199 protein-coding genes, 3 tRNA genes, 5 pseudogenes and 1 riboswitch (1 of these 208 cut by a window edge) are annotated in these 230,686 nt (G+C 61.2%); of the genes and pseudogenes, 129 read left to right on the forward strand and 78 right to left on the reverse strand.

Annotated elements, in window-relative coordinates; translation table 11 throughout:
* A pseudogene (locus tag ON14_RS16535) lies at positions 1 to 1,150 on the forward strand (IS481 family transposase); the annotation flags it as partial.
* A gap of 38 nt (positions 1,151 to 1,188) precedes the next feature.
* On the opposite strand, the gene ON14_RS12645 reads toward ON14_RS16535, so the two are convergent.
* The 3 genes from ON14_RS12645 to ON14_RS12655 form a co-directional block, all read right to left on the reverse strand.
* Positions 1,189 to 1,262, reverse strand: a tRNA-Pro gene (locus ON14_RS12645).
* 12 nt (positions 1,263 to 1,274) lie between these two features.
* The gene (locus ON14_RS12650) at positions 1,275 to 2,255 is read right to left on the reverse strand and encodes a metallophosphoesterase (protein WP_010205636.1); all 981 of its coding nucleotides are present in this window, start codon (positions 2,253 to 2,255) and stop codon (positions 1,275 to 1,277) included.
* Positions 2,252 to 4,804 (reverse strand): transglycosylase domain-containing protein, encoded by a 2,553-nt coding sequence (locus ON14_RS12655; RefSeq protein WP_010205640.1) that lies wholly within the window; start codon positions 4,802 to 4,804, stop codon positions 2,252 to 2,254. The genes ON14_RS12650 and ON14_RS12655 overlap by 4 nt, the downstream gene beginning before the upstream one ends.
* Before the next feature lie 54 nt (positions 4,805 to 4,858).
* Here ON14_RS12655 and ON14_RS15950 point away from each other — a divergent pair, with 54 nt between their 5' ends.
* Genes ON14_RS15950 through ON14_RS12665 form a run of 3 tightly spaced genes read left to right on the forward strand, consistent with a single transcriptional unit; the run spans position 4,859 to position 6,995 of the window.
* The gene (locus ON14_RS15950) at positions 4,859 to 5,020 is read left to right on the forward strand and encodes a hypothetical protein (RefSeq protein ID WP_010205641.1); all 162 of its coding nucleotides are present in this window, start codon (positions 4,859 to 4,861) and stop codon (positions 5,018 to 5,020) included.
* Entirely contained in the window at positions 5,020 to 5,481 is a 462-nt protein-coding gene (locus tag ON14_RS12660) for a RidA family protein (protein ID WP_010205643.1), read from the forward strand. Before ON14_RS15950 ends, ON14_RS12660 begins: the two co-directional genes overlap by 1 nt.
* On the forward strand, positions 5,478 to 6,995 hold the full coding sequence (locus tag ON14_RS12665; RefSeq protein ID WP_010205645.1) for a UDP-N-acetylmuramoyl-L-alanyl-D-glutamate--2,6-diaminopimelate ligase: 1,518 nt from the start codon (positions 5,478 to 5,480) through the stop codon (positions 6,993 to 6,995). Before ON14_RS12660 ends, ON14_RS12665 begins: the two co-directional genes overlap by 4 nt.
* A 72-nt stretch (positions 6,996 to 7,067) precedes the next feature.
* On the opposite strand, the gene acs is transcribed toward ON14_RS12665, so the two are convergent.
* Positions 7,068 to 9,032, reverse strand: a complete 1,965-nt coding sequence (gene acs / locus ON14_RS12670) for an acetate--CoA ligase (protein WP_010205647.1) — start codon at positions 9,030 to 9,032, stop codon at positions 7,068 to 7,070.
* 356 nt (positions 9,033 to 9,388) lie between these two features.
* On the opposite strand from acs, the gene ON14_RS12675 reads away from it, so the two are divergent.
* Both ON14_RS12675 and ON14_RS12680 read left to right on the forward strand, forming a co-directional pair.
* Positions 9,389 to 9,880 (forward strand): MarR family winged helix-turn-helix transcriptional regulator, encoded by a 492-nt coding sequence (locus ON14_RS12675; protein WP_010205649.1) that lies wholly within the window; start codon positions 9,389 to 9,391, stop codon positions 9,878 to 9,880.
* Positions 9,880 to 10,302: an organic hydroperoxide resistance protein gene (locus ON14_RS12680; protein WP_010205650.1), complete on the forward strand. Its 423-nt coding sequence runs from the start codon at positions 9,880 to 9,882 to the stop codon at positions 10,300 to 10,302. The genes ON14_RS12675 and ON14_RS12680 overlap by 1 nt, the downstream gene beginning before the upstream one ends.
* Before the next feature lie 93 nt (positions 10,303 to 10,395).
* Here ON14_RS12680 and hxlA read toward each other — a convergent pair whose 3' ends face one another.
* Complete coding sequence (gene hxlA, locus ON14_RS12685) at positions 10,396 to 11,019, reverse strand: 3-hexulose-6-phosphate synthase (protein WP_010205651.1); 624 nt, start codon at positions 11,017 to 11,019, stop codon at positions 10,396 to 10,398.
* A 95-nt stretch (positions 11,020 to 11,114) separates the two neighbouring features.
* Positions 11,115 to 11,696 (reverse strand): 6-phospho-3-hexuloisomerase, encoded by a 582-nt coding sequence (gene hxlB / locus ON14_RS12690; RefSeq protein ID WP_010205652.1) that lies wholly within the window; start codon positions 11,694 to 11,696, stop codon positions 11,115 to 11,117.
* A 93-nt stretch (positions 11,697 to 11,789) separates the two neighbouring features.
* On the opposite strand from hxlB, the gene ON14_RS12695 reads away from it, so the two are divergent.
* From ON14_RS12695 to ON14_RS12705, 3 genes are all read left to right on the forward strand, one after another.
* Positions 11,790 to 13,058 (forward strand): LuxR C-terminal-related transcriptional regulator, encoded by a 1,269-nt coding sequence (locus tag ON14_RS12695; protein WP_010205654.1) that lies wholly within the window; start codon positions 11,790 to 11,792, stop codon positions 13,056 to 13,058.
* 107 nt (positions 13,059 to 13,165) lie between these two features.
* Complete coding sequence (locus ON14_RS12700) at positions 13,166 to 14,278, forward strand: TadA family conjugal transfer-associated ATPase (RefSeq protein WP_010205655.1); 1,113 nt, start codon at positions 13,166 to 13,168, stop codon at positions 14,276 to 14,278.
* Positions 14,275 to 15,192, forward strand: coding sequence for a type II secretion system F family protein (locus tag ON14_RS12705; RefSeq protein ID WP_010205657.1), 918 nt, complete (start codon positions 14,275 to 14,277; stop codon positions 15,190 to 15,192). The genes ON14_RS12700 and ON14_RS12705 overlap by 4 nt, the downstream gene beginning before the upstream one ends.
* Positions 15,193 to 15,223: 31 nt before the next feature.
* On the opposite strand, the gene ON14_RS12710 is transcribed toward ON14_RS12705, so the two are convergent.
* Both ON14_RS12710 and ON14_RS12715 read right to left on the reverse strand, forming a co-directional pair.
* The gene (locus ON14_RS12710; RefSeq protein ID WP_141630069.1) at positions 15,224 to 15,475 is read right to left on the reverse strand and encodes a hypothetical protein; all 252 of its coding nucleotides are present in this window, start codon (positions 15,473 to 15,475) and stop codon (positions 15,224 to 15,226) included.
* Between the two features lie 193 nt (positions 15,476 to 15,668).
* A complete protein-coding gene (locus ON14_RS12715) occupies positions 15,669 to 16,439 on the reverse strand; it encodes a murein endopeptidase (protein WP_010205661.1) in 771 nt (256 codons plus the stop codon).
* A 775-nt stretch (positions 16,440 to 17,214) separates the two neighbouring features.
* Between ON14_RS12715 and ON14_RS16540 the strand changes: the two genes are divergently transcribed.
* The 11 genes and pseudogenes from ON14_RS16540 to ON14_RS12770 all read left to right on the forward strand — a co-directional run bounded on the left by ON14_RS16540 (position 17,215) and on the right by ON14_RS12770 (position 28,608).
* Positions 17,215 to 17,415, forward strand: coding sequence for a DUF4244 domain-containing protein (locus tag ON14_RS16540; protein ID WP_050993077.1), 201 nt, complete (start codon positions 17,215 to 17,217; stop codon positions 17,413 to 17,415).
* Between the two features lie 16 nt (positions 17,416 to 17,431).
* A complete protein-coding gene (locus ON14_RS12725; RefSeq protein WP_010205663.1) occupies positions 17,432 to 17,767 on the forward strand; it encodes a TadE family type IV pilus minor pilin in 336 nt (111 codons plus the stop codon).
* On the forward strand, positions 17,764 to 18,129 hold the full coding sequence (locus ON14_RS12730; RefSeq protein WP_010205664.1) for an Rv3654c family TadE-like protein: 366 nt from the start codon (positions 17,764 to 17,766) through the stop codon (positions 18,127 to 18,129). Before ON14_RS12725 ends, ON14_RS12730 begins: the two co-directional genes overlap by 4 nt.
* A gap of 82 nt (positions 18,130 to 18,211) precedes the next feature.
* Positions 18,212 to 21,126, forward strand: a pseudogene (gene topA, locus ON14_RS12735) (type I DNA topoisomerase).
* Position 21,127: 1 nt separating this feature from the next.
* The gene (tmk, locus tag ON14_RS12740; RefSeq protein ID WP_010205666.1) at positions 21,128 to 21,757 is read left to right on the forward strand and encodes a dTMP kinase; all 630 of its coding nucleotides are present in this window, start codon (positions 21,128 to 21,130) and stop codon (positions 21,755 to 21,757) included.
* A gap of 9 nt (positions 21,758 to 21,766) precedes the next feature.
* A complete protein-coding gene (locus ON14_RS12745; protein ID WP_010205667.1) occupies positions 21,767 to 22,933 on the forward strand; it encodes a DNA polymerase III subunit delta' in 1,167 nt (388 codons plus the stop codon).
* A complete protein-coding gene (locus tag ON14_RS12750) occupies positions 22,930 to 24,519 on the forward strand; it encodes an alpha/beta hydrolase (RefSeq protein WP_010205669.1) in 1,590 nt (529 codons plus the stop codon). The genes ON14_RS12745 and ON14_RS12750 overlap by 4 nt, the downstream gene beginning before the upstream one ends.
* A gap of 17 nt (positions 24,520 to 24,536) precedes the next feature.
* Positions 24,537 to 26,102, forward strand: a complete 1,566-nt coding sequence (locus ON14_RS12755; protein WP_010205670.1) for an alpha/beta hydrolase — start codon at positions 24,537 to 24,539, stop codon at positions 26,100 to 26,102.
* Positions 26,103 to 26,181: 79 nt separating this feature from the next.
* Positions 26,182 to 26,254, forward strand: a tRNA-Thr gene (locus tag ON14_RS12760).
* 114 nt (positions 26,255 to 26,368) lie between these two features.
* Positions 26,369 to 27,142, forward strand: coding sequence for a lysophospholipid acyltransferase family protein (locus ON14_RS12765; RefSeq protein ID WP_010205672.1), 774 nt, complete (start codon positions 26,369 to 26,371; stop codon positions 27,140 to 27,142).
* Positions 27,143 to 27,276: 134 nt separating this feature from the next.
* Positions 27,277 to 28,608 (forward strand): GAF domain-containing protein, encoded by a 1,332-nt coding sequence (locus ON14_RS12770; protein WP_010205675.1) that lies wholly within the window; start codon positions 27,277 to 27,279, stop codon positions 28,606 to 28,608.
* A gap of 55 nt (positions 28,609 to 28,663) precedes the next feature.
* Here ON14_RS12770 and ON14_RS12775 read toward each other — a convergent pair whose 3' ends face one another.
* Entirely contained in the window at positions 28,664 to 31,522 is a 2,859-nt protein-coding gene (locus ON14_RS12775; protein ID WP_026037731.1) for an FAD-binding and (Fe-S)-binding domain-containing protein, read from the reverse strand.
* 94 nt (positions 31,523 to 31,616) lie between these two features.
* On the opposite strand from ON14_RS12775, the gene ON14_RS12780 reads away from it, so the two are divergent.
* The 6 genes from ON14_RS12780 to ON14_RS12805 all read left to right on the forward strand — a co-directional run bounded on the left by ON14_RS12780 (position 31,617) and on the right by ON14_RS12805 (position 36,812).
* Entirely contained in the window at positions 31,617 to 32,276 is a 660-nt protein-coding gene (locus ON14_RS12780; RefSeq protein WP_010205677.1) for a GntR family transcriptional regulator, read from the forward strand.
* 251 nt (positions 32,277 to 32,527) lie between these two features.
* Positions 32,528 to 33,394: a hypothetical protein gene (locus tag ON14_RS12785; RefSeq protein WP_010205678.1), complete on the forward strand. Its 867-nt coding sequence runs from the start codon at positions 32,528 to 32,530 to the stop codon at positions 33,392 to 33,394.
* A 45-nt stretch (positions 33,395 to 33,439) separates the two neighbouring features.
* On the forward strand, positions 33,440 to 34,864 hold the full coding sequence (locus ON14_RS12790; RefSeq protein WP_010205680.1) for a D-alanyl-D-alanine carboxypeptidase/D-alanyl-D-alanine-endopeptidase: 1,425 nt from the start codon (positions 33,440 to 33,442) through the stop codon (positions 34,862 to 34,864).
* 23 nt (positions 34,865 to 34,887) lie between these two features.
* Positions 34,888 to 35,472, forward strand: coding sequence for an isochorismatase family protein (locus tag ON14_RS12795; RefSeq protein WP_010205683.1), 585 nt, complete (start codon positions 34,888 to 34,890; stop codon positions 35,470 to 35,472).
* On the forward strand, positions 35,465 to 36,010 hold the full coding sequence (locus ON14_RS12800; RefSeq protein ID WP_010205685.1) for a hypothetical protein: 546 nt from the start codon (positions 35,465 to 35,467) through the stop codon (positions 36,008 to 36,010). The genes ON14_RS12795 and ON14_RS12800 overlap by 8 nt, the downstream gene beginning before the upstream one ends.
* A gap of 1 nt (position 36,011) precedes the next feature.
* Complete coding sequence (locus ON14_RS12805) at positions 36,012 to 36,812, forward strand: TrmH family RNA methyltransferase (RefSeq protein WP_010205687.1); 801 nt, start codon at positions 36,012 to 36,014, stop codon at positions 36,810 to 36,812.
* Positions 36,813 to 36,855: 43 nt separating this feature from the next.
* Here ON14_RS12805 and ON14_RS12810 read toward each other — a convergent pair whose 3' ends face one another.
* The 11 genes from ON14_RS12810 to ON14_RS12860 all read right to left on the reverse strand — a co-directional run bounded on the left by ON14_RS12810 (position 36,856) and on the right by ON14_RS12860 (position 47,652).
* Positions 36,856 to 38,727, reverse strand: a complete 1,872-nt coding sequence (locus ON14_RS12810) for an ABC transporter ATP-binding protein (protein ID WP_010205689.1) — start codon at positions 38,725 to 38,727, stop codon at positions 36,856 to 36,858.
* Positions 38,728 to 38,918: 191 nt separating this feature from the next.
* Complete coding sequence (locus tag ON14_RS12815; RefSeq protein WP_010205690.1) at positions 38,919 to 39,290, reverse strand: hypothetical protein; 372 nt, start codon at positions 39,288 to 39,290, stop codon at positions 38,919 to 38,921.
* A 46-nt stretch (positions 39,291 to 39,336) separates the two neighbouring features.
* Positions 39,337 to 39,810: a 6,7-dimethyl-8-ribityllumazine synthase gene (gene ribH / locus ON14_RS12820; RefSeq protein ID WP_010205691.1), complete on the reverse strand. Its 474-nt coding sequence runs from the start codon at positions 39,808 to 39,810 to the stop codon at positions 39,337 to 39,339.
* Entirely contained in the window at positions 39,810 to 41,102 is a 1,293-nt protein-coding gene (locus ON14_RS12825) for a bifunctional 3,4-dihydroxy-2-butanone-4-phosphate synthase/GTP cyclohydrolase II (RefSeq protein WP_010205692.1), read from the reverse strand. Before ON14_RS12825 ends, ribH begins: the two co-directional genes overlap by 1 nt.
* Positions 41,099 to 41,722 carry a riboflavin synthase gene (locus ON14_RS12830; RefSeq protein ID WP_010205693.1) on the reverse strand — a complete coding sequence of 208 codons (624 nt, stop codon included), beginning with the start codon at positions 41,720 to 41,722 and terminating at the stop codon, positions 41,099 to 41,101. Before ON14_RS12830 ends, ON14_RS12825 begins: the two co-directional genes overlap by 4 nt.
* A 2-nt stretch (positions 41,723 to 41,724) precedes the next feature.
* A complete protein-coding gene (ribD, locus tag ON14_RS12835; RefSeq protein WP_010205694.1) occupies positions 41,725 to 42,831 on the reverse strand; it encodes a bifunctional diaminohydroxyphosphoribosylaminopyrimidine deaminase/5-amino-6-(5-phosphoribosylamino)uracil reductase RibD in 1,107 nt (368 codons plus the stop codon).
* Positions 42,832 to 42,931: 100 nt separating this feature from the next.
* A riboswitch (FMN riboswitch) is annotated at positions 42,932 to 43,086 on the reverse strand.
* Between the two features lie 170 nt (positions 43,087 to 43,256).
* Entirely contained in the window at positions 43,257 to 44,012 is a 756-nt protein-coding gene (locus ON14_RS12840; protein ID WP_010205695.1) for an HAD family hydrolase, read from the reverse strand.
* 21 nt (positions 44,013 to 44,033) lie between these two features.
* Positions 44,034 to 44,600: a GNAT family N-acetyltransferase gene (locus tag ON14_RS12845; protein WP_010205696.1), complete on the reverse strand. Its 567-nt coding sequence runs from the start codon at positions 44,598 to 44,600 to the stop codon at positions 44,034 to 44,036.
* Positions 44,600 to 45,610, reverse strand: a complete 1,011-nt coding sequence (gene trpS / locus ON14_RS12850; protein ID WP_010205697.1) for a tryptophan--tRNA ligase — start codon at positions 45,608 to 45,610, stop codon at positions 44,600 to 44,602. Before trpS ends, ON14_RS12845 begins: the two co-directional genes overlap by 1 nt.
* Before the next feature lie 12 nt (positions 45,611 to 45,622).
* Positions 45,623 to 46,483: an exodeoxyribonuclease III gene (locus tag ON14_RS12855; RefSeq protein WP_010205698.1), complete on the reverse strand. Its 861-nt coding sequence runs from the start codon at positions 46,481 to 46,483 to the stop codon at positions 45,623 to 45,625.
* A 44-nt stretch (positions 46,484 to 46,527) separates the two neighbouring features.
* Complete coding sequence (locus ON14_RS12860) at positions 46,528 to 47,652, reverse strand: YihY/virulence factor BrkB family protein (protein WP_010205699.1); 1,125 nt, start codon at positions 47,650 to 47,652, stop codon at positions 46,528 to 46,530.
* Positions 47,653 to 47,706: 54 nt separating this feature from the next.
* Here ON14_RS12860 and ptsP point away from each other — a divergent pair, with 54 nt between their 5' ends.
* Both ptsP and ON14_RS12870 read left to right on the forward strand, forming a co-directional pair.
* A complete protein-coding gene (gene ptsP / locus ON14_RS12865) occupies positions 47,707 to 49,353 on the forward strand; it encodes a phosphoenolpyruvate--protein phosphotransferase (RefSeq protein WP_010205700.1) in 1,647 nt (548 codons plus the stop codon).
* Positions 49,354 to 49,986: 633 nt separating this feature from the next.
* Positions 49,987 to 51,585 carry a sigma-70 family RNA polymerase sigma factor gene (locus tag ON14_RS12870; protein WP_010205705.1) on the forward strand — a complete coding sequence of 533 codons (1,599 nt, stop codon included), beginning with the start codon at positions 49,987 to 49,989 and terminating at the stop codon, positions 51,583 to 51,585.
* 199 nt (positions 51,586 to 51,784) lie between these two features.
* On the opposite strand, the gene ON14_RS12875 is transcribed toward ON14_RS12870, so the two are convergent.
* The 6 genes from ON14_RS12875 to ON14_RS12900 all read right to left on the reverse strand — a co-directional run bounded on the left by ON14_RS12875 (position 51,785) and on the right by ON14_RS12900 (position 57,023).
* Complete coding sequence (locus tag ON14_RS12875) at positions 51,785 to 52,543, reverse strand: succinate dehydrogenase iron-sulfur subunit (protein WP_010205706.1); 759 nt, start codon at positions 52,541 to 52,543, stop codon at positions 51,785 to 51,787.
* The gene (gene sdhA, locus ON14_RS12880; protein ID WP_010205707.1) at positions 52,543 to 54,357 is read right to left on the reverse strand and encodes a succinate dehydrogenase flavoprotein subunit; all 1,815 of its coding nucleotides are present in this window, start codon (positions 54,355 to 54,357) and stop codon (positions 52,543 to 52,545) included. Before sdhA ends, ON14_RS12875 begins: the two co-directional genes overlap by 1 nt.
* Positions 54,358 to 54,804 carry a succinate dehydrogenase hydrophobic membrane anchor subunit gene (locus ON14_RS12885; RefSeq protein WP_010205708.1) on the reverse strand — a complete coding sequence of 149 codons (447 nt, stop codon included), beginning with the start codon at positions 54,802 to 54,804 and terminating at the stop codon, positions 54,358 to 54,360. It lies immediately after the preceding gene.
* 2 nt (positions 54,805 to 54,806) lie between these two features.
* Positions 54,807 to 55,244 (reverse strand): succinate dehydrogenase, cytochrome b556 subunit, encoded by a 438-nt coding sequence (gene sdhC / locus ON14_RS12890; protein WP_010205709.1) that lies wholly within the window; start codon positions 55,242 to 55,244, stop codon positions 54,807 to 54,809.
* A 154-nt stretch (positions 55,245 to 55,398) separates the two neighbouring features.
* Positions 55,399 to 55,848, reverse strand: a complete 450-nt coding sequence (locus ON14_RS12895) for a MerR family transcriptional regulator (protein WP_010205710.1) — start codon at positions 55,846 to 55,848, stop codon at positions 55,399 to 55,401.
* 44 nt (positions 55,849 to 55,892) lie between these two features.
* Positions 55,893 to 57,023 (reverse strand): glycosyltransferase family 4 protein, encoded by a 1,131-nt coding sequence (locus ON14_RS12900; RefSeq protein WP_010205712.1) that lies wholly within the window; start codon positions 57,021 to 57,023, stop codon positions 55,893 to 55,895.
* Between the two features lie 90 nt (positions 57,024 to 57,113).
* Here ON14_RS12900 and ON14_RS12905 point away from each other — a divergent pair, with 90 nt between their 5' ends.
* From ON14_RS12905 to ON14_RS12940, 8 genes are all read left to right on the forward strand, one after another.
* Positions 57,114 to 58,235, forward strand: a complete 1,122-nt coding sequence (locus ON14_RS12905) for a mannose-1-phosphate guanylyltransferase (RefSeq protein ID WP_010205713.1) — start codon at positions 57,114 to 57,116, stop codon at positions 58,233 to 58,235.
* Between the two features lie 88 nt (positions 58,236 to 58,323).
* Positions 58,324 to 59,463: a BMP family lipoprotein gene (locus ON14_RS12910; protein WP_010205714.1), complete on the forward strand. Its 1,140-nt coding sequence runs from the start codon at positions 58,324 to 58,326 to the stop codon at positions 59,461 to 59,463.
* A 123-nt stretch (positions 59,464 to 59,586) separates the two neighbouring features.
* Positions 59,587 to 61,101 carry an ABC transporter ATP-binding protein gene (locus ON14_RS12915; RefSeq protein WP_010205715.1) on the forward strand — a complete coding sequence of 505 codons (1,515 nt, stop codon included), beginning with the start codon at positions 59,587 to 59,589 and terminating at the stop codon, positions 61,099 to 61,101.
* Complete coding sequence (locus ON14_RS12920; protein WP_010205716.1) at positions 61,098 to 62,369, forward strand: ABC transporter permease; 1,272 nt, start codon at positions 61,098 to 61,100, stop codon at positions 62,367 to 62,369. Before ON14_RS12915 ends, ON14_RS12920 begins: the two co-directional genes overlap by 4 nt.
* On the forward strand, positions 62,369 to 63,649 hold the full coding sequence (locus ON14_RS12925; RefSeq protein WP_010205717.1) for an ABC transporter permease: 1,281 nt from the start codon (positions 62,369 to 62,371) through the stop codon (positions 63,647 to 63,649). The genes ON14_RS12920 and ON14_RS12925 overlap by 1 nt, the downstream gene beginning before the upstream one ends.
* Before the next feature lie 4 nt (positions 63,650 to 63,653).
* On the forward strand, positions 63,654 to 64,070 hold the full coding sequence (locus ON14_RS12930; protein WP_010205718.1) for a cytidine deaminase: 417 nt from the start codon (positions 63,654 to 63,656) through the stop codon (positions 64,068 to 64,070).
* A complete protein-coding gene (locus tag ON14_RS12935; RefSeq protein ID WP_010205720.1) occupies positions 64,063 to 65,376 on the forward strand; it encodes a thymidine phosphorylase in 1,314 nt (437 codons plus the stop codon). Before ON14_RS12930 ends, ON14_RS12935 begins: the two co-directional genes overlap by 8 nt.
* An 84-nt stretch (positions 65,377 to 65,460) precedes the next feature.
* Positions 65,461 to 66,996 carry an MFS transporter gene (locus tag ON14_RS12940; protein WP_010205721.1) on the forward strand — a complete coding sequence of 512 codons (1,536 nt, stop codon included), beginning with the start codon at positions 65,461 to 65,463 and terminating at the stop codon, positions 66,994 to 66,996.
* A gap of 26 nt (positions 66,997 to 67,022) precedes the next feature.
* Here ON14_RS12940 and uriH read toward each other — a convergent pair whose 3' ends face one another.
* Entirely contained in the window at positions 67,023 to 67,970 is a 948-nt protein-coding gene (uriH, locus tag ON14_RS12945) for a uridine-preferring nucleoside hydrolase UriH (protein WP_010205722.1), read from the reverse strand.
* A 47-nt stretch (positions 67,971 to 68,017) separates the two neighbouring features.
* Between uriH and ON14_RS12950 the strand changes: the two genes are divergently transcribed.
* Genes ON14_RS12950 through ON14_RS12970 form a run of 5 tightly spaced genes read left to right on the forward strand, consistent with a single transcriptional unit; the run spans position 68,018 to position 71,779 of the window.
* The gene (locus tag ON14_RS12950) at positions 68,018 to 69,196 is read left to right on the forward strand and encodes an adenosylhomocysteinase (RefSeq protein ID WP_010205723.1); all 1,179 of its coding nucleotides are present in this window, start codon (positions 68,018 to 68,020) and stop codon (positions 69,194 to 69,196) included.
* Positions 69,196 to 69,879: an IclR family transcriptional regulator gene (locus tag ON14_RS12955; protein WP_010205724.1), complete on the forward strand. Its 684-nt coding sequence runs from the start codon at positions 69,196 to 69,198 to the stop codon at positions 69,877 to 69,879. Before ON14_RS12950 ends, ON14_RS12955 begins: the two co-directional genes overlap by 1 nt.
* A 57-nt stretch (positions 69,880 to 69,936) precedes the next feature.
* Entirely contained in the window at positions 69,937 to 71,058 is a 1,122-nt protein-coding gene (locus tag ON14_RS12960; RefSeq protein WP_010205725.1) for an adenosine deaminase, read from the forward strand.
* A 2-nt stretch (positions 71,059 to 71,060) separates the two neighbouring features.
* Complete coding sequence (locus ON14_RS12965) at positions 71,061 to 71,510, forward strand: PTS sugar transporter subunit IIA (RefSeq protein ID WP_010205726.1); 450 nt, start codon at positions 71,061 to 71,063, stop codon at positions 71,508 to 71,510.
* Positions 71,507 to 71,779 carry a PTS sugar transporter subunit IIB gene (locus ON14_RS12970; protein WP_010205728.1) on the forward strand — a complete coding sequence of 91 codons (273 nt, stop codon included), beginning with the start codon at positions 71,507 to 71,509 and terminating at the stop codon, positions 71,777 to 71,779. The genes ON14_RS12965 and ON14_RS12970 overlap by 4 nt, the downstream gene beginning before the upstream one ends.
* Positions 71,780 to 71,875: 96 nt before the next feature.
* Here ON14_RS12970 and ON14_RS12975 read toward each other — a convergent pair whose 3' ends face one another.
* Entirely contained in the window at positions 71,876 to 73,528 is a 1,653-nt protein-coding gene (locus ON14_RS12975) for a phospho-sugar mutase (RefSeq protein ID WP_010205729.1), read from the reverse strand.
* On the reverse strand, positions 73,525 to 74,361 hold the full coding sequence (locus ON14_RS12980) for a purine-nucleoside phosphorylase (protein ID WP_010205730.1): 837 nt from the start codon (positions 74,359 to 74,361) through the stop codon (positions 73,525 to 73,527). Before ON14_RS12980 ends, ON14_RS12975 begins: the two co-directional genes overlap by 4 nt.
* Positions 74,362 to 74,535: 174 nt before the next feature.
* Between ON14_RS12980 and ON14_RS12985 the strand changes: the two genes are divergently transcribed.
* Positions 74,536 to 75,972: an NAD(P)H-quinone dehydrogenase gene (locus ON14_RS12985; RefSeq protein ID WP_010205731.1), complete on the forward strand. Its 1,437-nt coding sequence runs from the start codon at positions 74,536 to 74,538 to the stop codon at positions 75,970 to 75,972.
* On the opposite strand, the pseudogene ON14_RS16545 reads toward ON14_RS12985, so the two are convergent.
* Positions 75,969 to 76,999: pseudogene (locus ON14_RS16545) on the reverse strand (sugar-binding transcriptional regulator). The gene ON14_RS12985 and the pseudogene ON14_RS16545 overlap by 4 nt on opposite strands.
* 146 nt (positions 77,000 to 77,145) lie before the next feature.
* Here ON14_RS16545 and ON14_RS12995 point away from each other — a divergent pair.
* The 3 genes from ON14_RS12995 to ON14_RS13005 all read left to right on the forward strand — a co-directional run bounded on the left by ON14_RS12995 (position 77,146) and on the right by ON14_RS13005 (position 82,505).
* Positions 77,146 to 78,930: a glycerol-3-phosphate dehydrogenase/oxidase gene (locus ON14_RS12995; RefSeq protein ID WP_010205734.1), complete on the forward strand. Its 1,785-nt coding sequence runs from the start codon at positions 77,146 to 77,148 to the stop codon at positions 78,928 to 78,930.
* Between the two features lie 119 nt (positions 78,931 to 79,049).
* The gene (glpK, locus tag ON14_RS13000; RefSeq protein WP_010205735.1) at positions 79,050 to 80,567 is read left to right on the forward strand and encodes a glycerol kinase GlpK; all 1,518 of its coding nucleotides are present in this window, start codon (positions 79,050 to 79,052) and stop codon (positions 80,565 to 80,567) included.
* 87 nt (positions 80,568 to 80,654) lie between these two features.
* Entirely contained in the window at positions 80,655 to 82,505 is a 1,851-nt protein-coding gene (locus tag ON14_RS13005) for an alpha/beta hydrolase family protein (RefSeq protein WP_010205736.1), read from the forward strand.
* A gap of 168 nt (positions 82,506 to 82,673) precedes the next feature.
* Here the strand turns inward: ON14_RS13005 and ON14_RS13010 are convergent, their stop codons facing one another.
* The 4 genes from ON14_RS13010 to ON14_RS13025 form a co-directional block, all read right to left on the reverse strand.
* Positions 82,674 to 84,989 carry a glycoside hydrolase family 3 N-terminal domain-containing protein gene (locus tag ON14_RS13010; protein WP_010205739.1) on the reverse strand — a complete coding sequence of 772 codons (2,316 nt, stop codon included), beginning with the start codon at positions 84,987 to 84,989 and terminating at the stop codon, positions 82,674 to 82,676.
* Positions 84,990 to 85,040: 51 nt separating this feature from the next.
* Positions 85,041 to 85,940 (reverse strand): carbohydrate ABC transporter permease, encoded by a 900-nt coding sequence (locus ON14_RS13015; RefSeq protein WP_010205740.1) that lies wholly within the window; start codon positions 85,938 to 85,940, stop codon positions 85,041 to 85,043.
* 10 nt (positions 85,941 to 85,950) lie between these two features.
* Positions 85,951 to 86,940, reverse strand: coding sequence for a carbohydrate ABC transporter permease (locus tag ON14_RS13020; protein ID WP_010205741.1), 990 nt, complete (start codon positions 86,938 to 86,940; stop codon positions 85,951 to 85,953).
* A 64-nt stretch (positions 86,941 to 87,004) separates the two neighbouring features.
* Positions 87,005 to 88,276 (reverse strand): ABC transporter substrate-binding protein, encoded by a 1,272-nt coding sequence (locus tag ON14_RS13025; protein ID WP_010205742.1) that lies wholly within the window; start codon positions 88,274 to 88,276, stop codon positions 87,005 to 87,007.
* Between the two features lie 217 nt (positions 88,277 to 88,493).
* On the opposite strand from ON14_RS13025, the gene ON14_RS13030 reads away from it, so the two are divergent.
* The gene (locus tag ON14_RS13030; protein WP_010205743.1) at positions 88,494 to 89,495 is read left to right on the forward strand and encodes a LacI family DNA-binding transcriptional regulator; all 1,002 of its coding nucleotides are present in this window, start codon (positions 88,494 to 88,496) and stop codon (positions 89,493 to 89,495) included.
* A gap of 130 nt (positions 89,496 to 89,625) precedes the next feature.
* Entirely contained in the window at positions 89,626 to 90,693 is a 1,068-nt protein-coding gene (locus tag ON14_RS13035) for an LLM class flavin-dependent oxidoreductase (protein ID WP_010205744.1), read from the forward strand.
* Here ON14_RS13035 and ON14_RS13040 read toward each other — a convergent pair.
* The gene (locus ON14_RS13040; RefSeq protein WP_081503573.1) at positions 90,626 to 91,519 is read right to left on the reverse strand and encodes a DUF4349 domain-containing protein; all 894 of its coding nucleotides are present in this window, start codon (positions 91,517 to 91,519) and stop codon (positions 90,626 to 90,628) included. The two genes, ON14_RS13035 and ON14_RS13040, sit on opposite strands and share 68 nt — an antisense overlap.
* A 220-nt stretch (positions 91,520 to 91,739) precedes the next feature.
* Between ON14_RS13040 and ON14_RS13045 the strand changes: the two genes are divergently transcribed.
* From ON14_RS13045 to ON14_RS13055, 3 genes are all read left to right on the forward strand, one after another.
* Positions 91,740 to 91,952, forward strand: a complete 213-nt coding sequence (locus ON14_RS13045) for a hypothetical protein (RefSeq protein ID WP_010205747.1) — start codon at positions 91,740 to 91,742, stop codon at positions 91,950 to 91,952.
* A gap of 147 nt (positions 91,953 to 92,099) precedes the next feature.
* Entirely contained in the window at positions 92,100 to 92,840 is a 741-nt protein-coding gene (locus ON14_RS13050) for an alpha/beta fold hydrolase (RefSeq protein ID WP_202800965.1), read from the forward strand.
* A gap of 28 nt (positions 92,841 to 92,868) precedes the next feature.
* Positions 92,869 to 94,116, forward strand: a complete 1,248-nt coding sequence (locus ON14_RS13055; RefSeq protein ID WP_010205749.1) for an FAD-dependent oxidoreductase — start codon at positions 92,869 to 92,871, stop codon at positions 94,114 to 94,116.
* A gap of 51 nt (positions 94,117 to 94,167) precedes the next feature.
* On the opposite strand, the gene ON14_RS13060 is transcribed toward ON14_RS13055, so the two are convergent.
* Positions 94,168 to 94,875: a M50 family metallopeptidase gene (locus ON14_RS13060; RefSeq protein WP_010205750.1), complete on the reverse strand. Its 708-nt coding sequence runs from the start codon at positions 94,873 to 94,875 to the stop codon at positions 94,168 to 94,170.
* Between the two features lie 168 nt (positions 94,876 to 95,043).
* On the opposite strand from ON14_RS13060, the gene ON14_RS13065 reads away from it, so the two are divergent.
* The 3 genes from ON14_RS13065 to ON14_RS13075 all read left to right on the forward strand — a co-directional run bounded on the left by ON14_RS13065 (position 95,044) and on the right by ON14_RS13075 (position 97,697).
* Positions 95,044 to 95,748, forward strand: a complete 705-nt coding sequence (locus ON14_RS13065) for a DUF4956 domain-containing protein (protein ID WP_010205751.1) — start codon at positions 95,044 to 95,046, stop codon at positions 95,746 to 95,748.
* A gap of 175 nt (positions 95,749 to 95,923) precedes the next feature.
* Positions 95,924 to 96,784, forward strand: a complete 861-nt coding sequence (locus ON14_RS13070; RefSeq protein WP_010205756.1) for a VTC domain-containing protein — start codon at positions 95,924 to 95,926, stop codon at positions 96,782 to 96,784.
* Positions 96,699 to 97,697: an aldo/keto reductase gene (locus ON14_RS13075; RefSeq protein WP_010205757.1), complete on the forward strand. Its 999-nt coding sequence runs from the start codon at positions 96,699 to 96,701 to the stop codon at positions 97,695 to 97,697. Before ON14_RS13070 ends, ON14_RS13075 begins: the two co-directional genes overlap by 86 nt.
* A 23-nt stretch (positions 97,698 to 97,720) precedes the next feature.
* Here the strand turns inward: ON14_RS13075 and ON14_RS13080 are convergent, their stop codons facing one another.
* Complete coding sequence (locus ON14_RS13080) at positions 97,721 to 98,929, reverse strand: MFS transporter (protein ID WP_010205758.1); 1,209 nt, start codon at positions 98,927 to 98,929, stop codon at positions 97,721 to 97,723.
* A gap of 501 nt (positions 98,930 to 99,430) precedes the next feature.
* Here ON14_RS13080 and ON14_RS13090 point away from each other — a divergent pair.
* Genes ON14_RS13090 through ON14_RS13135 form a run of 10 tightly spaced genes read left to right on the forward strand, consistent with a single transcriptional unit; the run spans position 99,431 to position 115,483 of the window.
* Positions 99,431 to 105,076, forward strand: a complete 5,646-nt coding sequence (locus ON14_RS13090) for a DUF4082 domain-containing protein (protein WP_010205759.1) — start codon at positions 99,431 to 99,433, stop codon at positions 105,074 to 105,076.
* Between the two features lie 22 nt (positions 105,077 to 105,098).
* On the forward strand, positions 105,099 to 106,202 hold the full coding sequence (locus ON14_RS13095) for a Gfo/Idh/MocA family protein (RefSeq protein WP_050993070.1): 1,104 nt from the start codon (positions 105,099 to 105,101) through the stop codon (positions 106,200 to 106,202).
* A complete protein-coding gene (locus ON14_RS13100; protein WP_010205761.1) occupies positions 106,199 to 107,194 on the forward strand; it encodes an NAD-dependent epimerase/dehydratase family protein in 996 nt (331 codons plus the stop codon). Before ON14_RS13095 ends, ON14_RS13100 begins: the two co-directional genes overlap by 4 nt.
* The gene (locus tag ON14_RS13105; protein WP_026037737.1) at positions 107,191 to 108,345 is read left to right on the forward strand and encodes a DegT/DnrJ/EryC1/StrS family aminotransferase; all 1,155 of its coding nucleotides are present in this window, start codon (positions 107,191 to 107,193) and stop codon (positions 108,343 to 108,345) included. Before ON14_RS13100 ends, ON14_RS13105 begins: the two co-directional genes overlap by 4 nt.
* The gene (locus ON14_RS13110; protein ID WP_010205765.1) at positions 108,342 to 108,983 is read left to right on the forward strand and encodes an acetyltransferase; all 642 of its coding nucleotides are present in this window, start codon (positions 108,342 to 108,344) and stop codon (positions 108,981 to 108,983) included. The genes ON14_RS13105 and ON14_RS13110 overlap by 4 nt, the downstream gene beginning before the upstream one ends.
* Before the next feature lie 2 nt (positions 108,984 to 108,985).
* Positions 108,986 to 110,086 (forward strand): DegT/DnrJ/EryC1/StrS family aminotransferase, encoded by a 1,101-nt coding sequence (locus ON14_RS13115; protein ID WP_010205768.1) that lies wholly within the window; start codon positions 108,986 to 108,988, stop codon positions 110,084 to 110,086.
* 11 nt (positions 110,087 to 110,097) lie between these two features.
* Positions 110,098 to 111,282, forward strand: a complete 1,185-nt coding sequence (locus ON14_RS13120) for a glycosyltransferase (RefSeq protein WP_010205773.1) — start codon at positions 110,098 to 110,100, stop codon at positions 111,280 to 111,282.
* The gene (locus tag ON14_RS13125; protein ID WP_010205774.1) at positions 111,279 to 112,868 is read left to right on the forward strand and encodes a lipopolysaccharide biosynthesis protein; all 1,590 of its coding nucleotides are present in this window, start codon (positions 111,279 to 111,281) and stop codon (positions 112,866 to 112,868) included. The genes ON14_RS13120 and ON14_RS13125 overlap by 4 nt, the downstream gene beginning before the upstream one ends.
* 27 nt (positions 112,869 to 112,895) lie before the next feature.
* The gene (locus ON14_RS13130) at positions 112,896 to 114,104 is read left to right on the forward strand and encodes a glycosyltransferase (protein WP_010205775.1); all 1,209 of its coding nucleotides are present in this window, start codon (positions 112,896 to 112,898) and stop codon (positions 114,102 to 114,104) included.
* Positions 114,101 to 115,483 (forward strand): glycosyltransferase, encoded by a 1,383-nt coding sequence (locus ON14_RS13135; protein WP_010205777.1) that lies wholly within the window; start codon positions 114,101 to 114,103, stop codon positions 115,481 to 115,483. The genes ON14_RS13130 and ON14_RS13135 overlap by 4 nt, the downstream gene beginning before the upstream one ends.
* Before the next feature lie 54 nt (positions 115,484 to 115,537).
* Here the strand turns inward: ON14_RS13135 and ON14_RS13140 are convergent, their stop codons facing one another.
* The 3 genes from ON14_RS13140 to ON14_RS13150 form a co-directional block, all read right to left on the reverse strand.
* The gene (locus ON14_RS13140) at positions 115,538 to 116,974 is read right to left on the reverse strand and encodes a DUF4082 domain-containing protein (RefSeq protein ID WP_010205779.1); all 1,437 of its coding nucleotides are present in this window, start codon (positions 116,972 to 116,974) and stop codon (positions 115,538 to 115,540) included.
* A 403-nt stretch (positions 116,975 to 117,377) separates the two neighbouring features.
* Entirely contained in the window at positions 117,378 to 118,262 is an 885-nt protein-coding gene (locus ON14_RS13145) for a glycosyltransferase (protein ID WP_010205780.1), read from the reverse strand.
* Positions 118,263 to 118,264: 2 nt separating this feature from the next.
* Complete coding sequence (locus ON14_RS13150; protein ID WP_202800966.1) at positions 118,265 to 119,584, reverse strand: glycosyltransferase family 4 protein; 1,320 nt, start codon at positions 119,582 to 119,584, stop codon at positions 118,265 to 118,267.
* 108 nt (positions 119,585 to 119,692) lie between these two features.
* Here ON14_RS13150 and asnB point away from each other — a divergent pair, with 108 nt between their 5' ends.
* Complete coding sequence (gene asnB / locus ON14_RS13155) at positions 119,693 to 121,549, forward strand: asparagine synthase (glutamine-hydrolyzing) (RefSeq protein ID WP_010205782.1); 1,857 nt, start codon at positions 119,693 to 119,695, stop codon at positions 121,547 to 121,549.
* On the opposite strand, the gene ON14_RS13160 is transcribed toward asnB, so the two are convergent.
* Positions 121,537 to 122,373 (reverse strand): glycosyltransferase, encoded by an 837-nt coding sequence (locus ON14_RS13160; protein WP_010205783.1) that lies wholly within the window; start codon positions 122,371 to 122,373, stop codon positions 121,537 to 121,539. The genes asnB and ON14_RS13160 overlap by 13 nt on opposite strands.
* Positions 122,370 to 123,266, reverse strand: coding sequence for a glycosyltransferase family 2 protein (locus ON14_RS13165; protein ID WP_010205785.1), 897 nt, complete (start codon positions 123,264 to 123,266; stop codon positions 122,370 to 122,372). Before ON14_RS13165 ends, ON14_RS13160 begins: the two co-directional genes overlap by 4 nt.
* 95 nt (positions 123,267 to 123,361) lie before the next feature.
* On the opposite strand from ON14_RS13165, the gene ON14_RS13170 reads away from it, so the two are divergent.
* From ON14_RS13170 to ON14_RS15285, 4 genes are read left to right on the forward strand one after another with little or no spacing between them, the layout of a single operon-like run.
* Complete coding sequence (locus ON14_RS13170; protein WP_010205786.1) at positions 123,362 to 124,066, forward strand: hypothetical protein; 705 nt, start codon at positions 123,362 to 123,364, stop codon at positions 124,064 to 124,066.
* The gene (locus tag ON14_RS13175) at positions 124,063 to 124,905 is read left to right on the forward strand and encodes a hypothetical protein (RefSeq protein WP_010205788.1); all 843 of its coding nucleotides are present in this window, start codon (positions 124,063 to 124,065) and stop codon (positions 124,903 to 124,905) included. Before ON14_RS13170 ends, ON14_RS13175 begins: the two co-directional genes overlap by 4 nt.
* 47 nt (positions 124,906 to 124,952) lie before the next feature.
* Positions 124,953 to 126,320 (forward strand): O-antigen ligase family protein, encoded by a 1,368-nt coding sequence (locus ON14_RS13180; RefSeq protein WP_158000095.1) that lies wholly within the window; start codon positions 124,953 to 124,955, stop codon positions 126,318 to 126,320.
* Entirely contained in the window at positions 126,313 to 126,738 is a 426-nt protein-coding gene (locus ON14_RS15285) for a VanZ family protein (protein ID WP_010205790.1), read from the forward strand. The genes ON14_RS13180 and ON14_RS15285 overlap by 8 nt, the downstream gene beginning before the upstream one ends.
* A gap of 33 nt (positions 126,739 to 126,771) precedes the next feature.
* Here the strand turns inward: ON14_RS15285 and ON14_RS13190 are convergent, their stop codons facing one another.
* The 4 genes from ON14_RS13190 to ON14_RS13205 are packed head-to-tail and all read right to left on the reverse strand — an operon-like array spanning position 126,772 to position 130,262.
* A complete protein-coding gene (locus ON14_RS13190; RefSeq protein WP_010205791.1) occupies positions 126,772 to 127,785 on the reverse strand; it encodes a hypothetical protein in 1,014 nt (337 codons plus the stop codon).
* Positions 127,782 to 129,077 (reverse strand): MFS transporter, encoded by a 1,296-nt coding sequence (locus tag ON14_RS13195; protein WP_010205794.1) that lies wholly within the window; start codon positions 129,075 to 129,077, stop codon positions 127,782 to 127,784. The genes ON14_RS13190 and ON14_RS13195 overlap by 4 nt, the downstream gene beginning before the upstream one ends.
* A 4-nt stretch (positions 129,078 to 129,081) precedes the next feature.
* The gene (locus ON14_RS13200; protein ID WP_010205795.1) at positions 129,082 to 129,654 is read right to left on the reverse strand and encodes a hypothetical protein; all 573 of its coding nucleotides are present in this window, start codon (positions 129,652 to 129,654) and stop codon (positions 129,082 to 129,084) included.
* Positions 129,651 to 130,262 (reverse strand): acyltransferase, encoded by a 612-nt coding sequence (locus ON14_RS13205; protein ID WP_141630071.1) that lies wholly within the window; start codon positions 130,260 to 130,262, stop codon positions 129,651 to 129,653. The genes ON14_RS13200 and ON14_RS13205 overlap by 4 nt, the downstream gene beginning before the upstream one ends.
* A 162-nt stretch (positions 130,263 to 130,424) precedes the next feature.
* Between ON14_RS13205 and lhgO the strand changes: the two genes are divergently transcribed.
* The 8 genes and pseudogenes from lhgO (at position 130,425) to ON14_RS13250 (ending at position 139,373) form a co-directional block, all read left to right on the forward strand.
* Positions 130,425 to 131,633: an L-2-hydroxyglutarate oxidase gene (gene lhgO / locus ON14_RS13210; protein ID WP_010205797.1), complete on the forward strand. Its 1,209-nt coding sequence runs from the start codon at positions 130,425 to 130,427 to the stop codon at positions 131,631 to 131,633.
* 220 nt (positions 131,634 to 131,853) lie between these two features.
* Positions 131,854 to 134,300: pseudogene (locus ON14_RS13215) on the forward strand (ribonucleoside-diphosphate reductase subunit alpha).
* A gap of 79 nt (positions 134,301 to 134,379) precedes the next feature.
* Positions 134,380 to 135,378, forward strand: coding sequence for a ribonucleotide-diphosphate reductase subunit beta (locus tag ON14_RS13225; protein WP_010205803.1), 999 nt, complete (start codon positions 134,380 to 134,382; stop codon positions 135,376 to 135,378).
* On the forward strand, positions 135,375 to 135,881 hold the full coding sequence (locus ON14_RS13230) for a GNAT family N-acetyltransferase (RefSeq protein WP_010205804.1): 507 nt from the start codon (positions 135,375 to 135,377) through the stop codon (positions 135,879 to 135,881). Before ON14_RS13225 ends, ON14_RS13230 begins: the two co-directional genes overlap by 4 nt.
* Before the next feature lie 48 nt (positions 135,882 to 135,929).
* Positions 135,930 to 136,457 carry a hypothetical protein gene (locus ON14_RS13235; protein ID WP_202800967.1) on the forward strand — a complete coding sequence of 176 codons (528 nt, stop codon included), beginning with the start codon at positions 135,930 to 135,932 and terminating at the stop codon, positions 136,455 to 136,457.
* A 214-nt stretch (positions 136,458 to 136,671) separates the two neighbouring features.
* Positions 136,672 to 137,568 carry an ABC transporter substrate-binding protein gene (locus ON14_RS13240; protein WP_010205806.1) on the forward strand — a complete coding sequence of 299 codons (897 nt, stop codon included), beginning with the start codon at positions 136,672 to 136,674 and terminating at the stop codon, positions 137,566 to 137,568.
* A gap of 3 nt (positions 137,569 to 137,571) precedes the next feature.
* Positions 137,572 to 138,594, forward strand: a complete 1,023-nt coding sequence (locus ON14_RS13245; RefSeq protein WP_026037739.1) for an amino acid ABC transporter permease — start codon at positions 137,572 to 137,574, stop codon at positions 138,592 to 138,594.
* Complete coding sequence (locus ON14_RS13250) at positions 138,594 to 139,373, forward strand: amino acid ABC transporter ATP-binding protein (RefSeq protein ID WP_158000102.1); 780 nt, start codon at positions 138,594 to 138,596, stop codon at positions 139,371 to 139,373. Before ON14_RS13245 ends, ON14_RS13250 begins: the two co-directional genes overlap by 1 nt.
* A 33-nt stretch (positions 139,374 to 139,406) precedes the next feature.
* Here the strand turns inward: ON14_RS13250 and ON14_RS13255 are convergent, their stop codons facing one another.
* From ON14_RS13255 to hrpA, 4 genes are all read right to left on the reverse strand, one after another.
* A complete protein-coding gene (locus ON14_RS13255; protein WP_010205810.1) occupies positions 139,407 to 140,162 on the reverse strand; it encodes a 3-hydroxyacyl-CoA dehydrogenase in 756 nt (251 codons plus the stop codon).
* A complete protein-coding gene (locus ON14_RS13260) occupies positions 140,159 to 141,316 on the reverse strand; it encodes a thiolase family protein (RefSeq protein ID WP_010205811.1) in 1,158 nt (385 codons plus the stop codon). The genes ON14_RS13255 and ON14_RS13260 overlap by 4 nt, the downstream gene beginning before the upstream one ends.
* A 55-nt stretch (positions 141,317 to 141,371) precedes the next feature.
* A complete protein-coding gene (locus ON14_RS13265; protein ID WP_010205812.1) occupies positions 141,372 to 142,226 on the reverse strand; it encodes an HpcH/HpaI aldolase/citrate lyase family protein in 855 nt (284 codons plus the stop codon).
* Between the two features lie 99 nt (positions 142,227 to 142,325).
* Entirely contained in the window at positions 142,326 to 146,273 is a 3,948-nt protein-coding gene (gene hrpA, locus ON14_RS13270) for an ATP-dependent RNA helicase HrpA (protein WP_010205813.1), read from the reverse strand.
* Positions 146,274 to 146,412: 139 nt separating this feature from the next.
* Here hrpA and ON14_RS13275 point away from each other — a divergent pair, with 139 nt between their 5' ends.
* The 4 genes from ON14_RS13275 to ON14_RS13290 are packed head-to-tail and all read left to right on the forward strand — an operon-like array spanning position 146,413 to position 149,056.
* A complete protein-coding gene (locus ON14_RS13275) occupies positions 146,413 to 147,081 on the forward strand; it encodes a hypothetical protein (RefSeq protein WP_010205814.1) in 669 nt (222 codons plus the stop codon).
* Positions 147,082 to 147,085: 4 nt separating this feature from the next.
* Positions 147,086 to 147,382 carry a transcriptional regulator gene (locus ON14_RS13280; protein ID WP_010205815.1) on the forward strand — a complete coding sequence of 99 codons (297 nt, stop codon included), beginning with the start codon at positions 147,086 to 147,088 and terminating at the stop codon, positions 147,380 to 147,382.
* The gene (locus ON14_RS13285; protein WP_010205818.1) at positions 147,379 to 148,302 is read left to right on the forward strand and encodes an ABC transporter ATP-binding protein; all 924 of its coding nucleotides are present in this window, start codon (positions 147,379 to 147,381) and stop codon (positions 148,300 to 148,302) included. Before ON14_RS13280 ends, ON14_RS13285 begins: the two co-directional genes overlap by 4 nt.
* A gap of 10 nt (positions 148,303 to 148,312) precedes the next feature.
* The gene (locus tag ON14_RS13290) at positions 148,313 to 149,056 is read left to right on the forward strand and encodes an ABC transporter permease (RefSeq protein WP_010205819.1); all 744 of its coding nucleotides are present in this window, start codon (positions 148,313 to 148,315) and stop codon (positions 149,054 to 149,056) included.
* Between the two features lie 15 nt (positions 149,057 to 149,071).
* On the opposite strand, the gene ON14_RS13295 is transcribed toward ON14_RS13290, so the two are convergent.
* Positions 149,072 to 149,641: an antibiotic biosynthesis monooxygenase gene (locus tag ON14_RS13295; RefSeq protein ID WP_010205822.1), complete on the reverse strand. Its 570-nt coding sequence runs from the start codon at positions 149,639 to 149,641 to the stop codon at positions 149,072 to 149,074.
* A gap of 183 nt (positions 149,642 to 149,824) precedes the next feature.
* Entirely contained in the window at positions 149,825 to 150,481 is a 657-nt protein-coding gene (locus ON14_RS16230; protein ID WP_010205823.1) for a carbohydrate-binding protein, read from the reverse strand.
* 173 nt (positions 150,482 to 150,654) lie between these two features.
* On the opposite strand from ON14_RS16230, the gene ON14_RS16235 reads away from it, so the two are divergent.
* A complete protein-coding gene (locus ON14_RS16235; RefSeq protein WP_010205824.1) occupies positions 150,655 to 150,984 on the forward strand; it encodes a hypothetical protein in 330 nt (109 codons plus the stop codon).
* A gap of 431 nt (positions 150,985 to 151,415) precedes the next feature.
* Here the strand turns inward: ON14_RS16235 and ON14_RS13305 are convergent, their stop codons facing one another.
* A complete protein-coding gene (locus tag ON14_RS13305; RefSeq protein WP_010205825.1) occupies positions 151,416 to 153,731 on the reverse strand; it encodes a glycosyltransferase family 2 protein in 2,316 nt (771 codons plus the stop codon).
* A 196-nt stretch (positions 153,732 to 153,927) separates the two neighbouring features.
* Between ON14_RS13305 and ON14_RS13310 the strand changes: the two genes are divergently transcribed.
* The 9 genes from ON14_RS13310 (at position 153,928) to ON14_RS13350 (ending at position 163,160) form a co-directional block, all read left to right on the forward strand.
* Positions 153,928 to 155,232 (forward strand): flavin-containing monooxygenase, encoded by a 1,305-nt coding sequence (locus tag ON14_RS13310; RefSeq protein ID WP_010205826.1) that lies wholly within the window; start codon positions 153,928 to 153,930, stop codon positions 155,230 to 155,232.
* Positions 155,229 to 156,206 (forward strand): bile acid:sodium symporter family protein, encoded by a 978-nt coding sequence (locus tag ON14_RS13315; RefSeq protein WP_010205827.1) that lies wholly within the window; start codon positions 155,229 to 155,231, stop codon positions 156,204 to 156,206. The genes ON14_RS13310 and ON14_RS13315 overlap by 4 nt, the downstream gene beginning before the upstream one ends.
* Positions 156,203 to 157,159: an NAD-dependent epimerase/dehydratase family protein gene (locus tag ON14_RS13320; RefSeq protein ID WP_010205828.1), complete on the forward strand. Its 957-nt coding sequence runs from the start codon at positions 156,203 to 156,205 to the stop codon at positions 157,157 to 157,159. Before ON14_RS13315 ends, ON14_RS13320 begins: the two co-directional genes overlap by 4 nt.
* 221 nt (positions 157,160 to 157,380) lie before the next feature.
* Positions 157,381 to 158,052, forward strand: coding sequence for an FCD domain-containing protein (locus ON14_RS13325; RefSeq protein ID WP_010205829.1), 672 nt, complete (start codon positions 157,381 to 157,383; stop codon positions 158,050 to 158,052).
* Positions 158,053 to 158,063: 11 nt separating this feature from the next.
* Positions 158,064 to 159,557, forward strand: a complete 1,494-nt coding sequence (locus ON14_RS13330; protein WP_010205830.1) for an MmgE/PrpD family protein — start codon at positions 158,064 to 158,066, stop codon at positions 159,555 to 159,557.
* Positions 159,557 to 160,462, forward strand: coding sequence for a methylisocitrate lyase (gene prpB, locus ON14_RS13335; protein ID WP_010205831.1), 906 nt, complete (start codon positions 159,557 to 159,559; stop codon positions 160,460 to 160,462). The genes ON14_RS13330 and prpB overlap by 1 nt, the downstream gene beginning before the upstream one ends.
* A 65-nt stretch (positions 160,463 to 160,527) precedes the next feature.
* Complete coding sequence (locus tag ON14_RS13340) at positions 160,528 to 161,670, forward strand: bifunctional 2-methylcitrate synthase/citrate synthase (protein ID WP_010205836.1); 1,143 nt, start codon at positions 160,528 to 160,530, stop codon at positions 161,668 to 161,670.
* A 52-nt stretch (positions 161,671 to 161,722) separates the two neighbouring features.
* Positions 161,723 to 162,553 (forward strand): aldo/keto reductase, encoded by an 831-nt coding sequence (locus ON14_RS13345; RefSeq protein ID WP_010205838.1) that lies wholly within the window; start codon positions 161,723 to 161,725, stop codon positions 162,551 to 162,553.
* A gap of 163 nt (positions 162,554 to 162,716) precedes the next feature.
* Entirely contained in the window at positions 162,717 to 163,160 is a 444-nt protein-coding gene (locus ON14_RS13350) for a hypothetical protein (protein WP_010205839.1), read from the forward strand.
* On the opposite strand, the gene ON14_RS13355 is transcribed toward ON14_RS13350, so the two are convergent.
* Positions 163,157 to 163,912: an MBL fold metallo-hydrolase gene (locus ON14_RS13355; protein WP_010205840.1), complete on the reverse strand. Its 756-nt coding sequence runs from the start codon at positions 163,910 to 163,912 to the stop codon at positions 163,157 to 163,159. The genes ON14_RS13350 and ON14_RS13355 overlap by 4 nt on opposite strands.
* An 11-nt stretch (positions 163,913 to 163,923) precedes the next feature.
* On the opposite strand from ON14_RS13355, the gene ON14_RS13360 reads away from it, so the two are divergent.
* Together ON14_RS13360 and ON14_RS13365 are read left to right on the forward strand one after the other, a co-directional pair.
* Positions 163,924 to 165,897: a thioredoxin domain-containing protein gene (locus ON14_RS13360; protein WP_010205841.1), complete on the forward strand. Its 1,974-nt coding sequence runs from the start codon at positions 163,924 to 163,926 to the stop codon at positions 165,895 to 165,897.
* 18 nt (positions 165,898 to 165,915) lie between these two features.
* On the forward strand, positions 165,916 to 166,398 hold the full coding sequence (locus tag ON14_RS13365; protein ID WP_010205842.1) for a DUF1003 domain-containing protein: 483 nt from the start codon (positions 165,916 to 165,918) through the stop codon (positions 166,396 to 166,398).
* Between the two features lie 98 nt (positions 166,399 to 166,496).
* Here ON14_RS13365 and ON14_RS13370 read toward each other — a convergent pair whose 3' ends face one another.
* The 4 genes from ON14_RS13370 to ON14_RS13385 form a co-directional block, all read right to left on the reverse strand.
* Positions 166,497 to 167,999 (reverse strand): APC family permease, encoded by a 1,503-nt coding sequence (locus ON14_RS13370; RefSeq protein ID WP_010205843.1) that lies wholly within the window; start codon positions 167,997 to 167,999, stop codon positions 166,497 to 166,499.
* A 139-nt stretch (positions 168,000 to 168,138) separates the two neighbouring features.
* The gene (locus ON14_RS13375; protein WP_010205845.1) at positions 168,139 to 168,933 is read right to left on the reverse strand and encodes a hypothetical protein; all 795 of its coding nucleotides are present in this window, start codon (positions 168,931 to 168,933) and stop codon (positions 168,139 to 168,141) included.
* Positions 168,914 to 169,729 (reverse strand): FadR/GntR family transcriptional regulator, encoded by an 816-nt coding sequence (locus ON14_RS13380; RefSeq protein ID WP_010205849.1) that lies wholly within the window; start codon positions 169,727 to 169,729, stop codon positions 168,914 to 168,916. The genes ON14_RS13375 and ON14_RS13380 overlap by 20 nt, the downstream gene beginning before the upstream one ends.
* A 114-nt stretch (positions 169,730 to 169,843) precedes the next feature.
* The gene (locus ON14_RS13385; RefSeq protein ID WP_010205852.1) at positions 169,844 to 170,188 is read right to left on the reverse strand and encodes an HNH endonuclease; all 345 of its coding nucleotides are present in this window, start codon (positions 170,186 to 170,188) and stop codon (positions 169,844 to 169,846) included.
* Positions 170,189 to 170,236: 48 nt separating this feature from the next.
* On the opposite strand from ON14_RS13385, the gene ON14_RS13390 reads away from it, so the two are divergent.
* Positions 170,237 to 170,992 (forward strand): phosphotransferase, encoded by a 756-nt coding sequence (locus tag ON14_RS13390; RefSeq protein WP_010205854.1) that lies wholly within the window; start codon positions 170,237 to 170,239, stop codon positions 170,990 to 170,992.
* 11 nt (positions 170,993 to 171,003) lie between these two features.
* Here ON14_RS13390 and ON14_RS13395 read toward each other — a convergent pair whose 3' ends face one another.
* From ON14_RS13395 to ON14_RS13410, 4 genes are all read right to left on the reverse strand, one after another.
* Complete coding sequence (locus ON14_RS13395) at positions 171,004 to 171,576, reverse strand: CoA-binding protein (RefSeq protein ID WP_010205855.1); 573 nt, start codon at positions 171,574 to 171,576, stop codon at positions 171,004 to 171,006.
* Positions 171,577 to 171,578: 2 nt separating this feature from the next.
* Positions 171,579 to 172,898 carry an O-acetylhomoserine aminocarboxypropyltransferase/cysteine synthase family protein gene (locus ON14_RS13400; RefSeq protein ID WP_010205857.1) on the reverse strand — a complete coding sequence of 440 codons (1,320 nt, stop codon included), beginning with the start codon at positions 172,896 to 172,898 and terminating at the stop codon, positions 171,579 to 171,581.
* 123 nt (positions 172,899 to 173,021) lie between these two features.
* A complete protein-coding gene (locus ON14_RS13405) occupies positions 173,022 to 174,812 on the reverse strand; it encodes a dolichyl-phosphate-mannose--protein mannosyltransferase (protein ID WP_010205862.1) in 1,791 nt (596 codons plus the stop codon).
* Positions 174,809 to 175,414, reverse strand: a complete 606-nt coding sequence (locus ON14_RS13410; protein ID WP_202800968.1) for a TetR/AcrR family transcriptional regulator — start codon at positions 175,412 to 175,414, stop codon at positions 174,809 to 174,811. Before ON14_RS13410 ends, ON14_RS13405 begins: the two co-directional genes overlap by 4 nt.
* A 109-nt stretch (positions 175,415 to 175,523) precedes the next feature.
* On the opposite strand from ON14_RS13410, the gene ON14_RS13415 reads away from it, so the two are divergent.
* Complete coding sequence (locus tag ON14_RS13415) at positions 175,524 to 178,061, forward strand: MMPL family transporter (protein ID WP_010205864.1); 2,538 nt, start codon at positions 175,524 to 175,526, stop codon at positions 178,059 to 178,061.
* A gap of 74 nt (positions 178,062 to 178,135) precedes the next feature.
* Here ON14_RS13415 and ON14_RS13420 read toward each other — a convergent pair whose 3' ends face one another.
* Positions 178,136 to 179,005, reverse strand: a complete 870-nt coding sequence (locus ON14_RS13420) for an EamA family transporter (protein WP_010205865.1) — start codon at positions 179,003 to 179,005, stop codon at positions 178,136 to 178,138.
* Between the two features lie 192 nt (positions 179,006 to 179,197).
* Here ON14_RS13420 and rsmI point away from each other — a divergent pair, with 192 nt between their 5' ends.
* Positions 179,198 to 180,013: a 16S rRNA (cytidine(1402)-2'-O)-methyltransferase gene (gene rsmI / locus ON14_RS13425; RefSeq protein WP_010205869.1), complete on the forward strand. Its 816-nt coding sequence runs from the start codon at positions 179,198 to 179,200 to the stop codon at positions 180,011 to 180,013.
* An 18-nt stretch (positions 180,014 to 180,031) separates the two neighbouring features.
* Here rsmI and ON14_RS15550 read toward each other — a convergent pair whose 3' ends face one another.
* The 4 genes from ON14_RS15550 to ON14_RS13445 all read right to left on the reverse strand — a co-directional run bounded on the left by ON14_RS15550 (position 180,032) and on the right by ON14_RS13445 (position 184,487).
* On the reverse strand, positions 180,032 to 180,547 hold the full coding sequence (locus tag ON14_RS15550; RefSeq protein ID WP_081503575.1) for an SRPBCC family protein: 516 nt from the start codon (positions 180,545 to 180,547) through the stop codon (positions 180,032 to 180,034).
* A gap of 9 nt (positions 180,548 to 180,556) precedes the next feature.
* Positions 180,557 to 182,641: a PTS fructose transporter subunit IIABC gene (locus ON14_RS13435; RefSeq protein ID WP_010205871.1), complete on the reverse strand. Its 2,085-nt coding sequence runs from the start codon at positions 182,639 to 182,641 to the stop codon at positions 180,557 to 180,559.
* A 98-nt stretch (positions 182,642 to 182,739) separates the two neighbouring features.
* Entirely contained in the window at positions 182,740 to 183,702 is a 963-nt protein-coding gene (locus ON14_RS13440) for a 1-phosphofructokinase family hexose kinase (RefSeq protein WP_010205872.1), read from the reverse strand.
* Entirely contained in the window at positions 183,699 to 184,487 is a 789-nt protein-coding gene (locus ON14_RS13445) for a DeoR/GlpR family DNA-binding transcription regulator (RefSeq protein ID WP_010205873.1), read from the reverse strand. The genes ON14_RS13440 and ON14_RS13445 overlap by 4 nt, the downstream gene beginning before the upstream one ends.
* Positions 184,488 to 184,675: 188 nt before the next feature.
* Between ON14_RS13445 and metG the strand changes: the two genes are divergently transcribed.
* From metG to ON14_RS13500, 11 genes are all read left to right on the forward strand, one after another.
* Positions 184,676 to 186,256 (forward strand): methionine--tRNA ligase, encoded by a 1,581-nt coding sequence (gene metG, locus ON14_RS13450; RefSeq protein WP_010205874.1) that lies wholly within the window; start codon positions 184,676 to 184,678, stop codon positions 186,254 to 186,256.
* Positions 186,253 to 187,263 (forward strand): TatD family hydrolase, encoded by a 1,011-nt coding sequence (locus tag ON14_RS13455; RefSeq protein ID WP_010205875.1) that lies wholly within the window; start codon positions 186,253 to 186,255, stop codon positions 187,261 to 187,263. Before metG ends, ON14_RS13455 begins: the two co-directional genes overlap by 4 nt.
* Complete coding sequence (gene rsmA, locus ON14_RS13460) at positions 187,260 to 188,090, forward strand: 16S rRNA (adenine(1518)-N(6)/adenine(1519)-N(6))-dimethyltransferase RsmA (RefSeq protein ID WP_010205876.1); 831 nt, start codon at positions 187,260 to 187,262, stop codon at positions 188,088 to 188,090. The genes ON14_RS13455 and rsmA overlap by 4 nt, the downstream gene beginning before the upstream one ends.
* Before the next feature lie 100 nt (positions 188,091 to 188,190).
* The gene (locus ON14_RS13465; RefSeq protein WP_010205877.1) at positions 188,191 to 188,418 is read left to right on the forward strand and encodes a hypothetical protein; all 228 of its coding nucleotides are present in this window, start codon (positions 188,191 to 188,193) and stop codon (positions 188,416 to 188,418) included.
* Positions 188,419 to 188,518: 100 nt separating this feature from the next.
* Positions 188,519 to 189,457, forward strand: a complete 939-nt coding sequence (locus ON14_RS13470; RefSeq protein ID WP_010205878.1) for a 4-(cytidine 5'-diphospho)-2-C-methyl-D-erythritol kinase — start codon at positions 188,519 to 188,521, stop codon at positions 189,455 to 189,457.
* Between the two features lie 19 nt (positions 189,458 to 189,476).
* On the forward strand, positions 189,477 to 191,312 hold the full coding sequence (locus tag ON14_RS13475) for an ABC-F family ATP-binding cassette domain-containing protein (protein ID WP_010205879.1): 1,836 nt from the start codon (positions 189,477 to 189,479) through the stop codon (positions 191,310 to 191,312).
* A gap of 229 nt (positions 191,313 to 191,541) precedes the next feature.
* Positions 191,542 to 192,918 (forward strand): S8 family peptidase, encoded by a 1,377-nt coding sequence (locus tag ON14_RS13480; RefSeq protein WP_010205881.1) that lies wholly within the window; start codon positions 191,542 to 191,544, stop codon positions 192,916 to 192,918.
* Positions 192,915 to 193,505: a S8 family serine peptidase gene (locus tag ON14_RS16430; protein ID WP_026037744.1), complete on the forward strand. Its 591-nt coding sequence runs from the start codon at positions 192,915 to 192,917 to the stop codon at positions 193,503 to 193,505. The genes ON14_RS13480 and ON14_RS16430 overlap by 4 nt, the downstream gene beginning before the upstream one ends.
* Before the next feature lie 8 nt (positions 193,506 to 193,513).
* Positions 193,514 to 194,239, forward strand: coding sequence for a S8 family serine peptidase (locus ON14_RS16435; protein WP_337459761.1), 726 nt, complete (start codon positions 193,514 to 193,516; stop codon positions 194,237 to 194,239).
* Positions 194,236 to 195,621, forward strand: coding sequence for a S8 family peptidase (locus tag ON14_RS13495; protein ID WP_010205884.1), 1,386 nt, complete (start codon positions 194,236 to 194,238; stop codon positions 195,619 to 195,621). Before ON14_RS16435 ends, ON14_RS13495 begins: the two co-directional genes overlap by 4 nt.
* The gene (locus tag ON14_RS13500) at positions 195,618 to 196,946 is read left to right on the forward strand and encodes a S8 family peptidase (protein ID WP_010205886.1); all 1,329 of its coding nucleotides are present in this window, start codon (positions 195,618 to 195,620) and stop codon (positions 196,944 to 196,946) included. Before ON14_RS13495 ends, ON14_RS13500 begins: the two co-directional genes overlap by 4 nt.
* Before the next feature lie 41 nt (positions 196,947 to 196,987).
* Here ON14_RS13500 and ON14_RS13505 read toward each other — a convergent pair whose 3' ends face one another.
* Both ON14_RS13505 and ON14_RS13510 read right to left on the reverse strand, forming a co-directional pair.
* A complete protein-coding gene (locus ON14_RS13505; protein WP_010205887.1) occupies positions 196,988 to 198,130 on the reverse strand; it encodes a sensor histidine kinase in 1,143 nt (380 codons plus the stop codon).
* The gene (locus tag ON14_RS13510; protein ID WP_010205888.1) at positions 198,127 to 198,825 is read right to left on the reverse strand and encodes a response regulator transcription factor; all 699 of its coding nucleotides are present in this window, start codon (positions 198,823 to 198,825) and stop codon (positions 198,127 to 198,129) included. The genes ON14_RS13505 and ON14_RS13510 overlap by 4 nt, the downstream gene beginning before the upstream one ends.
* Before the next feature lie 161 nt (positions 198,826 to 198,986).
* Between ON14_RS13510 and ON14_RS13515 the strand changes: the two genes are divergently transcribed.
* From ON14_RS13515 to ON14_RS13525, 3 genes are all read left to right on the forward strand, one after another.
* Positions 198,987 to 199,448 carry a DM13 domain-containing protein gene (locus tag ON14_RS13515; protein ID WP_010205889.1) on the forward strand — a complete coding sequence of 154 codons (462 nt, stop codon included), beginning with the start codon at positions 198,987 to 198,989 and terminating at the stop codon, positions 199,446 to 199,448.
* Positions 199,445 to 199,948, forward strand: coding sequence for a DoxX family protein (locus tag ON14_RS13520; RefSeq protein WP_010205890.1), 504 nt, complete (start codon positions 199,445 to 199,447; stop codon positions 199,946 to 199,948). Before ON14_RS13515 ends, ON14_RS13520 begins: the two co-directional genes overlap by 4 nt.
* Before the next feature lie 226 nt (positions 199,949 to 200,174).
* On the forward strand, positions 200,175 to 201,236 hold the full coding sequence (locus ON14_RS13525) for a DUF5684 domain-containing protein (RefSeq protein WP_010205891.1): 1,062 nt from the start codon (positions 200,175 to 200,177) through the stop codon (positions 201,234 to 201,236).
* Between the two features lie 18 nt (positions 201,237 to 201,254).
* Here ON14_RS13525 and ON14_RS15290 read toward each other — a convergent pair whose 3' ends face one another.
* The 4 genes and pseudogenes from ON14_RS15290 to eccD form a co-directional block, all read right to left on the reverse strand.
* Positions 201,255 to 202,646 carry a S8 family serine peptidase gene (locus ON14_RS15290; protein ID WP_010205893.1) on the reverse strand — a complete coding sequence of 464 codons (1,392 nt, stop codon included), beginning with the start codon at positions 202,644 to 202,646 and terminating at the stop codon, positions 201,255 to 201,257.
* Entirely contained in the window at positions 202,559 to 202,954 is a 396-nt protein-coding gene (locus tag ON14_RS16550; protein WP_443208540.1) for a type VII secretion protein EccB, read from the reverse strand. Before ON14_RS16550 ends, ON14_RS15290 begins: the two co-directional genes overlap by 88 nt.
* Positions 202,861 to 203,901: pseudogene (eccB, locus tag ON14_RS13535) on the reverse strand (type VII secretion protein EccB); the annotation flags it as partial. The pseudogene eccB and the gene ON14_RS16550, both read right to left, overlap by 94 nt.
* An 8-nt stretch (positions 203,902 to 203,909) precedes the next feature.
* Entirely contained in the window at positions 203,910 to 205,247 is a 1,338-nt protein-coding gene (gene eccD / locus ON14_RS13540) for a type VII secretion integral membrane protein EccD (RefSeq protein ID WP_010205895.1), read from the reverse strand.
* 288 nt (positions 205,248 to 205,535) lie between these two features.
* On the opposite strand from eccD, the gene ON14_RS13545 reads away from it, so the two are divergent.
* From ON14_RS13545 to ON14_RS13600, 11 genes are all read left to right on the forward strand, one after another.
* Positions 205,536 to 205,853: a WXG100 family type VII secretion target gene (locus ON14_RS13545; RefSeq protein WP_010205896.1), complete on the forward strand. Its 318-nt coding sequence runs from the start codon at positions 205,536 to 205,538 to the stop codon at positions 205,851 to 205,853.
* Positions 205,854 to 205,891: 38 nt separating this feature from the next.
* A complete protein-coding gene (locus tag ON14_RS13550) occupies positions 205,892 to 206,173 on the forward strand; it encodes a WXG100 family type VII secretion target (protein ID WP_141630074.1) in 282 nt (93 codons plus the stop codon).
* Positions 206,174 to 206,266: 93 nt separating this feature from the next.
* Complete coding sequence (locus tag ON14_RS13555) at positions 206,267 to 206,656, forward strand: hypothetical protein (protein WP_010205898.1); 390 nt, start codon at positions 206,267 to 206,269, stop codon at positions 206,654 to 206,656.
* Positions 206,653 to 207,966 (forward strand): S8 family peptidase, encoded by a 1,314-nt coding sequence (locus ON14_RS13560; RefSeq protein ID WP_010205899.1) that lies wholly within the window; start codon positions 206,653 to 206,655, stop codon positions 207,964 to 207,966. Before ON14_RS13555 ends, ON14_RS13560 begins: the two co-directional genes overlap by 4 nt.
* Positions 207,953 to 209,242, forward strand: coding sequence for a hypothetical protein (locus tag ON14_RS15295; protein WP_010205900.1), 1,290 nt, complete (start codon positions 207,953 to 207,955; stop codon positions 209,240 to 209,242). The genes ON14_RS13560 and ON14_RS15295 overlap by 14 nt, the downstream gene beginning before the upstream one ends.
* Positions 209,242 to 210,279, forward strand: a complete 1,038-nt coding sequence (locus ON14_RS15890) for a hypothetical protein (RefSeq protein ID WP_010205901.1) — start codon at positions 209,242 to 209,244, stop codon at positions 210,277 to 210,279. Before ON14_RS15295 ends, ON14_RS15890 begins: the two co-directional genes overlap by 1 nt.
* Positions 210,280 to 210,287: 8 nt before the next feature.
* Positions 210,288 to 211,103, forward strand: coding sequence for a WXG100-like domain-containing protein (locus tag ON14_RS13580; protein ID WP_010205902.1), 816 nt, complete (start codon positions 210,288 to 210,290; stop codon positions 211,101 to 211,103).
* Positions 211,093 to 211,506, forward strand: coding sequence for a hypothetical protein (locus tag ON14_RS13585; RefSeq protein WP_010205903.1), 414 nt, complete (start codon positions 211,093 to 211,095; stop codon positions 211,504 to 211,506). The genes ON14_RS13580 and ON14_RS13585 overlap by 11 nt, the downstream gene beginning before the upstream one ends.
* A gap of 3 nt (positions 211,507 to 211,509) precedes the next feature.
* Positions 211,510 to 212,895: a hypothetical protein gene (locus ON14_RS15750; RefSeq protein WP_010205905.1), complete on the forward strand. Its 1,386-nt coding sequence runs from the start codon at positions 211,510 to 211,512 to the stop codon at positions 212,893 to 212,895.
* The gene (locus ON14_RS13595) at positions 212,892 to 214,160 is read left to right on the forward strand and encodes an RDD family protein (RefSeq protein ID WP_158000097.1); all 1,269 of its coding nucleotides are present in this window, start codon (positions 212,892 to 212,894) and stop codon (positions 214,158 to 214,160) included. The genes ON14_RS15750 and ON14_RS13595 overlap by 4 nt, the downstream gene beginning before the upstream one ends.
* Positions 214,160 to 218,128, forward strand: a complete 3,969-nt coding sequence (locus ON14_RS13600; RefSeq protein WP_010205908.1) for a type VII secretion protein EccC — start codon at positions 214,160 to 214,162, stop codon at positions 218,126 to 218,128. Before ON14_RS13595 ends, ON14_RS13600 begins: the two co-directional genes overlap by 1 nt.
* Here ON14_RS13600 and ON14_RS13605 read toward each other — a convergent pair.
* Positions 218,125 to 219,258: a YeiH family protein gene (locus ON14_RS13605; RefSeq protein WP_010205909.1), complete on the reverse strand. Its 1,134-nt coding sequence runs from the start codon at positions 219,256 to 219,258 to the stop codon at positions 218,125 to 218,127. The genes ON14_RS13600 and ON14_RS13605 overlap by 4 nt on opposite strands.
* Positions 219,251 to 219,742: a MarR family winged helix-turn-helix transcriptional regulator gene (locus tag ON14_RS13610; protein ID WP_010205911.1), complete on the reverse strand. Its 492-nt coding sequence runs from the start codon at positions 219,740 to 219,742 to the stop codon at positions 219,251 to 219,253. Before ON14_RS13610 ends, ON14_RS13605 begins: the two co-directional genes overlap by 8 nt.
* Positions 219,743 to 219,891: 149 nt before the next feature.
* Here ON14_RS13610 and ON14_RS13615 point away from each other — a divergent pair.
* The 5 genes from ON14_RS13615 (at position 219,892) to ON14_RS13635 (ending at position 224,992) form a co-directional block, all read left to right on the forward strand.
* Positions 219,892 to 219,963, forward strand: a tRNA-Gln gene (locus tag ON14_RS13615).
* Between the two features lie 346 nt (positions 219,964 to 220,309).
* Entirely contained in the window at positions 220,310 to 220,639 is a 330-nt protein-coding gene (locus tag ON14_RS13620; protein WP_141630076.1) for a hypothetical protein, read from the forward strand.
* A gap of 51 nt (positions 220,640 to 220,690) precedes the next feature.
* Complete coding sequence (gene glmU / locus ON14_RS13625) at positions 220,691 to 222,142, forward strand: bifunctional UDP-N-acetylglucosamine diphosphorylase/glucosamine-1-phosphate N-acetyltransferase GlmU (RefSeq protein WP_010205914.1); 1,452 nt, start codon at positions 220,691 to 220,693, stop codon at positions 222,140 to 222,142.
* A gap of 24 nt (positions 222,143 to 222,166) precedes the next feature.
* A complete protein-coding gene (locus ON14_RS13630) occupies positions 222,167 to 223,144 on the forward strand; it encodes a ribose-phosphate diphosphokinase (RefSeq protein ID WP_010205916.1) in 978 nt (325 codons plus the stop codon).
* A gap of 144 nt (positions 223,145 to 223,288) precedes the next feature.
* A complete protein-coding gene (locus ON14_RS13635) occupies positions 223,289 to 224,992 on the forward strand; it encodes a long-chain-fatty-acid--CoA ligase (protein ID WP_010205917.1) in 1,704 nt (567 codons plus the stop codon).
* Between the two features lie 11 nt (positions 224,993 to 225,003).
* On the opposite strand, the gene ON14_RS13640 is transcribed toward ON14_RS13635, so the two are convergent.
* The gene (locus ON14_RS13640) at positions 225,004 to 225,375 is read right to left on the reverse strand and encodes a hypothetical protein (protein WP_010205918.1); all 372 of its coding nucleotides are present in this window, start codon (positions 225,373 to 225,375) and stop codon (positions 225,004 to 225,006) included.
* Between the two features lie 154 nt (positions 225,376 to 225,529).
* Positions 225,530 to 226,987, reverse strand: a complete 1,458-nt coding sequence (gndA, locus tag ON14_RS13645) for an NADP-dependent phosphogluconate dehydrogenase (RefSeq protein WP_010205920.1) — start codon at positions 226,985 to 226,987, stop codon at positions 225,530 to 225,532.
* Between the two features lie 175 nt (positions 226,988 to 227,162).
* Here gndA and ON14_RS13650 point away from each other — a divergent pair, with 175 nt between their 5' ends.
* Complete coding sequence (locus ON14_RS13650; protein WP_010205921.1) at positions 227,163 to 227,480, forward strand: putative quinol monooxygenase; 318 nt, start codon at positions 227,163 to 227,165, stop codon at positions 227,478 to 227,480.
* A 4-nt stretch (positions 227,481 to 227,484) separates the two neighbouring features.
* On the opposite strand, the gene ON14_RS13655 is transcribed toward ON14_RS13650, so the two are convergent.
* Positions 227,485 to 227,910 carry a pyridoxamine 5'-phosphate oxidase family protein gene (locus ON14_RS13655; protein ID WP_010205922.1) on the reverse strand — a complete coding sequence of 142 codons (426 nt, stop codon included), beginning with the start codon at positions 227,908 to 227,910 and terminating at the stop codon, positions 227,485 to 227,487.
* A gap of 212 nt (positions 227,911 to 228,122) precedes the next feature.
* Here ON14_RS13655 and ON14_RS13660 point away from each other — a divergent pair, with 212 nt between their 5' ends.
* The 3 genes in view from ON14_RS13660 to ON14_RS13670 are tightly spaced (at most 22 nt apart) and all read left to right on the forward strand, a layout consistent with a single transcriptional unit that may run on beyond the window.
* A complete protein-coding gene (locus tag ON14_RS13660; protein WP_010205923.1) occupies positions 228,123 to 228,644 on the forward strand; it encodes a gluconokinase in 522 nt (173 codons plus the stop codon).
* Positions 228,645 to 228,666: 22 nt separating this feature from the next.
* Positions 228,667 to 230,076, forward strand: a complete 1,410-nt coding sequence (locus tag ON14_RS13665; protein ID WP_010205924.1) for a GntP family permease — start codon at positions 228,667 to 228,669, stop codon at positions 230,074 to 230,076.
* 9 nt (positions 230,077 to 230,085) lie between these two features.
* Positions 230,086 to 230,686: the 5' portion of an SDR family oxidoreductase gene (locus ON14_RS13670; RefSeq protein ID WP_010205925.1), read on the forward strand. 173 nt of this gene lie beyond the right edge of the window; the window shows 601 of its 774 coding nt (coding positions 1-601); it begins with the start codon at positions 230,086 to 230,088; its stop codon lies beyond the right edge, outside the window.

The raw sequence follows: 230,686 nt of genomic DNA on the forward strand, positions 1-230,686 counted from the left end.
GGTCGAACCCAAGCCGAAGTGGCCCGAACCTACGGCGTCTCAAAAGGTTGGGTGTCCAAACTCGTCGCCCGCTACCGCGCCGAGGGCGAGGCCGCGTTCGAGCCCCGCTCCAGACGACCACACAGCAACCCGAACCAAACTCCCACAACAACCATTGAGCTGATCACGACCCTGCGCAAAACCCTCGCAGCCGCAGGACTCGACGCCGGCCCAGACACCATTCGCTGGCACCTTCACCACCACCACAACGTCACCGTCTCCTCAGCAACAATCAGTCGCCACCTCACCCGTGCGGGCCTGGTGACCCCCGAGCCGAAGAAGAAACCCCGCTCCTCTTACATTCGTTTCGAAGCCGCGATGCCCAACGAAACGTGGCAATCCGACTTCACCCACTACCGCCTCGCAAACGGACACGACACCGAGATCCTGCCCTGGATTGATGACTGCACCCGCTATGCGATCCGCATCACCGCCCACACCCGCGTCACTACCTCGATCGTGCTGGCCGAGTTCCGACAAGCCACCACAACCCACGGAATCCCGGCCTCCACGCTCACCGATAACGGCATGGTCTTCACCACCCGCCTCTCCGGCCTCGGCCGCCAAGGCGGCCGCAATGCCTTCGAAACAGAACTCCGCCGCCTCCACATCACCCAGAAAAATAGGCAGACCCAACCACCCCACGACCCAGGGCAAAGTCGAACGCTTCCAACAAACACTAAAGAAATGGCTTCGCGCACGATCACCCCAGCCCACCACTATCGCCGAACTGCAAACCCTGCTCGACGAGTTCACCGACGAATACAACCACCGGCGACCCCACCGCTCGCTACCTCACCAAGCAACCCCGGCCACCCTTTACTCGAGCATGCCAAAAGCCCAACCATCCGGAAGCCGCGACAACGACACCCACAACCGAATACGACACGACCGGATCGACGACTCCGGCGTCGTCACCCTGCGCATCAACTCCAGAATGCACCACATCGGCATCGGACGAACCCACGCCCGAACCCACGTAATCCTGCTCATCCAGGACCACGAAGTCAGAATCGTCAACGCCACCACAGGGGAACTTCTCCGCGAGCTCACCATCAACCCCGAACGCGACTACCAACCCCAGAAACAAAGAAAACTCCCGAACCCCTGAGGGTTCGAGAGTTTCCTATGTCTTGCGAGATCACACTGTCGGGGTAGCGGGATTTGAACCCACGACCTCTTCGTCCCGAACGAAGCGCGCTACCAAGCTGCGCCACACCCCGATCGTCAATCACTTACGTGACCAACAGATTAAGAATAGCCGATATCTCCGGCGTGAGAGTCACTACGACCGCTTCTGGTCTGCAGGCAAAACGAACGGGGGCATAAATTGATGTTCCGAGGCCTGCGCTGACGTTCAAGAACGCCGCACGTCGCAGGTGATGCCAGATGCTGAGGCCACTCGCTTGCTCGGGGGGAATGTCGCAATTGGTGACCAGTGCAGGCATTCCCGGGATGCGAACCTGGCCACCGTGAGTGTGTCCCGCAAAGATTGCTTCGGCCCCGTTGGTGACGAGCGCGTCGAGAACACGGCGGTAAGGCGCGTGCGTGACACCGATCGCTACGGTTTCGGGACCATAAGGGTCGTCGGCCCAGCCAACATTTTCGCGCATCTCCTCGACGTTGGCCGGCAAACGATCTAGTCGTTCCCAGCCCCGATGAGCATCCGCGGTGCCGAAGAGCTCGAGGCGTGAGCCACGGAGTTCAAGGGCACGCGCGTGATTATTGAGCGAAAGCCATCCGAGTTGATCTTCGAAGTATGAGTTGAGGGCATCCGTGTCGAGGTGCTCGACAGGGCGATGATTCGATGTTGGCGCGGTGAAGTAGGTGAACGGATTCTTGAACGACGGACCATAGTAGTCGTTTGACCCGTGGACGAAGACTCCCGGTGTGCCAGCGAATGGTTCAAGGGCGCGTTTGATGCCGACGAGACCGTCTGTGTGGCCAAGGTTATCGCCGGTGTTGATGACGAGGTCGGGCTCATAAACAGCGAGCTCACGCACCCAATCCTGCTTGCGCGTTTGCCAGGGCGCCATATGGAGATCGGAGATGTGCAGCACCGTGATGTCGCGCGCGCCCGGGTCGAGGATCGGCAGTGTTTCGTGCCGAACCATGAACCGGTTGCGCTCAACCAGTGAGCCCCACGCGAATGCGGCGAGACCTGCCGCAGCTACCGCACCGAGTGCGGTAGCTGCGGGAGAGAGGCGTCGGCTCATGGGCAGGGGAGGACCTGTCCTACGACCAGCGTGACCGCAACACTCTTCGCAACGAGCGTGCCTGGTGCCGGGTTAGATGAAATGACCTTATTGATTCGTGGGTCGGCCGCAGGGACGACCATGCAGCCCTGACTCACATTGGCGAATCCGGCGCTGTTCAGTATTCCCTTCGCCGCTCCGTAGTTGTTAGATTCGCCGTCATCAACCGCATCAGGCAGGGGAACCAGATTGCCGTTGCTCGTATAGACCGTGACTGTCGCACCAGCAGCGGACTGGGTTCCCGCACCGGGGTTGGTGCGCACCACCTGGCCTACCGGCAGTTCAGAGTCTTCTGCGCCGCCATCAGCGAAGTTGAAACCGAGGCTCGTCAGTACTGACTTGGCCTGCTCGAGACTCTGCAGGCGCACGTCAGGAACTTCAGTGCCAGAGCCGGTGAGCAGCTTAGGGTCTGGCTCTCCGAATCCGGTACCGGGGTACTTCACATTGAGCGCACTGTTGGTCGCTTTCGCGATGTAGTGGCGCAATCGGTAACCCTGTACTCCGGCGTACGAGACACGACTCATGTCTTGGTCACCGATGCTGTTTCCCACCCAAGTGGCGGTGCCGTAACGCGTGGTGCCGGTGGCCATCCAGGTCTGCTCCGCACCGTCAGTGGTTCCCGTTTTGGCAAACATCGGGATGCCATCTTTGGGGTCGGCGTAGCGGGCGTTTCCGCGAGTGAGGACTTCTTCAAGGACGAATGCGGTTGTCGCGGCAACTTCAGGAGAAATTGCTTGGCGACAGTTCGGTTGTTGACCGGCGAGCTCGTTGTTGCGGGAGTCGATTGCCTTGTCAATAATGATGGGCTCGCACCATAGCCCGCCCGCGCCGATTGCAGCGTAGGCCGAAGCCATGCTGAGCGGCGTGACAGTGTTCGTTCCGATGATGGAAGAGGGGAAGCTCTCTAGCTCTTTGCCGTCGGCTCGCTCCACGCCCATGCTCGCCGCAACGTTGCGAATGTTGCACTGGTCAAGTTGGCTGGCCATGGAGAAGAACACACCGTTGATTGATTCTGCGGTGCCTTCGGCGACAGTGTAAATGCCGCGTTCTCCGGCGTTGTTCTTAAAGGGGACAGGACCAGAGTGTGGTCCGTTGCAGCTGTCAGCAAATTGAGACCCCTGCATCGTTCGGGCCGTGCCTTCGAGGCGGTCGTAAATTCCCTTGCCCTGATTGAGCCACTCAATGAGAGTGAACACTTTGTACGTCGATCCCGGCTGGAAGCCGCCGGAGCCGCCGTAGTTGTAGCTCGTGTTGTAGTTCACCGCCGACGTATCGACGCCGCCGCCCTCAGCGGTGTCGTTGAATACCTTGTTTTCTGCCATCACAAGCACGCGACCTGTACCCGCTTCGACAGTCGCGGTTGCGCTGCCGAGAGCATAGGAGGTCTCGCTGGGAGGGGCATACTCCCAGGTCGCGGCTTGAGCCGGAATTTGCGCATCAAGGTCGAGGGTTGTGTAGACCTTGTAGCCGCCCTGAGTCCAGTTGGTTTCGCGCTCTTCGGGGGTGTCGCCAAGGAACTCGAAGTCCTGAACGCTCCTGACGACGTAGTCGCAGAACCACTTGGCGTAGTCGTAGGCGGCAATACAGCCGTTGCTCGGCGCCGACGGCACGATCGTTGTCTCATCGACCGGAATCGCGATCGCCGCGTCGTACTGCTCCTGCGTGATCGATCCGACTTCGAGCATGGCGTAGAGGATGACGTCACGACGTTCCTGGTTCGCCTCAAAGTTTTCGGGATCGGCGAGATTTCGTGCCCCAGGTTCTTGCACGATCGCGATCAAGCTCGCTGACTGTTCGAGCGTGAGATCTGCGGCGTTGACGCTGTAGTACCGCTGGGCAGCAGCCTGGATTCCATAGGTGGCGTTGCCGAAGTTGGCGATATTGAGATATGCCGTCAGGATTTCCTTCTTCGTGTAACGCTTCTCGAGGCCAATAGCGAGCTTCATTTCTTTCAGCTTGCGATCGAAAGACTCACGGACCGCATCGGCGTAGGCGGCTTTTCTCTCATCTTCGTTCGTGAGCGACTCTGCTTTTGAAATGTAGGTGTTCTTGACGAGCTGCATCGTGAGCGTGGATGCTCCACCCTGAATGTCTGAGGCAACGAGGTTGTCCACGAGAGCGCGCACGGTCGACTGAAGGTCGACGCCGCCATGTTCGAAGAATCGACGGTCTTCACCGGCGACCGTGGCATCTACCGCGAACTGCGAGATCTGGTCGTAGCCGACCTCTTGACGGTTCTGGTCGTAGATTGTCGCGATCGGGTAGTAGCCGTCGACATTGCCCGCCCCGGTGAACTGCGCATAGAGCGTGTTGCGCTCGGGCTGCTGGTCGATTTCAAAGTATTCGGGGAGTCCATCGAAAATGCCGATGGTGCTGGAAGCAGTGATGCCGGTTACGGCGAGCGCCGGGGCAACCATGGCAGTAATGAGCACGCCAGAGAGAGCGCTAAAGCCGATGATCCCGACGAGCGCCGAGAGTGCACCGCGACGCGGAGTTTTTTGGGCAGACATATGATCAACAGTAAGGGATCATTGATAACGCCATGCTGAACGGGAGCCGCTAATATGCCCACTTGGGAGTACTTGACAACACCACTGATGGTGCACAATTCCACCGCGATCCTCAATAACTGGGGTTCAGAGGGCTGGGAACTTGTGCAGGTCGGTACCGGCCCTGAAGGGGGCCCGGTTGCTTATTTCAAACGTATCAAGGAAGAGAACAACTAATGTCACAGCTTGATGAGCGTCTTGCCGAGCTAAACCTCGCCGTCCCGGAGACGTCTAAGCCGCTCGCTTCCTATTTGCCCGCGATGGTTACAGGCAACCTTGTTTACACCTCGGGGCAGCTGCCTTTGGTCGACGGCAAACTTCCCGCCACGGGTAAGGTCGGCGCCGAAGTGGATGCCGATGCGGCCTACGAGTACGCCAAAACCTGTGTTCTCAATGGCCTCGCCGCGGCGAGAGGAGCCATCGGGTCGCTCGATCGCATCACCCGTGTTGTAAAGGTTGTTGGCTTTGTTGCGTCAGACCCAAGCTTCACCGGCCAGCCCGGCGTGATCAATGGTGCTTCTGAACTACTCGGTGAGATCTTCGGTGAGGCCGGCAAGCACGCGCGCAGTGCTGTCGGCGTTGCTGTATTGCCTCTCGATGCTCCGGTTGAGATCGAGTTCGTTTTCGAGTTCGCGTGATCGAAGTCTGGTTTCCCGGCCAGGCCGGGGAAAACGCGCCGCTGCGACCGCTCGACCTCGGTCAGTGGGATTCGAAGCACGAGGGCGTTCATCTCACCGCACGTCGACTCGTGCAAGACAGCCGTGAAGTTGGCGATGGCGACATTTTTATCGCCATTGGCACCACGGCATCCCCGGCTTTACCGTACATCGCTCCGGCGTTGAAGCAGGGTGCCATTGCGGTGCTTGTGGATGCGGCGACAGCTGAGGGCGTTGATTTGGGCGAACAAGTCTTCGCGATTGCGAATCTCCGCGACCTTATTGGCGCTATGGCAGACGCGTTTGTCGGGCATCCTTCTCGCTCGATGTCGATGGTCGGGATAACCGGAACAAATGGAAAGACCTCAACTGCGCATTTGTTGACGCAGGCGTGGCAGCGGTTGGGCATGTCGTCGGCAACGATTGGCACTCTGGGTGCCGGTATCACTGGCGAGCGTCGCATCAACATGGGAATGACGACTCCGCAGGTGACGGCCGTTCATCAGTTCTTGGATGATTTTCACCGCGCCGGCGTCGAGAACGTGGCCATGGAGGTTAGTTCTCACGCACTAGAGCAACGCCGCGTTGATGGCGTCGAGTTCGACATTGTGGCCTTCACAAACTTCACCCGCGATCACCTCGACTATCACGGGTCGATGGAAGAGTACGCAGCGCAGAAGGCCAAGATTTTCATATTGCCCGGAGTGAAAACCGCCATCCTGAACTTGGATGACGCTGCCGCCGAAAACCACTTTCACCACACGCTTCCCGCAGGCATGCGGGGCATTGGTATGAGTTCGAGTGGCCACGCCGAGGCGAACGTGCGCGCTGATAACGTGCAACTCACGACGGACGGACTCGAGTTCGACCTGGCCATTGATGGCGAAAGCCACCACGTCGCGAGCGGCCTTATCGGGCACTTCAACGTTGATAACCTGCTCACCTGCGCGACAGTGCTGTGGGCTCAGGGCATCGAGCCGCGAGCGATTGCCGAGGTGCTGGCTCCGCTTGAGCCGGTGCTGGGGCGCATGACCCGCATCCGCGAAAACGACCAACTTCCCCTGGTGGTGGTGGATGCTGGCCACACCCCTGATGCGGTACGTCATGCTGTGACGGCTCTGCGGGAGTCTGGCCACACCCGCGTGGTGACGGTTTTCGGCGCGACAGGTGACCGTGACCCAGGCAAGCGCCCAGAGATGGCGCGGATTGTCGAAGAGGGCTCCGACCTGATCGTGGTGACGGATGACGATGTGCACAACGAAGACGGCGATCAGATCGTGGCGCACATTCGTGCCGGGTTCCAGCATCCGGAGCGCGTTGTAGAGATTCGCGATCGGGCAAGCGCTATCGCCTATGCGATCGACGCCGCGAACCCGGATGACGTGGTGCTGTTGCAGGGCAAGGGACACGAGCCGTACCAAATTGTCGGCAACGAGCGTGTGCCGTTCAGTGATCTTGACACCGCTATTCGCTTGCTCAAGGAGCGCGCGAAGTAGCAGGAATACAAACAGGAATGCAAAGAAGGCCGGGCCGCGACTGCGACCCGGCCTTCTTTATTGCTCAGAAATCTAGTTGAGCTTGTCGGAGATAATCTGCATCACCGTGGTGTCGGCGAGGGTGGTGGTGTCACCGATTTCGCGGCCCTCGGCAACATCCTGAAGCAGGCGGCGCATGATCTTGCCCGACCGCGTTTTGGGCAGTTCGGAGACGATGAAGATGTCGCGCGGGCGAGCGATCGCCCCAATTTCCTTTGCGACGTGGATGCGAAGAAGTGCACTCGCCTCGGCAGCCGTTTGTGCGTGTTCCTGGTTCGACTTGAGAATCACGAACGCGACGACCGCTTGACCAGTCGCTTCATCCGCTGCTCCGACGACGGCGGCTTCGGCCACGATCGGGTTGGAGACGAGAGCGGATTCGATCTCTGTCGTCGACAGGCGGTGCCCGGAGACGTTCATCACGTCATCCACGCGGCCAAGCAACCAGATGTCGCCGTCTTCATCAACGTGGGCACCATCGCCAGCGAAGTACTGCTCGCCATCGAGCTGGGGGAACTTCGACCAATAGGTTTCCTTGAAGCGCTCGGGGTCGCCCCAGATGCCGCGCAGCATGGCCGGCCACGGTTCTGACACCACGAGGAGTCCACCGTTTGGTGGGTCTACGCGTGTGCCGTCTTCGCCCAAGATGTCGATCTTGATTCCGGGGATCGGTACCTGGGCCGACCCCGGCTTGAGAGTCGTGAGCCCCGGCAGGGCCGCCACCATGATGGCTCCGGTCTCGGTCTGCCACCAGGTGTCAACGATGGGGGTCGTGCCGGCACCGATCACGTCGCGGTACCAAATCCACGCTTCCGGGTTGATGGGCTCGCCCACCGAACCAAGCACGCGAATCGAGCTGAGGTCGTACTGCTCCGGAATCTGTCGCCCGGCCTTCATGAACGAACGGATGGCGGTGGGCGCCGTGTAGAAAATGCTCACCCCGTACTTCTGGATGATCTCCCACCAGCGGCCCTGGTTTGGGGTGTCGGGGGTTCCCTCATAGAGCACCTGAGTGGCGCCGTTCGCGAGTGGACCGTACGTCACGTAGGTGTGACCGGTGATCCAGCCAACGTCGGCCGTGCACCAGTACACATCGGTTTCTGGCTTGAGGTCGAAGACGTTCTTGTGGGTGAAGGCAGCCTGCGTGAGGTAGCCACCACTCGTGTGCAGGATGCCCTTCGGTTTGCCAGTCGTGCCCGAGGTGTAGAGCACAAAGAGCGGGTTCTCGGCGGGAAAACCCTGCGCCTCGTGCTCGGGCTCCGCTGCCGCAATCTGCTCGTGCCACCACAGGTCGCGACCCTCGGTCCACTCAACATCGTTATCGCCGCGCTTGACGACCAACACGTTCGTGACGCTGGATTCTCCGTTGGAGAGCGCGCCATCCACTGCTGCCTTGAGCGGGAAGACTTTACCCTTGCGCCAGCCGCCATCGGCGGTGACGACCAACTTGGCGCTGGCATCGTCGATGCGGCTACGAAGGCTTTCGGCGCTAAAGCCGCCGAAAACGACGGAGTGTGCTGCGCCGAGGCGAACCGTGGCGAGCATCGCGATCACGGCTTCGGGAACGAGCGGCATGTAGATCGCGACAACATCGCCTTGGCCGACCCCGAGAGTGGCCATTGCATTCGCGGCGCGCTTTACCTCTGCCGTGAGTTCGGCATAGGTGATGCTGCGGCTATCGCCGGGCTCACCCTCCCAGTGGATAGCGACGCGGTCGCCGTCGCCAGCGAGCACGTGGCGGTCGAGGCAGTTGTAGGCAACGTTGAGTTCACCATCGGCAAACCACTTGGCGAAGGGCGGAGTAGACCAATCAAGGGTTTCTGTGAATGGCTTGTGCCAGTGCACATACTCGCGAGCTTTGTCCGCCCAAAACTCAACACGGTCTTCCTTCGCCGAGGCATAGAGATCAGCGCTAGCCTCCGAGGCAGAAGAAAAGGCCTCTGACGGGGCAAAACGGCGCGATTCGTGCAGAAGACTGTCAATGGAATTACTGGGCATTTGATCCTCTTCGATCCGGTGATTGCATTTCTTGACCACGTGCTTTCTGAAAGTATTCCACCGATTCTAGAACCTCCGTTGCGAGCCCATACCGTTGCGTTACACTGAAAGTCGCTGGGCGCAAGTCCAGCAAGTGGCCAATACGATTCCCCCCAATCGTCGGCCACTGTGGCGGCGCCCTTTCCCCCCACTGGGCGCCGCCCCTCTCTCGTTAACGGCCCGATCGAAGGGCGCACTGCTGTGAGGCACGATCCCCAGCAGAGCTTCCCCCTGAGTTCTCGATGCTCATCTCCGCATTGCGTTGTTTCACGTGCCATTGCTTTGTGCACAATTTATTTGTGTGCAAAGCTTATGGAATGGATGACGAACAGAGCGCGAAAGAACTAGTTCCCTCCGCCCTCGACAGCATGCTGTGCTTCGGCCTCTATGCTGCCGCTCGAGCAACCAATCGCCGTTACACAGTGCTGCTGGCACCGTGGAAACTCACCTACCCGCAGTATCTGGTCCTGATCTTGCTGTGGGAACGGGGATCATCGACAGTGAGCGGCCTGGGAGAAAGTCTCATGCTCGACCTCGGCACCACTTCGCCCCTGATCCGGCGGTTGGAAGACCACGGCTTCGTATTGCGCGAGCGGTCTGCCTCTGACGAACGCCGCGTGATGGTGTCGCTCACCGACGCTGGCCTTGCGCTCCGTGCGGAACTAGCCCACATTCCCGGCTGCATCGCCGAGGCCACCGGCATTACCCTCCCCGAATTCACATCAACGCTGTCGACGCTTCATCAGGTCACCACCAACCTCTCCACAGCACCTGCTGCGGGAACTCATGTCATTGAAAGGCAGAACTAATGGAAACTCTCTACACCGCACAGGCTCTCGCGACTGGTGCTGGCCGCAACGGCCACGTTGCTACGACATCCGGTTCCGTTGACCTCGACCTAGCCGTGCCTCAGTCGATGGGCGGATCAGGTAACGGAGGAAACCCTGAAGAACTGTTCGCGGCCGGGTACGCTGCGTGCTTCCACTCCGCCCTGCAGTTGGTTGCTCGCAACCAGAAGGTCGCCATCGACCATTCCTCCGTGGGGAGCGCCGTGCACCTTCTGCCAATCGACGGCGGTGGATTCAAACTCGCCGTTGACCTCGAGGTGGTTATCCCCGAACTCGAGCACGAGAAAGCGCAAGCCCTTGCGGATGCCGCCCACCAGATCTGCCCGTACTCCAACGCTACTCGTGGCAACATCGACGTCACCATCACTGTCGCTCAGGACTAATCGCAAGCGGGAACATCGTGACGCGTTCGCGTGGTTAAACAGAAACGAGGGGGCGACGCCCCCTCGTTTCTGTTATCTAGGCAGCTCTGGTCACTAGACGATGGCGGCCCTCAACGCTGCTGCTGCTGCCGCTGGGTCGGCTGCGCTGTAGATCGAGCTCCCGGCAACGGCGACGGTTGCGCCCGCGCGCTGAACCGCTCCGATCGTGCTGGCATTGATGCCCCCGGCAACCGAGAAGGGAACCTTCGCCGTCTCGCCATCATTGAGAAGAGTTTGGAAAGTGAATCCGGGCTCTGCCTGCTCATCGAGTCCGGCGTGCATTTCAACGAAAGTCGCGCCGAAAGCGGTGACTTCTTTCGCCCGGGTGACCTTGTCGGCAACGCCGATGAGGTCAACAACGATTCCCTTATTGTGTGCTTTCGCTGCTTTTATGGCGCCGATGATCGTGCTATCTCCGGCCGCGCCGAGAATGCTGACCAAATCGGCGCCCGCGGAAAACGCGATATCGGCTTCAAGCTCGCCGGCATCCATCGTCTTCAGGTCGGCGAAGACGAGCTTGTCGGGGTGGGCATCCTTAATCGCCCGCACGGCGCTGAGGCCTTCGTGCTTAACGAGAGGGGTGCCCAGCTCGATGATGTCGACATACTCGGCGACCTGGCCGGCCAGCGTGAGCGCGGCTTCTGTGGTCAGTACGTCCATTGCTACTTGAAGCTTCATTATGTTCTCTTTCGTTTCTTGGGGAGTGGGGAGTGGGGAATGGGGGAAGTGGGGAGTTCGGAATCTCGGTAATTCGGAAGTCGGGGTAAAGGCGATTACTCGAGGTTGGCGTGCCGCGGCCACAGCTCTTCAGCGGTGGCGCCGGACTCTTTCCACAGGACGTGGAATAGTGCATCGCCGAGCAACAACAGCGACTGCTCGAACAGACCACCGGAGTATTGCGCCGATCGGGTTGCCCCATGATCCTGTTTCTGTGCTGCGGGGATGACGATGGCAACCGCGGCGAGCGCGGCAAGAGGGGAATCGGCTGCCGTGGTGATCGCGATCACGCTGGCACCGGCATCCGCTGCGGTTGTTGCTGATCGAATGATGCCGGCAGTTGTTCCGGAGCCGCTGGCGGCCACGAGCACATCTCCGGCGGCGATCGCGGGAGTCGTTACCTCTCCAACCACGTGCACGGTGAGCCCCAGATGCATAAGGCGCATCGCGAGCATCCGTAGGGCTAATCCGGAGCGGCCAGAGCCGAGCACAAAGACTCGGGATGCGGCGCTGAGGAGGTCAATTGCTGCTCGCACCGTTTCGGCGTTGTCGCGAGCGATTGTGCTGCTAATTCTGGTGTTCTCCGCAAGAACGAGTTCGATTGCGGAGGAAACCGGGGTGGTGTCGTTGCTGGCCATTACTTCACTGTGCCACCCGTTTGGGCGGCAGACAGCCCACCTTTTGGCCGGTTTTCCCTATCCGAACGGGTAGGTCATGACTAGACTGAGCGGGTGACTGATCTCAAGAATGCCAGTGCTGTCGACCTCGTTGATGCCGTGCATTCGGTGATATCGCGTTCTTTGCTGCAGATAGCGAGCGCATTTTCTGCTGTTCTCGACCCCATCGTGACGCACAGTTCCCTGCTGATTTTCACGGAAGACTGCACGGGGCGCCCGCAGAAGAAGGCGGGTGATCCGTCGATCACCGACCACGTCAGCATCGCTGAACTCGACGTCGTGCGCGGTGCGGTCTCTGGCCTCGGGCATCCGGTGTGGGGGATTAGTGTTGTCGTTGCCCGCCACGAACGACCCGCAGCGGTCTGGATTGCGCCGACCGGAGCGTTGTTAGTTCTTACGGATCCGGTCCTGGCCTCCGGTTCGAAGTCACACGAACAGGCGTTGGCGACAATCGCCTCGCTGTGGCGATTGGTGGCGGTGAGCATCCAACAGCAGGTCGCCGTGGCTAGCCCTGACTATCTTCGGGATTCACGGATGGCGTCTCAGGATCGCGCCCAAATTATTGCTGACCTTACCGATGCTCACTCGACGACACTGGAACAGATACTTGCAACCCTGCGTTCTCGAGACGCATCGGACGAGACTGCGCGCCAAGAGGCTACCGAGTTGGCGGCCACGGCGATGGTCAATCTGCGGGCGGTGTCTGATCGGGATCGCAGTCTGGCTGAGGAGCCGGTAGCTCGCGCTTTCGAACGGCTCAAAGCAGACTTGCGGCCGCTGGCGCGCTTTGGCGGCCTCGACGTGCAATTTGTGGAACCACCGGCCAATGGCCGTGCGCTGCCCGGCGAAGTTGCGCATGCTGGCAGGGCGATCGTTCGAGGTGCTGTGCTTGCGCTCGTGGACCAGCCGGGAGTCGCTCGATTGCGAGTGGCGTGGGATTGCGATGGCGAGAATCTGTTAATCGGGATCCGGGATGACGGCCCTGGCGAGTTGGCACTCGAAGACCCTGCGGTGCGCCAGCTCATCGAGCGAGCGGCGGCCCTTCGAGGAAAATTGAGTGTGAACGGCACCACGGGGTGGGGTTCCGAGATTTCGGTTGTCTTGCCTCTGAGCGCTGAAGGACTTGACCGATCGCCCAGCGCCCAGTGGCAGGTCACGCAACGCGAGACTGACGTATTGGAGCTTCTCGCCTCCGGTGCTCGAAACAAAGCCATAGCGCTGTCACTGTCGATCAGCGAGAACACGGTGAAGTTTCATGTGGCGAACCTGCTGCGCAAGGCGGGGGTTTCGAACCGGGCGGAGCTTATTTCGGCGTATCGCTGACGCCAGAAATGCGAGCTCGTCTCCTCAACAGTCAGAGAATTCCGCGGTTCGGCGCGAGTTCAGCGACGACTGCCACCGAGTGGGCTGACCTTCTTTAGCGTTGCCGTGTGACTGCGACTCCCTCTGCCCCTGACATCGTCCCCTTCGTCGCTCGTCGACGTTTTACCGCTGAGCCCAGCTCCACTGTGAGCGCGCCGGTAGGTCTTGGCGGGACCGCCAACGTTGGTGTTGGTGTTGGTGTTGGTGTTGGTGCGGGTGCGGGTGCGGGTGCGGGTAGCACGGATGCGGCGGCGCGATCGTTGCATGACTTCGGCCCGCTAGCGCCCTACGTGGGGCGACCAAACGTCACCGATGTATTCGTCAACGGCGCCAAACACGTGTGGATCGATCGCGGGGCTGGCCTCGAGTCCGTTGGAGATGTCGGCATGACAGAAGCAGATCTTCGGGCGCTCGCCGTGCGTCTCATCAACTTGGGAGGCCGCCATATTGACGAAGCCGCTCCGTGCGTGGATGTTCGCCTGACCGGCGGTGTTCGCGTTCACGCTGTGCTGCCCCCGATCTCGGCCACCGGAACACTGCTCTCGATTCGGGTGCCCAGTCGAGAGCCATTTGGGCTGGCCGAGCTAGATTTCGCGGGGTTCTTCAGCGACGTGCCTCTTGAGCGAGTGAAAGCCCTCATCGACGGGCGGGAGAACCTGCTCATCTCGGGAGCGTCGGGAGCGGGCAAGACCACGTTTCTGGCGGCATTGCTGGGGGCCGCATCCGAGTCGGAACGCATTGTGGCAATTGAGGATGTCGCCGAACTGCAGGTGAAGCACCCACACTTTGTCTCGCTTGAGGCGCGGCAGGCGAACCTCGAGGGGGCTGGTAGCTATGGCTTGCCGACGCTCGTGCGGGAGGCGTTGCGGATGCGGCCCGACCGGCTTGTTGTCGGGGAATGTCGCGGTGCTGAGATCCGCGAACTTTTGAGCGCACTGAATACCGGCCACGATGGGGGAGCCGGCACACTTCACGCAAACTCGTTGAAGGATGTACCGAGCCGGCTGGAAGCACTCGGCGCGCTCGCGGCCTTGGATGCGACGGCCATTGCCCGTCAAGCGGTCAGCGCAATTGGCGCAGTGCTGCATATTGACCGGGTGAACGGCCGTCGCCGGCTTACCCATCTGGGGCGGCTAGTTCTTGACGATCGCGACCGGCTCGCGATTGCTGATCTCGAATGAAACGCGCCCCATCGCAGCTGGCCGAAGTCGCCAACGTAACGCAGCGCCTAGCGGTTTTGCTTAACGCTGGGCTCGCGCCGTCATCGGCCTGGCGGCACGTGGCGCGCGGTCGGCCCGCCGAGAGCGTTGTGGTGGCGGTAGCGGCGACGGGGGACGATCACGGGGGAGCACCAGAACGAATCGTTCGGGCATCCGAAAGTCTGTCATCGCTGGATCGTCAGGCGTGGAACTCGCTAGCCGCAGCCTGGTCGGTGGCAGGTCACGTGGGGGCTCCGCTCGCGGGCGCTCTGAGAACACATGCCCGAGCGTTGCGGATGCTCGTGCACGTGCAGCGCGAAGTTGCCACCGCCCTTGCCGCCCCGGTGGCCACCGCGCGCATGGTTTTGGCGCTGCCTGCGGTCGGACTAGTCTTCGGCGCACTGCTGGGGTTTGACACCCTGGGAGTGCTCGTCTTGACTCCGATCGGATGGGGCTGCCTCGTCATTGGAGGTGGGCTGATTGTTAGTGCGGTGCGCTGGAACGCGCGGCTCGTGCGCTCAGCAACGCCCACCCGCGCGGCGCCCGGTCTGGAGTGCGAGCTGATGGCCATCGCCGTTTCGGGTGGCGGGTCAATCGTGAAGGCGCAGACAGTTGTCTCGTCAGCGCTGGAAAGATTCGGGCTGCCCAGCGACGGCGACCATCTCGACGAAGTGCTTCAGCTCTCGCACGAGGCGGGGGTTCCCGCCGCGGAACTACTTCGGGCCGAAGCTGACGAACTGCGCCGGGCTGCGGATGCGGATGCTCGCGCCGGTGCTGCAGCACTCTCGGTGAAGCTCATGCTCCCGCTCGGGCTCTGCGTGCTGCCCGCCTTCATGGTGCTTGGGGTGCTGCCGCTCATGGTCGCGGTCATCTCATCCACCGTCGCCGGTTTCTAGCGGTACGCCAAGCGCCGGCGCGTAGTCAGGATCAGCCTGGGTGCGGTTCCTCGGACTGGGCGGCTTCCCAGTCAGCTCGGCTGCGGTGCTGTCGCCGCACGAGGTCGCGTACTCCGACCACGGTCAACGTCAGACTGAGCATGGCTGCGATCGCGGCAGTGGCGAACTCCCACCACGCCGCGGCGTTGGCGAAGACCAGAACAGTGAGGCCTGCTGCCGCGATTCCCAAGAAGAGTTTCGTCCAGGCAGCTCCGCTTGATTCTTCCTCATCATTAATCGGCATGCCGACGAGTATACGCAGCAGTTCCGAGCACGGCGCAGCAACCGCCGAGTACGCCATCACCACTCTGGCTATCGTGGTGCCGAAAGAACGTACTTCGATCCCGGTATGAGCGCTATCACCCTTCCCTGCTGCGGGCCTCGACCCCTGACCAAGACGTCGACGTCCAACTTGGCGCCATATTCGTCGAGCTGAGCTACGAGCTCCGTGCCACGAGTTGAATCGCGAGCTCGGGGGTAGCGAGGTGGTTGCGGTCCGCCGGATGCCGAAGGTAGTAGTTGATGATCGCTGCGACGGCATCTGGGTCGGAACCGATCAGCCGCCGCGGGAGGACATGGACCTCACCACTTTTGAGGTGGAGACCGAGTTTTGCGCCGGTCCTCGTGCTCATCGCAGAGGCCGTGTCGAGAACATCCCAGTTGAGCGCGATTCGCCCCGCCCCGCGAACACCGCGCACCCCCTCCGATGTGAGTTCGAGCCCACGGGGAACACGCAGTGCCCACAGCTGTTGTGCGAAGAGTACGAAACCGAGTATCCCGAGGACGTTAGCGGTTCGCCGACCTAACCCGATTTCTGCAGCAGGTTCACCGCGGAGCAGAGCAAACAGGGCGACGATCGCAGGAATCATGATGAGCACGGCAGCAAGAGGATATAGCAGATCAAGGCTCGGGGCGTAGGTGAAGCGAAGCGTCGGTGAGTGGTTCTCGAATCGAACGACTCCGACGGTGACCGAAAGCTCCCACAACAGTAGAGCCACACCCAAGCATCCGAGAGCCAACCCGAGGCCTACAATTTGCAGCCGATAGTTCAGGTCGTTTGGCTGGAAGGAGAGCAGAATTCCCACGATCATGGCCGCAATCAGCAACACAGGTGCGAGATAGAGCTGGGCCGGGCTCTTCCCTGAGCGCAGCGGAGTTTCTCCGATACCAGGGAAATTGCGTCTGAGAACTTGACGAATGACGATCATAGTTTCTCCGATCAAGCCTTGGCATCAGCGGGTGAACACGTGCTGTCAACGTCGAACACTACATGTGACTGAGCCGTATCAACGTTGCCCGCCGGAAACCAAGTCAGCCCATAGCGCTCAACCACCTCGAAAACTCTTGGCAGTCGCCTCGAGATCCACTCGCGCCTCGTATTCACCCGTTGTGAACCACGAGCCGTAGAAGCGGTAATCGCTCTCTTGCTGAGTCGAATTATCGCTGCTCACGCTAGTGGATCCACATGGTACAAGCAGGTTTCCCCCGAACGCAGGGGTCCAGCCGCCCTTCCAAATCCGCTGCTGTAGGCGCTCAACTGAAGCTGTGACGGCCGCGTTGTTCGGTTCGGTTCTGGTTGGTTTCCCTGTCAACGCACCACTGCCAGTTCTTGACGTTGACAAGCCGGATACTCACACGTTCCTGACCGCACAGGTGGCGCCGATTCTCGATGCCCTGTTTGCGCTCATCGGCACCGTGTCCACGGTAACGATCAAACCCCTGTGGATTTCACACTCGCTGGGGAACTCCGTGAACACCTTGTGTCGCGCTCATCTCGTCCACCGCCGCTGGATCGTGAGCCTGTTCCACACAATCGACTCTCACGCGCCACCACCTGCTCCCCTTGGGCAGTCTGGAATCACTCGGCCGCAGACTGCGCGACAGCGCACGAAGGAGTACCTCATGAACGATCCGTACCTTGTTCCCTTGCCAACCCTCGAGCCTGGGCGAGCCCGCCGCTACTCGTTCGGCGGAGACTCGGGGATGTCGATACGCGCACGCCAGCTCCGTGCCCGTGTGCACGCCCGCCTCCGATCTGAGCGCGGCGCAGCAACCGCCGAGTACGCCATCACCACTCTGGCCGCAGTCGGTTTCGCCGGACTGCTCGTCGTAATTCTCCGTTCCGGAGAGGTGCGCGGCATGCTCACTGACCTCGTGCGAAGTGCGCTCTCGGTCTCGGCGTAATCGAGCGCGAGCAGCGATGAGCGAGCGCGGCAGCGTTACCGCAGAATTTGCGCTGGCGCTGCCCGCGGTTGCCCTCGTGCTCGTCTGCTGTCTCAGCGGTGTGCAACTCGCCGGGCTTCAAGTGCGGCTCCAAGATGCTGCAGCGGCGTCAGCACGCAGCCTCGCCCGTGACGAAAGCGTAGGAAGTGTCGCTGCCACCGCATCCGCCCTTGTCGCCTCGGCGCGGCTCACATCTCAGCAGCGCGACGATCTCGTGTGTGCGACGGTGAGCGCCCCCGCTCGCAACGCACTGCTCGGGCTGCTGCCAATCACACTCAGCGCCAGCAGCTGCGCGCTCGCCGGAGGAAAATGATGAGGAAAACCAGCGGGGTTCGAGGCGAAAGTGGCGCCGGAACCATCCTGATGGTCGGGCTTGTGGCGACAATTTTGGTGCTCACCGCGCTCGTGATTCCTCTCTATTGGGCGCTCAGCGTTCGGCACGCGCTCGCGGGAGCAGCAGACGCGGCAGCGCTTGCCGCAGCAGATACCGCAAGTGGCCTCGTCCCCGGCTACCCGTGCGACAACGCTGAGCGCCTAGCGGCCGCAAATGACGCCCATATAGAGGAGTGCGCGGTTGATGGGCGTATCGTGACAGTTACCGCTAGTCGCCGCATCCTCGGCATACTGGTCACAGCGAGCGCGACAGCAGGGCCACCCCCAACCAGGGCGGATTAGGCAACTGAGCGGTCGGTGTGTGTAGTGTGTCGCTGACAGTGGCGCTGCCACCGGTCAAGTCCGTCATCACCCAAGGAGTCCCGTGTCTGGCACCAAAAAGCTTGTCATTGTCGAGTCGCCCACTAAGGCCAAGACGATAGCCAAGTACCTCGGTGACGGCTACGACGTGCTCTCCTCCGTTGGCCACATCCGCGATTTGGTCGAACCCCGCAACCTGCCGCCCGAACTCAAAAAAGGCTCCCTCGGCAAGTTCTCGGTCGACGTCGACAATGACTTCGAGCCCTACTACGTCGTCTCTGACGCCAAAAAGAAAACCGTCTCCGAACTCAAGAAAGCGCTCAGCGGAGCCAACGAGCTCTACCTCGCAACTGATGAGGACCGCGAAGGAGAAGCCATTGCCTGGCACCTCCTCCAAGTGCTGAAGCCCAAAGTTCCCGTCAAGCGCATGGTTTTTCACGAAATCACCGAAGACGCTATCGAAGCGGCCATTCAGAACACTCGCGATGTTGACACCGCTCTCGTCGATGCCCAAGAAACCCGCCGCATCCTCGATCGTCTCTACGGCTACGAAATCTCCCCAGTGCTCTGGCGCAAGGTCGGCCCCGGGCTCTCCGCCGGCCGCGTGCAGTCCGCCGCCACCCGTCTTGTCGTTGAGCGCGAGCGCGAGCGTCTCGCTTTCATCACCGCAAACTACTGGGATCTCATCGCCCAGCTCTCGCCCGACAGCGAAACCAACGGGTTCGAATCCAAGCTCGTGCGCCTCGACGGCAAGCGCGTTGCTGCCGGCCGTGACTTCGATGACCGCGGAATCCTCAAGGGTGAAGCCGTAGCCCTCGACGAGAAGGCCGCTCAAACGCTCGCAGACGCCCTGCGGATGCCGAGCACCACCATCACCGTAAAAACGGTCGAGACGAAGCCATACACGCGTCGCCCCGCAGCGCCCTTCACCACCTCAACGCTGCAGCAGGAGGCCGGCCGCAAGCTGCGCTACTCCGCTCGCCAGACCATGAGCGTTGCCCAGTCGCTGTACGAAAACGGTTACATCACCTATATGCGAACCGACTCCTCGTCGCTCTCGCAGCAGGCCATCACCGCCGCTCGCACCCAGGCCGTTGCGCTCTACGGTGCTGACGCCGTGCCGGACAAGCCTCGTGTCTACGCCAGCAAGAGCAAGAACGCCCAAGAGGCCCACGAAGCAATCCGCCCCTCCGGCGATACCTTCCGCACGCCGAGCGAACTGCAGTCCACGCTGCGCGGCAATGATTTCAAGCTTTATGAACTGATCTGGAAGCGCACCGTCGCCTCGCAGATGGCTGACGCTAAGGGTTCAACGGCATCCATCACGATCTCTGCCGGGGAAGCTCCCGTTGCTGAATTCTCGGCTAGTGGAACCATCATCACCTTCCGCGGCTTCATGCAGGCCTACGAAGAGGGCCAAGACGAAGAACGCAACGCCACCGCCGAGCCTAAAGAAGCGAAACTGCCTCCGCTGAAGGAAGGCCAGACGCTTACTCTGCTCGAGGTTGAAGCCAAGGGTCACGAGACCAGCCCGCCGCCGCGCTACACCGAAGCGAGCCTCGTCAAGAAGCTCGAAGAACTCGGTATCGGTCGCCCCTCGACGTACGCGTCGATCATCTCCACCATCATCGACCGCGGCTACATCACGCCGCGCGGCCAGGCACTCGTGCCCAATTGGATTGCGTTCTCCGTCATCCGTTTGCTCGAAGAGTACTTCGGTGATCTGGTGCAGTACGACTTCACCGCCGGTATGGAAGATGACCTTGACCGCATCGCTGGGGGAACCCAAAACCGCGTCGAATGGCTCAAATCGTTCTACTTCGGCGACGACAAATACCGCGGACTGCGCACCGTCATCGACAACCTTGGGAAATTGACGCCAAGGAAATCAACTCGATGAAGCTGTCGGATGACGTGACCCTGCGCATCGGAAAATACGGCCCCTACCTCGAGACGCCCAGTGACGATCCCGAGAAACCGCGCCGCGTCAACATTCCCGAAGCTCTCGCACCAGACGAGCTCACCCTCGCCAAGGCGATCGAATTGATCGAAGCGCCCGTCGTCGGCGACCGCGTCATCGGCGTGAACCCTGAAAATGGCAAAGAGATCGTCGCCAAGGATGGCCGCTTCGGTCCCTACGTGACGGAGCTTGAGCCAGAACCCGAGCCTGTGCCCGAGCCCGTCGAAGAAATCGATCCCAAGACCGGCGAAGTGAAGAAGGCGAAGAAGCCCAAGAAAGCTGCCGTCGTCAAGCCGCGCACGGCATCCATCTTCAAAACTATGGAACTCGACGCGATCGACCTCGACACCGCACTCAAGCTGCTCAGCCTGCCGCGCGTTGTTGGCCTCGATCCCGAAACTGAAGTCGAGATCACCGCGCAAAACGGGCGCTACGGCCCCTATCTCAAAAAGGGCGTCGAAACCCGTTCGTTGCCAAGCGAAGACCTCATCTTCGACATCGACATCGCCGGAGCCGTTGAACTTTACGCTCAGCCCAAGTACGGCAACCGCGCAGCATCCAGTGCTCTCAAAGAGTTCGACGCCGACCCCGTCAGCGAGAAGCCGATCAAGATCAAAGACGGCCGTTTTGGTGCGTACGTAACCGACGGCACCACCAACGCCACCATCCCGCGCGGCGAAACCGTCGAAGACGTCGACTTTGAGCGTGCCGTTCAGCTGCTCGCCGACAAGCGTGCCAAGGGGCCGGTCAAGCGCAAGACGGCCGCAAAGAAGCCAGCCGCAAAGAAGCCAGCCGCGAAGAAGCCTGCGGCGAAGAAGCCTGCTGCCAAGAAACCCGCAGCTAAGAAACCGGCCGCCAAAAAGCCGGCCGCGAAAACCGAAGCAGCCAAAACCACCGCAACGAAAACTGCAGCGACTAAGGCGACCACCGCGGCAAAAACCACGGCCGCGAAGAAGCCCGCAGTGAAGAAGCCGGCCGCACCAAAGCCCGCAGCTGCGCCTGTAGCCGAAGCAGAGTAACGTGCCCGGACTGTTCATCACGCTCGAGGGCGGCGACGGCGTAGGCAAAACCACCCAGTCGCAGCTGCTCGTGCAGTGGCTTGAAGAAGCTGGCCACACGGTGGTCGTTACCCGTGAACCCGGCGGCACCGACTTGGGCCTCGAGCTGCGGGAAATTGTGTTGCACCGTCGCGGCGAAATGGATCCCCGCGCGGAAGCGCTAATTTACGCGGCCGATCGAGCCCACCACATCGCGACTCTCGTGAAGCCGGCGCTTGAGCGCGGCGAAATCGTGGTTCAAGATCGCTACATTGACTCCTCAGAGGCTTACCAAGGCGCCGGGCGGGTGCTCGGTTCTGATGAAGTGCGCGACCTCTCGCTGTGGGCAGCCCAGAACCTGTTGCCTGATGTGACGGTGCTGCTCGATCTCGATCCCGTCGATAGCCGCAAGCGCCTCGATAGTGCGCGCACTCGCTATGATCGGCTCGAAGCAGAGAAGCACGACTTCCATGCTCGCGTTCGCGAAGCGTTCCTCGAACGGGCCGCACAAGAGCCCGATCGCATCCTGGTAGTGGATGCCGCACGCGACCGAGATGAGATCGCCACGGTGATCCGGGAGCGCATCCACAACCACCTCCCGCATCCCGCTTAGACTGAGCGCATGTCGTTGTGGGAGGGCCTAACCGGCCAAGCTGAGGCGATCGCCGTTCTTTCGGCCGCCGCGTCATCGTCGGCATTGGGCAGCAGTGGTGAATCGTCAATGACCCACTCGTGGCTCATCACTGGCCCGCCCGGTTCTGGCCGCTCAAACATTGCCTATGCCTTCGCTGCAGCGCTGCTCGGCACCCGGGGCGACGAGACCGAAGAGTCCGTATTCAGGCAGGTGATGGCTCGCACGCACCCCGATCTAGGAGTGCTCAGCACTGAACGCGTCATCATTTCCATTGATGAAGTACGCAAGCTCGTTTCTTCATCACAGTTTTCGCCATCGGTTGGCCACTACCGAGTCATGATCATCGAAGATGCCGACCGCATGGCCGAGCGCACCTCTAACGTGCTGCTCAAAGCGCTCGAAGAACCGCCACCGCGCACCGTCTGGATTCTGTGCGCCCCCAGCGAAGCAGACCTCATCCCCACGATTCGCTCGCGGGTGCGCAGCGTTCGACTCCGCACCCCCTCGATCGAGGATGTCGCTCAACTGCTGCACGACCGCGATGGCGTCGCCCCCGACATTGCTCTCCGCGCCGCTCGCGAAGCTCAAAGTCACATTGGCATGGCGCACCGTCTCGCCACCAATTCTGAAGCCCGGGAACGACGCGATCGCACCCTGACGACGGCTCTTGGCATCCGCTCCGTCTCTGAAGCCGTTATCGCGGCGACGACGCTGCTCGATCTTTCGAAGGCGGATGCCACAGCTCTCACGGAAGAGAAGGATGCCCAGGAGCGCGAATCTGCGCTGCGCTCGCTTGGCGTTGCTCCCGGCGGAACGATCCCGCCCGCTCTGCGCTCCCAGCTCAAAACGATGGAAGAAGACCAGAAACGTCGTGCAACTCGCGGACTGCGTGACGGTATCGACCGCATTATGGTTGACCTTCTTTCGCTCTATCGCGATATTTTGTTGACCCAAATTGGTGCCCCGGGAGAACTCATTAACCTCAGCATTCTCAACAACATCAACTCTGTTGCTGCGCGTACGACACCGGTGGCCACGCTTGCGATCATGGATGGCATCGCTGAAGCGCGCCGCCGTATCGAAAGCAACGTGTCACCGGCGTTAGCGCTCGAAGCGATGCTCATCAAGGTTGCGGCTTCGGGGCGCGGCGCATGAGCCGCCGCACCCGCACTGGCCTTGACTTCAGCAGCGACGCCACGCACGGCCGGGCCCGCCATCGTCTCGTCGGCGCGACTGCTGCCGCGCTTGCCGTTTCGCTCCTGCTGAGCGGTTGTGTTTCGTGGTTTATGCCGCCGGCATCCGACCTGACATCGACGCCTACTGGTGAGTCAGTTGCTCCCGGGCTTGAACGTTTTTATCAGCAGGAGCTTGCCTGGGCGACGTGTGGCGATTCCTTGCAGTGCGCTACTGCGATCGCGCCGATCGATTGGGAGAATCCCGAGGGCGACACTCTTGAGTTGGCGCTGGTGCGTCAGACGGCTCGGGGCAATGACAGCATCGGCTCGCTCTTGGTGAACCCGGGAGGCCCGGGCGGTTCCGGGTTCGATTTTATTAATGACAGCGTGGATTACGCCACCAGTGAGGCCCTGCAGTCCAAGTTTGATGTGGTCGGTTTTGACCCTCGTGGGGTGAATCGTTCGACGCCGGTGTCGTGTTATTCCGACCCTGCTGAGCTCGATGACTACATTTATGGAATCACTCCGGGGGAGAAGGGCAGCGATGAGTGGATTGCTGCGGCGACACAATCTTCTGCCCAATTTGCTGAGCGGTGCTTTGAGGAGACGGGCCCGCTGTTGGGGTTCGTGGATACTCCCAGCGCGGCGCGTGACCTCGACATGTTGCGGGCGGCCCTTGGCGATACGACGCTGAACTATTTGGGTTATTCCTACGGAACGTTGCTTGGCCAGGTCTATGCCGAAATCTTCCCTGAGAAGACGGGAAGGCTTGTGCTCGACGGTGCCGTTGACCCGGCGGCATCCGAATTTGAAGCGACTCAGGCGCAGGCGAAAGGTTTTGAAGGCGCATTGGATGCGTTCTTGGTTGATTGTGCCGGCGCAGGCGATTGCCCCTTTACTGGCTCGACCGAGCAATCGCGAGCCCTCATCCGCACACTCTTGGATCGCCTCGATAAGAGTCCTCTCACCAACGCTGACGGTCGTCAGCTGGGCAGCGCCACAATGTTTACCGCCATCATTTTGCCGTTGTACAGCCAAGACAATTGGGCTTATTTGCGTCAATTGTTCACCACGGTGCTGCAGGGTGACGCGAGCATTGCGTTCGATCTAGCCGATAGCTACAACGGCCGCGACGCCGATGGCACCTACCGTGAGAATCAGACCGAAGCGTTCATCGCGATCAATTGTTTGGATGCTCGTCAGCCGGCTGATAACGCCCGCATGCAGGAGCAGGCTGCTGCGCTTGCCATCGCCGCTCCTATTTTCGGGCCGCAGATGTCGTACGGCGATCCCGGCTGCGCAAACTGGCCGGTGGAGGCAAAGCGTGAACGGGTGGCAATTGCTGCGCCGGGTGCTGCTGACATGCTGGTGATTGGCACAACTAATGACCCGGCTACTCCTTATGAGTGGGCTGAGACGGTGGCCAAGAACTTGGATAGCGGACACCTCATCACGTACAACGGTGAGGGTCATACGGCGTACAACAAGTCGAATGCCTGTGTGAACTCGGTTGTTGAGGACTTTTTGTTGAAGGGCGTGGTTCCGGCCACCGACCCTGACTGCTAACCGCTAAGCTCGGGGCCGTGAACTCGACCAGCACTGCCCCCGCCTTTCGCGCTCGCAGATTGGCCCTTGTGGTTCCTGCGTTCGCTCTGACGCTGCTGCTGAGTGGGTGTTCGGGCATCTTGCAGTTGCTTGCTGATCGTTCCGAACCGACCGGCGAGACCGTATCTGCGGAGTTGGCTCCGTACTACGAGCAGGTGCTCCGGTGGGTTGACTGCGGTGAGGGCGCTCAATGCGCGACCGCAACGGCTCCGATGGATTGGGCGAACCCGACTCCGGAGACCGATATTGAGTTGGCTTTGGCGCGTCATAAGGCGACCGGTGAGAGCTTGGGCTCGCTGTTTGTGAATCCTGGTGGGCCGGGCGCTTCCGGTTACGACCTCATCCATGATGACGTCGATTTTGCGGTCAGCGCGACGCTGCGCGAGAACTACGACGTGATTGGCTGGGACCCTCGCGGAGTTGGTCGTTCGACTCCGGTGACGTGTCTCGACGATGAGGGCCTCGATGAGTTCATTTTCGGAATTCCCGAGGCTGAGGTGGGCAGTGATGCGTGGCTTGCCGAGAGCGAAGATGCGGCGATCAACTTCGGTCAGGCGTGTTTCGAGAACACCGGGCCAATTCTGCAGTTCATCGATACGCAGAGCACGGTGCACGACCTCGACATGTTGCGGGCGATTGTTGGTGACGAGAAGCTGCAATATTTGGGCTACTCGTATGGCAGCGATATTGGTTCCTATTACATCGAAAACTTCCCTCAGAATGTCGGTCGAATCGTGCTCGATGGCGCTACCGATTCATCGATTTCTGTGTTTGAGGTTGGACTTGTACAGACGGCAGGGTTCCAACGTGCTCTCGAAAACTATTTAGCGGCGTGCCCCACTTCGTTCGATGATTGTCCGTTCGTTGGTGGGGTGGATGCCGCGCTGGCGACTATCCGCGGACTTTACGATCGCTACGACGCGAACCCGGTGGCCGCTCCGGATGGCCGAATGATGGATGCCGGTGTGATCGACATCGCCATGAGCATGGCCCTGTATTCTGAGGACTCGTGGCCTTTCTTGAACGACCTCTTCTCAGAGGCTGCTCGCGGCGAAACCGACACCGCGTTCTTCTTGGCCGATTTTTATTACAGCCGAGATGTTGATGGCACCTACACCGACAATTCGCTCGAGGCATTCATCGCAATCTACTGTGTCGACTACCCGGTAGAGACAGATCCTGCCGTGTTGATTAGCCAGCAGGAGTTGATGCGCCAAGCATCGCCGGCGACCTATCGCGACTTTCCTCCCACCCCCGATTTCACGTGTCTGAACTGGCCCTACAAGTACATTGGTCCGGGCATCACCGAGCTCACGGGGGAGGGTGCGCCACCGGTGCTCATTGTCTCGACGACGGGCGATCCGGCAACCCCCTACGAGTGGGGTGTCGCGTTGAGCAACCAATTGCAGAGTGCGCAACTCATCACCTACAACGGTGAGGGACATACGGCGTACAACGGCGGCGTCGCCTGTATCGACAGCGCGGTCGATGACTATTTCGTCACAGGAACGGTGCCCGATGCTGATCCAGACTGTTCTGCTTAGCGGCCAGTTCCCCGAGGCGGCTATGACGCCCCGAAACTTCGGCTAAGCTATCTTGCTGTGCCTCATGAAAATGCGGCCGGCCGCCTTAGCTCAGTTGGTAGAGCATCTCACTCGTAATGAGAAGGTCGTCAGTTCGATTCTGACAGGCGGCTCTGTTGCACAATTGTGCGAAGAAAGGGCCGGAGAAATCCGGTCTTTTTTTCGTGTCACGGGCGCCATTCGTGGCCTCGCGGTTAGCTCCCATGCCAACCGCTTAAACTAGGGTCATGAAGTACCGCAACGAGCCGATCTATACCGCAGCGATTGGCGCCGGTCGTGCCATGTTCGGTGCTCTCCGAGTGCGCCGCACCGTAATCGGTGCGCACAATCTCCCCGATGTGGGCGGGGCCGTTATCGCCATGACCCATTTCGGGTATCTGGAGTTTGCCCTTGTCGAGTGGGCGACGTGGCTGCACAATCACCGCCGCATCCGTTTCATGGCAAAGAAGAGCGTCTTCGACAAAAAGGTCGTGGGCTCACTGATGCGCAATATGAAGCACATCCCGGTCGATATGAAGGCCGGAGCTAGCGCTTATGCGTCCGCCGTCACAGCTCTTCGTGCGGGCGAACTGATCGGGGTGTTTCCCGAGGCCGGCGTGAGCGCGTCATTCACGATTCGTGATTTCAAGACGGGAGCCGTGCGTTTGGCGGCCGAAGCTGGCGTGCCCGTCATTCCGCTGGCGGTTTGGGGCGGCCAACGCCTCATGACCAAGAATCGAAAGATCTCGTTGCGCGAGCGCAGCGGGGTTCCCATTGTGATGGTTGTCGGCGAGCCGATCACAGTGGCAGTGGCCGACGATGTTGTGGTGGCGACGGCGCGGCTGAAGGCGGTCATGGAGGGCCTCCTCGCGACCGCGCAGAAGGCTTACCCGCTCACTGGTATCGGTCAGTGGTGGCAACCACGTCGGCTCGGCGGCACAGCGCCCACGCCGGAAGAAGCGGCGGCAGCTGACGCCGAACGTGAGTTGCGACGGGCTCAAGAATCTCACGAGCTCGAATAGAAACGTCCTGTTGGCGGGCACTCTTGCACGAGCGATGATTCGACAGAAGAATCGTTTTCGGATTATCCGGTTACGATTGGGGCAACCACAGATGCAAGGCTCGCTTGAGCCACTGACCTGAAATTCGCCCTCTCATGATCAAAGAGTTGTCCGAAGAGACACCTGTCGAGAACTATCGGCGTGAGGCCGCTGACGAGCTCGACGGTATCGCGGTGGCGCAGACGCCGGTTTCGAAGACTGCGCCAGAGAGCATCATTCGGAGATTGATTTCTGCACCGATGGTGCGCGCCCAAGTGGCGGCCGGAGAACGGCGCACTGGGGAGCTTCCCCGCCCGACGGATCACCCGAGCGGGCACGCTCGAGGCCCCAATAGCCACCGGGTGCTGCTTGTTGGATCTGGACCAGCGGTTGGCTGGGGCGTCGCTAGTCATGAACTTGGGCTGCCCGGCGCTCTCGCTCGCGCTCTATCGACGCTTACCGGCTTTGGCTACCTGGTCGATGTCATTGCCGAGCCGAGCATGGATGCTTCCACTGTTCTTCGCGCGCTGTCGTCGGCAGCCCCCGATCGTTACGACGCCGTCGTCATCACTATCGGGGTCAACGACGCACTGTCGTTGACGCCCCTGGATGTGTGGACTGAGAGAGTCCACGAACTCATCACCGGTTTCTTGGGTACCTTCCCGTCAGATGCTCCGCTCTTTCTGGTGGGGATTCAGCCGATCGAGTCCATCCCTGTATTCAACTCCCGGGTGAGTGCCGCAGCCGATGAGCACGTACTGCGACTCAACCAAGCGACGCACACGTTGACCTCGCTCTCTGACCGCACAATATTCCTCCCTTTGCACGCGGGTTCGCCGCCGCCGGGTGTCCGCTACCGAACGCGTCGTGAGTACACGGAGTGGGCATCGCAGCTTGCACCTAAAATGGTGCCGCACATTTCTGCTGAGCCACATGATGCGCGCGAGGGCGACACCCCGACTTCCGAGGGCGAAGCGCGTCGACAGTTGGCGGAAAGTGTTCGTGCGGCGGCAGCACTCGATAGCGAATTGGTTCTGCACCTCAATGGGATCGCGGTGCAAGCAAGAAGCGCATTCCGCACCCAGAATGCGCTCATCGCCCTCCTCGGCCCGGATGCGCTCTGGAACTTAGCCGAAACGGGGCCCAGTCTGGGGGAGGTGCCGCGTCAGCTCTCTTTGTGTGCAACCACGATTCAGAGCGGAAACGCCCTCGTGGTTCGCGACACACTCGCCGATCCACGTTTCTGCGATAACCCGTTGGTCACCGGTGGCCCGCAAATCCGCTTCTACGCTGGCTTTCCGATCGAGGCCCCGTCGGGTGTTCGCATTGGCGCGCTGTGCGTTGTTGATATCCAACCGCGTCGGCAATCAGATGATGTCAACGAGCCATTGTTGAGGGAGCTTGCGCTGAAAGCTCAACGAGAACTCTGGCGGCACCTGCACGAATAGTGACCTGCGCGATCAGCAACCGCGTTGGTAGCCAGCTGAGCGTGCGCGCCCCCGGTCACCGCTCTCGTGTCGCGTCAGCTAGTAGTTCCACGACGTGACGGTAGTCGCTGCCGGTGGCCCGGGTCATTCCGAGTTCGCAGGTGCGGTTGCAGCTCGCATGCGTCGTTGCCCCGGCAGCGCGCACCTCGGCGGCCTGAACAGCGGTCGCTGATTCGGTGAGTTCGGGATGCAGCATCCCGCGGTCACCAGCGAATGCGCAGCACCCCCAGCTCTCGGGAATCATTACCTCCTCCGCGACCGTATGCGCGATCGCGCTGAGCTTATCGTTGAGCCCCAAGCGAGTGGACGAGCACGTCGGGTGCAGCGCGAGCGAATCGATGCGTTCGTAGGCGGGCCCTGACAGCCGTGTCGGCAGCGCCGGGATGATCCGGTCGGCCACGAACTCAATTACATCGATAACGTGAAGCGGCCGCGCGCCACGACTCGTCGGCGCCGGGTCATTCTCGATCGTGTGCAGCAGGCCTTCGGTGCACGATGAGGCGTCACAAATGATCGGGAGTTGCCCATCTCGAGTGGCCGTGCGCAGGCTTGCGAGCACGCGGTCGTGCATGATCGCTGCGCCGTCGGGCAAACCTTTCGACGACCATGGGGTTCCGCAGCACAGTGAATCTATGTCTTCCGGCACCAACACCGTAACCCCGGCGCGCTCGCAGAGTTGCTCGAAGCTGACCTGCACGCCCGGCCCGCGGGTGCCATCCGCACGCGGGGCGGGGCCGAACATGGCGTTCACGCAGGCGGGGACATAAACGGCTTCGACCTCCGTGGATGAATCGGGTGCGGGTCGAGCGCGTCGAGTTCCGCCGCCGGGTAACTCGGGCGACCAGAGAGGCAGCACGTCGTCGCCGAGCACCACACGCCCGAGGTTGTTGGGCGCGGTAACGAGGGCTGCCGGAAGCTTCTCGGTGATCGAGAGTGCTGCGCCCGCTATCGCCGTCGTTGTGTCCCAGTGCGCCGCGGCGGTCTTCCAGACCTTTTTCTCGACCGCGGAATGTTCCGTGGTGCGCAGTCGTCGAACTAGATCACCGGTGTTGATGAGCACCGGGCAGGCGGTCTGGCACATGCCGTCAACGGCGCACGTTTGCACGCCTTCGTATTCGTAGTCCTTCTCGAGTTCAGCGGCGAGAGCGCCATCACCATCGGCGTGAGCGGTCGCGATGGCGCGCTTCACCACAATGCGTTGGCGTGGAGTCAGCGTCAGGTCGCGGCTGGGGCACACTGGTTCGCAATAGCCGCACTCCACACAGCGGTCGGCCTCGGCCTCAATCGTCGGAGTCGTCTTGATATTTTTGAGGTGCACCTTCGGGTCTTCGGTGATGATGACGCCAGGGTTGAGCATCCCACTGGGGTCAAACAGCGCTTTCACTTCGCGCATGACGCCATACAACTCGTCACCGTATTGGCGCCGCACGTACGGTGCCATTACCCGCCCCGTGCCGTGCTCGGCCTTGAGCGATCCGCCCTCACCGAGCACGAGATTAACCATGTCTTCGGTGAACGCCTCATAGCGGTCGAGCCCGGCACCTTCGAAGAGGTCGGTGAGCATGAAGTGGATGTTGCCATCCTTCGCGTGGCCAAAAATCACACTATTCTCGTAGCCGTACCGGTCGAAGAGCTCGATCAGCTGGGTGCTAGTGCGCGCCAACGATTCCACCGGAACCACCACATCTTCGAGCAACGCGGTGGTGCCAGAAGGGCGAGCGCCGGCAACAGTGGCATAGAGACCCTTGCGCAGGTGCCACAGTGAGGAACGCGTCGCCGCATCGCGGAAAAGTACCGCGGGCGAGCTCACTTTCAGGCGGTCGAGAACGCGGGTTGCTCGTGTTTGTTGCTCGGCCAGTTGCTCGACAGTGCCCGCTTGGTACTCCACGAGCAGGGCGGCATGGTGGTCGACGGCGAGGTCGCGAATGAGCGGATGCGCGTCAGCTTCTCCCTTGCCAACGCGCAGTGATTGGGCATCCATAAGCTCAATGGCCGCAGCACCAGTGGCGACGATGTCGGGCAGTGCCTCATTTGCGGCGAGCAGGCTATCGAAGATTACGAGCCCGGTCGCGGCTTGGGGCAGCAGCGGGAGGGTGCGAAAGACGGCTTCGGCCACGAACCCGAGGGTGCCTTCGGAGCCGATAACGAGGTGGGCGAGCAGAGCCGCGGGCTCGTCGTGATCGAGGAAGGAATTGAGGCCGTAGCCCATGGTGTTTTTCATGGAGAACTGGTGCTCGATGATGTTCACCGAGGTCGGGTTGGCGCGCACTCGGTCGCGAAGGCGCAGCAAGCCATCGAAGAGTTCTGGTTCATCGTGGCGAAGCTTCTGGTTGGCTTCGGCCGCCGCGGTGTCGATAACGGTGCCACTCGTGAGAACCAAGGTCAGTGACTCGAGAGTCGTGTAGGTATTGCCGGTGATGCCGCACGCCATCCCTGAGGAATTGTTGGCAACAACTCCGCCAATTGTGCAGGCAGATTCACTTGCCGGGTCTGGGCCAAGTTTGCGGCCGTGACGCGCGAGCGCCCCGTTGACTTGACGAACTGTTGCCCCTGGCTGCACTCGCACGCGCATCCCGTCATCCTCGATCGTGATGCCGCGGAAGTTGCGGCGCACATCCACGAGAACTCCATCGGTGAGGGCTTGACCGCTCAGACTGGTGCCGCCCGACCGCAGAGTGACCGGCTTCCTGTTACGAGCCCCAACGTGCAGCAGGCGCCCAACTTCGGCGGCATCCTGGGCAATAACAAGAGTTTGCGGAATAAGGAGAAAGTGCGAGGCGTCGTGCGCGTTGGCATGCAGGTCGATTGCTCGCGTGCTGAGGCGTCCGGCGTCGGTGAGCACGGCGGCAAACTGGTCGATAACTGACGGCTGCATGAGGCTCCCATCGATCGCGGATGAGCGATTGTCGGACAAGTCTACATTGCTGGCAAGTGGACCGAAAAGGTAAGCTTCAGCCGGGAGGAACAAGATGGCTCGAACGATTACGGCGGTGTCTGTTGTGGACGCCCTCGCCGACGACGTGCGACGGCGCTTGTTTTCCGGCGAATTGCCTAGTGGCACCCCGGTGACCGAATCCCTTCTCGCTGAGGACTACAACGTTGCTCGATCGACCTCAAAAGCGGCCATCGAGAAACTCACCACGGAAGGCCTTTTGGAACGTGGCGCCCACAAAAGCGCCCGTGTGCCCGTGCTCAGCATCGAGGATGTGCGCGATATCTATCGCACGCGATTGCGCCTCGAAAGCTCCGCCTTGCGCGAACTTGCCGCCGAACATCGAGTGCCCGCTGCCGCGACCGCAGCAAACGAGAGAGTGCGTCAAGCAGGGGCGACGATTGCCGCCGGCGGATCGATCGCCGCAGTCGAACCAGACATGCAGTTTCACGCCTCCCTTATCGAAGCAATCGGCAGCCCGCGGGTAGAGCACATGTACCGTTCGCTCGTCGATGAAGTGCGGTTGTGCATGGCGCAAGTTCAGGGCCGAAGCCTGCTGAGCGTCGAACGAATCGCGGCCGAACATCAAGAGATTCTTGAACACCTTGACGCAGGAAACGCTGAAGCTGCTGTTGCCTGCCTCGATGGCCACCTTGAACGGGCACGAGAACGACTCGTCGAGGCGATTCGCGCTTAGGGTCGAACGCTCGACGGCAACGTCAACCCCCGGCAGTCCACGCCACCTCCCCGCCTCGCAGGCTGGGCAAGTTTCGGGCTACGCAGGTGTCCCCCAAACTGAGGATAGACCCGTCACCCACACCCCCCATTAACGGGTATTTCCGCATGTTTCCGGTGTTTTTCCCTTGTGAATCTATGAATTGGCACCTAGTTTTGGGCTTAGGAAGCAGAGGGGTCTGCTTCTAATTATTCGTCTGGGGGACGATTTTCATGGGGAGAGTTCCGTTCTTAACGGCAGCATTCACTGTTGTACTTGTAGGAGTAGTTCCATTCGTCGGGGGAGGCGGACCGGGTCTTACCGACATCGCAACCGCAAACTCGGCGGCACGTTCACCGCTGTTCGCCTCGACGGCCACAGGCCCGATCGAACAGTCGCCGACCGCCGTGGCAATCGCCAGCATCGAACGCGTCACTGAAGAGTCGATGGCGGCAGCGCGTGCGGCAGAAGCTAAAGCGCTGACTATTGATTCCGAACACTTGGCACAGAAGGTTGTGCCGAAACCGGTCGTCGTAGTGGCGCCCGTGAGCAGCGCCGCTGGCACTAGGTCCTACGTAGCCCAAACGCGTGCAGCGTACGCGGCAGCGGGACAGTCGTGCCCGGGCAACGTCGGTGGTGGCGTCGCTGGCGCACCGAGCCGCAGCTCATCGCAGGGCGTAGCCGGAACTACCTCTGGCGACCTCTCGTCTTTCGCTTACGCTTACAACTCGATCCGCGTCGCTAACTGCTTGCAGCCGATTCCGCTGTCGAACTTCCGTTACGACTCGTGCATGGAGGAACGTCTCTTCTGGATGGCGGAGTCGCCAAGTACGAACCCTCTCGATGCGTGGGGCCACAACGGCACCACTCGCGAAGATGGCGTTCCGGCCCGCGGTTGCGATGGAAACCTCGCCGGTGGTTCAGGTAACAGCGGAGCAACAGTCGCATCCAAATGGTGGGACTCGAGCTCACATCGCGCCTCGCTCTACCGCCCTGGTGTCAGCACCGCCGGTGCGTGCATCGCCTTCGCCATGACTCACGGCGGAATCGATGAGCCGTACAGCTTCACTCGTTCGGCAGCACGTTGGACGTGGTGCTAGGCCAAGGAGTACAGGCCGATTCGGGCATCCGGGTACTATAACCGGGTGACTGAATCAGCTAGCAGTGAGCCAGAAGCGCGAGGAGGAATCCGAGCGCTCTACGCCAATCACCCCACAGCCTTCACCGTGGTGGTAGCGATTGTAGTTTTTGTACTGCTCGGAGTTGGAGCAGTATTCGCCGGAATTTCGGTTGGCTCCGCCAGCTCGGCAGATGATGTCACCCCAGACGAAGTCACTGCAGAGAAGCGGAGCCAACCGGATGTTACACCGGCCGGGGCATCCGTGCGCACTTGTTCGGTAGAAAATTTTGCTTCTGTCGCCACTTTCCCTTCGCTAGCGGGCGTGATTACGGATGTTGGCACAGGTGAAGTGCTCTGGAACCGTGCAGCCGAGACGGCAGCAAGCCCGGCGCACATTGTCACGGCGTTGACCGGAGCGGCTGCCCTGCAGGCCCTTGGTCCCGAGACTCGCATCAGCACGACCGTTGTTGATGGCTCTACGCCTGGCTCGATTGTTTTGGTCGGCGGCGGGGATCCCACGCTCGCGACAACTAATGCGTCGTTCTATCGTGACGCTCCACAAATTTCTTCTCTCGCCTCGCAGGCGATGTCGCGCTATGAAGACCTTCACCCCGGCGTGCCCATTACCAATATCGTGTTGGATTCAACGCTCTGGGATGCGAGCGATGCGTGGGATTCGAATTGGCCGGAACGGGAACGGACTGGCGGTTACCACGCGTCCGTCACCGCTCTGATGGTGAACGGCGATCGGGCTGACCCGACGACCGCGATTAGCCCGCGCGGCACTGATCCGGTTCAATCTGCGGGGGAGGCGTTCGCGCAGGCTGCCGGGCTGCCGGCAGTGAGCTTCACGAAGGGTGCAGCCGTCGGCAGCACAGTCTTGGCTGAAGTTAAGTCGCAAACGGTGAGTGTTCTGGTGGAGCAAATGTTGCTCAGTGCCGATGACTCATTGGCCGAAGCTTTGGCGCGGCTCGTGTCGAAGAAGCTCAACCTTGACGGATCTGCTGCGTCTCTCGCTCAAGCAATTCCGAGTGCCTTGACCGACGCGGGCCTCGCCGAAGCGTCAGCGATTACCATCACCGATGGCTCAGGCTTGAGCCCCAAGAACCAGATTCCGCCGCTGTTCGTTTCACAGTTCATGGCGGAGGGGGCGACGGGTACTGGCGCGATTGCGGCCGTCTTCGCGATGCTTCCTATTGGCGGTGTAAGCGGGGATCTGTACGACCGTTTTGTGGGGGATGCTGCCGTGGCATCCGGCCAGGTCGTGGCAAAGTCGGGGTGGACGAGCCTAGAACACTCGCTTGGCGGGGTAGTGACTGCTAGCGATGGCACCCAACTTGCCTTTGCGTTTTATGCAATTGGCGAAGGAATTTCTCGAGACGCCCGTGCGGCCCTCGATAACCTCACCGCCGGTGTCTATGCCTGCGGCAACAATCTCTCCAACTACTAGCCTGCGCGACCTACACTTGAACAGTGGTTGCTGCGCTGTTCATTATTGACGTTCAAAACGACTTCACCGAGGGCGGGGCTCTCGGGGTTGCGGGTGGTGCTGCCGTTGCGGCCAACATCACCACATTCTTGTTGGTAAATGCCGAACGTTATGGTGTGATCATCGCGTCTCGCGATTGGCATGACGCCGACAACGACAATGGCGGTCACTTCGCTTCGGATGCCGAGCCCAACTTTGTGGACACCTGGCCAGTCCATTGTGTGGCCGGCACCGTTGGCGCCGAATATCACGCAGCCCTTAACACTGAGCAAGTCACTGTGCATGTTCGCAAGGGCCAAGGTGTGCCCGCCTATTCAATTTTCGAGGGCGTCACTGATGAGGGCGAGACTGTTTCGGCGCTGCTCGACCGCCTTGGAGTAGACAGTATCGATGTTGCGGGAATCGCTACCGACTATTGCGTGCTCGCGTCGGCGATGGATGCTTTAACAGCGGGTCGTGAGGTCACGGTGCTCACCGATTTGACGGCGGGTGTTGCGCCCGAATCGAGTGCGGCAGCTTTGATCACGATGAAAGACGCGGGCATCATGCTGGCGCCCGACAATGCCTGAACAAGACGAGCTGAAACTTCCGGGTTTTATCGCCGAGTCTGAGGTGCTTCCTGCAGCCAAGAACTTGGGATTGCGGTTGCTGGCGTTGCTGATCGGGTTGGGGCTTCTCCTTGGCCTCGCTGTTGCTGGCGGAACAGCTATGCTCACGACAATCTGGCCGACTGGGGATGGTTTGTGCGATGCCACCGCGGCGCCGTGCAGCGATGTCACGATTGAACAGATAGCGGCATTCTCGGCGATCGACCTGCCGTCGACGGCCGAGGTTGAGGATGCGCAGTATGCGCGGGTTGAAAATACGGGACTGCTGTACGCGACGGTGATTGTGGCTGCGGGTGACCCCGACCCTTTGCGCAGCGGCGGTAGCTACCGGGTTTCTCCGTCGTTGTCGTGGGCATCCGAGGTTGATGTGTTGATGCTCGACAATCTGGTGCTCTATGAAGGGGTCGAATCCGTCACCGGGCCAGGGTTCGAGGCCGCCAGTGGCCAGCGCGCCGATGGGCGCACCGTCATTTTTATTCGCGTTACTCGGGCAATTTAGCGTGCCGGTCATTCCTGTCACCGAGGTCAGCGATCCGCGTCTCGTCGACTATTCGCACCAGACCGATGTGGCGTTGCGCAAAGCTCAGGGCATCGAACACGGGCTCTATTTGGCGGAGTCGACGCTTGTGCTGCAGCGCGCGCTGCGTTCCGGCCACCGGGTGCGCTCGGTGCTTGCCCTCGGCACCTCGGTCGACGAGGTCGTCGAGCTCGTCGGTGATGACGTTCCCATTTTCACCGGCGATGACTCGTTGCTGGCCGAACTCACCGGCTATGTGCTGCACCGCGGGGTGATTGCCTCCCTGCATCGCCCGCCGTTACCCACGCCCGAATCATTGATTGCGGATGCTCGTCGCATCGTCATTCTCGAGAACGTCGTCGATCCCACTAATGTTGGCGCCATCTTCCGCTCGGTCGCTGGGATCGGGGCGGATGCGGTGCTCGTCACCGAACAGTGCTCCGACCCGTTCTACCGCCGCGCAATCCGTGTCTCGATGGGAACGGTGCTGCAGGTGCCGTGGACTCGCATCGGCAACTGGACTGACACGCGTGCACTGCTCACGGCATCCGGATTCCAGATTGCCGCTCTCGCTCTCGAGGACGGTGCGGTGTCGCTGCGCGATTATGCGGCGGATGCTCCCGAAAAAGTCGCGATTGTGCTCGGCACCGAGGGCCACGGTCTCACGCGCGAAGCCATCGATGCCGCCGATACGATCGTGCAGATCCCGATGCGCCATGGAATCGACTCGCTCAACGTTGCCGCGACGGCTGCGGTCGCGATGTTCGCGCTCGCGGTCGAGTAGCGCGCCGCCTCCACCAGCAGCGCGCTAACCCGCTCTCGACTAACTACACCAGCAGCTGGTGCTTGGCCAGATCCTTGTAGAGTGGGGTCGACTTCACGAGCTCGGAGTGGGTTCCGACGCCCACGACCTTGCCCTTGTCGAGCACGACGATCTGGTCGGAGTCGACGACCGTCGAGAGACGGTGCGCGATCACGATGAGGGTGCGGTTCTCGGCCACAGCGTCGATGGCTTCGCGGAGCATCTGCTCGTTGAGGCCGTCCAAGCTTGAGGTCGATTCGTCGAGCAACAGAATCGGGGGAGCGGCGAGCAGCGTGCGGGCGATTGCGAGACGCTGACGCTCACCACCAGAGAGCATCACGCCGTCTTCGCCGACAGCGGCATCCAAACCGGCAGGGTTGCGGTCGAGCACGGCAGTGAGGTTCACAGCAGCGATGACGTTGATACATTCTTCATCGGTGGCATTGGGCGCACCGATGAGGAGATTTTGGCGGATGGTGCCCGCGAGCACGGGAGCGTCCTGTTCGACGTAGCCAATTTGCGCGCGCAGCTCTTCACGATTGAGACCGCGAAGATCATCGCCGCCGAGGCGCACAACGCCACCGGTTGGATCGTAGAAGCGCTCGATGAGGGCCAGGATGGTGCTCTTGCCAGCGCCCGAGGGCCCAACAATGGCGGTACGTTCGCCGCGCTTCACCGCGAAGCTGACTCCGCGCAAAACGGTGAGGTCAATCTCTTCGGCAGCGGATTCTGTGCCGGCGTGCTTGAGTTCGGCCAGTTCCGATTCTGCTTGCACGAGCACCGAATCGCGGGGGTAGGAGAATTCGACGTTGTCGAAAGTGATCGCGGCATCCGACTCGACACTGGCGACTGCAACGACATTGGCGTCAGACTCGAGCTCGCTGGGGAGCTTGATGATCTCTTGGATGCGACCAAGGGCACCCAGAGCTTGGTTCACGGCAGTAATCGCGCCGAAGGCTTGACCGAGGGGCATGATCATGAGGAAGAGGAACAGGATGAACGCCACGAGGTTCGCGACCGTGATCGCACCGCTGGCGACGCGGTATCCGCCAACACCGAGCACGACGAGGAACGAGACCTGCAGGGCGATACCCGCGATCGGAACCACGAGGGCTGAGATCTTGGCAACGCTAATGCCCATCTTCCACGCACCGAGGGCATCCTCGTTCACAGCCTCAATTTCACGCTCAGTAGCGTTGGACGCGCGCAGGGTTCGCACCGCGGAGATGGCGCGCTCTACGGCAGCAGCCAGGTCGCCGACCTTGCGCTGGGCCCGCTGGCTCGCGATCCGGATGCGCTTCGACAGGGTAGTGACGGTGACGACGGCGATGGCAACGACCAGCACGGTAAGACCGAGAAGTACGGGGTCAATGATGAGCATCGCGATGAGCGCGCCCACGAAGGTGATCGAGCCACCGATTGCTTCGACGAGTCCCTGGGTGAGAACCGCACGCAGCAGGGTCGTGTCGCTGCCAACACGAGAGACGAGGTCACCGGTGCGGCGACGGTCGAACTCTGAGATGGGGAGGTTGAGCATCCGGCTCACTAGGCGACGACGGCTCGAGAGCACGACTCCTTCACCAGTGCGCTGCAAGAGGTAGTGCTGGTAGCCGCTGATGAGGCCCGAGATAACGACGAGACCGACGAGGAGCCACACGAGGGTGCCGAGTGATTTTCCCGCCTCGACGATCGTGATGACCTGACTCACGAGCAGCGGTTGCGCAAGCGAAGCGCCGGCACCGAGCACGCTCAGGACGATCACAAAGATCAGAACTTTGCGGTGCTCCAGCAGGTAGGGGAACAATTCGCTGAACTTGGCGCGGGGGCCATCGTCGACTTTATCGGCCGATGCCGAACGGCCGCGGCGAGGAGCAGAGGTGTGTGAAGTCGAGCTCATGAGATTTCTCGTTGTCCCAAAAATGTAGGGCGAAGGTGCCGCAGAAAATTAGCGACATCGGCATCAGCAATCAGCCTCTAAAACACTAGGCCTTCTGTCTGGGCGCTGCGTACAACTTCCGGGGTATCCGACTGTCGTGAAGGTACGACTGTGAGAGTGCTTTCGGCGCGACTACCCCGCTGTGAGTGAAATCACTGCGCACTCTGGGGAGAGATGGCGTCTAGCAGCACGTTTCGGGAGCTCTTCGCGTCGTCTACGGACAGGTTCAGCTGCTGGAAGTGCTGGTCTCCCGCGATGGTGATTCTCAGCACCTCGCCTGAACCCAAGTAATTCCAGAAATGTCTCTCACCGGGCGGGTGAAAAGTTCCACACAGCTTGCCCATGAAATCGAGCCCCGGGCCACGCCATCCGGTCGGGACTCTACTGGCGTGGCGTTCGATGCGAACACCACTAATATTCACCAGCGCAACAACGACATTTTTTCGGAAGCACCAGAGACGGTCGAGTCCTCGCGGGGTCACGGTGAGAACCCCACCAGTAATACGCAAATCGTTCCTGCTCATTGAGTGTTTTCCGATCGTGTAACTCGACTATAGGTGCGCTTCGCCGCTACTCCCCGCGAATTTGGCGCAACAGCACCGCGGTCGCGATAGCCGCGTTGGCGGCCTCTTCGCCCTTGTCCTCTTTCGAGCCTTCTAGCCCGGCACGATCGAGGCCCTGCTGTTCGTCGTCGAGCGTGAGCACGCCAAAGCCCACCGGTTTGCCGGTCAGGATCGACACTTGCGTGAGGCCGCTGGTGGCGGCATCCGACACGTATTCAAAGTGGGGTGTGCCCCCACGGATGATGACGCCGAGAGCAACAACGGCATCCGCCCCAGCATCCAGGGCTGCCTTGCTCGCCACGGGCAGCTCGAAGCTGCCGGGAACCCGCACCTCGGTAACCTCAGCGTTGGCTGCCTTGAGGGCGCGGTGGGCGCCGGCGAGCAGTCCGTTAGTGATGACCTCATGCCACTGACCGGCGATGATCGTGACCTTGAGGCCGGTTGCGTCGGTAACGATTTCGGGGGATCCTGCGCCACTCATCAGAGGCCTTTCGCGGTAAGTCGTGCTTCAGCGAGCACGGCGGTGGTGGGGAGTTGGTGGCCCATACGGTCACGCTTGGTTTCGAGGTAACCCTCATTGCCGGCGCCGACGCCCACAACGAGCGGCACGAGTTCGCCGACAATAACGCCACGCTCTTCAAGCTGACGCTTCTTCTCGGGGTTGTTGCTGAGCAGGCTGACCGAGGAGATTCCAAGATCCTTGAGGATGCCAACAGCAGCCCCATAGTCGCGGGAGTCGGCGGGCAGTCCCAGGGCCAGGTTCGCATCCAGAGTGTCGAGCCCATCTTCTTGCAGGCGGTAAGCGCGCAGCTTGTTGATGAGTCCGATACCACGACCTTCGTGGCCGCGCAGGTAAATCACGGCGCCACCCTCGCGTTGGATGGTCTCGAGCGCACTATCGAGCTGAGGGCCGCACTCGCACTTGAGCGAACCGAACGCTTCCCCCGTGAGGCACTCCGAGTGCACGCGCACCAGAGTGGGGCCGTCGCCGGTGTGGTCGAGGGTTCCGGGCGCGATGAACGCGACGTGATCGGCGCCCGTCGAGTTGTCGCGATAGGCCCGCACCGTGAAGGATCCGTGCACGGTCGGGATCGTGGTTTCGACTTCGAACTGCACGCGACTCATCTCCGGGATCGGTTCGATCGGTGCCGGGATGGTGTCGCAGCGGTTCTCTTCGAGCCAGTGCATGAGGTCCAGAATCGTGATGACGAGCACATCTTCGCGCGCACCGAACTCGATCAGTTCGGGCAGGCGCATCATCTCGCCCGAGTCGAGCACAATCTCCGAGATCGCCGCAACGGGGCGCAGTCCAGCGAGCTTCATCAGATCGACGGATGCTTCGGTGTGGCCGTCGCGCTCGCGCACTCCACCATCGACTGCGCGTAGCGGCATGATGTGGCCAGGGCGGTGCAGGCTCGACGGTTGCGAAACAGGGTCGGCGAGCACCCGCAGAGTGTGGGCCCGATCGGAGGCGCTGATGCCGGTGCTGAGACGGTTCGCGGCATCCACCGACACGGTGTACGCCGTGCCGCGGGGGTCTTCGTTGTGAGCAACCATCGGCGGCAGCGCCAGCGCATCGGCGATTTCGTTGGTCATCGGGGCGCAGATGAAGCCGGAGGAGTGGCGGACCATCCAGGCGATCCACTCTTGGCTGGCGAGCTCGGCGGAGATGATGACATCGCCCTCGTTCTCGCGGCCCTCATCGTCGGCAACGATCACGGGGCGGCCAGCGCGCAACGCTTCAACGGCCTGGGGGATGGTGGCGAGGCTCATGACCCGCTCCTTTCGTGACGCTGATCAGCGTCGGTGAACTCGGCCATCCGGGCCACATGGCGCGCCAGGATGTCGGTTTCGATGTTGACGGAGTCGCCCACAGCGAGCGCTCCCAACGTTGTAGCGGTGAGGGTTTCGGGAATCAGCGAAACCTCGAACCAGTCGCGACCCACAGCACTCACCGTGAGCGAGACGCCGTGCACCGCGATCGAACCCTTGCGGGCGACGAGTGGCGCGAGTTCTTCGGTGAGGCTGAAACGCAGGATGCTCCAGCTGCCCTCATCGGTGACGCTCAGCACGGTGCTCGTGCCGTCAATGTGACCCTGCACGATGTGGCCGCCGAGGCGATCGCCGACCTGCATAGCGCGCTCAATGTTCACGCGAGCACCGGCGGCGAGCGAGCCGAGCGTGCTCATGTCGAGGGTGACTCCCATGACGTCGGCTGTAAACCAGTCGGGTCCCTGATCGACGACGGTGAGACACACGCCGCTGACGCTGATCGAGTCACCGTGGCCGGCATCCGATACCGCCTTCGGGGCACGCACCGTGAGGCGCGCACCGTCGTCGGTCGCGGCGAATTCGACGACGTCGCCGAGTTCTTCAATGATTCCGGTAAACATGGTTACGCTTCCGTCTCTGTCGCCGGGGCGACCGTTGGCTCTGTCGCCGGGTGCTGTACTGCAGGCTGGGCGGCTGCTGTCTTGCTGGGCGCCGGGCGGGCGACAATCAGCACGTCGTTGCCCAGCGGGCGAAGTTCAGTGATGCTGAGGTCTTTCGCCTCAGCCATGGTCGTGACCCCGAGCTCGCCGAGCGCGACCTTCGGTCCGCCCAACAGTTTCGGGGCCAGATAGATGAGCAGTTCATCCGCAAGCCCCGCAGCGATGAACGCGCTCGCGATAGTCGGGCCGCCTTCAACGAAGACGCGACGGATGCCCGCCTCAAACAGTTCGCTCAGTGCGGCGTTAAGGTCCCGGCCGTCAAACTGACGCAGTTGCTCGGGGTGCTGGCGCAGTTTCGCCGCCGCCGGAATCTCGCGTCGACCAAGCACCACCGGCTGCGGTTGCGACTCGAGCAGCTCGCCGGCGTCGCCCCGTGCGGTCAGGCTCGGGTCATCGGCGAGCACCGTGCCTGTGCCCACGACGATCGCATCGGCGCGCGCTCGTTGCTCGTGCACGTGCTGACGAGCGGCGGTGCCGGTGATCCACTGGCTCGTGCCGTCGGCGGCCGCAGCGCGACCGTCCAGGGTCGATGCCCACTTCACCGTGACGTGCGGACGCTGCAGTCGCGCAGCCGTCAGCCACGAGTGCAAAAACTCTTCGGCTTCGGCCTGCGCGATGCCAGCGATCACTTCGACGCCACCAGCGCGGAGGCGTTCGGCGCCGCCAGCGGAATTCGCCCCGGGGTCAGACACCGCGTAGACGACGCGGCTCACGCCAGCATCGAGCAGGGCTTGAGCGCAGGGGCCGGTGCGGCCGTGGTGGTTGCAGGGTTCGAGGGTGACGACGGCGGTGAGGCCGGCAGCGTCGCCGCCAAGCGTGGTGAGGGCATCCACTTCAGCGTGAGGAGTTCCGGCGCCGTGATGCCAGCCTTCAGCAACGATGTCGCCAGCGTCGTTGACGAGGACGCAACCAACCTGAGGGTTGCCGCCGGTGACGGGACCACGACTGGCAAGCGACAGCGCATGAAGCATCAGCTTCTCGACCTGCGCGTGCTGTTCTGGTGTGGTCATCCGGCTCTCGTCTCGTGGGACGCGCTCCGGGAAAATGGGTTCGAAAAACCCCGCTGAGTTATCGAGTTCACCCAGAATGTGGGCAAGCTAAATGGTTCAGCTCGTGCTTCCTCTTATCCGGACTGAGAAATCTTGCGATCTCATTACCGTCGGTCCCGGAATTTCACCAGGTCAACCGTCCCGAAGTTTTCACTTCGTCGCGGGTCGCGGACTATAACCGCCGGTTCGGATTCTCACCGAGCCCCGGAGCACGTTTTGCTTTGCTTAGTCTACTCAACGCGTTTCGCCGCACACTATTCCCGCCCCAACCTCTCAGTTTGTTACGCGAGGCGGGGGGAGTGGCGCGACTATGTTCGGGCGAGTCCTCGCGCTGCGGCCCTAGCCGGAGGGGGCCGCAGCTGGCTTAGACGAGCAGGAGTGCAGCCTCAGTCGAGTAGTGCCGCCAATTCATCAAGCGAGTGGATGACGCTGACGCCGGCCGCCCGAGCTTCGTCGAGTTGATCGGTGGTTGCGCTGCGCTCGCGGTCGAGCCAAACTCCGCTGAGGCCGGCGTTCGCGGCTCCCAGCGCATCGGTCGCCAGTCGATCGCCGATGTAGACCGCGTCGGCGGGTTCGACACTGAAGAGTTCGCACGTGTGGTGGAAGATGCGTGGGTCGGGTTTGGTATGCCCAAACTCGCCGCTGGCAACGAGGTGTTCGACGCGGTGAGTGAGACCAACGGTCTCGACCTTGCGCGTTTGAAAATCGATTTCGCCGTTGGTAATGATGCCGAGGCGCATCGCGGGGGAGCGGGCCTCCAGCGAATCGAGGCAGGCGAGGGTGTCGTCGTGCAGGTGCCACGCATCGCGGTAGGCCTCGAAGTAGGTATCGAACCACAGGCTGGATTCGGCGTCGGTGAGGGTCACGCCGTAGGGCTCGACGAACCCGCGGGCGCGGGCTTGCCGTTGCCCTTCGAACGTCAGCTCGCCGCCGAGGTAGCGGTGGTAGTGATGTTCCTCCAGCGCGGTCCAACGCACACTCTCCGCGGCGTCGTCGGGCCACACCGTGCTGCCATCGACGCTGGGGCCGGCAGCAAACGTGGTCCCCAACGAGCGCCGGTGATTGCGAATGCCCAGATCCACGGATGCCCGGTGAGCAAACAGGGTGTCGTCGAGGTCAAAGAGGGCAACGGTGATGGTCAATGCGTCAGCGCTTTCTCAGTGCTAAACCGGCCAGGGCTGGCCGGACTCGACCTCATACGTGGGGTTCTCATCCGGAGCAGTGAGCGTTGCCCACCACGAGGGCGGATGCGTGCCGCCGCGATACTCGCTCGAGGCGGGTTCGATGCCGGTGTAGATGAAGCCCAAGTTTTTGGCGATGGCGGCGGAGGCTTTGTTGCCCACGAGGGCTTCCCAGCGCACTTCGGGGCGGCCGGTGGAGAACACCCAGCGGCACACTTCAGCGACCGCTTCTTTCATGAGGCCTTTGCCGCGGTGCGGTTCGCCCATCCAGTAGCCGATGGTGTCGTTGTAGAGGCGAAAGCTAATGACGCCGAGCAGTTCAGGTTTGCCAGTTTCGCGGATCGCCCAGGTGTATTCGTCGTCATCTTCCCACCACTGAGCCACAAGGTTGTTGATGAAGAATTCGGCGTCTGGCGAAGTGTACGGCCACGGGATCGTGAGCGTGTGCTCAAAAATCGGGTCCTGGCAGTAGGCGGTCATGAGTTCAACATCGTTACCGGTGAGGGCATCGAGAGTGAGTCGTTCGCTGGTGAGAGTAAAAGTTTGCATTAGCGCACCCGCGGCAAAAAGCCGATTCGGTCGTAGACGCGGTCAAGCGTCTTGTGGGCCATTTCGTTAGCACGCTCTGCGTTTTTGCTGAGCATGCGGTCGAGTTCGGCAGGGTCATTCAGCAGTTCAAGGGTGCGCTCACGCACGGGGGCGAATTCGGCGGTCACCACCTCGGCAACCTCTTTCTTGAGATCGCCATACCCCTTGCCCTCGAACTGCGCTTCCAAGTCGGCAACGGATGTTCCACTAAACGTGGAGTGCAGAGTGAGCAAATTCGAGACGCCCGGCTTTGCCCCGCGGTCGAAACGGATCTCGCGGTCAGCATCCGTCACTGCCGATTTGATCTTCTTTGCCGTCTTGGAGGGTTCGTCGAGCAACCACAGCACTCCGGCATCTGTCGTCGCTGACTTGCTCATCTTCGACTCGGGGTTCTGCAGGTCGTAAATCTTGGCGGTGGCTTTCTGAATCTGCGGTTCTGGCATCACGAAGGTGTCGCCGAAACGCGAATTGAAGCGTGCGGCGAGGTCGCGCGTGAGCTCGATGTGCTGACGCTGATCTTCGCCCACCGGCACAATGGCGGTGTCGTAGAGCAGAATGTCGGCGGCCATCAGCACGGGGTAGGTGAAGAGGCCAACCGAGGCGGCATCCGATCCCTGCTTGGCTGACTTGTCTTTGAACTGGGTCATGCGCGAAGCCTCACCGAAGCCGGTGATGGTGTTCAGCACCCAGGCGAGCTCGGCGTGCGCCGGAACCTGCGACTGAACGAACAACACAGAGTGTTCAGGGTCGATGCCGCCGGCAATGTACTGCGCGGCAGTGCGACGGGTCTGAGCGCGCAGTAGCTCGGGCTCCTGCGGAACGGTGATGGCGTGCATGTCAACAACGCAGAAGACAGCGTCGTAGTTCTGCTGCATCTCGCGCCACTGCATGAGCGCGCCAATGTAGTTGCCCACGTGGAGCGAATCGGCAGACGGCTGCATGCCGGAAAACAGGCGGGGTGTGGTGCTCATGGGCTAAGTCTTTCAGATTGAGTAGTCAACAACGACGGGAGCGTGATCGCTCCAACGCTCATCCCAGGCGCCGGCCTTGTCGATGCGGTAATCCGCAACGGTGACTGCAAGCGCGGGGGTGGCGACGTGGTAGTCGATACGCCAACCGGTGTCGGTGTCGAAAGCTTGGCCGCGCTGCGACCACCAGGTGTAGGGGCCGTCAACTTCACCGGCAAACTGGCGGCCGACATCCACCCAACCGAGGCCGGGGCCCGTCGTACCGTCAACGCATTCGATGGTCTCGCCAGCAGCACCGAAGATGCGGTCGAAGTAGGCGCGCTCTTCGAGGAGGAAGCCCGCCTTCTTGCGGTTACCGCGCCAGTTCTTGATGTCGAGTTCGCGGTGCCCCACGTTGAGGTCGCCGACGATGAGGGCGTGGTCGCTGTGGGCGGCAAGTTCGGGCAGGCGCACGAGCATGGCCTCTAAGAACTTGTATTTCTCAACCTGCTTCGGGGTATCAACAACGCCCGAGTGAACGTAGGTGCTCACGACGGTGACCGTCGTGCCGTTGACGTCAAAGTCGGCTTCGAGCCAGCGACCAGCGCTATCGAAGTCATCGGCGCCGAGCGCAACGCGGTGAGCAAGAGGGGCGGATGCCGCAGATCCCTTGCGGGAGGCCAGCGCGACGCCCGCGCGGCCCTTCGCGGTCGCGGCATCGTGCAGGATGTTCCAGCCATCGCCGAGCAAGCCTTCGATGTCGGCATCAGCGGCGCGAACCTCTTGCAGCGCGAGAATGTCGATGTCACGGGCATCCAGCCAGTCGCCCATGCCTTTGCGGTAAGCGGCGCGAACACCATTGACGTTGACGGATGCGATGCGGAGACGTGTTGCCATGTCTCAAGACTACCGACGCGCACTGACCGCGCCGTGACCGAGCACTACCGCTTCTTGTTGCGTTTCAGCATCCGCTTGAAGGTGCGCGCGAATTTCTTCTCGCTGTGCGTGTTCTTGGCCTTATCCGTCTCGCTGTCAGCCTCGGAGCCCTTCTTAGCCTTGCGGCCGTCCTTGCGTTCGAGTTTGCGCTCAGTCGCGACCGCCTTGTGGGCCTTCGCTTCTTCGCCAGCTTTCGTCGCTGCCACGGCTCGCGGTGCATCCTCGTCACGCTTCTCACCGCTGAGGTCGAGATCGGCATCATCAGCTGAAACCGCGATCCACGCCGATCCAATGAGGATGATTTGGCAGATCAGGTTGAACCAAATGAGCAGACCGATGATCACGGCGAAGGAGGCGAGCAGCGGGTTGCGGGTTGCCCCTTCGAGCAGGAAGCTCCCACCAAACTTGAGCGCGCCGAGGGCGAGCGCAGCGATGATGGTGCCTTGCGCAAGGAGGCGGAACGGAATCTTGATGCCGGAAACGACGCGATAGAAAACGCCAAGGGTTGCCGCGTCCAAGATGAGGACGATGACGAGCGCTACACCTCGGGTCGCAATGCGAGCGGCCTGCGAATCTTCGTCGATCGAGATCAGGTCGAGAATCCAGTTGAGCGCGGCGGTGCTCACCAGGGACATCGCGGCAGACAACAGCACGGCAAGACCGAAGCCGACGGCAAGACCCAAATCCTTGAGCTTCAGAATCAAGAAATTGGTTTCGGAACTTTCGAGGCCGAACATGGAGCGCACGGCATCCCGGCCAGAGGCGATCCACCCCAGCGCGGTGAAAATAAGACCGACAGCGGCTATCGCGCCCGTAATGCCCAGAATGCTGGTGTCCGCGAGGGTCTCCCGGCTTATGGCGCCATTGCCGCTCCCGTCGCCGATGAGCCCCGGGATATTGGTGGAGATGAAGTTGTAGACGGCATCCAGCAGCACAGGGTCACCTTGAACGATGAACCCGGCGACAGCGAAGCCAACCCAGATTGCAGCGAAGACGGCGAAGATCGCCTGATAGGAGAGCCCGGAGGCGAGGATGGGCCCCAGCTTCTCGGCATAGTGCATGAACACACGCACGGGACGTAGGTGAAGTACCCACTCAATGGCTGGTTTCAGTCGTTGCGCAAGCTGCATGCATCAAGAATAGCTAGGCTGTTCGTGCACAACTCAGAGGAGAGGTCAGATCACATGGAACTTCAAGGTGTTGGAGTTGGACGATCGGTTGCCATTGGAAAAGTCGTGCGTATGCCCGACCCGCTTCCAGAGCCGAAAGATGCACGCCACTCGGGTGATGCCGCGGCAGAGAAAGAAGCGGCAGCAGCAGCGCTAATCTTTGTGGCAGCTGACCTGCGCGAGCGGGCAGAGAAGGCGGATGCCGAAGCCAACGAGGTGTTGACGGCTACGGCACTCATGGCAGAAGACCCGTCCATTCTCGAGAGCGTCAACGAGATCATCGACAGCGGCAAGACCGCTGAGCGCGCAGTGTTTGAAGCGTTCGGCAAGTTTCGCGATCTGCTGATTTCGCTCGGCGGAATGATGGCTGAGCGTGCCACCGACTTGGGCGATGTTTGCCAACGTGTTGTTGCCAACCTTCGTGGCGTTGCTGCCCCGGGTGTTCCGCAGCGCGATGAGCCATTCGTTTTGGTTGCCGATGACTTGGCCCCTGCCGACACGGCCCTTCTCGAACTCGACAAGGTGCTCGCTCTTGTCACACGTCAGGGTGGCCCGACCAGCCACACCGCAATTCTTGCTCGCTCCAAGGCGATCCCGGCCATCATGGGCGTCGCCGAAGCTCTCGATCTTGCTGACGACACTCTGGTAATTGTGGATGCCGGCTCCGGCAGCATCACGACTGATCCCACGGCCGAGCAGCTCGCCGCAGCAGAAGCTCGCATCGCCGAGCTCGCCGCCGCCGCTAATGCGCCGATCACTGACGGCGAGCTTGCCGACGGAACTCTCGTTCCGCTTCTGGCCAATCTCGGTACGCCCTCAGAGGCAGCGCAGGCTGTTGAGCTGGGTGCCGAAGGTGTTGGGCTCTTCCGCACTGAGCTGATGTTCCTCGACGCCACGAGTGCGCCGACGGTAGAAGAGCAGACGGTCGAATACACGGAGATGTTGAAGCACTTCCCCGGAAAAAAGGTTGTTGTGCGCGCTCTTGATGCTGGCGCAGACAAGCCGCTGAGCTTCATGGACATGGGCGAAGAGGCCAACCCTGCATTGGGCCAGCGTGGACTGCGCTCGCTGCGCGTCAACGAGAACATTCTTCGCGACCAGCTCACCGCTCTGGTTAATGCTCAAAACGCTACCGACGCCGACCTCTGGGTCATGGCCCCGATGGTGTCGGATGCCGAAGAGACTGATTACTTTGTGGCCCTTGGCCGCGAACTCGGCCTCAATACTGTTGGAGTCATGGCAGAAGTTCCGTCACTTGCCGTACTCGCCGACCAGATCACCGAACGAAGTGACTTCGTTTCGATCGGGTCGAACGACCTCACCCAGTACACGCTGGCGGCAGACCGGATGCTCGGCACCCTCGCCAAGTTCCAAGACCCCTGGCATCCTGCAGTGCTTCGCCTCGTGAAGATGATCGGTGATGCGGGTATTGCTGCTGGTAAGCCTGTTGGTGTTTGTGGAGAGGCTGCCGCTGACCCGCAGCTCGCTGTAGTTCTTGTTGGGCTCGGAGTGACGAGCCTTTCGATGACTCCCGCGGCGCTCGCCGATGTGCGTGCCGAGCTCAAGACGGTAACCCTCGAGCAGGCTAAGGCTCGTGCTGCTGCCGCTATTAACGCAACTACCGGACCGACTGCTCGTGAGGCTGCCGCCAACGCTGGCTAGAGTTAGCCCAGGCTTCGAACGGGTGTTGCCGGGCTCTGCGCTCGGTAATCTGCGCCCGCACTGAGTGCCGCTACCCCAGAAGGGGTAGCGGCACTCAGTCGTTAACGGCCGGAGGACCGCTCTGCTGGGCGCTACCGGGCTGATGAAGTGGTCCACCCAAAATGAGTAATCGGGGCGTTGCGAGAGTAACTCAACACTCGAGTTGAACTGTCCTCAGCAAGTACGGGGCAGGGATTCGGGGTACAAGAGTATCGCGATTGTCATTGTCTTATAGTTTGCGAAACGTGCCCCTGATCGGCAAAAGCGGCAGACGAAGGTGAGAGGAAAAGTGATCCTCCCAGCCCGGGGGAGCGACCTTTCGCTCAGGGCTGAGAGACCGCTTTCACACAGCGCCGGTGGTCTACCCCGGCAGCGTGGTTGCCCTCTTCACCGCTAGTGTGAAAATCACTAGAACGCAGTATTGTTCGGCCCAGAACGACCTGTTGCCCCCTAGTGGGGGCACAAAAATCTGGAATAATTCGATAATCTGCGTCATAGAGATCGGGTTCATCAGTCTCTTTGGGTAAGAAGGTTGTTTTCTCCAAAACCTTCACCCAATGGGACAAAGAGAGGCCCGGGAAATGGATCAGGGGGATGAGCGGAATCGTGGCTTCGAAGCTAACCACTTCGGACGAGCAGCTTCTGGCACAAGCGCGTACGGGGGTACAAAACGCTTTTGCCGAGCTCTGGAGTCGCCACTACCGCTCGGGTATATGTGTCGCTCGTCAGTACACGTCGATAGACGCGGATGATCTCGTGTCTGAGTCGTTCGCGCGTATTTACCAGCGTGTGCTGGCGGGTGGCGGCCCGCAGGGGGCATTTCGGCCCTACCTTTACACGACCATCCGCAACCTTGCGTCGACGTGGGGTGCCGCCTCACGCGAAGTGCAAGTGGAGGAGATCGCTGACTTTGAAGACCCCACAACTCTTGACGACCCCGTCTCGCTCGCGCTCGACCACACACTAACGGCACAAGCGTTCCGCGAACTTCCCGACCGTTGGCAGTCAGTGCTCTGGTACACCGAGGTTGAGGGCATGGATCCGCACGAGGTGGCGCCGATTCTCGGGATGAGCGCCAATAGTGTTGCCGCCCTTGCGTACCGTGCCCGCGAAGGACTGCGCAAGGCGTGGTTGCAGGCTCACATCAACGATGCCACCGCATCCGGCGAATGCCAGTGGGCAATGTCGAAGTTCGGCGAGCATGCTCGCCGAAGCCTAAGCAGCCGTGATTCGCGCCGGATCGCGGCTCATCTTGCGTCGTGTGCTCGCTGCGCCATCGTGTGTGAAGAGGTCGACGAAGTCGGGTCACGCCTCGCTCTCGTCATGATTCCCCTTCTGTTGGGTGGCGTCGCTGGAGGCGGCTTCCTCAGCGCGTTCGCGCAGAGTGGAGCCGCATCATTGACGGCAGCTGCTGCCCCGGCCATGCCCGCGGCCGTGCTCGCTGGTTCACACCTTGTCGGTGCTAGCGCCGTTGCCGCCGGAGGGGCAAGCGCAGGAGCGATCCCGGTGGCTGTCGCTGGCTCTCTCGCCGCCGTCGTGGCACTTACCGGCTCGTTCGTTCTTCTCGGCCCTCAGAACCCGGCGCCAGATAGCTCCCCAACGACAAGCGAGTCTCGCGAAGATTCGTCGAACACCAGCGATGTCGAGGCGGGAATCGCAGACAGCCGTGACAGCGAGCAATCTGACGCCGCGAACATTTCCGTCCCGGCTGTGCCCGCGATCGACCCCTCGAATGCCGATACTGTCGGCGATGCTGGGGCGAACAGCGGTACTGCCAACACGCCAGTCACAGATATTGTCGATGCGGTCGTTGGCACCGTCACCGGTGGCGCACCTCCCGCCGGCCACACTGCGCCAGGCGGAATCGTTGGGGCAGACATTGACCTCAACCTCGTCGGTACGGCCACCCCTGGCGCGCACCTCTCGCTTCAAGCCGCCGGTCTCGTCTATGCCACAACTACGGTCTCGAGCAACGGTACGTTCGCCCTTAACGTCACGGGAATTCCGGGTGGGCTTTCGTCGCTCGATCTGGTGCAAACTGTAGACCGCACGTATCTCGCGGGGATTGTCGGTGGTGGAGGGCTCCTCGGTGGCTTGCTCGGCAGTGTCGACGGGCTCATCAACGCCCTCATCAAGCCCCTGAACCTCTCCAGCGGATCGAACCAGGGTGTAAACATCCGGTTGCTGAGCTAACGCGGCATAAGTGATTCATCCCCACTTCGGGGGCAAATGGCATTTTTGCCGTCATAAGGCGCTGGCAACGCAGTCTCTTTAGTGGGTCACCCGAAGACCCCGTGTGTTCGTGCGCCGTGGGTGACGCCGAACATGCACAAATCGCCCCTGTCTCTACCTAGGTAGTGACAGGGGCGATCTTGTTTGAGCTGGTGCGTTGTTACGCGTGACCCTTGATGATTGCCTGCTTCACTTCAGCAATAGCCTGAGTGACTTGGATGCCGCGAGGGCAAGCGTCGGTGCAGTTGAAGGTAGTGCGGCAGCGCCACACTCCCTCTTTGTCGTTGAGGATGTCGAGACGAACGCCAGCGCCCTCGTCGCGCGAATCGAAAATGAAGCGGTGCGCATTAACGATGGCGGCAGGACCGAAGTACTGTCCGTCAGTCCAGAACACGGGGCAGCTCGACGTGCACGCGGCGCACAGAATGCACTTGGTGGTGTCGTCGAAACGTGCGCGCTCCACGGGGCTCTGCTTGCGCTCTTTGCCGCCCTTGACGGGACCAGCCATCAAGAAGGGGTTGACCTCCTTGAAGGAGTCGAAGAATGGCTCCATGTCGACGATCAAGTCCTTTTCGAGGGGAAGACCCTTGATGGCTTCGACGGTGATCGGCTTCGTAATGTCGAGATCTTTGATCAGGGTCTTGCAGGCCAGACGGTTACGGCTGTTGATGCGCATGGCATCCGAACCGCAAATGCCGTGCGCGCACGAGCGACGGAAGGTCAGCGACCCGTCAACTTCCCACTTGATCTTGTGCAGAGCATCAAGAACGCGGTCGGTTGCAAAGACCTCAAGGTCGAAATCCTCCCAGCGCGGCTCTTCATCGACCTCAGGATCGAAACGGCGGATGCGGAGCGTCACATTAAAGGTCGGGATGACCTCTGCTGCGGCAGGCTTCTTATCGGCGACGGCAGTGCTCATTAGTACTTTCTTTCCATCGGCGGGTAGTTAGTGATCACAACCGGCTTCCAGTCGAGTCGGATGTGGTCACCCGCCTCTTCTGATTCTGGGTCGCCGGTGAGGTACGCCATCGTGTGCACGAGGAAGTTCTCGTCGTCACGGTTGGGGTAGTCCTCACGCATGTGGCCGCCACGGCTTTCCTTGCGCGAACGTGCTGAGAACACGAGTACCTCGGCGAGGTCGAGCAAGAAGCCAAGCTCTACAGCCTCGAGCAGGTCGGTGTTGAACCGCTTGCCCTTGTCGTGCAGCTGGATGTTGCGGTAGCGAGCGCGCAGGCTCTGGATGAGGTTGGTTACCTCTTCGAGACTTTCATCGGTGCGGAAAATCTGCGCGTTGCGGTCCATCGAGACCTGCAATTCTTTACGAATCACCGCAATACGCTCGGTGCCATCGCCAGCACGAACCATGTCGAGAATGTTCTTCACACCGCCGGCAGGATTCTCGGGCAGCGGCACGAACTCAGCCGTCTTCACGTATTCAACGGCGGCCCTACCGGCACGCTTTCCGAAGACGTTGATGTCGAGCAGCGAGTTAGTTCCCAAACGGTTAGAACCGTGAACAGAAACACACGCACACTCGCCAGCGGCGTAGAGCCCCTTGACGACATCCGTGTTGTTGCGCAGCACTTCGGCCTGAACGTTGGTGGGAATACCACCCATCGCGTAGTGCGCGGTTGGTAGCACGGGAACGGGCTCGGTGTACGGCTCGACGCCCAGGTAGGTGCGAGCGAACTCGGTGATGTCTGGCAGTTTCTCGTCAATGACGGCTGGCTCGAGGTGAGTGATGTCGAGGAACAGGTAGTCCTTGTCAGGACCAGCTCCACGGCCTTCACGAATCTCGGTGGCCATCGAGCGCGCGACGATGTCACGCGGCGCGAGGTCCTTGAGTGTCGGCGTGTAGCGCTCCATGAAGCGCTCGCCTTCGGAGTTGCGCAGAATAGCGCCTTCTCCACGAGCTGCCTCTGAAAGCAGGATGCCGAGGCCAGCCAACCCGGTGGGGTGGAACTGGAAGAACTCCATGTCTTCAAGCGGAAGGCCCTTGCGCCAGATGATTCCGACGCCGTCACCGGTAAGGGTGTGAGCGTTGGATGTCGTCTTGAAGATCTTGCCGAATCCGCCGGTAGCAAAGATGGTGGCCTTCGACTGGAACACGTGGAGGTCACCGGTGGCGAGTTCATAAGCAACGACGCCAGCGGGCTCTTCAACGCCGTCGACCTCGGTCATGATGAGGTCGAGCACGTAGAACTCGTTGAAGAAGTTGATGCCGAGTTTGACGCAGTTTTGGTACAGGGTCTGGAGAATCATGTGACCTGTGCGGTCAGCGGCGTAGCAGGCGCGGCGAACAGGAGCCTTGCCGTGCTCGCGAGTGTGACCACCGAAGCGACGCTGGTCAATCTTGCCGTCTGCGGTGCGGTTGAACGGAAGACCCATGTTTTCAAGGTCAACTACCGCATCAATGGCCTCTTTAGCGAGGATCTCGGCAGCGTCCTGGTCAACGAGGTAGTCGCCGCCCTTGACGGTGTCGTAGGTGTGCCATTCCCAGTTGTCGTCTTCAACGTTGGCCAGCGCTGCGGCCATGCCGCCCTGGGCTGCACCGGTGTGCGAACGCGTGGGGTAGAGCTTGGAGATCACCGCAGTCTTAGCGTGCGGGCCGGCTTCAATTGCCGCGCGCATGCCAGCACCGCCGGCACCAACGATCACGATGTCGAACTGGTGGTAATGGACTCCATCGATGATGGTTCCGTCGGCGATATCGCCGGTATTAATCGTAGACAATTAGCGTCCCTCACAGATGCTGGAAAGCAGAGCTGGGTCAGCTCCGGCAGGGCAGGGATCGAAGGTGGTGATCACCAGGGTTCCCAAAAGGATCAGAATTGCCGTGGATGCGGCAATACCGATCAGAAGAATATTGCGCACCTTCGGGTTGGTGGCGTAGTCGTTGACAAGCGTGCGCATTCCGTTGCCACCGTGGATCAGCGCGAGCCACAGCATCAGGCCATCCCAGACGGCCCAGAACGGGTCAGAAAGCTTTCCGCCGACGAATGCGAAGTCGATGGCCTTGACACCTTCACCAGCAACGAGGTTGACGAAAAGGTGACCAAAGATGAGAACAATGAGCACAACGCCAGAGGCGCGCATGTAGATCCATCCCCATTTTTCCCAGTTAATTCCGCCGGTGCGGCGGCCACGGGTGGGCGTGCGGGGAGCTTCGATGAGACTCATGCTCAACCTCCGAAGACGTGCATTAGCTGGCGGGGGATGAATCCTGCAAGCAGAATCAGCCAGAGACCGATGACTACCCAGAACATTGCGCGCTGGTGCTTGGCGCCAAATGCCCAGAAGTCGATCAGGATGATGCGCAGGCCGTTGAAGGCATGGAAGGCGATGGCCGCAACCAGAGCGATCTCGCCAAGGCCCATCACGGGAGTCTTGTACGTCTCAATGACTTGGTTGTATGCCTCTGGACTCACGCGAACAAGCGCGGTGTCGAGAATGTGTACAAGGAGGAAGAAGTAGATAGCGACACCGGTAATACGGTGCAGCACCCACGACCACATGCCTTCGTTGCCCCGGTACAGCGTGCCGGCAGGCCTCTTGGGTGAGCGAATCTTAGACGGAGACTTCGGCTCCGCCACTAGGTTACTCGCCGACTTCTCTGGCACGAGGACCCTCCTTGCGGTGTGGGGTCGCGTCCACCGCGACCGATGATTGTCCGCACAGCGGACCTACCCAGTCTATTCCCGCTCAGAGGTCCCCGCTTCCCACCTCGACCTAAATAGCCAGAAATCCGGGATGTTTTCGCGAATTCGGGGAAAGTTAACGGGCAGCGATCGTTTCGTCGGTAGATTCTTTCGACAGTGACTCATTCACGGTGACGCCGTTGAGGTCTCGCGCCGCGAGCGATGCCCGGTACCACTCAATTTTCTGCGTTATCCCGGCCAAGTGCTGTTGCTGTTCGGCGAGTTCGCGCGTGACATTCTCGCGATGTTGCTCAAGCAATCGCATCCGCTCGACAGAGGTATCGTCGGGGCTTCGAACAAGATCGGCATAGTCGCGAATCGTACGAATCGGCATCCCTGTTCGCCGAAGGTGCCCGATGAACTCGACAGCCTTCACATCGATCTCGCGATAGCGGCGCTGCCCGTTCGAGAGTCGCGGCACGATCAGGATGCCCGCCTTCTCGTAATAGCGCAGGGTGTGATCGGTTACGCCAGTCACCTCAGCGACCTCACCAATGGTCAAGACTCGCTCCGTGTGGTCAGCCATCCTTGCACCTCTTCCTAGAGTGCACTCTAACCCACGCGTGCACGCTAACGAGCTGAAGAGGTAGGCACCGCCGCGATCGTCGTTTCGTAGTGCGCAACAAGTTCAGCGCACACCCCACCCCACGATTTGCCGAGAACGGTTCGGCGCCCTGCCTCCCCCATGCGGGCCCGAAGTGCGGGGTCGATCACCAAGGCCTCTATATAGGCACGAAGCTGGTCCTCATTGTCGGGGTCAAAGAGAAAGCCGTTCGTCCCGTGGTCCACCAGATCGATGGGGCCGCCAGCACGGGGCGCGACAACAGGCAGCCCAGCAGAGTGCGCCTCCTGAAGCGTCTGGCCAAAAGTCTCCTCGGTGCCCGTGTGCGCGAACACATCAAAAGCGGCATATGCCGTCGCGAGCTCTTCGCCGCCCAGCTTGCCCAACCACGTCACCGGGATGCCGGCAAGCTCCCTGCGAACAAAAGGCACCGACGATCCATCACCGACGATCGCCACGCGCACCCCGTTCAGGCCCCGAAGCGCTCGCAGGCGCTCCACCTGCTTTTCGGGAGCAACTCGGCCGACGTATCCCACAACCACTTCGCCGTTGGGAGAGAGCCGTTTGCGAAGTTTGGCAGTGGCGGGAGAGAGCTTCTTTGCGGGGTGATACATCGTGAGGTCGACGCCACGACCCCAGCGCTCAATTTTCGTAAGGCCGATGGAGCGCAGATCGGCCATCGCCGTGCTGCTGGGAGCGAGAGTCAACTGGGCGCCATCGTGGATCCAGCGCACAATGCGCCAGGCCAGTTTCGTGGCCGGGCCGAGGTGGTGGCGACGAGCGTAGCCAGCGACATCCGTCTGAAAGATCGCCACAGTGGCAATACCTAAGCGGTTAGCTGAAGAAATTGCTTGAGCCCCCAAGAGGAATGGAGCTGCCGCGTGCACGACGTCGGGCCGAAAATCAGAGATCAACTTGTGCACTAGCGGATTGGGCAGCCCAACCGGAAACTGGCGATAGGCCAGCGCGGGTACGGCATGCACCGCGAAGCCGGCATACTTCGCTGGTGCCCCGGCCGACGGGCAAATGATGATTGCCTCGTGGCCCTCAGCACTCAAATAATCGAGAACCTTCAGCACGCTATTGGTGACGCCATTGACCGTGGGAAGAAAACTCTCGCTAACAATGGCGACCCGCAAATTCAGCACCTCAATCGGTTGTCGTGAGGCTCACGCTAGGAGGCGCGCATAACGGGCGAGTTAACGGGTGCTGAAGTCTAAGGTGGAGGCATGAGCCCACATGAGGAACCGTTTGATAATTTCTACAGCGTTATCCCTGCCGGTGGCATTGGCTCGCGACTGTGGCCGCTATCGCGCGCGGATGCTCCCAAGTTCTTGCACGACCTCACCGGGTCGGGACAGACCCTTCTGCGCGACACCTGGGATCGTCTCGTTCCGCTCTCGGGAGCGAACAAAATCATGGTCGTCACGGGGCGGGCTCATCGTGCAGCCGTAGAAAAACAACTACCCGAACTGAGTGACCCGAACGTTGTTCTCGAAAGCGAACCGAAAGACTCCTCTGCGGCTATCGGTCTAGCGGCCGCGATTCTGCTCAAACGCGACCCCAACGTGATCATTGGGTCGTTCGCCGCTGATCACGTGATTCGCGACATCCGCGGATTCCGTCGCAGTGTGCGGGAATCAATTGCGGTGGCCAATGCTGGATTCATCGCCGCCATCGGAATCACGCCAACGGAGCCGGCAATTGGGTTCGGCTACATCCATTGCGGGGGTCCGCTAAAGATTGAGGGCGCACCGAGCGCCGTCTCTGTTATGTCTTTCGTCGAAAAGCCCAGCTTTGAGACCGCTCAAAACTATTTGGCCAGTGGCGACTACCTCTGGAACGGGGGAATGTTCATCTCCCGTGCAGATGTTCTGCTCGAACAACTCGGCAGGGCCGAACCTGAACTGCTCGCCGGATTGACCGAATTGGCTGAAGTCTGGGACACCCCAGAACGTGGCGCCGTAGTCGACCGTGTTTGGCCACGTCTCGCCAAGATCGCGATCGACTACACCGTCGCCGAACCTGCCGCTGCTGAGGGCCGTCTGGTTGTCGTCCCTGGCGACTTTGATTGGGACGATGTTGGCGACTTCGCCTCGATTGCCAAGTTGCACTCTGGCGGTCGCAAATCTGACCTCGCAATCCTCGGCGAGAATGCTCGCGTGCTGGCCGATAAATCGACCGGAGTGGTGATTAGCCAGACTGACCGGCTTATTTCCCTAATTGGGGTAAACGACATCGTCGTCGTCGACACTCCCGACGCGTTGCTGGTTACGACAACTGCAAACGCTCAGCGCGTCAAATCTGTGGTGGATGCTCTAAAAATCTCGGGCCGAAACGATGTCTTGTAACGTCCGCGTTCCGCGTTTGTAACCTTTCGGCTTCAGCGCTCATATTCGCACAATCATTTCGCTGATTTTTAGGTAGCGTAGGTGCACTATGTTTCGACAATTTCTGTCGGACAGCATCTTGGAGGACACCTTGAGAATCAGCACTCACGGCCGCGCACTCAGCGGCATGGCGCTCATTGCAACGAGCGCACTCGTACTCGCCGGCTGCTCAGCCGCACCCGAAGAAACTGAAGCAGGATCGGGCGAGACTCTCGACTTCCTTCCTTGCATGGTTTCTGACTCGGGCGGATTCGACGACAAGTCGTTCAACCAGCTCGGCTACGAAGGCCTCGAGACAGCGTCGAACGACCTCGGCGTTGACTTCAAGACCGTTCAGTCGACAAGCGAGGCAGATTACGCTCCGAACATCGAGAGCCTGATCGCTGAAGGTTGCGACCTGATCATCACCGTTGGTTTTGCACTCTCAGCCGCAACTGTTGAGTTCGCTACCGCTAACCCCGATGTCAACTTCGCGATCGTTGACGACGCTGCTGACACCGACTTCGATGGTGAAACAGACGCTGACAACATCAAGCCGATCCTCTTCGACACCGCCGGTGCTGCATTCCTCGCAGGCTACGCCGCAGCGAGCTACTCGAAGTCGGGCGTTGTTGGAACGTATGGCGGAATGAACTTCCCCACCGTTTCGATCTTCATGGATGGCGCAGCTCAGGGCGTTGACTACTTCAATGCCGAAAAGGGCACCGCAGTCACCGTTCGTGGCTGGGACCAGGCAGCACAGGATGGAACGTTTATCGGTAGCTTCGCTCCCGGAACCGACTCCCGTGCAGCAGCACAGAACCTGATCGATCAGGGTGCAGACGTACTGCTCCCCGTTGGTGGACCGATCTTCCAGAGCGCGGTTGAGGCAATTCGCGACTCCGGCAAGGACGTCGCCATGATCGGTGTTGACGCTGACCTTACCGAGACCGAGACCGCAGCAGCGGACTTGTTCCTCACCTCGATCCTCAAGCAGATCAGTGTTGCTGTTGAAGACGTTGTGAACGAGGCAGCCAGCGGATCGCTCGACACCACCCCCTACGTGGGAACGCTCGAGAACGGTGGAGTTGGTATTGCACCGTTCCACGACTTCGAGTCGAAGGTAGACGCTGGCCTCGAGGCTGAGCTCGTCACCGTCAAGGACGGCATCATCTCCGGTGACATCACCGTGAAGTCGTACCTTAACTAGTTAGACAACACTGAGGGGGCTGACCTGAGGGTCAGCCCCCTTCGTTTTTGGATTAGTCTTCTGAGGCTATTCTTGTGAAACCCGACGACGGCGATGACGCCGTAACAGCACTGAGGAGAGATTGTGAAGCTAGAGCTGCGAGGTATTACTAAGCGCTTCGGTGACCTGATCGCGAATGATCATATTGATCTCACGGTTGAAGAGGGCGAGATTCATTGCCTCCTCGGCGAGAATGGCGCCGGCAAGTCCACGTTGATGAATGTCCTCTACGGCCTGTATCAGGCAGAAGAGGGCGAGATTCTGATCGACGACGAAGTCCGTCATTTTGCGGGTCCCGGTGACGCAATGCGCTCCGGCATCGGTATGGTCCACCAACACTTCATGTTGATCCCCGTCTTTACTGTTGCTGAAAACGTGGCTCTCGGCCACGAAGAGGTCTACGGGCCGGGTCTTCTCAACTTAGAGGCCGCTCGTACCCTCGTGCGTGACATCTCAGCGCGCTTCGGTTTCGATATTGACCCAGACGCGCTCGTCGAAGATTTGCCCGTTGGCGTTCAGCAGCGGGTCGAAATCGTCAAGGCGCTCTCGCGCGAAGCGAAAATCCTTGTTTTCGATGAACCGACTGCCGTATTGACACCCCAAGAGACCGACGAGTTCATGGCCATCATGCGCCAGCTCAAAGCCGAGGGCACCTCCATTGTTTTCATCACGCACAAGTTGCGTGAGGTGCGGGAGGTAGCGGACCGCATCACCGTTATCCGCCTGGGCAAGGTTGTTGGCGAAGCTGATCCCAGCGCAGACAAAGAAGAACTGGCCTCTCTCATGGTCGGACGAGCGGTCGATCTCACAATCGATAAAGCTCCAGCTCAGCTCACCGACAACGCGCTCATTATCGACAAGCTGTCGATTGCTGACGAATTCGGCAACCGCGCCGTGAAAGAACTGAGTGTCACAGTGCAGGGCGGCGAGATTCTTGCGATCGCCGGGGTGCAGGGCAACGGCCAGACCGAGCTTGCCGAGGCGCTGCTGGGAATGCAGCCCCGAGCATCTGGTTCCATCCTGTTGAATGGCAAAGAGTTGCTGGGCCTCAACGCCCGCCAGATCCTCGATGAGGGTGTCGGCTATGTTCCCGAAGACCGCACTCTCGACGGGCTCGTTGGCGGATTCAGCATCGCCGAGAACCTGATGCTCGACCGCAGCGACGGAGCACCGTTCGTCAAGAACGCGACACTGCAGACCGCAGCGCTCAACGAATTTGCTGTTGAAAAGCTTGAGTCGTATGACATTCGCGCCCAGAGCATTCACGAAAGTGTTTCGCAGCTCTCCGGTGGTAACCAGCAGAAGGTTGTCTTGGCCCGCGAGCTGAGCCGCGAGTTGTCGCTGCTCGTTGTATCGCAGCCAACGCGAGGCCTCGACGTTGGGTCGATCGAGTTTGTCCACGAGCAGATCGTTGGCGTTCGTGATCGCGGTCTTCCCGTGATCGTGGTGTCGACTGAGCTCGATGAAGTTGTCTCCCTCGCTGACCGTATCGCGGTCATGTACAAGGGTCAGATTGTTGGAATCGTTCCTGCGGATACCCCGCGTGAACAACTCGGCCTCATGATGGCCGGCGAACGCACAACGGAGGAGGCAGCATGAGCGAGCCAACACCCCAGAAACCCGAAGATCAGAAGCCCGAAGCCGCGGCTCTGACCGAGAGCGCGGAAAACTCAGAGACGAATCAGGACACGGCGCGGTGGACGAACGCATTCCGCGAAATCGCCTCCGGTAATGCACTGCTCTCGTTGCTCGCCATCGTTCTGGCCATCCTGATCGGTGGAGTGCTTATCGCTCTCACCGACTCAGATGTTCAAGACGCTGCAGGCTATTTCTTCGCTCGCCCTGGAGACCTCTTTGCGGCGATCGGTAGTGCCGTCGGCGGCGCGTACCTTGCGCTATTCCAAGGGTCGGTTTACGACTTCCGTCGCGACGATTTCCTCTCAGCGATCAAGCCACTCACGCAGACTCTGGTCTTCGCGACACCGCTTATTGCCGCCGGTCTTGGCGTAGCGATCGCGTTCCGCGTTGGACTGTTCAACATCGGTGGCCGTGGCCAGATCATCGTCGGCGCCGCATTCGCCGGTTATGCCAGCTTTGCGTGGGATCTGCCGATCGTCTTGCACGTCATTGTTGCCGTCACGATGGGAATCATCGGTGGCGCGCTCTGGGGTGCCATTGCTGGTCTGTTGAAGGCTCGCACTGGCGCGCACGAGGTGATCGTGACGATCATGCTCAACTACGTCGCCTATTACCTGATCAGCTTCTTGCTACGCACTGACCTGCTCAAGAACCCTGGTTCAAATAACCCAAAGACGCCGCCAGCCGCAGATAATGCCATTCTGCCGCCACTGTTCGGCGATGGCTTCAAACTGCACTGGGGCTTCATCCTCGTTATCGGTGCCACAGTGTTGGCGTGGTGGTTGATCGAACGCTCGAGCCTCGGCTTCAAGTTCCGCGCAGTTGGCCTTAACCCGCATGCAGCTCGGGTTGCCGGCATCAAGGTCGAGCGCCTCTACATCTACGTCATGCTGATTGCCGGTGGCTACGCCGGTCTTGCAGCAAGCACCGAAGTTCTCGGAACGACCACTAGTGGGTTCACCTCGGGAGTAGACGCTGGTATCGGCTTCGATGCCATCACCGTTGCTCTTCTAGGCCGCTCGACACCGTGGGGCACGTTTGCTGCCGGAATCCTCTTCGGAGCATTCAAGGCTGGTGGCTTCACGATGCAGGCGTCGCAGAGCATCCCGATCGATATCGTTCTGGTTGTTCAGTCACTCATCGTTCTCTTTATCGCTGCGCCGCCGCTCGTGCGCGCTGTGTTCCGTCTGCCGCAACCCGGCGCCCGTGCAAAGAAGGTGGTTGGCTAATGACTTTCACCAAAATCTCAGAAGGAATGAGTCGGTCGGGTTCGACGATTGATCGTCGAAGCTGGAAGATGCCGATTGCGTTCGCGATTGTGTCTCTTATTTCAGGTGTGCTGTTTATCGGCTTTGCCGAGGACGCACCGACCGGATTCAACCTGTCAACGGGCACCGACCTGTTCCAGCTGCCGGTTATTCAATTGCCTGCATTGGCAACCGGTGTCGTCGTCACGATCTTGATGGCGCTGATTGCTGTCGGCTCGGCGTTCATGATTTCGCAGGATCGCAAGGTTCCGGTCTGGGTGCCGGCGCTGGGTGCGGTCTTCGCACTCACTGGATTCCTTACGTGGGCAGCTGCAGACGAAACGTTGCGTGTTCCGGAGCTTTTTGCCGGCGCACTCGTGCTTGCTGTACCGCTCATTTTCGGTGCTCTCGGCGGCGTGATTTCTGAACGAGTTGGTGTCGTTAACATCGCCATCGAAGCTCAGCTTCTGGCCGGCGCATTCGTTTCGGCGGTTGTGGGTACGATCACTGCTTCGCCGATGATGGGCCTGTTGTCGGCGGCTGTTGCCGGAATGCTCGTGTCGTTCTTGCTATCGGTGTTCGCTATCAAGTACCTCGTCAACCAGATCATCGTTGGTGTTGTCATCAACGTGCTGGTCTCTGGTCTCACGGGATTCTTGTATTCGCAGTGGCTCGTCGAGAGCCCAGAGCAGCTGAACAATCCCGAGGGCTTCTCGGCGATCTCAATTCCGTTCCTGAGCGGCATTCCGCTCATCGGGCCCGTGCTCTTCCAACAGACGCTCATTGTCTACCTGCTGTACATCATCGTGGCCGTTGTCGCCTTTGCGATGTACCGCACTCGGTGGGGTCTCCGCTTGCGCGCTGTTGGCGAGCACCCGAAGGCCGCCGACACCGTGGGCATCAACGTGACGCGCACCCGCTTCTGGAACGTCGCGCTCGCCGGCGCTATTGCCGGTCTCGGTGGTGCCTTCATCACCTTGAGCCAGACAGGTCAATTCGGTAAAGACGTCACCGCTGGTGCCGGCTTTATCGCTCTCGCTGCAGTGATCTTCGGTCGCTGGGACCCGATCAAGGCAACGCTCGCCGCGCTGCTCTTCGGATTCGCCAGCAACCTACAGAACGCTTTGAGCGTTGTTGGTTCGCCGGTGCCGAGCGAGTTCATGCTCATGCTGCCCTACGTGGTCACCATCATCGCCGTCGCCGGTCTGGTCGGAAAGTCCAGGCCGCCAGCAGCATCCGGCACACCGTATATAAAGGGGTAACGCTATGACGATCGAGCCGCAATCAATCGATTGGGATGCGCTGAGGCTCGTCGCCACAGATGCCCTCAGTCACGCCTACGTTCCCTATTCGAAGTTTCCGGTCGGCGTCGCCGCCATTGTCGACGACGGCCGGATAATTTCGGGAGCGAACGTAGAGAACGCTTCGTACGGCCTCACGCTGTGTGCGGAGTGCACCATGGTCTCTGCTCTGCACATGACGGGCGGCGGCAAACTTGTTGCTTTCACCTGCGTGGATGGCAAAGGCAACGCTCTTATGCCGTGTGGCCGCTGCCGCCAGTTGCTGTTTGAGCACTCTGCCGAAGGCATGCTGCTCGAAACAGTTTCTGGCATCAAAACGATTGACGAAGTGATTCCCGACGCGTTCGGGCCACGCACCCTTGAGGAGTACCGCAGTGAATAACAGTGCACCAGCAGGCATCGAGCGTTTCGACGCTGTAGACCTCATCCACACCAAGCGTGACAAGGGCGTGCTCAGCACTGACCAGATCAACTGGCTCGTGGATGCGTACACTCGCGGCTATGTCGGCGATGAGCAGATGGCTGCCATGACGATGGCGATCTTCATCAACGGCATGGAGCGCGAAGAAATTCGCGACCTCACTCTAGCGATGATCGCTAGCGGTGAGACTCTCAGCTTTGAGGGCCTCGGAAAGCCCACCACCGACAAGCACTCCACTGGTGGCGTCGGCGACAAAATCACGCTCCCACTTGCACCTCTGGTTGCTTCGTTCGGTGTTGCTGTGCCGCAGCTTTCTGGCCGCGGCTTGGGCCACACCGGCGGCACCCTCGACAAGCTTGAGAGCATCCCGGGCTGGCGTGCCGAGATCAGCAACGAAGAGTTCTACGCTCAACTTCGCGGCGTTGGTGGAGTGATCTGTGCTGCGGGTTCTGGTCTCGCTCCGGCGGACAAGAAGTTGTATGCCCTGCGCGACATCACCGGAACTGTTGAAGCCATTCCGCTGATCGCATCCTCGATCATGAGCAAGAAAATTGCCGAAGGAACTTCTGCTCTCGTGCTCGATGTGAAGTTCGGGTCTGGTGCGTTCATGAAGGATGCCGCCCGCAGCCGCGAGCTTGCCGAGACGATGGTTCGCCTGGGTAAAGACGCCGGAGTCAAGACTGTTGCGCTGCTCACCAACATGAACGTTCCCTTGGGGCTCACCATTGGAAACGCCAACGAGGTGCGCGAATCTGTCGAGGTTCTCGCCGGCGGTGGACCCGCCGATGTGCGTGAGCTCACTATTGCTCTTGCACGCGAAATGCTCGCGCAGGTCGGTCACGAAGATGCCGATGTTGAGGCCGCTCTCGACAACGGTCAGGCAATGGATGCGTGGCGCGGCATGATCTCCGCTCAGGGTGGAGACCCGGATGCTGCACTGCCACAGCCCAAGGAAAGCCACGTCGTGCTCGCTGAGCGCGATGGTGTTCTCGTGGAACAGGAAGCGTTGCCGTTCGGCGTTGCCGCATGGCGTTTGGGCGCCGGTCGTGCGCGTAAACAAGACCCCGTTCAGCACGCCGCGGGAATCGACCTGCACGCGAAGCCCGGAGATACTGTTCGCAAGGGCGAGCCGCTCTTCACGATGCACGCCGATGAGCCTGCCCGGTTCGAGCGTGCGCTCGAATCACTGGAGGGCGCGTACCGCATCGGTGATGCGGGTGAGACCGTGCACGACGGCGGACCACTCATTGCTGGGCGCATCGACTAGAACTGACTGCTTGAGCTAGAGCGCTAGTTCTCGCGGATACAAGGCTGAGCAGAGTGCCTCATTCGCTGACGTAACATTGTGCAAATGACGTCAGCGGATGAGGCCCCTTCGCGTGCCGACAAAGCACGAAGCGATTCGGGGAACGCACAAGCTTCTCCGAGCGATTCCGAGATCGAGCACCGCACCAAATGGCGCGCCTTCTGGGTGTGCGTCGTTGTGGCAGCGATCACCATCCTTGACCTGTCCAAGGTCAACGTAGCCCTGCCTTCTATCGAGGACGCGCTAGGGGCAAGCTCCACGCAGCTGCAACTTATTGTTTCCGGTTACGTTCTTACCTTTGGGCTCGTGCTGGTGCCCGCCGGTCGCCTCGGTGATCAACGCTCCCGCAAAGCTCTCTTTCTCATTGGGCTGACGGTTTTCACGATAGCCAGCATTGCGTGCGCGCTCGCGCCCAACGCCACGGTGTTGCTGCTCTTTCGTTTGTTGCAGGGCGTCGCCGCCGGCATCCAAATGCCTCAGGTTATAGGGCTCATTCAGCAGCTCTTCCGCGGCCCAGAGCGCGGTCGGGCCTTTGGGCTGTTCGGCGCAATGATCGGTGTCGCGACCGCTTTCGGCCCCACGCTTGGCGGGCTCATGATTGCGATTGGTGGTGCCCAAGACGGCTGGCGGTACATCTTCTGGATGAACGTTCCCCTCGGCATCCTCGCTCTAATTCTGGCGTGGCGCATTCTGCCGGCAACCTCCGCAGCAAAGTACGCGCGCCTAGATCTCGACCCCGTCGGCATCACCATTTTCGGGGTCACAGTGTTGGCGCTGATGTGGCCATTCCTATTGACGACCGGAGCGCCAACGGACGACCCCAAGCGGTGGTGGCTGTTGGCACTGTTTGTGCTCGCTGCCGCAGCCTTCGTGGCGTGGGAACGGCGATATGCCGCCGGCGGGCGTGCGCCACTGGTGCCACTGAAACTGTTCCGGGTCAGTTCATTCCGTAACGGCACACTGCTCGCCACCGTCTATTTCGCCGCGATGCCGGCGATGTTCTTGCTGACCACCCTGTATTTGCAGTTGGGCTTGGGGCTAGAGCCCGTCTTTGCCGGAATGGTGACAATTGGCTTTGCGCTGACAAGTGCGCTCGGGTCGTGGCGGGGCGGAATTCTTGTCGAACGCTATGGCCGGTCGCTAGTTGTTGTCGGGCTTTCGATTCTGCTCCTCGGCTTGGGCGTTCTCATGGCGGCAGCGATCCTCACCCCTCCCGCGATCACTCCGTTCGTCATGGCAGCGGCACTGCTCATCGGGGGCACCGGGGGAGGGCTAGTTATCTCGCCTAACCAGACGCTGACCCTGCACGACATCCCACCGCTAGAGGGAGGTCTGGCGGGCTCCGTCGGCCAACTCGGCCAACGCATTGGCACCGCGATCGGTACGGCGGTGGCCCTGTCGCTGTTCTACTCAACGCTCTACAACGAGCGCAAGAGCAGCGAAAGCACCATCGAGCTCTACCACCACGCTTACGGCACCGGCATGATCGCAACAACAGCGTTCTTCTCGATTGCCATGGTTATCGGCATTGTCGACCTGCGCGCACGCAAGCGCCGGGCGCGATTACTCGCCAACGCCTAAGCGCGACTGTCGCCCCGCACCTAACCCTAGAGTTGCGGATCTCCGATGCGCTCGAGCGCATCGACAACCATTCCCCAAAACTTGGGATGGTCGAGGTTGCGCGCAACCTGCGTTGTGCAGTCGGCGGGAGCCGGGGCGCGAAAATCTGCCACCGTCATGCCGAGGGTGATTGTTCCGGTGAGTTCGACATCCAATGGCACTTTGATGACCTGCATGACGGTCGGGTCGATCACGAATGCCACGGCGCACGGGTCGTGAACGGGGGGATGATCGAAGCCCTGAGCATCGCGGTACGTCTCGCTGAAGAACTCCAGCAGTTCTCCCACGAAGCGTGCAGGGCCGGTGCCGACAGCGGCGATAGCAGCGGCAACCTCGTCGGTGGCGAGTGCTTCGTGCGTGAGGTCGAGGCCAACCATCGTGAGCGGCCAGCACTCGTTGAAGACGATGTGGGCGGCTTCGGGGTCGATGACGATGTTGAACTCGCTCGTGGCGCTCCAATTGCCAACGTTGACGCCACCACCCATGAGCACGACTTGCTTGACGCGCTCGGCGATGCGGGGTTCTTTACGTACGGCGAGGGCAATGTTGGTGAGGGCGCCGGTCGGTACGAGAGTTACGGTGCCGGGTTCGTGGGCCATGACAGTGTCGATGATGAAGTCGACGGCGTGCCGAGCATCCAACTCAATCGTGGGTTCGGGAAGTACGGGACCATCGAGGCCGGATTCGCCGTGGATGGATTCAGCAACTTCGATCTGGCGAACGAGGGGGCGGTGTGCTCCGCGGGCGAACGGCACATCGGTGATGCCGGCGACCCTGGCGATGGCCAGCGCGTTGCGGGTGACCTTCTCAATGGTTTGGTTGCCCATCACTGTCGTGACTCCCAGTAGTTCAATATCGGGGTTGCCGTGAGCGAGCAACAGCGCAATCGCGTCGTCGTGTCCGGGGTCGCAATCGAGAATAATCTTTTCAGCCATTCGAAAAGCATATATGAAAGCGATCTTCATATCTGTAGAGTGGCTCCATGAGCAGTGAACTAGTTACCGGTGCCGCGGCCCGCCTCAACTGGATTCGATCCCGGATGACACTTCTCGCAGAGGTGCGGGCACAGTTCGCCGTGACCCAGCCATTCGCTGGCCGTCGAATCGGCATGTCAATGCACATCGAACCCAAGACCGCAGTGCTGCTCGAGACGCTGGCAGCTGGAGGCGCCGAGATCGTCGCCACCGGCAACCATGGCTCGACTCAAGACGACATTGCGGCCTACCTGCGTGATCAAGGCATGACAATCTACGGCGCGCGCGACGATAGCGAAGAGCAGCACGATGCTTACGTCTGGAAGGTCGTCGAGGCCAAACCAGACATTCTGCTCGACAATGGTGCCGGGCTTGTGGCCAGACTTGCCGAGCTGGGGCACGCGAATCACGTGGCCGGGGGAACCGAAGAAACCGCCTCGGGTAGTTACCGACTGCGAGCAGAATTAGCTGATCATGTGACGTTTCCCGTGATCGTCATCGACGACAATCCGCTGACCGTGATCAACGAAAACAAGCACGGCGCCGGTCAGTCCGTCGTCGAGAGCTTCATGCGCATTACCAATCTCATGGTGTCGGGGCGACGATTCGTCGTTGCTGGTTACGGCTGGTGCGGTCGTGGCGTCGCCCACTACCTGCGCGCGCTCGGCGGCAAAGTCGCCGTGGTAGAAATCGACGAGATCAAAGCGCTAGAGGCTGCGCTCGATGGCTACCGCGTGGGTAACATGTTCGACTTGGCTAACTGGGGCGAAGTATTCATCACGGCAACGGGGCATCCACAAATTCTCGGTACCGACTTCTTTGACGTGGTGGCCGATGGCGCCATGCTCGTTAACTGCGGCCACTTCGATTGGGAAATCGACGTGCTCGCGCTGCGCGACCTCGCGATCGCGAGCACCGTTATCGACACCGCCATCGAGCGCGTCGACTTGCCCCGAAACCGCCACATCACCCTGTTGGCAGACGGACGCATGATCAACCTCGCCGGTCGCGAGCCCAAAGGCAACTCGATTGAATCCATGGATCTCGGGTTCTTGCTTCAAGCCCTATCGCTCGAACGCATCGCTACCGCAGCGTCAACGCTCGTGGTTGGAGCGCAACCAGTTCCCGACAGCATCAACCGGGACGCTGCCCGCCGGATGCTCGCCGCGATGAAAGCCGATCGCTAGTGGCCACGACGCCCGAATACACGGTTCCCGCTCTCGATAAGGGGCTCGATATTCTCGAACTGCTTGCCGATAGCTCGGGCCCCCTGAGTCAATCGGAAATTGCCGACTCAACCGGGCGTAGCATTGGCCAGATCTTTCGCGTGCTCGCGACGTTGGAGCGCCGAGGTTACGTGTTCCGCGACAAGCAATCGGGGCTCTATACGCTCGCGATGAAACTGTTCGAACTAGCCCATCGGCATCCGCCCCTTCGTGGGCTTGTCAGCGTCGCGCTGCCGATTATGCAGCAACTCGCTAATCAGGCACGCCAATCGTGCAACTTAGCTGCGCTCGACGGAACCGAAGTGCGCGTGCTCGCTCAGGTGGAGTCGCCAGCCGACTTCGGGTTTCGAGTGCGCGTTGGCGCGGCCTTTGACATTGCCACCACCGCCACCGGCGCCACGCTTGCTGGGGCGGCACCAGGGCGCGAGAACTCCGTCGTGCGGGCAGACACGCTGCATCCGGGAATCACTGACATCGTCGCCCCGGTCTTTGGCACCGATTCGAGCGTGGTGGCCGCTCTGACGGTGCCCTATGTCGCGAGCACCTTCAGCGAAGTCGATGTCGACCGAGTGCAAGAACTTGCGACCGCCGCGGCGAAAGAAATCTCCAATCTGCTTCGAGGGGCAGCATTTACAGGATCTTAACCTCATCCAGCTAAACCACAGGGGGCTTTCAGAGATTGGCACGGTAGATTTGACGTCATGAACGCCGCTGTTGAGAATTTTCTGATGCCCGGAGGCAGCGCAAGCATTACTGCGCTACCCAAAGTCTCTTTGCACGATCACCTTGATGGCGGATTGCGACCCCAGACGATCATCGAAATGTCGGACAGCATCGGTTATGGCCTGCCCGAGACTGATCCTGCGAAACTCACGACCTGGTTTGCCGAGAACGCCGACTCTGGCTCGCTCGTCGACTACCTCAAAACTTTCGATGTCACCATCGCTGTTATGCAGTCTGCAGAAAACCTGAAGCGCGTCGCTCGGGAATTCGTAGAAGACCTTGCCGACGACGGGGTAATTTATGGCGAGATTCGTTGGGCGCCCGAACAGCACCTGCAACAGGGGCTCGACCTCGACGCGGCGGTAAGCGCCGTGCAAGAGGGCCTCGAAGAAGGTGTTGACGCTGTTCGTGCGGGCGGCCGCAGCATTCGTGTTGGTCAGTTGTTAGCCTCGATGCGCCAGACCGATCGCGGAACCGAAATCGCCGAGTTGGCGATTCGTCACCGTGATCGCGGAGTGCTCGGTTTCGACATTGCCGGCCCAGAAGCCGGTTTCCCCGCTAGCCGCATGCGCGGAGCCTTCGACGTGCTGGCCCACAACTACCTCCCCGCTACCGTGCACGCGGGCGAAGCGGCCGGTCTCGACAGTATCCGCAGTGCGCTCTTCGACGGCCGAGCCCTTCGACTTGGTCACGGGGTGCGCCTTGCCGAAGACATCACGATCGCACGCGAAGACGACGAGAACACCTACGTCTCGCTCGGCGATCTGGCACAGTGGGTCAAGGACCGCGAGATCGCTCTCGAGCTGAGCCCCTCATCGAACCTGCAGACGGGTGCCATCGAGCAGTGGGGCGACGAACTCGTCGATCACCCTTTCGACCTGCTTTACCAGCTCGGATTCCGCGTCACCGTCAATACCGACAACCGGCTGATGAGCGCCACAACGCTCAGTCGCGAGCTCTTCTTGCTGTCTGAAGCGTTTGGGTACGACCTCACGGATCTCGAGGTCTTTCAGATCAACGCCGCAGCGGCAGCCTTCTTGCCTATCGAAGAACGCGAAGAGCTAGCCGAAGCCATCAGCGACGGTTTTGAGAGAGCATAGCGATGCCGCTTCCTCCTCTTCCCGAATCTGCGATCGACATTGGCGCTTTTGCCGCTGACTGGCGAGCCGCGGTGTCACTTTCTGGTGATGCTTTGGTGCGCTCCGGTGCGGCAAAGCCTGGCTATGCCGGTGAGATGATCCGGATGATCGAAAACTTCGGCCCCTACGTCGTGATCGCGCCAGGGCTCGCCTTGGCGCATGCTCGCCCGGGTCCTGAGGTTATTGCCAACGGGCTCTCCGTCGTGACGCTGAGCGAGCCAGTGCGATTCGGCCATGCCCACAACGATCCGGTACGTGTGGTGCTGGGGCTCGCGATTGCTGAGTCCGGGGCACACCTTGCCGCTGTCGCCGCAGTCGCCAACATCTTCAACGATTCTTCCGCGATTGGTCAGATTGCCGAAGCGACCTCGGCAGCAGAAGTTCAACAAATTATGGGGGTAATTCCGTCATGAAAATTGTGACCATTTGCGGTGCCGGAATCGGCAGCTCCGGCGTACTTAAAGTGAACGCCGAACGTGCACTTCGAGCACTCGACCTCGAAGCGACCGTCGTGGCCGCCGATGTCAGCACAGTGAAAGTTGTCGCGGCCGACGCGCAAATCATTCTGACGACGCAAGAGTTCGTCGAAGCCATCGGCAAGACCAACGCCGATATCATCGTGGTCGTCAACCTCTTCGACACCTCGGAGTTGAAGCAAAAACTTGAGAGCGCCCTCGGCTGATGCTCGCACGCCTCAGTGTTGGGGTGCGCAACTGCACACGGGGTCACGAGAGCCAGCGGCCGACGATCTAGTCGCCGCCCACCAGCCTGCGACGATCTAGGCCAAGAGTTGCCGCATGCCTGTCTCGAGTTGAGTGGCGACTGCTTCGGCGGCAGCCTGCCGTTCGGCGCCGTCACCCGCCGTGCTTGAGGCATCCACATAGAACTTCAGCTTGGGCTCGGTGCCACTGGGGCGCACAATCACGCGTGCACCACCGGCGAACTGCAGGCGGATGATGTCGCTCGGAGCAAAGCCATCGACTCCGTTCTGAAAGTCGTCGAATGACTCAATGCTGAGCCCCCCAACTTCGCTGGGGGCTGCCGCCCGCAGGCGCATCATGGTTTCGCCGATCTCGGAGATCTTTTCAAAGCGCATCGATACCTGACGTGAGGCAAACGCACCGAAGCGCGCCGTGAAGTCATCGAGGTGGTCGAGCACAGTCTTGCCTTGGGTCTTGAGTTCGGCAGCAAGCGAAAGAAAGTCGACCGACGCCGAAATGCCATCTTTGTCGCGCACCTTGTCGGGATCCACGAGGTAGCCCAGAGCTTCTTCGTAGCCAAAGGTCAGGCCGTCGATGCGAGAGATCCACTTGAACCCCGTAAGTGTGTCGTGGTACTCCATGCCGTATGCGGCCGCGATCGAACGCAGTGCCGGTGACGAGACGATGGATGCCGCGAGCACACCCGTGCCATTGGCGCGTTCTGCTGCGCGCCAGCCGAGCAACATTCCCACTTCGTTACCGCTTAGTCGACGCCATTCGCCGTCGCGTCCGGGCACAGCGACCGCGAGGCGGTCGGCGTCGGGGTCGTGGGCGATAGCCAGATCGGCGCCAACGTCGCGTGCTTTCGCGAAGCTGAGATCCATCGCGCCAGGTTCTTCAGGGTTGGGGAAGGCAACCGTAGGGAACGCGGCATCAGGATGAGCTTGCTCTTCGACAAGGGCGGGGGCCGCAAATCCAGCCTTCGCATAGACAGCCTGGCTGGTCTCCCAACCCACACCGTGCATCGCCGTGTAGGTGTAGATGATGTCGGTTGCCGGGCCGGCAAGGGCTGCCGTGCGGGCAATGTACTCATCAACAACGCCCTCGTCGGTGGTGACAAAGTCTGTGGAGCGTGGCAGCTCTGAGATCGAACTCTTAGCGACGATGTCGATAGCGTGCGCAATTTCAGCATCGGCAGGGGGAACAATTTGCGACCCGTGGTTATCGCCACCGAGATAAACCTTGTAGCCGTTGTCGTTTGCGGGGTTGTGGCTGGCGGTGACCATCACGCCAGCACTCACATTAAGGTGGCGTACGGCGAAAGCCAGAACGGGGGTTGGTAGCAAGCGCGGCAGCAGGATGGCGCGAACCCCAGCGCCCGCCATAATCGTGGCGGTATCGCGAGCAAAAACTTCAGAGTTGATGCGACCGTCATAGCCGATCACAATGCTCGGGCTCGGCTCATGAGTGAGCAGGTACGCGGCAAGTCCGGCCGCGGCCTGAGTAACCAGCACACGGTTCATGCGGTTCGGGCCAGCACCCAATTCGCCGCGCAACCCGGCGGTGCCGAACGCGAGCCGCGTATCGAAACGGTGATGAAGGCCAGCGATTGCTGTCTCGTCGCCCTGGGCGGCATCCGCTATAAGCGCCTCGAGTTCGGTGTGGGTGACAGCGTCAGGGTCTTGTTCTAGCCAGGCATTGGCGGCGGCGATTAGTGCTTCGGTGCTCATAGTGCGGTCACAATCTGTGCGAGCAGGGTGCTGATCTGTACTTCAGCGTCTTTACCTGCCTGAATGACTTCTTCGTGGCTCAGGGGAGTGGACTGGATGCCGGCAGCGAGGTTGGTGATGAGCGACATTCCCAAGATTTCCATGCCGGACTGGCGTGCGGCAATCGCCTCGAGGGCTGTAGACATTCCCACGATGTGACCACCCATGGTCTTGGCCATCTGGACTTCGGCTGGGGTCTCGTAGTGCGGGCCGCGGAACTGCGTGTACACGCCCTCGTCAAGGCTCGGGTCAATCGACTTGGCGATCTCGCGCAGGCGTTTGCTGTACAGGTCAGTGAGGTCGATGAATGTTGCGCCCTCGAGCGGGGAATCGGCGGTGAGGTTGAGGTGATCGCTGATCAGTACCGGGGTGCCGGGAGTCCACGTTTCTTTGATGCCACCGGCGCCATTGGTGAGGATCATGGTCTTTGCGCCGGTAGCGGCGGCGGTGCGCACCGAGTGAACAACGCGGCGAACACCGTGGTTCTCGTAGTAGTGGGTGCGAGCGCCAATAACGAGGGCGCGTTTGCCGCTGGGCAGTAGTACGGATCGAATCGTGCCAACGTGGCCTTCAAGCGCCGGCTTCGAGAATCCGGGGATGTCGGCGGCGGGGATTGTTGCGGTGGTTTCACCAATAATGTCGGCGGCTTTTCCCCACCCGCTGCCCAGGGTGAGAGCGATGTCGTGCTTCTCGACTCCGGTGAGCTCCGCGATGGCGGCGGCGGCGGATTGCGCGACCGCGAAGGGGTCTGCGTTGGGGTTGTCGAGGGGGTTTGTGCTGGGCGTTTGTGACATGGCATCCACTCTAAACGGTGGGCCCCGCAACACACCGTGACGATGTGTGCGAATGTGAGCACTCAAGCGCGCATGGCGCTGGCAATGAGTCGCAAGTTTCGCGGAATTGGCGCTGCGGGTGTTCCTCTTCGCCCGTGGTTTGTCGCTGGGCCAGAACCGCGAGAGAATTAGGCCATGGCCTATGAGTTCGAGCGCACCCAACGAATTGCAGTACTCGGCGGTGGCCCCGGTGGCTACGAAGCAGCCCTTGCGGGTGCGCAACTCGGTGCCGAGGTGACTCTCGTGGAACGCGCCGGTGTTGGCGGCGCAGCGGTGCTTACCGATGTCGTGCCGTCGAAGACTCTTATCGCGACCGCCGAAGCCACAAACGCGATTCGGGATGCCGCCGATCTCGGTGTGCAGTTCTACTCGCGTGGGGATTCTGGCCGGGTGGTTCGCCCCGAGATCACGGTCAATTTGGCCGCAGTGAACACGCGGCTGATGCGATTGGCGCAGCAGCAGTCTGACGACATGAAGTCCCAACTGATCAAAGCTGGCGTGCGCATCATTGCTGGCGAAGGTCGTCTTGATGGTCCCCAGCGTCTCGTGGTCTCCACCGGCAAAGGCAAAGCGGGAACAGACTTCGACGAGGTCGATGCCGACACGGTGATCGTTTCGGTCGGTGCGCGGCCTCGACTGCTCGACTCGGCGATGCCCGACGGCAAGCGCATCCTCACCTGGACTCAGCTCTACACGCTCGACGAGACCCCCGAGCACTTGATCGTTGTCGGTTCTGGTGTCACGGGAGCAGAGTTCGCCTCCGCGTACAGCGCGCTCGGCGCCAAAGTGACCCTCATCTCTTCGCGCGACCGCGTGCTGCCCGGTGAAGACGAAGATGCCGCTCGCGTGATCGAAGACGTTTTCAAGCGCAACGGAATGACCGTGCTGTCGAAGTCGCGTGCAGAATCGGTCAAGACCACCAAGAATGGTGTCGTCGCGACGCTGCAAAACGGCACTACCGTCGAAGGCAGTCACTGCCTGATGGCTGTCGGCTCGCTGCCGAACACTGAGGGCCTTGGGCTCGAAGAGGCTGGTGTGCAGCTGACTGAGTCTGGCCATATTCGCGTCAACCGGGTTGCTCGTACCTCAATGCCGTCGATCTATGCGGCCGGCGATTGCTCAGACTTCTTCCCTTTGGCGTCTGTTGCTGCGATGCAGGGTCGTACTGCAGTGTTCCATGCCATGGGCGACGGTGTCACCCCGATCGAGCTGCGCAACGTAGCCTCGAATATTTTCACTCAGCCCGAGATCGCCACTGTTGGCTGGTCGCAAAAGCAGATCGAAGACGGCCTGGCGCAGGGCACTATTTACAAACTTCCGCTCGCTTCAAACCCGCGCGCCAAGATGATGGGCATCAAGGATGGCTTCGTGAAGCTGTTTGCGCGCACCGGTTCTGGCACGCTTATCGGTGGCGTCATTGTCGCGCCGAATGCCTCTGAGCTCATCATGTCGGTGGCTCTCGGAGTCGAGCACCGGCTCACGGTCGACCAGATCGCTCGTGCATTCTCCGTCTACCCGTCGTTGACGGGAAGCATTACGGATGCTGCCCGCGCGATGCACATCGTCAACTAGGAGGTTGCGCTCGGGGCAGATTCTTCTTGGTCTGCCCGGAAAGCAATTTCGCTTTCGGAAGCGGTGCCATCCTTCAGCGCCATGATGTGTTCGATCAGTTTCGTGGCGGTCTGCTCATCGACCACCAGGTCGGTAATGACGCCCGCGCGAAGGGCGGCCAGCAGGGGCACCACTTTGTTGTCACCGGCGACGCCGCAGATTCGACGGGGGATTGTGCGCAGTTCTTCGGGTGTTGGCCCGGTTGCACGTGCGTTCATGGAGAGGTCTTCATAGGTGCCGTCTTCGCGCAAAAAGATAGTGCAGACGTCGCCGACGATTCCCTCTTTGTCGAGAGTTTGGATGTCGCCGGCTTCGAGATAGCCCGCCGAGTAGACGTGGCTGGGTACTTCACCCGCAATCGCACCGATCGAGAACAGCGCGATGTCGGCCCGGCGTTGATATTCGAGCACGCGCACGATTGACCGTTCTGACCACATTGCGTTGCGGGTTTCGGCGTAGTCGAAGAATGCGGAACCGGGAATAGGTGCACTTGAGCATCGAAGGCTTCTCCGAAACGGGCAATGAGGTTGCCCGCATATTCGACTCCAGAGGTGCGCACATTGGCGGCTCCGTTGAGCTGAACGATGGCACTTCCGCGGGTGGGTTTCTTGCCCAGATGACTCGCGATTGCGGCCAAAGTGGTACCCCAAGCCACCCCCATAATCATGTCGGAGTCGAACCATCCGGTGACAATTCTCGCGGTTGTTCTTGCGACTTGATCGAGTCGTTCTGCCTCGTCTGCAAGGTCAGCAACCGGCACAACGTGGGTCTCAACGCCGAAGCAGCCCTCGATCTTTTTGGCGAGGCCGGGGCCCCGCGTTGGGGTGGGCCGCAGAGTGATTTCAACGAGACCACTTTCGCGGGCGTCGCGGAGCAATCGAGAGACGCTCGACCGCGACATATGCAGGTGATTGGCGATGGTCTCCATCTTGATGTCTTGGAGGTAATACATCGACGATGCGGACAGCATTGCTTCTTCGCGTTCCATTCGTCCATCCTTGCACGTTCGTGCAGATGTGCTGCTCAGTTTGTCATTGGCCCCTCTTGGCGTAATACGCTGCTGAATAGTGGATCATCCCAGACGACTCACAGCCGCCCCCGCGGAAACCGCCAGCAGAAAGAAACACCGTTTTCATGACTGATCAGCACCTCACCCGAGAAACCCGCGAAAGCGCCCTTCAGCGTCTCGTCGAGAGCGCGCAGCCGGGTCGTGAGCTCGATGTGCTCGTTATCGGTGGCGGAATCACCGGAGCCGGAATAGCTTTGGATGCTGCCACTCGCGGTCTCGACACGGTTGTTGTTGAGGCCCAAGACTGGGCTGCTGGCTCCTCCAGCCGCGCCAGCAAGCTGATTCACGGTGGACTGCGCTACCTGCAGATGCTGGACTTCAAGCTCGTGCACGAGGCGCTCACCGAGCGTGACCTGCTGCTCAACAACGTCGCACCGCACCTCGTGCGCCCACTGCCGTTCCTTTACCCTCTTCGTCACCGCGTCTGGGAACGCGCCTTCGTGGGGGCCGGAATTGCCCTCTACGACTTCCTCGCCACCGTGACTACCAAGACCGCGAAGGGCAATGGCAAAGGCAAGCGCAGCGTGCCGTGGCACCGTCACCTCTCTCGTAAGCAGCTCGCGGTCCGTTTTCCTGGTCTCGCCCACGATGCCGCCGTCGGCGCCATCGAATACTGGGACGCCAACGTCGATGACGCGCGTTATGTTGTCAGCGTTATTCGCACCGCTCACTCGCAGGGAGCGCAAGCCGCAAGCCGCACCCAAGTCATCGAGATCACCAAGAACGATGACGGTGCGGTCAATGGTGCGATCCTCATCGACCTCGAAACCGGAACAACCTTCCCGGTCCGCGCTAAGGCCGTCATCAACTCCACCGGTGTGTGGACAGGCGAGACTCAGAAGCTTGCGGATGGAAGCGGCGGGCTCAAGGTTCTTGCGTCCAAAGGCATCCACATTGTGGTTCCCCGTGAACGTATCTCCGGCGAGGCCGGGCTCATCCTGCAGACCTCTAAGAGTGTTCTGTTCGTGATTCCGTGGTCGCGCTACTGGGTTATCGGCACCACCGATACTCCGTGGAAAGAGAACTTGCTCAACCCCTCTGCTACCGCGGATGACATCGATTACGTTCTTGCAGAAGCAAACGCGGTGCTGGCCAACCCCATCGATCGCTCCGACGTGGTCGGAACGTGGGCTGGGCTTCGCCCGCTGTTGCAGCCGGGAACTATGGAGGGCACGAACTCTGCCAAGGTCTCGCGTGAGCACACCGTTGCCTCACCCCTTCCCGGGCTCACCGTTATCGCTGGCGGCAAGTTCACCACCTACCGCGTGATGGCTAAAGACGCGGTCGACTTTGCCCTCGGCAAAGAGGCGGCAAAGGCAAACCCGTCGACTACGGCATCGGTCGCGTTGCTCGGAGCTGAAGGCCTCGATGAGGCCCGAGACAATACTCGTGCCCTCAGCACGCGCTTCGGTTGGAGCGACCAAATGATCGATCACTTGCTTCACCGTTATGGCTCCAAAATCTCAGAGATTGCCGCTATCGCTGACGCTGACCCGACGATGTCGCAGCCCCTCACGCACGCCTCCGCTTACCTTCGGGCCGAGATTGAGTACGCCATCACGCACGAGGGCGCTTTGCACCTCGAGGACCTCATGGTTCGCCGCACCCGCATGAACTACGAATACCTGAACGAAGGCATGGCTGCCGTGCCCGAGGTCGCCGAGATCGCCACCCGCCTATTGGGTTGGGACGAACAGACCGCCGCCCACGAAGTTGCCGTCTACCACCAGATGGCCGCTGCCGTCGCCGCAGCAGCGCTCACGCGCGATGACGAAAGTGCGTCTGACGTTCGCGAAGCAGCACCCCAAATCGTGCCGCTCGCCACACCAGACCTCAAGCAAACGCAGTAATCACAACAGCGGTAAGGCACAGCAACCGCAAGAGATAGCACCCGCTACACGCAGTACCCGGATAACGAACAGCACGCGCACCCGAAAGCACCTTGATTATCAATGGAGATACGCCGCCAATGACACAGTACATTTTGTCAATTGACCAAGGAACGACGAGTTCACGCTCGATCATCTTTGATCATGACGCGCGCATCGTTTCGAATGGGCAGCTCGAACACGAGCAGATTTTTCCTCGTGCTGGTTGGGTCGAACATGACCCGATGGAGATCTGGAACAACGTTCGCGAAACCGTTGGTCTTTCCCTCGCCCGCGCCAACCTGACCTACCAGGACATTGCCGCGGTAGGGATTACGAACCAGCGCGAGACGACAGTGGTGTGGAACAAACTCACCGGCAAACCAGTGACGAACGCCATTGTTTGGCAAGACACTCGCACCCAGCACATCGTCACCGAGCTCGCGGGCACCGAGGGTCTCGAAAAGTACAAGGCCATCACTGGCCTGCCGCTCGCGCCGTATTTCGCTGGCCCTAAGGTCACCTGGATTCTCCGCTACATCGATGGAGCACAAGAAGCGGCCGACCGCGGCGAACTGCTCTTCGGAACCATCGACACCTGGTTGATGTGGAACCTCACCGGTGGCGTCGATGGCGGAATTCACGCTACCGACGTCACCAACGCCTCCCGCACCATGCTCATGGACCTCGACACTCTGCAGTGGCGCGAAGACATTGCCGCCGACATGGGCATCCCGATGTCGATGCTGCCCGAGATTCGTTCCTCTAGCGAGATTTTTGGCCACTGCCGCGACCACGGTTCGCTGCCCGGAGTGCCGATTGCGGGCATCCTCGGCGACCAGCAGGCCGCGACCTTCGGCCAGGCTTGCTTCAGTGAGGGCATGGCCAAGAACACTTACGGCACCGGTAACTTCTTGCTGCTCAACACCGGCACCAAGCGCGTGCACAGTAACAATGGCCTCATCACGACCGTCTGCTACAAGATTGGCGACGCGGCTCCGGTCTACGCGCTCGAAGGATCCATTGCGGTCACCGGATCGCTCGTGCAGTGGCTTCGCGACAACCTCGGCATGTTCGCCGATGCTCCCGACATCGAACGCTTGGCTCTCGAAGTCGAAGACAACGGCGGCGCCTACTTTGTGCCCGCCTTCTCCGGACTGTTCGCCCCCTACTGGCGACCGGATGCTCGGGGAGCCCTTCTCGGGCTCACCCGCTACGTCACCAAGAATCACATCGCTCGCGCCGCCCTCGAGGCCACCGCGTACCAAACGCGCGAAGTCATGGACGCGATGAACGCAGACGCCGGAGTAGACCTCGCTGAGCTGCGGGTCGACGGCGGCATGGTGGCAAACGAACTTCTCATGCAGTTTCAGGCTGACCAGTTGGGTGTGGATGTCATCCGCCCCCGCATCACCGAAACCACCGCTCTCGGCGCAGCATTTGCCGCCGGAATTGCGATCGGTTATTGGGAAAGCGAACACGACGTCATCGCGACCTGGAACGAAGACAAGAGGTGGACGCCGCACATGGCGCGCCTCGAGAGAGATCAGCTTTACCGCAACTGGAAAAAAGCGGTAACCAAGACCATGGGCTGGGTTGATGAGGACGTGGAGACCTAATCTGCCTGCCAAAACCCATGACGGGCGTGCTGTCAGTCACGCCCAGCACCACACAGCAATCGATACCCACGAAGGGGTAGGGAATCAATGAAAACCTCGTTAGTAAAGAGGAACAGCTTTTGGCTCGTTCTCTCGTTAGTCATGATGTTGGTCGCATCCATCGGCGCTTCCATCGTTCAAACCGGAGCCGGCTCCATCAGTGTTAAGGACATGCGGTGGGAAACCTCGTCTGGACAGATGATGAGTGCACTGCTCTTCAAGCCTGACACCGCAACTGTTGACAACAAGGTCCCCGCAATCGTGGTCAGCCACGGTTGGTGGAACAACCGCGAAATGCAAGACGCCAACTATGTTGAGCTTGCCCGCCGTGGCTACGTTGTTGTGTCGATCGACATGTACGGTCACGGCAACTCGTCACCGTTGACAACCGACATCACTCTCGGTGGTACCGGAATGTACGACGCCGTGAAGCTCGTTGCAGACTTCCCGTACGTCGACACCGACAAGATCGGTGTCAGTGGTCACTCGAACGGTGCTCGTGCAGCTAACTTCTCGACGATCATCGACAACGCCGCTGACGAACAGCTCATCGCGGCAATCCTGCTCGTCGACAACGACGGCGTCTACACGGATGCCGAAGCAGACAACGCCTACTTCAACCTGTACGGCGCCCGCGATGTCGGAATTGTCGCCGACCAGTACGACGAGTTCTTTTTCCGTAGCTACAGCCCAGAGGGTGCAGTTCTGACCCCGCCGCGCGACTACATCGGCACACCGAACGCGCAGTCATTCCTGCACTTCGGCGCCGACCCTGAAGATGTTTCCTCCGACATGCGCGGAGCGAGCGAATTCTTCACCGACTCGGTCGACGGTGAGGATGCTCTCCGCATCGTTTACACGCCAGCGGAGAATCACCCCTGGGGAACCATCTCCAAGACCACCGTGGGAAGCCAGATCGAATTCTTCGAAGAAGCATTCGGTGCTCCCAACGAGATCGCATCCGGTTCGCAGGTGTGGCAGGTCAAGGAGACCTTCACACTCTTCGGTCTGATCGGCTTCGGAATCTTCCTGCTCGCCTTCACGCGTGCAATGCTCTCGACCCGCGCCTTCGCAGGTCTGCGCACGCCGGCAGCAGCAGTGGTTCCCGCTACCCGCAAGGGACTCGCCTGGTTCTGGGGAGGACTGGTTGTTTCGGCAATCATCTCCGGTTGGAGCTGGTTGATCCTCGCTAACACCCCGTGGGTGGGCGCGATTGCGTTCAACGCTGTTCAGTTCTTCATGCCTCAGGGCGCCGTGTTCTTCGTCGCCTTCTGGGCCGCGGTCAACGCGATCGCCGCGATCATCATCATGACGATCTCGTACCTCGTCTTCGGACGCAAGAACGGTCTCGATCTTCGTGCCTCCGGAGTGCTGCCTGGCTGGAAGAAGTTCTTCCACGGAATCGGACTCGCTCTCGTTGTCGTCGTCGCTGCTTACGGAATTGTCTTCGTGCTCGACTACTTCTTCAAGACTGACTTCCGCTGGTGGGTTATCGCCGTCAAGGCCTTCACGCCTGACAAGGTCGGCATTGCGCTGATGTACCTGCCGCTGTTCGCGATCTACTTTGTCGCCAACTCGGTTGCGGTCAACGCTTTCAACCGCTTCTCCATTCGCGGCAAGGAGTGGATCAACACGGCACTGCTCGCGTTCTTCAACGCTCTGGCACCCATCGTTCTCGTCATCGCCCAGTACACAAACTTCTTCACCACTGGATACACGATCGACGGCTTCGGCGGAATCTTCAGCATCTGGCTGTACCCGGTTATCGTCATCTTGGCCGTGACCGCAATCATCTCGCGCAAGATCTACCGTGAGACGAACAACCCGTACATCGCCGGCTTCATCAATGCGGCGATCGTTACCCTCATCTCGGTAACGAACACGCTCACCGCAGCATAAGTACCCAGCAGCCGATCCTAGATCGGTAATAGCAACAGTGCCCCGGCCGTGACCATGACCGGGGCACTGTTGCGTGCGGCGCCAACTCACCCATGGGACAAGTACGGGCGGTGCGGCATCCGCGACTTCGGTGTTCGGTGATCAGCCGTGCACCGAAACTCTCGCGCTCTACTCGACGGGGGTGATCGTTACCGTTCGGCTGTCGGCGCTGGTTACGGCGTGCGCGGCGCCAGTGATCGTGACTGTTCCGAGGGGCACGGCTTCGGTTTCGCAATCGGTGCCGAGCCACAGTCGCACATCGCCGGGTTCGACGATGCGAGTCATGCTGCGGTCGCTGAAAGCGATGCGAGTTGTGGGGATGCTCATCGCGAGAGTTCGCGATTCTCCCGGCTGAAGCGTCACGCGGGTGAACGCAATGAGTTGACGCGTGGGTCGGGTAACGGAACTCACGACATCGTTCGCATAGACCTGCACGACCTCATCGCCTTCACGGGCTCCGCTGTTGGTGACCGTGAATTGAATATCGAATGTGCCGTCGGCAGCGATCGACTCAGAGGCGACGCCTGCATCCGAATAGCTGAAGCTCGTATAGCTGAGGCCATAGCCAAAGGGGAACGCGGGCGCAGTCGTGAGGTTGGACACCTCACTCGGTTCGCCGAGGCGCGGGTGAAGGTACGAGTACGGTTGCGATCCTGCCGAGCGAGGAACCGATACGGCGAGCCGCCCCGAAGGGTTGATGCGACCGGCGAGAACTCCACTGATGGCAGCGGCTCCTTCTTCGCCGGGGAAGAATGCCTGAACGATTGCCGCGCCACGCGCAGCAGCCCAGTCGATCGCATAGGGGCGTCCGGAAATGACCACGAGCACAACCGGCGTTCCGGTGGCGAGCACGGCTTCGACGAGCTGGCGCTGAACTCCGGGAAGCTCAAGCGAGTCGCGGTCGCAGCCTTCGCCTGAGGTGCCGCGGCCAAAGAGGCCGGCGTGGTCGCCGACAGCGATGACGGCTACTTCTGCAGCGGCGGCGAGCTCGACAGCCTCGGCAATCTTCGAGGTGTCGTCGTCGTCCACGGCGCAGCCCTGGGCGAAACCAAGCACGGAACTGAAATCGTGGTCGAGGCTCTCGAACAGTGTCTCGACTTCGAAGCCCATTTCGACATCCGGGTGCCGTTCGAGCACGTGATTCACGAACGAGTAACAGCCGAACAGGGCCGCGGTGCGGTGTGCGTTGGGGCCAACGACCGCAATGCGAGCATCCGGAGCTAACGGCAGAATCCCGTCGTTGCTCAACAGCGTGATGGACTTCTCAGCGATGGCCGCGGCGATTGCGCGGTGGTGCGGGGGATCGAGGTCGATCTCGTCACCGTCGACATCAATGGAGAATGTGGCGGATTCAGGGTCGAGCAACCCCAGCTGCTGCTTCTGCTGCAGCACTCGGCGCAGAGCGCGATCCACCAGCGCGCCGTCGACTTCTCCACTGCGCACTTTCTCTGCGAGAGGGGCGAGGTAGGCCTTCCCGGTCGGCAACTCGACGTCGACGCCTGCCGTCAACGCTTGAGCGGCTGCATCCCCCAGGTCACTCGCAACCTGATGCAGAGTTTCAAGAAACGCAACGCCAAAGTAGTCAGCGACTACGGTTCCTTCGAAGCCCCAACGGTCGCGCAAGAGGTCTGTCAAGAGAGTGGAGTCGGATGCCACGGGAATGCCATCAATTTCGGCGTACGAGTGCATGACCGAGCCCACGCCCGCATCCAGCACCGCCATTTCAAAGGGGACAAGCAGCACGTCGGCGACTTCGCGCGGTCCGGCATGGACGGGAGCCAAGTTTCGCCCCGCTCGGGAATTGGAGTACCCGACGAAATGCTTGAGAGTGGCGATAATGCCCGTGGACTGCAGTCCGCGCACGTAGGCAGAACCGAGCTCTCCGACCACGAAAGGGTCTTCGGCGATGCACTCTTCAACGCGGCCCCACCGCACATCACGAATCACATCGAGCACGGGAGCGAGCCCCTGGTGCACCCCGAGCTTCGTCATGCTTTCACCGATGGCGTGCCCCATTTGCTCAATGAGGGCCGGATCGAACGTTGCGCCCCACGCCAAGGGAGTGGGGAACGTCGTCGCCTGCCACGCAGCGAGGCCAGTGAGGCACTCTTCGTGGGCGAGCGCAGGAATGCCGAGGCGAGTGTTGTCTCGCAGCCATCGTTGCGTGCGCCCCAGTGCCGAGCGCCCTGCCGTGGGGCTGACGGGTACCGTGCCGAACACTCTGGTGAGGTGGCCGAGCCCGTTCTTCGAGAATTCGTTGAAGTCGTGAGCTCCGTCGGCTTGTGCGCTCTGCATCGGAGCGACACTTTGGCCGTCGGCCCCGGCTCCTACCCAAATACCGACGAGTTGAGCGAGCTTTTCTTCGAGGGTCATCTGGGCGATGAGCTGATCGACCTGAACATTCATTTCGGGAACGTCAGGCAGCGCAGTGGTGGAGAGAGTCATGGTTTCTTTCTGGAGAGGGCGTGAAGTGGTGGAGACAGACGGGCGCGGGGCTTATCCCTTGAAGGCGCCATCCATGACGCCGGCAACCATCTTGCGGCCGACAAAAATGAAGAGGATGAGTAGCGGAATCGTCGCGAGGAACGATCCCGACATCGCCAGACCGTAGTCAACGAAGTACTGCCGTTGCAGCGCCTTAATCGCGAGTTGCACCGTGTAGTTCTCGGGCGACTGGATCACGATGAGCGGCCAGAGGAAGTCGTTCCACGCGGTCACAAACGCCAAGAGTCCGAGCACGAAACCAGCGGAGCGCACGAGCGGAAAAGCGATGCGCCAGTAGATCTGCCAGGTACTGCAGCCATCGATCCTTGCTGCTTGCATGAGCTCATTGTTGAGAACGGTTGAGAGGTGCTGACGCATCCAGAAGATGCCGAACGCGCTGGCCATTCCCGGCACGATGAGGGCCTGAAGGGTATCGATCCACTCAAGATTCGACATGATCATGTAGAGCGGGATCACGGCGAGCTGGGTGGGAACCATCATGGTGATGAGCACAATGATGAAGAGGGGATCGCGCCCGCGGAATTCCAACTTCGCGAACGCGAAGCCGGCGAGAGTGCACAAGATCATTTGGGAAATCGCGATGCTTCCCGCCACGATGAACGAGTTCGCCAGGCTCTGCACAAACGGCACGGTCGTGAAGACCTGCTCCGCGAGAACAAAGAAGTTACCGCCGGGCACCACAGTCGGGGGTGTTTGGGATACCGCTGCGGAGTCATTCGTCGAGACGACGAACATCCAATACAGCGGAAACGCACTCACGGCGACCGAGGCGAAGAGGAAGGCGTAGGTCCACCAGCGCACGCGACCGGCGAAAGCACGTTTGCGGGGGCGAGGAACAGGGGTGGCGACAGAGTCAGGGGTGACGACAGAGTCAGGGGTCGAAGTAGTCATGATGGCGTCCTTAGTCGTCTGAGGTGATGCGACGAGAGAGCAAATAGTTGATGACAGAGAACACGACGATCAGCGCGAACAGCGTCACGCCGATGGCGGAGCCGTAGCCGAACTGGAAGTTGCCGAACCCTTGCTCGTACATAAACAGGCTGAGGGTCTGGAATTGGCGACCGGCACCGCCTGTGAGCCCAGGGGCGGAGAGCAGTAGAGGCTCAGTGAAGACCTGAAGGCCACCAATGGTAGAAACGATGATCGTGAAGATGATGACGGGACGAAGCGAGGGAATCGTCACGTAGAAGAACTGTTTGAACCCTCCAGCGCCATCGATGGCGGCAGCTTCGTAAATGTCTTTCGGGATTGCTTGAAGCGCCGCGAGATAGATCAGAGTGTTGTACCCGAACCAACGCCACAGCACCATGGTCGAGACCATGATGTGGCTCGCGAAGGTGTTTGCCGCGAAGTCAATCGAGTCGATCCCAAAGAGGTTGAGGAAGCTATTGATGAGGCCGTAGTCGCGACCGAAGAGCGAGGCAAAGACGATCGTCGTCGCCACCACCGAGGTGATGTACGGAACGAGCATCGTCATCCGGAACAGGTTGGCGAACTTCAAGCGGACGTTGTTCAGGAGCTGCGCTAGGAAGAGGGCGAGCAGCAGCTGCGGCACCGTCGAGAGAATCCAGATGCTGAAGGTGTTGCGCATCGCGTTCCAGAAACGCTCGTCGCCGTAGAGAGTGACGAAGTTGTCCAGCCCGATGAAGGTCTGGCCGCCGATCGGGTTCCAGTCGAAGAGAGCGACGTAGAACGTGAAGATCGTGGGGAACAGGCCGAACACGGCGAAGAGCGCGAAGAACGGCGCAATGTACATGTAGGGGGCAAAAGCATCCACTCGTGACGCCGACTTGATGCGACGTCGAGGCTTGAGGCCGGTGCTCTTGGTGCTCTTGGGGCTTGTGGGGCGCTGAGGCGCGGGGGCGGAACGGGGAGGGGCTGACAGAACCATGGCGAACTCCTTGACAGGGGATGGGAAGGGGCGGGCCCACGAGAGTGAGCCCGCCCCGGGAGCACTAGCCGCCTAGGGCAGTCTTGACATTCTTCAATGCAGTGGACCAGGCATCAGCCGCAGGTTCTTCACCGTTCTCGACCTGCGAAAGCGAGTTCAAGATCGCGGTGTCGATGATGCGCTGCTGCGGGCCTTCGAAGATCGGCTCGATGGACGCCACGCTGTTCGCGTAGATCGGCCCGACGGGGGCATCGTTGAAGAACTCACTGGTGAAGTTCTGGATGTCCTCGGTGTCGTAGAGTTCCGGGGTCGACGGGAAGTTGCCGTGGGCCTGGAAGATCTCGAGCTGACGCTCCGGCGACATGAGCCACTCGATGAAGGCGAATGCCTCTTCGGGGTGGTCTGACTTAGCAGGGATAGCGAGCTGGCTACCGCCCCAGTTGCCGGCGTTCTCGGGAACCGCTGCGATATCCCACTTCCCTGACGTGTCTGGCGCCTGCTGGGAGATGTACGTCATCATCCACGCGGGAGCGGCAAGCACGGCGAAGTCACCATTGTTCATACCGGCATTCCAGGCTTCACTCCACGATGGAGTGCGCGAACTGATGTCCGCATCGATGGCGTCGAGAGCATAGCCAAACGCTTCTTGAACGTCAGGGTTGGTTTCGTAGATGAGATCATCGTCGCCGTCGCCGTAATACATTTCGCTGCCCTGGCGTACAGCAGGGTTGAAGATCGCGCTGTTGACGTTGTCGATCATTCCCTTGCCGGTGGCTGCGCGGTACTCTGCGCCGACTTCGATGAAGTCGTCCCACGTCGGCCACAGGGCGCTTACCTCGTCCCGGTCGCTGGGGAGGCCGGCGGCCTCGAAGAGGTCGGTGCGGTAGGCCATTGCCAGCCCGCCCACATCGGTCGGGATGCCGACTACCGAGCCGTCAGCGGCGACGCCCTGCGACCAGCGCCAGTCGAGAAAGCTGCTTTCAATGTCGTCTGAACCGAGAGTGCGCAGATCGACGAAGTTTTGCGGTTGAGCCTTGAACTGAGACATGTAGCCGACTTCGATCGCCGCGACGTCGGGCCCCTTACCGCCGGCGAGCGCCGTGGTCAGGGCTTGAGCTTGTTCGTCTGAACCGCCAGCATTGGTGACCTTCAGGATAATGTTGGGATTCTCTTCTTGGTACGTTGCGAATGCTTCGTCGAGGCCCATGCCACCGAAAGTCCAGACGTCGAGAGTGATCTTGCCATCGGTGTCACCTCCGCCCGAGGAACATCCGGCAAGAAGCGCAAGTGCTGCGCCTCCGGCGATCACTGTTCTGGCAAATTTTTTCGCTGTCATTGCATCCTCCACATTGAGGTGTGATTGGGAATTACGGGGGCATCCATCTCGGTGGCGATGCTCGAGATTTGTTCGAGGAAGCGCTTCCTTGATGGGGTGATGCCACCGTATAGGGTTATGTGGGGAAAGACAACAAAAAGATTATGCTTCTCAAAAATTCGCGCCGATCGTCGGTGCGCATTCCACAAATTGATGCGATGCGGGGGATGATGTGCAGATGGTTACCCTCGACGACGTCGCGCGCGAAGCCGGTGTATCGCGCACCACGGCCTCTCGGGCGATCAATGGCAAGCTCACTGTGCACCCTGAGCGGATATCGGCAGTGCAGCGCGCAGCCGAGAAGCTCGGTTTTCGCCCCAATCCGGCAGCCCGCTCATTGGCTCGCGGCAAACACGACTCGGTCGCGCTCATCGTCTCAGAAACGAACATCGAGGGAATGACCAACTCCTTCTTTGCGATGGCGCTGCACGGAGCCATCCGCGAGATCGCAAAATCGGATCAGCAACTTGTCATGCTTCTGAGGGCAAACGACGAAAGCGACGAGAAGTTCCTGCGCTTTCTCGAAGCGAGTCACGTCGACGGGGCCATGGTGATTCTCGAATCGCACAACACAGAGCTTCCCCGCTTGCTCGCTCAGTCAGCTCTCCCCGTCGTCTTCCTGGGACGGCCCGCCGAGTCAGTCAACTCTTCGCTGTCCTACATCGACTCCGACAACGTCGGTGGCAGCAGGCTCGCCGCCGAAGCGCTCATCGCTGCCGGCCGCCGCCGCATCGGCGTCATCACCGGGCCTAGCGGCATGGGGGTCACTCAAGACCGCCTCCGAGGGTTCCAACTGGCCCTCGATGCTCACGGCCTCGATAGTTCACTCATTGCCGAGTCGAACTTTCAGACAGCCGGCGGCGCGGAAGCAATGCAGTCGCTTCTTGACCAGCATCCCGACCTTGATGGCGTTTTCGTGATGTCAGACCTGATGGCGGCCGGAGCCGTGGGAACTCTCAAAGCGCGAGGTCGTCGAGTGCCCGAAGACATCTCTCTTGTGTCCTTCGACGACACGGTAATCGCGACAACTCTCGAACCTCGGCTCACCACTGTGAGGCAACCGCTGGAACAATTGGGTGCTCGAATGGTGACAGCACTCGCGGAACTCATCGCGACTCCGAACGGGGCGGCGATCCGTGACACTCTCCCGACGTCACTGGTGCGGCGAGACTCCGTCTGACGCTTGATAGGTGCTGGCGGCATCCGGAATCCGCCAATTGGCGGGTGCGCCTGCTGCAATCGTGGAATAGCGGATGCGCGACTACGGTTTTGCCTAAGGACGCGATCGGCGTCACAGCGAAAGGGAGCTCGTGAATCAGCAGGTTCAGTTTGGACTCGGCACATTTGGCGACGTCACGGTAGACGAAAATGGCGCGCCGCTCAGTCAGGCGCAGGTCATCCGCAATGTTGTTGCTGAGGGAGTGCTGGCCGACAAGCTCGGCGTCGATTACTTCGGTGTGGGCGAGCACCACCGCGACGACTTCGCGATCACTGCTCCCGAGACCGTCCTGGGCGCGCTGGCGGCGGCGACGACGAACATCCAGCTGGGCTCTGCCGTAACAGTCTTGAGCTCGGACGATCCGGTGCGCGTCTACGAACGATTTGCCACCGTGGATGCCCTGTCGAATGGCCGCGCGGAGATCATCCTCGGTCGCGGCTCCTTCACCGAGTCGTTCCCGCTGTTTGGCTACAACCTCGCCGACTACGAAACTCTGTTTGCCGAGAAGCTCGACCTCTTCTCCGAGCTCATCAAGGAAGAACCGGTCACGTGGTCCGGTACTCTTCGCGCCGGACTTGAGAGCCAAGAAGTCTTTCCCCGCACCGAATCCGGCTCTCTCAAGACATGGATCGGTGTTGGCGGAAGCCCAGAATCCGTCGTACGGGCAGCCCGCTACGGGATGCCGTTGGTCTTGGCGATCATCGGCGGCCAGCCCGAACGATTCGCACCCTATGCCGAACTCTTCCACCGCGCGCTGGCCGAGCTTGGGCAGCCCGACCTTCCCGTTGCCGTTCACTCTCCCGGCTACATCACGGACTCTGACGACAGGGTCGTCGAGGAACTGTGGCCGCACTACAAGGTGATGCGCGACCGCATCGGTCGCGACCGTGGCTGGCCAGAGTCGAGCGTTGACGAATTCATTGGCGAAGTGAAGCACGGCTCCATGTACGCCGGATCGCCGGAGACCGTAGCGCAGAAGATAGCGAAGACTATTTCTGCGCTCGGCATCCAACGATTCGACATGAAGTACAGCGCCGGAACCCTGCCTCACGAGCGCATGATGCGCAGTATTGAGTTATATGCGACCGAGGTTATTCCTCGCGTGCGGGAGCTGCTGGCCGACGACGCTGGCGCCTCGACCGCACAATCATCACGATAACTCCGGCGACAACTGCGCCCAAGATCAACCACGGCACGAGCACGCCAACCAGAACCAGAAGTCCAGCAAAGAATGCGACGAAGCCGGCCCAGCCAGCGATCAGTCCATCAAGGAAGCTGTCAGGCTCGATGCTCGGCGCGTCAGCGACCGAGATGAGGCTCAGGGTAATCGTCGACATCGCGACTTGGTCGTCGAAGTAACGCTTCTGTGATTTCAGGCTTTCGAGTTCACCTTGACGACCCGAGATTGCCGTCTCTAGCTGGATGAGGGTCTCGGTGTCTTCGGCCTTAGTGAGTAGGGCGAGCAATCGTTCAACGGAGGCGTCGAGGGCCGTAATGCGCGCCTCAAGATCGCGCGACTCCATCGTGACATCGACCGCGTTGATCGACACTTCGTGAAGAGTGCCCAGTTCCTTGAACTTGTCGAGAGTGGCAGTGAGGTCGGAGGCGGGAATGCGCAACGTCAGCGTAGAGCTGCCGCGATCGCCATCGTGCGGGGCATACTCATTGCGCCCATCAACTCGGCCGCCCACTGACTCGGTAATGCGAATCGCATCCGCGGTGGCGTCATCGGGGGCTTCCACCGTCACCGACATATAGCCAGTGGTGATGACCTCTCGTTCAGTGTCTTGCATGACGGTGTCGTTGAACGCGGTGCCATCAGCAATCGGGGCATTCGCGCCTTCGGTGACGCGGCCGTCGGATGCTTGGTCAACGAGATACTCCTGCGACTCGGCAGTGTCGACCGTGCTCACCCCGGCCGAGCATCCGGCAAGAGTGAGAGCGGAAAGTGCAATTGCTGTGGTGATGAATAGTGTGCGCCTCATGCAATCAACTTAGAGCCGTAGCCCCCGCAAAAACTACCCAACGTTTTACACTTTTCGCTCGTCACCGGCGCCACGTGAGAAAACTCGAGCTTGACGTTCTCTGAGAGCTGGCTTGGTCTTGGATGGGAACTAGGAGCGGCTGGCGCGCGTGTGGGTATCGTGAACTTGTGCCATTACACGGGCACGAGAAGCCAAGGATTATCAATTATCTGGAGGAATCATGGGTCTCTTAGACAATGCCAAGGACGCCAGCGAAGCAACGGCCAAAAGGGTCGGAGAGTTCGTCGATGACACCAAGGAACGCGTGAGCGATTCCGTTGATCAGGCAAAGGCCGACGCTGAGGTTTCGAAAGCTCAGGCCGACCTCGAACGAGCCGAAGCCGAGAGCGAAGCCACCAAGATCAAGAACGAGTACAAAGAAGACTTGCGCTAAATAGACGCTTCCCGGTATCCCAGCCACTCTGGCTGGGATACTAGGGGCATGGCTTTCTGGAGAACGATTCGGCGAACAATCCGGCGAACGCTCTTTCGGTCGAGAGCTCCGCTCCTGAATATTGCCAGCGACGTGGGCGAAGGGCCCGTGATTCTCCTTCTTCACGGCATCGCATCGTCGGCCGCAACATTCGCCCACGTCGTTCCGCAACTCTCTGACCACTACCGGTGCATCTCCCTCGACCTTCTCGGGTTTGGCGAGTCTCCGAGCCCCGAAGAGTCGAACTTCACGATTGAGGAGCACGTCGCCGCGATCGCCGTGACGGTGCACTCGCTCAAGCTCGATGCCCCCTTCATCCTGGTTGGGCATTCCTTGGGCAGCCTGCTCGCCGCCCGATTCACGGCGACCTACCCTCGCGAGGTCAGCCGACTCGTGTTGGTCAGCCCACCGATTTACGTTCCCGCCAGCCAGATCGGTGATCCGCTGATTCGCGCGCGAATCGGCGCCTACATGCGTGCTTACGAATTTTTGCGCACTAACAAAGAATTCACGATGGCCACCGTTGATACGCTGCGTCGATTATTTCAACTCGACGACATCCTCGATGTTTCAGAACACAACTGGCGAGCATTCGGGTTGAGCCTGCAGAACTGCATAGAACAGCAGACGACCGTGAGCGACATTGCTGCCGTTCGCGTGCCGATCGATGTTGTCTACGGCTCCCTCGATCAGTTCATCGCGCCCGGAACGATGCGCATCATCGAACAAATGCGCCACGTGACCATGCACAAAGTGGAGGCGAACGACCACCTCGTGCGCAAGCGTCTCGCGCGCCGTCTTGTTCAAGTAATTACCGCCGACCGTGAGGTCGCGGCCAAAAACAAGTAGCGTTGGAGGCGTAGCGGAGGGAGCCCTCATGGCGCAGAAACTCGACACCACGGTCTGTATTGCGGGCGGCGGACCAGCGGGAATTGTGGCCGGGCTCATCCTCGCACGAGCCGGTATCGACGTTGTCGTGCTAGAGAAACATGCCGACTTTCTTCGAGACTTTCGCGGTGACACCGTGCACCCGTCCACCCTGAACCTCCTGGATCAGCTGGGCCTGGGGGCGACAGCGAAAGCGATCGAGCACAGCGAACTTTCGACGCTTGATGCCGTGATTGACGGCATCCGCGTTCGCGCCGTCGACTTCACTTCGCTTCCCGGACCGCACCGCTACGTCACGCTCATGCCGCAGTGGGATCTGCTCAACATGCTCGTCGACGAAGCACACCAGCAGCCGTCTTTTCAGCTGGTGCTAGAAGCCACAGCCCACTCGGAAATTCAGGAAAACGGACGCGTGGTCGGTGTCGAAGCGACGACACCAGCTGGTGCGCTGAGCGTCAGGGCGGCGCTGACGATAGCGGCAGACGGGCGCGATTCTGCGGTGCGCGACAGCCTTGGCTTGGTGCCCGTTGACTACGGTGTTCCCATCGATGTGCTGTGGTTTCGAGTACCACGGCCGACGAAACCGATGCGGGATACTCTGGCGAACGTGCGAGCCGGTTCCGCGCTCGTCACGATTCCCCGCCCCGGCTATTTTCAGTGCGGGCTCCTTATTCGCAAAGGCACTTTTCCTGAATTTCAGCGGCGCGGGATCACCGCGTTTCGCCGAAAAGTTGCAGGGATCGCTCCTCGCCTCACCGATGTCACCGCTGCTATAAGCAACTTTGACGATGTGAAACTCCTCTCCGTTCAGATCAATCGCCTTCACGAGTGGTCAGTGCCGGGAGCGCTCTGCATCGGGGATGCCGCGCATGCCATGTCGCCCGCGTTCGGCGTTGGCATCAACTATGCGATTCAGGATGCGGTCGCGCTGGCAAACACACTTGTTCCCGTGCTGCGCAAACACGGAACGGATGCCGCAGCGATCGACGCGGTATGTGCTGCCGTGCAGCGCCGCCGCGCTCTGCCCACCGCGCTCATGCAGCGCCTGCAACGCGGAGCCCACCGGCTGATCGACAGCGCGACGACTCGCACCGTGATCCATAATCCGCCACGGCTGCGGGAACGTTTCGTCATCGCGGCGGTGCTGCCACGCATCCGCCCCGTTTTGGCTCGGATCGTCGGCTACGGCTTTCGCCCCGAACGCATTGCGCGCGGAGTATTGAGATCGCGCCGCTAGAGCTGGGCGAAACCGGCCGCGCGAAGACGGGCCGCGCGAAAACCGTTCAAACTAGTAGGTCTCAAGCACCGTGGTGACTGCCCACACGACGCTGGCGCCGATGAGTGCAGCGAAGAGCAGCAACCAGATCACCGAGGGGATTCCGGTGCGCTTGAAGAGCAAGTAGGCATCGGAGGTGCTCAATTGGTCGCGGCGGCGTGTGTGTACGCCGACGACGGTAGCGAGGCCACGCACGCTACCAACGAGAAGAGCGATGGCAATAACGAGCAGCACATAGCTCTGCTGCTCAGGAGTAGCCCATACCCAGAGCGCGGCGCTCGCGGCGGCCGAGACGGCGACCACCAAGAAGCCGAACAGGTTGCGGATAACGAGAAGCGTCAACACCAGGATCGCGCCGCCCACGAACAGCGCCATCGCCGTGTAGCCCTGCGTGACACACCACAACTGAATGGCGCCGACAATTGCCGGAGCGGGATAGCCGAGCGATCCGCTAATCGACGAGCCCAGCTTGCCACGCCCACTGCTGACCGCTTCGCCCGAATGATTCATCCGGATCTTCATGCCGTGCACAAAGCGCCCGGTGAGAATGGCGCCGACCGCGTGCCCGAGTTCGTGCACGAGGGTCGTGAAGAGTCCGAACCATTTCCAGATGGGCTGCGGGATGCTCAACACGGCGGCAGCGGCCACGATGACGATCAGCAGCGTCGGCGAAATGTCGACGGGGGTCGTGCGGGCCAGAGAGTCGAGAAGGGCATCCATGCTCGAATTCTCTCACCTGTGGTACTGATGCTTGGCCATTTCGCAGTCTCCCACGCGGCGCGAAGATCGTTCATAGAAACTCCATAGGGTTCTCCGGCTCAATGGGTACCAGTGCAGAACGCACACGCACGCGTCGCAGGAACACCGCACCACTACCGGAGCCACACCATGAGCCAACTCACCATGATCGCCCTCGACCTTGTCGCTATCGGGCTGCTGACCTTCGCGCTCTACTTTGCGCGTCACCGCCGTCGCGACCTCCTCGTGGCGTACCTCATTGTGAACATCGGCGTCATGGCCGTCACCGTCATGCTGGCCGATAGCGCCGTAGGCGTTGGACTCGGTCTCGGGCTGTTTGGGGTGCTCTCGATCATCCGGTTACGCTCCTCTGAAATTGCGCAGCACGAAGTCGCCTACTACTTCGCTTCTCTCGCGCTGGGTCTCATCGCCGGTCTCGGAGCCGCTGACCTCAGCGTCGCCACAACCACTACGCTCGCCACCTTCGTAGCTCCCGCGCTGATGGCGCTTATCCTTCTCGTCATCGCGTTCGGTGATAGCCCGCGCCTGTTCCGTGCCTACCGTCAACAGACGGTGACATTGGATGCGGCTATCGCCGACGAAACCACCCTCCGTATTCGTCTCGAAGACCTTCTCGGTGCCAAAGTGCACTCGCTGACGATCATCAAGCTCGACCTCGTCAATGACACGACCATCGTGGATGTTCGCTACCGGATCAGCACAAACGTTGCTGCTGGCCCCACCGGAGACCTGCCATCGCGAAGTGCCAGTGCCAGCGCCACCCCAGCCAACGCGACCACCGCACGCAGCGACGCCAGCGGTGTCGCCAGCAGCTTCGAAGGAGCAACCCGATGAGCACGCAATTCGCGTCAGCCCCAACCACATTCACGCCGGCAACCGAACGCTTTGCCACCATCTCGCTAGAGGAGCTTGCCGAATTGGCTTCGCTCATGACTCGAGTTGATCGCAAGTATCTGGTTCCGGCAGCGACCTTGTCGCACTGCTCGCCGAACTCGAAGACCAGGCTCGGGTGCTTGAGATCGACGCAGAACAGCACTTCGACTATGAGTCGGTGTACTTCGATACCCCGGATTCCGCCAGCTATTTTTTGGCCGCGCATCCGCGTCGCCGCCGTTTCAAGGCCCGTACTCGCAGCTACCTTAATTCGGGGGACTGCTACCTGGAAGTGAAAACGAAAGGGTCCCGCGGAACAACCGCCAAGCAGCGTTTGCCCTACAGTTTCGATGAGCGCAACCAGCTCACCGCAGCAGGCCGCGAGTACATCGGCGAATTGCTCAACGATGCCTCTGTCGCCGGAATCGACACCGAAACTATGGCGCCAGTGCTCACCACGCGCTACACGCGCACAACGCTGTTCTTGCCTGGCAGCGGCAGTCGCTGCACGATCGATAGCGGGCTCGAATGGCAGCGCAACGACGTCGGACTTGATAGTGCTGCTGAGCTCGGCGGGGCAGCTGAACTTCGCTTCGATGACACGGTCATCGTCGAAACGAAATCGGCGGGGCAGGCCAGCGAGGTCGACCGAATCTTGTGGCGCATGGGTCACCGCCCTGATCGCATCTCCAAGTTCGCGACGGGCCTAGCGGCGCTGTCGCCTGAACTGCCGCATAACCGGTGGTCGCGCGTTCTCCGCCGTCATTTCCTCCGGCGCTTCTGGCCCAGTCAGCTAGTTCGACCTTCGCCGTCTAGCAGTCGCGAGTCGAACCGATCATCGGGAGAAGGCGATCCTTCGCGGTCGTGCGGAGCCGGGGCGCGATGTCACCACGAGGGCGTAGCGTTACCTCATGGACATTCGCACTCTTGGCCGCACTGGCCGCTCAGTATCCGCAATCGGTCTTGGCACATGGCAGCTGGGTGCCGACTGGGGTGATGTGAGCGAGGCCGATGCCCGCGGCGTGCTCGATGCCGCCGTTGATGGGGGAGTCACCTTCTTCGATACCGCCGACGTTTACGGCGACGGCCGCAGCGAATCGTTCATCGGCAGTTACCTTGCTGATCGTCCAGAACTCGACATCACCGTCGCCACCAAAATGGGCCGCCGTGCTGAGCAAGTCCCGAGCAACTTCACTCTCGCCAACTTTCGACAGTGGACCGACCGTTCGCGGCGTAACCTCGGCACAGAGACCCTCGACCTTGTGCAATTGCACTGCCCGCCGACCGCAGTGATCAGCACGGATGCCGTCTTTGACGACCTCGACACTCTCGTCGCTGATGGCGCCATCGCCGCCTACGGTGTGAGTGTGGAGACAGCGGCCGAAGCGCTCGCTGCTATCGCGCGCCCCAATGTTGCCAGCGTGCAGATCATCCTCAACGCCTTTCGCCTTAAGCCTCTGGATGCTGTTCTTCCGGCAGCGCTCGCTGCCGGCGTCGGCATCATCGCGCGAGTGCCTCTCGCCTCGGGTCTGCTCAGTGGCAAGTACCGCGCCGACACCACTTTTGCCGAGAACGATCACCGCACCTACAACCGCAACGGCGAAGCCTTCGATGTGGGGGAGACTTTTTCGGGCGTCGACTTCGAGACTGGTGTCGCCGCCGCTCAAGAGTTTGCCGCCCTTCTCGCCGCCGAGCCTGCGGTTTCTGATTTCTCCACCCCTCAGGTTGCCCTAGCGTGGGTTGCGCAGCAGCCCGGCGTGAGTTCGGTAATTCCCGGCGCACGAAATGTCTCCCAAGCGCAGTCCAACGCTGGAGCTGGTGAAGTTCCCGCGCTGAGCGAGGGTTTCATGGCGGGCGTTCGCGACATTTATGATCGCCACTTTCGTGCCGCGGTGCATCCGCGCTGGTAGCGCAACCAACACGAGCCGCCGAACTACTGGCGCAGGGTGCTGATCGGCTCAGTGTCGGGGATGGGGCTCGCGTCTTTGCCACGCAGGTCAGGATGCCACCCGCGCAGAACAGTCGGCACGAGCACCCCGAGAGCGGCGATGACGGTAGCGGCCCAGAACCCACCGATGGGGCCGTTGGCGTCGATGAGGAAGCCGGCAACGGCGGAGCCAAGCGCTGCACCGATCAGTTGACCAGTGCCAACCCAGCCGTACGCTTCGGCAGTGTCGCTGAACTTAACGCTGGCAGAAACGATCGCGAAAATCACGGCGAAGGCGGGAGCGATGCCAATACCGGCGATGAGCAGCATGATGGCGAGCCACCAAAAGTTCAGGCTGAACATCGCGAGGGCCATACCGACGAACACGATCAGCATGCGGCGAGCAAGGGCCCAGGGGCCGATCGGCAGGTGGCCAAGAAAGAGACCGCCGAAGAGTGAACCGATGGCCCAAATGCCGAGTACAAATCCGGCCTGCGGACCATCGTGACCGAATACAGAAACGACGGATGCTTCTACCGCTGCGGCTGCGCCCACCAACAGAAAGCCTGTGATTGTTGCCAGCATTACCGGAGGGCGACGCAACACGGTTCCGAAGGAGCGCTTGCTGCGGGGGATTCGTACCTGCCCGACTTCGGGGCTGGCGATGAACCACGCTCCGCCGCCGAGGAGGAAAGCGCCGGCGACCACGATGGCGGTGGTGGTCGAGATCTGAATGGCGAGGAATGTCGCCACTACTGGTCCGGCGACCCAAATAATTTCTTGGGCTGAGGCATCCAAAGAGAACAGTGGGGTGAGCTGTTTCGAGTTCACCATTTTGGGATAGATGGTACGAACCGCTGGCTGCACTGGCGGGTTGCTGAGGCCAGCGATGAGCCCGACGACCATGAACATTCCGACGCTGAGAGGAACCAAAGCGATGGTGAATATTGCGGCGGCCGAAACGATGAGAGTGAGGATGAGCACTTTGCGCATTCCCCAGACGCCCATCCAGCGACTAGTGAGAGGACCAGCAACGCCCTGGCCGATGCTCGTCGCGGCGAGCACGAGGCCAGCAGCGCCGTAAGAGTTGTGGATCTGTTCGACGTGAAGCAGGATCGCCAATGAGAGCATGCCGCCAGGCAGTCGGGCGGTTAGTTGAGCCGCAATGATTCTGGCAATGCCCGGAGTTTTCAGCAGGTCGATGTATGCGTTCACGAGAACTCCAGCTTAGCTGTCAGAACGCCGCGAATTCCGGTGTCTCGACAAAGTGGATCAGCTCGACGGATGCCCTTTCGGGCGGTGAGTTTTTGCGCAAAAACTTCGAGAGCCACGTGTCTGCCGCACGGGGTAAACAACTCGTTCTGCCAATGCGCACAACACTTGCGTGTCGAGTTAACAATATTGCTGAGTTGGTATAGGCGCTCTTGACTGCCCGAGCCCGCCGGACTAACCTAACAACACTTCGGAACCCGCCCGAAGCGTCAGCAAGAGTACCCCCGGCTGTAAAGCTGACTCGAGCACAACCTGTCCCAACAGGCGTATACCCATGCGAACTTTACCTACAGTGTTTTTCGCGCACATTCGGCTCGAAGAATGCAGAACGTCCATCGTCCCGGCACAGCTCCGCAATGCCCTCCTCGCCGGGAGCGCGCTATGAGCGCCGTAAGCGTCACAGTCGGAATGGTTATCTCGCCAGTGGGAACGTGGTGATCAATCATGTCCAACATTTCAGCGATGTTTTCCCGGATGTTCTCGCTCAGGCCCGCCGCAGGGCCGACCGTGTTGCGGCATTCAAGCGCAACGCCAGTGACGGCCACGCTCGCCGCTGTCGCGTTATTGGCGAGCACCATTATCGGCATACCAACGACGGCAGCCTCGGCGGCAATAGATCCCTGTGGGCCGAGCTCGAACACGATCGCTTGCGAAAACAGCAAGCCCGGTACTGACCCAGACGTTTGGGATATTTCGGGCGCTGGCGATTCGACCATTCAAGGATTCGCGACAGATATCAGTGTCAACGTCGGCAACACCGTCGGTTTCAAAATAGACACGGCTGCCTCAAACTATCGGCTCGACATCTATCGCACTGGCTACTATCAGGGCCTTGGTGCACGATTCATCACCACTCTGCTGCCCTCTGCGTCACTCCCGCAGAACCAACCGCCGTGCGCCTATGACGAGGCCACCGCGCTAACCGATTGCGGCAACTGGGCGCTCTCCGCATCGTGGGCAGTTCCGGCCACCGCCGTCTCCGGCGTCTACATTGCTGTTTTGCACCGCAACGACACCGGCGGCGAGAGTCACATCATCTTCGTCGTGCGCGACGACTCGAGCCAAGCTGATGTGCTCTTTCAGACATCCGATACAACGTGGCAGGCCTACAACACTTATGGCGGTGCCAACTTCTACCAGGGCGGTGGTGCCGGTCGCGCCTACAAGCTCAGCTACAACCGCCCGTTCGCCACGAGGGACGGTATCCATGCGCGCGACTTCTATTTCAGCAGCGAATTCGCTCAAGTTCAGTTTCTGGAGCGCAACGGCTATGACGTGACGTATGCAGCCGGAGTCGACACCGACCGCAACGGCTCGCTGCTTCTGAACCACAACGTATTTCTCTCTGTCGGTCACGACGAATATTGGTCGGCAGCTCAACGCACCAATGTAGAGGCTGCCCGCGACGCGGGAGTAAACCTCCAGTTCCTTTCCGGAAACGAGATCTATTGGAAGACGCGGTACGAAGCATCTACCGTCGACCCCAACAGCAACGCCTACCGAACAATCGTCTCGTACAAGGAGACCTGGGCTAATTCCAAAATCGACCCGAGCGCGGCGTGGACGGGAACATGGCGGGATCCGCGCTTCGCGCCACCCAGTGAGGGTGGCGGCGTTCCAGAAAATGCCCTCTCCGGCACGATGTATATGGCGAATTTCGATGATCTTCCGGTGACGGTAACAGCGGCTCAGGGCAAAACGCGCCTGTGGCGGGGTACGTCGTTGTCCACCCTCGCGGCCGGAACAAGCCAAGCTCTCGCGCCGCATACCGTCGGCTACGAATCGAACGAAGTCAGCGACAACGGCTTCACCCCAGCTGGCCTTATCAAGCTCTCGACAACCGTCGGCCCATCTCCCGAAATTCTTCAGGACTTCGGTAATACGGTGGCGCCAGGCAGCACGACCCACAACTTGGTTCTTTACCGCGCTCCCAGCGGAGCGCTCGTTTTCGGTGCGGGCTCAATCCAGTGGGCCTGGGGTCTCTCCCAGAACCACGATGGAAATGGCGCCCCGGCCGATGCTCGAATGCAGCAAGCGCAGGTCAACATCCTCGCTGACATGGCCGCGCAGCCGGTGACGCTGATGGCAGGTCTTGTGCCAGCGACTAAGAGCACCGATATCACAGCGCCCACAATCACAATCAGCTCTCCCGCAGCAGATTCGACTCAGACCAACGGCTCGATCGCGACGGTCTCGGGCACCGCCCAGGACGTCGGCGGAGTGGTTGCAGGCGTAGAAGTTTCGACGGATGGCGGGATGGCGTGGCACCAGGCCTCGGGCACGTCAGCGTGGACGTACTCCTATAGCCAGACGGGACTCGACTCTCAGCCCATCTTGGTCCGAGCCACTGATGACAGCGCGAACACCTCGTCACCGACGACGGTAACGATCACCGTCACCGGGCCGGCAAGCGTGTTTGGAGCCGAAACTCCTCTCGTCGCTGACACCGGTGACACAAGCGCGGTCGAGCTCGGTCTTAACTTCAGCCCCGAGGTCAATGGTTTTGTCAACGGCGTGCGCTTCTTCAAGAGCACAGCTAACACCGGAATCCACATCGGCTCGCTCTGGAACTCGGCTGGCGTTCGCCTCGCACAAGTGACGTTCGCAAACGAAACCGCAAATGGATGGCAGACTGCCCAATTCTCGAATCCGGTGAGCGTCACCGCAGGGCAGACGTACACGGTGTCGTACACCGCGCCCGTTGGTCGGTACGCCTCGACAAGCTATTACTGGGCGTACTCATCGAAACTGTCATCTCCCCTGATGGTGACCCACGGCTATGGACAGCCATCGCCTGGCGTCTATGGCAACCCCGGTACCTTCCCGAGTGGCAGCTACCGGGACAGCAACTATTTCGTTGATGTCATTTTCTCGACAGACAACAATGCTCCGGTGTCGATATCGTCGCGCTTCCCGCTGGCGAATTCCGTCTGCGCGGCCGCATCGACCGTGGTGGAGGCAGTGCTCGCAGGCTCTGTGACACCATCCAGCGTCAGCCTGTCGGTTAAGACCGCCGCTGGAGCGGTGGTTGCGGGAGCCAGTGCTTATGATCCCTCCGCGATGAAGGCCACCTTCACGCCGGGCGCGGCGCTCGCCGCGAACACCTCGTACACCGCGACCATCGTCGCGAGCGGCCCGTCCGGCGCGCTGTCGAGCGGCAACACCTGGACCTTCACGACCGCAGCGGAGGGAAGCGGCGCATCCTGCCCGAAGTCGATCTTCTCAACCTCGGCGGTGCCGGATGTGCTTCACGTAGCCGATAGCCCGGTTACCCTCGGAGTGAAATTCAGCTCTGACACCGACGGTTCGATCGTTGGCATGAGCTTCTACAAGGGATCGACGAACACGGGAACCCACACCGGCACCCTCTGGTCATCGACTGGAACGCAGCTGGCAACAGCGACATTCGTCAGCGAGAGCGCGAGTGGTTGGCAGTCCGTCTACTTCGACCAACCTGTCGCCATCACGGCCGGCACTCAGTACGTCGCGTCGTATCGGACACCGAGTGGAAATTACTCCACCACCGCTGGAGCATTCAGCCAGCAATACGCGAACGGATCCCTCACGGTTCCTGCTAGCGGCGCCGTCTTCAACTACGGCAACGGCTTCCCCTCCTCGCCGTCGACGACCAACTACTTCGTCGACGTGCTCTTCGTCGCGGCAAGCACTACCCCGCTTCCCACAGTCACCTCGCGTACGCCAGCAGCGGACGCGAGTGGTGTCTCCACCTCGACGTCAATTTCTGCCACGCTTTCCGCCGACCCTGGAACGCCCGTGCCCACGGTGACCGTCACTGCCGGAGGCGGCGTGGTCGCAGGAACGACAACGTATGAACCGAGCACTCGTATTCTCACATTCACGCCATCGTCGGCGTTGACCAGCGGCACGAGCTATTCGATCGTCGTGGCATCAGGATCGACCGCGCTGGCGGGCGGCACGTGGTCATTCACGACGGCCGGAACTGCCCCGACCGGAACTGCCTTCAACCTGATCGTTGGGACCCCGGTCACGACGGCGACCGCTGACTCGAACGCCATCGAACTGGGGATGGCATTCACAACGTCACAGCCCGGCTCGGTTACTCAGATCCGTTTCTACAAAGGAAGCGGAAATACTGGAACGCACACGGGCTCGATCTGGTCGTCGACCGGCACGCGGCTCGCGACCGTCACATTTGCCGGTGAGACCGCGAGCGGTTGGCAGACCGCGACGCTGTCTAGCCCACTCGCCCTCACTACGGGAACAACCTATGTGGTCTCGTACCTCGCGCCGGTCGGGCGATACTCCGCCACCGTGAATGACTTCAGCACTGCGAAAGTCAATGGTCCGCTCACCGCACCTGCCGCGAATAACGGCAGATACCTCTATGGTTCTGCTGGCGGATTCCCGACCTCATCCTTCAACGCGACGAACTACTTCGTCGATGTGACGTTCGTGGCTGCGGCCCCCGTGCCTGTGACCGTGCTGTCGAAGACACCAAGCGCAGGGGAGGGCGGGGTCCTGACCTCAACCTCGGTATCGGCAGTGATGTCTGGAGAGGGTGCATCGGGTGCGCCCTCCTTGGTTCTCACTGGCCCGAGCGGCGCAGTAGCAGGAACCTCGACGTACTCGACTTCCACTCGCACTGTCACTTTCGTTCCCACCGTGTCTCTGGCGCCATCAACGACGTACACAGCGACGGTGACTTCGGACGGAGCCACTCCAAGCGGAGGAAGCTGGTCGTTCACTACAGGTACTAGTACCGAATACTCCCTGATTTCCGGCACCCCAAGCATTGTTCAGGACTCTGACACCAACGCCGTCGAACTCGGTATGGCCTTCCGAACCTCTCAAGCCGGTTCAGTCACGGCGATCCGCTTCTACAAGAGCGCGGGCAACACCGGCACCCATATCGGTTCGCTTTGGTCGACGTCGGGCACGCGGCTCGCCACCGTCACTTTCTCCGAGGAAACGGCAACAGGGTGGCAGACGGCGACGCTCGCGACGCCCTACGCTCTGACGCCAGGGACGACTTACATCGTGTCGTATCTGGCACCTGTTGGTCGCTACTCCGCCACGCCGTCCTACTTCAGCACCACGCGGACGAGCGGATCGCTCACTGCTGATACGAGCAACGGAAGATATCTCTACGGCTCCAGCGGTGGAATGCCCACCTCGGTGTGGAATTCGACTAGTTACTTCGTAGACGTCGTGTTCACGACCGATTCGACGCCGACGCCGACGCCGACGCCGACGCCGACGCCGACGCCGACGCCGACGCCGACGCCGACGCCCACGCCCACTCCTACTCCCACTCCTACTCCTACTCCTACCCCCACACCTACTCCTCCCGCGGTGACAGTGGGAGCGGTGTCGCCCGCAGCCAATGCGACGGATGTGGCACCGACGGTGTCCGTCACCGCCGAGGTTTCGGGCGCGGATGCAGCCTCCGCTACTGTTCGGCTAGCGGGCCCGTCGGGCGAAATTGCTGGCACGAGTACCTATTCAGCGGACTCCGCGAATGTGACGTTCGTGCCGGATAATCCGCTCGGTTGGTCAACGAGCTATACCGCGAGCGTGAGCTCTGGCGCCACCCAGATTGGAGCCAGCTGGTCGTTCACGACCACCTCGGAACCCGTCGAGGTGACAGCCCAGTCCCTCTTCGCCGAGAACGCAATGCCCGCAAACGTGAATTGGAACGACCCTGTCACCGTGCAGGTCGGAACCCGTTTCTCCAGTTCTGTTGCTGGCACAATAACAACGATTCGTTTCTACAAGGGTCCGGCCAATACCGGCACGCACACGGGGTATCTCTGGTCGGGTGCCGGGGTCCTTCTTGGCACTGTTTCGTTCACCGAGGAGACTGCAAGTGGGTGGCAGACTGCCACATTCAGCTCACCGATCGCCATCGCCGCTGACACGGAGTACCGGGCTGGGCTGCTCAGTACCTCTGGTCGCTACGCCGTTGACCTGAACGGTTTGGCCGCAGCGACGACAAACGCAGCGCTAAGTACGCCGCCGAACGGTAGCGCCTATGTCTACGGAAGCGGGTTCCTGAGCAACACGGCGGCCCACAACTACTGGGTTGATATCGGCTTCGTTCCGAATTAATGCGCAACGGTCGTGGACTGCCATGGGCAGCAGGTTGAGTAGTCAAAAAAGGGGGGACGCAGTGAGTGATCCATTACACGTAGCAGTTGTCGGTGCAGGATACTGGGGGCCGAACCTGGCGAGAAACTTTCGCGCTAACCCACAGTGGCAACTTGATGCGATTTGCGATCTCGATGCGACGCGGGCAGAAAAGCTTGCAGACGCGCTTGGGGGAGTGCCAGTCATTACCGAACTGGATGAGCTGCTCAACGATCCGAAGCTGGATGCGGTCGCGATCGCGACTCCGGCACGTACTCATCACCCCATCGTGCTGAAGGCTCTGCGCGCGGGAAAGCACGTCGTCGTCGAGAAGCCGCTTGCTGACAGTCGAGAGAAGGGGCTCGAGATGGCCCGCGAGGCCGACGAGCGTGGCCTCGTGCTGATGTCCGACCACACCTACTGCTACACGCCAGCGGTGATGAAGATCCGCGAGCTAATCGCGGATGGCGTTCTCGGCGACATCCTGTTCATCGACTCCGTGCGCATCAATTTAGGACTGATTCAACCCGACGTTGATGTGTTTTGGGACCTCGCGCCGCACGACCTTTCCATCATCGACTTCATCTTGCCTGGCGGCCTCACCGCAACGACGGCGTCCGCCCAAGGAGCAGACCCTCTCGGTTCTGGCAAGTCCTGCGTTGGTTACCTCAGTCTTCCCCTCGAGGGTGGCGCCATGGCTCATGTGCACGTCAACTGGCTCAGCCCGACGAAGATTCGTCAGATGGTCATCGGCGGCACGAAGCAAACGCTCGTCTGGGATGATCTCAACCCGCAGCAGCGACTCAGCATCTATGACCGAGGCGTCGACCTGATGAAGGTTTCGAAGTCGGAAGCGGATCGCACCGCCGCGACAGTCTCGTACCGCCTTGGAGACACCTGGTCTCCGGCGCTGCCCGAGCATGAGGCTCTCGCTGCAATGACTACCGAATTTGCGGAGAGCATTCGCACCGGTCGCGCACCGCGCACCGACGGCCACGCCGGACTTCGAGTGCTGGCGGTGCTCGAAGCCGCGAGCCGCAGTCTTGCCCTGGCAGGTGCCCCCAGCCCCATCGACTCCGTCCCCCGTTCACTGGAGCAAGCATCATGACCGACATCCGCAGTACACAAGTTCTCGTTACCGGCGGCGCCGGCACCATCGGCTCTCACATCGTTGACCAGCTGCTCGACGCCGGGGCCGCGCACATCGACGTGCTCGATAACCTCGTGCGGGGTCGTCGGGCCAACCTCGATGACGCGATGCGTAGCGGCAAAGTGACAGTGCATGAGGGCGACCTTCGCGACAGGGAGTTTGTTCGCGAGCTCACTGTCGGCAAAGATCTCGTCTTCCATGAGGCTGCCATTCGCATCACTCAGTGTGCCGAAGACCCTCGCCTCGCGCTCGAGGTGCTCGTCGACGGCACGTTCAATGTTGTTGAGGCGGCTGCTGAGCTTGGCGTCAGCAAGCTGATCTCCGCATCGAGTGCCTCCGTGTACGGGCTAGCCGAAGAATTCCCGACGACCGAGCGACACCATCACCACAACAATGACACATTCTATGGTGCCGCTAAGTCATTCAATGAGGGCATGATCCGAAGCTTTCGGGCGATGAATGGTCTGGACTTCGTCATCCTGCGCTATTTCAATGTCTACGGCCCCCGCATGGATGTGCACGGACTGTACACGGAGGTTCTCGTGCGCTGGATGGAGCGCATTGCTGATGGTCAGCCTCCGCTGATTTTCGGTGATGGCGAGCAAACCATGGACTTTGTCGTCACCCAAGACATTGCGCGGGCCAACATCCTCGCTGCCCAAAGCGACATAGTCGACGGTGTTTACAACATTGCTAGCGGACGAGAGACTAGCCTGCTCGAACTGGCTCAGGCGCTGCTGCGCGCCATGAATTCCGATCTCAACGTTGAGCATGGCCCGGAGCGCGCAGTGAACGGAGTAACGCGCCGGCTCGCCGACACCGTCGCCGCACAGGTCGATCTCGGATTCAGCGCTCACATCTCGCTAGAGGATGGTCTTCGTTCGCTGGTGGAGTGGTGGAGCCCGCTGCGCGAGGAGATTTCGGCGGGAAAGTCCGAGCTCAGATCATGAGCAGGGTCAATGTCATGAAGCCGTGGCTCGGCACGGAGGAGGCTGATGCGGTCGCTGAGGTCATCGCCTCCGGCTGGGTTGCCCAGGGCCCTCGGGTTGCGGCTTTTGAGGCTGCGTTCGCGGAGGCGATGCAGGCGGAGCATGCGGTTGCGACATCGAACTGCACCACGGCGCTGCACCTCGCGCTCGTGGTGGGCGGAATCGAAGCGGGAGACGACGTCGTCATCCCCTCGTTCTCGTTCATCGCGACAGCCAACGCGCCTACCTACGTCGGTGCACGACCAGTGTTCGCGGATGTCGATCCGCTGACTGGCAACGTCACAGCGGAGAGTGTGCGAGCTGCACTCACCGACCGTACCCGCGCCGTGATCGTTGTCGATCAGGGTGGGATGCCTGTTGATCTTGACTCGATCCGGGCGGTGACCGACCCCCGAGGAATCGTGGTCATCGAAGACGCGGCGTGTGGCGCTGGCTCGACGTACAAGGGGCGCCCGGTGGGAGCGGGGGCAGACATCGCCGCGTGGTCGTTTCATCCGCGCAAGTTATTGACAACCGGCGAGGGGGGAATGCTCACCACGTCGAACGCCGACTGGGCTGCTAGGGCGCGTCAACTTCGCGAGCACGCCATGAGTGTCTCTGCTGTCGACCGCGCCGCCAGCGTTATCGCACCGGCCGAAGAGTACGGCGAGGTCGGATTCAACTATCGGATGACCGACATACAGGCCGCCGTCGGTTTGGTGCAACTTGGCCGCCTGCCTCAGGTTGTGGCGCGACGCCGGGAGATTGCTGCGGAGTATGCCCGCCGCATTGCCGGAATCGCCGGCCTGCGAATCGTCGTCGATCCTGACCATGGCACCTCCAACTTTCAGTCCCTGTGGGTGGAGGTCGGGGCCGACTTTCCGCTGACGCGCGAGGGATTGCTTGAGGCGCTCGCCGCAGCAGATGTCTCGGCTCGCCGCGGCATCATGGCAGCACACCGTCAGCCCGCCTACGCCGCCCGCGATACCGGATCGGCGCCGCTCCCGGTGACCGAACACCTCACCGATAACACCCTGATCCTGCCGGTGTTTCATCAACTGACCGAGGCCGAACTGACGCAGGTAATCGATGCGCTTCTCAGCGCGGCGGGCAGACGGATTGGCACATTGTGACCAGACATCCGATCATTCTTATTGCCGCTAGCGGTCTCGCACGCGAGGTCTTACCTGTGCTGCGAGAATCGGGTCGCGAAGTTCTGGGGTTGCTGGATGACCGGCACGCCGATTTTTCACCAACCATTGCGGGGGCGCGGGTGCTCGGGGGCATCGACGATGTCACGCTCTATCCGCGCGCTGAGCTACTCGTGTGCGTCGGTTCCGGCAGCGGCCGAGAGCGGATTGTGGCCCGGCTCGGCGCGCTCGGCATCGACTCTCAGCGATATGCGACGGTCATTGATCCTTCGGTGCGCAACCCTGCTGGATGCCCGATTGGGGCTGGCTCAATTCTTTTGGCTGGTGTCGCGATCACCGCGGATGCCGTGGTCGGTGAGCACGTCGTCGTGATGCCACGAGTGACCATTTCGCACGACTGTCGTATCGCGGACTTCGTGACTTTGGCATCCGGTGTCGCTCTCGGCGGCGACGTGCGGGTCGCACGGGGAGCCTACCTGGGGATGAACTGCTCGGTGCGGCAGGGTGTCTCAATCGGAGTTGGCGCCACGGTAGGGATGGGAGCGGTCGTACTCAACGACGTGAACTCATCAGAAACATGGGCGGGCGTTCCCGCCCGTCGACTGGGGGTGTCCGAGTGAGAGTGCCGTTTATTGATCTCGCAGCCCAGCAGGCCGAGGTTGCGGGCGAGGTGCTGCCGGTGTGGCAGCGACTGTTCGAGACCGCGGGTTTCATTGGCGGCAGCGAGGTCGACGCTTTCGAGCGGGAGTATGCCGAGTTCATTGGGGTCGAGCACGTCGTCGGCGTCTCGAACGGAACCGATGCCCTTGAACTTGCCTATCGTGCCGTTGGCGTGGGGCCGGGTGATGAGGTCATCATGCCGGTGAACACTTTCATTGCGACCGCGGAGGCCGTTTCACGTATCGGCGCCGTTCCCGTCTTTGTGGATGTCGATGAAGAGCATCTCCTCATCGACCCTGATGTCGTCGAAGCGGCCATCACTGACCGCACGCGGGTCATCGTTGCGGTGCACCTTTTCGGTCAAACAGCCGCCGTTGAACGTCTCCTTTCAATCGCCGAGAGGCACGACCTTGTCGTTGTCGAGGATGCCGCCCAGTCCCAGGGCGCATCGTCGACTGCCGGGCAGGCGGGAGCGTTGGCGCGGGTCGCGGCGACGAGTTTCTACCCCGGCAAGAACCTCGGTGCCGCCGGGGATGCCGGTGCTGTGATGACGAACGATGAACATATCGCTGCAAGCATCCGAAATCTGGCTGGCCATGGCAGCACCATTAAATACGTGCACGATCACATCGGTATGAATGCTCGATTGGATGCGATTCAGGCGCCGGTGTTGCGGGCAAAGCTGAAGCGTCTCGACGGGTGGAACGCCGCGCGCCGTATTGCGGCAGACCGCTATGCCGCGTTGCTTGCCGACATTGAGGGCGTGCGCAGCCCAACGTCGCGCCATGGCAACTCTGATGTCTGGCACCTCTATGTGGTGCGAGTGTCCGACCGCGACCGCGTTATGACAGAGCTGACCGCGGCAGGTATCGGTGTCGGCATCCACTACCCGACCCCGGTGCATTTGACCGAGGCGTATGCGAATCTTGGCTACCAGCGTGGTCAGTTCCCGGTGGCGGAGTCGGCAGCGGATCGCATCCTATCGCTGCCGATGTTTCCGCATCTGTCCGAAGCCCAGCAGGAGCGAGTCGCCGTTGCTCTGCGCTCCTCTTTAGTGCGCTGAGCCAGAGCATCATGCGTATTCTTGTCCACCTCAATAGCCTCGAACTGGGCGGCACCCAGATCAATGCCGTTGACTTTGCGGCTGCGTTGCGTGCTCGCGGCATCGAGAGTTTGCTCGTCGGTGATCGCGAGTCTCAACGCGGCGGCCCGTCGTTGCTCGATATCGCCGCCGCGAAGGGTGTGCACGTTGAGCCGTATGAGGCCGCCCCGGGGGTTTTCGCTCACGCCAAGCAGTTGACGCGCTTCGCCGACGACTTCGGCGCAGACCTTATTCACGTCTACGGCTCGTGGGGCGGTGGGCGACCCACGTTTTGGGGCCCGGCGCGCTGGGGAACTCGGCCTTGGGTGCTGACCGTCTACGAGATGCAGGTCTCCCACAAGACGCACCGTCACATGCCCCTCATCGTCGGCACCGGTTATTTGCTCGACGAGCAGGCGGCCAGGCCAGGTGGGGTGGTGCTCATCAGCCCACCTGTCGATCTTGTGTCTGATGCTCCGGATGCGGTCGATGGCGCGGCTTTCCGGGCTCAGCATGGGCTCGGGGACGGGCTGTTGTTGGTCATTGTCAGTCGCCTCGTCAGCAGCATGAAATCGTTACCGATCGGGGTGGCAATCGATGCCATGCGTACACTTTCGGATTGGGGTGTGACTCTGGCCATCGTGGGCTCCGGCGATAGCGAGGCTGCGATCGCACTGCAGGCGGCCGAAGTCAACAACGAGGTGGGTCGTGACGCCGTGCGACTGCTCGGGCCGTTGGCTGATCCACGGCCGGCTTATGCCAGTGCCGATGTCATGCTCGGAATGGGCGGGTCTGCCGCCCGCAGCCTCGCCTTCGGCAAGCCCCTCGTAGTTCAGGGCGAGGCCGGGTTCTCCGCACTGTTCGAGCCGGGCTCGGCGGCCGTGCTTGCACGATCGAGTTATTGGAGCCCAGATGCTGTGCCCGACCCGGTCGGAATGCTGCTTGACTCTCTGGCTCCGGTGCTCGACGATCCCCAGTATCGTGCGGAGCTTGGCGCGTTTGGGCGTGAGTTCGCGACATCCCGATTCGGGCTCGAGGCGATGACCGACCGTTTAGCGGAAGTGTATTCCCAGGCCCTGCGGCGGCGATTTGTCTGCAAGTGGATCAAGGATCTCCCCAGGGAGGGGAGGCGCTTGGCTGAAAAACTCGGTCGCTTCGTCGGTAGGTCAGCGCCATGATCGAGAAGCAGCCTGATCCGGCCGGCCAAGACACCCGCGACGAAACGGTCGACGTACCGGAGGTCGAGGTGATCTCGTCTATTGATCCAACGACCCGTCAGCCGCCTCCGCCGAGTATTGGCGACCAGGCGACGGGGGGCGTCCTGTGGATGACCGCCCAGAAATGGGTAGCGCGACTGTTCGGGTTCGTCACGATCATGATTCTTACCCGTCTTTTGTCACCGGCAGACTTTGGCACGGTGGCAGCAGCCTCGACGGTGCTCCCGTTCTTCTACCTACTCTCTGACTTGGGTTTCGCGGCCTACATCGTGCAGGTCGATAAGACCGATCGTCGGATGCTCAGCACTGCGTTCTGGTTCTCGATGAGCGCGGGCGTCGTGCTGTGCGTCGCCCTGTTCGGCGTCGCGCCGTGGCTGGGCCTGATCTTTGGCGATCCCGATGTGATTCCGGTGATGCGGGCGCTCTCCCTGTGGGTGCTCGCTACTGCCGTGGGGTCGGTGCCGATGGCGATCATGCGGCGCGAGATGCGCTTCGCCGCGATTGCCGGTATAGCCACCATCGCCGCCCTCGGTGCGCAAATCGTTGCGATCGTCATGGCGTTCAGCGGTCTTGGCGTGTGGGCGCTGGTCGGCCAATCGCTCACTGCGCCGGTGATCTCCACCATCTTTCTGTGGTCTAGCGTGCATTGGCGTCCCGGGTTCGGTTTCTCTCGCCCTGACTTCGCGCGTATGACTCGCTTCGGCAGCCAAGTGCTCGGGGTGGAGTTCGTCGCCATGCTGCGAGCATCCGGGGAGGCCGCCGTAATTTCGTCGACCCTGGGCCTCGCGAAGTTCGGCTATATGAACATTGCCCAACGTCTTGTGCAGTTGGTGCAGGACCTGACGGGTAGTGCCATTGTTCCGGTCGCCCAGGTCGCTTTTGCGAAGATTCGGAATGACGCTGATCGCCTGCGTGACGCCTACATTCGGGCGCTCCGCCTGACCTATTCCGCGCTGTCGCTTCCGATGACCTTTGTGGCGGTCGCCGCTCCACTGATCGTGCCGATCGTCTTCGGCGACGGCTGGCAGGAGAGCTTCGCGGTCGCGCAGATTCTCGCATTAGCCGGATCCCTCTCCATCGGAGCTTGGCTCGATCATGGTCTCTTCTACGGCGTCGGCAAGCCCGGTCGGTGGTTCGCTTATGCCCTCGTCATCGACGGGCTGACTCTCGGCACGACGATCGCGTTGGTGCACTTGGGGCTTGTCGCAATCGCGTGGGGTTTTGTGGTCGTCTGCATCATCGCGACCGTAGTGCGCTGGTTTCTCACCTCGCGGCTGCTCGGCGCGCGCTGGTACCGCGTCGCCGGCCCATTCTGCTACCTCCTGGTTGTCACTATCGTGGCGGGTTCTGCAGGCTGGGGAACGATGCTCTTCACGTCTGATTTGCCCCCGCTGCTGTCGGTGATGATTATCGGAATCGTCATCACGATCGTGCATATCGTGGTGACGAGGCTTATTGCCCGTACCGTTATCAGCGAGGCGGTGCGCATCCTTCGACGCTCCAAATTGGGCAAGCGCATCCCGTTTCTGGCGCGTAAAGGAATGTGACCGTGGCTCTACGACGGATGGATCAACATGGCTGAACTAAGCGATGACGAAGCTCGCCGTACTCCCGTGTCCATCGTCTGCGTATTCAATGCGCCGGATGTTTTGGCGAGCTGTTTGGAGCGGTCGATTCGCGAGGGTCGCGCTGATGCGCCGCTGACGGAACTCATTGCTGTCGACAATTGCGGGGGAGAGTTTGCGACGGCAGGAGCGGCGCTTAATCATGGGGCCTCGCAAGCGCACAACGACGTCGTCGTTTTCGTTCATCAGGATGTCTATCTGCACTCTCTGCCTGAGCTCGAGCGAGCGGCGTCTGAGTTGTTTTCTACACCGCACATTGGCGTGATGGGGGCTGTTGGTATCGACGGGTCTGGGCGCATTGTGGGTCGGATTCGCGATCGCGTTATCGGGTTGGGTGAGCCTGCGCCAGTGCCGCGCGACGTCGAGAGTATGGATGAGGTGCTCTTCATGGTCACGCGCGATCGTGTGCGACGTGAGCCGCTCGCCGACGATGCTCGCCTCGGTTGGCACGCGTATGCGGTCGAGTATTCGGCTCGAATTCGGGCGGCGGGGCTCCGCGCTGTCGTCCGCGACATTCCTCTCACCCATAACAGCCTCAGTACTAATCTTCGGAATCTCGACGTTGCACATCGTCGCGTTGGCGATTCTTACCCCGCGCTTCTTCCGTTGCGAACGACCTGCGGAACGATTCATTCGCAGGGAGGCGATCGCCGCACCGCGGTGATCGGTCGCCGCGCTCAGGGGCTCGCGCGCTGGCACAATGAATCACGCGCGGCGAGCGGCGCCCGAGGTCTCGTGCCCATCCGCGACGTTGTGCTCGCCGACGTGCGGTTCGCGATCGACGAAATCGCATCGCGAAGTGGTGCGTCGACGCTCCGCGCACTCGACCATCAGATCCCCGGTGGCGCCGCGACGGAGGTGGACGGGCTCGAACGATTCGGTCTGCCGACGTCGGCGGCGACCGTCGACCTCGCGATGATGGTCGCTGAGATCGCCCGTCGCCCACCGGGGGAATTGACCGTGCTCGCAAATCTCGAGGTCCAGGATCTCGGCGCGCTTGATCTCGCGGGGATTCCCCGCATCGTCGGCTTCTCGCACGAGGCACGACTGTGGGTGGTGCTCGGTGTTTCGCGTTCCGATCTGGGAGAGCTCTGGCGGGATCGGCGCACGCGACCCTATGCAGGCATTCCTCTGTTCTCGAAGGGGGCATCCGCATGACGGCCATTGAGGTGCGGCGTCGATTCGGCGGGGCAATCAGCGCGCTCTCTTTCGGATTCCTCGCTGATGCGACGAGTCTGCTGCCGCCGAAGTGGCGGTATGCCTATGTGCACCCGATCACGCGGAAGCTGCTCCCGCGCCAACTGGCAGCGTTGAGTGCGGCCCCCCGGCCGACGTCCGTGTCGACATCGACTGCCCCACCTGCTGACATCGTGTGTGCGCTCGTCGCAGACAAACTCGATGTGGGAGGGATCGGGGCGGTGGTGGAAATGCTGGCGCTGGGTCTCGGTGCTTTCGGCGTTCGGCCGGTCATCGTGTGCCAGGGCGATGGCCCACGAGCCCAGAGGTTGAGAGAGCGAGGGCTGCAGGTCATCTCCGTTGCCGACGGAACGACAGATATTTCGGCCATCAGGGAGGCCAATGCGGATGTCGTTCAGGTTCACAGCGCGCCTCCTCTTCTCGAAAAGGCCGCCATCGACAGTGGTTTGCCGCTGGTGGCGGTGCTGCACAACACAGAGATTCACTACACGCATCAACAATGGCGGCGATTCGGGGTTCTCTATTCTCACTCTGCGGCCGCCGTTGCTGTGAGCCGGGTCGTTCAGGAATTCCACCGGCGACATCTTCCGCTGTCGTCACCGAACCGGTTCACCACTATCGCCAACGGAGCACCGGACACAATCGCTGCCAGCATTGACAGACGCAGGGAGGCTAGGACGCTGCTCAGTGCGGTGGTTGGCGCGGACCTCAAGGATGCAGTGGTGTTCGTGTGCCTCGCACGCTATGACGCGCAAAAGAACATCGCGGGCAGCGTCGCTTCCTTCCTTCGTGCTGTCGGCTCGACGTCTCTTCCCATCCATCTCGTGATTGCCGGAGAGCCATCTGATTGGGTCGAGTTGCGGCGTGCGGATGGTATTCGTCGTTGGAGCCGCCACGGCGGAAGGGTGCACCTGCTGGGCAACTCAAATGCTCAGACGCTTCTTGATGCTGGCGATGGGTTTCTGCTCGATTCCTTTTTCGAAGGCTGGCCGGTCGCCGCGACCGAGGCGCTTGAGGCAGGATTGCCCCTCGTTCTGAGTGACGTGGGTGGGGCCGAAGAACTCGTCGCGCGCGATGCGGCGAGATCGATTCTGGTTCCTAACGCGACGGGCCAAGCGGATGCTGTCACGGATGCGCGGGTTGGCTTGGCGCGGTGGAGGTCCACCCGGCAGTCGAATGTTGAGCCTTTCGCCGCAGCGATCGTGCGCGTTGCTGAACAGATCACCCGTGACCGTGTGGCTGGACGCGTCGTCGCGCCCGTCAAAAACATTGCGGGGGTTGGCGCAATGGTTGAGGCTCACGCCGAACTTGTGCGCCGGGTTGCTCGCTCCCACGACTGAGGCCCGAACCCGCGCTCAACGGATTCGGGCCTCAGCAATTGGTTCGACGAGTGGTTATGGCTTGCTTACTGCTGCGCCCTTGCCGTCGGTGGCCGACGACTTGTAGATGTAGTTGTTGCTCCACTCGGCCCAACCTGATCCTCGCTGTACGTAGGTAGCACCAAATCCGGTTCCCGAGAATCGGTTATCCACGGAGCGCAAGTTGCTGTACGACGAGTTCATCTCGTTGAGGCCCAGCTGATACCCGTTGCCCTCAAGCAGGTTGCCCTGAATAAGAACATTGTCGATACTGCCCGAGTACGTCTGAATGAACAGCGCACCGGTGTCGCTTCCAGAGTCCGCGTTGAACCGGTTATTGATCACGTTCAACTGACGATTAGCGTTCGAACGATCCGTGAAATCGCGGATGGTGAATGCGTCGGAGTGGTTACCGGTGGTTGCAGGGTCACCCCAGGCGACAAGTCCGGTCACATAGTTGCGCTCGATCTGGGCATTCAGTGTTGAACCGGAGTTCATGATCGCAATGCCGCTACCGAAGCCGTGCACGTAGTTGCCGATCAGATCAGCAACACCGATGAATGCGGTCGCCCAGGCGGCGTCCTGAATGCTCAACTTGGATCCGTCGAACTCACTGTTTCTGATCGTTACCTTGCTTGGCGCAATCTCGAACGTGTTGAAATTCTGAGTCGCCACTACCGGCATGCCGCGCCCGGCGGATGTTGGCTGAATGCAGCTGTTCTCGATCGTGATGTTGCCGGCGGAAAGGTCGAGCCCTCCGGTGAAGCGCTTGCCGGTGATGGTTGTGCCGGCGGGAACACTGCTGTTTCCGGTGTAAGCGGGGAGGTTCGAGCATGTGAGGCCAAGTGGTGCGAGCCCGACGGTGTTCGCGTTGATTGTCCAACCAGCACTACCCGATGTCGGCGTGACAGGCGTTGTGACTGGCGGGGTGACGGGCACGGGTGCTGGCGTCACTGGCGTGGTGGGCGGCTCGGTCGGAGTCGGAGCGGGCGCCGGGATCTCGACCTCGCCGGGGTCAGGCACCGTAACCTCAGTTGCGGGGGTGCTTGATTCGAACACGATATCGACAAGGTAGTTGGAGCCCCTAAACGTCGTCGTCGGGAATCCTTCAGTGCCGTACTTGTAGACACCAGCTTCGCGGTCGAGGGTAAAGCCGTTCAGTGACTGCTTAGCGCTCAGATCGCCCTCAGTGACGGCGTATCCGCCATTCGATGCCTGGTAGGACACAACGTAGGAGCTGCCGGAGGAAAGCGTGACGGGATCCTCAAGGCTAATAGTGCGCCAGCCTTCTTTCGTGCTGGCAGGGAACGTGATGCTTGCCAATTTTTTCCCTGATGAGGTCCAGAGCGTTGCTGATGTTACTCCGCTCGCTGCCCGACTCTGGAAGTACTGCAGGGCAGTGACTTCACCATCGTTCTCTGGCGAGAACTTCAGACCAAGCTCGACAGAGGAACGGTCTGCGTCAACAGCCACTTCGGGGCGAAGCGAGTCCGGAAAAATTCCTGTCGTTGAGCTGGGCTTGCGCGCAGCCGCAGCTTCTGTTGTCGAGCTGGGGGTGAAGGCAGCCGAAATTTCTGTTGTCGAACCGTGTGCGACATCAGAAGAGAGTTTTGTGGTTGAGCCATGGGTGACGCTCGACGCTAGGTCTGTCGACTGGGTCGGTGCTAGCGCGTTGACCGTGACGAGAGCGCCAATAGAGAGGGCGCCAACAGCGATGAGGCCACCTCGAACGAACCGACGTTTGTTGCGTAAGTTTTGGCGCGCGTGAACCCGCTCACTTAATTTCTGAAAAATAGTTGATCTCCTCGATAGTGAGACGCTAGCGAATCATAGGAACCTGAAAGAGACCTCCGCATTATATGATCAATCTTCCCATTTAACTAGCCCCCTTTCGGGGGTAGACCCATTCTGAGCTTTGTAATCGAGCTTTCAGGCGCTGCATCCCGTCTTTGCCCAGAACGGCGATCGCCATTCGTCGTGCTGTTGCCCTTCCGGCATCGCGAAGCCATCTCAGGGGAGAGACGATGAGTCGGTCACGGGCAATTCCCCAAGTGCCCGGCTCGGGAACATTTGTCAGCGCGCCAGGAAAAAGAGAAGCCCACGGCGCGGGAGAGGTGAGCCGGCCGCGAACCCGGTTGCTGACGTTTTCGCCGTGCACCACTTGCAACCAACCTGGTGCGCCTTTGATCTCGACTACAGGCATCGTCTGACGCAGCATGAGATGCCAATCAGCCCAGCACATCTTTGGCTGATCCCATGGCTCTGCTACGGAACAGAAAGCGTTGTCAGGGTCCTTGCGCAGATAGACGCCACCTGGACCTTTAATGAGGCCGTTGACCAGATAGAGCGCCCGACGATCGGAGAAGGTCACGGCGGATTGCACTCGCTCCACGAAATCGACCGCAAGGCCGTCGTCGTTGTCCAAATTTGTCGTGACCAGCATGTTGGCTGCAGCAGACGAAACCTTCCTCACGTCGGCAAGAAGCTCGGCGTACGGGACCTCCGCGCGGTAAATAGGAGTGAAAAGTCCCCTCTCCGCATAGGGGGCGATCGCCGCCTTCAGCCACTCTGGGCTCTCCGGGTCGAAGTAGATAATCCACCGGAAGTTGGGGTTCGTCTGCGCATCAACTGAGGGCACGCAGTACTGCTCGAATAGCCCCCAGCGGTTGACGAGCCAGTTCTCGCTGGCGCGGATACGGGCCTCAGAGCCACCAGAAGGCAGGTTGAACCGAGTAAGGAAGACGTGATCGATCGTGAACATGGTCACCTCGAGGTTGCCGGACTGGTTCGCTCGCGCAAGAAACGGCGCAGCTCTGCTGCATCGTCCAAATTGACTCGGACCGGTGCTGCGGCGTCGGTGGGGGTGATCGGATTGGGGGCGAACGGCCACGCATTGGCATCAGGTTTATTGCCAAGCAACTCGTGGAAAACGCTGACGTACGCCTGCGCTTGCGGTTGCCAATCCAACACCTTCGCGGCGCGCTCGCGAGCCCTCAGCCCGAGTTCGACGCGGCGTTCCGGGTCGTCAAGGAGAGCTTCAATTTCGTCGGCGAACGCACCGATGTCTCCCGAGGCAACGTAGATTCCTGTCTCCGCGGCAGAAACACGCGTCTCGATCAGGTCAAACGACACCGGCGGAAGGCCGTAGGCCATGTACTCCATCGTCTTATTCATCGTGGAGACGTTATTTAGTGGGGTGTTGAGGTCCGGCCCCAAGCCGAGATCGGAGGAGCTCAGATACTGGGCGATCTGATCTGGCCCTACTCGGCCGGTGAAGACGACATTGTCATCGAGTGCGCGTTGCGTCGACTCGCGTTTGAGATCCTCAAGGCGATCCCCGAATCCCAGGAGAACTGCACGAATTCCGGTACGCCCGCGGCGATGCACGAGCTCATCCATAACCGCCAAGATGTTCTCAACGCCGTCTTGGGGGCCCATGATCCCGATGTAAGCGAGCAGGTGTGAGGCACCGGCACGGATCGAAGGATCGGGGTAGATGGGGCGCATCACTGTTGTGTCCGGGCCGCTCCTGACGACCGTGACATGAGAGGGTGCGAGCTTTCCGCGGTGTTCGGCCACCCGCTTGTAAGAACCGTTGGTCGAGATGACCCGATCCGCCGTGCGGTAGGTGCTTCGCTCCAAACGTACGAGACCGCCGAACTGCAGTCGTCCAGCAACTCCTGTTGGCTTACCGAAACGGGAGAGGTAAAGCTCTGGGTTCAAATCGTGCTGATCGAAGATGAACCGTGCTCCGCGCATCCGCCACAGTAAAGCGAGCAACCAATAGGTGTCAGGTGGGTTGCACGCCTGGATGACATCGAAACCGTGGCGACGCCGCACTCGAATCGACAGCACGGCCGTTCGCAGCCAGGAGTAGGCGAACTCATAGGCGAAGCCGAAGACCCCCTTGGCCTCGGGGGCGGGGGAATATTTATAGATATGGATGCCGTCAATCTCGTGGAATGACGGATCCCCGGGGCCCTTCGGGCAGATGACCGACACCTCGTACCCCTGAGCGCTCAAAGCCTGACACTCGAGCCAGACCCGCCGATCGAGCGGGACGGGGAGGTTCTGGACGATCATCAGAACGCGCTGATTCTTGCCACGTTCGACCATTCGAGGATCTCCCGTCGGCAGCGGATACGGACGAAAACAAGCTATCGATTCCGATGGTACACTACGCTGATTTTTATGTGTGGAATCGTTGGCGCGGTCCGGTTCGATGGTGCTGGTGTGTCTCGAGCCCGAATCGAGTCAATGGCAAATGCCATCCACCACCGTGGACCAGACGACAACGGTTTCTGGATCGACGGGTCGATCGGGTTCGGTCACCGGCGATTATCGATCATCGATGTTGGTGGCTCACACCAACCGATGCACAGCGTTGACGGCCGATGGACGATCGTCTTCAACGGGGAGATCTTGAATTACCAGGAGCTACGAAAAGCTCTTGATTATCCGTTTCGAACTGCGGGCGACACTGAGACGATTCTCGCCGGTTTGGTCACCCACGGCATCCGTTATGTGGATCAGCTCGTGGGGCAGTTCGCTTTTGCGGCCTTCGATCGGGATACCGGCATAGTTCATCTGGTGCGCGATCGACTGGGTATTTTGCCGCTCTACTTCCGCCGGTCGGGTGACACGCTGCTGATCGGTTCCGAGATCAAGGCGATTCTGGCCGGAATGGATGAGGCGCCGTCTGTTGACCGCGAGAGCTTGGGTGCCTACCTCTACGGCCGGTCCGTTCCCGCACCTTTCACTCTCTTTGACGGTATCCGAAAGCTTGAAGCTGCTCACCGCGCAGAAGTGAGACCAGACGGCTCAATTACCGAACAGTTGTATTGGGCGCCCCCGGAGCAAGACGCCGAATTGTGGACGCCTTCGGCTGCTGTTGACGCGGTCGACCAGATGGTTACCGAGGCCGTACGTTCGGCACTCGTCGCTGATGTTCCCGTAGGCGCCTATCTCAGCGGTGGCGTGGACAGCAGCCTCATCGTCGCGAAAGCCGCTGCGCTTCACGGCGGCGGGAGATTGAAGACGTTCTCCGCAGGGTTCGGCGACCCTCGCAATGACGAGCTGCCGTTTGCCCGCCAGGTGAGCGAACATGTCGGCACAGACCACCATGAGGTGCAGGTGGATGCCCGCGATTTCGAATCACTCTGGCCGACACTCACGTGGCATCGTGACGCACCGATGTCTGAACCTGCCGACTTTGCTGTCTACCGTCTGGCCCAGGCCGCACGGGAGCACGTGACGGTCGTTCTCTCGGGAGAAGGGGGCGACGAGCTCTTTGCTGGCTACCCGAAGTATCGGGCCGCACGGGCGATGGCGGCAGCATCCGTTCTTCCGGGCGATTTCCGCCGCATTGTGGGGGAGGGGATCGATCGTCATTTGCCAGCACGACTGGCGCGCGCGCGGATCGGGCTGCGCGTCTGGGCCACGCCGGAACGCGATGAGCAGTTTCGTACGTGGTTTGCGCCCTTCTCTGCTCGGGAGCGAGCCCAACTGCTTAGTGGCGTTTCTTCGCGACCGACTTCGCTGGCGGTCGCTGGACGCGGTGTCGATCCTGTCCGGGCGATGCTTCTGGCAGATTTGCGCAACTGGCTGCCAGATAATCTGCTCGAACGAGGCGATCGGATGTCGATGGCCGCGTCTTTAGAACTGCGGCCTCCGCTGCTAGATCATCGCCTTGTCGATCTCGCCTTCCGCCTGCCGTCGTCGGTGAAGCTGCGTTCAGGCCAGACCAAATGGGTACTCAAAGAGGTTGCGCGTCGATATCTTCCCGCGAGCATTGTTGATCGCCGCAAGGTTGGTTTTCGGGTTCCGCTCGACACATGGTTCCGTTCATCATTGCGCGATTCGGTGCGCGAACGTCTGACGGGAACTGGCTCCTTCGTTGCGGAGACTTTCGACAGGGCGACCATTCGCGATCTGCTCGATCGCCACGACAGCGGAACTTTCAATGAAGAGAGCAGGATCTGGACCCTCATGTCGCTCGAGGTATGGCACGAAACATTCTTCGGGCCGGCCAAGCATCAGTCCAGTTGACGTGAACTGGTGTCGCGTTCCCAACGTTCTTTAGTGCGAGAGGTGCGGGCGCGAATACGTCCAACGGCGATGACGGTGACATACACGATGACGTCACCGAGTCGGTTCGGGGAACGACGCACGAGTGCCTTCAAATCGCCGAGTTGCCCGCGCTGCCCGGAGGAGAGTCCGTCGGCTGCCTCAGCGACCTCGGATTGAGTGCGGTAGCTGCGCCGCAGAATGCGCAGCAAATCGGCCGTGCGGCGTGGAGTTGTCACAATTACCGGGTCGGTGGGCACGATCGTGATCTCATCTGTTGAGTAGAGACTGTCGATGAATAGATCGTCAGAAATGAGGTCGGGGAATTCATCAAAACGGGCTCGTCCCGTTTCAGAAAGGGCGTAGCATCCCGCACCCCAGAGGGCCGATGAGATTGACGGAAGTTCAGCGCGAACCCGATACCACGAGCGAACGATCCACGTCGCTCGTGAGGAGTCGAAGGCGTGCGGGGGGCGCCCGGCGACAGCTCCGCTCGAGAGGGCATCGATGACGTCTCGTGCCGCGCGGCTGCTCAGAACGACGTCAGCGTCCAGATAGATGCGAGGGCCGCGTATGGCATGCCGATCTCCTTCGCGCAGCGCCGCAATCTTCGACGCCACCGCGATGTCGACGACTTTCACTCCGGTGTACTCTGCGGCGATCTGTGCTGTTCGATCGGTGCAACCGTTGCTGACGACTACGACGTGGATGTTCTGCTTTTCTCCCGCGTCGGAGAGGGCGTCGAGCGTGCGGCCGATGACCGCCTCCTCGTTGTGAGCGGCGATGATGATTGTGCCCGGATTCATCGCGGCCCTCCCGGGAGCTGGGCGCGGGTGCGTCGAGAAAGGAGCGCTCGGACAGCAGCGCGAGCACCGGGCTGATGAGGGCGGAGCAGGTTGCGCCCCAAGAGAATGAGCCCAAAAACGCTCGACGCAACCGGGCCGTGCCACTTGCGGAAGTAGCGCAACTTGTTGACTTCTAACAGAGCGTCAAGTTGAGGGGAGGAGCCCGATCCGCCGGCGCGATGTTCGACGACGGCGCGGGGCTCGAACTCGATTCTGCCGCCGCGTGCGCGTATCCTTCGTGCGTAATCTGTCTCTTCGGAGTACATAAAAAACAGCGTGTCATCCCAATCGCCCAGGGTGTCCGCAGCATCAGTGTGGATAGCCAAGGCCGCCCCCGTTGCCCACTCGATGGGGCGTGGGTGAGAGTAGGATCGCGGATCGCGAACGGTTTCACTAAACGCCTGAGGCCGGCCGGCCCACGAATCTCCAAACAGGGCGTCGCCGATCGCGGCCACAATCGATGGTTCTTGGCGCAGCGAGTTCTGGCGGCTTCCGTCTGAGGCGACGATGAGCGGCACGGCTGCCTCCGCTCCGCCGGCGAGAGTATTTCCCAGAGCCTGCAGAGATCCGGGATGCAACGTCAGGTCGGGATTGAGAAAGACCGTAAATCGAGACAGCGGCGCGTGAGCCCGGCCAAGGTTGAGCCCACCGGAATACCCGAGATTTGCCCCTGCCTCGATAACGCTCACGTGATCGTTGTGCGGCAGCAGGGGAGCCAGCGGTTCATGCGGGGCATTGTTGACGATCGTGGCATGCCACGTCGCCCCCGCAGCGGCGGCGTCTGCCGAAGCAATCAACCCCGCAAGATCATCGGAACTGAAGTACGACACGACGACGATCGAGAAGTCGATCATCGTCGTTACCTCTTTCTCAATGATTCCAGAGGGCCTCTTAGCGAGATGAGTATAATCGGTAAGGCAGCTGTGTGCACGCTCCGAAGGAGGGAAGTGTGACCGTTCTCGACATCCTGAAGGCCGCCCTCCGGCGTTGGTATGTCCTGCTGCTCGTGCTGGTCTTAACGGGATTTCTGACGGCAACCTTTTTCCGAGACAGCGGCGCCTTCGCTACGCGCACAGCCGTGACCTTCACTCTTCCGGCACGAACCACTTTGATGGCGAACAGCGGTAGCGACGATTCGAGCGTGATTGCGTTCGCTGGCGCGATTGCTGCCGAAATTAACCTTGGCAAGCCTGCCCTGACCTATTCAACCGTGGACGCGCCTTACTACGGTGCCGGAGTTCGCCAGGGAATTCTCGTTTCCCTTCGAAATGAAGGAAACCAGTGGGTCGCCAGCTATCCCTCAGCAACGATCGAGATTCAGATCGTTGGGCGTTCTCGCGAGTGGGTGCAGACGCAACAGCAGGAGCTGCTCACAAAAATTGCGGACGTCACCGATGCCCAGCAGCGCACCGTAGTTCCCGCTGTTGCGGACCGGATCACGGCAACAGTCGAACCGACGAGCACTCAGATTGATGAGATCACGCCCACACGCACGACGGAGTACCTCGCGGTCGCAGCGATGGCTTTAGCGGGCGTCATTGTGGGCACCTGGTCTGCCGTGGGGGTCGACCAGCTGGTTCTGCGCCTTTCGACATCTAGACGAAATCGGGCGCTGCGCCGAGTGCCTACTGCCATGGGAAGGATTGCCAGATGAACTTTGCCGACACACTTCGAGGGTTGGCGCGTCGGTGGTACATCACCGTCCCCGGCTTTGTGCTCGCCATAATTCTTGCGATCTTTACCTTCACCACGGTTGAGCCGGGCTACGAGCGCACGGCGACACAGCTGCTTCTGCCAGGGGAGGGCACAATTCCGACGGGCGCGACGAACCCGTTCCTTTTTCTCGGAGGGCTCACCCAATCCGCCGACGTCTTAGTTCGATCGCTGAACTCCGAAGAGGTAGTGGGAATGGTTGTCGAGGAGTACCCGGGGACCGAGATCGCTGTCTCAAAGGATCCAAGTACCTCTGGTCCAATCATCCTGATCACGGTAACGGCGACGAGCGACGCAAATGCGGCCGCCGCCCTGACGGATATTTTGAGCCGGTCTTCTGGTGTCCTCAGTCGTTTGCAGACCGAGCAGAGAGTGAAAACGGTTGATCGCATTCAGATCTCCACGTTGACTCACGACCAGTCGAGCTCGCTTCAGCAACGGAATCGTCTCGCTGCTACGGCTGGCGTCGGTGCTGGCATTGTGATGCTCACGGTTCTCGCCGCGAGCCTGATGGAAGGGCTGTCTCGCCGTGGGCGTCATCGTGCAACAAATGACTGGCAGGATGACGAAGAGGACGAAGAAGACGAAGACGAAGGCGAAGACGAAATTGCGAACGACGATGCCGATCGCAGTCGACAAACCGCATTCCAGCCGCCCCGCCTGTCCGGACGCGGCCGAGTAGCTGGACGTGACCGCGCCGGAGTCAGATTACCGATCAAAGGTGGAGTAAGCACGAGCAGTGATCTGCCGGCGTGGCCCGTAAAATACCCAGTCGAATGAGTGTCGGCGACCCGCCGCGGAGGCCCACAGCCATAAACACGCGGGCGGTGAATCGAGGGCGCGGGGTTGGCGCTGCCACAATGCTCACCGTCTACATCGTGCTTCTCCTGGCGTGGCCGTCATTCGTGACAATCACTCGGCTGGGGAGCCTGGGCCGCCCTTCCCTCATCTGGGGACTCTTTCTGCTGTTCTGGTGGGTGTTAAGCCGGCTTCAGGCCCGCCCGAGCGAGGTGAAATCAGTCCCGCAGCCCGTTCGCTATGCCGTCGTTGCGCTGGTGGTCGTTGCGCTGGTGAGTTTTGCCGCCGCGATGTTACGGGGACAGCCAGCCGATCAGATCAGTCCAGCGATGACGGCACTGTTTAGGCTCGCCTCGTGGGCCGGAGTGTTCTTCGTAGCCATGGACGGGGTCCGCACGCATGCGGATGCAGCCAAGCTGGTGCGTCGTCTGGGGGTCGGTGCCGCAGTGTTGGCGGCCTTGGGGCTCGCACAATTCGCAACCGGTCAAACGCTTCTCGACTGGACAACCGGCATTCCGGGATTGACGGTCGACATTGAGGGCGTCGCAACACGCGGGCCGTTTACCCGGGCCGCCGGAACGGCGATTCACCCCTTGGAATATGCGACAGCCGTTGTTGCGAGTCTTCCCTTGGTGATTGCTGCTGCCGCCAGCGGCGGATTTCGATCCCGTCCGTCACGCAACGCCGGATGGTGGTGGGCCGCGGTTGCCGTCATCACGATCGCGTCCGTGATTGCGGTGTCTCGATCGGCAATCATCGGTCTCGCCGTCGCCGTCATATTCGCGCTCCCTGCTGTTCCTTCCGTCTTTCGTTGGGTTATCGGAGTGGGCGGTGGGATTCTTGCGCTCGTAGTTCTCGCTGCCGTGCCTGGTTTGTTGGGAACAATCGTCGCGCTGTTCGCGGGAGCATCAGACGACGCCAGCACTCAGTCGAGAGTGGGGGCGCTATCGCGTGTGCCGGAGTTCATTTCCTCGTCGCCACTGATCGGTCAAGGTTTTGGAACATTCCTCCCGCGGTATTACATCTTCGATAACGCTTGGGTGCTTCTCTTGGTTGAGCTGGGTTTCATTGGTGCGCTGTGCTTCGCACTGCTCGTGGTCTTTGCCGTTGGCAGCGCCTACTGGGCAAGTAAGAAATCTCCGTTCACGAACACTAAAGCGATGAGCAAAGCGATCGCCGCGTCAATGATCACGATTGCCGTTCTTATGATCTTCTTCGATGGACTTTCGTTCACGATTTCGGCGGGTTTGCTCTTTTTCATGGCGGGGATGGCAGCGGCCATGCGCAGGGTTGCCTTCGCCCAGTCCGAGCAACACGAGAAGATGAAAACTGCGCCCCGAACGAGTTCTTCAGGCGTACCGCGAATCGCACACCGGCCGGAAGTCTCCGATGGCTAAGCGTTCAGGGCGCATCCGAAGCTGGGCGATCGTTAGCCTTGCCGTCTACGCAGTTGCAGCCTTTGGCGTTCTCTTAGCGCCGGTCTCGTATGGCAACATCATCGACTCGATTTGGGAGATGCTGCGAGGGTCGGTAGGAATCACTTTCGGCGCGGGCTGGATTGAATTCGCCGCAAATATCGCGTTGTTCGTGCCTCTGGGGTTTTTGCTGACGATTCTGTTGAGGAATCCCTGGTTCGGCATAATGCTGGGCATTGCGGTGTCCATTGGTGTCGAGATCGCCCAGTTTATGATTCCGGATCGGCAGCCCACGATGCGCGACATAGTCTCCAACGCGTTTGGCGCCGGAGCGGGGGCGTTGCTCGGATGGCTGATCGTAGTGCGCCGGGAGCGCAACGCGGGTAAAGTCACTCGGTGACGACGCTTTCCTCCACCGTCGGCGGGCTACTGTTCAGGGGCGCACCACCGAGGGCGACCACGCGTGCGGGATGAACAGGAGGGGAGCGCCTGAACCGTCGGCGGGCAGACTCCACACATCGCTGTCGCCCACGACGTCGGGGCGGGGGAGGCCATAGAGCACCGTCGCATCGTCGAGCCACTCGACTTGATCATCTACGCTGCGTTCCTCGGCCAGCACGGTCTCAGCCATTGTCGTCAGATCGAGCACCGCGATGCGCCAGTCCGGTGAATTGAGCGTGCCTATGTTCTTCTTGAACGCCACCCTGCTGCGGTCCGGTGAGAGGGATGGGCATTCCGCATTGCCGCGCACCGAGGTGAGGGTCTTGTCCACGAGGTCTCCGTAGACAAGCCAAGTCGAACCAGCGCTGGCTGCCGTCGCGTAGAAGTGGCGGTCATCATCGGCGAAGGTCACTCCCCAGATGTTGCGATCGGCGGCCGTCACTTGCTCGCCATCCACGAGGAGGGTGAAATTCTCGATATTGCCATAGCTCTCGCCGGAAGACGTCGCGATTATCGTCTCGGTGGCGAAGCCCACTCCGGCATAAGAGATGCCTGTCACGAAGGAGGTCTCGGCCACTAAGTGCGAGTTTGCGGAGATCCGGGTACGGCTGGGCACTCCGGGCAGCGACCAGCTTTGCGCGTGCGCGCCGGTGTCGTCGATCTGGAGGGCGGTCCAGGTAGTCAGGATGCCGGCATCCGTCGTGAGGCACATCGTGAGAGTGGAGGTGGAATAGACGCGATCGCAGAGTTGCGAGGAGAGGGAGCGAATGCCGCTCGCATCGTCGAGGGGCACGCTCGCCACCTTGCCGTAGTCCGCCCCGGCGGCGGTATTGCGAAACTCGATTCGGTCTCCCGCGAACTCGGTCACCGGGATCACCGCGACCGAACTCGGCGCTGTCAGCGCTGTCTGCGACCGCAGGTAGGCGAGAGTGCCGAACACGATTACGACGATCAGTGCTGCCGCTGAGATTGCGCTCAACAGGACGATGCGCTGCCGGGAAGTCATACGTCAGCCCGATACGGTCGGGCACCACGCAGAATGATCGCGACGATGGGGATCACGATCGCGATGGCGATCGATACCAGCGTCATCGCTGATTCGCGTCCGATTGCGAACCACAGGATGCCGAACCCGGCCGCTGAGACAAATCGTGAGAGTGCCACAACGGTTTGTGCGGCGGCGATCGAGGTAGCCCGGGTGTCTACGGTGGTGAATTGGGTGGCAAGCACGGCAAGGAGGCCGTCGGTTGCCGCGTAGAACCCGCCAAGCAGCACGAGGCAGAGGATCGTGATGGCGGCGCCGGTAACGGGGAGCGATGCTGAGATGTAGGCGGCGAGGAGTAACACGTGGCCGAGCACAAAGGTGCGCGCGCGGCCGAAGCGGTCGGCGAGTTTGCCGATCGGCACCGCGAAGATCAAAAAGGCCACGTTGGTGCCCACGTACAGCAGGGGAAAGTATTGTGCCGCAAACGAGCTGCGGTCTTGAAGCACGAGGTAGATGAAGCCGTCGCCGATCGTCAGGATCCCCAGCAGGCCAGCCACGAGAAGCAGGCGCTTGAGCCCCGGATTGTTGAGTTCACGCCAGCGAATGCGGCGACGATTTTTGCGGGGTTCCACGCTGGTTGCGCGCGGCTCGATGCGGGCGCGCGAACCTCGGTTCGGCACGATGATTCCGAGAACGGCAACGCCGACGAGAGCGAATGCGAGTGACACGACAAACACAGTGCTGTACCCGTTCGGAATCAATAAAAGGATGACGAACGCAAGCAGCGGTCCGATCGCGGCCCCGGTGTTGTCGAGGGCGCGGTGCACGCCGAATGATGCGGCGAGATTCTTGGGTTGCGATGCGGCGGTGATGAGAGAGTCGCGGGGAGCAGTCCGGATGCCTTTGCCCAGTCGGTCGACGGTCAAGACGGCGGCTAGCGCTCCGAAGCTAGTCGCGAAAAGCAGAACGATGCGAGCAATGGCCGACAGACCGTACCCAAAGAAGGCAACCCACTTTGGTTGGTCCCCGCGATCGGCGGCCCAGCCTGCGCCGATTCTCACGATGGCGCTGACGCCCTGGTACAGCCCGTCGAGCACGCCATACGCCACCGTCGAGAGCCCGAGTATGCCGGTGACATAGAGCGGGAGAATGGCAGACACCGACTCTGTCGAGATGTCGGTGAGCATGCTGACAACGCCCAACGAGATGACGACGGATGAGACGCCATTGGCAGCTTTCGTCCCTGTCGGAGTGCCTTCAGGACCCTCAGGCTCCTCAGGTTCCTCGGGCCTATTGGTCAGGGAGATGTACACGGTGTTAGCTCGGGCCCGCGGTGAAGAGCGCGAAGATGGTAAAGCGCGTTATGGCGCCGTCGGTTTGGGTGGCCACGACAATGCTGTCGGCTCCGCTTGACCAGGTGGTGGCCCGAGTGTCGGGTGCTGCCGGCGTCTCCGCGCCCTGGAGCTCTAGGGCGCTGAAGACATCCTGGAAGTAGCTCTGCACCTCGTCCTCCGAGCGGGAAGATGACGCGACTACTGTCACCTGCATGCGGTCGCCCTCGGTAGTGATCGCACTGCTTGTCACCTCCGTTCCCGGCGGTAGCGAGATGATGGAGGTGGGGAATCCGGTCACCAGTTTGCCGTTGGCGCTCGCCGACTCTGGCAGCGGCCCGCTAATGAGCGGTGATGTTTCGATACCCAGCTGAGGAGTCGTCGGTGTGGCCGTTGGCGGGGGAATCTCGGAGCCGACTACCCGCGTAGTCGTCGGTGCGGGTTCCGCGATCTGCGCCGAATTGTCCGTAGCCAAAAATATCGCGATCGCCGCGACAGCGAGCAACACCAGAACACCGGTGAGGATGAACGGGAGTCGCTGCCGCGTGATCTGTTTCATGGGCCCGCGTCGACCTTCACCAGTTCTCCGCTGGCTTCGCGATACCGCTCGCCGGTGAGCGGGCAGCGAAAGTCTTCGCCCTCGGGCACCAGACGAGCACCCGCGCGGCCTACCCAGCCGATCTGGCGGGCGGGGCTTCCCGCGACGAGTGCGAAGGCAGGCACATCCTTTGTGACGGTGGCTCCAGCAGCGACTAAAGCCCACTGGCCGATTTCAACGGGTGCGATGCAGACCGCGCGCGCTCCGATGGCGGCGCCGGTGCGCACTGTTACGCCAACCGCTGGCCAATCGTCGCCCAACTTTCGTGATCCGTCTGGGTTGATCGCGCGGGGGTAGAGGTCATTGGTGAACACCACGGCGGGCCCGACGAAGACGCCATCTTCGAGAATCGCTGGCTCATAGATAAGCGCATAGTTCTGAATTTTGCAGTTGCGGCCCAAGACGACTCCGGGCCCTATATACGCTCCTCGGCCGAGACTCGAGCCTTCGCCGATGACCGCATTTTCACGGACATGCGCGAGTTGCCAGACCACAACGCCGGGATCAAGGCGCGCTCCCTCATCCACCTGTGCGGTGCCAGCGATGCGTGGGGCGGGTTGAGGTGACAAGGTGTGCCTGTCGGGTCGGCGGGTATCAACTCTCACCGGGAGGGTGCAGCGGTGACGCCCATCCGCGATGGAATCGAGAATTCCATGAATGCTAGCGTATTCGCATTCCCCTCGACGGGGAAGTGGCCCAGTCGGGTGACCTCACGAAAGGTGCGGCTTGGCATGGATGATTACCTGGTGATTGGCGCTGGACTCGTCGGTCTGGCTACTGCTCGGGCAATCCTTGAGAAGGCGCCGGGTGCTCGTATCACTGTGCTCGACAAGGCGGCGGATGTCGCGACTGCACAGAGTGGGCACAACTCGGGCGTCATCCACGCCGGTATTTACTACGCGCCGGGATCGCTCAAGGCCGAGCTCTGTCGTCAGGGACGGATTGAGACTGTCGAGTTCTGTGAACGCTACGACATCCCGTACTCGCTGGTCGGCAAGCTCATCGTCGCGACGGACCAGACTTCGAAGGGACGGCTCGACGATTTGGAGCGCCGCTCGATCGAGAACGGGATTGTCGTTGAGCGGATCGGCGCCGGCGGTCTTGCCGAGCTCGAGCCGAACGTGCAGGGGGTGGATGCGCTGCTCTCGCCAACGACGGGCATCGTTGACTACCGCCGTATCGCTTCAGCGATGCGCGATGAGCTCGAAGCCGCGGGCGTCACGCTGCGGTTCACTGCGGAGGTGACGTCGATTGTCGAGGAAGAGGGGATTGATGGCGGTGCGGTGCGGGTAGGCGCGGCGGACGGTGGTGAGTGGGTTGCGCGGCGACTGGTTGCCTGTGCCGGGCTGCAGGCCGATCGCATTGCGAGGATCGCCAGCATCCCTATCGATTTCCGAATCGTCCCGTTCCGGGGCGAGTACTTTGAGCTCCCCGCAGATCGTCACGATTTCGTGAGACACCTCATTTACCCGGTGCCGGATCCCTCGATGCCGTTCCTCGGGGTGCACATCAGCCCGACGATCGATGGCCGCGTCACGGTCGGCCCGAACGCGGTGCTTGGTTGGGCTCGTGAGGGCTACCCGCGCGGTTCAGTGCGGCCGTTGGATGTTGTCGATTTCGCGTCGTATGTCGGCTTCTGGCGGATGGCGGCGCACAACCTGCGTCCGGCGGCTATCGAGATGAGGAACTCGCTCTTCACCTCTGGGTACCTGCGTGAATGCCAGAAGTACGCGTCGGCCCTTACTCTGAACGATCTTGGCACGCGCTCAGCCGGTATTCGCGCTCAGGCTGTTCGCCGCGATGGTTCGTTCATTGAGGACTTTCAGCTTGAGAGCACTGCTCGGCAAATTCATGTCGGTAATGCGCCATCGCCGGCGGCGACTTCATCGATCCCGATCGGCCGAATGATCGCCACTCGCCTTCTCGGCGGGCCACGCTAGCGCCACGAAATCATCGGAAAATCCCGAGAATTCGGGCGTCTTTCGAGTGTCAGAGGTTATCCATAGGCTGTGGAAAAGTCCGTGAACTTATCCACAACTGTGGAGGACACGCCCACTACATCTAGGGTTGGCGGCCTGCGGTACCCACGATATATAGTGGTGTAACCGCTTCACAGGGGGTCGCGGATTTGTTAGTTTTACGGGGATATAGGGAGTTTTTGTGGCAATTACAGTCGTCAAGCGCAACGGTCAGCGAGAGCCGTACGACGCAAACAAGATCAACCTCGCAATTGAAGATGCGGCCACTGGTCTCGACGACAACATCACGTGGTCACCCAGATCGCCTCCGAGCTCGAACTGACGCTGTTTGATGGCATCACGACGCAGCAGCTCGACGAAGCCGTGATCCAAGTTGCGCTCCAGAACGTTAAAGACGACCCAGCTTTCGACACTGTCGCTGCCCGTCTTCTTCTCAAGACGATCTACAAGCGTGTGCTCGGCGACTACACCGACAACGCTGACCTCAAGCGCCTACACAAAGAGCACTTTGGCCCCAACATCATTCGTGGTGTTGAAGAAGGCCTGCTCGACCCTCGCCTCACCAGCATGTTCGACTTGGACGCTCTCGCCGAGCACCTTGAGCCCGCTCACGATGAGCTGCTCAAGTACATCGGTGTTGTCACCCTCAACAACCGCTATGGCATCAAGGGCCGCAACGGCGACGCCCTCGAGGTTCCGCAGTACTTCTGGATGCGCATCGCGATGGGCCTCTCGCTCAACGAGGCGAACCCCAACGAGGCAGCCCTCAAGTTCTACGAAAAAATGTCCAGCCTGGAATACTTGGCTGCCGGCTCCACTCTCGTGAACGCGGGAACGATCTACCCCCAGCTCGCCAACTGCTTCGTCATGGAAATGCAAGACGACATGGAGCACATCGCCAAGACGACGCGCGATGTCATGTGGCTCACCAAGGGCACCGGCGGAATCGGCCTCTCGGTCACCAAGCTGCGCGCTCAGGGTTCGCCCATCCGCTCGAACAACACCACCTCCACCGGCCCCATCCCCTTCATGCACACGATCGACTCGATCCTTCGTGCGGTCAGCCGCGGTGGCAAGAAGTTCGGCGCGCTGTGCTTCTACATGGAGAACTGGCACATGGACTTCCCGGAGTTCCTCGAACTCCGCAGCAACTCTGGTGACCCTTACCGCCGCACCCGCACCGCCAACACGGCCGTCTGGATCAGCGACGAGTTCATGAAGCGCGTTCAGAACGACGACTCCTGGTACCTCTTCGACCCGCTCGAAGTCACTGACCTCAACGAGCTGTACGGCCAGGCGTTCTCGAAGCGCTACAACGAATATGTTGCGATGGCGGATGCCGGCGAAATGCACATGTTCAAGAAGATCGGTGCTCGCGAGCAGTTCAAGTCGATCCTCATCTCGTTGCAAACGTCGAGCCACCCGTGGTTGACCTTCAAAGACACGATCAACAACCGTGCGCTCAACAACAACACGGGCACGATCCACCTCTCCAACCTCTGCACCGAGATCACGCTCCCGCAAGACGAAGACAACGTCTCCGTCTGCAACCTCGCCTCGATCAACCTGTCGCGTCACCTTCTGCCCGAAGGCGGAGTGGACTTCGTGAAGATCGCCGAGAGCGCCAAACTGGCCGTTCGCCAGCTCGACAACCTCATTGACATCACCCGCTCCAGCGTGAAAGAAGCAGACTTCTCCAACGAGCAAAACCGCGCGGTCGGCCTTGGCGTTATGGGCTTCACCGACATCATCGAGAAGCTCGGCTTCAGCTACGAGAGCGAAGAGGCCTACGACCTCATCGACGAAATCATGGAGCACGTCTCCTACGCGGCGATCGATGCCAGCACCGAGCTCGCCAAAGAGCGCGGTTCGTACACGAACTTCGAAGGCAGCCGTTGGTCAGAGGGTCTCGTGCCGCTCGACTCCATCGCGCTCACCGAACAAGACCGTGGCATGGAAATCAAGGTCAACCGCAAGACGCGGCTTGACTGGGATGCCATGCGCGAGAAGGTCAAGGGTGGAATGCGTAACGCAACGCTCATGGCGATCGCTCCCACCGCATCCATTGGTCTCGTTGCCGGTACCACTCCCGGCCTCGACCCCCAGTTCTCCCAGATCTTCAGCCGCTCGACCTCGAACGGCAAGTTCCTTGAAGTGAACCGCAACCTTGTTGCGACTCTTCAGGAGCACGGCCTCTGGGAGCAGAACCGCGAAGCGATCCTGCGAAGCCAGGGCGACATCCAAAACGTTGCCGGCATCCCCGACGACATCAAGGCAGTATTCAAGACGAGCTTCCAGCTCTCGCCGTACTCATTCCTTGAGGTTGCTGCCCGGGCCCAGAAGTGGATCGACCAGGCCATCAGCCGCAACATGTACCTCGAGACGCGTGACCTCGGCGACATGATGGACATCTACCATGATGCGTGGTCTCGCGGAGTCAAGACCACCTACTACCTGCACATGAAGCCCCGCCACCAAGCGGAGCAGTCCACCGTGAAGGTCAACAAGTCAGAAGAAATTTCGTCGGGCAAGGCAGCAACTGCCACGGCCGGCTCAACCACTACGGGATCAGCCCCCGCACCCGCCCGCCGAGGTTTCGGCGGATTCGCAAAGAAAGCAGACTCATAATGAACCGCGAAAACACCATCGACGACTACTTCGTGCCGGTGGATCCCATGGACGACCTGCAGTGCGATAGCTGCCAGTAATGGGAATTCTAGGAACGGGCCTACAAGACGGCCTTCTGCTGAAGCCCATTAAGTACCAATGGGCCATGGACCTGTATGACCAGGCCGTTGCTAACACCTGGTTCCCTAACGAGATCCAGCTGGGCGAAGACATCGCCGACTTCAAGAAGATGACTGATGAAGAGCGTCACGCCGTGACCTTCCTCATGAGCTACTTCAACCCGAACGAGTTGCTCGTCAACAAGGCCTTGGCCTTTGGTGTGTACCCCTACGTTTCGGCCGCAGAATGCTCGCTCTACTTGGCGAAGCAAATGTGGGAAGAAGCGAACCACTGCATGAGCTTCGAGTACGTGCTCGAAACTTTCCCCATCGACCGTGAAGCGGCCTACAACTCTCACGTTGACGTTCCTTCGATGGCGCGCAAAGAAGAGTTCGAAATGAAGTACATCCGTCGCATGACGGAGCAAACTCTCGACATCAACACCATCGAGGGCAAGCAGGACTTCATCCGCAACCTCGTTGCCTACAACGTGGTGCTCGAAGGCATCTGGTTCTACTCGGGATTCATGGTTGCTCTATCGTTCCGTCAGCGCAACCTGCTGCGCAACTTCGGTTCGCTCATGGACTGGGTTGTTCGCGACGAAAGCTTGCACCTCAAGTTCGGCATCAACCTGATTCTCACGGTGATGGAAGAGAACCCAGAGATTCTGACGGAAGAGTTTGCTGACGAAATCCGTCAGATGATTCTGGATGCTGTGGAAATGGAAGAGGCCTACAACCACGACCTTCTCCCCGGCGGCATCCTCGGCCTCAACGCCAACTACATCAACCAGTACGTCAAGTACTTGGCTGATCGCCGTCTTGAGGAGCTCGGATTCGACGCGCACTACAAGGTGTCGAATCCGGCGAAGTGGATGGCAACAGCCAACGACACTCTCGAGCTCGTGAACTTCTTCGAGTCGACCAACACCTCGTACGAGGCCAACGCGTCGGCAACGACCAAAGCCAAAGTCGAGTGAACCTGACCGTTGCGCGGGTCGACTGGTTCGACCCGCGGGCGGTCGAGCAGCGAGCGGCGATGGATGAAGAGACGGGCGCAATGTACGCCGGCCGTCAAGCTGCTCTTGATGATGTGGGGCGCACCGCAGTTAATGCTGCGTTGACGGTCTCTGCTGACGACATCAGCCACACGCTGTTAGTGCTCGATGGCGACAGAGTGATCGGGCATGCGGCTCTTCGCCCGTTTGAACAATCGCTCGAGGTAAAAAAGGTATTTATCGATTCCCGTCACCGTGGCAAAGGTGCAGCGCGTCGTCTGATGATCGAGCTAGAGAACGTTGCTCGCGAATCGAAAGCGCACTCTTTGATCTTGCAGACGGGCAACCTTCAAACTCCGGCGATGGCGCTCTATGAGAGTCTCGGCTATGAACGTATCGATGTTTTCGGTGCCTACGCCGCGATCCCATTCAGCGTCTGTTACGAGAAAAATTTGTCAACCGTTCAGGTGGGCAATCTAAGCTGAACCAGATGGGGGATACCCCTCATCGACTCGATCCGAAACAATTGCACTGTGAGACTTTTTCGGCGGCGCCCGCGCCTTAATCTGGGCAAATTTAGGGCGCCCGAGCCTGTCGAAGAGGCGCCAATTGAGCGTGTCGTCGAAGAGGGCGTGCTCATCGCCCGCAACGCCGTGCGCATGGCCGTCAAGAACCGAATCATTGTGGATGCCGCCCGTGATCACCTCGACTACGACGACGGTGCCCTTGCTGGCCTTGTTCACGTCGAGTTCGATCAGCTGGCCGAACAGGCGGAACGTTTGCTTCGGGCATCCCACACGCAACGCAACCGCGCTGTGCAAGAGGGACTCGCTGAAGGACTGCGCCAAGCATCCATGGATGGCGAACTGATCTCCGGCATTATTGATGAGGCTCGCGAGCTCGCCTGGAGTGAAATTGGCACCGCCATCATCGCGAAACTTCGCGTGGCGTACCTCCCGTTGGAAGACCCCTCCTATGACGCTCAACGCAAGCGCCGGCTGCGTGAGTTACGAACCATTAACTTTGCTGAACTTGAGGCTGCGGCGCAGGGCGAGTACTAGCCCGCACGGGCGTAAAGTGGAGCAAAAGCAGCATTCCGACGTGTGCAGCACATATCCGCCGCATTGATCGCAGTCTCGCAGTCAGGCGGCGCGAGTGGGCGAAAAATTGCGCGCACCCGAAGGTAGGCTGCCTAGGTCGACGTTTCAACGAGGTGCGTCCTGCGGGATTCCTGCCTCGTCAATGGCGACCACATTCACTTGGATAAAGAGAAGGTTGGATCATGAAAATCAATTTCGCGCTGCCAGTATTGGTCGTTGCTACGGCCCTGATGCTGTCGGGTTGTGTGACAACAGCACACCAAGCACCGATACCGGTGGAGACAAGGTTGAGGTTGGCACTGATGCTGCTGCCATTGCTCTGCTCCCGGCCGACATCAAAGACGCTGGCGTACTCGTCATCGGAATTGATCCGACCTACGCCCCCAACGAGTACAAAGACGACGCCGGTAACCCCATCGGCTGGGAAGTTGACCTCGGCAACGCGATGGCGGCCAAGCTCGGTCTCGAGACCCAGTACCAGCCCTCCAGCTTCGACAAGATCATCCCGAGCGTTACGGGTGGCAGCTATGACATCGGGCTTTCTTCGTTCACTGACAACGAAGAGCGCGAGAAGGTTGTCGACTTCGTCAACTACTACGAGGCCGGCATCCAGTGGGCACAATTGATCGGCGTCGATGTTGACCCCGCCAACGGCTGTGGCCTTACTGTTGCTGTGCAGACTGCAACCTACGAAGAGACCGATGAGCTTCCCGCGAAGTCGCAGGAGTGCACCGATGCTGGCAAAGAGCCCATCGACATCCTCAAGTTCGACACTCAAGACGAAGCAACCAACGCTCTCGCCCTGGGTCGTGCAGACGCGATGAGCGCCGACTCACCCATCACGCAGTACGCCGTGAGCCAGGTCGAAGACAAGATTGAGCTTGCGGGCGACTCGTTCGACACCGCACCGTACGGCATCGCCGTGCAGAAGGATTCAGAGCTCTCCGCGGCCCTCCAGGCGGCCCTCCAGTCGATGATCGATGATGGCACTTACAAGGCGATCCTCGAAGACTGGGGCGTCTTCAGCGGTGCTGTCTCGTCGATCACCATCAACGCGGCAACCACCAGCTAGTAGATGACTGTGTCAGACTCTGGCCGTTCGGCGACACCCGCAAGCGTGTCGCCGCACGGCGCTGACCAAGCTGAGGCGATCAAAGCAATTCGCCTTCGCCACCCGTGGCGCAACGTCGTCGCGGTCGTCCTCATGGCCATGCTTGTTCTCTTTGTCATCGATGCTTCGCAGCGCGAAGCGTATGGCTGGGAGAACTTCGGCAAATACATCTTCGACATGCGAATCTCGCAGGCCGCCGGCTACACGATCCTTCTGACCGTGTACTCGATGATCATCGCGATCATTTTGGGTGTCACCCTGGCGGTGATGCGGCTCTCGGACAACCCCGTTGTTAAGGGCATTGCGTGGTTATACCTCTGGGTCTTCCGCGGAACTCCTGTTTACGTGCAGCTCGTGTTCTGGGGTCTCTTCGCCACGATCTACTCCACGATCGACGTGGGAATTCCCTTCACCGAGCCGTGGCTCTCCGTGGAAACCAACGACCTCATCAGCGTATTCTGGCTTGCCGTCATTGGGCTCGCGCTCAACGAGTCTGCCTACATGGCCGAGATCGTGCGTGCCGGAATCCTCTCGGTTGATAAGGGACAAGACGAGGCGGCAACGGCCCTCGGAATGTCGTGGCTGCAGACGATGACACGCGTCGTCATCCCGCAGGCCATGCGCATCATCATTCCACCAACCGGCAACGAAGTAATTTCGATGCTGAAGACCACTTCGCTGGTCACCGCGATTCCGTTCAGTTTGGAACTCTACGGACGCTCGCGCGACATCTCCGTAGTGATCTTCGACCCGATCCCGCTGCTGCTCGTGGCCTCCGCCTGGTACCTGCTCTTCACCTCGATTCTGATGGTGGGCCAGTACTTCCTGGAAAAGCGCTTCTCGCGCGGGGTCGGCCAAGCACGTCCCGAAAAGACGGGCACCGAGACCGGAGTGATCACGCTCAAGACCGGAGTCATCGAGACCCCGGGTGCGGCATCCGCCACTGACGACTCCAGTACCGATCCGACAGGAAAGGAGCACCAATGATGAACGCAGCTGTCAGCGACGTACCCATGGTGCATGCCGACCGTGTGTCGAAGAGCTTCGGCTCTAACGAGGTGCTCAAGAGCATTTCCCTGTCAGTTCCTCAGGGCGAAGTGATGTGCCTTGTTGGGCCCAGCGGCTCGGGTAAGTCAACATTCCTGAGGTGTATCAACCATCTTGAACGAGTGGATGCTGGGCGACTCAGCGTCGACGGCGTCTTGGTGGGCTACGAAGAACGCGGCGACAGACTCTATGAGCTCAAGCCACGAGAAGCAGCCCGTCAGCGCCGCGATATCGGCATGGTATTTCAGCGCTTCAATCTGTTCCCGCACATGACAGCTCTGGAAAACATCATTGAGGCGCCCATCCGCGTCAACAAGGTGAAGAAAGAAGCGGCCATCGCGCACGGCAGGGAACTGCTGGCCCAGGTTGGGCTTGCGGAAAAAGAGGATGCCTACCCGGCCCACCTCTCCGGTGGTCAGCAGCAGCGAGTGGCAATCGCCCGCGCGCTAGCCATGAAGCCCAAGCTCATGCTGTTCGATGAACCAACCTCCGCGCTTGACCCCGAACTGGTCGGTGAAGTGCTCGACGTCATGAAGGGTCTCGCCGATTCCGGCATGACCATGATTGTTGTCACCCACGAAATGGGCTTCGCCCGCGAAGTTGCTGATCAACTCGTCTTCATGGATGGCGGCGTTGTCGTGGAGTCGGGTGACCCCGACGAAGTGCTCGGCAACCCCCAGCACCAACGCACGAAGGCGTTCCTCTCGAAGGTTCTCTAATTCGGAAACCGCCGGTCAATCCGGGTGCCTCCGCTAGCGCGGTTGCATCCGGATTGCGCCGTCGAGACGAATAACCTCGCCGTTGAGCATGGGGTTTTCGACAATGTGCTGCACGAGAGCCGCATACTCCTCAGGCCGTCCGAGCCGTGACGGATGTGGCACCTGCGCGCCGAGCGAATCTTGTGCCTCCTGCGGCAACCCTGCCATCATTGGCGTCTGAAAAATACCCGGAGCGATCGTCATTACGCGCACCAACGAACGCGCGAATTCGCGTGCCAACGGCAACGTCATTCCCGCTACGCCCGCCTTCGACGCCGCATAGGCTGGCTGACCGATCTGGCCATCAAACGCTGCGACGGATGCCGTATTCACGATCACGCCCCGTTCACCATCAATCGGCTCAGTCTCCACCATCGCCGCAGCGGCCAAGCGGATCACATTGAACGTGCCCGTCAGGTTGATGCCAATAACGGTCGCGAAGGTGTCTAGCGGCAGCACACCATCACGGCCAAGAGCCTTACCCGGGGTGGCGACCCCGGCACAGTTCACGACAATGCGCAGCGGCCCGGTAGAGCTGGCGAGCTCGACGGCAGTCTGAACGTCTACTTCTGAGCGTACATCGGTGGGGGAGAATCGGAAGCCGTGTTCGGCGGCGATCTCGATTCCACGCGAGCTGGGCAGGTCGGCGATCGTAACTTGGGCCCCTTGCGCGGCGAGGGCGCGGGCGGTGGCTAGGCCGAGACCGCTGGCGCCGCCGGTGATGAGTGCTGCGGCATCCTGAATTTTCATGCAAGCCTTTCGATGAGTGTTGCGTTTGCCATGCCGCCACCTTCGCACATGACCTGCAGCCCGTAGCGGCCGCGGGTGGCATCAAGCTGATTGACGAGAGTGGTAAGCAGTCGGGTGCCGGAGGAGCCGAGGGCATGACCCAGAGCGATGGCGCCGCCGCGCGGATTCACGATGGCGGGGTCGACGGGAAACTCTTGCAGCCAGGCCAGCGGCACTGACGCGAATGCTTCATTCACTTCGATGCTGTCGAGCTGATCGAGCCGGATGCCGCTGCGTTCCAACACGCGGTGGGTCGCGGGGATGATCCCGGTTAGCATCTCGATGGGGTCGGAGCCGACCACCGCAAAAGAGTGGAACCGTGCGCGAGGCGTGAGTCCGAGTGCTGCCGCGCGTTCTTCGCTCATGATGAGCACAGCGGAGGCAGCGTCGGTGAGCGGTGACGAGTTGCCGGCCGTCACACGCCACCCGATTTCCGGAAAGCGTGCCGCAATTTCTTCGTCGAAAAATGCTGGAGGGAGCCCCGAAAGTTTCTCAGCGGTGGTTCCCGGGCGGATCGTCTCATCGCGGCGCAAGTCGCCGATCGGAAGAATTTCGTCGGTGAAATCGGCGAGAGCGGCGCGCGCGTGGGAGACCGCGGCAAAAACGTCGAGGTCATCACGATCGAGGTTCCACCGCGCGGCGATCAACTCCGCAGAGATGCCCTGATTGACGAGGCCAGCGGGGTAACGCTCGCGCAGCAACGGGCTCATCATGCTTTCACCGAGCGTTGCCTGCCCAATGGGGTGTGAACTCATCAGTTCGACACCGCACGCGATCACAACATCGTTAACCCCCGCCATCACAGACTGCGCCGCAAAGTGTGCTGCCTGTTGGCTAGAACCACACTGCCGGTCGATGGTTGTTGCCGGAATCGACTCTGGCAACCCGGCAGCGAGCACCGCATTGCGGGCAATATTTATTGCCTGTTGGCCCGACTGTGTGACACAGCCGGCTATAACATCGTCGATGATTGTGGGGTCTAGATCGTGTCGGTCGAGCAGACTGCGCAGCACCCTCGCCAGTAGATCTACCGGGTGCTCGCCCGAAAGCGCTCCCCCTGATTTTCCCCGGCCCGAAGGCGTACGAATAGCGTCGACAATGACTGCTGTTGTCATAGCTCAAGACTAATCGCGCGGGTAGGTACGCGATAGAGGTGTGACGGTGTGTGGCCTAGGCCGGTTCAACGCCAAACGCACGGGCAAGCTTGTCAATCTTCTGGGCGCGGCCCAAGCGGGGAAGGTCGCTGCCGTCGCGGATGACGCGGCCACGAGCTTCGAAGTCTTCTAAGAATTCGCGAGCCCACGCAACATCGGAACGGGTCGGGCTGATGACCTCGTTGATGATCGGAAGTTGTTCGATGTCGAGGCACAGCTTGCCCGTCATGCCGAGAGACACCGCCATTCCGCCCTGTTCCCGCAGAACGGGGTGGTTCGTGCCGACAGTGGGGCCGTCGATAGGGCCGGGGAGGTTGCCGACGCGGCTGGCGATAACCAAGCGCGAGCGGGGATAAGCCATGGCGAGGTCGTCGGCACTGGTGCCAGTATCGCGACGATAGTCGCCACTGCCGAAAGCAAGACGGTACGCACCACGAGCACGTGCGATCGAGACCGCTTCTTCAATGCCGAGTGCAGACTCAACGAGAGCGATCACGGGCGTGATCCCTTTGAGGCGGTCAAAAGTTTCGGAGACATGAGCTGCTGCCTCAGCCTTGGCCAGCATGACGCCGCGCAGACCAGGGAGGCCGGCGAGAGCATCCACATCGTCCGACCAAAAATCGGAAGCGCGGTCGTTGATGCGCACCCAACCGCTGCCGCCATTGCTCAACCACTCGACGACCGAATCGCGAGCGGAAGACTTGAGGCGCGGGTCAACAGCATCCTCAACATCGAGGATGATCTGGTCAGCACGTGACTGTTCAGCACGATCAAACTCTTCAGGCCGAGTTGCCGCGACTAGAAGCCAGGATCGGGCGATCTCTGCGGAAACGTCGTGAGTGGTCGGGCGATCGGTGTTGCTTTCAGACACGCGTGAGCTGCTTTCTTTCAGAAGAGAGGTCACATTTTCGTGCCACTCGCAGCCTCAAGGTTACCGGGTCGTGGCTGGGTGACGCCGAAAATGCGTCGGTTATGAAGCGAGTACTTTTGCGATGCGTTGCACACTGACCGATTCGGCGGTTCCTAGGTGCTGAGCGAAGAGGCTCAGCCGCAGTTCTTCGAGCATCCACCGAGCACGGACAATCTGTGGTTCGGGGTGCTGTTCTAGCGGAAGAGTGCCGCCAGCATCCTTGTAGCGACGGGTCGCTAGTTCGACCTCTGACATCCAGCCGCGGTCTTTGCCAGGGTTCTCGGTGAGCTTTGTCACACGATGTTCGATGCCCTTGAGGTAGATAGGCAACCGGCGCAGTTGAGTGAGTCCGGTTGCCGAAACGAAGCCAGCGAACACCAACGAATCGAGCTGTTCGCGAGCATCACCGAGCGGGGTCAGCAAGTGCATGCTCGTAGCGGCACGTATCGCCTTGTCGGCCAGACGAACCCCAGAAACTATGGATGCCACGAGCGAGACAGTGGTGAAGAGCGAGTCAACCAGCCCTGCCGAAATCTCATTGCGCAGCGTCTCAAATTCGGCCTGAGTGAAGATCTCGCGTTCGCCCATAACGGAGTCGATACAGGCCAGCAAACAATCGTCGAACAGAGCATTCGTCGAGCGGTAGGGGCTCTGGGCGAGAACCAGCTTTTCTGTGCTTGTGAGATGTTCGTTGATGTAGCCGAGCGGCGATGGAATCGCTAAGAGCAGCAGGCGACGCACACCGCTCTGGTGGGCGATGGTCTGATCGTAGGGCGTCGACATGAGGCGAATGGAGACTGAGGTGCCGTCATCCACGAGGGCGGGGTAGGCGCGGATGGTGTTGCCGCCGTGTTTGGTGTCGCGTGAGCGGTCGAGTTCGCCGAAGTCCCAACTCGTGATTCCGGAGCGTTCGAGAGTGTTGGCCGAGCGTTCGGTGGATCCCTGGGTGGAGCCTTCGACGGCGCGCGCCACGCTCGCGCGGGCGACGGGTTTGAGGCTCGCTTGCAGGCTGCGCAATGACTTGTTGGTGCCGACTTTCTTGCCGCGTTCGTCAATAACAGCGAACGTGACGAGCAGGTGGGCGGGGACTCGAGCGAGATCGAAGTCGGTGGTCGCGACGGTGACGTAGGTGAGGCGTGCGATTTCTTTCGCCAGATACTCGGTCAGCGATGGGCCGCCCTCGAAGGCGACGGTTGCCGGATCGTCGGGCACTCCCTCGAGCAGACGACGGGCCCAATCAGCGGCGGGCACGACATTGCGGCGGATCGGCTTGGGCAGCGATTTGATCAGCGCGGTGACGAGTTCGTCGCGCAGGCCTGGCACTTGCCAGTCGAAGCCTTCTGGCCGAAGACCGGCGAGCAAGGGAAGTGGCACGGCGACGGTGACACCGTCATCGTCGGTGCCGGGCTCGAAGCGGTAGGTGAGGCTCAGTGTTTGATCGCCGCGCACCCACGTGGTGGGGAACGCGGTGTCATCCACGTCAGCGTCATCCGCGTTCTCGATGAGGTCGGTGGTGGTGAGAGTGAGCAGGTCGGGGGAGTCGTGACGAGCTTTCTTCCACCAGCCTTCGAAGTCGCGCACGGACGCGACAGTGGCGGGAACGCGCTTGTCGTAGAACTCAAAAATGGTTTCGTCGTCGTGGAGAATATCGCGGCGGCGGCTGCGTTCCTCGAGCTGTTCGAGGTCGCGGCGCAGGGCACGGTTGGAGGCATCGAAGCCCCACACGCGCTTGTCGCGCTTCGTGAGGTCGTCTTCACCCTCGACGAGGGCGTGGCGAATGAACAGTTCGCGGGCGGCAGGCAAGTCAACGCGCGAGAACTGGATGCGTCGGTGGGCGGCCAGTGTTACGCCATAGAGAGTCACCCGTTCGAAGGCGACAGCGGCGCCCTGCTTCTTCTCCCAGTGCGGTTCGGAATAGCTGCGCTTTACCAGATCGCCGGCGAGCTTTTCGGCCCACACCGGGTCGATCGACGCATTCATTCGCGCGAAGAGCCTGCTCGTTTCGACGAGCTCGGCGCTCATGATCGCGTTGGGCTGTTTCTTGGCCAGGGCCGAGCCGGGGAAGATGACAAACCGGGTTTGACGGGCACCAATGTAGTCGCGCTTCGCGACATCCTTGAGGCCTATGTGGCTGAGCAGGCCGGCCAACAGTGACCGGTGGATGCCGTCGGGATTCGAGTGTGCGTCTCCGATCACGAGGCCGAGCGGTTTGGCCATGCGGCTCAACTGGCGGTAAACATCGTGCCATTCGCGCACGCGCAAATAGTTGAGATATTCGTTTTTGCACATCCGTCGAAACTGGTTGCCCGAGAGTTCTTTTTGTTTCTCTTCGAGGTAGTTCCAGAGGTTGAGCAGGGTGAGAAAGTCACTGGTGGGGTCGATGAAGCGCGCGTGCTGCTGGTCGGCTTGCGGGCGCTTATCGAGCGGGCGCTCGCGGGGGTCTTGAATGCTGAGCCCAGCGACGACAGCCATAACTTCACGGGTGGTGCTGTGTTGTTTCGATTCGATGACCATGCGGGCGAGGCGCGGGTCGATCGGCAGTTGCGTAAGTTGCTTACCGATGCGGGTGATGCGTGGGGCGGCATCTTTCGCGTCTTTGCCGCTAGCGGATCGCGGGCCGTTCGCGCTCGACGAGGTTTTGGTGCTGCGAAGCGCTGCAGTGTTCTCGACAGCGCCGAGTTCGGTGAGCAGGTCGAGACCGTCTTTGATGCCGCGAGAATCTGGCGGTTGCAGGAACGGGAATTCGGCGATGTTGCCCAAGCCAAGCGACACCATCTGCAGGATGACTGCGGCGAGGTTGGTGCGCAGAATCTCGGGTTCCATGAACTCGGGCCGCGCGGTGAAGTCTTCTTCGGAATAGAGACGGATCGCGATTCCGTCGCTTGTTCGGCCGGAGCGGCCGGAGCGCTGGTTGGCGCTGGCCTGACTGATGGCCTCGATCGGCAGACGCTGAATCTTCGCGCGTGTGCTGTACCGGCTAATGCGGGCAGTTCCGGCATCGATGACGTAGCGGATGCCGGGCACGGTCAAACTGGTTTCGGCAACGTTGGTGGCGAGCACGATGCGGCGTCGCGTGCCGGGTGTGCGGCGCGACTCGAATACACGGTGCTGTTCGGCGGAGCTCAGTCGGCCATAGAGGGGGAGCACTTCGGTGCCCTCGGAGAGTTTGCCGGCGCTGATGCGTCCGCGGATGGATTCTTCGGCATCCCGAATCTCGGTTTCGCCTGAGAGGAACACGAGCACGTCACCGTCGCTCTCGCGGGAGAGCTCATCGAGGGCGTCGTTGATGCCCTCGAGGTAATCGCGATCGACGCGGTTGGCGGCAGCTTCTTCGGCATCCTCGGATTCGAGGTCATCGCCAACGCTTTCCTCGGCGACGAGCGGGCGGTAGCGAATCTCCACGGGGAAGGTGCGGCCCGAGACCTCGATGATCGGCGCACCATCGAAGTGCTTCGAGAAGCTCTCAGGGTCAATCGTGGCACTCGTAATGATGATGCTGAGATCGGGGCGACGGGCACGAAGTTGTTTGAGATACCCGAGCAAGAAGTCGACGGTGAGGCTGCGTTCGTGGGCCTCGTCGATGATGATCGCGTCGTACTTCTTGAGGTCGCGGTCGCGGTGGATCTCGTTGAGCAGAATGCCGTCGGTCATGAGTTTCACGCGCGTGTTTTTGCCCACGCGATCGGTGAAACGCACTTGGTAACCGACGAGATCGCCCAGCTCGGTGCCGAGCTCTTCGGCGATGCGCTCGGCCACGGTGCGGGCGGCAATCCGTCGCGGCTGCGTGTGCCCAATGGATGTCTTACCCAGTTCTAGCAAAATCTTGGGCAGCTGGGTGGTTTTTCCGCTACCGGTTGCTCCCGCAATGATCACGACTTGGTTGTCGCGGATGGCCGCCAGAATGTCATCTTTGCGCTGGCTGACGGGCAGCTCGGGCGGGTACGTCACGACCACGTCAGTGGGCAGCGCGGCTGCCGTGCTGGCGGAGTGAACTTCGGAGGCAGACATAGCAGTCCAGCTTAAGGCCGTCGGGCATCCCGCGAGAATCGGAGAATTAATCATTGCCTTGCAAAGTGCTTTGTGTTACAAAGTAGATAGCGAAACCGGCACGGTGTCGGCGCGCGACAGCCGCAATGAAGGAGCCCTCATGGCGAACAACGATCGCACTACCAGCACCGTCACTGAGCTTGACGACGAATCCGTCCTGACCCCGGAACAAATGTTGAGGCTGGTGGATGAGCAGCAGAACACGATGATGCGCCAACAGCTCTCACCCATCCCGTGGATGCTGGGCGTGTGGGGGTTCGCGTGGGCGCTGGGCTTCGTGTTGCTCTGGTCAGCGGCCGATGGCGGCAACCCGTGGTTCTCGGTTCCCGTGGTGCCGGCTCGTATTGCGTTCGGGGTGCTCATCGGCAGCGCCATCGTGATCTCGACGGTGCTGGGAATTCGCATCAGCCGTGGGGTTCAGGGCAATTCCACCTTCTCGGGGGCGGTGTACGGGATCTCGTGGTCGGTAGCGAGCAGCGCATTCGTCGCGGTCGGCGTAGCGCTCATCCAGAACGGCATGTCTCCCGAACTCGCCTCTCTGTACTTTCCTTCCGCCTTCGCGCTGATGGCCGGGATCCTGTACTTCCTCGGGGCCGCCCTCTGGCAAGAAAAGAGCCAGTTGGTGCTGGGGAGTATCTTGCTGTTGGCAGGGTCAGCGTCGCCGTTTTTTGGCGCACCGACCAACAACATCGTGATGGCAGTGTTGGGTGGTGGCAGCATGCTCATTGCTGCGATCATCTTCGCTGTTCGCCTGCGCCGGATGGCCTAGAACCATGGATGAACTCGACCCCGTCATCCATGCCTCGGCACGCCTGCGCATCACGGCCGCTCTCGCGACGCTCCCCGCCGGCGATCGCCTCGCGTTCCCGCGATTGCAGCAACTGCTCGAAATGACCCCGGGCAACCTCTCCACTCACCTCAGAAAACTGGAGGATGCCGGTTATGTCGAGGTCACGAAAGCCCATCAGGGCCGCAGCCCGGTCACCTATCTCAACCTCACGTCGCCTGGCCGTGCGGCGTTCGAGACCTACACCGCAAGCCTGAAGCGACTGCTCGGAGGAATCGCATGACAACCCTCGTAAAACTCGACCACGTGACGCGTCGCTTCGGTGACATCACGGCACTCGACGACGTGAGCCTTGAGATTGACTCCGGCCGCATCGTCGGGCTGCTCGGCCCGAATGGCGCTGGCAAAACGACCCTCCTTTCTCTCGTGCAGGGCCTTCGCCGAGCATCCAGCGGCACGGTTGAATTGTTCGGTGGCAGCCCAGCGGATGCGCGCACCCGCCGACACTTGGGCTGCACTCCGCAAGAGACGGCACTGCCACCCACCCTGCGCGTGGGGGAGGTCATCGACTTTGTCGGTGCCCACTTTGACAACGCAGTGCCACGAGAAGAGCTCGCCGCCGAGTTCGGCATCAGTGAACTGCTGAAGCGCCAGACCGGGGCGCTCTCGGGAGGCCAGAAGCGTCGCCTCAGCGTTGCACTCGCCTTCGTGGGGCGCCCCCGACTGGTGCTTCTCGATGAACCGACCACGGGACTCGACGTTGATGGCAGGCGGGCGCTCTGGGCCGCCGTGCATCGCCAGCAGGATGCCGGAGCCACCGTCGTCGTTACGAGTCACTATCTCGAAGAGATCGAGGCGCTCGCCGAACGAGTAATCGTGATCGGCCAAGGGCGGGTGCTGGTCGACGATGATCTCAGCGCTGTGTTGGATCAGGTGGGGCTGCGTTTGCTGCGCCTCACAACCCCGACGCCCGACCGGGTACGGGCGCTCACCGGCGTCGTCGATTCTCGGCCAGAGCACGACGGTTCCTTCACGTTCTTTGTTCAGGATGCGGATGTCGCGGTCGCTGAGCTTGTGCGGTCGGGCATCCAGTTTTCGGGGCTCACGGTGCGCGGGGCAACCCTGGAAGAAGCGTTCCTCACCCTTATCGCTGACTCACCGAAACAGAATGATGCCGCCGGCGTCTCCCCGAGAGGAATCTGACTTGTCAACGATGGCTCTGGCGCTCACCCACACTAAGTATTCGCTTCTCGAAACAATGCGGGTGCCGATCGCGGTCATCGGCAGCGTCGCGTTTCCCGCTTTCGCCTTGCTGCTGTTCGTCGTGCCGCAGCGGGCGGTCGCCGACAACGCGGAATACGCCACTCAGGCGGTCATCTCGTTGTCAGTGTTCGCGGTGCTCTCGAACTCCCTGTTCAGCTTTGGGCTCAACATATCTGAGGCTCGCGAGAAGCCCTGGGATCCGTATCTGCGCACGCTTCCAGTCACGGGGATGGCGCGGGTGCTCGGCTACATTTTCTCGATTGGTCTCATCGGTATCGCGTCGCTAATTCCCGTCGTGGTGATTGGTGGCCTTCTCACAGAGGCGAACGCTCCACTGTGGCGGGTGCTCGCTGGAGTGCTGGCGCTCGCCGTGGCGTCGATCCCCTTCATGCTCATCGGCATCAGTATCGGGTTCTCGATGTCGTCAAAAGCGGCCATCGCCGTCGTTCAAGTGGTGATGTTCGGATTCGCGTTCGCGGGCGGACTATTTCTGCCGCCGATGCTCTTCGCGCCGTGGCTCAACACTCTCTCAACGTTCTTTCCGTCACGGCAGGCTCGCGAGCTCGTGATCTGGGTCGTTCAGGGCGGAGAGCTTGCGCCCTGGGTATGGCTAGGCATCCTCGGTTGGACTGTGGTGATGCTCGTGTTGACCCTGTTCCTGTTCCGTCGCGATGAGGGCCGACGATTCCACTAGACGCGGATCGAGAAACTACCGCGTAAGCCAGCGTCGCAGCATCCGAGTCACTCCGGGCAGCAACACGTAGGTCATGACCGGGGTGAGGCACAGGGTAGTGAGGAGTACCCGCAGCACGATCGGCAGCTGGTCCCAGCCGGGAACCAGCAGCGTCACGAGCACCGTGAAAAGAAGGTTGAGGGGAAAGAAGCCCAGCCAAATAGTCACGGCCTGCTTCCAGCGGGGCGGTACGGTTGCGGCAGCAGGCCCCGCATGCTCAACAGTGACCTCGGTGGGTTCGTCGAACCAGCCCTCGATTCCGGTGCGGCGCTCGCTGCGGTGCTGGCTCATAAACGGGCTGCCGCTCTGCAGCCACCACGCGCGTTCGGGGGATTGTTCCCAGTGCAAGAGTGCTGCGTCATCCGCAAATCGGTAGAGCATGTGCCAGGTGGTGCTTTCGGTGCCGGCGCGCACCCAGCCGGAGCCGAGAAAGCCGGGGTAGGTGGTGGCAAGGTTGATGCCGGTTTGCATCCACGCGGTCGCTTGGGCGATGCGGTCGGGGTCTACGGTTCGTTCGATGGAGACAGTGATGGGGTTGTTGCTCATCGGTGTCAGCGCACTCCTTCTCTGTTGACCAGCGGCAACAGTGACAGCCGGTGTGGGCTTCGCTGAGATCAATTCTAGGGCGGATGCTCGCGCTCTACCCTAGGGAAATGTTAAGTTCTCGCGACGCGTAACTTCTAATATTCGTGGCCGAAAATGCTCCTCTGTGGGGTCCACACGCGAAATCTAGCGTTCCGTGCTGGCTGGGGCTAGTGTCGTCGACTCGTCAGTCGTGCTGGTGTCGGCGATCGCTGTGACTTCTTCGGTGGTGAGAGGGCTCCACGGTGATCCGTCGGGATCAGAGGAGAACGCTGCCGGGCTGTCGCCCTGGGTCCACCATTTGGCTTCGTAGGGAACACCGTCGAAGAGAACGCGAGCTTCTTCTTCGTATACTGCCGTGCCATCCCAGTTGGGGTAGGTGCCGTCAGGCACGGTCGGAACTTCGACCGGGGTCTCGCCCTCAAGAACCGGGCCGACGAGCGTCCACGGGGTCTCCCACGAGTTGAGCACCGGGTTATCGGGAAGGTCTCCGCGCGTCCACCACTTCGCCTGGTAAACGTTGCGGTGCAGCACGACCTTGGCTCCAGCGAGGTAGCTGGCGTCTTCTTGCCAGATTGGATACGGGCTGGTCGCTGGGTCGTCGACGAAGTCGGCAGGATCAGACGGCTCTTCGGTAGTGATGGTTTTAGCGGAGCTTGCGAGCTGACCGTCGAAGTCCTCCGCCAACACATCGGCGAAGAAGAGATCGCCCTGATCCACGCCACTGCACGCATCCGAGACACGAGTGACATCGGCATAGTTGGGGCCGCAGGTCGTGTCGCGGTTGAGCGACCACATCGACATGCGGCCGAGTCCCTGCTCGGTCGCGACTCGTTGAGGGTCGCGGCGTCGTCCATTGTGAAGACTTCGTCTTCGTTGTCGTTCTGCCCGATCATCGGAGTCGCACCGAGTTTCGTCCAGAGCGTGGCATCCGTCAGTTCGATTCCAGCCTGGGCATAGAGGATGCCGAGCTGGCGGTGGGTCTCCTGAAGGGCTCGAATGGAGGCGTCACCGCTGGTTTCGTCGTCGTCCAAGCTCTGACCAAAGTTCATCGTCATGATGTTGACCCCGGAGACGTCTACGCCGGCATCCAACATTTGCGTGACTGCTGTCGTGCCATCTTCGGTAAGGCCGAAGGTGGCAGCGGGAAGGGTGAGCCACACCGCGAGGTCTTCGCCGGCAGCCCGGCGAGACTGCTGAAGGTCGGCAACGGCCGCGGCGCGACGCTCGCCGGCAGCGGTATCGCTGAGGTTTTCGCCCTCAATATCGAGGTCGATGGTGGTGGACGCGTAACGGTCGATGACTGAGCTGTAGGCCTCAACGAGGCTGTCGTGATCGGTGCAGGATGTTGCGAGCTCGTCGTTCAGTAGTCCGCCGAACGATACTCCGACATCCCCACCCTGCTGCTGCAAGCGTGCAATGCGGCGGTCGAGGTCGAGCGATACCGCTGCTTCGTCCATTGTGTAGGCGGTGCCCCACGTGGGAGTGCAGGCGTCATCGGTCGCGGCGACGATGAACGAGAGCATGACCTCGTTGCCACTGTCTGATGTGGCGGATTCGAACTCGTAGCTTGGCGTTGCCGTGACATCCACATAGGCGGCAAACCACGGGTCGGGGGCTGGTGCCGCTTGGGTAGATGCCCAGGCTTGGTAGGCGAACAGGCCACCAGCAGCAACGGCGACAGCCACGATCGCCGCGATAACGAGCCGCCAGAAGGAAAGGCGATGGGTAGCTGAACTCATGATCGAACCTCTCTGGTTTCGTCAATGGGGGGGAGCATTTCGGCGAAGACAATCGAGTCGCGCACCTTGTGGTGCGATCCGCTGTCATCTCCGTAGTAGAGGATCGATCGCCAGTCGAGTGTGGTGGATTCCGGTTCGGTTTGCGCCTTCTTTTTCGTCTTGGGTTTGCGTTCGACGAACAAGGGGCGAGTGACGCCGAGCCAAATGTCGACTACAGCGTTCCAGATACCGATGTAGGAGACGAGCGCGAGGCCAGCGAGGATGGTGTTGAACGCGGCGAAAGCGGCGTTGCCCCAGTTGCCGGCGTTAAGGTCTCGCCAGAACGTGAAGGCGGAGAACCCAATGATTACCAGCGGGGCGATCACGTAGAGCAGCGGGGTCGCTGTGCGGTTGCGCACCTTCGGGGTGCGGGCAAACGGAATCTTCTTGCTCGTGATGGCTTGCTCGAGCGACTTCAGCACGCCGGCCAAGTTCACCGGAAGAAGGATCAGGTTGAAGCCATAGATGCGGAAAATGTCGCTGAACTTGTAGCCGCTGTAACGCAGGTCGCTTCCCATCGCCAAGAAATACGGCACCGCTGCCAGCAGAACCACCGGGCTCAGCAGTCGGCTGTCATACGGGTAGGCGAGAAGGAAGACGAGGCCGAAGCTGGCCCACGTGATCGACGTCATGTAGTTCACGCGCAGGAAGAACTCGGTCCACGGCACCGTTTCGCCGCGCGCCCGACGCTCACGCAGCTGGCGCATGAGTTTCGGCATGATCAGCAGGCCACCGTTGGCCCAGCGTCGACGCTGAACAACCAGTGATCCGAAGTCCGGCGGGGTGGCGCTGTAGCTCAAGCGCTCGGGGTAGTTGACGAGCGTCCAACCATGGGTGCCGAGGTCGATGCTCGACTCGGTGTCTTCGATGACCGTACGGTCTTGAACGTACCGCTTGACGGTGAAGCCACCCTCGGTTTCGGTCTCGACAATGTCATCAAGCGCAGCCTTGCGGATGACGGCGTTGGCTCCCACCCAGAACGTAGCGCCGTAGTACGACTTGCCCTGGTGCAGGATGTGCTGAAGGTCGGTCGTCGCACCAGCGAGGCGTTCGATGCGCGTGTTGGCGCCGCGGAACGATGAGTACGGAGTCTGCGTCACGGCAACGCGAGCATTGTCTTTTTGCTCGAGAAGGTAGACGAGGCGCAGGCAGTAGTCGCGAAGTAGCAGCGAGTCGGCATCGAGCGTGAGGAGGTATTCCGAGTCGGGAATGGAGAGGTCGCCGGCGCCGGCGTGGCTTACGGGCCGCAGCACCGTGCCGTCGGGAGTCTCCTCGGGGCGGTAGTTGCCACCCATCAGGCCGATGTAGGCGTTGAGGTTCATAGCCTTGTTTGCTTCGTGAGAAACAGAGGCATACAACTTGCGCTCGAAGGTTGACAGCTCAGCATCGAAGGTGCGCGCGAGGCGGCGGTAAAGCTCGTGCAGACGAGTTGCTGGCGGAACCATGCGCTCGTCGAGCGCTGCGCCCAACGCGTCGGCCGTCAGCTGCAGTTCGCCTGCTAAGCCCTGAAGAACCTGCGTGACAAAGAACTCATCAACGTGGTCAATGCGCTGTTCGTTGTCCGCTTTGTTCTCGAGCCACGCGGCTGCCCACTGGTACTGACCGGCAAGATCCTCGAGCTCAGCGATGCCCATCGGGCGCTGTTGGCGCAGTCGTGATTCGAAGACCGACAGAGCATCAGCGAATCGTGCGCGGGGCGCTGCGAGCTCACGCTGAATCTCTTCGGTGAGCTGGCGTGATTTCGACAGCTGGGCTGCGGCATCCGGGTCATCGGGAAAGGGCGGGTCATCAAGCAGCAGCACGACGCGAAGGCTGGGGTATTCCTGAAGGCACGCCGACCAGAGGGTGGCGCGAACGACGTCGGGCTCTTCGCTGTAGCTGGGAACCAGCACCGTGATGGTGCCTTCGTTGTCGGCGAAGTGTCGGTCGAGCTCGGCACGAGGTACGCGAGCGTGGGAACGAAAACGTTGGAACGCACCGTGACGGGCGATCAGATACATGAGCGCCGAGAAGGTGAGGAAGGTCACCACGATGACGTAGGAGATGGCTTCTGTGGTGAAACGAAAACTTTCGGTGCCGTTGTTGATGAACTGACGAACGATTGTGTAGATCACGTAGGTCAGCCAAAACACAACGGTGGCGACAATAGCGAGGCGAGCGAGCGCGATCTTACGGTCGCTCGGCGCGGGATGGACAGTGGGCAGCGGTTCGAGGCGCGATTCAGCGCCCCACTGGCGACGCCGAGAAGGCGCAACCATAGGGTTTTTGGGCATAGTGGTTAGATCCCTTATGTGCAAGATCGGCATCTTTCGGGTAGACGCCGGCGGGTATCCTGCACGCCCAGTATTCGCACTGGGTTTAGTTCGTGCAACAACAGGCTACGTCTCGACAAAATGGTCTACCCACCAAAAGCGGTCTAGTAAGCTGCGGAAACGCCGTGAATATCGTTGTTCAGCCCGGGAGGAACGAATGCCTCGCACCATCGCCATTATCGGCGCTGGTCCTTCGGGACTCGCCGCGGCCCGCGCGCTCGATAAGGCAGGCATCCATTTCGTCGGTTTTGAGTCGGCTGACGACGTTGGTGGCCTCTGGAATATCGACAATCCGCGCAGCACGATGTACGAATCTGCGCACCTCATCTCCTCGCGCACGACGACTGAATTTCGCGAGCTGCCCATGCAAACCACGGCTGATTACCCGAGCCACCGCGAACTCAAGAAGTATTTTCGGGCCTACAGCGATCGCTTTGACCTGGGCGAAAAATTCCTGTTTAGCACCACGGTTGAACGCCTCGAACCGACCGATGATGACGGCTGGAACGTCACGAGTGTCACCGCGGGGCAGGAGTCGCGCACGGAACGCTTCGACGGCGTCGTGTTGGCTAACGGCACGCTTGCCCACCCCAGCATCCCGCAGTTCGATGGCGAGTTTGTCGGTGAGATCATTCACTCCAGCCAGTACAAGAAAGCAACGATGTTCGCCGGTAAACGCGTGCTCGTGGTTGGCGCTGGAAACAGCGGGTGTGATATCGCCGTGGATGCCGTGCACCATGCCGACAGCATCGATTTGAGCGTGCGTCGTGGCTACTACTTTGTTCCGCGCTACCTTTTCGGAAAACCGGCGGACACCCTCAATCAGGGTCGCCCACTGCCGGCTCGAATCAAGCAGTTCATTGACAAGCGAGTGTTGCGCGCATTCACGGGGGACCCGGTGAAGTTTGGCTTTCCGAAGCCCGACTACCGCATCTACGAATCACACCCGATCGTGAACACTCTCGTGCTCGGTCACCTCGGTCAAGGCGATCTGCGCGTGGTGCCTGCTCCCGAACATTTCAACGGAAACACCGTGCACTTTACCGATGGCACCGCGGCCGATTATGACCTCATTGTATTGGCTACCGGCTACTCTCTCGCGTACCCCTTTGTGGGGCGGGAACATCTGAATTGGTCTTCTGGCGCGCCCGAGCTATTCCTGAATATTTTCCCGCCAAGCTTCAACGGTCTTTACGTCATGGGAATGATCGAAGCAAGTGGTATTGGCTGGCAAGGGCGCTATGAGCAGGCCGAACTTTTGGCCTCCTATCTGGCCGCTCAAGATGCGGCCCCTCGGGCGGCGGCACACTTTCGGGAATCTGCCGAACAACCTTGGCCTGACCTCACCGGTGGCTACAAATATTTAGCCCTCGAACGGATGTCGTACTACGTCAATAAAGATGCGTACCGACGCGCGTTGCGAAAATTGCGTGAAACGCTCACTCGAAAGGCACAGTCATGACGATCGATGACGCGATACTCAACTTCAGCCCAGCGTCGCTCATCGCGCTGAGCATCGTGCTGGGGCTGATCATGTTTGGCATCGCGCTCGACACCAGCATCGAAGATTTTCGGGCCGTCCTGAAAGCGCCCCGCGCATTTGCGATCTCCCTGATTGCGCAACTTGTGCTGCTGCCCGCCGTCACCTTCGGCCTCACCCTGCTGCTGCACGTTGGTCCCTCAATCGCCCTCGGGATGATTCTGGTCGCCTGCTGTCCACCAGGAAACATTTCCCAAGTGCTCACCTATCGTGCGCGCGGCAACGTAGCGCTCTCGGTATCCATGACCGCCGTGACTAACGTGATCTACATCGTCATGTTGCCCGTCAATCTTTCGTTGTGGGGCGGCTGGCACCCCACCGCCTCGACCATTCTCGAAAGCGTGAGCCTCAACGGCTGGCAAATGCTGCTCGAAATTGTGTTGATCATTGGGCTTCCCTTTGTGCTCGGCTTTGCGATCAAATACCGCTGGCCGAGTTTTGCCAAGAAAGTGCAGCCCACCGTGAAATGGGTGAGCTTGCTGGCACTGCTCGGCTTCATCATCGCCGCGCTCGCCGGCAACTTCACGTTCTTCATTGCCTATGTTGGGGTGGTGCTTCTTGCCGTCTTCCTGCACGACGCCGTTGCTCTCGGCCTTGGCTACGCCAGTGCCCGCCTTGGCGGACTTGCCCTCTACGAAGCCAAAGCGGTGACCTTCGAAGTCGGAATCCGCAATGCCGGGCTTGGTCTCGGACTCGTCTTCACCTTCTTCGGCGGGCTCGGCGGCATGGCCGTCGTCGCCGGCTGGTGGGGCATTTGGGACATCATCGCCGGGCTTGCGCTCGCCACCTGGTGGGGGCGTCGAAAAACACAGGGTGCCAGAGGCGCGAAGGGTGCCGATGGCGGCTCGGGGGCAGACTCCGGTGTGCCCGCGAACGATGCGGAGGCACGCGCGTGACCCGCGTTCTCGTCACGGGCGGCAGCGGATTCTTGGGCACCTCCGTGGTGGCCGGGTTGGCTGCATCCGAAGCCATTGAGCGTGTCGTCAGCGCCGATATTCGTGCTCCCAGCCCCGGCGTGCGATTGCCGGGAGTTCTGTATGAGCGCGTTGATGTGACCGATGCTGGCGGCCTGCCCGCGCTGTTGCGCAGCCACCAAATCGACACAGTGGTGCATCTGGCGTCGATCGTTAACCCCGGAAAAAACACGACGGTCACGCAAGAGTTCGCTGTGGATGTTGACGGGTCGCGCGCAGTTTTTGAGGCGTGTGTCGACGCCGGAGTATCGCGAGTCGTGGTGTCATCGAGCGGCGCGACCTATGGCTATCACTCCGACAATCCGGAATGGATCACCGAAAGTGACCCGTTGCGCGGCAACGACGACTTCCCGTACAGCCGCCACAAACGTATGGTCGAAGAACGGCTTGCGGAGCTTCGAGTGTCTGCTCCACAACTGAGCCAAACCATTTTTCGGATCGGCACAATTTTGGGCCCTGGGCTCGAGAATCAGATCACGGCGCTGTGGAATTCTCGTCGGCTGTTAACGGTCGCAGGCTCAGACAGTCCCTTCGTTTTCGTGTGGGTGGATGACGTGGTTGCGGTTATCGTGAAGGCCGCAACGGGCGGGGCTGCCGGGATCTACAACGTTGCTGGGGATGGCAAGCTCACGGCAAAAGAGATTGCGCAGACGCTAGGCAAGAAGCAGCTCGTCGTTCCCGCGTGGGCGCTGGCCGCGGCGTTGTGGGTGGGGCACACCCTGCGATTGACTCCGCACGGGCCGGCCCAAGTCAAGTTTTTGCGCTATCGACCGGTGCTCGACAATCGGGCGCTCAAGGAGTCTTTCGGATTTACCCCGGCGCGCACTAGTCGTGAGGCGTTCGCGTCGTACCTTGAGGCTCGCGCCCAGGGTTAGGGGAACTGCTCCGCTGTCGGCGGCGTCCACGGGAGAAGTCATAAGTTCTCGATAGGGCGGCGCGGCCCGCCGAACCATCCGCACCACAAATCTGTATACAATTCACTCAAAATTCGGCTTGATGTCTGGTGAATCGAGCCTAGACTGAAGTTCTTGTATACAAACCTGCGTTACGGCGGCATTCCGCTCGCGCGCTGGACTCGCAGTCTCAGGAGGTGCTCATGGCAACATCAGTGAGGGCCAGCGAGCGTGCCTACCAAGCGTTGCGAGACGACATCATTGAGTGGCGACTCGCGCCAGGCACCATCTTGGGCGAAGTCGAGCAAGCCGCGCGGCTTGGGGTATCGCGAACCCCGCTGCGAGAAGCCTTGTCACGCTTGATGACGGATGGCCTTGTCTCTAGCCAATCCGGCCGCGGTCTCGTGGTCACCGATGTGTCGGTAACGAACATCCGCGAACTATTCGATGTGCGTAAGGCTCTTGAAGTGAAAGCGGTGCGCTTGGCTGCCGAGAAGCACGGCGGCAGTACCTTCGGCGATCTCGAGCGTGAGTTCGAGGCCGTTCCCGAACTGCTCGCCCGTGACGACAGCGATCGCAGCGCCTACTTCGATCTGGTACGCCGTTTCGATGACGCCGTCGATGATGCGGTCGGCAACGTTTACCTCACCGGTGCTCTCAACTCGTTACGAACCCACCTCGTGCGGGTTCGTCGGTTGGCGAAAGACAACCCCGAGCGACTGGCCGCGGCCGCTCGCGAGCACCTTCTTATCGTGCAGGCCATCGTCGCCCGCGACGCCGAACTTGCCTCTCACGCCACCCACGTTCATCTCCATCACGCGCTCACCAGCGCATTAGCCATGGCCGCAGATTCCCCTCTGCGTGCCGCCAATTGAAAGGCTCCACTGTGAAAGATCACGCCCTCCGCGTTTACCGCAGCGACGAGAACCTCGCTCGCGAAGATCAGCTCGCCCACAAGATTGCGGCGATCGCTGCTGAACAACTTGAACCTACGGATGCCGTGACCGACATGGTCATCAACCGGGTGATCGACAACGCTGCTGTTGCTACCGCATCCCTGACCCGTGCGCCGGTGGTGTCCGCTCGGGCGCAGGCCGAGCGCCACCCATACACGCCGGGAGCCACCGTGTTTGGCTCCGACCTTCGCGTCAGCCCGGAGTGGGCGGCCTGGGCCAATGGTGTTGCCGTGCGCGAGCTCGACTATCACGACACGTTCTTGGCGGCCGACTATTCTCACCCCGGCGACAACATCCCGCCGATCTTGGCTGTTGCTCAGCACACGGGCCGCTCGGGCGCCGATCTGCTGCGCGGCATCGTGACGGGTTACGAGATTCAGATCGACCTTGTGAAGGCGATCTGCTTGCACAAGCACAAGATCGACCATGTTGCTCACCTCGGCCCGAGTGCGGCCGCTGGCATCGGAACCCTCCTCGGCCTCGACACCGAGACGATTTTCCAGGCTGTCGGCCAAGCACTGCACACGACCACTGCCACGCGCCAGTCGCGCAAGGGCGAGATCTCCACGTGGAAGGCGCACGCTCCTGCTTTCGCCGGCAAGATGGCCGTTGAGGCCGTCGACCGTGCCATGCGCGGCCAGACCAGCCCCACCCCGATTTACGAAGGCGAAGACGGCGTCATTGCGTGGATGCTCGACGGCCCAGACGCGCACTACGAGGTTCCGCTGCCTGAGCTGGGGGAGCCGCGCACCGCGATCCTCGACTCCTACACAAAGGAGCACTCGGCCGAGTATCAGGCACAGGCCTGGATCGACCTCGCCCGCAAGTTGGGGCGCGAGCATCCGGAATTGGTCGAAGCGAACATCAACCGCATCGTGCTGCACACGAGCCACCACACGCACTACGTGATCGGCTCGGGCGCTAACGACCCGCAGAAGTATGACCCCAACGCGAGCCGCGAAACGCTCGACCACTCCATTCCGTACATCTTTACTGTTGCTCTGCAAGATCAGGAATGGCACCACGTCAACAGTTACGCCCCTGAGCGTGCCAACCGCGCCGACACCATCGCACTGTGGAACCGCGTCACCACGCAAGAAGATGCCGAGTGGACTCGTCGCTACCACTCCATCGACCCCGCCGAGAAAGCGTTCGGTGGTCGTGTCGAGATCGAAATGACCGACGGCAGCCGCATCGTTGAAGAGATTGCCGTTGCGGATGCTCACCCGCTGGGTGCTCGGCCCTTCGCCCGCGAGCAGTACATCACCAAGTTCCGCACCCTCGCGGATGGTGTGCTTGCGAGCGACGAAATCGAACGCTTCTTAGCTGCTGCCGTGCGACTTCCGGAGCTGTCGGCATCCGAACTGGGGGAGCTCACCGTTCGCGGCAACTTCCCCGCCACCACCGCTAAAGGAATCTTCTAATGCTGTACGCCCAAACCGATCCAGCGACCAAACGTGCCCAGTTCCGTGAGCGTCTTGCCAGCGGCGAACTGCTGCGCGTGCCCGGTGCTTTCAACCCGCTGAGCGCTCGCCTCATTCAAGACAAGGGCTTCGACGGCGTCTACATTTCGGGCGCTGTCATCAGTGCCGATCTGGGACTGCCCGACATCGGCCTGACAACGCTCACCGAGGTGGCTGGTCGTTCGCAGCAGATTTCGCGGATGACCGACCTGCCCAGTCTCGTTGACGCCGACACCGGTTTCGGCGAACCCATGAACGTCGCTCGCACCGTGCAGACTCTCGAAGATGCGGGTGTCTCCGGGCTCCACATCGAGGATCAGGTCAACCCGAAGCGCTGCGGACACCTCGACGGAAAAGCTGTTGTCGACACGGATACCGCTCTCAAGCGCATCCGGGCTGCTGCTGACGCGCGACGCGACCCCAACCTGCTGATCATGGCTCGCACCGACATCCGTGCCGTTGATGGTTTGGATGCCGCGATGGATCGCGCTAAGCAGCTGGTGGATGCGGGCGCTGACGCGATTTTCCCTGAGGCGATGAAGGACCTCGGCGAGTTCGAAGCGATGCGTAAAGCCGTGGATGTTCCGATCCTCGCGAACATGACAGAGTTTGGTAAGAGTGAACTTTTCACCACAACGCAATTGAGCAATATCGGCGTAAACATTGTTATTTACCCTGTAACCCTGTTGCGTAGTGCAATGGGTGCAGCAGAACGCACCCTCGATGCGATCAACGCCGACGGCACTCAGCAGTCTGTCGTGGCCGAAATGCAGACGAGGGCACGCCTGTATGAACTGCTTGACTATGAGAGCTACAACTCGTTCGACTCGTCGGTTTTCAACTTCACCCTCGATAGCCACTACTAATTTCACAAGCCCCATTTACGACCACCACTCACAACTTTGACTCGATACCACTACCGAGGAGCACCATGACTGACCTAACAGGAACCCCTGAAACCGAGATTCGTAAGGGTTTGGCTGGCGTTGTCGCCGACACGACCGCGATCTCGAAGGTGAACCCCGAAACCAATTCGCTGCTCTACCGCGGCTACCCCGTGCAAGAACTGGCCGAGAAGTGCACCTTTGAAGAGGTCGCCTACCTGCTGTGGCACGGTGAGCTGCCGACCGGTGAGCAGCTAGAAGAGTTCCAGAATGTGGAGCGTGCGCAGCGCCACCTCGACGCGCACACCAAGCGCGTCATCGATGAGTTGCCGCTTTCCGCGCATCCGATGGATGTTGTCCGCACCGCCGTCAGCGTGATCGGTGCCCTCGATGAGACCCTCACCGACCCGGCGAGCATGATTGACGAAGAGCTCAACCTCACGCGTTCACTCACCCTGTTCGCCAAGCTGCCAGCGATCATCGCCTACGACCAGCGTCGTCGTCGCGATCTGCCGCTTGTCGAGCCACGGGACGACCTCAGCTATTCGGCAAACTTCTTGCACATGACCTTTGGTGAGGTTCCTGACCTCGTTGTGGTGAACGCGTTCGATGTGTCGATGATCTTGTACGCCGAGCACTCCTTCAACGCCTCCACCTTTACTGCCCGCGTGGTGACGAGCACGCTCAGCGATCTCTACAGTGCCGTCACGGCAGCAATTGGTGCTCTCAAGGGCCAGCTGCACGGTGGTGCAAACGAAGCCGTCATGCACGTTTTCGATGAGGTTGGCTCTGCAGAAAATGCGGAGGCGTGGCTCGAAACCGCACTCGCCGAGAAGCGCAAGATCATGGGCTTCGGTCACCGCGTTTACAAGAACGGTGACTCGCGAGTTCCCACGATGAAGGCCGCGCTCGAAACGCTCGTCGCCGAATTCGATCGCCCCGACATGCTTGCCATGTATGACGCCCTCGAAACGGCAATGACGAGCCGCAAGAACATCAAGCCGAACCTCGACTACCCGAGCGGCCCCGCCTACAACCTCATCGGGTTCGACACCGACATGTTCACGCCGCTGTTTGTTGCTGCGCGAATCACCGGCTGGACCGCCCACATCATGGAGCAGGCAGCGTCCAATGCGCTCATTCGCCCGCTTGCTGCGTACTCGGGAGTGGACGAACGGCACGTTCGCTAGAAGCTTTACGGGCTGGGGTGGAATCGTCAGTTGTGAGTGGCAAGATGGAGAAATGACTGTTCCCCTGATTGAACTCAACGACGGCAATTCCATCCCGCAGCTCGGGTTCGGAGTCTTCAAAGTTGACCCCGAAGAAACCGAGCGCATCGTTTCTGACGCGCTCGAGGTCGGCTACCGTCACCTCGACACCGCCATGATTTACGGCAACGAACAGGGCGTCGGTAACGCCATAAAAGCGTCGGGAATCCCACGCGAAGAAATCTTTATTACCACCAAGCTGTGGAACAGCGACCAGGGCACAGACTCTGCTCGCGACGCCATGGATCTCAGCCTCGAGAAGCTGGGCCTCGACTATGTGGATCTGTATCTCATCCACTGGCCTCGCCCCGACCTTGATCGCTACCTTGAGACGTGGCTCACCATGGAAGAGATCAAGGCTGAAGGCAAGACGCGTTCGATTGGTGTGAGCAACTTCCACCGCCCGCACCTTGAGAAGATTCTTGCGGGAAGCGAAACCGTTCCCGCCGTCAACCAGATCGAACTGCACCCCGCTTTCGCCCAGCGCGACCTGCGGGCGTATGGTGCTGAGCTTGGCATGCGCATCGAAGCCTGGGGTCCATTGGGCCAGGGCAAGTACGACCTGTTCGGCGAGACCGCTCTCAAGACGGCGGCCGCGACACACGATGTTTCGCCCGCCCAGGTTGCCATTCGTTGGCACCTGCAGAACGGCATCATCGTGTTTCCGAAGTCGAACTCGCGTGAGCGCATGGCCGAGAATTTCGATGTCTTCGGCTTCGAGCTGTCTGCGGATGAGATGGCGTCGATCGACGCTATCGACCGCGACCAGCGCGTTGGATCGAACCCTGACGAGGCCACTTTCTAGGAAAGCTTCGCGCTTCGTATCGAGGCCGGCATCCGCACTCCTTCCGGTGAGCGGATGCCGGCCTCTGTCGTTGGGCCGCTGGTACGCTTGACCTTCACAGAGTGTTGCTCGGGTCGATGATCGAGCGCGCGACACCACAAGTTGAGCGGCGAGGACCAGAGTCATGACAAACCCCGGTCTCTATCAAAGCCCCACAGAGGGTTGGGCCTTTATCCCGTTCCTCGGTGCAGTGGCTACGTTCGGGATCGCTGTAATCGCCGTCCTGTATTGGATTGCGGGACCGGGCCGCAAGTTCCGGCTCCGAGCGTTTGCACTCACCGTTCTTGCGATCGCCGCCGGAACAGCGAGTGCGCTTGGCTTGATCGCAACCGCAGCCAGTTTCGAGCAACGCGACACTGCCGCTTTCGCGAGCTACACGACTGCCGTGCAGGAGTGGGCGGAGGAAGAATACGGTGTCACCCTCACGAATGACGATGTCGTTGATATGAGTCAGGGGCGGCCTGCCATCGTCGAACGCAATGGTCGGGATTGGCGCGTGCTGCTTGAAGTCGTGGCAGCCAATGACGATGTGGAGCTTCGCGAATCTCACGAGATTTCCACTCCCTAAGCGTCGATACCCACCGCAACACCTGCCGGCGTTTCCACGAGCAATCCCGTTCCCGCGAACGCAGCTTCGAGGTCGGCACGGGTTTCGGTGAAGTGTTCCCACCCTTCGGTGTGGAGGCCGACCACGTAGGTGGCGCCCACGATGCGGGCGGCTTCTGCGGCATCCGCTGATGTCAAGGTGAGAGGGCCGTTGACCGCGGAGATGCGAGCAGCGCCTGCGAACAGCACCGCGATGCTGATGTCGGGAAACCGGTCGGCGATTTGCTGCACGAGCGGTAAGGAAGCGTTGTCGCCACTGACGTAGATGGTCGGTTCGCCCTCGGCTTGCAACACAAAACCGGTGACCGGGCCAACGAGCGCTTCAGCACCGGGAGGGCCGTGCAGTGCCGGCACGGCGGTGACGGTCACGGCGCCGACGTCGCGGGATTCCCACGAGTCGAGGCCGACAACGCCGCCGCCGAAGAGGTCAGAGCCCGCCTTCATGGTGCTGATCGTCAGCACACCCGTAGCGAGAAGTTCGAGTCCCTCATAGTCGAGGTTGTCTTCGTGTTCGTGATGCGACAACAACACGAGATCGACAGCGCCAACATCCGCCCGACTCAACGCCGGACCCGCGGTCTTCGTGAGCGGCACACCGCCCTCGTCGGGGTAAAGCTGCGGGGCATCGAATGTGGGATCAGTCACAATGCGCAATCCGGCATATTCGAGCAACGCGGTGGGGCCGCCAATGTAGGTCACGGTCAACTTCGACATACTCTGAGACTATGCCCAATCGTCTGGAAACTGCTGCGAGCCCGTACCTGAGATCACACGCCACCAATCCGGTTCACTGGTGGGAGTGGTCCGCCGAAGCTTTTGCCGAGGCGAAACACCGAGATGTGCCTGTGCTCGTCTCCATCGGCTACTCCACGTGCCACTGGTGTCACGTGATGGCCCGCGAATCTTTCAGCGACCCCGTGCTGGCCGCGTACCTCAACGAGAACTTTGTCGCGATCAAAGTCGACCGCGAAGAGCACGCCGAAGTGGACTCCACCTACCTGGCGGCGGCATCCGCCTTCACCCCCAACCTGGGCTGGCCGCTCAACGTGTTCGTCACGCCAGCGGGGCGAGCGTTCTTTGCTGGCACCTACTGGCCGCCGACCGCTGTGGGGCAGCATCCGGCATTCCGGCAAGTGCTCGAATCGGTGACGGAGGCGTGGCTCACCCGCCGCGAACAGGTGGAGACCAGCGGCGACGCGATTGCTCAGGCACTTGCGCAGAGTCGCGGTGTCGAGAGCGAGCTTGTCTCCGACTTTGCGCCCGTTATCGATGCGCTGGCTGCCGCCGAAGACCTCCACTATGGCGGATTCGGTGACGCCCCCAAATTTCCGGTCACGCCGGTGCTGCGGTTCCTTCTCGATCGCGGTGCCCGCTCCGCCGAACACTCGCCCGAGGCAGCCGGCCTCGCCGACCGCACGCTGACGGCGATGGCGGCATCCGCCCTGCGCGACCCGGTCGATGGCGGCTTCTTCCGCTACTCCACCCAGGCCGACTGGACCGACCCACACTACGAACGAATGCTCTACGACAACGCCCAACTGCTCGCCGCCTACGCGCTCGCCGACTCGGCCGAAATCGCCACGGGAGTCGCCGAGTTCTTGCGCGACCGGTTGTTGTTGCCCTCGGGAGCATTCGCGTCGGGCCTCGACTCCGAAAGCACCGTCGACGGCAAACGCGTCGAAGGCTTCTACTATTCGCTGGATGCCGCGAGCCGCGCCCGCGTCGAAGCTCCGCCCCGCGACGACAAGATTCTCACCGGCTGGAACGGTCTCGCCGTCGAAGCTCTTGCCTTGGCCGGCGCCCGTCACGGCAACGCCGAGTGGATCGCGCTCGCTCGCGGTGCTGCTGACTTCCTGCTTGCGGAGCATGTGGGTGCTGCGGGTGCGGGGGCTGATTCTGCCGCCGACGCAGATGCTAGTGCGGCTGCTGGCGCTGCTCGCGCTGGTGCGGCTGCCGCTGCTGGCTCGGCAGGGGAGCGGCTCGTGCGAACCTCGATCGACGGCATCCTCTCCGACGCGGCAGCAACCCTCGAAGACAGCGGGATGCTCGCTCAAGGCCTGCTCGAACTCTCGATCGCCACGGGTGAGGTGCGCTACGCCCTCGCTGCCCGCGACCTCATCGACGGGGCGCTCGCCGCCGGAGCCGCAGGCTCGGGAAGCTCACCCTTCGGCCTCCCCGGCGGCAGCGACTCCGTGCTCGCCGCGCAAGGCCTCTCCACCGAAGCCGACATCAGCGACGGAGCTCACCCCAGCGGCCTCAGCGCGATGGCCGCCGCCGCGCACACGCTCTTCGCTCTCTCCGGCGACTCTCAATACCGGGATGCCGCCCAAGCTTCCATGAAGCTGGTCGGCCAACTCGCAGCCCAGCAACCGATCTCGTTCGGAACCGCCCTCACCCTCATGTCGGAGCTCGCGGCCCCCCTTCGCCAGCTCGTCGTCGTGACGGCGGATGAGACGGGCGGCGGGGCCGCCGGCGGCCACGAGCTCACGAGTCTGGCCCGCACGCTGCACCGCGCTGGAGGCATCGGTGTCGCGGTCTCGCAGGCTCAGGCTGACGCTTTTGCGGCATCCGGTTTCGAATTGTTTGCGGCACGCACTGCACTTGCGGGCGAGCCGACGGCGTACCTGTGTGAAGAGTTCGTGTGCCGCCTGCCGCTGACAGATGTGGCGGCGTTGAAGGCGCTACTGGCTTCACGCTAGCGCTCTAGGCTGAGCCTCATGAAGATCACTAGCGCACGCAAGGCGCCACGAAACTGGCACCGGGTTCACGACGATTCCCTCACCACCGGTCAGCGAGCGGCCGACCGGTTGCGCAATTCGATGGGCAGCTGGGTGTTCGTTATTGGCTTCCTGGCGTTCATGGGAATCTGGGCGGCGGTCAACTCGCTCACTGCGGCGAACTGGGATCCGTATCCGTACATCCTGCTGAACCTCTTCTTGAGCATGCTCGCGGGACTGCAGGGTGCAATCCTTCTCATCTCGGCGAAACGGCAAGACGGTATTTCTGCGGCGCTGGCCCAGCACGATTACGAAGTCGACGCGGCAGCGAAGCTCGACATCGAAGAAGTGTTTGCCCTCAACCAGCAACAGTCGATAGTGATCGCCGAGTTGCACGAGATCCTCACACGTCTTGATGAGGATCGGGCGGCGTGGATCAGCGTGCGGGAGAAGCTCGCCGGTGATTCAAGCTCAACGGAGTGATCTGAGAGCCGCACGGAATGAGAGTGGGCGAACCCGGCTGTCGTCGGAGAGCAACAGCCGGGCTCGCATCATCCCGTGGACGAACTAATAGGCGTGAATCAACCTTCGCGAAGCAGTGCGGCGATCTCTACCGCATCGCCCTCCGGAATGGATGAGTTACGCCCCGGCCGAGCGATCAGCATGTAGATGAAGCCGGTAGCCAGCACAAGGGCGAGTCCGATCAGCACAATCCAGTCGGCGAGGAAGTCGCCGCTCGTGCCCGGCGTCGCCAGTAGGATCATCGCGATCACTCCATAAACGAGTGCCACAACGTTCACCAGCATTCCCCAGACGCCAAGGCTGAAGGGGCCTGCAGGCTTCCAACCTTTGAGCCGCGCTAGCAGTGAGGCGAAGACGACGGACTGGAACGCGAAGTAGATTCCAAGAACCGCAAACGCCGTGATCTGGTTGAGCAAGCCATCTTGCCCGACGTAGATCAGCACGCAGATCAGGATCGGCACGATGCACGCAACCAGAAGCGCGTTGCGCGGAACCTTCTTGCTGGATAGCTCCGAAAGCCACTGGTGACCTGGCATCATCTTGTCGCGACCGAACGAGTACAGCAGGCGACTGCCGGCCGCCTGAAGGCTGAGCACACAGGAGAGGAACGCCGTGAGTGCAACGACGAGGAAGATCTTCGCCCCGACAGTGCCGAGGGATGATTCCAAGATGCCGGCGATCGGGTCGGCATCTTCTCCGCTGACAATGCTCGCCAGATCTGGTGCGGCGAGGATGTAGCCAAGGAACGCAATCAGGCCCGAGAAGCCACCGACGAGGATCGTCATGATCATCGCGCGGGGGATAGCTTTGGCCGGGTTGGAGACCTCTTCGGCGACTTCGCCACAGGCTTCAAAGCCGTAGAAGAGAAACAGCCCGGTCAGTGCGGCGCCGACGAATACCGGAAGGTAGCTGCCGTCGCCCTGGGTTCCGAACGTGTCGAACAACACCGAGAAGTCGTTCTTGCGCTCAAACAAGATCAGGAACAGCCCTACCCCGATAACACCGATGAGTTCGGCAGCGAGACCGATCTTGGCAACCCGAGCGAGAGCTTTCGTGCCGCTCAGGTTAACAACGAGCGCAACGACGAGGAACGCGATTGCCAGGAAAAGTGTGAGCTCTTTTGTGGGCTGGAGACCGAGCAGACTCGCAAGGAAGCCAGTGCCGTACTCGGCAACCGCCGTCACCGTGACGATGATGGCCCAGATGTACACCCATGCCGCCATCCACGCAAAGCGCGCGCTTGAGAGGCGCCTCACCCACGGATAAATGCCGCCAGAGATTGGATACTGTGACACGACTTCGCCAAAGACCAGCGCCACCAAGAGTTGCCCGGTGCCGACGATCACGAGCCAGAAGATCGACGGCGGTCCGCCGAGCGAAATCCCGTAGGCGAATAGAGAGTAAACGCCGACGAGCGGTGACAGGTACGTAAAGCCGAGAGCGAAGGTGCCCCACAGTGACAGGGAGCGGTTGAAGTTGCCGTCGTAGCCGAGCTTTTTCAGATGAGCATCGTCGTCGGATGATGAGGAGGAGGTGCTGCGCGGAGCGGAATCTGTAGTCATGGCGACCTTTCAGGGTAGATTCTCCGTGCCCTCGGGAGGCCCTGAGCATCCTGAATTAGGGTGCCGTACCCCTCCGTTGGGGCGCGATACGGCAATCTTATGGAGATAGATGTATCCCTGTCACGCGTTTTCTCAAAATTTATCGAGGAGTGTCTTTTTTACGCATGGCGACACTGAACGGCCCCTCTGCGCACGCGATGGTCTTCCACTCGCGTTCCTTGGCTGCTTCGCTCAGGACCGAGCCCACCGGAAGGCCGGGATCTGTGGAGACCACGACGCGACCAGACTCGTTCAGCACTGCGGCATCCGCGGGGATGGCCAGCAGGGAAGGCATGACGGCTCGCTCGAAATTGCGAACAAACACGTCAGCTCCCACCACGCCAAACATTTCCTCCACCCCGGTCCTGTCGGCGTCGACGAACACGGGCGCGGTGATCGTCAGGATGTAATCGCAGGTGCAGAGGTAGTCGACGTACGGCCCTGTCACGTGCGTCTGCTTCATCGATTGTGGCATCCGGTACCACTCAAGCGCGGAGAAGTCGCTGACATAGTCGGCGTACCTTCGCTCCGTGACATCCAGTCTCGTAGATTGTGTCGTTTCGGCCAGCAACGGGTTCGCATCGATCGGACCGATCCACCATGCGAAGTGGAGGCTCCCGCCAGAATCATCTCCAGCATCGCCGATGAACCCGGCGCCAATCAGCGCAGAATCGGGCCGCTCAAGCGCGGGGATGGCGAACGCAGCAACCACCTCATCGAGTTCGGCCCCGTGGAGTCGTCCATCAACCGACTGGACCTGCGACTGCCAGTGGTCCAATTGAGTGAACACGTCTGCGAAGAACTCAGAAACGACCCCCGCGCACGCAGTTAGCTGCGCGGTTGCGGTTGCGGTTGCGGTTGCGGGTGGGGTTGTCTCAGTTCTCAAGAGGATCACCTCGATCGACGGCAGCCTTCGCCTCAAGAAGCTGGGCGAGGTGATCAGAGAAGTGGTGTTCGACTGCAGCCCTAGACCCGCGTGGATCCCGTGCCGCGAGCGCATCGACCACGCTCAACTGATAAGCCGAGCACGTCGCGGTGACGGTGTTCGGCTCGGTGCTGTCAGTTGCAGCACCACCTCCTGGCCGTCCTGCAGTCGTGATGTCTGAGGCGTACCAAAGCAACGGTCCAAATTCTGCCTGAAGCCGAATTTGATCTCGCACCAATCGCGCAGATTGGCTGAGCACCGCCAGCTGAATGTGAAACGCGCCCTCTGCTCTTCCCGCTGCCTGATCCGATTCCGGGAGTTCTGGGACGACCAATCGGCGAAGGTTGTCGATATCCGAATCCAGAACTCTGTCCGCGGCGTGCGCCGCGGCAGCAGCGGTGATCACCGACAGGTATAGACCCATGTCTTGAAGATCGACGCGGGAGAGTGCGCCGAGCCGGGCACGCAGGACTGCGCCATGCCGAGCGTGCGGTGGAGTTACGAAGCTGCCGCCCTCGCGGCCTCTGCGGGTCTCAATGAGACCGTTCTCCCGCAGGAGGCTGAGCGCTTCGCGGGCGGTCACAAGCGCGACGCCGAAGCGTTTGGCAAGCTGGGATTCGCTGGGAAGGCGCTCGCCGGGCACGAGCACCCCGAGCACGATGGCATCTGTCAGCCGTTGCACAACCTGCTCGACTCGGCCGCTGGCCGAGATTTGCGAGAACACCGCGGTGCGAGCGGAGGGCGGGGCGCTTGATGACTTCGACACCACGGCCTTCTCCCGTCGCCTGCAGGACTGTTCATGCAGCTAATCTGATCTGCAACTTTAGCGGGTGGAGTTGGTGAACCCTTTCGGGGCTGACCGATTCTGTGCCGCTCAGCGCTAAATCAGACCCAATGCCTGCCGCACATGCACGTATTGCGTGAGGAAGGCGCGCTCGTCGAGGCGTTTGCGGCGCATCCAGGAGGTCACTTCGCTGTTGCTTTTGCTGGCGTTGCAGGAGCCGCAGGCGGGAACAACGTTGCCGACGGTGTAGCTGCCGCCGCGAGAGATCGGCTGAACGCAATCCTTTTGCAGAGCAGTGTCGGTCGCGGCGCAATAGGCACAACCGCCCCACTCGCGTTTGAGCTGTTCCCACTGCTCGGCGGTGAGGTTGTTGTCGGCGGCCTCGACCCGACGTTTGCGGCGTCGGGCAGCGCGAGCGCGTCGAGTCTGAGCCACAGCCATACCGCTAAGTTACTGCACCCACCGCGAACAGCGGCCTAAGCTGAAACGATGGATGGTCTTCTTCCCGGCGGAAACATGAACGCCGTTGAACGCAGTGGTGACACTGTGCTTCGCAATGCTGGCCCGTGGACACCGACGGTGCACCGCTACCTCGACTATCTCGCTATCGCCGGGGTTGATTGGGCACCGCGACCGATCGGTATCGAGGGCGCTCGGGAGCGTCTGTCGTTCATCGAGGGCGACGTGCCGCTGTATCCGTTGCCCGATTTTGTGTGGACGGATGCTGTGCTTCAGGAGGGCGCCCGTCGCCTTCGCCAGTTGCACGATGCCAGCATCGGTTTCGGGCTAGACGGCGCCGTGTGGCAATCGCCGGCGAAGGTACCCGCCGAGGTGATCTGCCACAACGACTTTTCGCCGCATAATCTTGCCTTCGTTGACGGAAGGCTTGTGGGGGCAATCGATTTCGATATGTGCTCGCCGGGACCGCGACTGTGGGACATTGCGTACTTCGCGACGCGGGCAGTCCCATTGACGTCGGTGACTCCCCACAACGCTCCGGGCGTCGAAGACGCTCGCCGCCGAGTCGAACTTCTCTTGCAGGCTTACGGTTCGGATGCGACGTGGAGCGACGTTCTGCGGGTCGCGATCATTCGCCTTCACGACCTTGCCCAGATGTCCCGCGACAAGGCCGTTGAGCTCTCGAAGCCGCAACTGACAGACGATGCCGCGGAGTACGACCGCGACGCGAACTTTCTACGCGAGCTCATGGCTGACGAGCGTCGAACGAGCCAGCAGCCGGACTAAGAGCCGGTCGTCTAGCGCCCCGCGCGACGCGACGAAATAACGCCGGTATCGAAGCCCATGAGGTTGAGGCCGCCGTTGAAGCGCGCGTGCTCGACCTTGAGGCAGCGGTCCATCACGATCGTGAGGCCCTGCGATTCGCCGTAGACGGCGGCTTCTTCGTTCCAGATGCCGAGCTGCACCCAGACCGCTTTCGCGCCGATCGCGAGCACATCGTCGATCACTGCGGGGATGTCGCTGGCCTTGCGGAAGACATCCACAATGTCGGGCACTTCGGGCAACGATGCCAGGTCGGGGTAGGCCTTCTGGCCCAGAATCGTGTCGGCGTTGGGGTTCACGAAATACACCGTGTAGTCGGTCGACTGCAGCAGGTAGGTGCCCACGAAATAGCTCGACCGTGAGGGATTGGGGGAGGCGCCGACGATCGCAATCGACTTCGCGCCGCGCAGAATGGCGGCACGTTTTCTGGCATCCGGTCCCACCCAGGTTCGCTGCGACTTGAGCAGCTTGGCGAGCGGCGAGCTGGCGGGCAGATCGCACGTGAGCCCATTGCTGAGCTGGGTCGTCTGTACTTCTTCGGTCGACATCCTTAGCCTTTCGTCGCGGCGGTCAGCGCCTGGTCGAGATCGGCGATGATGTCTTCCGGGTCTTCGATGCCTACGCTAATGCGCACGACACCCGGCAGCACGCCGCCGTCGATCAGCTGTTGCTCGGTGAGCTGCGCGTGGGTTGTCGATGCGGGATGAATCACGAGCGTCTTTGCGTCACCAATGTTGGCAAGGTGGCTGGCCAGTTCCACGCTCTCGATGAACTTTTGGCCCACCTCCCGGCTGCCCTGAGTGCCCGTCGCGCGCACCTCGAAGGAGAACACCGAACCGGCGCCCTTCGGCAAATACTTCTGAGCACGCTCGAAGTGCGGATGCCCGGGCAGCCCTGCCCAGTACACGGTCTCGACCCGCGGATCAGCATCCAGCCACTCGGCAACGATGCGGGCGTTATCGACGTGGGCTTGCATCCGGAAGGGAAGGGTCTCGACCCCAGTCGCGAGCAACCAGGCCGAGTGCGGCGACAGGGCCGGTCCGATGTCACGCAACTGCTCAGCGCGCAAGCGAGTAAGGAAGGCGTATTCGCCAAAATTGCCGCTCCAGTTGAGGCCGCCATAGCTCGGCACCGGCTCATCGAAGAGGGGAAAGCGATCGGTGGCCCAGTCGAAGCGCCCGCTCTCCACGACTACGCCGCCGAGAGTCGTGCCCGCGCCACCCAAGAACTTCGTCGCCGAATGCGTGACGATGTCGGCGCCCCATTCGATCGGCCGGCTCAGATACGGGGTCGCGACTGTGGAGTCGATCACGAGGGGGATGTTGTGCGCGTGCGCGACTTCAGCGAGTCCCTCGATGTCCGCGATCTCGCCGGACGGGTTCGCGATGGTCTCCGCAAAGATCAGCTTCGTCTTCGGGGTGATCGCCGCCGCATAGTCGGCAGGGTCGGAGGAGCGCACAAACGTGGTTTCGACCCCAAAACGGCGCAGCGTGACATCCAGCTGAGTAATGGAACCGCCATACAGGTTGGCACTCGAGACGATGTGATCGCCCGCACCCGCCAATGCCGCAAAGGTGATGAACTGCGCGCTCAGTCCGCTGCCGGTGGCGACGGCGCCGAGTCCGCCCTCGAGAGACGCGACCCGTTCCTCGAAGCTGGCCACCGTCGGGTTAGCGAGCCGGGAGTAGATGTTGCCGTACTTCTGCAGCGCAAAGCGGGCGGCGGCATCCGCGGTGTCATCGAAGACGTAGGCGCTGGTCTGGTAAATCGGCAAGGCGCGCGCGCCCGTTGTCGCATCGGGAATGTTGCCCGCATGTATAGCGCGCGTGCGAAAACCATAGTTGCGGTCGGAACCGCTCTGCTCAGCCATAGCCACAGGCTACCCAACCGGATGCCGCAGCCGCGTCCGCGACGTAACAGAACGCCACGAAACGGCTGGTTTGCGCTCGCGTCGGCGTGCACCGCGGCCGCAGTCTTGGCTGCTGTGGCTGCCCTAGACCCAGGTCGGCAGCCACCAGCGCAGGCGCAGCAGGTCGTAGTCGATGACCTGGCCGGTCCAGAGGGGCCAGAAGAACACACTGACCGCAATCGCGACGACCAGAAACACGGCCACGACTCCGAAGCCGCTCGTGCGCCGATACCGGTCGTCGTCTCGCGTGCCGAGGATCACCCCGAGCGCCGCAACCAAAGCCAGGATTAGGTACGGCTCGAACACGATTGTGTAGAACTGGAAAACGGTGCGGTTCAAGTACAAGAGCCAGGGCAAGTAGCCGGCAGCGACGCCCATCAGAATGAAGCCGGTCTGCCACTGGCGGTAGCGCACCAGCCGGTACACGAGGTACAGCATGGCCGCGGTCGCAGCCCACCAGATGATCGGGTTGGCGATGCCGGAGATGGAGGCGCCGCAAGCATCCGCGAGGCATCCGCTGTCGCCACGAACAGAGTTTTCGTAAAACATGCTCGTCGGGCGAATCAGTAGCAGCCAGGTCAGCGGGTTGGCTTGATACGGATGTGGTCGGTTTTCGCCCACGTGATAGCTGTAGACGCTGGACTGAAAATGCCACAGGCTCTGGAGGTCGAGGGGCACCCAGCTGAGCACGCCCGTCCACGCGTTGCCGTCGGATTCGGCCCAGTCCCGGTCGTAGCTGTTGTCGCTGAGAAACCAGCCCGCCCAGGTGCTGAGGTAGGCGAGCAGCGCAATGGGAACCGTGAGCAGAAAGCTCACGGGCGCTTGCTTGAAGAGAGTGCCGGAACCCCAGAAGCCGATGCCAGCCTGACGGCGAGCGAGGGCATCCACCACCAGGCTGTAAACAGCGAAAGCGGCCAAGAAGTAGAGGCCGTTCCATTTGACGGCGGCGGCAAGGCCGAAGGCAACGGCGGCGAGCATGAGCCACGGTCGCCACCACAGAGCCGGGCCCCATTCGGTGGAGGCGCCGCGCTCGCCGCGGCGACTGATCCAGAGCGCTAACCGGGTGGCCGAGTGCTCGCGATCGAGCAGCATGGCGCCGACGCCGAGCAGGGCAAAAATCATCACAAAGTTGTCAAGCAGGGCGACCCGGCTCATGACAATCGCATTGCCGTCGATCGCCATGAGCAGTCCGGCGAGGGTCGCGAGCAGCGTGGAGCCGAACAGTTTCTTGGCGATCAGCATGAGCACCACGACGGCGAGAATGCCGACGATGGCTGTCGCGATACGCCACCCGAACGGGTCTTCGCCGCCGCCCGGCAGCATTCCCAACCCGATCAGCCACTTTCCGAGCGGTGGATGCACCACAAACGACGGATCGCTCAGAAAGATATTGGCCTTGCCGCTATTGAAGAGAGCGTCAGCTTCGGCAGGCCACTGCGCCTCGTAGCCGAGGTTCACGAGCGTCCACGAATCCTTCACATAGAAGGTCTCATCGAAAACCAGCGACGCCGGATGCCCGAGGCCGACCAGTCGCGTGAACGCCGCGATCACCAGCACGATCGCCGGCCCAGCCCACCCGAGCCAGCGGCGGGTCAGCGGATTTCTCGCCGCCCACCAGTCATCGAGAAGCGAGCCCTCGTCGGGGTAGTGGTGCCCGTCGGCATCGGCGTGGTCCACAGCAGCGCCGTCCGCAACCCCCGCAACCCCCGCAACCCCCGCAACCTCCGCAGCCCCCGCAGCCTCCGCAGCCTCCGCAGCCTCCGCAGCCCCCGCAGCACCATCAGCCCCAGCAGTCGCATCACTCTGTGCAGCCGAACCCCACGCCGAATCGCTCGCCACAATGGCGTCGAAGTCGCGCGGGTTGCTCTGGTTCACTCCGCAATCGTACTCAGCGTCGCGCGTTCGTGGGGCGCGGTGAAGGTGTGCCAGATCCAGTCGGCAGCGGTACGGGCTGGGGGACGTGGGGTCATGGTGAGCCAGGCGTCGATGATTCCGAAGGTGGCGCCGGTGATGCTGGCGCTGGCGATGTCTAGGCCGATGCCATCGGGGGCGTCGGGGTCGTGGTCGAGGATTCCTTGGCGCACGATGAGATTGAGGCGTGCTCGCAAGCGTGACGCGACGAACGCGGAGCCCCGGGGGCCGAGGGCGCTGGCGTAGACGGCGGCGTTGCTGTCGAGGTGAGAGAGGTAGTTCTCCAGGGCAGGGGGTGGGTTAGTGCTGAGGGGGTCGAGGTCGACGAGTTGCACCCCCGCTTCATCCGCGGCGGCTTCGATCGCGAAGGCAAGCAGTGTCTCTTTGTCGGCGTAGTGCTGGTAGAAGCTGCTGCGATTGACGCCAGCGCGTTCCACGATTTCGGAGACCGTTACTTCATCAAAGGGGTGCTCTTGAGTGAGGGCGAAGAGCGCCTGTTGCAGGCTTCGCCGGGTTCGTTCGACTCGAGCATCCATTCCCTGATTGTCGCAGATGACTCGGCTCAAGATGGGAGTATTCCGACAACTGTTGGAAAACTCCCCGGTTGCGAATACGATGAACGCAGGCCCGATGAAGTGCTCGTTTCTATGTTCCCGACGAGAGGTTTGCTTCAGCATGGCTGAATTCCTGTACCGCCTTGGCCGCTTGTCGGCTCGCCGTGCTTGGCTCTTTGTCGTCAGCTGGCTTGCCGTGTTGGGCTTGGCGGTCGGCGGCTTTGCCCTCTTCGGCGGCACCCTCTCCTCCACCATGACGATTCCGGGCACCGAAACTGAACGTGTCGCCTCTGAACTGACCGAACAGCTGGGTGACGTCGGCGGTATCTCCGCGACGGTCGTGTTTGGATCAGAAGACGGCAGCTCATTTTCTGACACGCAACAGACCGAGATCACGGATGCTCTCGCCGGCCTCACATCGCAAAACGATGTCACCGCAGTCATTGACCCCTTCGAGACTGACGCCCAGCGCGAAGAGCAAGCGCAGCAGCTCGTAGACGGTCGCGAACAGATCGACGCGGGCACACAGCAGCTTGCCGACGGCCAGACTCAGTTGGATGCGGGCACGCAACAACTAGAGGCCGGTCAGGTCCAGCTTGATGCGGCTATCGAGCAGGCCCAAGCCGCCGGCTTCTATGATGCTGCGGTTGCCCAGTTTGAGGCGCAGCAGGCGCAACTCGATGCCGGAGCGGCTGAGCTTGCTGCTCAGCAGACCACGATCGACGAGAACCTTGCCGTCATCGATGACCAAGAGCAACAGCTCGGGTATGGCGAGCGACTTCTTGATGCTGCCTCAGCGATCAGCTTCGTCTCCGACGACGGGGCCACGGCCCTCGGCCTCATCACGTTTGACAGCGAACTGCTCGACCTCTCGGGCGAGACGAAGAGCGCGATTGCCGCCGAACTGGATGCCATTGATATTGATGGCGTCACGGTCGACTACTCGTCATCCATCACCACCTCGACCGATGGCCTCTTGGGAATCGGCGAGATCATCGGTGTGCTGCTGGCGGGTCTTGTTCTGCTCGTGCTGTTCCGTTCCTTCTTGCCCGCAACCTTGCCGATCGTTTCCTCGATTATCGGTGTTGGCGTGGGGGTCGCGGGTTCGCTTGCGTTCTCCGGCGTTGTCGATATGACCTCCGTCACTCCGATTCTGGGCGTGATGCTCGGCCTCGCAGTCGGTATCGACTACACCCTCTTCATTGTGCAGCGTCACCGTCGCCAACTCGCGGCGGGCATGGATCTGCACGAGTCGATCGGTCTCGCTAACGGCACTTCGGGCAACGCGGTGCTCTTCGCCGGGTCGACGGTTCTCGTCGCTCTGCTCGCGCTGAACATCAGCGGCATCCCGTTCTTGGGCGTCATGGGAACGGTGGGCGCTGTCTGCGTTCTCATCTCGGTGCTGATCGCCGTGAGCCTGACCCCCGCGCTGCTAGCGCTTCTCGGCGAGCGGGTTCTTTCTCGCAAGGCCCGCGCCAAGATCGGCCACGAATCGCACGTTCTTCCGCCGGCGCGCGCCATGCGCACGAGCCGCGCGGTGGTCATGCTGATCGTGGCGACGCTGGGGCTGCTGATCGTGGCGATCCCCGCGCTCTCGATGCGCTTGGGGCTTCCAGATGGTTCGTCAGAGCCTGCCGATTCGACCCAGTACCGCACGTACACGGCCATCGCCGAAGAATTTGGGGCTGGTCAGAACGGCAGCCTTCTGGTGACGGCGACCCTTCCCGCAGGTGTTGCCGAAGGCGCGGAACTCGAAACTCAAGCCGATCTGGCCGACCAGCTATTGGCCTTTGCTGATGTGGAAGCGGTCGCGCCGATCGGTGTCTCCGCTGATCGGGACTACTTTGCGTTCCAAGTCGTTCCGGTGGAGGGGCCCACGAGCGTGTCGACGGGAGAACTCGTTCATGAACTGCGCGACAGTTCTCCGCTCACGGGAGACATCGAACTCGGCGTTGCCGGCTCGGCCAGCGGAAACATCGACATCTCCGAGAAGCTCGCCAACGTACTGCCGCTGTACCTCGCGGTGGTCGTAGGGCTCTCGCTGATCATCCTGATTCTGGTGTTCCGTTCGCTGCTCGTGCCCGTGATCGCGACCCTGGGCTACGTGCTGTCGCTGCTCGCGGCGTTTGGCTCCATGGTGGCCGTGTACCAGTGGGGTTGGTTGGGAGCGCTCTTCGGCGTCACTGACCCCGGTCCGCTGCTGAACTTCGCCCCGATCATCATCATGGGCGTGCTGTTCGGTCTCGCCATGGACTACCAACTGTTCCTCGTCTCGGGAATGCGCGAAGCCTACATTCACGGCGTGCCCGCTCGGGCCGCCGTCATGAGCGGACTCCGCAGTGGTCGTGCCGTCGTCACCGCTGCGGCGATCATCATGATCGCCGTCTTCGGCGGCTTCGTCTTCTCGCACTTAGCGATCGTTCGCCCGCTCGGCTTCGGCCTCGCCATCGGCGTGCTCTTCGACGCCTTCGTGGTGCGGATGATGTTGGTCCCGGCCCTGATGCACCTGTTCGGCAAGTCGGTGTGGTGGTTGCCTCGCTGGCTCGACCGCATTCTGCCGAGCGTGGATGTCGAGGGCTCAGCCCTTGAGCGCAGCCACCCGATCCATGCTGCGGATGACGCGAGCACTGCCTCGGAGTCGTCGCCGACCGCTCGCTAGCGCCAGCCTCCACGCAGCATCCGCACCAGACCGCATCCGCACCCGCGGTGTTCACTGCCCGGAGGGACGTCCCGCTACAGCGGAGTCTCTTCGGGCAGTAGTGCGTTTGGCCCTGCCCCGGGAGCGCCGGGGATGCGGGATGCTGCCCGCACCGCCCCGATGGAGGCCGCGATCACGAGCGCGATTCCCACGCCCTGAATCAGTGTGATGTTTTGGCCAAGCACGAAAAATCCGGCACCCGTCGCGATGGCCGGAGCCAGTGCCATGAGCACCGAAAAGGCGGCAGCCGAGATGCGACGCAAGGCAATGAGTTCGAGGGCGTAAGGGATCGCTGAAGAACAAATCGCTACGGCCAAACCACGCACCAGGATAGACGGCTCGAGCAGAGTGCTGCCCGCTTGGGTGATGCCGAAGGGGAGGCTGATGATCGCGCCGATTGCCATAGCGATGGCGAGGCCATCCAGCCCGGCAAAGACCTGCCCAGTCTTGCGCGACGCCAGAATGTAGCCAGCCCAGGAGACGGCGGCGGCGAGGGCAAAGGCGACGCCGACCGGGTCGAGGGCGCCGACGCTGCCGAGGCTCAGCAGGGCAACACCCGCGAAGGCGAGCACCGCCCAGAGCCAGGCGCTGGCGCGACGGGCGACGATGACGGAGAGAACCAGAGGGCCAAGAACCTCGATCGTGACGGTCGCGCCGAGGTCGACGCGCGAGAGAGCTTCGTAGAACAGCAGATTCATGCCGCCGAGCGAAATGCCAAAAACGAGAGCCATGAGCCAGGCGCGTTTCGAGATCGCGCGCAGGTTCGGCCGCGCGATGGCGAGCAGGATTGCCGCCGAAAAAACGAGCCGCAGCGAGACCATGCCCGCGGGCCCGACTTCGGGAAAGAGCAGCACAGCAACGGAGGCGCCCACGTCTTGAAAGATGAGCCCGAAGACGACGAGCATCACGGCGCCCAGCGGGGTTCCTCTCAAGGGCGGGGGAGTCGACATAGTGCAACACTACGACCTCAGAACGGATGCTCGGTACGCCCCCGTGCGCGCCGCATTCCTGGCCCTCAGCCGTCGCCGAAACGGTGACTAGCTTGCACGCATTGTGCCGACGCAGCGCACAACTCCCGCCGGTGGGAGAATGGGTCAGTGATCATTCTTGCGGCGACTCCCATCGGCAACTTGGGCGACGCTTCTCAGCGTCTCATCGAGGCACTCACGAACGCTGAGGTGATTGCGAGCGAAGATACCCGCACGACCATTCACCTCATGCGCGCGCTCGGCATCGACAACCGCCCGCGGCTGATCCCGTTGCATGAACACAACGAGTCGGAGAAGGCGGCGGAGATCGTTGAACTGGCCCGCAACGCCGATGTTCTTGTTCTCAGTGACGCGGGCATGCCCGCCATCAGCGACCCGGGATTCCCTCTCGTCTCGGCGGCTGCCGCAGCAGGGGTGACGGTTACTGCTCTGCCGGGACCAAGCGCCGTGCTCACCGCTCTCGCGGTCTCGGGCTTGCCGACGGATCGCTTCAGCTTCGAAGGCTTCCTGCCGCGCAAAGGCCGGGTCGCTTACTTTCGGAGCCTCGCTCGTGAAGAACGCACGATGGTGTTTTTCGAGAGCCCCAACCGTTTGCCCGCGGCGCTCGCCGATTTAGCCACCGCTCTCGGCGACGATCGCCGCGCTGTCGTCTGCCGCGAGCTGACCAAGATGTATGAAGAGGTTGCTCGCGGCACCGCGGCCGAGCTTGCCGAGAAGTTCAAAGATGGTGCCCGGGGCGAGATCTGTCTCGTGGTCGAGGGCGCGGCCCCCGCGACATCCGACCTGCCGACAGCGGTCACGTACGTGCTCTCACTCGTCGCTGATGGTGCCCGTTTGAAAGAAGCGGCGACCGAAGTAGCGGAGCAGACCGGACTGAGCAAGCGCGAACTGTACGAAGCGGCGCTACAGGCCAAGAAGAAGTAGCCCTCGGGCTCAGGTCGATTAGGCCTGCGCCTCGCAGGCTAACTTCAACTCGTGGTGGTCCTTAGTGAGCGCTTTCTTAGTCGCGCCGAGAAACAACAACCCGACGACGCTCATCAGGCGAGCCCCGAACGTGAGGGGCGTCATCGTGAACCGGTAGTCGAGGCGGGTGCCGCCATGACTCGGCATGAAGAGGTACACGCTTTGGTAGTGCATGCCGTGCGATCGGGCGTCGACGGTGTACGACACATCCTCTTCGTACGCGGTTACCCACATCACTTCGGTGGCCTCTTTGCCGGCAAAGGTGCGCGTCTCGCGCCACTTGGTGCCTACAGCTAACTGAGCCGGCCCCTCGAGAATCTCGAGCGAAATGATGCCGCTGACGTTGGTCGGGGCCTGGTCGAGGTCGCAGAAAATCTCAAATACGCGCTCGACCGAGCATCGATGTATACGTTGTCGCTGATCTTCATTGAGGCTCCTTGCGCAGTGTCGAGACCGGGCACTCTGCGAATGAGCCGCAGGGCGCCCGGTCTCCAGCCTACGACTTTAGGCGGCCGCCGGTACCTGAGCGGCGGCGGAGGCCACCGTTTCGCTCTTTCGTGTGAAGCGCTTGAGGGCGACCACGATCAGTGCTGTGACGATTGTTCCCGCAACGATTGCGAGCAGGAACATCGGGAACGGGTTGATCGCGAAGAACACGAAGACGCCGCCGTGCGGTGCCTGCGAGGTGACGCCGGCGGCCATGATGATTCCCCCGGTAACCGCACTGCCGATCGCACTGGCGGGAATAACACGCAGCGGGTCAGCTGCAGCGAATGGGATGGCGCCTTCCGAGATGAACGAAGCGCCAAGCAACCACGCTGCTTTGCCGTTTTCTTTCTCGACGGGCGAGAACAGACGACGAGCGAGCACGGTGGAGGCGAGAGCCATCGCGAGCGGAGCAACCATTCCCGATGCCATGACGGCGGCCATGATCATCCACGGTGCCTGGTTGTCGATTGCGCCGGCACCGAGTCCAGCAACAGCAAACGCATACGCGACTTTGTTGACCGGGCCACCAAGGTCGAAGCCCATCATGGCTCCCAGAATGAGACCAAGAACGATTGCTGATGCACCACTCAAGCCGTTGAGAAAGTCGTTGAGGCCAACGGTGAGGGCTGCGATCGGTCCGCCAAGAATGAGCACCATCAGGCCGGAGGCGAAGATCGACGCGAGCAGCGGGATCACGACAACGGGCATGAGGCCACGGAACCAGGCCGCGGTCTTGCGCTGGGCGAGCCAGTGAGCGGCAACACCGGCGAGGAGTCCGCCGACGATTCCGCCGAGGAAGCCTGCACCCATGAGGCCAGCAACCGCTCCGGCGGTGAAGCCGGGGGCGATGCCGGGGCGGTCGGCGATCGCATAGGCGATGTAACCGGCAAGGGCGGGAACAAGGAACCCCATCGAGGCCTGGCCGATTTTGAAGGCTGCAGCACCGAGGTAGGCGCCGACTCCGCCATCGGGCAGATTCCACAAACTGTTTTGCGTGATGATGTCGCTGGCAGTATCGGTAATCAAGTAGCCACCGAGCAAGAAGCCGAGGGCGATCAGCAGGCCGCCACCGGCCACGAAGGGAATCATGTAGCTCACGCCGGTGAGCAGGGCCCGCTTCACTGTCTGACCGAAGTGCTCATCGGTGGTGCTGCTCGTGCTCTCGGCGGCCGCTTCGCCACCGGCAACACGGGCCGCTTTGGGGTCGCTGGCAGCGGCGAGGGCTTCGGCGATCATCTCGTCTGGTGCATCAATACCGCGCTTCACGGGGGACTGCACGAGAGCCTTGCCGGCGAAACGGGCCCTGTCGCGCACATCCACATCAACAGCAAAGATCACAGCGGATGCCGCAGCAATAACCGCAGGATCGAGCGGCGTTGCCCCCGACGAACCCTGAGTCTCGACGTGGAGCTCGACACCGGCACGCTCAGCGGCGGCGGCGAGTGAATCGGCGGCCATGTAGGTGTGGGCGATGCCGGTCGGGCACGCGGTAACCGCGATCAGGATGGGCCGGGCACCAGCAGCGCTGGCGACGGCTGGCGTCTCGGTCTCAGCAGCGCCAGCCGCGACGCCGCCAGTTGCGGCAGCGGCAGGGGCACCAGCAGCACCCGCGACGCCAGCGACACCGGCCGCAGGCGCGGCCTTCTCCTCGGGGGCGGTGGCCTGCTCCACGAGCGCAACAATGTCTTCCCGGGTGGCGGCGGCACGCAAGCTGTCGACGAATTCGGGGTTCACGAGCGAGCGGGCGAGAGCTGAGAGCACCGTGAGGTGTTCTTTGTCTGCACCGGCCGGGGCTGCGATCAAGAAGATGAGGTCGGCGGGAGCATCCGCAGCACCAAAGTCGACGGCGGGCTTCAGCCGTGCCATCACGAGGGTCGGTTCGGTGACCGCTTCAGATCGGCAGTGCGGAATGGCGATGCCGCCCGGAACGCCGGTGTCGGTGAGTTGCTCGCGGGCCCACGCGTCGTCGAAGAGCGATTCGGCGTTGGTGGCGCGGCCCTGTTCGGCGACGAGATTCGTCAGTGCGCGGATGACACCCGCGCGGTCGGTGCCGAGATCGGCATCCAACAAGACGAGGTCGGGAGTGATGAGGTGCGACATTGCTTTCTCCTTGTAGGCAGCAGTGGTGGTGCTGAGGTTGAGCGTGCTGGTGTGAGGCGTAGTGGTGTGAGGCGTGCTGGTGTTGAGCGTGCGGGGTTTTACGGTGTTTCCGAGCGGCTGAGCAGATGCACGTCAGCGGTGTCGGGATGAGTGAGATCGGGGCTCGGCATGGTGCTGCCGGGGAGGGAGGCGGCAGCAGCTCCGTGAGCGACGGCCTGCGCGAGGCGTCGTTCGGGGGCGGCGCCGCGCTGATCGGCTAAGAGGTAGCCAGCCAGTGAGGCATCGCCCGCTCCGACGGTGCTTTTGGCAGCGACGGGAGGCATGGTGGCGCGCCAAGTCTCGTCGGCGGTCACGAGGAGTGCCCCGCGCGACCCGAGGGTGGCGAGCACAGCGCGGCAGCCGCGAGCGACGAGGCCGAGCGCGGCGGCGGCGGCGGCATCCGGATCGCTCTCGAAGGTGTCGGGGAGCCCGGTGAGTTCCGCGAGTTCTTCGGAATTGGGTTTGATGAGGTCGACGCCGATGCCAGATTCGATCAGGGCTCTCATCGGCGCACCGGAAGAGTCAACGGCGACGCGAGGCCCCGTGCCATCGCCCGCCGCCCGAATCGCCAGAACGACGCGAACGTAGAAGTCATCGCTCAGGCCCGGCGGGAGCGACCCAGCGAGCACAACCCATTCGGCGCGACGAGCGTGCGACACCACAAGGTCGATAAGGGCCGCATCATCGGCAGCCGTGAGCTGTGGCCCGGGCTCGTTGATCTTGGTGGTGGTGCCATCGGGCTCGGTGATGGTGACGTTGGAGCGCACGCGACCGGCAATCGGCAGGCCGGCGGTCGGAGTGTGTTCAGCGCACAGGGCGACGAACATCGGGTCTGACGCATCGCCGGGCAGCACAGCGACGGTGTCGAGCCCTGAGGCGATGAGCGCGCGCGAGACGTTGACGCCCTTACCCCCTGGCTGCTCGCTGCTGTCCACCGAGCGCTGAACTTGGCCGCGGTCGAGAGCGGAGGCGAGCTCGATCGTGCGATCGAGACTCGGGTTGGCGGTGACGGTGACGATCATGCGATCACCGTTTCGACAGCCGCGCGCTCGAGCGCCTGAGCGAGATCATCGTCGGGCGACTCGTCGGTAATGATCGTGTCGACCTCCGAGAGTGCGGCAAAACTGAGGAGCGTTTCGAGGCCGAGCTTCGAGGCATCAACCAGAGCGATGGCGCGACGCGAACCGCGGGTGAGGGCGCTCTTCACAGCAGCTTCGTCGGGGTCGGGGGTGCTGAATCCGAACTCAGCGTGAACACCGTTAGCGCCCACAAAAGCGATATCAGGGCGGATGCCCGCGAGTTGGGAGAGGGTGGCAGGGCCGACCGCTGCCCCCGTGATGCCGCGCAAGCGACCGCCGATGAGCTGAACTTCAATGTGCGGGTTCTCGCTCACGGTGGCAGCGATGGAGAGTGAGTTGGTGATCACCGTCATCGATCCGCCGGATGTCGCGGGCTGCCAGTCACGCAAGTGCAGCGCTAGGCGGTTCGTCGTGGTGCCCGAATCGAGGCTGATCGCGCCCATGAATGTCGGCGGAATCAGGGTCATCGCGGCCAGAGCAATGCGTTCTTTGGCATCGGAGTTGCGGTCGGTGCGGGCGGCGACGCTCTCTTCGATGCGACTAATCCGGGCCGCCGAGACCGCTCCTCCGTGCACGCGGCGCAATACGCCTCGTGCTTCGAGCTGGTCGAGGTCTCGGCGAACCGTTTCGCTCGACACGTCGAACGTGTGAGCGAGGTCGATTACGGCGACGCGACCGGCTTCAGCGAGCTTGCCCTCTATGCGCTGTTGCCGCTCTTCTGCGTACATCCGTAATCTCCTTCGATTGAAACGCACCCGACTGCGTTTCTGTGAGACTACGTGGCTATGCGCGGCAATGCAACGCAAATAAAGAAAAAACCACAAACTCCCACATTGAGGAGTCGGTCATCCGATGCTCGCGGAGACCACCCACAGCCCCGGCGTAACCGGCGGGCACGGGCGAATACAATGAAGGCATGTCTGCTGGCGACTCCTTCTATATTGCGACGCCCATTTTCTATGTGAACGACGTTCCCCACATTGGGCACGCGTACACGGAGGTGGCCGCCGACGTTCTTGCGCGCTGGCACCGTCAGCGGGGTGAAGACGCTTGGCTGCTCACGGGCACCGACGAACACGGCCAGAAGATTCTGCGCACCGCCGTGGCCAACAACACGACTCCGCAAGAGTGGGCCGACCGTCTCGTCGCCGACTCCTGGCAGCCGCTGCTCGAAACGATCGACATCGCCAACGACGACTTCATCCGCACAACCGATGAGCGTCACGAGAAGGCCGTCGCCACGTTCCTGCAGCGCCTCTACGACGACGGCCACATCTACGCCGGCGAGTACGAGGGTTACTACTGCGTCGGTTGCGAAGAGTACAAGCAGCTCGACGACCTCGTCACTGCTCCCGATGGTGACTACAAGGGACAGCTCGTCTGTGCGATTCACTCGCGCCCCGTCGAGATTCTCAAAGAGAAGAACTACTTCTTCCGCATGAGCGACTTCGGGCAGAAGCTGCTCGACCTCTACGAAAGCCAGCCCAACTTTGTGCAGCCCGCGAGCGTGCGCAACGAGATCATTCAGTTCGTCAAGCAGGGTCTCGACGATCTCTCGATCTCGCGTTCCAGCTTTGACTGGGGCGTCAAGGTGCCGTGGGATGAAAGCCACGTCGTGTACGTCTGGTTCGACGCTCTGCTCAACTACATCAGCGCCATCGGTTACGGCGTCGACGACGAACAGTTCGCCAAGCGTTGGCCTGCCGTGCAACTCGTCGGCAAAGACATCGCTCGTTTCCACGCGGTTATCTGGCCCGCCATGCTCATGGCAGCAGACCTTCCGGTGCCGCGTGCCGTCTTCGGCCACGGCTGGTTGCTCGTCGGTGGCGAGAAGATGTCCAAGTCGAAGCTCACCGGTATCGCGCCCAGCCAGATCACCGACACGTTCGGTTCGGATGCGTTCCGCTACTACTTCATGAGCGCCATCACCTTCGGTCAAGACGGCTCCTTCAGTTGGGAAGACTTGAGCGCGCGCTACCAAGCAGAGCTGGCCAACGGCTTCGGCAACCTGGCCTCGCGCGTCATCGCGATGGTGAACAAGTACTTCGATGGTGAGATTCCGACGCTCGGTGAGCTCACGACATCCGACGAAGCGATTATCGCTACCCAGAAGCGTGCCACCGAGAACTCGAACGCGTTCATCGATAAGTTCGCCATCAACGACGCACTCTCGTCGGTGTGGCAACTCGTGGATGAACTCAACGGGTACATCACCGAGCAAGAGCCATGGGCGCTGTCGAAAGACCCCGCCAACCGCGAACGCCTCGGCACCGTGCTGGCCACGACCGTCAATGGTTTGGGCACGCTCGCCATTTTGCTGTCGCCGGTGCTGCCCAAGGCAACCCACAAGCTCTGGACCGCAATCGGTGGTGTCGGCGAACTGCGCGAGCAGCGCATCGACGATGCTCGGAACTGGTCACACTCGGGTCGCGTCACAGCGCTCGAATCGTCGCTGTTCCCGCGCATCGAAGTGGATGCCGAGAGCGGCACGGCGTGACCGAACCGTTCATCAGGCAGCGGCACCGCAGCGCCGACGAGAAAGCCTCTGAGAAGCTGCAGTATCCGCCGCTGCCCGAACCGCTCGAGGGCGTGGTTTACGACAATCACACGCACCTCGAGATCGCTGACGGCGGGCCCGACGGCGCCCTCGACTTCACCGAGCACCTCGCCCGGGCAGCTTCGGTCGGAGTTCGCGGTGTGGTGCAGGTCGGCACGGATGTCGCTACGAGCCGCTGGTCGGCCGCGCTCGCCGCCACCAACCCGCGGGTTCTCGCGGCGGTAGCCATTCACCCGAACGATGCTCCTGAGCTTGAAGCAGCGGGGGAGTTGGATGCTGCGCTCGCCGCCATCGACGAACTCGCCGCGCTTCCGCGAGTGCGCGCCATCGGCGAAACGGGACTCGACTTTTTTCGCACGGATGACGAGGGTCGCCCCGCGCAATTCCGTTCTTTCGAAGAGCACATCGCGATTGCTAAGCGGCACGGCTTGGCGCTGCAGATTCACGACCGCGACGCTCACGACGAGGTCATCGAGACGTTGCTGAGAGTCGGCGCTCCCGAGCGCACGGTCTTCCACTGCTTCTCGGGCGATGCTGCAATGGCACGCATCGCCGCCGACAATGGCTGGTTCTTGTCGTTCGCCGGAACGGTGACGTTCAAGAACGCGGCGAACCTTCGCGAAGCGCTGTCGGTGATCGATCTCGACCGCATCATGGTTGAGACCGACGCTCCTTACCTGACGCCGCATCCGCTGCGCGGTCGGCCGAACGCTCCCTACCTGATGCCGCACACCGTGCGCGCGATGGCGGCGCATCTCGAAATCAGCGAGCTCGAACTCTCGGCGCAACTCGCGGCCACCACCGAGGCCGTCTATGGTTCGTGGGATACCGAACTCCCCTCCGGCATTGAGGCGGCCCCCGCAAGCGCACTCAGCGCGGCCTCGGCCTCCACCTCGACCTCGACCTCGACCTCAGCCTCGACCCCACAGAACGCAGGCACGCGATGAGCACCCTTCTCGGTCCCGCCGAAATCCGCGATCTCGCTGAACTGCTCGGCATCCAGCCCACTAAGAAGCTGGGCCAAAACTTTGTCATCGATCCCAACACGGTGCGCCGCATCGTGAAGGCCGCGCACGTCGTCTCGGGTGAGACCGTGGTCGAGGTCGGCCCCGGGCTGGGTTCGTTGACGCTCGGAATTCTCGAGACCGGGGCATCCGTCGTCGCCGTTGAAATCGACAAGCGTCTCGCTGCTCAGCTGCCCATCACGGTGAGTCAGCTGCAGCCGGATGGTCAGCTCACGGTCATCACTGACGACGCGTTGCGCGTCACCGAGCTGCCCGATGACCCCCGTGTTTTTGTCGCAAACCTGCCCTACAACGTCTCGGTGCCCGTGCTGCTGCACTTCTTGGAGCACTTCGATTCGCTCGACCGCGGTCTCGTCATGGTGCAGGCCGAAGTTGGCAACCGCGTTGCCGCCGGCCCCGGCAGCAAGGTCTACGGCTCGCCGAGCATCAAGGCTGCGTGGTACGGCGAGTTCTCCACCGCCGGTCTCGTGAGCCGTCAGGTGTTCTGGCCCGTTCCCAACGTCGACTCGGTGCTCGTGCGCTTTGAGCGTCGCGAACAGCCCGGCACGATCGAGGAACGTAAAGCAACGTTTGCTCTTGTGGATGCCGCGTTCCAGCAGCGTCGCAAAATGTTGCGTCAGTCGCTCTCGAGTGTGTTGGGCAGCTCCACTGCCGCCTCCGATCGGCTGATTGCGGCGGGAGTCGCACCGACGGCCCGCGGCGAGGAGCTCACAGTGCACGACTTCCTCGCTATTGCGCGCGCTGCGTAGCTAGCCTGAGCCCCGCGGGATGAGCGGCGGCGGGCCCACCGAGCCCGCTGACTCGCCAGCAACCATTCCGTTCGGTGCCGAACGACGGTAGGTTGGCATCATGTCGGATGCAACGAGCCACACCCCCAGCGATCGTGACGTTCTAGAAGGAACGGGGCGGCATCCGGATGAATGGTTCGCATTTCTCGATATGGCTGGCGCCACCAAGTGGCCGCACGCCGACATCGTGGGATGGTTTGCCACGAACGCCGATCATCTCAGCGCCGAGTGGGCTGAGTCGGTTTCTGCACGGTACGCGGCCGCTCGCGGGCTTCCGATTCCGCAGTAGTTATCCTGCCGTCGTGCTCGGTCCCTAACAGCGTCCGTCGCTGAGAGTTATCCACACCCCCGCGCACAGACCGGTCCACTGCACAAGGTAAGTTTGGTTCATGACTTCCGTCCCGGCAGCCTCCACCATGGTTCACGCGCGAGCCCCTGGCAAGATTAATGTCTTCCTCAAGGTGGGCTCCCTGCTCGAGGATGGCTACCACGATGTGGCGATCGCCTATCAGGCTGTGTCGCTCTATGAAGATGTGCGCGCGTATCCCGCTGATGACTTCTCCGTCTCCGTTACGGGAACCGTAGATTTGTCGCGCGTCCCCACCGACGGTTCAAACATTGCGATCAAGGCAGCCCGGTTGTTGGCGCGTCGAAGCGGTTACCGCGGTGGTGTTCGGCTGGAGATTGACAAACATGTTCCCGTCACTGGCGGCATGGGGGGCGGGTCTGCGGATGCCGCGGCAACTCTCCTTGCCTGTGACGCGCTGTGGGGCACCAATACGTCGCGCGAACAGATGCTCGGCATGGCGGCAGAACTGGGTGCCGACGTGCCGTTCGCGCTGACCGGCGGAACAGCAATAGGAACAGGCCGTGGCGACCAACTCAGCCCGGCTCTGGCTAAGGGCCAGTTTCAGTGGGTGTTGGCGCTTTCTGATTCTGGGCTCTCAACTCCGGAGGTCTACAACGAGCTCGATCTGCACCGTGAACGTCACTCGCAAGATATCTTCCCGGCTGAGGTTGCCCCCAGTGTCGAGACGGATGTGCTGCAGGCGTTGCGCGCCGGCGACCCCCACATGCTTGCCGAGAGTCTCCACAACGATCTTCAAGCGCCGGCCCTTCATATGGAGCCCTCGCTGGCTTCCGTCATTGAACTTGGCGAAAAGAATGGTGCGCTCGCGGGTATCGTTTCGGGCTCGGGTCCGACGGTGGCGTTCCTTGCCGCAGACCTCGATTCGGCCCTTGAACTGCAAATTGTGTTGAGTGCGGCCCAAATGAATGTGGTGCGGGCAACCGGCCCAGTTCATGGAGCGCGAATTATCACCGATTAACCCGGCTAGGCTTGCCCGAATGGCACACCTTCTTGGCGCTGAGTCCCTTCATCTTGAATTTCCGACCCGCGTAATCTTTGACAATGTCACGATCGGCCTCGACGAGGGCGACCGTATCGGCATCGTCGGTCGCAACGGTGACGGCAAAACTACCCTTATGCGGATGCTCTCGGGCAAGCTCGATCCCGACGAGGGGCGAGTCACCCGGCGCAACGGCGTCACCCTCGGCATGCTCGATCAGGCTGATGAACTCGATGGCACCAAGACCGTGCACGAGACCGTCATCGGCGATATCGATGAGCACGTGTGGGCGGGCGACCCCAAGGTTCGCGACGTCATCGCGGGTCTCGCGGCCGACATCCCGTGGGAGGCCAAAGTTGGCGATCTCTCCGGTGGCCAACGCCGTCGTGTTGCTCTTGCCGCTCTGCTTATTGGTGACTGGGATGTCATCTTCTTGGATGAGCCCACTAACCACCTCGACGTCGAAGGTATTTCGTGGCTGGCCGGTCATCTCAAGCGTCGTTGGGGAACCAACGCCGGTGGGCTGTTGGTCGTCACTCACGACCGGTGGTTCCTCGATGAGATTTGTACTGCCACGTGGGAGGTGCACGATCGCCTGATCGAGCCTTTCGAGGGCGGTTACGCGGCCTACATTCTGCAGCGCGTGGAGCGTGACCGCATGGCGGCCGCTTCGGAGTCGAAGCGTCAGAACCTGATGCGCAAAGAGCTCGCCTGGTTGCGCCGCGGTGCTCCCGCGCGCACGACGAAGCCGAAGTTCCGCATTGATGCCGCCAACGATTTGATTGAGAACGAGCCGCCCGCCCGCGATAGCGTCTCGCTGTCGTCCATGGCGATGCAGCGACTCGGCAAAGACGTTGTCGACCTTGAAGGTGTCACTGTCACCTACCCGGTAATCGATCCGGCAACGGGCGTTGCGGGGGAGAAGACGGTTCTCAACGACGTGACGTGGCGCATCGCTCCGGGGGAGCGCACGGGCATCCTGGGCGTCAACGGCGCCGGAAAGTCGACGCTGCTCTCGCTAGTCTCCGGAACGCTCCTGCCGACCAGCGGTCGAGTGAAGCGCGGTAAGACCATCAAGGTCGCCACCCTCACGCAGCAGCTCGCGGAGCTCGAAGATATCTGGAATGAACGTGTCAGCACGGTCATCGGTCGCCACAAGAGCACCTACGTTGCTGGTGGCAAAGAGATGACGCCCACCCAAATGTTGGAGCGCGTGGGCTTCACGAGCGCCCAGCTGTCGACCCCGGTGAAAGATCTGTCGGGTGGCCAGAAGCGTCGTCTGCAGCTCTTACTGATCTTGCTCTCGGAGCCGAACGTTCTGATTCTGGATGAGCCCACTAACGACCTCGACACCGACATGCTTGCCGCCATCGAAGACCTTCTCGACACCTACCCGGGCACGCTGCTCGTCGTGAGCCACGACCGGTACCTGATCGAGCGCGTCACTGACCAGCAGTATGCGGTGATGGAGGGCGGCTTCCGTCACCTGCCGCGTGGTGTTGACCAGTATCTCGAGCTGCGCAACCAGCAGATCAAGGGCTCCACCGGCAACGCTTCTGGTGCAGCTGCGGGTGCTCCGGATGCCACGGCTGCCAAAGCGAAACCGAAGCTGGGTGGTGCCGAATTGCGCAACTCGCAGAAAGAGCACGCTGCGGCCAGCCGCAAGATCACGAAGCTGCAGAGCCAGATCACGGAGCTTCACCAGCGGATGGCCACCCACGACCAGTCAGACTTCGCCGGTCTTGGCGCTCTCGTTGGCGAACAGCAGGCCCTTCAAGAGGCTCTCGACACTGTCGAGATGCGCTGGCTGGAGCTCGAAGAACTTCTCGCCTAGGGGCACCGAACTGGGGTCGTGCTGGCGTTTTGCGCCAACACATTACCGGGTATAGTGAAAATATGTCGCCTAGTTGAGTCTTCGCTGCGCGTCCATATTCTCCTAGGTGGTGTCGCCTAGTCAGGCTTGAGGGTCGGGCTGGGCAGGCTGCTGCGCTCGAACCTGAAAGAGGTAACCCCGTGGCAGTTTTCGGCCTAACCGCGCCTCGCGCAACGGATCTGGTGCGCAAGTGAAGCGCTCCGCACGATTCGCGGCGGCGACGGTTCTCGCCTCAACGCTGTTGCTATCGGGGGCGCTTCCCGCGTCGGGCCAAGACGAGGGTTCTTGGTATTTCGATGTTTTCAAGGTTGGTGCGGCGCACACGGCGGGGTTCACCGGTCAAGGTGTGAAGGTCGCTGTCATTGATGGGCAGATCAATCCGGATGTGCCGACGCTGAAGAATGCGAATCTTGAGGTGCAGGATCCGCTGTGCAAGACCGAGGGCTTCATAGCGGATGTCCCTGCCGTATCGACAGTGGTCGAGGGCGAAGGCGAGGCGGTGCACGGCACAAATGTGGCGTCGCTCATCGTCGGCACGGGTGACGGATATCCGGGCCAGACCGGCATAACGGGTGTCGCACCCGGTGCGACAGTGTTGTACTACGCAGCGTGGGTTGATCGAGGCAGCGAAGAAGATAGCCCCGCTCCGTACTGCTACCGAGACGAATTTGGTGGGGAATTCACTGCTATAGGCGATGATCTTCCTTCGTTTGCTATCGAGGAGGCGATGAACGATGCAATGGATGCGGGCGTGGACATCATCTCTGTCTCCGGCGGCCTCACTCCTGGCGACGAGTTGATCGCCGCGGTTGCTCGCGCTCTTCGAGAAGGCGTGATCGTTGTTGCGGCGATGCCGAACTCGCAGGCTTTCTCGATGATTTACGAGTTTCCGGCGCGGGGAAATGGTGTTGTTGCTGTGCAGGCGGTTGGTTCTGACGGCAAAATTCAGGAGAGTGTCGGATCGGTCGGCCTCGCACCGAATGCCGACAAGGACACTGTGGTGGCGGGTCCTGGGCTTGGTGTGCTCACTCAGGGTGGTCCCGACGGGTGGGAGTCACAGAGAATCGGCTACGGAACCTCGTATGCGACGCCGATTGTCGCTGGGTTTCTCGCGGTAGCCAAGAGCAAATATCCGACGGCAACCGGAAACCAGTTGATCCAGTCGCTACTCAGAAACACCGGGGGTGTGGAACACGAGCTCAGATATGACGGTGAGAAGCTCTACGGCTACGGGATTGCGTCGATGACGGGCATGCTCGCTAGCGATCCGACCGTGTATCCCGACGAGAACCCGATAATCGATCCCAACGACGTTACTCCGTCGTATGACGAGATTTTCAATCCGGTCGAGCCCACTCCTGAGCCGGAGCTGACGGAAGAACCAGTGGATCAGCCGTCTGATCTCGACCTCACCGGCATCCTGACGGGCCTAGCGATCGCAGGTCTGATTGGTCTTGTGGTGGTCGCCGGCATCGTGGTGCTGATCGTGGTGCTGGTGCGCCGGTCGGGAAAGAAGTCTGCCGCGATCGACCCCACCGCAGCACCCTCAGATTCGGAGAACTCATGAAGCGCGCAGCCCGACCTCTTCTTGCAACTGTTGTGGCTTCAACACTGTTGCTGTCAGGGGCATTACCTTCGTCAGCGCAGGAGGATGGCTTCTGGTATTTCGATCAGCTCGGGATTGGTGAGGTGCACGCGTCGGGGTTGACCGGGGAGGGCATCACGATTGCGGTGATGGATTCGCCTATCAATACTGATATTCCGACGTTGCGGGATGCGAACGTGACGGTTATTGAGCCGTCTCTGTGCTTTGATGAGGCGGCGCAGGACTTTTATCCGGCGGTATCGACCGACCGCAGCGGAGTTCTCGATGCGATTCATGGCACGAATGTCGTGTCGATGATTTCGGGAACGGGTGATGGCTACCCCGGCCAGACTGGCATCAAGGGCGTTGCCCCCGACGCTGAGGTGCTTTACTACGTTGTTAATGTCACCGATGTCACTAGTGACGGTGATTCGATTGTCTGCGGTGACCCTGACGTGGGTTATTCCGTATCCGATAATCGGCTTGGGGTAGCGATGGAAGCGGCGATGGATGCTGGAGCGGACATCATCTCGGTGTCGTCTCTGGTCAGCCCTGGCGGTCCGTGTTGACTCAGGCGATGGCTCGGGCGGTGCGTGAGGAAGTCATCATTGTTGCCGGCACTCTCAACACGACGGACATAATACTCGGGGCGGTTATGCCGGCGGGGGGAAACGGAGTTCTGGCGGTGCAAGCTGGCGGGACTAGCGTTGAGCAGATCCCAGTGGACAACATCTATACGCAAATTATTGCGCCGGGCTTGGGCGTGACCGTTCAGGGCGCTTACGGAGAGAGCTGGGAAGAGCAGGCGCTCACGAGCGGGTCGTCAATGGCGACCCCGCTGGCCGCCGGAATTCTTGCGTTGGCGATGCAAAAATATCCGGAGGCATCCCCTAACCAGTTGTTGCAGTCGCTGATTCGAAACACCAGCGGCGGTAACCCCGACGCGGTTCGGGATCAGTTCACGTACGGCTACGGTTACATCTCTTTGCGAACCCTTCTTGCTGCTGATCCGACCCAGTACTCGACCGAGAACCCGTTCGTGGTTATGAGTGACGAAGTGTCTCCCACGTTCGACGAGATCTACAACCCGGTCGAACCCACCGCTGCCCCGGAAGACTCCGCCGATCAGCCGTCTGATTTCGACCTCACCGGCATCTTGACGGGCCTAGCGGTCGCAGGCTTGATTGGTCTTGTTGTGGTCGCCGGCATCGTGGTGCTGATCGTGGTGCTGGTGCGCCGGTCAGGAAAGAAGTCTGCCGCGATCGACACCGCGGCAACGCCCTCAGATTCGGAGAACTCATGATGCGCGCAGCACGACCTCTACTTGCGACTGTTGTGGTCTCAACTCTGTTGCTATCGGGGGCATTGCCCGCGTCAGCGCAGGAGGATGGGACGTGGTATTTCGATGCCTTCAGCGTTGGTGCGGCACACACGGCGGGATTTACTGGTCAAGGGGTGAAGATCGCGGTCATTGACGCGCAAATCAATCCCGATATTCCCACGCTGAAGAATGCGAATCTTGAGGTGCAGGATCCGCTGTGCAAGACCGCGGGTTTTGAAGCCGACGTTCCAGTTGTGTCGACTGTGGTCGCGGGTGAGAACGAGGCGGTGCACGCTACGAACGTGGTCTCGTTCATCATTGGTACTGGCGACGGATATCCGGGCCAGACAGGAGTGCAGGGTGTAGCGCCCGATGCCACGGTCTTGTTCTACTCGGCGTGGGTAGATCGGGGCAGCGAAAAAGATAGTCCAGCGCCGTACTGCTACCGCGAGGATTCTTCTACCGGCTCCGGTGAGTTCGATCCGCTTCTCTCGGATAACACTTCCGATTCGATTGCGGAAGCGATGAACGCGGCCATGGACGAAGGCGTCGACATTATCTCTATCTCCGCGGGCCTTACCCCGCACGACGCCTTGGTCGCGACGGTCGCTCGTGCACTTCGGGAGGGTGTCGTCGTGGTCGCCGCGATGCCGAACTCGCAGGCGTTTACGATGAGTTACGATTTTCCGGCGCGAGGTAACGGTGTCGTCGCCGTGCAGGCGCTTGGTGCTGACGGAAAAATTCAGGAAAGCGTAGGATCTATCGGCCTAGCGCCGAATCTTGATCAGGACACGGTGGTGGCGGGTCCTGGGCTTGCGGTCCTTACTCAGGGTGGTCCTGACGGGTGGGAGTCGCAGGAGATCGGCTACGGTACTTCGTATGCGACCCCTGTGGTTGCGAGTTTTATGGCAGTGCTGAAGAGCAAATATCCGACGGCGACTGGTAACCAGTTGATCCAGTCGTTGCTGAGGAATACCGGCGGCTCAGAGCACGATGTTCAATACGACACCACGGAAACTTTTGGTTATGGCACGGCTTCGATAACGGGCATGCTTGCCGTTGATCCGACGGGGTATCCGGATGAGAACCCCATAATCGACCTAAACGATATCGATCCGACCTATGACGAGATTTTCAATCCGGTCGAGCCCACTCCGGAGCCGGAGCCGTCAGAGGCCTCAGCCGATCAGCCGTCCGATTCCGACGTCACGGGTGTCCTGACGGGCCTAGCGATCGCGGGCCTGATCGGCCTTGTGGCGGTCGCCGGCATTGTGGTGCTGATCGTGGTGCTGGTGCGTCGCTCAGGAAAGAAGTCTGCCGCGATCGACCCCACCGCAACGCCCTCAAATTCGGAGAACTCATGATGCGCGCAGTTCGACCTCTTCTTGCAACTGTTGTGGCCTCGACGCTTCTGCTGTCGTCGGCACTTCCCGCGTCAGCGCAGGAGGATGGTTTCTGGTATTTCGATCAGCTAGGGATTGGTGAGGCGCACGCGTCGGGGTTGACCGGGGAGGGCATCACGATTGCGGTGATGGATTCGCCTATCAATACTGATATTCCGACGTTGCGGGATGCGAACGTGACGGTTATCGAGCCGTCTCTGTGCTTTGATGAGGCGGCGCAGGATTTCTATCCGGCGGTATCGACCGACCGCAGCGGAGTTCTCGACGCGATTCACGGCACCAATGTTGTGTCGATGATTTCGGGAACGGGTGATGGCTACCCCGGCCAGACTGGCATTAAGGGGGTCGCCCCCGACGCTGAGGTGCTTTACTACGTCGTTAATGTCACCGATGTCACTAGTGACGGTGATTCGATTGCCTGCGGTGACCCTGATCTGGGTTTTTCCGCTCTCGAAATCCAACTTGGCAGGGCGATGGAAGCAGCGATGGACGCTGGAGCAGACATCATCTCGGTGTCATCTCTCGTCAGCCCCGGTGATGAGGTGCTGAATCACGCGATCGCTCGGGCGGTGCGCGAGGAAGTCGTCATTGTTGCCGGCACTCTCAACACGACGGACGTAATGTTCGGGGCGGTTATGCCGGCGGGAGGAAACGGAGTTCTGGCAGTGCAAGCTGGCGGGTCTACCGGTGAGCAGATCCCGGTGCAGAACATATATACGCAAATTATTGCGCCGGGTTTGGACGTGACCGTTCAGGGCGCTTACGGAGAGAGCTGGGAAGAGCAAGAGCTCACGAGCGGATCGTCAATGGCAACCCCGCTGGCCGCGGGAATTCTCGCGTTGGCGATGCAAAAGTATCCCGAGGCTTCCCCTAACCAGTTGCTGCAGTCGCTGATTCGAAACACCAGCGGCGGTAACCCCGACGCGGTTCGGGATGAGTACACGTACGGCTACGGTTACATCTCTTTGCGGACCCTTCTTGCTGCTGATCCAACGCAGTACTCGACGGAGAACCCCTTCGTGAGTATGGCTGACGGGTCGTATCCCACGTTCGACGAGATCTACAACCCGGTCGAACCCACCACCGCCCCGGAAGACTCCGCCGATCAGCCGTCTGATCTCGACCTCACCGGCATCTTGACGGGCCTAGCGATCGCAGGCCTGATTGGCCTTGTGGTGCTCGCCGGCATTGTGGTGCTGATCGTGGTGCTGGTGCGTCGCTCGCGACGAAACTCCGCTGTTGCAACTACGCCATCAGCGACGGAGTCAACTCCGAAGCAGCAGTAACACGCGAGGGTCGGCGCGCAGTGGCGGCGTCAGCCGCCGAGTCAGCTCACCGTCGTGGGCAGCGCGACGTTGAGCCTGAACCCTTCGGGGCTCTGCTCGGCGTTCACGCCGCCGCCGTGCGCTTCGACAATGCCGCGCACGATCGCAAGTCCGAGGCCTGCGCCTGCTGAGCCGCTTGACTCTTTTTCTGGGGTGCGAGCTTCGGTCGCGCGCCAGCCGATCTCAAACATGTGACTGAGGTCTTCACTAGCCACGCCACTGCCCTGATCGAGTACCGACAGTACAAGGCTGGTGTCGTCGCGCTGGTCGGCGCTCACCAGAATCTGCGAGTCCGCGGGCGCGTACCGGATGCTGTTGGTGAGCAGATTCACGACCACGCGCGTGAGCTCGTGGGGGTCGGCCCACAGCATCCGCCCCTCCACGCCGGCATGGGTGATCTCGATGCCACGGGCCGCCGCCAGCTGCCTGACGTCAGAAACTGCATCCGACACAATATCGAGCAGTTCGATATTCTCGGGGCGAAGTTTGAGGGTTCCGCTCTGGATGAGTGAGAGCTCGAAAAGGTCATCCACGAGTCGGTTCATGGTGCCGACTTGGGTGCGGATCTGGCGTAGGTAGTCACTGGGGTCATCGACAACCCCTGCGTCGAGGGCTTCGGCGAGGGCGCTGATGCCGGTTAGGGGAGTGCGCAGGTCGTGCGAGATCCACGCGAAGAACTGGCGGCGCGAGGCATCGAGCCGAGCGATCTCGTCGCGGGCGGCAGCAAGGCGTTCGGATGCCTCCGAGAGCTGGGTAGAGACCTCAGCGACCTCTTTCCACGTGCCCGCCGCGGGCTCAACTACGTGGCCGGCACCCACTCGTTCCACGGATTCGCGCAGAGCAGCGAACGCTCGCCGCACGGCTCGTCCGCTCACGAGCGCGGCGCCGAGACTCATGAGTGCCGAGATGCCGACGACTCCGAGCACGATCTGTAGGTCGTGGCTCGTGAAGTGCATTTGAGCGGTGATGACAACAGTGGAGAGCGCGATCGAGAGAATCGCCGCGATCACGACCACGGTGAACTGGAACGCGATCGTTCGCCGGCGATTGAGGCGCAGCACGAGCATCGCGACGAGCATGACCGCGGCGGTGCAGACCGCGGCGGTGGCGAGAATGAGGAGCCATTCGCTCAGGCTGAGAATCATGCGGCATCCTTCACAGTGAAGCGGTAGCCCTTGCCCCACTCAGTGAGCAGGTAGCGCGGGTAGCGCGGTTCGGGTTCAATCTTTTCGCGCAGGCGGCGCACATGCACCGTGACGGTGGACGCTTCGCCGAAGCTCCAGCCCCACACCTCGCGCAGGATATCGTCGCGGCTGAGCACCCGGTCGGGGTTCTGCAGCAGAAACAGAAACAGCTCGTACTCGCGGGTCGTCAGCGTCATTTCGTTGCCCTCGAGCAAGATGGTGCGATGCGCCGGGTCAACGCGAAATTGGCCGAGCGTGAACGGTTCGGATGACACGTGCGAGCTGCGCGTGCGGCGCACCATGGCGTCCACGCGCAGTTGCAATTCCCGCAACGAGAACGGTTTCGCGATGTAATCGTCAGCACCGTGTTCGAGACCATCGATGCGTTCTTCTACGGCATCCAGAGCGGTCAGCATGATGATGGGCAGTTGGGCGGATGCCGCGCGCGCCTGGCGGCACAGCTCGTCGCCGCCGACACCGGGCAGCATCCGGTCGAGGATGAGCACGTCGGGAAGGGGGCCGCGCAGAGCATCGCGCGCCTCGATTCCGTCGCTAATGCCCGTAACGGAATATCCTCGCGCACGCAGGTATTCGCTGACAACCGAGAGCACTGTCGCATCGTCTTCCACGATCGTGACACTCGGCTGATTTTCCATAGCCCCAGCCTAGGGCGGCCGCCCTAGTGAATACCGGTTTCAATTCTTACGCTCTTGAAACATCCGTCACTTTCGACGATCGCCCGGCTTAGGTTCGTAACCGTCACCGCGTCATTGACTCGCTGACTTCCTCCACACACTACGAACTTAGGAACTCCCTCATGAGAAAAACAGCAATCACCGGCGCCGCCATCCTCGCTCTCTCGCTCATGCTCAGCGCCTGCAGCGGTGCAGCAACTGACACCACCAGCAGTGAATCCACTGCCCCGGAGTCGTCGGCATCGGAGACTGAGACCGGCACCGACACGGAAATGATGCACGAAGAGCACACCGGAACCTTCGAGGGCGCCGGCGAGCACTCCGTCGCAGGAACCGTCACTGTCAGTGGCACCGAGATCGTGCTCGAGGGCTACTCCTCTGACGAAGGCCCCGACCTCAACATCTACCTCACCAACGGCAATGACGAGGATGCCGTAGCGGGTGGCATGCAGATCGACGCCGTCGCCTACGACGAAGCCAGCCAGACCTTCACCTTCGACGCCATGGATGTTTCCGGTTACGACACCGTCGTCATCTACTGCGACAAGGTCAAGGCAATCTTCGGATCAGCACTCCTCTCATGATGAACCGTGCGCTTTCCCTCGTCGCTTCCGTCATCACGGGAGCGGCGAGGGTCGGCCTCGGCATCCTGTGGTTGAACGAAGGTCTCTTCAAGATCACGGCAGGATTCGACGGTGCCGACATCGGCCTGGTCGTCGACAGCACAGCATCCAATAATCGGGTCGCTGACGGCTTCGAGGCCTTCACCGCCACCTTCCTCGGTGGTGCCCCCGGCTTCTTCGGCTGGGCCATTCCCGCTCTTGAGGTCGGCCTCGGCATCGCCCTCATCCTGGGCGTACTGACCTTTCCGGCCGCACTCATGAGTGCCGTAACGCTCCTGTCGTATTGGTCCGCCGATCAGCTGATCGAGGAATACCCGATCATGCTGGCACTCTCCGTTGTCACGGTGGCTTTCATCGTCAGCGCATCACGGATCTCGGTCACCACGATCGTCGAGAAACTCGTCAAGCGAAAGAAGCCCGAAACCCGCTGGTTCTCAGCTCCCGTGCGGCGCTGGCTCTAGCGCTCGACCTTCGTAGTTACCTGCAGCCTCACCAATGGCCTGCAGCTCGCAGTTCGGGGGCTGCAGGCCGGGGTTTGCCCGCCTCGTTCGGATTCGTAATAACATAGAAAAGCTCAGTACGTTCCGGGGGTTGTGATCTCAGCCTCGCATCATTTCTGTTCCGCATTAGCCCGACTACGAGCATCCTGACAGGATCGTGAGTACTCAACACCGAGGAGCAGGTTCGATGGCCGAATATGAGCCGCAAGAGTTCGCTGCGATGATCGCGACGCTCGTGACGGTGGGCCTCCTTGGTGGCCTCGTCGTTCATGTCTGGTACGCGCTCGCGCTGGCGAAGCTGCTGCCCAAGGTCGGCGGCGAGTCCTGGAAAGCGTGGGTTCCCGTCGTCAACACGATGGAGATTCTTGACCGAGGCCGCGTGCCTAGCTGGTCGATTGTGTACCTGTTCATTCCCCTCGTGCAGTTGTATGGCATCTACCTCGTGATTCTCGCTCAACACCGCATCACTGTGCAGCTCGGCCGCGGGGCGGGCCTGACGGTTGTTGCAGCGCTGTTTCCCCCGGTCTGGGCGAGTGTGCTCGCGTGGGGCTCCAGGGCTGCCCCCGCCACCGCTGCCCACAGCAACGGCCAGCGGGCAGATCGCAATGCCGTTCTGGATGCCCCGGCCATCCAGTCTGCGCAGCCAGTGTCGTCGCCCCATTCTGACCTGTCGGGCTATGCCATGCCGGCCGCACCCCCGGTCATCCCTCCCGTTCCAGCAGTCGCCGAAGCGTCGGTCATTGCTCCCGCCCCGCCGGTCACCCAAGCTCCGGTCATTGCTCCCGCCCCGCCGGTCACCCAAACCCCAGTCGCTGTCGCTCCTCCGGTGATCAATCAGCCTCCGGTCATCGAACAACGTGCTGCCGTTGAGCTTCCTGTCGTTGAACCTCCCGCAGCTGTCCCGCCCCCGGTTATGCAATGGTGGCTCACCGCAGATGGTGGTTTTTCGGTGGTGATCACGTCGACGACGGTGATCTTGGGGCGCAATCCAACGTCGGATCGTCCGGAGGTTCAAGCAATCGCGGTGCCGGACAGCACTCGAACGCTGTCTAAAGTGCACGCTCAGTTGGTCTTTTCCGACGGTGGTTGGCACATCACCGATCTGAATTCCACTAACGGTGTGCTCGTTGTCGCTGTCGACGCTACGGAGCAGGCGCTGAGCACTGGCGGTTCTGCCCGCCTCGTCGAGTCTTTCGCGCTCGGCAAGGTTGGCGTTCGAGTGAGCTATACGGATGACCCGCAGCGCTAACCTAGATTGCTAGCGTGGTCACGGCTTCTTGCGATTGAGGAGCCCGCCGCTAGCGGGCGGTGGCAGTTCGCTTGTCGGCCGCCGCCGATTGCGGAACACAATGATGACGGCGAGCGTGCCCAAGATTGTGAGTCCAGCAACGCCGGCGACCACCATGAGCTGTTGAGCTCCGAGCGAATCGGATGCCGCATTAGCGGGGGCGAGTGTCACCGGCTCGGCCTGCATGGCTCCGGTGCTGTCGCTGAAGAAGGCGCTGGCGGGGCCGCGGGTTGACGCATCCGGATACAGCGTCACGGCGTCGAGCGGCTGGATGATTCCCCAGCCCACGAGGTCGTCGCGGGCGTCGGGGTTCTCCCGAAGGGCGGTAGCAAGAAGGCGGTACTCCCATTGGGCCGGTGTTTCGCTGGGGTAGACCTGAGCGACGGCCGCGGCCGCAGCGCTCACGTACGCGGTCGCGAAACTTGATGATGGCACCTCGCCGGCGTAGAGGCAGTCGCCGGCGCCCGTGGATGAGGTGAGAATCTGTGAGCCGGGAGCAGCAACGTCGATATGGGCTCCATGGATGGAGTCTTCGGTGGCGAGCCCCCGACTATCAACGGCGGTTACCGCCAGAGCGCCCGCGTGGGCTGCGGGGTAGCGGGCTCCGTCGCTTTTCACTTCTGCGGTGGCGCGATTGCCCGCGCTCGCGACGATGAGGCTGCCGTTGGCAACGGCGTAGTCGACTGCTGCTCCCAGAGCGGGGGAGTCTGACGAGTTGCTGAGCGAAACGTTGATGATGCGTGCGCCGTTGTCTACTGCGTAGCGGATGCCGGCAGCGAGTCGCTCGCTGGTCGGCCCGAATCCTGCTTTGACGGATTCGTCGTCGGTTCCGCGATACACCCGCACTGACAAGATTTGTGCGGCGGGGGCAAGGCCGATCACTCCGGATTCCGGAATCTGGCGTGCGGCGATTTGGCCCGCAATTGCTGTTCCGTGGCCGTCGAGATCGCTGAGCCCTTGGCTGTTTTCGCCATCACCGACGAGGTTGATTCCGCCGATCACGGCGTCTCTCAGGTGGGCGTTGTTCGCGTCGACACCAGAGTCGATGACGGCGACAATGATTCCTGCACCGGTGGCACGGTTCCCGAGCGCCTCAGATTGGAGCATGGCGAGCGCTTCGGGAGCATCAGCGCTGTAGGCCACGTTTCCCGGTGCGCATTCGCCCGCTGGTGGAGTTGCTGCGTGCGCTGTCGGCCCGGTGGCGGCAATCCCCAGACTGGCGAGGATGACCGCCAGCGATGCGTGCACAACGCGGCGGGTGGTGAGCTGCCAGCGATAATTCACTAGGTTCCCGGGGTGCTGGCCGCGTTCGGTGTCGAGCGCGCCGCCTCTACCGTCAACGCGGGGCCAAAGGTGAAGAACTGCAGCCACGGTTGGGGAAGTGTGGCGATGTTAGTGGTCTCGTAGCCGAGCTGGGCCACAATGTCATCATTTGCGCCGGGGATTGTGTAGGCCACTCCGGAGCCATCGATGAGATGCACACTCCGGATTCGGTGCCAGTGCCGCCTACTCTGACGAGGGCGCCTCCGCCGATGCTGACGTGTGTTCCAGGCCGAAATTCTGTGGTGGTGGTGGTGGCGGTGGCAAGCAGGGTAGAGGCGTTTCCTTCGTCGTCGTGCACGAGCAGCGCGCACGGTGGGGTCTCGGCGGCGAAACCAGAGAGCACATCGGTGGGCCATTCGTTGCCACCGGCTGGGTCAGTGGCGGTGGGTATCGCGGCGATCTCGGCGGGGCTCACTTCTCGTTCTCCGCCGAGTAATGCGCCCGAGCCAAGAAGGTATAGCTGGTACGCCAGCGGGCTGAGAGGTGCAAGTTGGCCGTCGTTGGTGAGCACGAAACGGGTGTCGGGATCGCTGCCTTGGGGATGCAGCACGGTGCCAATAACGAAATCGGTGCCGCTGAAGTCGTCACCGGCGTTGATCACCTCAAGCGGGGCGAGGGCGTCTCCCTGGGGGAAAAGATTGAGCCAACGGCCGCTGACTTCGACGGCTGCGGATGCGGTAAGCCCAACAGCACGTAAGACCGATTCGGCTTCGGCGCTGTCGACTTCGAATCGGCGGTCACCGGCGATGACATAAATTTGGTCGTTGACGGTGACAACGGCGCCACGGTCGGTCGCGTCAATTGGGGTGTCGTCCATCACCGCCACCGCTGATTCTGCGTCGGAGAGCGCGCAACTGGTCCACGACGAGTTGATGAGCGACTCAGGCATGGGGAGATCGTCTGGTGCACCCAGAATTCCGATGGTTGGACCGATTTCGATCCCCGCTAACGTATCGCTGTCGGTTGAGACGACCGAGAATTCGCCGGCCGGAATGATGAGGCGTGCGCTCGCGGTGTTGATGACTGGGTAGAGCACTCCTTCCATAGACACGTAGCGGGCGCCGGTGTCGCTGACAAGGATGAGGGTGTTGTCTTCCCAACCATCAGGAAGGCCGGGGCGAATAAAGCCGTAGAACACTCCGGCGAGCAAGACCATTGCCGTGAGAGCTATGCCGGCAAAAACCGCGCGGAGCGGCTTGGCCGGTTCAAGTTCTTTGCCACCCGGCGCTCCGCCGGTGAACGCTGAGAGCAGGCGGCCGCGGCTGAACCCTTGAGCCTCGATGAGGTCTTTCTTTGATGCCATCGGAGGGCCTAGACAATTCCGGCGGCAATAGCGCCGAGAGGCAGCAGGATTGCCAGAATGAGGAGTTCGACGGAGTCTGCGAGCCGGGCCAGTCGCATGCGGGCCTTCGGATTAAGCAATGTAAGTCCCACCAGCACAGCTGTTGCGGCCAACAGCAGAATAAGCAGCAGTGAACGAAGTTCTGGCAGCGCTGTGGAAACGGTAAGGCCGGTGAGCGTGAGCCCTGCCGCCCCGAGCAACATCACCACGAGCACTCCGAGGCGAGCGAAGGTTTGCCGAGATTGAAACATCATGCCGGCGAACGCGAACGCGCAGAGAAGTGCGCCGGCGACGCCCGAGGCTGCGACGAGCGGCGTGGCCAGCAACGTTGCGAGGCCAAGCGCGATGCGAAGCGACATCAAGACCCGTTGACCGGCGGCGGCGCGTGAAGCCACGTCGTTGGCGTCGATCGGCTGCGGTGGCGCAAAAACCTCAAGATCGGTTTGGGGCGAGATAACCCGAATACGGGTAGAGCTGAGTGCGACCCACGGAAGGCCGTTGGAGAGTGCCGCAATTACCGCGATCATGATGGCGTAGGGGGCGGGGTCGCCGGCGGGCAGTAGCGCCGCGATCATCGAGGTCGTGCTGAAGACTAGGCCAAAGACGATAGGGATGAGGTGAACTTCGGGGCCGTGCTGGGTGAAAGCGAGGGCTAGGCCGCCGACAACAACAGCTCCGAGACCGGCTGCGGCCAGCGGCCATCCCCAGATCGGTTCGAGGGGAACGGCAAGATAACCGCCGATAGCACCGAACAGTGCGGCGGCGAGGCCGAGGGCGTGCCCTGCCTCGGGCTGACCGGTGCGCGTCAGCACGGCTGCGGTGGCAATCAGTACTACTGCACCGCTCGCAGCAACGATGGCACCGATGGCAAAGCCCGTGCCGGCGGTAACCAGTAGTACTGCGCACAACGCCAGAAAGCTCAGACTCACGGCAAGCGCGGTGCGCGCACCATCACGTTGGGTCCATTCGCCGTGCTGGGATGTTGTCGCGTCGATGACCGCTTCTACGATGTCGTCGTAGATGCGTGGCTCTGTAATGAGGCCGCCGCGCACGAGAGTGACGAGCTCTCCGTCACGCACCCCTTGGCTGCCGAGTGCTAATGCCGGATCGAGTACGGTTGCGTCGGCGCGGTGAAGGGCATAACCACCGTGAGTGAGTGTGGGGTCAAGCACGCCTAGGCTGCGCGCGAATCCGGGCAGCAGCTCGATGAGCGGCACTTGTGCTGGCACACCGACATCGAGCCGTCGGCCTTCACTCACAATGGAGATTCGAACGAGGGTTCCGCCCGAAACGATGGCCTGACTCAACAAAGCTCCTCGGGGTTATTGCCACAGCGTCGGCGCTGGCGCACGGCGTGGATCAAGATTGACTGTTACTCACAGTCTAGCGACCATGCTAGTACGCGGGGGAGGCTCAATTGCGTAGGATAACCCCAATAGTGGGGGTTGGCCGCAACGTTAATCGTGTTGTGGCTAATCTACCTAGTGCTCTATCGTGAGTTTGTGTAGCTTTTTGTTTCAAGTCGGGTGAAGCGAGAATTTCGCGTGTTGTCTGGGGCAATCCGGGCGAGATGCGACTAATGAAGGAGTGTGAGCATGGCAGATGTAATCTCCGCAGAAGAGGGTGCCCTCAAGCGAGGCGCCCAGGCGGTCAACGAAGCAAAGGCTGGCATCGACCAGCAGGTAAAGAAAGTTCGCGGCGAGATCGATCAGCTGCGTGGTTTCTGGCAGGGCGGCGCTGCCGCATCGTTCACGGGTCTTATGACCTCGTGGGATGAGCAGGCACGCAGGCTCAACGAGGTTCTCGTCACGCTCGAAGCAGCGTTGTCTGGCACAGAACGTGACCAGGCTGCGACTGAAGAAGAGCACTCCTCGACGATCTCGGGCCTCGGCTCGATGATGTCGAACATCTAGTCGACCATCGTTTCGAGAGAGGTTTAATCATGCAGTCAATGTCAGTCAACCCCGCGCAGGTCACCGCGCTCGCCGGCGAGATCCGCAACGGATCGCAGGGCATCAAGTCAACGCTCGACACCCTCGAGTCTGAGGTCGGCAAGCTTCGCGCATCATGGGGCGGAGAAGCGCAGCAGCAGTACGATGTTGCGCAACGCAAGTGGGCTACGACGCTCGGTGAGATGCAGCAGTTGCTCACTCAGATCGCGTCGAAGACCGAACAGATTTCTTCGCAGTACACGCAGAGCGACTCCGCCTCAGCAAACCGTTTCTCCATCTAACTATTTTCGCTGGCAGTGTTGCCCGGTCAGACTTCGCAGTCTGACCGGGCACTCGCACGCCAACTAGTCGCAGCATTTTAGAGAGGTGCGCACGTGTCTTACGGCAGCAGCATTAAAGTGACTCCCGAAGATTTCCTCAAAACCATCGATCTCGTGTTGGGGGCTTTGGAAGATGTGCCGAGCGATAGCCAGCTGAGGAAAACTGAGGGCGTCGAGGGCGGAGTCGCATCTAATTTCAAACGAGAGGTCGATCGCACTGCGATTGCGCTGAGGGATGTAGCCGCCGTTTTCAGTGATGACCTTAAAACACTGCGGGACAAGTTAAGCGACACTCTTGCCGGTTTTATTGAGCAAGAAGCGATGGCTGGTGACGAGGCCAAGAATTTGCTTTCACGTCTGAACGAGCCGGGTGAGAAAACAGAATCGACTGTCTCCCCGGCTCCCACGCCCTCGTCCCAGTCCAAGGAGAAGGTCTTCGAATGACGCGTCGCACTCGAGGAATTCTGGCAGCGGGGCTTGCCGCTGCGTTGACTCTAGGAATTGCTGGGCCTGCCGCGGCAGAATCCGACGGCTTTTGGTATTTCGATCAGCTCGGGATTGGCGAGGTGCACGCGTCGGGGTTGACCGGGGAGGGCATCACGATTGCGGTGATGGATTCGCCTATCAATACTGATATTCCGACGTTGCGGGATGCGAACGTGACGGTTATTGAGCCGTCTCTCTGCTTCGATGAGGCGGCGCAGGACTTTTATCCGGCGGTATCGACCGACCGTGGCGGAGTTCTCGATGCGATTCATGGCACGAATGTTGTGTCGATGATTTCAGGAACGGGTGATGGCTACCCCGGCCAGGCTGGCATCAAGGGGGTCGCCCCCGACGCTGAGGTGCTCTACTACGTCGTAAATGTCACCGATGTCACTAGTGACGGTGATTCGATTGCCTGCGTTGACCCTGATCTGGGTTTCTCCGTATCCGATGATCGGCTTGGGGTGGCGATGGAAGCGGCGATGGATGCTGGAGCGGACATCATCTCGGTGTCGTCTTTGGTTAGCCCTGGCGGTCAGGTGTTGGATCGCGCGATCGCGCGGGCGGTGCGTGAGGAAGTCGTCATTGTTGCCGGCACTCTTAACACGACGGACATAGTGTTCGGGGCGGTTATGCCGGCGGGAGGAAACGGAGTTCTGGCAGTGCAAGCTGGCGGGTCGACTGGTGACCAGATCCCGGTGCACAACATTTATACGAAGATTATTGCGCCGGGCTTGGACGTGACCGTTCAGGGCGCTTACGGAGAGAGCTGGGAAGAGCAAGAGCTCACGAGCGGATCGTCAATGGCAACCCCGCTGGCCGCGGGAATTCTCGCGTTGGCGATGCAAAAGTATCCCGAGGCTTCCCCTAACCAGTTGCTGCAGTCGCTGATTCGAAATACCAGCGGTGACGGCAACCCCGACGCTGTTCGGTCTCCGAGGTTCTACGGCTACGGGTACATTTCTTTGCGGAAGCTTCTTGCGGCTGATCCAACGCAGTACTCGACCGCGAACCCCTTCGTAGTTATGGGTGACGAATTGTCCCCCACTTTTGACGAGATCTATAACCCGGTCGAACCCACCGCCGCCCCGGTGGCGCCGGAGGAAAAGGACCCTTTAGACGCCATTGTGCCGCTCCTCATCGGGATCGCGATTGTAGGGATTTTGTTGCTGATCGGAGCAGTCGTGCTCGTGATCGTTCTTGTGCGGCGGAGCAAGCGTCACAATCAACCCACTGACCCGTTGGGAGACGAAAATGGGCGAGTATGAAACCCAGCTGAAGACGATCGCTAATGCACAGTCGTGGGAGTTGACCGGTCTACCTAAGCTGCTCACTTATCTCGAACAGCTAGACAAGACAATGAACTCGATTACCGACAACCCTGGTTGGGAGAGCCCATCGGCTGAAGACGCCCGAGAATATTTCCAGGTAATGCGCAAGCGTTTTGCGGAGGTATCCATCGCCGCAAATCGCATGGGCGAGGTCGTTGAAGCTGCGAACCACTTGCGCAACAGGGCAGCGGGCAACCTTGACGAGCTGCCCGGCGGCACAGTTGATCCGAATCTTGTGCAGGCGGCCGAAGGTGCTTCGCGAGTGCTTTATGCCGGCCATACTTTTCCGGCAGACGTCACTGTCGGGGTGATCGAGTTGTTCCTGGGAAATCAAAGAGAGGAATCGGCGAAACTCGCGCTGGAAAAGCTTGGCGACGAATTGGAATCTCACCGCCAGCATCTCGCTCAAGCTCGCACTGAGTGTCGAGTCTTTCCCCAAGATCAAACTTGGGGCGAGGTGGAGAAATTCGAACGAGATGATGATGGCACCACCACTCAGGGTACAACTCCCGGTGGGGGAACCGATCGCGGGTGGGGCCCTCCTCCTAGCGGATCGAGCACAAGCTACTCCAGCGGGTCGACGTCGCATTCCGGGGCTACTTCGGGGCAACAGTCGGGCGGTGGTCTCAGCTCCGGTGGTGGTTTCAACTCCGGCGGCGGTCTCAGCTCTGGCGGCAGCGGCAGCGGCAGCGGCAGCGGCAGCGGCAGCGGCAGCGGCAGCACGGGCCCTGAGCGGCTCGTTGCCGACAGTGGTGACCGCGGCAGCATGGCAGGATTCACCGCGGGCGGTGGAGCCGCGCTTGGCGGTGCAAGTGCACTCGCAGCCGGCGCGAAACTTGCTGGCGGAGGCATCGGAGGCATCGGAGGCATCGGAGGCATCGGTGGCTCGGCAGCGGGCGGAATTGGGTCAGGCGCACTAGGAATTGGCGGGCCAGCAGGTTCTGGCGGGCTACTCGGCTCGGGCGGTGGCGCTGCCTCCGGAGGCGCAGCCTCCGGCGGAGCCGCGGCTAACGGCACAGCAGCTGCCGGCGCTCGTGGTGCCAGTGGCACCGGGATGATGGGCGGTGGTGGCGCAGGCGGTTCCAGCAAGGAGAAACGCTCCAGCTCGGGAGGACTCATGGCCCCCAAGCTCGAGGATGACGCCGACACCGCACCGCGTTCACGCCGTGCCGGTGCTGGCGGCCGCGACCAAATCACACCACAGGGAGAATGATGGCTGGCGAGATTCGAATAGAACCCGCAATATTCCCCGCAATCCGCGGGTACTACGCCGAGCAAGATGCCGCCCTCGGGCGTGCCCAGGTGTACCTCACCGAACACTGCTCCCTCAACAACGCAATGGGTTTGCTCCTCAGTTGTTTGCAACCCCAATACGACACCGCACGAGACAGCATGACAAACGCCGTCGTCTCCCTTCGAGACACGATGACCGGGCTCACCGTCAACCTTGACGACTACGCCAAAGAATGCGCCGAAGAAGAAGAACAAAAGCAACAAGAGCTCAAAACAATGCACGACCGGCTCACCGCAATTGAAGACCAGCTAAGCAGCGGGGGCGGGAACGTAGGCCCGGGCGGCTCGACCGGTGGCGGCGGAGGAGTGGGCGGCGGCAGCGGAGGTGGAATGGGCGGCGGTAGCGGCTCAGTTGCTCCGGCCGTGCCAGATATGGCTGAAGTTCCTGAACCCACCATTGTTCCAGAACCAGAGATTCAGCCTGAGGCAGAGCCAGAAGTCGAAACCGAACCGGAGACGGTCACGGAGCCTGACGCAGAGATTCATCCCGAAACGGAACCAGAAGTCCTCCCCGACCCCGAGCCAGAACCTGAGGTTCCGCCGACACCGGGGGCAGAAGGGCAACCCGGGCCGGAGATCGGCAACGGATCAGCAAACGCCGAGGTCGACATCGATGTTGATGTCGTCAACAACGGTAACGGCGAGGTCAACGTGAACGTCACCGTAGTCATCGAGCAAGAAATCGTCGACGCCCGCGACGCCGAAGAAGCCGCCCGAAACGCGGCCTACTCTGACGAACTATGGGCAGAACGAGCATCCGCTGACCCCCTCGGACGCAGTGCTGATGAGCTGCGCCTGGCGTGGGAAGCACGCGAGCCCATTCTGGTCGAAGACCTAGCAACAGGCGAGACAGCGTTCGGCTATCAGGCGGCACCATCCGTCTTCGACACCTCTCACCGTTTTGGTGTGTGGGTGCCAGACACTGCGGCCAGTGCCGCTCAACCGGTAGGGGTTTAGCTGTGACAATGACCGTGAGCCCGATGTACGACCCCATGAGTTACCTGTCCTACCCGGCAGCGAACTCAGGCGATCGTATCGGGCAAATCAGAGAATCAGCAGGCTTCGCGCTTGGCGCAATTGACTGGGCCGTCAACCTGTTCGCCGGGTTCAGCCCGCTCGAAGAATGGGTAAGCAAACCACTGGGGGGCGACTGGTCAGCACTCGACCGCGGCGCCGTAGCATGGACCAACGTGGGCAAATCCATCGACGCCGTATCCGACAACATCAGGCACCTACCCGATGGGCTCGGAGACGCGTGGCAAGGTGAGACAGCTCGCGCATTCGCCGGGGCCCAGTACAAAGTCGCCACCGCAATCGAACCTGTGGCTGGCGCCTGCGACGCAATGTCACAGATGTGCACAGCACTCGCAGACATGGCACAGGCAATCACCGAATTCGTGCTCGCCATCGCCGTGGCCCTCGCCGAATTCGTCACCGAAATGCTTATTGCTATCGCGACCGTCGTTGGGTCAGTCTCGACGCCCGCGTGGATCACCAAACTCTCCATAAACCTCATGAGGTGGGTGCCGCAGCTCACCCGAATGATCACCCTATTCATGTCGAAATTGCCGATGATCCTGAAGATCTCGAAGATCTTGAAAACGGTCTTCAGCAACCTGACAAAAATGCTCAAGATTCTCATGACCCTCGCCAACAGCACTAGCGGCCCCGCGGGACAGATCGAGCTCTCCGCTAATCAAGTGGCTGCAGCGACAGGCAACGCCTCCTCCGGTGGAGCCTCAGGCAGCGGTGGCGGAGGAGGTGGCGGCGGTGGATTCTGAGCTAGTAGCAATGCTCGCCGACGTGCGAGCAGCAACCGCCGAAATTCGCGCCACAACCCGCGAAACGCAGGAACGCGCCAAGCGAGAACGCGAAGAATCCGAAGAAGCCAGCGGAGACATCGAAAGCGAACGCCGCAACGGTGACCACGGCAAAGCGTGGCAAGTTTTGCAATCGCGAATCGACATGAGTCAAACCACCGTCAGCGACATCATTTCGGGCGTTGACCACTCGACCGAGGCACGAGAAGTGCGCAAGCAGATCGGGCAGTCCCTCGCGGTTGCTCGGGAACTCTTCCGCGAAGGCTTAGAAGAAGACGACTCCGAATTTCAGCGCGTGCAAGAAGCGCAAGACCAGCTCGCTAAGACAGTCGCCCAACTGCGTGAGCTCAGACTGGAGATTTAGCCCGTGCAGGCTGCCACCGCCGAACGGCGCAAGTTTGTTGTGCTCACCGGCGATCGCCGCATCGACGCTGCGCTTCCCTTCGACGATACTCTCGGCGAGGCGATGCGCGGTCTCAACATCGTGCTCGAGCCCGCCCGCCATGTGGTTGTGGAACGGGGTGGCATCGAGGTGCAGCTCTCGACGCTCGGCGAAGATCTCAGCGATGGCGGCGTGTATTCCGTCATCGACCTCTTCCACGTCGGAGCCGCCGAATCATTAGTGCGCGCGGAACGCGGCAACACTAGAGACGACAAAGGCGCAGTGTGGTGGATGCTCGGTGCTGTAGCCGCAGCATTCTCCGGCATCGTGCTACTCGACAACGGCGGCGCCAGCGAGTTCGCGGGCGTAGCGCAGCGAGTCATTGCCGCCACCGTGCTCGGCGGCGGAGCGGCCGCATCCGCCGTGGTCTGGGCGATGCGTCGCCCACGAGACGCGAGTGTTGAAGCCGTGCGGATGATCGCCCCCCTCGTCATGGCCTTCGCCGCCGGTGTGGCAATTTTTCCCACCCATGTCGAATCAGGAAAACACCTCGGAGTGGTCATCGGTCTGATCTGTGCCGGCGTGCTCGCCACTCTTCTCACCGCCGCCGTCTCAGAACCTCGACTACGCAGTGCAGCCAGTACTGCGGCGCTAGTGCTGCTCGTGCTCTCCGCGATCTGGGGTGCAACGCTGATGCTCGGCTGGGATGCCACGGCCGCCGCCGCCATCTCGGCAGGGATCGTGGCACCAGGGCTTCGAATTCTGCCGACAACCCTGCTCAACGTTGAGGCTGGCTACCACATCGAGTACAAACACTTCATGAGCAGCCGCTGGACGGTGCGGGGAGCTATCCCCGAATCACCCGGACAGATCGCGGTAGCTGACATCCGAGAAATCGTTGACGCATCCTGGACACGACTTCTTGTCGGCGCCGTGCTCCTCAGCGGAACCGCGGCAGTTTTTGCTCCCCTCGCGCTTTCTCGCCTCGCTATCGATGACCCCTTCGTATTCGGTGGCTCGGTGGGATTAGCCAGTGCGCTCATCATCGCCCTCGTTCTCACACCCCGGCACTACACCAACCCGGTATTGCGCTGGACTCCTCGAGCCGCAGCAGCAGTGCTGATAGTGGCGGTCACCGTCGCATTCTCGACTACCTTAGACGGCCCCGCCCTCGTGATTGTCGCTGGGGCGCTGCTCGCCGTCGGCGTTGCCGCCGCCATAATCGTGATCCCGATCGGTCGCGGTGCTCAATCACTCGTCTGGTCACGACTGGCCGACGTCATTGAATGGATCGCGGTGGCGGCAGCATTTCCCGCCGCGCTGCTCGCCGCCGATATCCTGACCGCGCTTCGGGGGATGATGGCCTCATGAGTGAAGCTGTTTGTTGGAACTGCAACCAGATGCTGCGTGCCGGCTCGGCTCAGTGTCTGTGGTGCGGGGTTGCCCAGCGGCAAGCCCAACCAGCGCACGCGGTGATCTCGCCGTTCGCTCAAGCAGCGGTGCCTGTTCTCGACCCAGCGACTCCGAGCGCGGTGCACCCCGTGCAGACCACGCCTGTGATTCCGCACATCGCTCACGCCAGTGCACTGGGGGAGGCGTTTCATGGAGCCGCCGCCAGCACTGGTGCCCAAGTGATGGCATTCACAATCGACGTTGTTGCCGTGACGACGGTATCCGGGCTCGTTTTGCTACTCACCGGCTCCCCAATTTTCGCCCTGATCGCCATCGTCGAACTTGCGGTCGCGCTCTGGGTGCTCGAAGCGCGCACCGGCCTCACCATCGGCAACGCCCTTCTGCGGCTCCGGGTGTCACGGGATGATTCACCATACTCACCCGGGGTTGGCCGCTCCTTTGTGCGCCGCTTTGTGACACAGATAGGGTTTCTCGCCGGCGGCGTCGGAGCCTGGATCGTTGTCGCCTCCGGTGCTTGGAATTCGCGAGTCCGAGCGCGCAGTTGGGCTGATGTTGCCGCGCGAACCGTCATGGTTTCCGTTCCGAAGCGAGCGCGACCGCAGCTCACCTCAGGCCTCGTCGAGTTGCAAACAGCGCGACAAAATTCCCCCGGCCTGCAAAGCTACGCCGAAGCAGAAACACCCATAGCGCTGGCAGTGCCGCAAGTTATCAGCACCCTCGTTCGCCCCCAAGAGCCGGGAGAGAACTCGATCAGTCAGTCCTACACGGGAGTGCCGCAGGGCGGATTCGCTGCCACGCCCCTGCAAGCAGCGCCCGTGAGCCAGCAAGAGCCAGCATCCACTGGCGCGGGGCTGAGCCTGCCAGAGACTGCAGACGGCACCGTCTTGCTCGTGTTCGATACCGGCCAGCGCGAGCAGTTCGCGGCCCCCGTCGCCGTCAACCTGGGGCGCAACCCCGTGCACACAGAGGCGACAGATCAGCTCGTGATCGTGCAAGACCACGAGTCGACAGTGTCAAAGACGCATTTGCGGGTTGAGCACTCCCGCGGTCGAACCTGGGTAACCGACTACGGCTCCACCAACGGAACAGAATTGTTGGGCGATGAGGGCGAAGTCACGACGCTCGAACCCGGAAATCGGGTGCTCCTCGATGAGGGCGTTCGCGTTCGCATGGGAAATCGCGCATTCACCATAAGCCTCTTGCTCGGTAGGGAATCTTCATAATGGCCGGTACTCGACTAGCTCCTCCTCGCGTTCCTGCAGGCAAGATCGCGCTTCAAGCACCACCCGAACTTGCTCCCGGCGACGGCGGCGGTGGGCTCATCAGCTCGATGCTTCCCATGCTCGGCAGTGTGGGCGCCATCGTCATGGCTGTCACCAGCTCGGGCGCCACCGGCCTCATTACCGGCGGCATGTTCCTCGTCTCATCGGTCGGCTTCGTCGCCGTCAACGGGTGGAGACAGCGTTCCCAACGGCAATCCGCGATCCTTTCCGCACGTCGGGAATACCTCGCCTACCTCGTCGAGCTTCGTCAGACGATCCGGGTCGCGGGAAAGCAGCAACGTCGTGCAGCGAACTGGCTAAATCCTGCCCCGGCCGCGCTTCCCTTCCTTGCCGAAGAACGCACACGGGTGTGGGAACGGTCCACCGACGACAACGACTTTCTGCTCACGCGGGTCGGCACTAACGATCAAGCGCTGTGCGTTCAGCTAGAAGCGCCCGAGCTGCCGCCGCTGGCCCAACTCGATCCGGTAGCGGCATCCGCAGCTCATAGGTTCATGCTCAGCCACGAGATTCAGAAGCACCTGCCGCTGGCAACCTCGTTGCGAGATTTTGCCCGCTTCGAAATCACCGGTGACGAAGAAGAGGCTCGCTCCCTCGTTCGGTCGATGCTGCTGCACGCCACAACGATGCATCACCCCGACGACCTTCACGTCGCGATCGTTGCCGATGACGCCGTCTTGAGTCACTGGGAATGGGCCAAATGGCTGCCGCACACGCACTCGCGATATGTCAACGACGGTCTCGGTGCTGCGCGAATGATTGGCTCGAACGTGGCCGAGATTCACGACATGTTGCCGCCCGACCTCAAAGAACGACCCCGATTCGGTCGGGATGCGGAACGCAAAACCCCTCACATCATCATCGTCACCGATGGTGCCCGCATTCCCTCTTCTGATGCGATCATCACTGACGACGGTGTGCAAGGGGTCACCGTCATCGACTTGCCAGCGCGGTGGGGCGAGCTCGAGAACCCAAGCATGATGCGGATCGCTCTCACCCCGGCGACCCCTACCGATGAGGCGACGGGCGAGCTCATCACGTTGCAGGGCTTGTCACTTCCTTTTGTGGCGGATGCCGTATCCATCGTCGAAGCGGAAGCCACAGCCCGTCGGCTGATGCCCTTGCACACCGGCGCGGCCATCACCGCGGCGGCGGGCACTACGAGCACTAAGCAACTGGAGCTCGTCGATCTACTGGCGCTTCCGGACGTCAGCGAAATCGACTTTGCCGTTTCGTGGCAGGGGCGGCTTGAGCGGGATCGCCTCCGAGTTCCCATCGGTCAAGCCACTGATGGCTCGCCGATTGTGCTCGATATCAAGGAGTCAGCACAGCAGGGCATGGGCCCGCACGGTCTCATAATCGGGGCGACCGGTTCCGGAAAATCAGAAGTACTCAGAACACTAGTTCTGTCCTTGGCACTCACTCATTCTCCTGATCAGCTGAACTTTGTACTGATTGACTTTAAGGGTGGTGCCACCTTCGCGGGCATGGCCGAGATGCCGCACGTTTCTGCCATCATCACCAACTTGGGCGAAGAACTCACCCTCGTCGACCGCATGCAGGATGCACTACACGGTGAAATGACGCGTCGCCAGGAGCTTCTGCGGTCCGCGGGAAACTTCGTCAACGTCTCGGAGTATGAGAAAGCCCGCCGTGAGGGGCGCACCGATCTCGCACCGTTGCCAGCACTGCTGATCGTGGCCGACGAATTCTCCGAACTGTTGGCCGCGAAACCAGAATTCGCCGACACCTTTGTAGCAATCGGTCGACTCGGCCGATCACTGCAAGTTCACCTTTTGCTCTCCTCGCAGCGACTGGAAGAGGGCAAGCTTCGCGGGCTCGACTCGCACCTCTCGTACCGAATTGGTTTGCGCACGTTCTCGGCCGCAGAGTCGAGAACGGTGCTGGGCGTGCCCGATGCTTACACACTCCCGACTAGCCCCGGAGTGGGATTCTTGAAGTCCGACACCGAAACGATGACCCAGTTTCGAGCGGCGTATGTCTCCGCGCCGCCCAAAAAGCGCAAGCGTGCGGCGACTGCGCAGTCCAGCGGCGGCGACGCCTCCGCCGATGTCGAATTGTTCACTGCGGCGCCCGTGTGGAAAGCCAAAGTTAACGAAGTCGAAATGGTGATGGAGCAGGATCTCGCGCCAGAGCTCGAAGAGAAGCGCAGCACCTTCGAGATAGCAGTCGCTCGCATGACCGGAGTGGGCTCGCCGGCACATCAGGTATGGCTGCCGCCGCTAGAAGTTCCCGCACCCCTGGATGAACTGATGCCTGACCTGAGGATTGACCCTGTGCTCGGGCTGATCTCTGCGCATTGGCGACAGGGTGACTCGCTCACCATTCCTCTCGGAATCGTCGATATCCCGCTCGAACAACGCCGAGAGAGTCTTACGGTCTCGCTCGGAGGCTCAGCCGGGCACGCCGTCATTATCGGTGGCCCGATGAGCGGAAAGAGCACCCTGGCGCGCACGATGCTGGTGTCGCTCTCGCTCGCCAACACCCCGCTTGAAGTTCAGTTTTACGTCATCGATTTTGGCGGCGGCAGCTTCTCCGGGCTCACCAAGTACCCCCACATCAGTGGTGTCGCGACGCGATCAGAACCAGACGTTGTGCGCCGGATGGTCGCCGAAGTCACGAGCATCGTCAACGCCCGCGAGGTGTTCTTTCGGCAGCACGGCATCGACTCAATCCAGACCTATCGGCAACGACGTGCTGAGGGGCGAGTCGATGACGGTTACGGTGACATCTTCCTCATCGTTGACGGCTGGGCGACGCTGCGCTCCGAGTTCGAGAGCCTTGAGCCACAAATCCAAGCAATCGCGGCCCGAGGACTCACCTTTGGTGTGCACGTTGTCATCACGGCCGGGCGCTGGCTTGACGTTCGCGCCAACATCAAAGACCTCTTCGGTACCCGCATTGAGCTGCGGCTTGGCGACGCCTCGGACTCTGAGATCGATCGCAAAGCGGCAGCGAACGTGCCGATCAGTGCTCCCGGTCGCGGACTTAGCCCGCGCAAACTGCACATGCTCACGGCGCTTCCTCGCGTCGACGGCTCCGGTGACGCCACAACACTCGCGGCTGGCATCGAAGATCTGGTAGCTAAAGTCACCGCGGCGTGGCCGGGAGCCCAAGGACCCAAATTGCGGCTGCTGCCAGAGCGCATCACCCTCGATGAGGTTCGGGCGATCGCACCCCCTGACTCCAGAGAAATTCTGCTCGGAGTCGACGAAGCAAACATCGCAGCTTTCGGCATCGACCCGATGGCAGAATCGCATCTCTTCCTCTACGGCGATGCCGATTCCGGCAAGTCATCAATGTTGCGGGCCTACGCGCATGAAATTATGCGGCTCTACGGCCCCAAGCAGGCGAAGATTTTTGTCATCGACTACCGCCGTGCCCTGCTGGGAGAAGTTCCCGCAGAGTACCTGGGGGCGTACCTGACCGCCCACGACATGGCGATGAGTGGTGTCGCTGAACTGGCCGCGTTCTTCCAGAGTCGCATTCCGGGCCCCGATGTCACGGCCGAACAATTGCGTTCACGATCCTGGTGGCAAGGGGCGGAAGGGTTCATCCTGATCGACGACTACGACCTCGTCGCGACCTCACAGGGCAACCCGCTCGCCGTGCTAGCGCCGCTGCTTGCCCAAGCAAGCGACCTCGGGCTGCACATCGTCATGACTCGCCGCACCGGTGGTGCCGGACGAGCAGCCTACGATCCGATCATCCAGCGACTCACCGACCTCGGCACCACCGGAATTCTGCTCAGCGGCAGCCCCGAAGAAGGCCAGCTGATCGGCAAGGTCAAGGCGATGCCCGCGATTGCCGGACGAGCCCAAATTGTGAGCCGCGACCGAGGGTTGATCAGCGCGCAACTCGCCTACGTGGAACCGACCTACAGCTAGCCGAGGGCGGCAACTCCGGCGGCGCGGGCAATCTCGACCGCGCCGAGTGACAGCAGCGCGATGACCGCCCACGAGATGAGGGCGACAACGAGCGCGCGACCACCGGTGCGGATGAGATTGCCGATGCTGATGGAGGCACCGAGACCGAAGAGGGCCATGCCCAAAACGAGCTCTTGGCCGTAAGACGCAACCTCCAGAAAGCTATCGGAGAGCGGCACGAACGTGCGCACCAGCACCGCAGCGAGGAACCCCACGACGAACAGCGGAAGGATGGCGGGGCGCTTCGCTGGCTTCGGGGAAGCGGAACCAGCCCCTAATGTGCCGGCCTCCGTCGTTTCTGCGAGCGCCATTCCCGCCTCTGACGTGCCGGCGGCGTCCGCAGCCGAAGCCGCCGCCCTACGATCACTGCGAGCAACAACGACCCCTGCGAGGGCCACCATGGGGGCCAACATCGCCACCCGGGTGAGCTTGACGACAACCGCAACAGCGAGGGCGGTGGCCCCAGCGATCTGAGCGGTGGCAACGACCTGGCCGACATCGTGCACACTCGCGCCCACCCACATCCCGAACTCGGCAGTATCAAGCCCGAGGAGGGGGCGCAGAGCGGGCAACAGGGCGATAGCGAGAGTTCCGCACAGAGTGACAAGCGCGACCGGTGTGGCCGTGTCTGAGTCCTTAGCGCGCGTCATTCCCGCCATTGCGCCGATGGCCGAGGCGCCACAGATGGAGAATCCGGCAGCGATCAGCATCGGCTGCTGACCGGGGAGGCGCAGCATTCGCCCCAAGCCCCACGTGAAGAAGAACGTGATCACGACGATCAGCACAATCATGCCCAGCACCAACCAGCCCAGCTCCGCTATATTCACGAGACTCAACTTGAAGCCGAGCAAAACGACACCGATACGCAGCAGACGGCGGGCAGCAATAGCGAGCCCCGGCTTCACTTCAGAGCGCACAGCACTACGCCACGGCAGTGCACTAAACAGGATGCCCAACACGACACACGCGGTAAGCGTGGGGATTGCGGGAATCAGAAAACTGATCAGCAGAGCGAGACCAAAAGCACCAAGTGCGAGACCAAGTCCAGGAGAAATGCGACGGAAGGTGGTCTGCTCTTGGGGGTTATTCACCGTCGAGGCTCAACTTTCTGAGCAAGCCGCTCAATCGTTCTTGTTCGCCAGCAGACATTCGCGAAAGCAGCGCCGTTTCATCATGCACCAAGGATGTGATCGCTTCGTCCACCCGCTCACGACCGCTTGCCGTCATCAGCACAATTACACCGCGGCCATCATTAGGGTCAGTGCGGCGCTCAACTAAACCACGAATCACCATGCGATCAATACGGTTCGTCATGGTGCCACTAGAAACCATTGTTTGTTGAACCAAAGCGGTTGGGCTCAACTGGTACGGCGCCCCCGCCTTGCGCAGAGCCGAAAGCACATCGAACTCCCACGGCTCAACACCCGCGACCGCGAAGGCAGACCGACGGGCACGCTCCAAATGCTTCGCCAACCGACCAACCCGACTCAAAACATGCAGAGGCGCAAAGTCGAGATCGGGGCGCTCGCGCGACCACGCCTCGACAATTCGGTCGACTTCGTCGCGTTGGGGCATCCGGTTATTATCCCAGTTTCGACACGCGGATGTGTGCAAATAGGCCACCCAGAAGGGGCAAGTAAACGTGTGTGAAGGCTCCGAATTGGGCAAGGTGCACGACAGAGGCCCAATGATCTGGCAGAATTGGTTAGCGCCTTCGGGTGCGGTCCGCTTTGGTGTAATGGCAGCACGGCAGCCTTTGGAGCTGTCCAGTCTAGGTTCGAATCCTAGAGGCGGAGCTTTGAGGGGTTCTGGAAACCCCAGCGCTCCTATAGTCGAAATCCTTTCCGAAGGGCTTCAGCGCAAAGAAAAAGCCGGAACCGACTTCACGTCGAGGTTCCGGCTTTTCACTTTTTCAGGCCAGTCGCGCGACCTTTGGCGTTTGGTAGGTCGAGGACGGTGCATCCGGCTACTTCAGAGCTTACGTTTGGTTTTTGCGCGACCTGCGCTGAACCCTGAGTTGGGGGCTAGCTGACGTCTGATTGCCGCTGTAATCTCTGGATGATTCCTGACTCGCCAACCGCATAAATCCGAGAGGCTTTGCCGCCAATGTATCGCCGCTCTGTAGTTGTCCTGTTCGTGTCTGTGCTTGCGCTCGCGGGATGTTCGTCCTATTTCGACAGTCAATCCGGCTACGAGGAGCAGCTCGAGAGCAGAGACGACTATCAGCAATCTGAGGAGCACCTTCAAGCCGAAGGTGAAAACTACGCAGATCAACAACCTGCCGAGAGCGAAGCGAGCAGCGGATGGCGCTGTTACTGGGACCCGACTTTCGACGACGACTGGCACGACGACTACCTGTGTTCGAACGGCACGAACGTCGATCGTCCATACCTGCTTCCGGAAGATCCGTTCGTGGAATCGTGGGAGATCGATGCCGCGGCTGCTGCCTACGAAGACGGCTTGAACCGCTAACCCCACGGTGGCGGCGTTTTGAGCGCCGCTCATTCAGGGCAGAATAGGTTCATGACCGAACACAAACTCGCCGTCATTGTTCTCGCCGCTGGCCAAGGCACGCGCATGAAATCTGCGAAGCCCAAAGTTCTGCACCGCCTTGCCGGTCGCGAACTCATTGGGCACGTTGTTGCTGCCGCCCGTGAGCTGAACCCCGATCATGTGATCGCCGTAGTGCGTCACCAGCGTGACGAAGTTGTCGCGACGCTCTCTGAGCTCATGCCCGACATCCTCATCGTCGACCAAGACGATGTGCCCGGAACTGGCCGTGCCGTTGAGGTTGCGGTTGATTCACTGCCTGCCGACTTCGACGGGGATGTTGTTGTCGTCAGTGGTGACGTGCCGCTTCTCGACTCCGCCACGCTCGCTTCGCTGCTTGCTCAACACCGTGCGCAGTCGGCTGCCGCCACCGTGCTTTCGGCGATCCTTGATGACGCAACCGGCTATGGCCGTGTCGTGCGCGATGCCAACGGTGGTCTCGACCGCATCGTGGAACAAAAAGACGCGACCGCCGACGAGATCGCGATCACCGAAATCAACTCCGGCACCTACGTGTTCAGCGTTGGGCCTCTTCGTGAGCAGCTCGTGCGCATCACCACCGACAACGCGCAGGCCGAGAAATACATCACCGATGTTGTCGGCCTACTGCGCGGAGTCGGAGCCGTCGTTTCGGCTATGCCCGTTCTCGCCGGCTGGATGGTCGCCGGGGTCAACGACCGCGTGCAACTGGCAGAAGCTGCCCGACGCATGAACGAACTTATCGTGCAGAAATGGCAACGCGCTGGCGTCACCATCGAAGACCCCGCAACAACGTGGATCGATGCCGACGTCACCCTGAACCCGGATGTCGAAATTCTTCCCGGAACTCAGCTCAAGGGCGCAACGCTGGTGCAGTCCGGCGCCATCATCGGCCCAGACACCACCCTCGTTGACTGTGAAGTTGGCGAGAATGCTGTCGTCAAACGCACCGACGCCACCCTCAGCGTGATCGGTGCTGGGGCATCCGTCGGGCCGTTCGCCTACCTCCGCCCCAACACCAAGCTCGGTGCTGACGGCAAGATCGGTGCATTCGTGGAGACCAAAAACTCCACCATTGGCGAGGGAAGCAAGGTGCCGCACCTCAGCTACATCGGCGACACTGAAGTCGGCGAACAATCCAACATCGGTGCCGGAACGATCACCGCAAACTACGACGGTGTGAACAAAAGTCGAACGGTCGTTGGCTCGCATGTGAGAAGTGGGTCACACAACGTCTTCGTTGCTCCGGTTAGAATTGCTGACGGAGCGTATACCGGGGCAGGTTCGGTCATCCGAAAAGATGTACCGGCAGGGTCTCTCGGTATTAATGTCGCTCCGCAGCGCAACATCAGTGGCTGGGTCGAAACCAATCGGGCGGGAACTGCAGCGGCTCAGGCAGCCAAAGCAGCAAGCGACGATAGTTCGCCTGACCGACCAACGCCGTAACCGCGGCAGAGAGCGAGTCACCACGTGGCCAGCATCAAGATCTCCGGTCAAAAGCGACTCGTGCTTGTCTCCGGGCGAGCGCATCCTCAACTCGCGCTCGACATCGCTGAAGAACTCGGCAGCGACCTCGTGCCCACCGACGCCCGCACCTTTGCGAATGGCGAGATCTATGCCCGCTACGACGAGAGCGTTCGCGGTTGCGACGCCTTCGTTATTCAGTCGCACACTGAGCCCATCAACGAGTGGCTCATGGAACAACTGATCATGGTGGATGCCCTCAAGCGGGCATCGGCGAAACGCATCACCGTTGTCTCGCCGTTCTATCCCTACGCCCGTCAAGACAAGAAGGGTCGCGGTCGCGAGCCGATTAGTGCCCGCCTCATCGCCGACCTGTACAAGGCTGCTGGCGCCGACCGCATCATGAGCGTCGACCTGCACGCCGCCCAAATTCAGGGATTCTTCGACGGCCCCGTCGACCACCTCTTCGCCATGCCGGTACTGCTTGAGCACTTCCGCAAGCAGCTTGACCCCTCGACTCTCACTATTGTGAGCCCCGACATGGGCCGCGTGCGCGTTGCCGACATTTGGAGCCAGAAGCTTGACTCGCCACTGGCGATCATCCACAAGCGTCGTGATCCTCTCGTTCCTAACCAGGTCACCGTTCATGACATCGTTGGTGACGTGAGCGGCCGTGTCTGCCTCCTCGTTGACGACATGATCGACACCGGGGGAACCATCGTCAAGGCGGCAGAGGCGCTCAAGAAAGCTGGTGCGCTCAAGGTTGTTGTGGCCGCAACGCACGCCATCTTCTCTGACCCGGCGCCGACGATTCTGCAGAGCGACTTCATCGACTCGGTTGTCGTCACCGACACCCTGCCGATCCCCGAGCACAAGCGGTTCCCGACCCTCACCATTCTGCCGATCGCACCGCTGCTGGCTCGAGCGATTCACGAAGTCTTCGATGACGGTTCGGTGACCTCAATGTTCGACGGCGCAGCCTAGGGATTCAACGGCACTACTAGACGGCACTACTAGACGGCAGTTCTCACGGGCAGTTCTCCGTGGCAATGGTCGACGGTTTGTTGTCCCGGTTCGTGGGGGCGTATTGCGTAAATGAGTGGGTCTCGACAGGCATACAGTTAACGTATGACTGCGTTGTCCGACCGCCCCTGGCTTGCTAACTACGCCGATGGCGTTCCTGATGAAATTCCGTTGCCCGATGGATCGCTTTACGATCTGGTCGCAGCCTCTATTGCTAAATACCCAAACGGTGTTGCGCTTGAGTTCTTTGGCAAAGAAACTACCTACGCCGAGCTCGGCGCGCAGATAGATCGCGCGGCCGAAGGCCTTCGCCTTTTGGGTGTGCAGAAGGGCGACCGGGTCGCTCTCGTGCTTCCTAACTGCCCGCAACACATCGTGGCGTTCTATGCGGTGCTGCGACTTGGCGCCATTGTCGTGGAGCACAACCCGCTCTACACGCCTCGCGAGCTTCGGCACCAGTTTGAAGACCACGCGGCAAGAGTTGTCATCGCGTGGAACAACGTTGTTGCCACGCTGCAAGATTTTCCGATGGATGTCATAGCCGAGACCATCATTTCGGTTGACGTCACCCAGTCGATGCCGCTGCTCAAGCGTGCTCTGCTCACATTGCCCATCGCGAAGGCGCGCGAGTCACGCACCGCGCTCACAACAAACGTGAGCGGAACGATCGTGTGGGAAGATCTGCTCAAATCTGAGCCCATCGACGAGCACATTGTGCGGCCAACTGCCGACGATTTGGCCCTCATCCAGTATACGAGCGGTACCACCGGATCTCCCAAGGGCGCGATGCTCACCCACCTCAACCTGGCGACCAACGCAGCTCAGGCGCGCGCCTGGGCGCCGGCAGTACCTCGCGGCACCGCGGTGGTCTACGCGGTGCTTCCGATGTTCCACGCCTACGGTCTTACGCTCTGTCTGACGTTTGCTATGAGCATGGGCGCCCGGCTTGTCTTGTTCCCTAAGTTCGACCCAGACCTGGTACTGGCCGTCGTCAAGAAGCGCCCAGCCACGTTCCTGCCGGCCGTGCCGCCCATCTACGAGCGGCTCACAGCAGCGGCCGACGCTGCTGGTGTTTCCCTCAAGGGCATCGAGATCGCGATCTCGGGAGCGATGCCTCTCTCCGCAACCGTGGTCGAGCCCTGGGAAGAGCGCACCGGAGGCACCCTCGTCGAGGGCTACGGGCTCTCAGAGACGAGCCCCATCCTCATTGCCAACCCTGTCGGCCCCACTCGCCGTGCGGGCACTGTCGGGCTTCCTCTGCCCAACACAGAGATTCGCGTTGTTGATCCCGAGAATCCCACGGTGGATCGTGCTGCGGGGGAGCAGGGCGAACTCATCGTGCGTGGCCCGCAAGTATTTTCGGGCTATTGGGACAAGCCTGACGAGACTGTCGAAGTGTTTGTGCCGACCTCAGATGGTGGCAAGGATTGGTTCCGCACCGGCGACATCGTCACCGTGGATCCTGATGGCTTCGTGACCGTCGTTGACCGCATCAAAGAGCTCATCATCACCGGCGGTTTCAATGTCGCGCCGAGTGAAGTCGAAGAGGCTCTGCGCCAGCACGCATCGATTGTTGATGCTGCCGTGGTGGGATTGCCCAGCGAGCACAGTGGCGAGGATGTTGTTGCGGCTGTGGTGCTCGCGAAGGGGGCGACTCTCGACGAGAAAGCGGTACGCGACTTTGTGCGCGAAAACCTCACGGCTTACAAAGTACCCAAGAGCATCGTGGTCGTCGACGAGCTTCCTCGGTCGCTTATCGGCAAGGTGCTGCGTCGCCAAGTTCAAGAAAAGCTGATCGCCGAACGCTAAGCAGCGGCGAATTACGTGTTGTCGGCTGGGCTGCGCGGAATAACGGCTGGCCCGGGAATTAGGCCCATCGAACGAAGCAAAGTTTCGGTGCCATTGAACGCGATTGCGTAGCACTTCCAGCCGGGTTCACCCTGCCCGAAAAGCTCAAAGCGGATGTCGAACGAGACAGCTTGGGGTGCCAAGTATTCGATATAGGTGCTGCACGTGCGAGTAGCGGTGTTGTTTGCGGTGCCAGCGGCAGACACGATGCCGGGTACGACAAGCCCAATGAGCCCCAGCACAACAACCACCCGCATAACCCAGATGAAAGTGCGAGAGCGCATTGGACGATCTCCGTGCGGCTCGTAGCCAGACAACTCCGGGTTGTCTTCATATTCGCTCATCGTGCACCCATTCTGTCACTGCGAACTGCACGCGGTGCTGTGCGCGGCGTTGTGCGCGTCAGGTAGTGAGAGTCGCGCTGTGCCTGCCAGTGCTGCGTTGCGTGTGTTGAGGCGAAAAGAATGGCGGCGAACACGAGGTTCGCCGCCATATCGATTAGTGCGAGTCAGTCGCTTCGATCTCGGTGCGATCGCCCGACCACAGGGTGTGGAAGGTGCCATCCATGTCGACTCGCTTGTAGGTGTGAGCGCCGAAGAAGTCGCGCTGACCCTGAACGAGGGCGGCAGGAAGGCGCGGTGCGCGCAGGCTGTCGTAGTACGCGAGCGACGAGGAGAATGCCGGAGTCGGGATGCCCGCAGCGGCAGCACCGCCCACAACTCGGCGCCAAGAATCTTGAGTTCCACCGATCGCATCGCTGAAGTACGGCGCCGCGACGAGAGCCACGAGGCCGGGGTTCTCGGCGTAGGCCTCGGTGATGCGGTTCAGGAAGCGGGCACGGATGATGCAACCACCGCGCCAGATCTTGGCGATCTCGCCCTTCTTGATGTCCCAGTTGTACTCTTCAGCGCCGGCAACAATAGCGTCGAAGCCCTGGCTGTACGCAATGATCTTCGAGGCGTAGAGAGCCTGGCGAACATCCTCAATGAACGCGGCCTTGTCGTCGATGGCCGGCACAGAGCTGGGGCCGGGCAGTGCTGCGGATGCCGCACGCTGGGCAGGCTTCGAGGAGACGGCGCGGGCGAACACGGCTTCGGCGATTCCCGAGACGGGCACTCCGAGGTCGAGTGCGGTTTGCACGGTCCACACGCCGGTTCCCTTGGAACCTGCCTGATCGAGGATGATGTCCACGAGGGGCTTGTCTGTCTTGGCGTCGACCTGGCGCAGAACTTCGGCGGTGATCTCGATGAGGTAGCTCTCGAGTTCGCCCTTGTTCCACTCGGCGAAGATGTCGGCGATTTCGGCGGGGGTCGCGCCGGTGCCCTGGCGGATGAGGTCGTAGGCCTCAGCGATGAGCTGCATGTCGGCGTATTCGATGCCGTTGTGGATCATCTTGACGAAGTGGCCTGCACCATCGGTGCCGACGTGAGTGACGCACGGCTCACCTTCGGCAATAGCGGCGATCGACTTGAGGATCGGGCCGAGAGTTTCCCACGCTTCCGCGGAACCGCCGGGCATGATCGATGGGCCGAGCAGCGCGCCCTCTTCGCCACCAGAGATGCCAGCGCCGACGAAGTTAATGCCGGTCTCGCGCACGGCCTTCTCACGACGGATGGTGTCGGTGAAGAGTGCGTTGCCGCCGTCGACGATGATGTCGCCGGGTTCGAAAGCTTCAGTGAGAGCGTCGATCACAGCGTCCGTGCCTTTGCCAGCCTGCACCATGATGATGGCGGTGCGTGGCTTCGACAGCGACGCCGCAAATTCTTCATACGTGGATGCCGGAACGAAGTTAGCTTCGGGGTGCTCAGTGAGCAGAGTCTCGGTCTTCGAGTAGGAGCGGTTGTAGATGGCAACGGTGTTGCCTTCGCGGCTTGCGAGGTTGCGGGCGAGGTTGGAGCCCATAACGGCGAGCCCTACTACGCCAATGTTTGCGGATGCTTGCTCAGCAGCGGTCATATCGTTCACTCCTTGACTCTGGGACAAAGTGGCGGGCCCCACGCTGGCGCGGAGTTGGCCCAGTGATCAAGCCTAGGGCACACCGCGCAGCAGGCTCGCGGCATCCATTCAGCCTTCGCCGCCGCCGCCCTACTTACCTTGCGGAAACGCAGGGGGTGAGCGGTAGCGTGGCAGCATGACCCAACCAGTGATCGTTACCGCCGTATTTCCCATCCGCCCCGACAGCCGCGACGCGGTGGTTGAGGCGCTCCGCACCGCACTTCCTCTTGTGCATGACGAACCCGGCTGTGAGCTCTATGCGATTCATGAAGCCGCGGATGGCACGCTCGTCATGATTGAGAAGTGGGCGTCAGAAGCGCTTCTCGACGACCACGGCACGAGCCCCGCAGTCGCCGCTCTCGTCGGTGAGATTGGTCAGTACCTTACGGCCGAAGTTGCCGTAACGCGCATGACCGCGATTCCGATCGGCTCGACGGGCAAGGGGTCGCTCTAAGTCGCTAATAGCGCTCGGGCTCCGGCCCGAGCGTGAAGCGGCGCCCGGTAACTTCTGTCGGCCTGATTTCCACCCACACGTATTTGAGCGTGGGGATCAGCGGTGTCAGCGGCAATTGGTCGGCTTCGTAGATCTCGTCTTGAGCTTCGATAATGCGCGCTGTGCCTTTGGCAACGACGCTCCACGCTGTGTGCGGGCCCACGTAGTCAGTCTCGAACGCCACTCGATCATTGATCGTCAGCTTGAGCAGCTTGGTGCCCTGTGACGTGCGCAACATTAGTCGGTTGTTCACGGCGATGAAATTCACCGGGGTGATCTCTGGCTCTCCTCGAAAGCTGACCGCGATTCTGCCCAGAGTGGCAGTGCGCAGTAACTCCCAACAGGTGTCCGACGACAGTTCTTCAACTGGATCGTTCAGGTTCTCGCTCATGGCAATTCCTTCTTCCCTTCCTCAATGTTCCCACTGAGAGTGTTGATAAACCAGAGGTAGCCGGTATAGAAAGAAATCGTCAGCTATTTGCGTCCTGCTCGCTCGCTGACCTCGTGGGTGGTCCCGCGAGCCGAATTTGCATTAAGTCTGCTTTAAGGCAGACTTACCTGATTGATATCAGACGTAACGACGCGTCCAATGTTAGGAAGACTGTGACTTCACAATTTCCACCCCTCATAGTGATGGGTGTCTCAGGATCGGGTAAATCGACCGTTGGTGCTGCCCTCGGCGAAGCGCTGGGGATGCAATTCATCGACGGTGATGACCTTCACCCCCGGGCTAACAAAGAGAAGATGGCCGCTGGCCACGCCTTGAATGACGAAGACCGCGCCCCCTGGCTCGAGATCATCGCCGACCGAATTGGCGCAGAACTCGCCGACGGCAACCCCATCATCGTTGCGTGCTCATCTCTCAAGCGCTCGTACCGCACACTCCTCACCGCCCACACTCCTTCCGCGGTCTTCGTTCACCTCAATGGCAGCCGTGAAGTGATCGCTGAACGCCAGTCGCATCGCAATCATGAGTACATGCCCAACAGTCTCCTCGACTCCCAGTTCAGCACCCTCGAACCACTCCAGGAAGACGAGCGCGGCGTGCTCGCCGACCTCACCCAAACTCCGGACGAAATTGTCCGGTCAATCAAAAAAGACCTCACCGACCGCTACGTCGGCTGAGCTGCGCTAGAGAAAAAGGACAATGATGACCGATCTCCAATTGCTTTGGGAGTTGCCCACGTGGGGTCTTCTCCTTCTTGCCGCGGGAGCCATAGCGCTCTTGCTGCTGCTGATTATCGTGGGCCGCGTTCACGCGTTCCTCTCGCTGATCATCGTGAGCCTCGTCACCGCGGTTGCGGCTGGTATCCCCACGAACCAGATAATCCCGACCCTCACGTCTGGCTTCGGTGGCACTCTCGCCAGCGTCGCCTTGCTGGTTGGTCTTGGTGCGATGCTGGGCCGGATGCTCGAAATGAGTGGTGGAGCGCAAGTGCTCGCCGACTCGCTCATCCGTCGCTTCGGTGAGAAGCGGGCACCTCTGGCTCTGGCCGTTGCCTCGCTCATGATGGGTTTCCCCATCTTCTTCGACGCCGGTCTTGTCGTCATGCTGCCAATCATCTTCACGGTGGCTCGTCGCCTCGGCGGATCGCTCCTCTTCTACGCCTTCCCGTCAGCCGTCGCCTTCTCGGTCATGCACATCTTCGTGCCGCCGCACCCCGGCCCCGTTGCCGCCACCGGTCTTCTCGGCGCTGACGTCGGACTCGTCCTCATCTTCGGCCTCATCGTCGCGATCCCCACCTGGTACGTCGTCGGCTACAAGTTCGGCACCTGGACCGGCAAGCGTTTCGACATCGCGATCCCCGACATCCTGTTCGGAAGCCAAGATGACGAAAAGGCTGCTCAGTTCAAGTCAAACCCCAAGCTCGGCACGATCCTCTTCCTTCTCCTTCTCCCTCTCGTTCTCATCTTCATGAACACTGGCCTCAACGCCCTCGCCACTGCTGGTGTCGTTGACATTGAGAACCCGCTCGTTCAGGTGCTTCGTCTCCTCGGCGAAACTCCCATCGCTCTGCTCATCACCGTGGTCTTCGCGATGTGGTTGCTCGGCTGGAAGCGCAACAAGGAGCGCACGCTCATTGAGACGATCGTCGACAGCGCCCTCGGCCCGGTTAGCTCGATCATCCTCATCACGGGTGCCGGTGGAATGTTCGGTGGCGTACTTCGTGCCAGCGGAATCGGCGCCAGTATCGCCACGTCACTCGAATCAATCGGTATGCCGCTCATCGTTGCCGGCTTCGTGATTGCTGCGATCATCCGTGTGGCTCAAGGTTCGGCAACCGTCGCTCTCACGACTGCGGCAGCGCTCATCCAGCCCGTCGTTTTGGCTGACGCCAGCCTCAACCCGGTCGAACTTGCCGCCATCGTGCTCGCACTCGCTGCCGGATCGGTGTTTGCTGGTCACGTCAACGACTCTGGCTTCTGGCTGGTCAGCCGCTTCTTCGGTATGGACACCCAAACCACGCTGCGCACCTGGACAGTCGGTCAAGCACTCGTCGGTGTCATGGGCTTCGCGATCGCGTTCGTCATCTTCATCGTCGCCGGAATGTTTTAGGAGATAGCTGTGGCATCCACCATGTTTGACCTCACGGGGCGCATTGCGCTCGTTACCGGATCCAGTCGAGGAATCGGGCGCGTCATCGCTCAGGCCTTGGCGGTTGCCGGTGCAACGATCGTGCTGAACGGTCGCGATGAAGAGCGGCTTGCCGCCACTTACGCCGACTTCAGTGCCGAGTTTGGGGCCGAACGCGTCTACGCTCGCGCGTTTGACGTAGCGGATGCCACAGCTGTCGCCACCGCCATTGCCGAGATCGAGGCATCCATCGGTGCGATCGGGGTGCTCGTGAACAACGCGGGCATCCAGCATCGCGAACCGATGCTCGACCTCGACGTGGAGGACTGGAACCGAGTCATCTCCACCAACCTCACGAGCGCGTTCCTCGTTGGCCGCGAAGTTGCGCGCCACATGCTGGTGCGTGGTGAGGGCAAGATCATCAACATTGCGTCGGTGCAGACCGACCTTGCTCGCCCCACTATCGCGCCGTACACGGTGTCGAAGGGCGGCATCCGCAACCTCACTCGCGCCATGACGGCGGAGTGGGCTAGTGGCGGACTGCAGATCAATGCAATCGCGCCTGGCTACATCCACACCGAAATGACGCAGG

Origin of the sequence: Salinibacterium sp. PAMC 21357, assembly GCF_000247645.1 — a bacterium.
Taxonomy (GTDB): domain Bacteria; phylum Actinomycetota; class Actinomycetes; order Actinomycetales; family Microbacteriaceae; genus Rhodoglobus.

What these genes read in the sequence shown, in the direction of transcription:
- ON14_RS12650 (WP_010205636.1), bottom strand. Translation starts at nt 2,255, where the DNA reads ATGAGCCGACGCCTCTCTCCCGCAGCTACCGCACTCGGTGCGGTAGCT.
- ON14_RS12655 (WP_010205640.1), bottom strand. Translation starts at nt 4,804, where the DNA reads ATGTCTGCCCAAAAAACTCCGCGTCGCGGTGCACTCTCGGCGCTCGTC.
- ON14_RS15950 (WP_010205641.1), top strand. Translation starts at nt 4,859, where the DNA reads ATGCCCACTTGGGAGTACTTGACAACACCACTGATGGTGCACAATTCC.
- ON14_RS12660 (WP_010205643.1), top strand. Translation starts at nt 5,020, where the DNA reads ATGTCACAGCTTGATGAGCGTCTTGCCGAGCTAAACCTCGCCGTCCCG.
- acs (WP_010205647.1), bottom strand. Translation starts at nt 9,032, where the DNA reads ATGCCCAGTAATTCCATTGACAGTCTTCTGCACGAATCGCGCCGTTTT.
- ON14_RS12675 (WP_010205649.1), top strand. Translation starts at nt 9,389, where the DNA reads ATGGATGACGAACAGAGCGCGAAAGAACTAGTTCCCTCCGCCCTCGAC.
- ON14_RS12680 (WP_010205650.1), top strand. Translation starts at nt 9,880, where the DNA reads ATGGAAACTCTCTACACCGCACAGGCTCTCGCGACTGGTGCTGGCCGC.
- hxlA (WP_010205651.1), bottom strand. Translation starts at nt 11,019, where the DNA reads ATGAAGCTTCAAGTAGCAATGGACGTACTGACCACAGAAGCCGCGCTC.
- hxlB (WP_010205652.1), bottom strand. Translation starts at nt 11,696, where the DNA reads ATGGCCAGCAACGACACCACCCCGGTTTCCTCCGCAATCGAACTCGTT.
- ON14_RS12705 (WP_010205657.1), top strand. Translation starts at nt 14,275, where the DNA reads ATGAAACGCGCCCCATCGCAGCTGGCCGAAGTCGCCAACGTAACGCAG.
- ON14_RS12710 (WP_141630069.1), bottom strand. Translation starts at nt 15,475, where the DNA reads ATGCCGATTAATGATGAGGAAGAATCAAGCGGAGCTGCCTGGACGAAA.
- ON14_RS12715 (WP_010205661.1), bottom strand. Translation starts at nt 16,439, where the DNA reads ATGATCGTCATTCGTCAAGTTCTCAGACGCAATTTCCCTGGTATCGGA.
- ON14_RS16540 (WP_050993077.1), top strand. Translation starts at nt 17,215, where the DNA reads ATGTCGATACGCGCACGCCAGCTCCGTGCCCGTGTGCACGCCCGCCTC.
- ON14_RS12725 (WP_010205663.1), top strand. Translation starts at nt 17,432, where the DNA reads ATGAGCGAGCGCGGCAGCGTTACCGCAGAATTTGCGCTGGCGCTGCCC.
- ON14_RS12730 (WP_010205664.1), top strand. Translation starts at nt 17,764, where the DNA reads ATGATGAGGAAAACCAGCGGGGTTCGAGGCGAAAGTGGCGCCGGAACC.
- ON14_RS12745 (WP_010205667.1), top strand. Translation starts at nt 21,767, where the DNA reads ATGTCGTTGTGGGAGGGCCTAACCGGCCAAGCTGAGGCGATCGCCGTT.
- ON14_RS12750 (WP_010205669.1), top strand. Translation starts at nt 22,930, where the DNA reads ATGAGCCGCCGCACCCGCACTGGCCTTGACTTCAGCAGCGACGCCACG.
- ON14_RS12765 (WP_010205672.1), top strand. Translation starts at nt 26,369, where the DNA reads ATGAAGTACCGCAACGAGCCGATCTATACCGCAGCGATTGGCGCCGGT.
- ON14_RS12770 (WP_010205675.1), top strand. Translation starts at nt 27,277, where the DNA reads ATGATCAAAGAGTTGTCCGAAGAGACACCTGTCGAGAACTATCGGCGT.
- ON14_RS12775 (WP_026037731.1), bottom strand. Translation starts at nt 31,522, where the DNA reads ATGCAGCCGTCAGTTATCGACCAGTTTGCCGCCGTGCTCACCGACGCC.
- ON14_RS12780 (WP_010205677.1), top strand. Translation starts at nt 31,617, where the DNA reads ATGGCTCGAACGATTACGGCGGTGTCTGTTGTGGACGCCCTCGCCGAC.
- ON14_RS12785 (WP_010205678.1), top strand. Translation starts at nt 32,528, where the DNA reads ATGGGGAGAGTTCCGTTCTTAACGGCAGCATTCACTGTTGTACTTGTA.
- ON14_RS12800 (WP_010205685.1), top strand. Translation starts at nt 35,465, where the DNA reads ATGCCTGAACAAGACGAGCTGAAACTTCCGGGTTTTATCGCCGAGTCT.
- ON14_RS12810 (WP_010205689.1), bottom strand. Translation starts at nt 38,727, where the DNA reads ATGAGCTCGACTTCACACACCTCTGCTCCTCGCCGCGGCCGTTCGGCA.
- ON14_RS12815 (WP_010205690.1), bottom strand. Translation starts at nt 39,290, where the DNA reads ATGAGCAGGAACGATTTGCGTATTACTGGTGGGGTTCTCACCGTGACC.
- ribH (WP_010205691.1), bottom strand. Translation starts at nt 39,810, where the DNA reads ATGAGTGGCGCAGGATCCCCCGAAATCGTTACCGACGCAACCGGCCTC.
- ON14_RS12825 (WP_010205692.1), bottom strand. Translation starts at nt 41,102, where the DNA reads ATGAGCCTCGCCACCATCCCCCAGGCCGTTGAAGCGTTGCGCGCTGGC.
- ON14_RS12830 (WP_010205693.1), bottom strand. Translation starts at nt 41,722, where the DNA reads ATGTTTACCGGAATCATTGAAGAACTCGGCGACGTCGTCGAATTCGCC.
- ribD (WP_010205694.1), bottom strand. Translation starts at nt 42,831, where the DNA reads ATGACCACACCAGAACAGCACGCGCAGGTCGAGAAGCTGATGCTTCAT.
- ON14_RS12845 (WP_010205696.1), bottom strand. Translation starts at nt 44,600, where the DNA reads ATGCAAACTTTTACTCTCACCAGCGAACGACTCACTCTCGATGCCCTC.
- trpS (WP_010205697.1), bottom strand. Translation starts at nt 45,610, where the DNA reads ATGAGCACCACACCCCGCCTGTTTTCCGGCATGCAGCCGTCTGCCGAT.
- ON14_RS12855 (WP_010205698.1), bottom strand. Translation starts at nt 46,483, where the DNA reads ATGGCAACACGTCTCCGCATCGCATCCGTCAACGTCAATGGTGTTCGC.
- ON14_RS12860 (WP_010205699.1), bottom strand. Translation starts at nt 47,652, where the DNA reads ATGCAGCTTGCGCAACGACTGAAACCAGCCATTGAGTGGGTACTTCAC.
- ptsP (WP_010205700.1), top strand. Translation starts at nt 47,707, where the DNA reads ATGGAACTTCAAGGTGTTGGAGTTGGACGATCGGTTGCCATTGGAAAA.
- ON14_RS12870 (WP_010205705.1), top strand. Translation starts at nt 49,987, where the DNA reads ATGAGCGGAATCGTGGCTTCGAAGCTAACCACTTCGGACGAGCAGCTT.
- ON14_RS12875 (WP_010205706.1), bottom strand. Translation starts at nt 52,543, where the DNA reads ATGAGCACTGCCGTCGCCGATAAGAAGCCTGCCGCAGCAGAGGTCATC.
- ON14_RS12885 (WP_010205708.1), bottom strand. Translation starts at nt 54,804, where the DNA reads ATGAGTCTCATCGAAGCTCCCCGCACGCCCACCCGTGGCCGCCGCACC.
- ON14_RS12895 (WP_010205710.1), bottom strand. Translation starts at nt 55,848, where the DNA reads ATGGCTGACCACACGGAGCGAGTCTTGACCATTGGTGAGGTCGCTGAG.
- ON14_RS12905 (WP_010205713.1), top strand. Translation starts at nt 57,114, where the DNA reads ATGAGCCCACATGAGGAACCGTTTGATAATTTCTACAGCGTTATCCCT.
- ON14_RS12910 (WP_010205714.1), top strand. Translation starts at nt 58,324, where the DNA reads ATGTTTCGACAATTTCTGTCGGACAGCATCTTGGAGGACACCTTGAGA.
- ON14_RS12920 (WP_010205716.1), top strand. Translation starts at nt 61,098, where the DNA reads ATGAGCGAGCCAACACCCCAGAAACCCGAAGATCAGAAGCCCGAAGCC.
- ON14_RS12925 (WP_010205717.1), top strand. Translation starts at nt 62,369, where the DNA reads ATGACTTTCACCAAAATCTCAGAAGGAATGAGTCGGTCGGGTTCGACG.
- ON14_RS12930 (WP_010205718.1), top strand. Translation starts at nt 63,654, where the DNA reads ATGACGATCGAGCCGCAATCAATCGATTGGGATGCGCTGAGGCTCGTC.
- ON14_RS12940 (WP_010205721.1), top strand. Translation starts at nt 65,461, where the DNA reads ATGACGTCAGCGGATGAGGCCCCTTCGCGTGCCGACAAAGCACGAAGC.
- uriH (WP_010205722.1), bottom strand. Translation starts at nt 67,970, where the DNA reads ATGGCTGAAAAGATTATTCTCGATTGCGACCCCGGACACGACGACGCG.
- ON14_RS12950 (WP_010205723.1), top strand. Translation starts at nt 68,018, where the DNA reads ATGAGCAGTGAACTAGTTACCGGTGCCGCGGCCCGCCTCAACTGGATT.
- ON14_RS12960 (WP_010205725.1), top strand. Translation starts at nt 69,937, where the DNA reads ATGAACGCCGCTGTTGAGAATTTTCTGATGCCCGGAGGCAGCGCAAGC.
- ON14_RS12965 (WP_010205726.1), top strand. Translation starts at nt 71,061, where the DNA reads ATGCCGCTTCCTCCTCTTCCCGAATCTGCGATCGACATTGGCGCTTTT.
- ON14_RS12970 (WP_010205728.1), top strand. Translation starts at nt 71,507, where the DNA reads ATGAAAATTGTGACCATTTGCGGTGCCGGAATCGGCAGCTCCGGCGTA.
- ON14_RS12975 (WP_010205729.1), bottom strand. Translation starts at nt 73,528, where the DNA reads ATGAGCACCGAAGCACTAATCGCCGCCGCCAATGCCTGGCTAGAACAA.
- ON14_RS12980 (WP_010205730.1), bottom strand. Translation starts at nt 74,361, where the DNA reads ATGTCACAAACGCCCAGCACAAACCCCCTCGACAACCCCAACGCAGAC.
- ON14_RS12985 (WP_010205731.1), top strand. Translation starts at nt 74,536, where the DNA reads ATGGCCTATGAGTTCGAGCGCACCCAACGAATTGCAGTACTCGGCGGT.
- ON14_RS12995 (WP_010205734.1), top strand. Translation starts at nt 77,146, where the DNA reads ATGACTGATCAGCACCTCACCCGAGAAACCCGCGAAAGCGCCCTTCAG.
- glpK (WP_010205735.1), top strand. Translation starts at nt 79,050, where the DNA reads ATGACACAGTACATTTTGTCAATTGACCAAGGAACGACGAGTTCACGC.
- ON14_RS13005 (WP_010205736.1), top strand. Translation starts at nt 80,655, where the DNA reads ATGAAAACCTCGTTAGTAAAGAGGAACAGCTTTTGGCTCGTTCTCTCG.
- ON14_RS13010 (WP_010205739.1), bottom strand. Translation starts at nt 84,989, where the DNA reads ATGACTCTCTCCACCACTGCGCTGCCTGACGTTCCCGAAATGAATGTT.
- ON14_RS13015 (WP_010205740.1), bottom strand. Translation starts at nt 85,940, where the DNA reads ATGACTACTTCGACCCCTGACTCTGTCGTCACCCCTGACTCTGTCGCC.
- ON14_RS13020 (WP_010205741.1), bottom strand. Translation starts at nt 86,940, where the DNA reads ATGGTTCTGTCAGCCCCTCCCCGTTCCGCCCCCGCGCCTCAGCGCCCC.
- ON14_RS13025 (WP_010205742.1), bottom strand. Translation starts at nt 88,276, where the DNA reads ATGACAGCGAAAAAATTTGCCAGAACAGTGATCGCCGGAGGCGCAGCA.
- ON14_RS13030 (WP_010205743.1), top strand. Translation starts at nt 88,494, where the DNA reads ATGGTTACCCTCGACGACGTCGCGCGCGAAGCCGGTGTATCGCGCACC.
- ON14_RS13040 (WP_081503573.1), bottom strand. Translation starts at nt 91,519, where the DNA reads ATGAGGCGCACACTATTCATCACCACAGCAATTGCACTTTCCGCTCTC.
- ON14_RS13045 (WP_010205747.1), top strand. Translation starts at nt 91,740, where the DNA reads ATGGGTCTCTTAGACAATGCCAAGGACGCCAGCGAAGCAACGGCCAAA.
- ON14_RS13055 (WP_010205749.1), top strand. Translation starts at nt 92,869, where the DNA reads ATGGCGCAGAAACTCGACACCACGGTCTGTATTGCGGGCGGCGGACCA.
- ON14_RS13060 (WP_010205750.1), bottom strand. Translation starts at nt 94,875, where the DNA reads ATGGATGCCCTTCTCGACTCTCTGGCCCGCACGACCCCCGTCGACATT.
- ON14_RS13065 (WP_010205751.1), top strand. Translation starts at nt 95,044, where the DNA reads ATGAGCCAACTCACCATGATCGCCCTCGACCTTGTCGCTATCGGGCTG.
- ON14_RS13075 (WP_010205757.1), top strand. Translation starts at nt 96,699, where the DNA reads ATGGACATTCGCACTCTTGGCCGCACTGGCCGCTCAGTATCCGCAATC.
- ON14_RS13090 (WP_010205759.1), top strand. Translation starts at nt 99,431, where the DNA reads ATGTCCAACATTTCAGCGATGTTTTCCCGGATGTTCTCGCTCAGGCCC.
- ON14_RS13095 (WP_050993070.1), top strand. Translation starts at nt 105,099, where the DNA reads ATGGGCAGCAGGTTGAGTAGTCAAAAAAGGGGGGACGCAGTGAGTGAT.
- ON14_RS13100 (WP_010205761.1), top strand. Translation starts at nt 106,199, where the DNA reads ATGACCGACATCCGCAGTACACAAGTTCTCGTTACCGGCGGCGCCGGC.
- ON14_RS13105 (WP_026037737.1), top strand. Translation starts at nt 107,191, where the DNA reads ATGAGCAGGGTCAATGTCATGAAGCCGTGGCTCGGCACGGAGGAGGCT.
- ON14_RS13120 (WP_010205773.1), top strand. Translation starts at nt 110,098, where the DNA reads ATGCGTATTCTTGTCCACCTCAATAGCCTCGAACTGGGCGGCACCCAG.
- ON14_RS13125 (WP_010205774.1), top strand. Translation starts at nt 111,279, where the DNA reads ATGATCGAGAAGCAGCCTGATCCGGCCGGCCAAGACACCCGCGACGAA.
- ON14_RS13130 (WP_010205775.1), top strand. Translation starts at nt 112,896, where the DNA reads ATGGCTGAACTAAGCGATGACGAAGCTCGCCGTACTCCCGTGTCCATC.
- ON14_RS13135 (WP_010205777.1), top strand. Translation starts at nt 114,101, where the DNA reads ATGACGGCCATTGAGGTGCGGCGTCGATTCGGCGGGGCAATCAGCGCG.
- ON14_RS13145 (WP_010205780.1), bottom strand. Translation starts at nt 118,262, where the DNA reads ATGTTCACGATCGATCACGTCTTCCTTACTCGGTTCAACCTGCCTTCT.
- ON14_RS13150 (WP_202800966.1), bottom strand. Translation starts at nt 119,584, where the DNA reads ATGATCGTCCAGAACCTCCCCGTCCCGCTCGATCGGCGGGTCTGGCTC.
- asnB (WP_010205782.1), top strand. Translation starts at nt 119,693, where the DNA reads ATGTGTGGAATCGTTGGCGCGGTCCGGTTCGATGGTGCTGGTGTGTCT.
- ON14_RS13160 (WP_010205783.1), bottom strand. Translation starts at nt 122,373, where the DNA reads ATGAATCCGGGCACAATCATCATCGCCGCTCACAACGAGGAGGCGGTC.
- ON14_RS13165 (WP_010205785.1), bottom strand. Translation starts at nt 123,266, where the DNA reads ATGATCGACTTCTCGATCGTCGTCGTGTCGTACTTCAGTTCCGATGAT.
- ON14_RS13175 (WP_010205788.1), top strand. Translation starts at nt 124,063, where the DNA reads ATGAACTTTGCCGACACACTTCGAGGGTTGGCGCGTCGGTGGTACATC.
- ON14_RS15285 (WP_010205790.1), top strand. Translation starts at nt 126,313, where the DNA reads ATGGCTAAGCGTTCAGGGCGCATCCGAAGCTGGGCGATCGTTAGCCTT.
- ON14_RS13190 (WP_010205791.1), bottom strand. Translation starts at nt 127,785, where the DNA reads ATGACTTCCCGGCAGCGCATCGTCCTGTTGAGCGCAATCTCAGCGGCA.
- ON14_RS13200 (WP_010205795.1), bottom strand. Translation starts at nt 129,654, where the DNA reads ATGAAACAGATCACGCGGCAGCGACTCCCGTTCATCCTCACCGGTGTT.
- lhgO (WP_010205797.1), top strand. Translation starts at nt 130,425, where the DNA reads ATGGATGATTACCTGGTGATTGGCGCTGGACTCGTCGGTCTGGCTACT.
- ON14_RS13225 (WP_010205803.1), top strand. Translation starts at nt 134,380, where the DNA reads ATGGGAATTCTAGGAACGGGCCTACAAGACGGCCTTCTGCTGAAGCCC.
- ON14_RS13245 (WP_026037739.1), top strand. Translation starts at nt 137,572, where the DNA reads ATGACTGTGTCAGACTCTGGCCGTTCGGCGACACCCGCAAGCGTGTCG.
- ON14_RS13250 (WP_158000102.1), top strand. Translation starts at nt 138,594, where the DNA reads ATGAACGCAGCTGTCAGCGACGTACCCATGGTGCATGCCGACCGTGTG.
- ON14_RS13255 (WP_010205810.1), bottom strand. Translation starts at nt 140,162, where the DNA reads ATGAAAATTCAGGATGCCGCAGCACTCATCACCGGCGGCGCCAGCGGT.
- ON14_RS13260 (WP_010205811.1), bottom strand. Translation starts at nt 141,316, where the DNA reads ATGACAACAGCAGTCATTGTCGACGCTATTCGTACGCCTTCGGGCCGG.
- hrpA (WP_010205813.1), bottom strand. Translation starts at nt 146,273, where the DNA reads ATGTCTGCCTCCGAAGTTCACTCCGCCAGCACGGCAGCCGCGCTGCCC.
- ON14_RS13275 (WP_010205814.1), top strand. Translation starts at nt 146,413, where the DNA reads ATGGCGAACAACGATCGCACTACCAGCACCGTCACTGAGCTTGACGAC.
- ON14_RS13280 (WP_010205815.1), top strand. Translation starts at nt 147,086, where the DNA reads ATGGATGAACTCGACCCCGTCATCCATGCCTCGGCACGCCTGCGCATC.
- ON14_RS13285 (WP_010205818.1), top strand. Translation starts at nt 147,379, where the DNA reads ATGACAACCCTCGTAAAACTCGACCACGTGACGCGTCGCTTCGGTGAC.
- ON14_RS13290 (WP_010205819.1), top strand. Translation starts at nt 148,313, where the DNA reads ATGGCTCTGGCGCTCACCCACACTAAGTATTCGCTTCTCGAAACAATG.
- ON14_RS13295 (WP_010205822.1), bottom strand. Translation starts at nt 149,641, where the DNA reads ATGAGCAACAACCCCATCACTGTCTCCATCGAACGAACCGTAGACCCC.
- ON14_RS16230 (WP_010205823.1), bottom strand. Translation starts at nt 150,481, where the DNA reads ATGTCGATGTGGTCGCTCAACCGCGACACGACCTGCGGCCCCAACTAT.
- ON14_RS13305 (WP_010205825.1), bottom strand. Translation starts at nt 153,731, where the DNA reads ATGCCCAAAAACCCTATGGTTGCGCCTTCTCGGCGTCGCCAGTGGGGC.
- ON14_RS13310 (WP_010205826.1), top strand. Translation starts at nt 153,928, where the DNA reads ATGCCTCGCACCATCGCCATTATCGGCGCTGGTCCTTCGGGACTCGCC.
- ON14_RS13315 (WP_010205827.1), top strand. Translation starts at nt 155,229, where the DNA reads ATGACGATCGATGACGCGATACTCAACTTCAGCCCAGCGTCGCTCATC.
- ON14_RS13325 (WP_010205829.1), top strand. Translation starts at nt 157,381, where the DNA reads ATGGCAACATCAGTGAGGGCCAGCGAGCGTGCCTACCAAGCGTTGCGA.
- prpB (WP_010205831.1), top strand. Translation starts at nt 159,557, where the DNA reads ATGCTGTACGCCCAAACCGATCCAGCGACCAAACGTGCCCAGTTCCGT.
- ON14_RS13340 (WP_010205836.1), top strand. Translation starts at nt 160,528, where the DNA reads ATGACTGACCTAACAGGAACCCCTGAAACCGAGATTCGTAAGGGTTTG.
- ON14_RS13345 (WP_010205838.1), top strand. Translation starts at nt 161,723, where the DNA reads ATGACTGTTCCCCTGATTGAACTCAACGACGGCAATTCCATCCCGCAG.
- ON14_RS13350 (WP_010205839.1), top strand. Translation starts at nt 162,717, where the DNA reads ATGACAAACCCCGGTCTCTATCAAAGCCCCACAGAGGGTTGGGCCTTT.
- ON14_RS13355 (WP_010205840.1), bottom strand. Translation starts at nt 163,912, where the DNA reads ATGTCGAAGTTGACCGTGACCTACATTGGCGGCCCCACCGCGTTGCTC.
- ON14_RS13360 (WP_010205841.1), top strand. Translation starts at nt 163,924, where the DNA reads ATGCCCAATCGTCTGGAAACTGCTGCGAGCCCGTACCTGAGATCACAC.
- ON14_RS13365 (WP_010205842.1), top strand. Translation starts at nt 165,916, where the DNA reads ATGAAGATCACTAGCGCACGCAAGGCGCCACGAAACTGGCACCGGGTT.
- ON14_RS13370 (WP_010205843.1), bottom strand. Translation starts at nt 167,999, where the DNA reads ATGACTACAGATTCCGCTCCGCGCAGCACCTCCTCCTCATCATCCGAC.
- ON14_RS13385 (WP_010205852.1), bottom strand. Translation starts at nt 170,188, where the DNA reads ATGGCTGTGGCTCAGACTCGACGCGCTCGCGCTGCCCGACGCCGCAAA.
- ON14_RS13390 (WP_010205854.1), top strand. Translation starts at nt 170,237, where the DNA reads ATGGATGGTCTTCTTCCCGGCGGAAACATGAACGCCGTTGAACGCAGT.
- ON14_RS13395 (WP_010205855.1), bottom strand. Translation starts at nt 171,576, where the DNA reads ATGTCGACCGAAGAAGTACAGACGACCCAGCTCAGCAATGGGCTCACG.
- ON14_RS13400 (WP_010205857.1), bottom strand. Translation starts at nt 172,898, where the DNA reads ATGGCTGAGCAGAGCGGTTCCGACCGCAACTATGGTTTTCGCACGCGC.
- ON14_RS13415 (WP_010205864.1), top strand. Translation starts at nt 175,524, where the DNA reads ATGGCTGAATTCCTGTACCGCCTTGGCCGCTTGTCGGCTCGCCGTGCT.
- ON14_RS13420 (WP_010205865.1), bottom strand. Translation starts at nt 179,005, where the DNA reads ATGCTCGTCGTCTTCGGGCTCATCTTTCAAGACGTGGGCGCCTCCGTT.
- ON14_RS13435 (WP_010205871.1), bottom strand. Translation starts at nt 182,641, where the DNA reads ATGTCGCACCTCATCACTCCCGACCTCGTCTTGTTGGATGCCGATCTC.
- ON14_RS13440 (WP_010205872.1), bottom strand. Translation starts at nt 183,702, where the DNA reads ATGATCGTCACCGTCACCGCCAACCCGAGTCTCGATCGCACGATCGAG.
- ON14_RS13445 (WP_010205873.1), bottom strand. Translation starts at nt 184,487, where the DNA reads ATGTACGCAGAAGAGCGGCAACAGCGCATAGAGGGCAAGCTCGCTGAA.
- metG (WP_010205874.1), top strand. Translation starts at nt 184,676, where the DNA reads ATGTCTGCTGGCGACTCCTTCTATATTGCGACGCCCATTTTCTATGTG.
- rsmA (WP_010205876.1), top strand. Translation starts at nt 187,260, where the DNA reads ATGAGCACCCTTCTCGGTCCCGCCGAAATCCGCGATCTCGCTGAACTG.
- ON14_RS13465 (WP_010205877.1), top strand. Translation starts at nt 188,191, where the DNA reads ATGTCGGATGCAACGAGCCACACCCCCAGCGATCGTGACGTTCTAGAA.
- ON14_RS13470 (WP_010205878.1), top strand. Translation starts at nt 188,519, where the DNA reads ATGACTTCCGTCCCGGCAGCCTCCACCATGGTTCACGCGCGAGCCCCT.
- ON14_RS13475 (WP_010205879.1), top strand. Translation starts at nt 189,477, where the DNA reads ATGGCACACCTTCTTGGCGCTGAGTCCCTTCATCTTGAATTTCCGACC.
- ON14_RS16430 (WP_026037744.1), top strand. Translation starts at nt 192,915, where the DNA reads ATGAAGCGCGCAGCCCGACCTCTTCTTGCAACTGTTGTGGCTTCAACA.
- ON14_RS16435 (WP_337459761.1), top strand. Translation starts at nt 193,514, where the DNA reads ATGGCTCGGGCGGTGCGTGAGGAAGTCATCATTGTTGCCGGCACTCTC.
- ON14_RS13495 (WP_010205884.1), top strand. Translation starts at nt 194,236, where the DNA reads ATGATGCGCGCAGCACGACCTCTACTTGCGACTGTTGTGGTCTCAACT.
- ON14_RS13500 (WP_010205886.1), top strand. Translation starts at nt 195,618, where the DNA reads ATGATGCGCGCAGTTCGACCTCTTCTTGCAACTGTTGTGGCCTCGACG.
- ON14_RS13505 (WP_010205887.1), bottom strand. Translation starts at nt 198,130, where the DNA reads ATGATTCTCAGCCTGAGCGAATGGCTCCTCATTCTCGCCACCGCCGCG.
- ON14_RS13510 (WP_010205888.1), bottom strand. Translation starts at nt 198,825, where the DNA reads ATGGAAAATCAGCCGAGTGTCACGATCGTGGAAGACGATGCGACAGTG.
- ON14_RS13515 (WP_010205889.1), top strand. Translation starts at nt 198,987, where the DNA reads ATGAGAAAAACAGCAATCACCGGCGCCGCCATCCTCGCTCTCTCGCTC.
- ON14_RS13520 (WP_010205890.1), top strand. Translation starts at nt 199,445, where the DNA reads ATGATGAACCGTGCGCTTTCCCTCGTCGCTTCCGTCATCACGGGAGCG.
- ON14_RS13525 (WP_010205891.1), top strand. Translation starts at nt 200,175, where the DNA reads ATGGCCGAATATGAGCCGCAAGAGTTCGCTGCGATGATCGCGACGCTC.
- ON14_RS16550 (WP_443208540.1), bottom strand. Translation starts at nt 202,954, where the DNA reads ATGGCCCACCGATGTGCTCTCTGGTTTCGCCGCCGAGACCCCACCGTG.
- ON14_RS13545 (WP_010205896.1), top strand. Translation starts at nt 205,536, where the DNA reads ATGGCAGATGTAATCTCCGCAGAAGAGGGTGCCCTCAAGCGAGGCGCC.
- ON14_RS13550 (WP_141630074.1), top strand. Translation starts at nt 205,892, where the DNA reads ATGTCAGTCAACCCCGCGCAGGTCACCGCGCTCGCCGGCGAGATCCGC.
- ON14_RS13560 (WP_010205899.1), top strand. Translation starts at nt 206,653, where the DNA reads ATGACGCGTCGCACTCGAGGAATTCTGGCAGCGGGGCTTGCCGCTGCG.
- ON14_RS15295 (WP_010205900.1), top strand. Translation starts at nt 207,953, where the DNA reads ATGGGCGAGTATGAAACCCAGCTGAAGACGATCGCTAATGCACAGTCG.
- ON14_RS15890 (WP_010205901.1), top strand. Translation starts at nt 209,242, where the DNA reads ATGGCTGGCGAGATTCGAATAGAACCCGCAATATTCCCCGCAATCCGC.
- ON14_RS13580 (WP_010205902.1), top strand. Translation starts at nt 210,288, where the DNA reads ATGACCGTGAGCCCGATGTACGACCCCATGAGTTACCTGTCCTACCCG.
- ON14_RS13595 (WP_158000097.1), top strand. Translation starts at nt 212,892, where the DNA reads ATGAGTGAAGCTGTTTGTTGGAACTGCAACCAGATGCTGCGTGCCGGC.
- ON14_RS13600 (WP_010205908.1), top strand. Translation starts at nt 214,160, where the DNA reads ATGGCCGGTACTCGACTAGCTCCTCCTCGCGTTCCTGCAGGCAAGATC.
- ON14_RS13610 (WP_010205911.1), bottom strand. Translation starts at nt 219,742, where the DNA reads ATGCCCCAACGCGACGAAGTCGACCGAATTGTCGAGGCGTGGTCGCGC.
- glmU (WP_010205914.1), top strand. Translation starts at nt 220,691, where the DNA reads ATGACCGAACACAAACTCGCCGTCATTGTTCTCGCCGCTGGCCAAGGC.
- ON14_RS13635 (WP_010205917.1), top strand. Translation starts at nt 223,289, where the DNA reads ATGACTGCGTTGTCCGACCGCCCCTGGCTTGCTAACTACGCCGATGGC.
- ON14_RS13640 (WP_010205918.1), bottom strand. Translation starts at nt 225,375, where the DNA reads ATGAGCGAATATGAAGACAACCCGGAGTTGTCTGGCTACGAGCCGCAC.
- gndA (WP_010205920.1), bottom strand. Translation starts at nt 226,987, where the DNA reads ATGACCGCTGCTGAGCAAGCATCCGCAAACATTGGCGTAGTAGGGCTC.
- ON14_RS13650 (WP_010205921.1), top strand. Translation starts at nt 227,163, where the DNA reads ATGACCCAACCAGTGATCGTTACCGCCGTATTTCCCATCCGCCCCGAC.
- ON14_RS13655 (WP_010205922.1), bottom strand. Translation starts at nt 227,910, where the DNA reads ATGAGCGAGAACCTGAACGATCCAGTTGAAGAACTGTCGTCGGACACC.
- ON14_RS13665 (WP_010205924.1), top strand. Translation starts at nt 228,667, where the DNA reads ATGATGACCGATCTCCAATTGCTTTGGGAGTTGCCCACGTGGGGTCTT.